This is a genomic window from Methylosinus sp. LW3 (assembly GCF_000527115.1).
In the GTDB taxonomy this organism is placed as follows: Bacteria; Pseudomonadota; Alphaproteobacteria; order Rhizobiales; family Beijerinckiaceae; genus Methylosinus.
Map to the genome: position 1 here is coordinate 1 of NZ_AZUO01000002.1, position 210,000 is coordinate 210,000.

Annotated in this window: 148 protein-coding genes, 1 tRNA gene, 13 pseudogenes and 2 other annotated features; of the genes and pseudogenes, 115 read left to right on the top strand and 47 right to left on the bottom strand. The window is 62.7% G+C overall.

What is annotated here, in order from left to right; genetic code table 11:
• The first annotated feature begins 148 nt into the window (after positions 1 to 148).
• From METLW3_RS25950 to METLW3_RS0120210, 7 genes and pseudogenes are all read left to right on the top strand, one after another.
• A pseudogene (locus METLW3_RS25950) lies at positions 149 to 783 on the top strand (IS6 family transposase).
• Between the two features lie 647 nt (positions 784 to 1,430).
• The gene (gene mbnA / locus METLW3_RS29340) at positions 1,431 to 1,514 is read left to right on the top strand and encodes a methanobactin (protein ID WP_083967350.1); all 84 of its coding nucleotides are present in this window, start codon (positions 1,431 to 1,433) and stop codon (positions 1,512 to 1,514) included.
• 83 nt (positions 1,515 to 1,597) lie between these two features.
• A complete protein-coding gene (gene mbnB / locus METLW3_RS0120190; protein ID WP_024881618.1) occupies positions 1,598 to 2,434 on the top strand; it encodes a methanobactin biosynthesis protein MbnB in 837 nt (278 codons plus the stop codon).
• Entirely contained in the window at positions 2,406 to 2,978 is a 573-nt protein-coding gene (gene mbnC, locus METLW3_RS0120195) for a methanobactin biosynthesis protein MbnC (RefSeq protein WP_083967349.1), read from the top strand. The genes mbnB (METLW3_RS0120190) and mbnC (METLW3_RS0120195) overlap by 29 nt, the downstream gene beginning before the upstream one ends.
• Entirely contained in the window at positions 2,975 to 4,261 is a 1,287-nt protein-coding gene (mbnM, locus tag METLW3_RS0120200) for a hypothetical protein (protein ID WP_024881620.1), read from the top strand. Before mbnC (METLW3_RS0120195) ends, mbnM (METLW3_RS0120200) begins: the two co-directional genes overlap by 4 nt.
• Before the next feature lie 64 nt (positions 4,262 to 4,325).
• The gene (gene mbnF, locus METLW3_RS0120205; RefSeq protein ID WP_024881621.1) at positions 4,326 to 5,978 is read left to right on the top strand and encodes a methanobactin biosynthesis FAD monooxygenase MbnF; all 1,653 of its coding nucleotides are present in this window, start codon (positions 4,326 to 4,328) and stop codon (positions 5,976 to 5,978) included.
• A complete protein-coding gene (locus METLW3_RS0120210; RefSeq protein ID WP_024881622.1) occupies positions 5,975 to 6,622 on the top strand; it encodes a TauD/TfdA family dioxygenase in 648 nt (215 codons plus the stop codon). The genes mbnF (METLW3_RS0120205) and METLW3_RS0120210 overlap by 4 nt, the downstream gene beginning before the upstream one ends.
• Before the next feature lie 149 nt (positions 6,623 to 6,771).
• On the opposite strand, the pseudogene METLW3_RS29345 reads toward METLW3_RS0120210, so the two are convergent.
• Positions 6,772 to 6,893: pseudogene (locus METLW3_RS29345) on the bottom strand (transposase); the annotation flags it as partial.
• Between the two features lie 142 nt (positions 6,894 to 7,035).
• Here METLW3_RS29345 and METLW3_RS29350 point away from each other — a divergent pair.
• Positions 7,036 to 7,329 (top strand): hypothetical protein, encoded by a 294-nt coding sequence (locus METLW3_RS29350; protein ID WP_157096323.1) that lies wholly within the window; start codon positions 7,036 to 7,038, stop codon positions 7,327 to 7,329.
• Positions 7,330 to 7,613: 284 nt separating this feature from the next.
• Here the strand turns inward: METLW3_RS29350 and METLW3_RS25960 are convergent, their stop codons facing one another.
• The 3 genes and pseudogenes from METLW3_RS25960 to METLW3_RS0120230 all read right to left on the bottom strand — a co-directional run bounded on the left by METLW3_RS25960 (position 7,614) and on the right by METLW3_RS0120230 (position 9,910).
• Positions 7,614 to 8,690, bottom strand: a complete 1,077-nt coding sequence (locus METLW3_RS25960; protein WP_245267454.1) for an IS91 family transposase — start codon at positions 8,688 to 8,690, stop codon at positions 7,614 to 7,616.
• Positions 8,651 to 9,169: pseudogene (locus tag METLW3_RS29355) on the bottom strand (hypothetical protein); the annotation flags it as partial. The pseudogene METLW3_RS29355 and the gene METLW3_RS25960, both read right to left, overlap by 40 nt.
• A 24-nt stretch (positions 9,170 to 9,193) precedes the next feature.
• The gene (locus METLW3_RS0120230; protein ID WP_024881625.1) at positions 9,194 to 9,910 is read right to left on the bottom strand and encodes an outer membrane beta-barrel protein; all 717 of its coding nucleotides are present in this window, start codon (positions 9,908 to 9,910) and stop codon (positions 9,194 to 9,196) included.
• A 403-nt stretch (positions 9,911 to 10,313) separates the two neighbouring features.
• Here METLW3_RS0120230 and METLW3_RS0120235 point away from each other — a divergent pair, with 403 nt between their 5' ends.
• From METLW3_RS0120235 to METLW3_RS0120250, 4 genes are all read left to right on the top strand, one after another.
• On the top strand, positions 10,314 to 10,697 hold the full coding sequence (locus METLW3_RS0120235) for a hypothetical protein (protein WP_024881626.1): 384 nt from the start codon (positions 10,314 to 10,316) through the stop codon (positions 10,695 to 10,697).
• Between the two features lie 90 nt (positions 10,698 to 10,787).
• Positions 10,788 to 11,462 (top strand): response regulator transcription factor, encoded by a 675-nt coding sequence (locus tag METLW3_RS0120240; protein WP_024881627.1) that lies wholly within the window; start codon positions 10,788 to 10,790, stop codon positions 11,460 to 11,462.
• Positions 11,459 to 12,934: a HAMP domain-containing sensor histidine kinase gene (locus METLW3_RS0120245; protein WP_024881628.1), complete on the top strand. Its 1,476-nt coding sequence runs from the start codon at positions 11,459 to 11,461 to the stop codon at positions 12,932 to 12,934. Before METLW3_RS0120240 ends, METLW3_RS0120245 begins: the two co-directional genes overlap by 4 nt.
• 272 nt (positions 12,935 to 13,206) lie before the next feature.
• Entirely contained in the window at positions 13,207 to 14,922 is a 1,716-nt protein-coding gene (locus tag METLW3_RS0120250) for an ISL3 family transposase (protein WP_256388645.1), read from the top strand.
• A gap of 161 nt (positions 14,923 to 15,083) precedes the next feature.
• Here the strand turns inward: METLW3_RS0120250 and METLW3_RS0120255 are convergent, their stop codons facing one another.
• Both METLW3_RS0120255 and METLW3_RS0120260 read right to left on the bottom strand, forming a co-directional pair.
• Positions 15,084 to 15,950 (bottom strand): pirin family protein, encoded by an 867-nt coding sequence (locus METLW3_RS0120255; RefSeq protein ID WP_024881630.1) that lies wholly within the window; start codon positions 15,948 to 15,950, stop codon positions 15,084 to 15,086.
• Positions 15,951 to 16,071: 121 nt separating this feature from the next.
• A complete protein-coding gene (locus METLW3_RS0120260) occupies positions 16,072 to 16,977 on the bottom strand; it encodes a LysR family transcriptional regulator (RefSeq protein ID WP_024881631.1) in 906 nt (301 codons plus the stop codon).
• Positions 16,978 to 17,144: 167 nt separating this feature from the next.
• Between METLW3_RS0120260 and METLW3_RS0120265 the strand changes: the two genes are divergently transcribed.
• Positions 17,145 to 17,624, top strand: coding sequence for an Rrf2 family transcriptional regulator (locus METLW3_RS0120265; protein ID WP_245267455.1), 480 nt, complete (start codon positions 17,145 to 17,147; stop codon positions 17,622 to 17,624).
• 110 nt (positions 17,625 to 17,734) lie between these two features.
• Complete coding sequence (locus tag METLW3_RS0120270) at positions 17,735 to 18,379, top strand: NADPH-dependent F420 reductase (RefSeq protein ID WP_024881633.1); 645 nt, start codon at positions 17,735 to 17,737, stop codon at positions 18,377 to 18,379.
• 159 nt (positions 18,380 to 18,538) lie between these two features.
• Here the strand turns inward: METLW3_RS0120270 and METLW3_RS0120275 are convergent, their stop codons facing one another.
• Positions 18,539 to 19,918 (bottom strand): IS1182 family transposase, encoded by a 1,380-nt coding sequence (locus tag METLW3_RS0120275; RefSeq protein WP_024881634.1) that lies wholly within the window; start codon positions 19,916 to 19,918, stop codon positions 18,539 to 18,541.
• Between the two features lie 355 nt (positions 19,919 to 20,273).
• Here METLW3_RS0120275 and METLW3_RS28890 point away from each other — a divergent pair.
• Positions 20,274 to 20,390, top strand: a pseudogene (locus METLW3_RS28890) (IS110 family transposase); the annotation flags it as partial.
• Positions 20,391 to 20,788: 398 nt separating this feature from the next.
• Here METLW3_RS28890 and METLW3_RS0120280 read toward each other — a convergent pair.
• From METLW3_RS0120280 to METLW3_RS0120295, 3 genes are all read right to left on the bottom strand, one after another.
• Positions 20,789 to 21,658, bottom strand: a complete 870-nt coding sequence (locus tag METLW3_RS0120280) for a substrate-binding domain-containing protein (protein ID WP_024881635.1) — start codon at positions 21,656 to 21,658, stop codon at positions 20,789 to 20,791.
• 2 nt (positions 21,659 to 21,660) lie between these two features.
• The gene (locus METLW3_RS0120285) at positions 21,661 to 23,820 is read right to left on the bottom strand and encodes a TonB-dependent siderophore receptor (protein WP_024881636.1); all 2,160 of its coding nucleotides are present in this window, start codon (positions 23,818 to 23,820) and stop codon (positions 21,661 to 21,663) included.
• A gap of 372 nt (positions 23,821 to 24,192) precedes the next feature.
• Entirely contained in the window at positions 24,193 to 25,128 is a 936-nt protein-coding gene (locus METLW3_RS0120295; RefSeq protein ID WP_024881637.1) for a LysR family transcriptional regulator, read from the bottom strand.
• Positions 25,129 to 25,293: 165 nt separating this feature from the next.
• Between METLW3_RS0120295 and METLW3_RS0120300 the strand changes: the two genes are divergently transcribed.
• The 4 genes and pseudogenes from METLW3_RS0120300 to METLW3_RS25965 all read left to right on the top strand — a co-directional run bounded on the left by METLW3_RS0120300 (position 25,294) and on the right by METLW3_RS25965 (position 28,311).
• Positions 25,294 to 25,908 carry an NAD(P)H-dependent oxidoreductase gene (locus METLW3_RS0120300; RefSeq protein WP_024881638.1) on the top strand — a complete coding sequence of 205 codons (615 nt, stop codon included), beginning with the start codon at positions 25,294 to 25,296 and terminating at the stop codon, positions 25,906 to 25,908.
• A 51-nt stretch (positions 25,909 to 25,959) separates the two neighbouring features.
• Positions 25,960 to 26,352: a DoxX family protein gene (locus METLW3_RS0120305; protein WP_026598316.1), complete on the top strand. Its 393-nt coding sequence runs from the start codon at positions 25,960 to 25,962 to the stop codon at positions 26,350 to 26,352.
• Between the two features lie 115 nt (positions 26,353 to 26,467).
• A complete protein-coding gene (locus METLW3_RS0120310; protein ID WP_024881640.1) occupies positions 26,468 to 27,517 on the top strand; it encodes an Atu2307/SP_0267 family LLM class monooxygenase in 1,050 nt (349 codons plus the stop codon).
• Positions 27,510 to 28,311, top strand: a pseudogene (locus tag METLW3_RS25965) (glutathione S-transferase family protein). Before METLW3_RS0120310 ends, METLW3_RS25965 begins: the two are co-directional and overlap by 8 nt.
• Here the strand turns inward: METLW3_RS25965 and METLW3_RS28385 are convergent.
• The 5 genes and pseudogenes from METLW3_RS28385 to METLW3_RS29010 form a co-directional block, all read right to left on the bottom strand.
• Positions 28,293 to 28,511, bottom strand: coding sequence for a hypothetical protein (locus tag METLW3_RS28385; protein ID WP_134188309.1), 219 nt, complete (start codon positions 28,509 to 28,511; stop codon positions 28,293 to 28,295). The pseudogene METLW3_RS25965 and the gene METLW3_RS28385 overlap by 19 nt on opposite strands.
• A gap of 36 nt (positions 28,512 to 28,547) precedes the next feature.
• Positions 28,548 to 29,414: an RHE_PE00001 family protein gene (locus tag METLW3_RS0120320; RefSeq protein WP_024881641.1), complete on the bottom strand. Its 867-nt coding sequence runs from the start codon at positions 29,412 to 29,414 to the stop codon at positions 28,548 to 28,550.
• A 10-nt stretch (positions 29,415 to 29,424) separates the two neighbouring features.
• Positions 29,425 to 30,662 (bottom strand): IS3 family transposase gene (locus tag METLW3_RS0120325; protein ID WP_198022806.1). Its coding sequence is split into 2 segments (ribosomal slippage): positions 29,425 to 30,365 and positions 30,365 to 30,662, totalling 1,239 coding nucleotides; the frame shifts between segments, so codons are not numbered across the junction.
• Positions 30,256 to 30,372: a sequence feature (AL1L pseudoknot), on the bottom strand. (Overlaps the previous gene by 117 nt.)
• Positions 30,663 to 30,711: 49 nt before the next feature.
• Positions 30,712 to 30,996, bottom strand: a pseudogene (locus METLW3_RS29140) (hypothetical protein); the annotation flags it as partial.
• A gap of 50 nt (positions 30,997 to 31,046) precedes the next feature.
• Complete coding sequence (locus METLW3_RS29010; RefSeq protein ID WP_210163777.1) at positions 31,047 to 31,244, bottom strand: hypothetical protein; 198 nt, start codon at positions 31,242 to 31,244, stop codon at positions 31,047 to 31,049.
• A 79-nt stretch (positions 31,245 to 31,323) separates the two neighbouring features.
• On the opposite strand from METLW3_RS29010, the gene METLW3_RS0120340 reads away from it, so the two are divergent.
• The 3 genes from METLW3_RS0120340 to METLW3_RS0120350 are packed head-to-tail and all read left to right on the top strand — an operon-like array spanning position 31,324 to position 32,969.
• Positions 31,324 to 31,746, top strand: coding sequence for a putative toxin-antitoxin system toxin component, PIN family (locus tag METLW3_RS0120340; RefSeq protein ID WP_024881645.1), 423 nt, complete (start codon positions 31,324 to 31,326; stop codon positions 31,744 to 31,746).
• A complete protein-coding gene (locus tag METLW3_RS0120345; protein ID WP_024881646.1) occupies positions 31,743 to 32,018 on the top strand; it encodes a hypothetical protein in 276 nt (91 codons plus the stop codon). The genes METLW3_RS0120340 and METLW3_RS0120345 overlap by 4 nt, the downstream gene beginning before the upstream one ends.
• A 36-nt stretch (positions 32,019 to 32,054) precedes the next feature.
• Entirely contained in the window at positions 32,055 to 32,969 is a 915-nt protein-coding gene (locus tag METLW3_RS0120350; RefSeq protein ID WP_024881647.1) for a recombinase family protein, read from the top strand.
• Positions 32,970 to 33,011: 42 nt separating this feature from the next.
• Here METLW3_RS0120350 and repC read toward each other — a convergent pair whose 3' ends face one another.
• From repC to repA, 3 genes are all read right to left on the bottom strand, one after another.
• On the bottom strand, positions 33,012 to 34,346 hold the full coding sequence (gene repC / locus METLW3_RS0120355; RefSeq protein WP_024881648.1) for a plasmid replication protein RepC: 1,335 nt from the start codon (positions 34,344 to 34,346) through the stop codon (positions 33,012 to 33,014).
• Positions 34,347 to 34,498: 152 nt separating this feature from the next.
• A complete protein-coding gene (gene repB / locus METLW3_RS0120360; protein WP_024881649.1) occupies positions 34,499 to 35,491 on the bottom strand; it encodes a plasmid partitioning protein RepB in 993 nt (330 codons plus the stop codon).
• A gap of 71 nt (positions 35,492 to 35,562) precedes the next feature.
• Positions 35,563 to 36,744 carry a plasmid partitioning protein RepA gene (gene repA / locus METLW3_RS0120365; protein WP_024881650.1) on the bottom strand — a complete coding sequence of 394 codons (1,182 nt, stop codon included), beginning with the start codon at positions 36,742 to 36,744 and terminating at the stop codon, positions 35,563 to 35,565.
• Positions 36,745 to 37,392: 648 nt separating this feature from the next.
• Between repA and METLW3_RS28895 the strand changes: the two genes are divergently transcribed.
• The 6 genes from METLW3_RS28895 (at position 37,393) to METLW3_RS0120400 (ending at position 44,172) form a co-directional block, all read left to right on the top strand.
• On the top strand, positions 37,393 to 37,590 hold the full coding sequence (locus tag METLW3_RS28895) for a hypothetical protein (protein ID WP_024881651.1): 198 nt from the start codon (positions 37,393 to 37,395) through the stop codon (positions 37,588 to 37,590).
• A 396-nt stretch (positions 37,591 to 37,986) separates the two neighbouring features.
• The gene (locus METLW3_RS0120380; protein ID WP_024881652.1) at positions 37,987 to 38,394 is read left to right on the top strand and encodes a biopolymer transporter ExbD; all 408 of its coding nucleotides are present in this window, start codon (positions 37,987 to 37,989) and stop codon (positions 38,392 to 38,394) included.
• Positions 38,394 to 39,086 carry a hypothetical protein gene (locus tag METLW3_RS28900; protein ID WP_198022807.1) on the top strand — a complete coding sequence of 231 codons (693 nt, stop codon included), beginning with the start codon at positions 38,394 to 38,396 and terminating at the stop codon, positions 39,084 to 39,086. The genes METLW3_RS0120380 and METLW3_RS28900 overlap by 1 nt, the downstream gene beginning before the upstream one ends.
• 19 nt (positions 39,087 to 39,105) lie before the next feature.
• On the top strand, positions 39,106 to 41,589 hold the full coding sequence (locus METLW3_RS0120390) for a TonB-dependent receptor (RefSeq protein WP_024881654.1): 2,484 nt from the start codon (positions 39,106 to 39,108) through the stop codon (positions 41,587 to 41,589).
• A 2-nt stretch (positions 41,590 to 41,591) separates the two neighbouring features.
• Entirely contained in the window at positions 41,592 to 42,203 is a 612-nt protein-coding gene (locus METLW3_RS0120395) for a MotA/TolQ/ExbB proton channel family protein (RefSeq protein ID WP_024881655.1), read from the top strand.
• A gap of 61 nt (positions 42,204 to 42,264) precedes the next feature.
• A complete protein-coding gene (locus METLW3_RS0120400; RefSeq protein WP_024881656.1) occupies positions 42,265 to 44,172 on the top strand; it encodes a bifunctional 2',3'-cyclic-nucleotide 2'-phosphodiesterase/3'-nucleotidase in 1,908 nt (635 codons plus the stop codon).
• Between the two features lie 115 nt (positions 44,173 to 44,287).
• Here METLW3_RS0120400 and gspD (METLW3_RS0120405) read toward each other — a convergent pair whose 3' ends face one another.
• Positions 44,288 to 46,615, bottom strand: a complete 2,328-nt coding sequence (gene gspD, locus METLW3_RS0120405; RefSeq protein WP_245267457.1) for a type II secretion system secretin GspD — start codon at positions 46,613 to 46,615, stop codon at positions 44,288 to 44,290.
• 172 nt (positions 46,616 to 46,787) lie between these two features.
• Here gspD (METLW3_RS0120405) and METLW3_RS0120410 point away from each other — a divergent pair, with 172 nt between their 5' ends.
• From METLW3_RS0120410 to METLW3_RS29145, 14 genes are all read left to right on the top strand, one after another.
• Positions 46,788 to 48,458 carry a GspE/PulE family protein gene (locus METLW3_RS0120410; RefSeq protein ID WP_024881658.1) on the top strand — a complete coding sequence of 557 codons (1,671 nt, stop codon included), beginning with the start codon at positions 46,788 to 46,790 and terminating at the stop codon, positions 48,456 to 48,458.
• A 1-nt stretch (position 48,459) separates the two neighbouring features.
• Positions 48,460 to 49,665: a type II secretion system F family protein gene (locus tag METLW3_RS0120415; protein ID WP_024881659.1), complete on the top strand. Its 1,206-nt coding sequence runs from the start codon at positions 48,460 to 48,462 to the stop codon at positions 49,663 to 49,665.
• The gene (gene gspG, locus METLW3_RS0120420) at positions 49,662 to 50,126 is read left to right on the top strand and encodes a type II secretion system major pseudopilin GspG (protein WP_024881660.1); all 465 of its coding nucleotides are present in this window, start codon (positions 49,662 to 49,664) and stop codon (positions 50,124 to 50,126) included. The genes METLW3_RS0120415 and gspG (METLW3_RS0120420) overlap by 4 nt, the downstream gene beginning before the upstream one ends.
• A complete protein-coding gene (locus METLW3_RS0120425; RefSeq protein ID WP_024881661.1) occupies positions 50,113 to 50,556 on the top strand; it encodes a type II secretion system protein in 444 nt (147 codons plus the stop codon). Before gspG (METLW3_RS0120420) ends, METLW3_RS0120425 begins: the two co-directional genes overlap by 14 nt.
• Positions 50,546 to 50,965: a prepilin-type N-terminal cleavage/methylation domain-containing protein gene (locus tag METLW3_RS0120430; protein ID WP_024881662.1), complete on the top strand. Its 420-nt coding sequence runs from the start codon at positions 50,546 to 50,548 to the stop codon at positions 50,963 to 50,965. The genes METLW3_RS0120425 and METLW3_RS0120430 overlap by 11 nt, the downstream gene beginning before the upstream one ends.
• Before the next feature lie 13 nt (positions 50,966 to 50,978).
• Complete coding sequence (locus METLW3_RS28395; protein WP_024881663.1) at positions 50,979 to 51,743, top strand: prepilin-type N-terminal cleavage/methylation domain-containing protein; 765 nt, start codon at positions 50,979 to 50,981, stop codon at positions 51,741 to 51,743.
• Positions 51,740 to 52,642: a type II secretion system protein GspK gene (locus METLW3_RS0120440; RefSeq protein ID WP_198022808.1), complete on the top strand. Its 903-nt coding sequence runs from the start codon at positions 51,740 to 51,742 to the stop codon at positions 52,640 to 52,642. Before METLW3_RS28395 ends, METLW3_RS0120440 begins: the two co-directional genes overlap by 4 nt.
• Before the next feature lies 1 nt (position 52,643).
• The gene (locus tag METLW3_RS27050; RefSeq protein WP_166671912.1) at positions 52,644 to 53,690 is read left to right on the top strand and encodes a PilN domain-containing protein; all 1,047 of its coding nucleotides are present in this window, start codon (positions 52,644 to 52,646) and stop codon (positions 53,688 to 53,690) included.
• 3 nt (positions 53,691 to 53,693) lie between these two features.
• Positions 53,694 to 54,254 (top strand): type II secretion system protein GspM, encoded by a 561-nt coding sequence (gene gspM, locus METLW3_RS0120450; RefSeq protein ID WP_024881666.1) that lies wholly within the window; start codon positions 53,694 to 53,696, stop codon positions 54,252 to 54,254.
• The gene (locus METLW3_RS25990) at positions 54,251 to 54,727 is read left to right on the top strand and encodes a hypothetical protein (RefSeq protein ID WP_024881667.1); all 477 of its coding nucleotides are present in this window, start codon (positions 54,251 to 54,253) and stop codon (positions 54,725 to 54,727) included. Before gspM (METLW3_RS0120450) ends, METLW3_RS25990 begins: the two co-directional genes overlap by 4 nt.
• Before the next feature lie 645 nt (positions 54,728 to 55,372).
• The gene (modA, locus tag METLW3_RS27055; RefSeq protein ID WP_024881668.1) at positions 55,373 to 56,227 is read left to right on the top strand and encodes a molybdate ABC transporter substrate-binding protein; all 855 of its coding nucleotides are present in this window, start codon (positions 55,373 to 55,375) and stop codon (positions 56,225 to 56,227) included.
• Positions 56,228 to 56,786: 559 nt separating this feature from the next.
• Positions 56,787 to 60,065, top strand: coding sequence for a GLUG motif-containing protein (locus METLW3_RS0120470; protein WP_024881669.1), 3,279 nt, complete (start codon positions 56,787 to 56,789; stop codon positions 60,063 to 60,065).
• Between the two features lie 28 nt (positions 60,066 to 60,093).
• Positions 60,094 to 61,815 carry a ShlB/FhaC/HecB family hemolysin secretion/activation protein gene (locus METLW3_RS0120475; RefSeq protein WP_024881670.1) on the top strand — a complete coding sequence of 574 codons (1,722 nt, stop codon included), beginning with the start codon at positions 60,094 to 60,096 and terminating at the stop codon, positions 61,813 to 61,815.
• 71 nt (positions 61,816 to 61,886) lie between these two features.
• Positions 61,887 to 62,063: a hypothetical protein gene (locus METLW3_RS29145; RefSeq protein WP_245267458.1), complete on the top strand. Its 177-nt coding sequence runs from the start codon at positions 61,887 to 61,889 to the stop codon at positions 62,061 to 62,063.
• Positions 62,064 to 62,733: 670 nt separating this feature from the next.
• Here the strand turns inward: METLW3_RS29145 and METLW3_RS0120490 are convergent.
• The 7 genes from METLW3_RS0120490 to METLW3_RS0120520 form a co-directional block, all read right to left on the bottom strand.
• Positions 62,734 to 63,027 carry a hypothetical protein gene (locus METLW3_RS0120490; RefSeq protein ID WP_024881672.1) on the bottom strand — a complete coding sequence of 98 codons (294 nt, stop codon included), beginning with the start codon at positions 63,025 to 63,027 and terminating at the stop codon, positions 62,734 to 62,736.
• A gap of 24 nt (positions 63,028 to 63,051) precedes the next feature.
• Entirely contained in the window at positions 63,052 to 63,642 is a 591-nt protein-coding gene (locus METLW3_RS0120495) for a hypothetical protein (protein ID WP_024881673.1), read from the bottom strand.
• A gap of 76 nt (positions 63,643 to 63,718) precedes the next feature.
• Positions 63,719 to 64,513, bottom strand: coding sequence for a hypothetical protein (locus METLW3_RS0120500; RefSeq protein ID WP_024881674.1), 795 nt, complete (start codon positions 64,511 to 64,513; stop codon positions 63,719 to 63,721).
• Positions 64,514 to 64,564: 51 nt separating this feature from the next.
• A complete protein-coding gene (locus tag METLW3_RS0120505) occupies positions 64,565 to 65,173 on the bottom strand; it encodes a hypothetical protein (RefSeq protein WP_157516619.1) in 609 nt (202 codons plus the stop codon).
• Between the two features lie 271 nt (positions 65,174 to 65,444).
• Entirely contained in the window at positions 65,445 to 65,834 is a 390-nt protein-coding gene (locus METLW3_RS26000; protein ID WP_157516620.1) for a hypothetical protein, read from the bottom strand.
• 158 nt (positions 65,835 to 65,992) lie between these two features.
• Positions 65,993 to 67,312, bottom strand: coding sequence for a hypothetical protein (locus tag METLW3_RS27065; RefSeq protein WP_157096332.1), 1,320 nt, complete (start codon positions 67,310 to 67,312; stop codon positions 65,993 to 65,995).
• 41 nt (positions 67,313 to 67,353) lie between these two features.
• Positions 67,354 to 67,845, bottom strand: a complete 492-nt coding sequence (locus METLW3_RS0120520; protein ID WP_134188231.1) for a hypothetical protein — start codon at positions 67,843 to 67,845, stop codon at positions 67,354 to 67,356.
• An 891-nt stretch (positions 67,846 to 68,736) separates the two neighbouring features.
• Here METLW3_RS0120520 and METLW3_RS26010 point away from each other — a divergent pair.
• The 27 genes and pseudogenes from METLW3_RS26010 to METLW3_RS0120655 all read left to right on the top strand — a co-directional run bounded on the left by METLW3_RS26010 (position 68,737) and on the right by METLW3_RS0120655 (position 107,660).
• The gene (locus METLW3_RS26010) at positions 68,737 to 69,186 is read left to right on the top strand and encodes a hypothetical protein (RefSeq protein WP_134188209.1); all 450 of its coding nucleotides are present in this window, start codon (positions 68,737 to 68,739) and stop codon (positions 69,184 to 69,186) included.
• Positions 69,187 to 69,293: 107 nt separating this feature from the next.
• Complete coding sequence (locus METLW3_RS0120530) at positions 69,294 to 69,794, top strand: sigma-70 family RNA polymerase sigma factor (RefSeq protein WP_024881679.1); 501 nt, start codon at positions 69,294 to 69,296, stop codon at positions 69,792 to 69,794.
• A 65-nt stretch (positions 69,795 to 69,859) separates the two neighbouring features.
• The gene (locus METLW3_RS0120535) at positions 69,860 to 70,849 is read left to right on the top strand and encodes a FecR family protein (protein ID WP_245267459.1); all 990 of its coding nucleotides are present in this window, start codon (positions 69,860 to 69,862) and stop codon (positions 70,847 to 70,849) included.
• 155 nt (positions 70,850 to 71,004) lie between these two features.
• Positions 71,005 to 73,515 carry a TonB-dependent receptor gene (locus tag METLW3_RS0120540; RefSeq protein WP_036309976.1) on the top strand — a complete coding sequence of 837 codons (2,511 nt, stop codon included), beginning with the start codon at positions 71,005 to 71,007 and terminating at the stop codon, positions 73,513 to 73,515.
• 63 nt (positions 73,516 to 73,578) lie between these two features.
• A complete protein-coding gene (locus METLW3_RS0120545; protein WP_024881682.1) occupies positions 73,579 to 74,556 on the top strand; it encodes an MbnP family copper-binding protein in 978 nt (325 codons plus the stop codon).
• Between the two features lie 419 nt (positions 74,557 to 74,975).
• Positions 74,976 to 75,074 (top strand): methanobactin, encoded by a 99-nt coding sequence (gene mbnA / locus METLW3_RS28905; protein ID WP_161912153.1) that lies wholly within the window; start codon positions 74,976 to 74,978, stop codon positions 75,072 to 75,074.
• Positions 75,075 to 75,153: 79 nt separating this feature from the next.
• Positions 75,154 to 75,987: a methanobactin biosynthesis protein MbnB gene (mbnB, locus tag METLW3_RS0120550; protein ID WP_024881683.1), complete on the top strand. Its 834-nt coding sequence runs from the start codon at positions 75,154 to 75,156 to the stop codon at positions 75,985 to 75,987.
• Positions 75,959 to 76,543 (top strand): methanobactin biosynthesis protein MbnC, encoded by a 585-nt coding sequence (gene mbnC, locus METLW3_RS0120555; RefSeq protein WP_024881684.1) that lies wholly within the window; start codon positions 75,959 to 75,961, stop codon positions 76,541 to 76,543. The genes mbnB (METLW3_RS0120550) and mbnC (METLW3_RS0120555) overlap by 29 nt, the downstream gene beginning before the upstream one ends.
• Positions 76,540 to 77,820, top strand: coding sequence for a hypothetical protein (gene mbnM / locus METLW3_RS0120560; RefSeq protein ID WP_024881685.1), 1,281 nt, complete (start codon positions 76,540 to 76,542; stop codon positions 77,818 to 77,820). Before mbnC (METLW3_RS0120555) ends, mbnM (METLW3_RS0120560) begins: the two co-directional genes overlap by 4 nt.
• Before the next feature lie 66 nt (positions 77,821 to 77,886).
• A complete protein-coding gene (gene mbnF, locus METLW3_RS0120565) occupies positions 77,887 to 79,542 on the top strand; it encodes a methanobactin biosynthesis FAD monooxygenase MbnF (protein WP_024881686.1) in 1,656 nt (551 codons plus the stop codon).
• A gap of 120 nt (positions 79,543 to 79,662) precedes the next feature.
• Positions 79,663 to 80,025, top strand: coding sequence for a hypothetical protein (locus METLW3_RS0120570; protein ID WP_024881687.1), 363 nt, complete (start codon positions 79,663 to 79,665; stop codon positions 80,023 to 80,025).
• A complete protein-coding gene (locus METLW3_RS28400; RefSeq protein ID WP_064033428.1) occupies positions 80,022 to 80,282 on the top strand; it encodes a hypothetical protein in 261 nt (86 codons plus the stop codon). The genes METLW3_RS0120570 and METLW3_RS28400 overlap by 4 nt, the downstream gene beginning before the upstream one ends.
• Before the next feature lie 6 nt (positions 80,283 to 80,288).
• Positions 80,289 to 81,023: pseudogene (locus METLW3_RS26015) on the top strand (IS6 family transposase).
• Positions 81,024 to 81,364: 341 nt separating this feature from the next.
• A complete protein-coding gene (locus METLW3_RS27070; RefSeq protein WP_245267460.1) occupies positions 81,365 to 81,967 on the top strand; it encodes an energy transducer TonB in 603 nt (200 codons plus the stop codon).
• 138 nt (positions 81,968 to 82,105) lie between these two features.
• Complete coding sequence (locus tag METLW3_RS0120590; protein ID WP_051592398.1) at positions 82,106 to 82,837, top strand: STN domain-containing protein; 732 nt, start codon at positions 82,106 to 82,108, stop codon at positions 82,835 to 82,837.
• Positions 82,838 to 83,013: 176 nt separating this feature from the next.
• Complete coding sequence (locus METLW3_RS0120595; RefSeq protein ID WP_024881690.1) at positions 83,014 to 83,556, top strand: RNA polymerase sigma factor; 543 nt, start codon at positions 83,014 to 83,016, stop codon at positions 83,554 to 83,556.
• Positions 83,557 to 83,668: 112 nt separating this feature from the next.
• Positions 83,669 to 84,507 (top strand): annotated as a pseudogene (locus METLW3_RS27720) (IS5 family transposase).
• Positions 84,508 to 84,869: 362 nt separating this feature from the next.
• Complete coding sequence (locus tag METLW3_RS0120610; protein WP_245267461.1) at positions 84,870 to 85,856, top strand: FecR domain-containing protein; 987 nt, start codon at positions 84,870 to 84,872, stop codon at positions 85,854 to 85,856.
• 209 nt (positions 85,857 to 86,065) lie between these two features.
• The gene (locus METLW3_RS0120615) at positions 86,066 to 87,856 is read left to right on the top strand and encodes a ShlB/FhaC/HecB family hemolysin secretion/activation protein (protein ID WP_024881692.1); all 1,791 of its coding nucleotides are present in this window, start codon (positions 86,066 to 86,068) and stop codon (positions 87,854 to 87,856) included.
• 95 nt (positions 87,857 to 87,951) lie between these two features.
• Positions 87,952 to 89,766: a MotA/TolQ/ExbB proton channel family protein gene (locus METLW3_RS0120620; RefSeq protein ID WP_036310020.1), complete on the top strand. Its 1,815-nt coding sequence runs from the start codon at positions 87,952 to 87,954 to the stop codon at positions 89,764 to 89,766.
• 5 nt (positions 89,767 to 89,771) lie between these two features.
• Entirely contained in the window at positions 89,772 to 90,176 is a 405-nt protein-coding gene (locus METLW3_RS0120625) for a biopolymer transporter ExbD (RefSeq protein WP_024881694.1), read from the top strand.
• A gap of 31 nt (positions 90,177 to 90,207) precedes the next feature.
• Positions 90,208 to 90,954, top strand: a complete 747-nt coding sequence (locus tag METLW3_RS0120630) for an energy transducer TonB (RefSeq protein ID WP_024881695.1) — start codon at positions 90,208 to 90,210, stop codon at positions 90,952 to 90,954.
• Positions 90,955 to 91,152: 198 nt separating this feature from the next.
• Entirely contained in the window at positions 91,153 to 92,862 is a 1,710-nt protein-coding gene (locus METLW3_RS0120635; protein ID WP_348625824.1) for a putative porin, read from the top strand.
• A gap of 2 nt (positions 92,863 to 92,864) precedes the next feature.
• On the top strand, positions 92,865 to 93,458 hold the full coding sequence (locus METLW3_RS0120640; protein ID WP_024881697.1) for a hypothetical protein: 594 nt from the start codon (positions 92,865 to 92,867) through the stop codon (positions 93,456 to 93,458).
• Between the two features lie 35 nt (positions 93,459 to 93,493).
• Positions 93,494 to 94,474: a peptidylprolyl isomerase gene (locus METLW3_RS0120645; RefSeq protein ID WP_245267462.1), complete on the top strand. Its 981-nt coding sequence runs from the start codon at positions 93,494 to 93,496 to the stop codon at positions 94,472 to 94,474.
• 20 nt (positions 94,475 to 94,494) lie between these two features.
• A complete protein-coding gene (locus METLW3_RS0120650) occupies positions 94,495 to 95,022 on the top strand; it encodes a YbjN domain-containing protein (RefSeq protein WP_024881699.1) in 528 nt (175 codons plus the stop codon).
• 245 nt (positions 95,023 to 95,267) lie between these two features.
• Positions 95,268 to 107,660: a filamentous haemagglutinin family protein gene (locus METLW3_RS0120655; RefSeq protein WP_198022809.1), complete on the top strand. Its 12,393-nt coding sequence runs from the start codon at positions 95,268 to 95,270 to the stop codon at positions 107,658 to 107,660.
• 348 nt (positions 107,661 to 108,008) lie between these two features.
• On the opposite strand, the gene METLW3_RS0120665 is transcribed toward METLW3_RS0120655, so the two are convergent.
• Complete coding sequence (locus METLW3_RS0120665) at positions 108,009 to 109,730, bottom strand: substrate-binding domain-containing protein (RefSeq protein ID WP_083967223.1); 1,722 nt, start codon at positions 109,728 to 109,730, stop codon at positions 108,009 to 108,011.
• A gap of 331 nt (positions 109,731 to 110,061) precedes the next feature.
• On the opposite strand from METLW3_RS0120665, the gene METLW3_RS0120670 reads away from it, so the two are divergent.
• The gene (locus METLW3_RS0120670; protein WP_024881702.1) at positions 110,062 to 112,344 is read left to right on the top strand and encodes a tetratricopeptide repeat protein; all 2,283 of its coding nucleotides are present in this window, start codon (positions 110,062 to 110,064) and stop codon (positions 112,342 to 112,344) included.
• Between the two features lie 5 nt (positions 112,345 to 112,349).
• A complete protein-coding gene (locus METLW3_RS0120675) occupies positions 112,350 to 113,405 on the top strand; it encodes a tetratricopeptide repeat protein (RefSeq protein ID WP_024881703.1) in 1,056 nt (351 codons plus the stop codon).
• 245 nt (positions 113,406 to 113,650) lie between these two features.
• Here METLW3_RS0120675 and METLW3_RS27075 read toward each other — a convergent pair whose 3' ends face one another.
• A complete protein-coding gene (locus METLW3_RS27075) occupies positions 113,651 to 114,343 on the bottom strand; it encodes an RNA polymerase sigma factor (protein ID WP_064032707.1) in 693 nt (230 codons plus the stop codon).
• A 204-nt stretch (positions 114,344 to 114,547) separates the two neighbouring features.
• Positions 114,548 to 116,836, bottom strand: a complete 2,289-nt coding sequence (gene gspD, locus METLW3_RS0120685) for a type II secretion system secretin GspD (RefSeq protein ID WP_024881705.1) — start codon at positions 116,834 to 116,836, stop codon at positions 114,548 to 114,550.
• A gap of 284 nt (positions 116,837 to 117,120) precedes the next feature.
• Between gspD (METLW3_RS0120685) and METLW3_RS0120690 the strand changes: the two genes are divergently transcribed.
• The 16 genes and pseudogenes from METLW3_RS0120690 to METLW3_RS27730 form a co-directional block, all read left to right on the top strand.
• Positions 117,121 to 118,782, top strand: coding sequence for a GspE/PulE family protein (locus METLW3_RS0120690; RefSeq protein ID WP_024881706.1), 1,662 nt, complete (start codon positions 117,121 to 117,123; stop codon positions 118,780 to 118,782).
• Positions 118,783 to 118,786: 4 nt separating this feature from the next.
• Positions 118,787 to 119,992 (top strand): type II secretion system F family protein, encoded by a 1,206-nt coding sequence (locus METLW3_RS0120695; protein ID WP_024881707.1) that lies wholly within the window; start codon positions 118,787 to 118,789, stop codon positions 119,990 to 119,992.
• Positions 119,989 to 120,474: a type II secretion system major pseudopilin GspG gene (gene gspG, locus METLW3_RS0120700; RefSeq protein WP_024881708.1), complete on the top strand. Its 486-nt coding sequence runs from the start codon at positions 119,989 to 119,991 to the stop codon at positions 120,472 to 120,474. Before METLW3_RS0120695 ends, gspG (METLW3_RS0120700) begins: the two co-directional genes overlap by 4 nt.
• Positions 120,461 to 120,904, top strand: a complete 444-nt coding sequence (locus METLW3_RS0120705) for a prepilin-type N-terminal cleavage/methylation domain-containing protein (RefSeq protein ID WP_024881709.1) — start codon at positions 120,461 to 120,463, stop codon at positions 120,902 to 120,904. Before gspG (METLW3_RS0120700) ends, METLW3_RS0120705 begins: the two co-directional genes overlap by 14 nt.
• Complete coding sequence (locus METLW3_RS0120710) at positions 120,894 to 121,331, top strand: prepilin-type N-terminal cleavage/methylation domain-containing protein (protein WP_024881710.1); 438 nt, start codon at positions 120,894 to 120,896, stop codon at positions 121,329 to 121,331. Before METLW3_RS0120705 ends, METLW3_RS0120710 begins: the two co-directional genes overlap by 11 nt.
• A 6-nt stretch (positions 121,332 to 121,337) precedes the next feature.
• A complete protein-coding gene (locus METLW3_RS28405; protein ID WP_024881711.1) occupies positions 121,338 to 122,099 on the top strand; it encodes a prepilin-type N-terminal cleavage/methylation domain-containing protein in 762 nt (253 codons plus the stop codon).
• Positions 122,096 to 123,049: a type II secretion system protein GspK gene (locus METLW3_RS0120720; RefSeq protein ID WP_024881712.1), complete on the top strand. Its 954-nt coding sequence runs from the start codon at positions 122,096 to 122,098 to the stop codon at positions 123,047 to 123,049. The genes METLW3_RS28405 and METLW3_RS0120720 overlap by 4 nt, the downstream gene beginning before the upstream one ends.
• A gap of 5 nt (positions 123,050 to 123,054) precedes the next feature.
• Complete coding sequence (locus METLW3_RS0120725; RefSeq protein ID WP_157516623.1) at positions 123,055 to 124,098, top strand: PilN domain-containing protein; 1,044 nt, start codon at positions 123,055 to 123,057, stop codon at positions 124,096 to 124,098.
• A gap of 4 nt (positions 124,099 to 124,102) precedes the next feature.
• A complete protein-coding gene (gspM, locus tag METLW3_RS0120730) occupies positions 124,103 to 124,654 on the top strand; it encodes a type II secretion system protein GspM (RefSeq protein WP_024881714.1) in 552 nt (183 codons plus the stop codon).
• Positions 124,651 to 125,109: a hypothetical protein gene (locus METLW3_RS27080; RefSeq protein ID WP_157096191.1), complete on the top strand. Its 459-nt coding sequence runs from the start codon at positions 124,651 to 124,653 to the stop codon at positions 125,107 to 125,109. Before gspM (METLW3_RS0120730) ends, METLW3_RS27080 begins: the two co-directional genes overlap by 4 nt.
• Positions 125,110 to 125,305: 196 nt before the next feature.
• Positions 125,306 to 125,680, top strand: coding sequence for a hypothetical protein (locus METLW3_RS26035; protein WP_157096192.1), 375 nt, complete (start codon positions 125,306 to 125,308; stop codon positions 125,678 to 125,680).
• Positions 125,677 to 126,417, top strand: a complete 741-nt coding sequence (locus tag METLW3_RS0120745) for a transglycosylase SLT domain-containing protein (RefSeq protein ID WP_024881717.1) — start codon at positions 125,677 to 125,679, stop codon at positions 126,415 to 126,417. The genes METLW3_RS26035 and METLW3_RS0120745 overlap by 4 nt, the downstream gene beginning before the upstream one ends.
• 79 nt (positions 126,418 to 126,496) lie before the next feature.
• Entirely contained in the window at positions 126,497 to 126,844 is a 348-nt protein-coding gene (locus METLW3_RS26040; protein WP_245267463.1) for a hypothetical protein, read from the top strand.
• Between the two features lie 67 nt (positions 126,845 to 126,911).
• A complete protein-coding gene (locus METLW3_RS26045) occupies positions 126,912 to 128,219 on the top strand; it encodes a glycosyltransferase family 2 protein (RefSeq protein ID WP_051465554.1) in 1,308 nt (435 codons plus the stop codon).
• Between the two features lie 185 nt (positions 128,220 to 128,404).
• Complete coding sequence (locus METLW3_RS0120760; protein ID WP_024881720.1) at positions 128,405 to 129,406, top strand: glycosyltransferase family 2 protein; 1,002 nt, start codon at positions 128,405 to 128,407, stop codon at positions 129,404 to 129,406.
• A 302-nt stretch (positions 129,407 to 129,708) separates the two neighbouring features.
• A pseudogene (locus METLW3_RS27730) lies at positions 129,709 to 130,299 on the top strand (transposase); the annotation flags it as partial.
• Positions 129,999 to 130,115 (top strand) — a sequence feature (AL1L pseudoknot). It overlaps the preceding pseudogene by 117 nt.
• 9 nt (positions 130,300 to 130,308) lie before the next feature.
• Here METLW3_RS27730 and METLW3_RS26055 read toward each other — a convergent pair.
• Both METLW3_RS26055 and METLW3_RS0120775 read right to left on the bottom strand, forming a co-directional pair.
• Positions 130,309 to 130,728 (bottom strand): annotated as a pseudogene (locus METLW3_RS26055) (IS6 family transposase); the annotation flags it as partial.
• Positions 130,729 to 130,886: 158 nt separating this feature from the next.
• Positions 130,887 to 131,876, bottom strand: coding sequence for a LysR family transcriptional regulator (locus METLW3_RS0120775; protein ID WP_245267464.1), 990 nt, complete (start codon positions 131,874 to 131,876; stop codon positions 130,887 to 130,889).
• Positions 131,877 to 132,005: 129 nt separating this feature from the next.
• On the opposite strand from METLW3_RS0120775, the gene METLW3_RS0120780 reads away from it, so the two are divergent.
• From METLW3_RS0120780 to METLW3_RS0120790, 3 genes are read left to right on the top strand one after another with little or no spacing between them, the layout of a single operon-like run.
• Positions 132,006 to 135,227 (top strand): efflux RND transporter permease subunit, encoded by a 3,222-nt coding sequence (locus tag METLW3_RS0120780; protein ID WP_024881722.1) that lies wholly within the window; start codon positions 132,006 to 132,008, stop codon positions 135,225 to 135,227.
• Entirely contained in the window at positions 135,214 to 136,413 is a 1,200-nt protein-coding gene (locus METLW3_RS0120785) for an efflux RND transporter periplasmic adaptor subunit (protein WP_024881723.1), read from the top strand. The genes METLW3_RS0120780 and METLW3_RS0120785 overlap by 14 nt, the downstream gene beginning before the upstream one ends.
• A 23-nt stretch (positions 136,414 to 136,436) precedes the next feature.
• The gene (locus METLW3_RS0120790) at positions 136,437 to 138,005 is read left to right on the top strand and encodes an efflux transporter outer membrane subunit (RefSeq protein ID WP_256388653.1); all 1,569 of its coding nucleotides are present in this window, start codon (positions 136,437 to 136,439) and stop codon (positions 138,003 to 138,005) included.
• A 141-nt stretch (positions 138,006 to 138,146) separates the two neighbouring features.
• Here the strand turns inward: METLW3_RS0120790 and METLW3_RS0120795 are convergent.
• The 3 genes and pseudogenes from METLW3_RS0120795 to METLW3_RS27085 form a co-directional block, all read right to left on the bottom strand.
• Positions 138,147 to 139,085: pseudogene (locus METLW3_RS0120795) on the bottom strand (c-type cytochrome); the annotation flags it as partial.
• Between the two features lie 615 nt (positions 139,086 to 139,700).
• Positions 139,701 to 140,402, bottom strand: a pseudogene (locus METLW3_RS29150) (ISL3 family transposase); the annotation flags it as partial.
• A 958-nt stretch (positions 140,403 to 141,360) separates the two neighbouring features.
• A complete protein-coding gene (locus tag METLW3_RS27085; RefSeq protein ID WP_198022813.1) occupies positions 141,361 to 143,073 on the bottom strand; it encodes an outer membrane beta-barrel protein in 1,713 nt (570 codons plus the stop codon).
• A gap of 1,307 nt (positions 143,074 to 144,380) precedes the next feature.
• Between METLW3_RS27085 and METLW3_RS0120830 the strand changes: the two genes are divergently transcribed.
• Positions 144,381 to 145,718: a hypothetical protein gene (locus tag METLW3_RS0120830; protein ID WP_134188215.1), complete on the top strand. Its 1,338-nt coding sequence runs from the start codon at positions 144,381 to 144,383 to the stop codon at positions 145,716 to 145,718.
• Positions 145,719 to 146,273: 555 nt separating this feature from the next.
• Here METLW3_RS0120830 and METLW3_RS29155 read toward each other — a convergent pair.
• Both METLW3_RS29155 and METLW3_RS0120840 read right to left on the bottom strand, forming a co-directional pair.
• Positions 146,274 to 146,432: pseudogene (locus tag METLW3_RS29155) on the bottom strand (IS110 family transposase); the annotation flags it as partial.
• A gap of 87 nt (positions 146,433 to 146,519) precedes the next feature.
• Positions 146,520 to 147,611, bottom strand: coding sequence for a tetratricopeptide repeat protein (locus METLW3_RS0120840; protein WP_064032266.1), 1,092 nt, complete (start codon positions 147,609 to 147,611; stop codon positions 146,520 to 146,522).
• Positions 147,612 to 148,186: 575 nt separating this feature from the next.
• Between METLW3_RS0120840 and METLW3_RS0120845 the strand changes: the two genes are divergently transcribed.
• The 5 genes from METLW3_RS0120845 to METLW3_RS28410 all read left to right on the top strand — a co-directional run bounded on the left by METLW3_RS0120845 (position 148,187) and on the right by METLW3_RS28410 (position 156,962).
• Positions 148,187 to 151,333 (top strand): efflux RND transporter permease subunit, encoded by a 3,147-nt coding sequence (locus tag METLW3_RS0120845; RefSeq protein ID WP_024881730.1) that lies wholly within the window; start codon positions 148,187 to 148,189, stop codon positions 151,331 to 151,333.
• Between the two features lie 70 nt (positions 151,334 to 151,403).
• Positions 151,404 to 152,552, top strand: coding sequence for an efflux RND transporter periplasmic adaptor subunit (locus METLW3_RS0120850; protein ID WP_051592391.1), 1,149 nt, complete (start codon positions 151,404 to 151,406; stop codon positions 152,550 to 152,552).
• A gap of 23 nt (positions 152,553 to 152,575) precedes the next feature.
• The gene (locus METLW3_RS0120855) at positions 152,576 to 154,087 is read left to right on the top strand and encodes an efflux transporter outer membrane subunit (protein ID WP_198022815.1); all 1,512 of its coding nucleotides are present in this window, start codon (positions 152,576 to 152,578) and stop codon (positions 154,085 to 154,087) included.
• Positions 154,088 to 154,894: 807 nt separating this feature from the next.
• On the top strand, positions 154,895 to 155,611 hold the full coding sequence (locus tag METLW3_RS0120860) for a response regulator transcription factor (protein ID WP_024881733.1): 717 nt from the start codon (positions 154,895 to 154,897) through the stop codon (positions 155,609 to 155,611).
• A gap of 31 nt (positions 155,612 to 155,642) precedes the next feature.
• The gene (locus METLW3_RS28410) at positions 155,643 to 156,962 is read left to right on the top strand and encodes a HAMP domain-containing sensor histidine kinase (RefSeq protein ID WP_024881734.1); all 1,320 of its coding nucleotides are present in this window, start codon (positions 155,643 to 155,645) and stop codon (positions 156,960 to 156,962) included.
• Between the two features lie 224 nt (positions 156,963 to 157,186).
• Here METLW3_RS28410 and METLW3_RS26070 read toward each other — a convergent pair whose 3' ends face one another.
• The gene (locus METLW3_RS26070) at positions 157,187 to 159,853 is read right to left on the bottom strand and encodes a CheR family methyltransferase (protein WP_245267465.1); all 2,667 of its coding nucleotides are present in this window, start codon (positions 159,851 to 159,853) and stop codon (positions 157,187 to 157,189) included.
• Between METLW3_RS26070 and METLW3_RS29160 the strand changes: the two genes are divergently transcribed.
• Together METLW3_RS29160 and METLW3_RS0120880 are read left to right on the top strand one after the other, a co-directional pair.
• Positions 159,815 to 160,633 carry a hypothetical protein gene (locus METLW3_RS29160; RefSeq protein ID WP_245267466.1) on the top strand — a complete coding sequence of 273 codons (819 nt, stop codon included), beginning with the start codon at positions 159,815 to 159,817 and terminating at the stop codon, positions 160,631 to 160,633. The two genes, METLW3_RS26070 and METLW3_RS29160, sit on opposite strands and share 39 nt — an antisense overlap.
• A 301-nt stretch (positions 160,634 to 160,934) precedes the next feature.
• The gene (locus METLW3_RS0120880; RefSeq protein ID WP_024881737.1) at positions 160,935 to 161,216 is read left to right on the top strand and encodes a hypothetical protein; all 282 of its coding nucleotides are present in this window, start codon (positions 160,935 to 160,937) and stop codon (positions 161,214 to 161,216) included.
• A 302-nt stretch (positions 161,217 to 161,518) separates the two neighbouring features.
• Here the strand turns inward: METLW3_RS0120880 and METLW3_RS0120885 are convergent, their stop codons facing one another.
• Together METLW3_RS0120885 and METLW3_RS0120895 are read right to left on the bottom strand one after the other, a co-directional pair.
• Entirely contained in the window at positions 161,519 to 163,417 is a 1,899-nt protein-coding gene (locus METLW3_RS0120885; protein ID WP_024881738.1) for a methanol/ethanol family PQQ-dependent dehydrogenase, read from the bottom strand.
• Positions 163,418 to 163,757: 340 nt separating this feature from the next.
• The gene (locus tag METLW3_RS0120895; RefSeq protein ID WP_245267467.1) at positions 163,758 to 164,408 is read right to left on the bottom strand and encodes a TetR/AcrR family transcriptional regulator; all 651 of its coding nucleotides are present in this window, start codon (positions 164,406 to 164,408) and stop codon (positions 163,758 to 163,760) included.
• A 122-nt stretch (positions 164,409 to 164,530) separates the two neighbouring features.
• Here METLW3_RS0120895 and METLW3_RS0120900 point away from each other — a divergent pair, with 122 nt between their 5' ends.
• From METLW3_RS0120900 to METLW3_RS0120910, 3 genes are read left to right on the top strand one after another with little or no spacing between them, the layout of a single operon-like run.
• Entirely contained in the window at positions 164,531 to 166,528 is a 1,998-nt protein-coding gene (locus tag METLW3_RS0120900) for an FUSC family protein (protein WP_024881740.1), read from the top strand.
• Entirely contained in the window at positions 166,525 to 166,734 is a 210-nt protein-coding gene (locus tag METLW3_RS0120905) for a DUF1656 domain-containing protein (RefSeq protein ID WP_024881741.1), read from the top strand. Before METLW3_RS0120900 ends, METLW3_RS0120905 begins: the two co-directional genes overlap by 4 nt.
• Positions 166,731 to 167,615 carry an HlyD family secretion protein gene (locus METLW3_RS0120910; protein WP_024881742.1) on the top strand — a complete coding sequence of 295 codons (885 nt, stop codon included), beginning with the start codon at positions 166,731 to 166,733 and terminating at the stop codon, positions 167,613 to 167,615. Before METLW3_RS0120905 ends, METLW3_RS0120910 begins: the two co-directional genes overlap by 4 nt.
• Before the next feature lie 48 nt (positions 167,616 to 167,663).
• Here the strand turns inward: METLW3_RS0120910 and METLW3_RS0120915 are convergent, their stop codons facing one another.
• From METLW3_RS0120915 to METLW3_RS0120930, 4 genes are all read right to left on the bottom strand, one after another.
• A complete protein-coding gene (locus METLW3_RS0120915) occupies positions 167,664 to 169,175 on the bottom strand; it encodes a diaminobutyrate--2-oxoglutarate transaminase (RefSeq protein WP_024881743.1) in 1,512 nt (503 codons plus the stop codon).
• Between the two features lie 285 nt (positions 169,176 to 169,460).
• Entirely contained in the window at positions 169,461 to 171,203 is a 1,743-nt protein-coding gene (locus METLW3_RS0120920) for a DEAD/DEAH box helicase (RefSeq protein WP_024881744.1), read from the bottom strand.
• 204 nt (positions 171,204 to 171,407) lie between these two features.
• Positions 171,408 to 171,755 (bottom strand): TIGR02300 family protein, encoded by a 348-nt coding sequence (locus METLW3_RS0120925; RefSeq protein WP_024881745.1) that lies wholly within the window; start codon positions 171,753 to 171,755, stop codon positions 171,408 to 171,410.
• Between the two features lie 31 nt (positions 171,756 to 171,786).
• Complete coding sequence (locus tag METLW3_RS0120930) at positions 171,787 to 171,996, bottom strand: cold-shock protein (protein WP_024881746.1); 210 nt, start codon at positions 171,994 to 171,996, stop codon at positions 171,787 to 171,789.
• Between the two features lie 512 nt (positions 171,997 to 172,508).
• Here METLW3_RS0120930 and METLW3_RS0120940 point away from each other — a divergent pair.
• Positions 172,509 to 173,024, top strand: coding sequence for a YchJ family protein (locus METLW3_RS0120940; RefSeq protein ID WP_024881748.1), 516 nt, complete (start codon positions 172,509 to 172,511; stop codon positions 173,022 to 173,024).
• A 151-nt stretch (positions 173,025 to 173,175) separates the two neighbouring features.
• Positions 173,176 to 175,116 carry an adenylate/guanylate cyclase domain-containing protein gene (locus tag METLW3_RS26075; RefSeq protein ID WP_024881749.1) on the top strand — a complete coding sequence of 647 codons (1,941 nt, stop codon included), beginning with the start codon at positions 173,176 to 173,178 and terminating at the stop codon, positions 175,114 to 175,116.
• Positions 175,117 to 175,125: 9 nt separating this feature from the next.
• On the opposite strand, the gene METLW3_RS26080 is transcribed toward METLW3_RS26075, so the two are convergent.
• A complete protein-coding gene (locus METLW3_RS26080) occupies positions 175,126 to 175,755 on the bottom strand; it encodes a FecR family protein (RefSeq protein ID WP_024881750.1) in 630 nt (209 codons plus the stop codon).
• A 323-nt stretch (positions 175,756 to 176,078) separates the two neighbouring features.
• On the opposite strand from METLW3_RS26080, the gene METLW3_RS0120955 reads away from it, so the two are divergent.
• Entirely contained in the window at positions 176,079 to 177,155 is a 1,077-nt protein-coding gene (locus METLW3_RS0120955; RefSeq protein ID WP_024881751.1) for an aminotransferase class III-fold pyridoxal phosphate-dependent enzyme, read from the top strand.
• Positions 177,156 to 177,335: 180 nt separating this feature from the next.
• Here METLW3_RS0120955 and METLW3_RS0120960 read toward each other — a convergent pair whose 3' ends face one another.
• Together METLW3_RS0120960 and METLW3_RS0120965 are read right to left on the bottom strand one after the other, a co-directional pair.
• On the bottom strand, positions 177,336 to 178,709 hold the full coding sequence (locus METLW3_RS0120960; protein ID WP_024881752.1) for a HAMP domain-containing sensor histidine kinase: 1,374 nt from the start codon (positions 178,707 to 178,709) through the stop codon (positions 177,336 to 177,338).
• Positions 178,706 to 179,383, bottom strand: a complete 678-nt coding sequence (locus tag METLW3_RS0120965) for a response regulator transcription factor (RefSeq protein ID WP_024881753.1) — start codon at positions 179,381 to 179,383, stop codon at positions 178,706 to 178,708. Before METLW3_RS0120965 ends, METLW3_RS0120960 begins: the two co-directional genes overlap by 4 nt.
• 369 nt (positions 179,384 to 179,752) lie before the next feature.
• Between METLW3_RS0120965 and METLW3_RS0120970 the strand changes: the two genes are divergently transcribed.
• From METLW3_RS0120970 to METLW3_RS0121025, 11 genes are all read left to right on the top strand, one after another.
• A complete protein-coding gene (locus tag METLW3_RS0120970) occupies positions 179,753 to 180,172 on the top strand; it encodes a hypothetical protein (RefSeq protein WP_134188220.1) in 420 nt (139 codons plus the stop codon).
• 84 nt (positions 180,173 to 180,256) lie between these two features.
• On the top strand, positions 180,257 to 182,500 hold the full coding sequence (locus tag METLW3_RS0120975) for a TonB-dependent siderophore receptor (protein WP_024881755.1): 2,244 nt from the start codon (positions 180,257 to 180,259) through the stop codon (positions 182,498 to 182,500).
• A 34-nt stretch (positions 182,501 to 182,534) separates the two neighbouring features.
• A complete protein-coding gene (locus tag METLW3_RS0120980) occupies positions 182,535 to 183,776 on the top strand; it encodes a PepSY-associated TM helix domain-containing protein (protein WP_024881756.1) in 1,242 nt (413 codons plus the stop codon).
• A gap of 409 nt (positions 183,777 to 184,185) precedes the next feature.
• Entirely contained in the window at positions 184,186 to 184,410 is a 225-nt protein-coding gene (locus tag METLW3_RS0120985; protein WP_024881757.1) for an MbtH family protein, read from the top strand.
• Positions 184,411 to 184,512: 102 nt separating this feature from the next.
• Complete coding sequence (locus METLW3_RS0120990; RefSeq protein ID WP_024881758.1) at positions 184,513 to 185,406, top strand: cupin-like domain-containing protein; 894 nt, start codon at positions 184,513 to 184,515, stop codon at positions 185,404 to 185,406.
• A 52-nt stretch (positions 185,407 to 185,458) separates the two neighbouring features.
• Positions 185,459 to 194,077: a non-ribosomal peptide synthetase gene (locus tag METLW3_RS0120995; RefSeq protein WP_024881759.1), complete on the top strand. Its 8,619-nt coding sequence runs from the start codon at positions 185,459 to 185,461 to the stop codon at positions 194,075 to 194,077.
• A gap of 47 nt (positions 194,078 to 194,124) precedes the next feature.
• On the top strand, positions 194,125 to 197,508 hold the full coding sequence (locus METLW3_RS0121000) for a non-ribosomal peptide synthetase (protein WP_024881760.1): 3,384 nt from the start codon (positions 194,125 to 194,127) through the stop codon (positions 197,506 to 197,508).
• On the top strand, positions 197,498 to 199,096 hold the full coding sequence (locus METLW3_RS0121005) for an MBL fold metallo-hydrolase (protein WP_024881761.1): 1,599 nt from the start codon (positions 197,498 to 197,500) through the stop codon (positions 199,094 to 199,096). Before METLW3_RS0121000 ends, METLW3_RS0121005 begins: the two co-directional genes overlap by 11 nt.
• Before the next feature lie 23 nt (positions 199,097 to 199,119).
• Complete coding sequence (locus METLW3_RS0121010; protein WP_024881762.1) at positions 199,120 to 205,611, top strand: non-ribosomal peptide synthetase; 6,492 nt, start codon at positions 199,120 to 199,122, stop codon at positions 205,609 to 205,611.
• Between the two features lie 142 nt (positions 205,612 to 205,753).
• Entirely contained in the window at positions 205,754 to 207,466 is a 1,713-nt protein-coding gene (locus tag METLW3_RS0121020; protein WP_051465558.1) for a cyclic peptide export ABC transporter, read from the top strand.
• On the top strand, positions 207,459 to 209,846 hold the full coding sequence (locus METLW3_RS0121025; RefSeq protein WP_024881764.1) for a penicillin acylase family protein: 2,388 nt from the start codon (positions 207,459 to 207,461) through the stop codon (positions 209,844 to 209,846). The genes METLW3_RS0121020 and METLW3_RS0121025 overlap by 8 nt, the downstream gene beginning before the upstream one ends.
• Before the next feature lie 27 nt (positions 209,847 to 209,873).
• Here METLW3_RS0121025 and METLW3_RS0121030 read toward each other — a convergent pair.
• Positions 209,874 to 209,950: transfer RNA gene (locus tag METLW3_RS0121030), tRNA-Met, on the bottom strand.
• Positions 209,951 to 210,000 lie beyond the last annotated feature (50 nt).

The following is a 210,000-nucleotide window of genomic DNA, read 5'->3' on the forward strand; positions in this document are numbered from 1 at the left end:
CTGCGCGTCGAATATTGATCGTCCGGCCGCCGCGGGTCGCGGCGGCCGCCTCTAGGAACCATGCCCGCGCGCGGGTTCCGCCGCGATCTTTTTGTCGCGGGTCGGTTGGGGCTATGATCGGTCGCGGTGGAGCTGGCGGACGTGTGCGATGATCGATGTCAAGGGAAGCCATTTTGAACGCGACGTGGTCTTGTGGGGCGTCCGCTGGTATGTGGCGTATCCGATGAGCTACCGCCAACTCGAGGAAGTGATGGAAGAGCGCGGCGTCGATGTCGACCATTCGACGCTCAACCATTGGGTCGTCGAATATGCCCCTTTTTTGGAGGGGCGGTTTCGTGCTGGCGAGCGCGCGGTCGGTTCGAGCTGGCGACTCGATGTATCCGGCTGTCGACAAGGCAGGCGCAACGGTGGATTTTCTGCTGACGGCCAAGAGGGACTGCAAAGCAGCGTTGCGCTTTTTGCGCAAGGCGAATCGCCAGCGAGGCGAGCCGCAGAAGATCACGATCGACAGGAGCGGCGCCAACACGGCAGCGATCGAACGCTACAAAGCGGAGCATGAAGCTGACATCGAAATCCGCCGCATCAGATATCTCAATAATATTGTCGAACAGGACCATCGAGCGGTGAAGCGAGTGACGCGGCCGATGTTGGGTTTTGAAATCATTTCGATCGGCTGCTGCGACGCTCTCGGGGATCGAGCTCATGCATTTGATCCGAAAGGGACAGTCGCGGGCCAGGAGCAAATTTCGTCCAGCACAGCAGTTCTATGCCCTCGCCGCGTAAGCCATGTCATTCTCACACGCTCGTCGCATCCATAAACAAGAATTTGCGACGGAACCCTCATCAGCGGAGCGGTGATTTCCGTATGATCTGCCTGAGAGAATCGAGATCGATAGGCTTCACGAGATGCAATCGATGCCCGCCTCGGCGGAACGCTCGTAGTCTTTCGACTGGCCGAATCCTGTCGTAGCGACCAGCAGAAGGTCCGGATTCAATCCGGCTACGACGAAGCAATCGATTTCTTTCTCATGTCGGACGCCCATGCGTCGGATGCGGACACCGCGATCGAAAGCGCAAATGAGCTGCGCTTGTTGTTCGCATGTCTTGCCGAGCTTCCGCCGATCTGTCGAAGAATTTTCCTGCTTTACCACATCGACGATTTCAATCGGAAGTCGCGACGCGCTGCGACGTCTCCACGAGAGCCGTCGAACGCAATCTGGTCAAGGCGCGCGAATTTTTACTCGGTCGGCTCGGACGCAAGTCGACGACGACCGCATCGAGGCGCGCGCCAGAAACAAACAATTCGAATTCCGTGTCGGGTTTTTTCATGCAGAACCGTCTCAGTATCTCGGAAGGCTCGCGCAGGCGACCGACCCGCCGCTCCAATGACCAGATGCGGCGACATCGACTGATCGTCCAAGGAGACTATCATGGCTATCAACATCGTGAAGCGCACCACTCTCGTCGTCAACGGCCGCAGCGGCGCCGACTGCGGCACTGCTTGCTGGGGCTAAGCATCGCAGCTGTCGTGCGCCGCCCTCCCTTCGGGCGGCGCACGATACATTCCATTCTTCATGCGCTGGCACAGGTGAATGCGATGCGGATCGGATTCAATTTCACACTCACGGAGACGACAGAAATGGTTCGGCGCATGATCGCCGAAGGACACATCGATTATTGCGAATTGCTGATCGATAATTTTCTTTGCGTCCCGCCGGCGGAGCTGGCGCGAGCGTTCGATTGCCCGACAGGGTTTCATATCATGTTTTCGGAGTTCATCGACGAGGATCTCGACGCGCTCAAGGATTTCGCGACACGCCTTCGTCCGTTCATTCGCGACATGAAGCCGCTTTATGTTTCCGACCATGGCACGAGCTTCACTCATCACGGAGTGAATCTCTTTCATTTGGGAGAGCTGGATTACGCGCGGGATTATGATCGCGTGCGCGTGCGCGTCGATCTTTGGCAGGAAATGCTCGGCCAACGCATTTTCATCGAGAATTATCCATCGATCATGGAAGGAGGATGGGAAGCGCCGCGCTTTTTCGAGCGGCTGATGCAGGACACGGGAGCAGGCGCGCTTTTCGACGCATCGAACTCGGTCTGCGCCAATCTCAATTGCGGCGCGCCTCTCGAAGCCTGGGACAAGGTGATCGCGTCCACAAATCACTTTCACGTCGCCGGCTACAGCCGCGCGGTCAACCCGCCGCATATTGTTCACGACTCGCATGCGGAAGAGTTGGCAGAAGATACGCTCGCCTTCCTTCGCGGACGCCGGCATATTTTCGACAAGCCGGACGCGACGATCACTTACGAGCGCGACGGCAATATCGAATACGACTCGATCATCGCCGATTTGCGGCGCTTGCGCGAAATTTTCACCAGCGGGACCGAGGAGCGGCAGGATGAACGAGCCATCGCTTGCGCGAACTGATCGTGAGTTGTTCGACGTTCTGACATCTCCTTCGCGGATATTGGACTATCCACCCAATTCTCGCGCCTATGGCCGGATCGACGTCAGTCTGCGCGCCTATTGGCACTCGACTTTCGATATCTGTCCGGAACTGCTGGAGTTGTCTGGTCCCGACGGCATGACGATTTTCGCGCCTTTCATGGAGTGGGCGCGCGAGCAGGGCATTCGCTTCACCTGGTCTTACTATCTCTGGCTGTATCGATGGCTGCGGCAATCGGTGTTCCGCGACCGCCTCGGCGACGAACTTTTGATTTCGCTCATGGGCGCCTCGGCCGCGCGGTGGGCGATTAGAGACCGCGGCGCGGCGCATGGCCTCGCTATCGGCTGCGCGGCCACGCCGACTTTTGTCGTTGGGTGGAAATGCCGCAGCCTGAGCGCGGGCCGTCAGGTCGAATTGGTGGAACTGGACCAGCCAATCGCCGTCGGAGATGCGTTTTTCGGCTTTTTCACCACTCCCGGATCGGAGATTGCGGAGTTCCCCGGCTGGCGGAGCCTCCCGCTATGAACGGAAGGGGATTCTGGCGAGGATTTTGTCCCTTGCTCGCGACCCTGTCCATCGCGCCGGTTTCGTTTCAGATCGACTTGGCGATGATCGCAAGATTAGGCGCCGGCGCGCCGGCGGCATATGCCCTGCTCGCGCGCGTCGCCCTCCTCGACGCCGTACTCGTCGCGGCGGTGGGGGGCGTCGCCTCCGTCATCGTCGCCAAGGAGCACGACACTTGCGGAAGGTCGAGAATCGTCGCGCAATTATGGGTTGTGGCGCTTGTTGTCGGCGGGGGCGCCGGTGCGATTGGCTGCTTGACCTATCCGTCGGGGCTGACCCTGATCGGTGGAACGACTGACGCCGTCCGTCTCGCTCGATCCGCGCTCGGCTGGTATCTGGCCGCGATCCCATTCCGCGTCCTCTCCGGCGTCGGCCTGTTCATCCTGTTCGCGACTGAGCGCGGGCGCGTCGCGCTTTGCTGGAAATCCTTCGAGATCGTCCTCAAGGCGGTGGCCGCCTATATGCTCGTCTATCCGCTCGGTTTCGGCTTCGAGGGATGTTTCATCGCGGGCTTCGTCGCCGCGACGGCCGGAGCGACTGTGACGTTTGCGGCGGCGCGCTGGGATCACGACGCGGCTCCGCGGCTTCCCTCCTGGGCCTTCGCGCGGTCGTTTCTCGCGCAATCGCTATGGGAAGCGGCGAGAGTTTTGTCGCCTCAACTTCTCGTCCTGACATCGCTCGCGCTTTTTGCAGCGCCATGGATCGGGCGTTTCGAAACGGCGCGCGCGGACGCTTACGCCGCCGGGCAAATTCTCGTCCTGCTCCTTTTCACGCCCTTCACCGCGCTCACTAGATTTCTCGCCTTGCGTCTTTCGGAATGGCCGCGAGCGGAGATTGCGTCCCAAATCGTTCATTTATGGCGACAGGGAATTCCCGTCGCCATCGCCGCGGGGACAATCCTGCTGTCGAGCAGCGGTTGGATCGGACAGGCCATATACCAGCAGGAGGGACGCTGGTGGTCGACATTCGTCGCCGCGCTCGCTTTGTCGCTTCCCATCAGATTTGCGACGAGCGTCATGCGCGGGGCCTTGCAGGCCGACGGCCGCTTCGCCGACGCGGCGGCGGTCGACGGCCTTGTCGCCTGTTTCGTCGCCTTGCCCTTGACCGCGCTCGGATTGCATCTCGACGAGCCGGCGGTCGCTTATCTCGCCTTGATCGTGCCGGAAGCGATTTGCGCGGCCGTTCTTTGGAGACGCCTCTCGGACCGACGCGAGCCGACGCCCCAACCCGCTTTGCAATGTTGAGCCCGCCGGCCGCGGCGCGCAACGTCGCGCTGGCTGACTGCGCGGCGATGAAAAGGAAAACGCAATGAGCGTCGAACGCATTCGCACACAAGTTCTCATTCGCGGAGGCGGCTACGCGGGGCTGACGGCGGCAATGCTGTTGGCGTGGCGCGGAATCTCCTGTCTCGTGGCGGAGCGCCACGAGGCCGCCTCCCGCCATCCCAAGGCGCATGGCGTCAATCGGCGCAGCATGGAACTGCTGCGCGTCGTTCCGGGCCTGGAAAAAGATCTCTTCGGCGCGTCCCGCGCGGCGGCGAACGACGTTCTCGCTTATATCGCGGCAACGGTCACGGGACCAAAAATCCGAACGCTCATCGCCAAAAGCGATTTCGACGGCCCCAATGTTTCGCCGGCGCAGGTCTGCACGGCGGGGCAGGATCGGGTCGAGCCCATTTTTCTCGAGCATGCGAGAGCGCTCGGCGCCGATGTGCGGTTTTCGACGATGCTCACGCAATTCGTTCAGGATCGGGACGGCGTCACCGCGCGTCTCCATGACGTGGCCGCCGAGGACGACATCGAGGTGCGCGCCGACTATATGATCGCGGCGGACGGCGCGAATGGCGCGACGCGGGAGCAACTCGGGATCGAGATGCGGGGTCCCGGCGTCATCTCGCACTCCGTGTCTATTCTGTTCGAAGCCGATCTGGCGACGATTCTTCCCGGCGCCGGTTTCGTGCTTTGCTATCTGCGCAATGCGGCGTTCACGGGAGTCTTCGTCAGCTGCGACGATCCCAATCGTGGGCAGCTCAACATCGCTTTCGATCCCGCGGCGGAGTCGCCCGACGAATTCGATGCGGCGCGCTGCGCGGCGCTCGTCAGGGCCGCTCTGGGCGCCGGAGACATCGACGTGAAAGTGATCGATATTCTGTTTTGGCGAAAATCGGCGCTAATCGCGTCGCGCATGGCGCAGGGTCGCGTCTTTCTCGCCGGAGACGCCGCCCACCTCATGCCACCCGTCGGCGGGCTCGGCGGTCAGACCGCGCTTCAGGACGCCGCCGATATCGCCTGGAAGCTCGCCTATGTGCTGAAGGGCGACGCAGGGCCGGCGCTTCTCGACACCTATCAAGCGGAGCGCCTTCCCGTCGCCCATATCGCCCTGTCCCGCCAGCTCGCCAATTATGTGGAACGCCTGCAACCTGATCGGGACGAGATCAGAGTACGCGCGCATGAAACGGACTATCTGAGCGCCGCGCTCGGCTATCGCTATCGCTCCGCCGCCATCGTCTCCGATGCGACGGACGACGGCGCGGCGACGGAACACCCGCTGCAGCCGTCGGGCTCGCCCGGTACGCGCCTGCCGCATGTCGAGCTGCGCCGAAACGGCCTGAGCGTCTCCACACATGATCTCATTGGGCGTGACTTCGTGCTGTTCGCGGGTCCGCGCGGCGGCGCGTGGATAGAGGCCGCGCGACGCTCGGCGGAGGGAGGCGCGCCGCTCGACTGTTTCCGCCTGGACGTCGATGTCGACGACCCGTCCGCAACATTTCTCGATAAGGTCGGGCTCGGCGCGGACGGCGCATTATTGGCGCGACCGGACGGGTATATCGCCTGGCGCTCGCCGAGCGAGGACGAGGACCCGTCGCGCGTCCTCGAAAATGTTCTGGCGCGCATTTGCTGTCTCCCCGTCGGCGCCATCGGCGCGACTCCAAAGGCGCTCGCCGCGGAGCATCGGCGATGATTCCGGCGGCCGCTTCGCTGGCGTCCCTCGACGCGATCCGGGAAAAGATCCGCGACCACGGTTATTTCTTCGCGCCCGATCGCGTGGACGACGCGGATTACGACGACATCTGCAACAAGCTCGGGCCGATCATCCACGAATGCGAAATTCGAGTCGAGGCGGGAGCGACGAGTTATTTCAAACGGGAGGCACCTCTTGCCTATCATACCGACTCGCCCTTCGCCCGCTACGTCGTTTGGCTATGCCTCGTGCAGCAGGATATTGGCGGCGAAATGCTTCTCAAGGACACGAAGCATGTTTTCGACGGCGCGACGCCGGCGGAAATCAACGCCTTAAATCGCGTCGCGGTGCGGTTTCCGGCGATCGAGGGCGCGCATGGAGCCGGGAGTCTGCCGCTTCTTTCGGGCGATCGACATGGCGGCTGGCGCGTCAATTATGCGCCCTGGCTGATTGTCGAGGAGTCGCTTTCGCCGGCTGCCTGCCGTGTGCTCGCGGCGCTCGGCGACTTTCCCGGGGAACACGGCGTCGCCATCGCGTTACGCCCGGGAAGCGTGTTGATCATCGACAACAGGCGTATGTTGCATGGTCGCGGAGAGCTTGCCGGCGACCGGCGGCGCCTGCTGCGCCGTTGGATCGGCGACTGAGACGATTGCGAAGGTCGGCGCTTCACGTGGTCTGGCGTCGATTCCGCGCCGAAGGGTCCCGCCGCGAATGAACCGCGACTTCGTCTCCAACACGGACAGAATGAACGGGTGATTGCACCTCGGGCGTAAGAATCATCTCTTCGCCGGGCGCCGCCGTGCCCGCGGTCGTCGCGCAGAACGGCCCAGAGATAGCCCGTCTTCGTCCGGCCGCGGCCGGGATCGAGCGCCGGCGCCCAAGTCTCGCCATGAACAGGCGGCCAGACCGCTTCATCAGCGCGCTCATGCGCTCGACGATCGGCGCGAAATGGAAGGCCGTCGTTTCCATCAACGTCCCCGCCGGTTGGCGATCAGCTACGCGACGGCGCGTAAGGAGAACGGCGTGGGCCCGCACGAGTTCGTGTGTCGGCGTGTGCATGAACCGCGGTTCAGACTATTTGCGCTGGTACGACAACGGAGCGTCGCGCGACGCTGTCTGCGCCACTCGCGCGTGGCTGAATTTCGGCGTCGGCCGCGCCGCGATGCGCAATTTCGGTGTGCTGATGCGCGCCCTGAAAGGCTGCGGAACACCGAACGAACTCGTCGACCTCGCCGAAAAGGAGGTCAGCTCAAGGTTTGTGATTTTTTGTACGGTAACTTGGACAGAGCGTGAACACCCGCGATTATGCTGCTTCGTCGATGAGGTTGAGGGGTCGGAAGCCGTCGCCTGAGATATCCGGCTCGGTCCAGAGGTAGTCGCCCGTCAGGCTGATGCGCCGGGCCGGATTTGGACGGCGCCATCGGAGGTTTGAGGCGCCGCGAGGATCGAGCAACGAGCTGCCGAAAGAGGAACGACAGTCGATAACGCCGGAGTTACGCGCGATTTGCGGTGACGCGAGCGCTCGCGATCTCTGGATGGCGGCATCGAAACGCGCGCCGCGGCGATCGCTCCCGTTCGGCGCGGGAATGCGTCCGTCGAAGTTCGCGGATACGGACGAGCGGTGATCCATCGGCCTCATGAGGTGTCGCATCTTTGCGTCGAGTGGCGCGGCTTCGAAGGACGCGGCAGAGGGCCGAGATCAACCATGCGGCCGCCGCAGCAGGGGCAGATGTCGATGCGCTTGCCGGTGAGCGTGGCGTAGCGCTCGCGATAATCGGCGGGCTCGGCGCCCAGCGGCGGTTCGGCAATATCGAGAGCGGCGCGGATTTTCGCGAGCTTCTGTGCGCGGCGAGCGTTGGCGAGAAAGCCGAAATGACGAATGCGCCGAAAGCCCTTGGGCAGGACGTGCATGAGGAAGCGGCGCATGAACTCGCCGGCGTCGAGGGTCATTGCCTTGGACTTGTTGCTGGCGCGATAATCTTTCCACCGAAAGCGCACGGCGCCGTCGTCGCACGCCAGCAGCCGTCCATTGGCGATAGCGACACGATGCGTGTAGCGGCCGAGATACTCAAGGACCTGTCGCGCGCCGCCGAACGGGCGCTTGGCGTAGACGACCCATTCGATGTCGTACGACGGGGCGAGATATCGCGCGAACGCAGCCGGCTCTCGCAGCGCCGCGAGATCGCCGAAGAACGTCAGATCGCCGGCGTCGGATGCTGCTGTCAGGCGCTCGAGAAACAAGCGACGATAAAGCCGGGACAGAACATGCACGGGCAGAAAGAAGCCGGGCCGGCAAGCGACCCAGCCTCCATCCGGCCCGAGGCCGCCGCCCGGCACGATGCAAAGGACATGCGGATGATGCGTGAGAGTCTGCCCCCAAGTGTGCAGGATGGCGATCATGCCGGTCTCGGCGCCGAGATGTCTCGGATCGGCGCCGATGACGCGGATCGTCTCGGACGCCGCCTTGAACAGAATATCGTAGACGAGCGCCTTGTTCTGAAGAGCGATCGCAGCGATCGGCGCCGGCACGGTGAAGACGACGTGGAAATAGGGAACCGGCAGGAGCTCGGCGCGACGATCGACGAGCCACTGCGCGCGCGCGAGCCCTTGGCATTTGGGGCAATGCCTTTGCGACAACTGTTGTACGAGACGCGAACCTCGCCGCAGTCCTCGCACCGCTCGACATGCCCACCGAGCGCCGCCGTCCGGCACGTCTCGATGGCCGCCATCGCGCGGCGTTGGTCGAGCGACAGCCGGGCGCCTTGCGCCGCGCGAAACACAGCGCCGTAGCGGCGAAAAATATCGGCGCGCCGCCGATCCGGGATGGCGGCAAGGCAGGATGCGAGATCGATCGTCGTCATGGGGCAACCTCTGATTCGGGTTGCTCCCCATAGATTCAGACACTTCCAGGCATGAAAAGCGAAAAATAACATCAATTCATCAGACAAAGTATAGAGCGTTGAACAGCCCTGCTCGCCCATGCCACACGAGTCCAGACGCCGAGCGTTTCTTCGCATCCACTTCGACGTGCATGTAGAGCGGCGCCAGCCGACGTGGACGCGGTTTTTGTGTCGGAAACGTATCGAAACAGAAGCCGAGTCGTCCGCCGTTTCAATGAAAAAGCGGAACGACTTCATGCCCCGATGCGCCATGACCCGAATGGAGGAGCCCGACATGCCCTCGAGGCGCATGCTTTCACATGCGTGCTTTACAGATCAATTGCCGAAGCGATAGCTCAAGCCGAGCTTGATTTCTCCCTCGCCGGACTCGCGCCTCAACTTCACGCCGGGTGAAATCGGCGTGAAATATTCGCGTTGCGTCGGTAGACCATCGACGCGATATTCGATCTTGGCGCGCCATCGGTCGTCTAACGCATATTCAACGCCGAGGCCCAGCGTAGGGCCGACGACAATATCGTTGCGATGAGCCGCAAAGGCGCCCGAGTAGTAATGTCTCGAGACATCCGCGAGGAACAATCCGCCTGTTGCATAGAAGAGAATGCGATCGAAGGCATAGCCGACGCGGCCACGCATCGACCCCTGTAGGCCGACCCTGTCCACGACGCTGTCGCCGAAGACCGTCTCCGCCGAGCTGCGGGCGTTCGCGAAATTGATATCCCCGATGAGGCCGAACACAAGCGGACCGCTGTGCCAATCATAGCCTGCGTGTAGGCCACCGATTAAACTGTCGCCGTGAATGGTCCTCGACGTGAGCGTCGCTCCGGTCGGGACAAACACATTCCGCAGGCGGGTCGCAGTCCGCGCATAGCCGATCTGTGCGCCGACATAGAAGCCTTCGAACAGAAAGACAGGCGGCGGGGGAACGAAAACAGGCGGGGGAGGGACGAAGTAGCTGCGCGGCAAATCAGCGGCGTCGGCGGCCGTCGTGCAGAAAATCAGGACCAGGGCGGTGAAGCGGTGTTTACATGTCATCTGCTGTTCTCGGTGGAGAAGATGAGAGTAGGTATGCGTAACTGACCTTCCAGGCATGTGCGGTCTGACCGCTAAATGAAGTCTATGCTTGCTAGATTGCATGAACATTGCAGCGACAGCGTCGATTGCATAATAAAATCTCTTGTCAGATAGATTTTTAATGCAGATATTATTTTTCTCCCGTTCGCTCGAGGATCGTCATGCGCAATCTTTTCTGTTCCGCCATCCCCGCTTTTTGCCTTGTCTGCGCCCGCCTGCAAAGGGGCTGGGGACGCACACTTCTGTCGCATAGCGACAGGCGACATCGCCTCGTCTGAGCAAGGCCGCAATCTGCTCGCCGAATAACACGCCAACGCGCTGCCAACCGCCAGCAGCCGGGCAGTGACGCTAAACGGGATCCGCCATGTCTTCCGATACCATTCGCGCTGCATACGCGGCCGCCGCGCTCGCCTCGACAACCCTTCTTGTCGGCTGCGCTTCCGACATCATGAAGAATTATGTCGGCAGGCCGGTCGAAGATGTCATCATCGATTACGGCCCACCCTCCACCGTGCTCGAACTCGGCCGTGACGAGCGCGCATATCAATGGCGCAAGGTTTCAACCGATGTAGTGGCCGGCTCGACCAGCGGTGAGATCAAGAATACTTGGCGCGGCGCGCGCTACGAAGAAACGGTGACACCGGGTTATGTCCAGGAGCGGGAATGTTTCTACACATTTTACGCACGCGGCGGGGGCAAGGATTGGTATGTGACGAGCTTTCGCAAGCCGAGGCTCGAATGTGAGTGAGGCGTTCGAGCCTGTCGGAAAATCGCCGCAAGGCAGCCTCGGATATCCGCTACGGGCGGCGCCTGCGCGTGACGAGACGTGAGGGATACAATGCGCATTCTGCTGCTCGAAGACGAGCCGGAGATGGCTTCCGTGCTGAAATCGGCGCTGGGTCGCCGCCATATCATCGTCGACCATGTGGCGACGATCGCCGACGCCGAGGCGGCCGCCGCCTTCGGTCTCTATGACGCGCTCGTTCTCGACCGCCGCCTGCCCGACGGCGAGGGGCTCGATTTGATCCCAAAGCTGAGGGCCAGCCATGTCGATGCGCCGATCTTGATGCTGACGGCGCTCGGCGGCCTGGACGACCGTGTCGCTGGCCTCGATGGCGGCGCAGATGACTATTTGACCAAACCCTTCGCCGTCGAGGAGCTGATGGCGCGGCTCCGCGCCTTGAAGCGCCGGCCAGCAAACCTGCGTTCCGAGACGATCGTGATAGGCCGCCTCACCTATGATTTTCACCACCGCGAGGCGCTGGTCGGCGACAAACCACTGGAACTGCTTCGCCGCGAGCAACTGGCCTTGGAGGCGCTGGTTCGCCGCCCAGGCAGGGCGGTGCTACGCGCGACGCTGGAGGAATCGGTCTACGCCATGGATGACGAGATCGGCTCCAATGCGCTGGATTCTCATCTTTCACGGCTTCGCCGCAAGCTCGACGAGGCCCGCGCCGGCGTCGAGATCAGGGCGATCCGCAATCTCGGCTATCTCCTGCGCGCCACCTCATGAAAAAGTCCAATCCATATTCGTTGCAATGGGTGCTGGTGCGCAGGCTCATCCTGCTGCAGGCAGCCACGCTGCTCGTCTTCCTCGGCCTGCTCACTCTGGTGTTTTTCATCGCGCAGCCGCGTCTTGCTGTCGATAACGAGGTGGCTACGCAGCTGGTGGCGGGCGCCTTGGGCCGAGACGGCGATGGTCGGCTCATTTTGCGCGACACGTTTGAGCTCGAGAGCTTCCGCAAAAGCTTCCCCGGCCTTTGGTTCGTGGTGCGAGACGAAAAGAGCCAGGAGCTCAGGCGAGGCAATGTCCCTGCCGCCTATGTTAGCGGCGGCGACGAGCTGCTCAGACAAGTCGATCGTGCAACCTTGACCTTCGAGCCGGAATGCCCGCACCCTGCCGCGTCCTACGCCAATCTGGATTCGCCCGCGGGGCGAGTAGGCGTGCTGGCGTCTACTATCGCCTCACGTGACGAAAATACGGGCGTCGAGATCAATGTCGACCTGCATATCGATCTCGCCCGTAACGCTGATGGCAGCACCAACTGGCTGCGCGTCGGGCCGATCCTGGTCATCGTCACGCTCGTCGCGCTGCTACCGATCGTCACTGTCATGGGTTTCACGACGCTGCTGACAACGCCGGCGGTCGTGCGCCGTTCGCTCGCCGGGCTTGTCGCCACCGCCGAGGAAGCCGGCGCCATCGACATCGACAATCGTGCCGTGCAACTGCGGACCGAGGACGTGCCGCAGGAGATCGCGTCGCTGGTGCAGGCATTCAACCGTGCGCTCGCCCGCCTCGGCGAAGGCTATGAGAAGCGCAATCGCTTCCTCATGGACGCTGCACATGAACTGCGCACTCCGATCGCCATATTGCGCACACGCGCTGAATTGCTGCGCGAGGATCCGGAAAGCCGGCGCCTGCTGAAGGATATCGAGCGGCTGTCGCATCTAGCGCAGCAATTGCTCGATCGTCAGGTGCTCGATCATTCTACCGGCCCGCGCGACGTGGTCGATCTGGTCGATCTGGCGAGGATGCTCGCCGCCGATTTCGCGCCGCTGGTGCTGGAGGCCGGGTATGAGTTCTCGTTCGAACCGTCCGACGGCAAAGCGCCGGTCTGCGTCCGGCCGCAGCAGATCGAGCGCGCCGTGGCCAATCTTTTGCGCAACGCCATTGAGCACGGCGGCGGCTCGGGCTGCATCACTGTCGTGGTCGACGAAACAGGCGGAGTGGAAGTCCACGACGAGGGACCTGGAATCCCTCTCGACGAGCGCGAACGCGTGTTCGATCCGTTCTATCGACTACGCCCGCGCTCGAGCGGTGCAGGTCTGGGCCTGAGCCTCGCTCTCGAGATTACGCGCCTGCACGGCGGCGCCATCGAAATCCTCGACGGCGCGTGGATAGGCACACATATCCGGCTGCAGTTGCCTCTGGCGGAAGCTAAGAAGCCTGCCATCAAATCCAGTTGCGTCGCGCGAACCAGTTGAGCTCCGCACTGCGCTCGAGACAACCTGACGAGGATCCCTCATTTAGATACGACTCTCGACACGGCCGCATTCTTGGTGGCCGCGAAACATCAGGAAACCAGTCGATGCCGTGCGAGGAGCTATGCCGGAAAGTGGGTGATGACGGCGTGAGGAGAGCGGCGTAACGGGGTTGGTGTCCAGCCTGTCACGTTGCTCTTAACTGGGCTCTGCTTCACTCTCGGTGCAAATTAGCGGATTGTTGCGGTTTGGCTTGAGATGTCGCATCTTTCGGAATGAAAACATCAACTCGCTGGGCTCCTGCGCCAAATTTGCAGATTCTGACAGTCGAGCGTTTGGAGGCGGAATGGGCGGTCTCTCTGACCGCCGACGCGCATGCAATATGCCCAGCATGCGGGGTGCAATCGAATTCGCGGCATAGTTCCTATCATCGAAAGCTCCGCGATCTTCCCGCGCAGGGGACGCCAATCGACGTTCGAGTTCGCTTGACGCGCTGGCGATGCCGCAATCAAAATTGCGACCGGCGCATCTTCGCCGAACGCATTCCAGGGCCCGCAGCCCCGTTCGCGCGACAAACAACTCGCCTTGCGGGAGTTGTTCGCCTATTCGGGCATAGCGTCGGCGGACGGCCATCCGAAAGGCTGATGGGCCGCCTCGGCATGCGGGTCGGTCACACCACGATTTTGAGAGAGATTAAGCGAAGCGCACGCGCGGGCGCTGCGCCTGCCCATGTCAAAGTCGTCGGCGTCGACGATTGGGCATGGAAGAAAGGCACGAACTACGGAACGGTGATGGTTGATCTCGAGCGGCGACTGGTCGTCGACGTTCTTCCTGATCGCTCCGCGGCGTCGACCGCCGCGTGGCTCAGGGAACATCCCACTATCGAGATCATAAGCCGCGATCGCGCCGGGCTCTATGCCGAGGGCGCGCACGAAGGAGCCCCGCAAGCACGGCAGGTCGCCGATCGCTTTCACCTCCTGCAAAATTTCCGTGAGGCGGTCGAAAGGCATTTGATCCACCCTGGACCGCCGCTGAAAAGAGCAAGCGAGGTTGACGCGAATGGTTCGACGGGGCCAAATGCCAAGAATGGCTCTCGCACCGTTTCCGACGGCGAGAGGCATCGGCGCTCTACACAGCGAGCGGCGCGCGCCGCTCGCGAGGCCAGGTTCGAAGAAATCAAAGTTCTGTTCGAGGCTGGCAAGACAATCACCGCGATCGCGAGGGAATTGGGGCTTGGGCGCCGGCGAGTGGAGCGTTGGACGCGCTTTCTTGTTTTACCGGAGCGCAACGTCATGGCGCCCACGGCGAGCACGCCCGCCCGTTTCGAGGCATTTCTGGCGCGGCGCTGGGCCGAAGCGTGCAGGTCCGTCCGCCAGCTGTTCGAAGAAATCAAGCAACAGGGATACGCGGGCTCCTACAGCAATCTGGCGCGCTTTCTCGCGGCATGGAGAGATCCCGACGGATCGCTCGACGTCGTCGCCGAAGCGCCTTTCGTTTCATCACCGTCAAAATCGGCGGCGTCAGACTTCAACGCGTGCGCGAAGGCGCCCGCAATCGATCCAATGAATGGTCGCCGTATTTCTCCGCTGACCGCAGCCGCGCTTTGCGTCAAGCCGCGGGGACAAATGACGCCGCGGCAAATCTGCATTGTCGATGCGCTAACGGCGGAGTCGATGGACTTCGCGGTGATGCGCCAGTTCGCGATGCGATTTCGCGGCTTATTTCGTGGCGGCTCGCTGGAAAAGTTGGACGAGTGGATATGGGACGCAACTTCTTGCAGCGTTTACGCCATGCGCCGTTTTTCGAAGACTCTGCGACAAGACATCGACGCCGTGCAAAATGCCGTGGTGGGGCCATGGAGCAACGGACAGACAGAACGGCAGATCAATCGGTTGAAAACGCTCAAGCGCTCCATGTACGGACGCGCGAGCATCGAACTCCTTGGTGCGCGGATGCTGCCTTTGCAGGATTCTAATTTGCACCGAGAGTGAAGCAGAGCCCGGAAACCGCGATAAGACGACCCATCAGCTATGGGCCCGGCATTGTTTCATTTATTCCCGGCCGGAACAACTGCCCCGGGTACAAACGAAAAGAGCATCCACACGGGCGTGCGGATGCTCCCATCGACCGGCAATCTATGAAAGCGAGCGGATCAGCCGCGGAACACCGGCGTCGGGCCGGAGCCGCGCTGTGCCGGCAGCCGCTCGCGCAGCGCCGCGATCCGCGCCTCGCCCTGGATCAGCGCCGCCTTGTTGGTGTGGACCGAATAATAGCCGGTCACCAGAACGTGCGGGTGCTCGATAGCGGATGCCACAACGAAGCGGGCGCCTTCGGCCGATGCCTGGAGCGGGATCGCCCCTACACCCTCGAGCAGCGCCAGTTCGCCGGTATGGACGACCACGTCGCCCACCAGCGCGCCGTGGCTGATCGCCAGCCACGCCACGTCGTGATCGGCCGGGGGCGTGTAGGTCCAGCGTTCGCCGGGCGCGAGCGTCGCCAGCAGATAGTTGATCCCGGCCGGCGCCCGCACCGGGCTGACGGCGCCGTCAAGTTCGCCCAGGATCACCGTTGCCGGGCCGACCACCGGCATGTCCTGCGCCTCGATATACTGGCTGTCGACCGCCGCGTTTTCCAGTTCGGGCGGCAGCGCCAGCCACAGCTGAAAGCCCTTGATCTGCGGCGAACTGCCCTTCGACATTTCCTTGCCGTGCCACACGCCGCCACCGGCGCGCATCCATTCGACACCGCCATAGCCGATCGAGCCAGAGCCCGCGACGGGATCGTCGAAATGCAGGTCGCCTTCGGTCAGCACGGTGACGGTGGCGATGCCCGAATGCGGGTGGATCGGCATGTCGCCGATCGATGCGGCCTCGGGCGAGAACAGGTCGAGGAACACGAACGGCTTCAGCATCTGGCCGAGATCACCGGGGCTCATCAAGCGGATGATCGGGCGGTGGCCCTGGCCCGACGTCTTGTAGCGGACACGGCGGTGCGTGGAGATCGCGGCGGGTGCGTTCATGGCTGCATTCCTTTCATTGCGCCTCGGGAGCGATGCGCAAGAAATGCCGCAGCGAACGCCATCGTAGAAGCCTCTGATAATCGATTGCCGCCATCGGAGTACCCGATGGGGCATCGCCGCACTATTCGGCGTTCTGGGTGCAACGCTTCAGGCGCTCGATCATCCACCGTCCCGCTGGCCCCGGCGGGTCCGACGCGCGATAGATCGCCGACATGGGCAGCGAGGCGCCGCCAGGCGGAATATTCTGGATCGACAGTTCGACCAGCCGGCCTTCCTCCAGATCCTGCCTAACGGTGTGATCCGGCATCCCGCCCCAACCGAGACCGCGCAGCAGGAACGCGTGCTTGGCGGCGAGATCGGCCAGCCGCCATGTCGATGGCGCCATCACCCCGAATTGCTGGCCGTCGGACAGGCTGGATCGATCGGTGAGGACGAGTTGCGTGTGCCGCGCCAGTTCCTCCGGCGGGATCACGCCGCGATGCAGGCTGAGCGGATGGGTCGCCGCCGCGACCATCAGCAGCTTGACGTCGGCGATGCGTTCGGCGGTGACATCAGGCGGAAGCACGGGCAACGAACCCACCAGAGCAAAGCCCGCCCTGCCTTCGAGCACCGGCTGCACCGCCGAGCCCAATGCCTCAACATAAAGCCGCAGTGGCGTGGAGGGAAACTCGGCGCCGAATTGCTCGGCCACATCCGCCACGACATCGATCGGCACGAACACGTCGATCACAGCGATCAGTTCGGGCTCCAGTCCCCCCGCCATGCCCTTGGCGCGAGCGCGCAGCTTGTCGAGCGCAGTCGCCACCGCGCGCGCGTCGGCGATCAGCGCCGCGCCTTCCGGCGTCAACCGCGGGTAGCGGCCGGTGCGATCGAACAGCGCCACCGACAATTGCGCTTCAAGATTGGCGATCGATTCGCTGACCGCGGACTGGGTACGCCGCAGCGCGCGTGCCGCCGAGGAGAAGCTGCCTTCGTTCACCACCGCGATGAACGTGCGCAACTGGCCCAGCGAAATGGCGTCGATCATCGGCACACTCCCACCATCGGGAAATTCGATGGTTTCGATCGAATAATAGAGGCTGCCGCGGCCGCCGCAAGCGTGCGATCTGGGTTTCGGCAGGGAGCGGCGGCGCTTCGATTTCCGCAGAACCGAAGCCGAAGACGCCGTCTTGCCCAGTAAAACGGTAATTGTGAATGTTACACACCATCGAAAGGATCGGTCGCGTGCCAACCAGTTCCCGCTTCGTCGTTGCCGTCCACGCGCTTGCTGCCATGGCGGTGGGCGACGGCGCGCCGCTGCGATCCGAGGATCTGGCGGCGTCGGCCAATACCAGCGCGGTCGTCATCCGGGGGTTGCTGTCCCGGTTGCATCAGGCGGAGCTTACCACCTCGCAACTGGGCGCCGGCGGGGGAGCCTTGCTGGCGAAGCCGGCATCCCGGATCCGCCTGCTCGATGTCTATGCAGCGGTGGAGGATACCACGCTGTTCACGCTGCACCGCACGCCGCCGCTGGGCGGCTGCGCGGTGGGCGGGAATATCCAGGAAGCGATCCGCCCGGTGCTCGACCGCGCCCGCACCGCCATGGAGGCGGAGCTGGCCGGGGTGACGATCGCCGACATCGCCGCCGACGTCGCCCGCCTCGGCAAGTTCGCAGTCCCGCTCAAATGGGGCTGATCTGCCAGTAGAAGCTGGCGCGACCCTTACACTTTCAGCTTTCGGTTACGGCCAGCCCATGGGGCGCTGCCGTCCCCTTTCGCATGCCCCATTTCCTCAGGAGACATGACATGACTATCGGTATCATCGGATCGGGAGCACTCGGTTCCAACGTCGCCCGCGCCCTCGCCAAGAAGGGCATCCCGGCTATCATCGCCAACAAGCGCGGTCCGGATTCGCTCACGGCGCTGGTCGCAGAACTGGGCGAGACGATCACGGCTAGCACGGTGGCCGAGGCGGCAAGCGCCGACATCGTCGTGCTGGCGATACCCTGGGTCGCGCTGGAGGACGTGCTCGGCGGCCTGCCCGCCTGGAACAACCGCATCGTGATCGACGGCACCAACCCGGTCCTGTTCCTCGAACCCGGCTCGGCTGAAGCGAGCGATCCCACCAATCCGCTGGCTGCCTATGGCATCAAGGCCGTCGATCTGGGCGATATCCATTCGAGCGCCCTGGTCGCGAAGCTGGTTCCCGGCGCGCGCGTGGTGAAGGCGTTCAACCATCTCGACGTCAACGTCCTGTCCGAGCCGGAAGCCGCCGGTGGCCAGCGCGTGCTGTTCTATTCGGGTGACGATGCCGACGCCAAGACACAGGTTCGGGGCATCCTGGAGACGATCGGTTTCCTGGCGATCGATCTCGGCTCGCTGGATGTCGGTGGTCGGCTGGCTTCCCTGCCGTTCGGCGTGCTCGCCATGCACAATCTCGTGCGCATCTAAATCCCCACTCCCGCCGTTCCGGCCGGAGCGGCAGGCCTGGGCGGATTTCGTTGAAAAACTCGGCGACACGGCATCGGCGACCTCCGTTCGAGGCGTTTTTCAAGATTTGGGCAAGCGATCCTCGGCGGGATGGCGGCATGGGCCGCCATCGTGGGCGGCTTATGCCGCCATCGGCATGGTCGGCGGCCTCAGTCGAGCGAGCCTTCTCAAGTTCTGTGCGGTCGCGGCGAGCAGGAACTCGTCTTTGGTGCCGCACGGTCCGCGTAACCGCAAGCGCCCAAGGCGCAATATGCGCTTGAGATGAGCAAACAGCATTTCGACCTTCTTCCGCCTCTGACAGGCCGTTTCATATTCAGGTGTCCCAACGAGCGCTCGCGCAACGTCGCAGGAATCTTCGTGCAGATCGCGTGGAACCTTCCGCGCCACGGCGTTGGGGCAGCACTGCGCTTTGAGTTCGCAAACGTCGCAATCCTTTTTGCTAGCGCGGTAGCGGCGCGTGCCGTCTGCCGCAACTCCGGTTCGCGGCGTCGCGTAGGTGCGCCGGAACTGGACCAGCTTTTTACCCGCCGGACAGATATAGCAGTCGGCCTCGGCGTCGAACGCGAAGTCCGAACGCGAGAACGTGCCGCCGGTTCGCGTCGACTTGTCGAAAACGGGAATGTAGGGCGTAATCCGCTTGTGTTTGACGAGCCAGGCGAGATTGTCTGCCGAACCGTATGCAGTGTCGGCGACAAGATAACCCGGCTTCAGCCCGAAGCGCTCCTCCGTGCGCTCTACCATCGTTCTCGAAGCGCCGACCTCGGCCTGTCGGATGGCGCGCGTCGCTTCGACGTCCACGATTACTCCGTGATCCGTATCGATCAAATAATTGGTCGCGTACGCGAAGAAGGCGTGGCCCTTATGCGCGCCGGTCCATTGCGCCGCGGGGTCCGATCGCGCGATGAACTTCGGCGTCACGGGCGAAGCAGCGCCGAATGCGGCGTCATCGAGCGTCGCAAGATATTCGCGCGCCGCGCGGCACGCGTCATCTTTGATTTCGGCGGGGTCCCATTCGCTGCTCGGAACGGAGCGTTGCTTGTTGGCGTCGGCAGCGATCAGACTTGCATCGACGGCGAAGCCGCCGGCGCTGACAAGGCCTTCGGCCATGCAACGCTCGACGATAGATTCGAAGAGCTGGCGCAAAATGTCGCTCTCGCGAAAGCGACCGTGCCGGTTCTTGGAGAAAGTCGAATGGTCCGGGACCTTGCCGTCCAGCCCGAGGCGGCAGAACCAGCGATAGGCGAGATTGAGATGCACTTCCTCGCACAGGCGGCGTTCCGAACGAATGCCCAGGCAGTAGCCGACAAGAAGCATGCGGATCATCAGCTCCGGATCCACCGAAGGACGACCGGTGCTGCTGTAAAACGGCTTCAGCGCGGTGCGAATGCCGTCGAGATCGAGATGCCGGTCGATTCCGCGTAACTGATGGTCCTTCGGCACATGGTCATCGAGGCAGAAATCGTAGAAAAACCGGGCGGTTGCTGCCTGAGTCCCCATCATCGCCACATCCTCCGCAAATCAGCAGAGGAAGTGAATCACGAGCCCCGGCGCCCGGCAACGCCAGAGTTTTTCAACACAATCGGCGCATTGCAGACGCGGCGCCGTCCTTCCCGCTTCGGCCGGAAGGGCGGCGTTCGTCCGTGTCGTGCTGGGCTGGCTCTTCGGTGGCAAGCGCGCCAACGGCCTCGCCGATGCTCGGCTGGAAGCGCTGCGCCGCTACGCCGTGATGTGTGAATCGGCTCGACGCCTTGACCCCCAATCGGCAAGGGGGCACAAGACCAAGCCGTTGCCTGTTCCTATATATTCTTGTGGCCTCCACGCCGATTGGGGGTCAACGTGGCGCGCCGAATGACAGGCGCGCAAGCCACGCAAACTGGTGGCGATCGCGTTGGCCAACAAGAAGGCGCAGGCGGTCTGGGCCATGCTGACCAGGAAAGAGGATTACAGACAAGCAGACCCCGTTCCGGCCTGATCGGCAACGATCCGGTCCGGGCACGTCGGCGTGCGAGGAGGTCAGTGAACGGTAAGGGCAAAGCGATCGGTCAGGGCGGGCCTGGAAAAGCATGCGAGTCATCGAGCTTCAAAGCTCGCAGAACTGATCTGCACTAGGTCCGCGCTTCTCCATACCGGCCAGCGGTCTGCATCCGGCCGCAAGTAAAGGCCTGATACATGACCGCACCCGATCGTACGCCGGCGCCGATCAAAGACCACTTGCGTGAACGGGGTCATCCATACATGACCCGGGTTGAAGATGGCTTGCGAGTCAGTCGGTCGTCAGGTTTTGGTCTTCTCCTTTGCAGGTTTGTCCGCCTTCGCCGAGCTGTCCTTGAACCGGAAGCTGTCGTTTCCAGTTTCGAGAGCCCGTCAATTTCAAGGCTCCGAGGGCGCGGCGATGGGGATGAAATTGTAATCGGCGAAGATCGCCTGCGCGCGCGGCGTCATTAGATACAGAGCAAAACGGGCCGCCGCGGCCTGCTGCTCGGGCGCTTTGTCGCGCAATAGCGCCAGGGCGTAATCGGCGCGCATGGCGAGCGCCTCCGGCGCCGGCACGCTGACGAGATCTGGATCGGGATGCGTCTCCCGCCGGCTGCAATAGCCGATGAAGAGATCGACCGTTCCATCGAGCAGAAACTTCTTTGTCGGCGCGGGGGCGCTTTGTCCGGCTCGCGCATTCGGCTGCATTGCCGATGGCTCCGGCGGGGCTCCACCCACGAGGGCTCTCGCTTTCGCTCGCAGGATTTGCTCTGCGCCCTTATGCGCCTTCTCGGCCCTGGCGAACAGAGCCATGGCGTAATCGCCGCCGGGATCGGCTTTGGGAGTCGACGTGCCGATCTTTGTCGCGGGATCAAGCATGTGGTCGAGAAGCCGGTCGGTCGTCAGCGCATGATCGGCGCGCGCCGTAGCGCAGAGCGTGTTGCGGACGAAAATGACCGGCGGCGCAGCCTTTCCCTCGGCAGCGAGCCGCTCGGGATGCTGCCGATCCGCGGAAAGGAAGAGACCGGCCTCATTCCCCTTTTCTATGCCCTCGCGCAGCAGGCCCGAAGGGCCGAAAACCATGGTGATCGTCTCGCCCGTCTCCTGTTGGTAGCGCGCGACAATCGCGCGCAGGGCGCCGCCGAGGCTGCCCGCCGCATGAATGTGAAGCGGAGGCCCGCCAGGAGCCTCCTCCGCCACGCATGGCGGGAACGGAGAAAGAAAGAGTGACAATGCGACGATGCGCCGGACTCGTGAGATCGACATGATCAGAGCTCCATCTGCATGGAAAGACGCAGCGTGCGTGGCGCGCCGAGTGTGCCCGAGCCGAAGTCCGTGCTGTTGTAGCCGTTCTGGCCGGTCGGCGTGACATTGGCCCAATAATGCGCATTGGCGACATTGTAGACGTTGAGGCGCCATGTCACAGCGCGATCCAGCAGACGCGCGCTGTAACGTAGACCGAGGTCGGCGACGGTGTAGCCGTCGACGAAGGTCGTGTTCGCGTAATTGCCGGGCCTGTCGCTGGCGAAATTGATATTGGCGTTCGCGGCGAGGCCGGGCGCGAACGGGATCTGATAATCCATGAGAATGTTGAATACGACATGGGACAGGCCGAGGATCTGCTTGTTGTTCGTCAGCGCCGAGCCGGTGTCGTAGAGCCTCGGATCGAGCAAGGAGAGACCGGCGAAAATGGTGAGGTCGTCGGTCGCCTTTCCCGAGGCGGTCAGCTCGACGCCGCGATTGATCTGCTTGCCGTTGACGCCATAGACATTGTTGACCGTGTAGGCGTAGGGTCGCTCGATCTGAAACAGAGCCGCTCGCAGATCGATCCGGTCGAGATCGATCTTATAGCCGAGCTCCCATTGCTTGGCGCGGAAGGGAGCGAGAACGGCCCCGGCGTTGGCGACGCCGTTCGGCGCCGTGTCGCCCTGCTGCAGGTTTTCCGAATAGGTCAGATAGGCGGTCTGATTGCGCATCGGCTTGAACAACAGGCTCGCCGTCGGACTCACGCCGCTCGTGTCATAAGCGCTGGTCGTCACGCCGGCGCTGTTCAGGTTTCGCGCGTTGATCCAGCTCTGTGAAAGAGCGAATTGCGCGCCCCAATGTTCGCCGAAGCCAATGACGTCGCCGACGGTGAGCGATTGCTGAAATGTTTCGACCGAAAGAAAGCGATTCTTGAAATCGGGAAAAGAACGGGCGGCAAACGGCGCCGGATTGGCGAGATTGGCGCTGCCGAGCGTGACGGCGCCCAGCACATAGGGGCGATAGCGGTCCCAGATGAAGCCATTATTGGCGAAGACGACATCATGAGAGACAGGTCCAGTGAAGAAGCGCCCGTTCAGGGCGGCCTGATTGCTGAGCACCGTGTCCAAGGAAAATGTGGTCGTCGCGGCCGTCGTCGTATAATTTCCAAAATTGTCGGTCAGCGTATTGGTCGGAACAGTCGAGGCGCGATCGTTGGATTGGCGCAAGAGGCCCAATGTCAGACGCCAGTCCTGATCGAAATCATGACGCAGCCTGCCGCTGAAGATCGCCGTCTGATTGTCGTCGCCCCCAAAGGTCTGCCCATAGCCCTGCCGGGAAGGATCGGGCGCAGCCGGAAAAATCGTGGCGTTGCGGCCGAGCGTGAATGTGCCCGGCAGGTTTTTCGTCACGAAATTGTAGAAGCTCGCATTGGTTTCGAGCACGGTGCTCGGCGTCGCATGAATGTCGAAGGCGAGACTCGCCAGTTGGCGCTTCGACTGGCTGCCGTCGACATACGTATCGCCATTCTGCTCTAGCAGATTCAGTCTGTAGCCGAATCGGCGTTCGGGGTCGAGAAAGCCGCCGAGATCGGCGTGGCCGAGCCAGGCGCTTTGCGACAGATAGGAAAAATTGAATTCGCGCAACGGCGCCTCTGTCGGCCGCTTGAGGATGTAGTTGAATGTGCCTGCCGGATTGGACGGACCATAGATCGCGCTCGACAAGCCGTTCAGCACTTCGATGCGCTCGAATTGCTCCAGCGGATAATCGGTCGTCGCCGCGATATTCAGCCCGTCGACGCGCGTGTTCTGCACCACTCCCGCCTGCATCCCGCGCGTCTGCGGACGGATATTTTCGCCCTGCACCGAGGGAATGAGCCGAAAGGCTTCGCGCAGGCTGAGCAATTGCTGGTTCTTCATGAGATCGAGCGGAACGACGGTGATCGAAAGCGGTGTATCGACCAGGGCCCTGTCGCCGAACGGCCCGACATAGGCGTTTTTGACTCGATAGCCGCCTTCGACGGTCGCGGCGCTGGTCGGCGCGCCGGTCGCGGCGACATCGACGGTCGGGAGCTCGGTCGGCGCGTTCTGCGCTCGAACCGCCGAGATCGAAAGCGCCGCGAGACTCACGCCGAGCGCGGAAATGCCGAGCGCGCCGAATTGTCTCTGTTTCTGCGCAAAGAGCATAGGCGTCACGCGTCGAGCGCGTCTGCGGGGGCCTTCGATAGAAATGCCGGCTCTTTGGCCCATTGCGTTCGCTCCAAATCGTCGCCGATCCGGTGGCGGGGAATCTCGACCGGCGTCCGGCGCATCTGAAGTCGACGCATTATGTATTTCAATTACATAAATAATGCACTCCGCCGAAATATTGAGCATCGGCTCTCGTGAGCCGAGGCGGCCCGGCTCCGCTTTTCCGGCGCGGTGACCGGCTGGCTACGGCGCGAGCGGGAAGACTATTCGCCGCAGGCGCATCGCCACTCTCGAGGCATATGCCATTTGCGGGACCGCTTGCGCCGTCCCACCGGGGCGCCTTCTTCACGTTTGAGCGAGCGCATTTGCTCAACGGCACACGGGGTCGATCGCGCCCTTGCCACCCATCCCCACCGGACAGGCCGCGAGACGTTCGATCATCCAGCGGCCCGCGGGTCCCGGCGGATCAGACGCGCGATAGACGGCGGACATAGGCAAGGCGAGCCCGCCAGAAGGTATGTCCTCGATCGCGAGTTCGACCAGCCGGCCGGCGTCGAGATCGGATTGGACGGTATGACGAGGCATTCCGCCCCAGCCCAGTCCGTTCAAAAGAAAGGCGTGCTTCGCGAAGAGATCGGCGAGGCGCCAAGTGGTCGGCGCCATGACTCCGAACTCACGCCCGGCCGTCAAGGCGGAGCGATCGGTCAGGACCAGCTGGACGTGCCGGGCCAGTTCCTCCTTCGGAATGACGCCCTTCCAAGTGGCCAACGGGTGGTTCGCTGCCGCGACCATCAACAAGCGCACGTGGGTCAGGCGCTCGGCGACGAGCCCGCCGGGCAGCATCGGCAAGGGTCCCGCGATGCCGAAGCTCGCGCGTCCGTCGATCACCGGCTCCACCGACGCCCCGAGCGCCTCGACATAGAGCCGTAGCGGCGTGCGGGGAAACTGCTCGCGGAATTGGGTCGCCGCCCCGGCCAGAGCCTCGATCGGAAAGAAGACGTCGACCGCGATCGCCAGCTCGGCCTCGAGCCCGGCGGCCATGCCTTTGGCGCGCGCCTTCAGGCCATCGACGCCGGATAGGATCTGCCGCGCATCGGCGACGAGGACAGCGCCTTCACTCGTCAGCCGGGGATAGCGCCCGCTGCGATCGAACAAAGAGACACCTAGACGCGTCTCCAAGCTGCCGATCGCTTCGCTGATGGCCGATTGTGTGCGCGACAGCCGCCGCCCCGCGGCGGAAAAGCTGCCCTCGTCCACAGCGGCGAGGAAAGCGCGCAATTGATCCAGAGAGACCCCGTCCAGCATAGCTGTCTCCAATACATCGGATTCTCCGATGGTAAGTATAAAGATATGCCGGCTTCTCCTGTTCGCACAACCATGCGACTTACTCACTCGATGTTTCGCGCTCTGAAAAACCTCTTCGCTCGCAAAGCTATGACGCCTCACGCAGGCGGCTCGGAGGAGTTCCCAATGACGACGATCCTGCACATCGATTCCAGCATCCTCGGCGGATATTCGGTCAGCCGCGCGCTCACCGCGGAGGTTGTGGCGAAAGCGCTGGTCCTTCATCCGGGCGCGCGGGTGATCCGCCGCGACCTCGTCGCCGAGCCCGCGCTCCACCTCTCGGATGCGCATATTGCAGTCTTCCAGGGCGGCGAGGTGACGAGTGCGGCTCTTGGTCAGGATCTCGCGCTCGGCGGCGCCTATATCGACGATCTCTTCGCCGCCGACATCATCGTGATCGGCGCGCCCATGTATAATTTCTCGGTCCCCTCGCAGCTCAAGGGCTGGATCGACCGTGTCTGCGTCGCCGGCCGCACCTTCCAATACGGCCCCAATGGCCCGCAAGGGTTGCTGCCCGAGGGCAAGAAGGTCGTCATCGCCTCGACGCGGGGCGGCGTCTACACCGGCGACAGCCCGGCCGCCGCGCTCGAACATCACGAGAGCTATCTGCGCGGCGTTCTCGGCTTCATCGGCCTGACCGACGTCACCATCATCCGCGCCGAAGGCCTCAATCTCGGCGAAGAGCCGAAGGCGGCCGCCATCGCCGGGGCGAAAGCCCAAATCGCTTCGCTCGCCGCCTGACCCGGCGGCGACGCCCTCCCGCTATCACCGAACCTCTGGAGCTCTATCGACATGAATCAGACCAACGCCTTCGCCTTTGTCGGCCGCCTGCTGATCGCCGCGCTCTTCATCCTTGGCGGTCTCGGCAAGCTCGCGGCCCCCGAGGCCACGCAAGGCTATATCGCCTCGGTCGGATTGCCGGCCCCGCTTCTCGGTCTGGCAGTCGCGGTCATCGTCGAGGCCGGCGGCGGCCTCCTTCTGCTCGTCGGATATAGAGCGCGACTCGTCAGCCTGGTCCTGGCGGCCTTCACGCTTATTTTGGCTGTGCTCTTCCACAGGAACTTCGCCGATCAAAACCAGATGATCCACTTTCTGAAGAACGTCGCGATCGTCGGCGGCCTTCTTCAGATCGCCGCCTTCGGCGCCGGCTCGTTCAGCCTGGACGGCCGCCGCCTCCGAGCCTGATCATGCGCTCGGCGTCGAGAAGGCTTCTCTCCTACTCGACGCCGTCGACGGCCTTTTGTCGAAGGGCGCCGCGAGCACGTGACGCGCTCTCCCGCCTAATTCTCGAGGAAGCTGCATGGAAATCGGCGTCGACAGCTTCGCGGCGATCATCCCCGATCCTGCGACGGGGAAAATCATATCGGCCGCCGAGCGGATGGAGCGTCTGCTCGACGAAGTGGAGATCGCCGACCGCGTCGGGCTCGATGTGTTCGGCGTCGGCGAACATCATCGCGAGGAATTTCTCGACGCGGCGCCCGCTGTTATCCTGGCCGCCGCCGCTGCGCGGACGCGGCGAATCCGCCTGACCAGCGCCGTCACCGTGCTCAGCGCCGCCGATCCGGTCCGCGTCTTTCAGGAGTTCGCGACGCTCGACCTCATCGCGAAAGGACGCGCCGAGATCGTCGTCGGGCGCGGATCCTTCGGCGAGGCCTATCCGCTGTTCGGCCTCGCCATGCAGGACTATGACGCCCTTTTCGCCGAGAAGCTCGACCTGCTCCTAAAGCTCCGCGACGAGATTCATGTCACATGGCAAGGACGCTTCCGGCCGCCGCTGACCGGCCAGGGCGTCTTCCCCAGACCGCATCAGGCCCGCCTGCCGATCTGGCTCGGCGTCGGCGGCACGTCGCAATCCTTCATCCGCGCCGGCGCGCTGGGCCTGCCACTCATGGTCGCGATCATCGGCGGCGACTTCCGGCGCTTCCGCCCGCTCGTCGATCTCTATCGGCAGGCGGGCCGCCGCGCCGGCCATGCGGAGGAGACGCTCCAGGTCGGCGTTCACGCAATGGGCTTCGTCGGCGACACCGACCAAGCCGCCAAGGACGCTTTCTTCCCAGGGTGGGCCTATATGTTCACGCAGATCGGCCGTGAACGAGGTTGGTCGCCCGTCACGCGCGCCGGCTTCGAGGCGATGTGCTCGCCCCATGGCGCGTTTCTGATCGGCGACCCGGAGACCGTCGCCCGGCGTGCGCTCGCAGCGAGCGAGGCTCTGGGCGGCGTTTCGCGGCTCACCTTTCAAATGAGCGCGGCGATGCTGGACACCGATGCGATGAGCCGCTCGATCGAGCTTCTCGGAGCAAAGGTCGCGCCTATGATCCGCGCTGCGACGAAGGAGAAGCTCCATGGGTGAGTTGATCGCGGGCCAGTGGCGGCGCGGCGGCGTCGAGAAGCTCCTCGAGGACGGCCGGCTGCGGCGCCCACCCGCCGTATTCCGCAATTGGATCGGCCTGACGGAAACCGACAAAGCGCCCGCCTTTCCGGCCGAAGCGGGCCGGTATCATCTCTATGTCTCGCTCGCCTGCCCCTGGGCGCATCGCACGCTCATCATGCGCCGGCTGAAAGGACTGGAAGAGCTCGTCGGCCTTTCGGTCGCGCATTGGCTGATGGGCGAGGACGGCTGGTCGTTCCAGCCAGGCCCGGGCGTCATTCCCGACACTGTGAATGGCGTGCAATGGCTGCATCAGCTCTACACATTGTCCGAGCCGGACTGCAGCTCGCGCGTAACCGTTCCGGTGCTCTGGGACAAGGACAGCCGCAAAGTCGTTTCCAACGAATCGGCAGAGATTCTGCGGATGTTCAACAGCGCCTTCGATCGCATAGGCGCGGCGGAAGGCGACTATTATCCCGCCGAGCTGCGCAGCGAGATCGACGCCCACGACGCTGGTGCGGTTCGATGTGGTCTATTACGGCCACTTCAAATGCAATTTGCGGGCGCTGGTCGATTATCCCGCTCTCTGGCGCTACACGCGGGCGCTCTACCAGCACCCGGCGATCCGCCCGACCGTCGATTTCGGTCACATCAAGGGCCATTATTATAGCAGCCATCCCTGGCTGAATCCGAGTGGAGTCGTTCCAATCGGCCCACGACGCGATTTCGATGCTCCGGTCGAGCCTCGCCATCATCATCAGGCAGGCGTCTCATGACCAGTCTCGACACCTCTTTCGAACTGTTCGCAATACTCCGCTCGAGCGGTTCGCCGCGCATTCAAAAAATCGGAAGTCCGCTCTTTGCCCACCGTGCGGAATTTGGCTTGAACAAGCACCCGGCTTTGTCCCCCGCGGAGCGCAAATTTCAGCGGTTTAAAACGCCGATCGGCGTCGAAACCCATCGGCAATTCATACATGCCCAACCATCACACATTTGCCATCGCTTCACACTTTTATATAACAGCCCAAGCCCTGTATCGTCTTCGTCCAGTCAACTCGCGAAGGTTCGACGAGAGTTCGTCTATCATCGTGGTCGCTGCTTGCTGCGACATTCGGAGTTCTTTGGCGACGAAAGGGACGGTGACGACCGGCGACTCCAGACACAGGTCGACAAACCGCGGCAGCCTTGAATTCGTTCTACGGTCTTTGCATTTTCTGAGTAGGAGCTCACGCGCGAGCGTCAATCTGTCGAGTTCCTTCGAATCCGCCTTTGCCATGAGTTCGACCGCCCGCGCAAAGGCTATCATTCGAGATTCGAGATCACTTTGCCGACTCCTCCGATATTTGGCGTGCCGAAATCCTGCTTGTAGCGCCGATAGATGATGCAGCGTTTTTCCCCGGCGCCGTAGCAAGTCCGCGACGAGCAAGGATCCGAGCCATGGGCTGTGTTGCAGGGGCTCTATCTCTTCCCAAGCGTCGAGCGCGGCGCCTGCAGTCATCAAGGGCGGAAGATTGGTCATGTCGCCCAGACGCTCCCGCCATTCGGCGAGGCGGCCCTCCTCGTCCCAATCCTCATCGTAAACCAAACCCGAGTCGTCCCGCTTCCGCTGGACCGGCGCGATGCGCTCTGCCAAACGCGACGTTCGCGCCAGTAGTTCGTCGATTTCGTCGAATTCCCCCGACGAGGATCGCCACACGGTCTCAAGCTCATCCTCCACCGCGTCTTCGTCCTCGAGGGCTCCCGACCCGGCCGCGGTCGCCTCGAGGAGAATACCCTGTGGTCGCGACACGCCCCGCAGACCAGCGAGTCCCTCGATCGTCAGCGCCCAACCCGGTTCGCGATCAGCTATGTGAACCGCGCCGGGATCGCCGGAGGCCATTTCGTCTGAGTCACGCCGCGATGGCGGGCTCCTCGAGTTGCGCATAATAGCGCGCTTCGGCTTCTACCGGCGGAATGTTTCCGATCGGCTCCAGCAGTCTGCGATTGTTGAACCAGTCGACCCATTCGAGCGTGGCGAACTCGACCGCCTCGAAGCTTCGCCACGGCCCCTTTCGCCAGATCAGCTCGGCCTTGTAGAGTCCGTTGATCGTCTCGGCGAGCGCGTTGTCGTAGCTGTCGCCGACGCTGCCGACCGATGGCTCGACGCCGGCCTCGGCGAGGCGCTCGGTGTATTTTATAGAGACGTATTGAACGCCGCGGTCGCTATGATGGACGAGGCCGCCGCTGTGAACCGGCCGACGATCATGCAGCGCCTGCTCGAGCGCGTCGAGCACGAAGCCCGCATGCGCCGTGCGCGAGGCGCGCCAACCGACGATCCGCCGAGCGAAGGCGTCGATCACGAAAGCCACATAGACGAAGCCTTGCCAAGTCGAGACATAAGTGAAGTCGGACAGCCACAGCGCATTCGGCCGCGCCGCCCGAAATTGCCGGTTCACCTTGTCGAGCGGGCATGGAGCCTTGCGGTCGCTCACCGTCGTTTTGACCGGCCGGCCGCGCACGATCCCTTGCAAACCCATGCTCCGCATCAGCCGCGCTACGGTGCAGCGCGCGACCTTTTCGCCCTCCCGGTCCAACTGCCTCCACACCTTGCGCACGCCATAGACCTGGAAGTTCTCGTCATAGACGCGCCGTATCTCCTTGCGAAGGACCGCGTCCCGGCGCGCTCTGGCCGAGGCTTTCGCAGGGTCGCGCCGGCGCGCCGCATGCGCCCAATAGGTGGAAGGGGCGATCGGCAAGACCTTGCAGATCGGCTCGACCCCGTGCGCTTCCCGATGAGCGTCGATGAAGGCGATCATTGTTTCGAGCGGCGGTCGAGCTCCGCCGCCGCAAAATAAGCCGACGCCTTGCGCAGGATCTCATTGGCCTGCCGCAGCTCGCGGTTCTCCCGCTCCAGCGCCTTGATCCGCTCGCGCTCATCCGTCGTCGCGCCAGGGCGGGCGCCGGAATCGCGCTCCGCCTGGCGGACCCAGTTCCGCAACGTCTCGCCCGTGCAGCCGATCTTCGCCGCGATCGAGGCGATCGCCGCCCATTGCGAGGCATGGTCGCCGCGGTGCTCCAGCACCATCCGAACCGCCCGGTCCCGAACCTCAGGTGAAAATCTGTTCGATGTTTTCTTCTTCGTATCCATGGCTCCATCCTCTCAAGGGTTGGAGCCTCCGGCAATCCCGGCGCGGTTCAATGCGACGACGCGTGAGCAGCACAGCATGGGCTCGCACGAGTTCGTGCGTCGGCGTGCGCACGTCCGTTCCGGCGTCATGAAGGACGAGGTCTTCGAGCTGCACGAATTCGCCGGCGCACCACAAAGCGGCGCAGGCGTCATGGAAATGCGCGCGGAGAACGAATGCTTCGGCGACGGGACTCGAGCGAAGCCGCTCGTCGAAACGCGCGAGGGCGTCGGACGCGCTCTCGAAGGGCGCTTGCAGGCGCTCGAATGAAACAGAGGCGGGAAGAGCTAATCCCATTTTAATCCTGTACGAATCAAGACGACTATCAACTTATCTCCAATTTAGCTTTAGTGATAGACGATGCCATTTTCGCCTTCGCTGACCGGATCGAAATGCGTCGCCGTAGCAGCCGAAAGCAAGCCTCGGAACGGCTCTGGAGACGAGCTTTCGGCCCGCAAATCGACGAAAGGAGCTGTTTTGCGGGCCTTTCTTCTGCTCACCACTATGTCGCGGCGGCGAACTTCTGCCGTCGGATGCGGTTTCAAACGACCGATTATTGATATTCATCACAATTGAAATTATGCCTATTGATCACATCATGGGCGATATGATATCGTCACAGCAATGAGATTGGTTCTGGATACGAACGCCCTGATCGCAGCACTCCGAAGCCCAAGCGGAGCCTCCGCCGAGCTTCTCAGACTTGCGCGTCGAGGACAGATCCAGCTTCTGGCCAGCGCCGCCCTCGCAATCGAATATGAGGCCGTGTGTCTGCGCGACGAACACCGCAAAGCGGCCGGCCTGTCGACGAAAGAGGTCTGTCAGTTTCTCGACGCGATCATAGATCTGATCGAACCGGTCGAAATTTGGTTCCTTTGGAGGCCGCAATTGCGAGATCCGGGCGACGAATTGGTGCTCGAGGCGGCTGTGAATGGGCAGGCCGCAACGATCGTTACGTTCAATTTACGTGACTTCGGACTGGTGCGAGAGCGCTTTGGCATCGAGGTTCTCACGCCGAGAGATACGCTGATGAGGAAAGTGCAATGAAAACCAAAACCGCCGCTTATGCTCTTCGGCTCCCCGCTTCGATGAAGGCCGAAGCCGAAAAGATTGCAGCCGAGGATGGCACGAGCCTCAACCAGTTCGTCGCTTCGGCGGTGGCCGAAAAGGTTTCGGCGTTACGGACCGCTCGCTATTTCGCGGAAAAGAAAGGCTGGACCGATTGGAGCGCCTTCGACCAGATCATGCGCCGCGAGGGCGGCGCGCCGCCGGTTACGGACGACGAGATTCCTGAAGCTTATCGAACGGCTCGCAAATAGTCCGTTGCTGATTTCGTCGGAAGGAAACCAGGGCGAATGGCCCTGATCGGCTACGCCCGCGTCTCGACCGAGGATCAGGTCACGGACGCGCAGACCGATGTGCTGAAGGCGGCCGGCTGCGTCGAGATTTTTCGCGAGCATATGTCGGGCGCCAAGGCCTCGCGGCCGGAGCTGGCCAAGGCGCTGGCGCGGGTGCGCCGCGGCGACGTGCTGGTCGTCGCGCGGCTCGACCGATTGGCCCGCTCACTGTCGCATCTCCTCGCCGTGATCGCCGAGCTCGACGCCAAGGGCGCGCATTTCAAATCNCTCGCCGATCCCATCGACACCACTACCCCGCAGGGCCGTTTCGCCCTGCAGGTTCTCGGCGCCGTGGCCGAGTTGGAGCGCGCGCTGATCCAGGAGCGCACCAAAGACGGCTTGCGCGCCGCCAAAAAGCGCGGCCGCATCGGCGGCAATCCAAAACTCCGCGCCGGCGACCGCGACGCCATCCAGCGCATCGTNGACGCGAAGGCGGCGAACTATTTCGAGCGCNTCAATCGNACAGCCGAACATTGGCTGCCGGTCGTCCGGCAAATGCGCCCGGATCACCGCTGGCAGGATGTCGTGCGCGTGCTCAACGCCAAGCGCGATAGCTCCAGCGGCGCTCCCCTGCCCCAATGGACCGTCGAGCGCCTNAAGCGCGCGGTCAAATGCTTCGTNGCCGAGGGTTTGATCGAGCCCCGCCTCCTTCATCAANCCGCTAGCCGAAAAGTCAGCAGCGAACGCCTCGTCACGCTCGTCGCCGGGATCAAACGGGCCAATCCCGATCTGACGCTCGCACAAATCGGCGCGCAGCTCGAGGCCATGTATGAGCGCACGCCGCGCGGCGGAGCCCGCTGGGCGCCCTCCTCCGTCAAAAGCCTGCTCGACCGCGCGGAAAAACTTCGGTTGCTCGGCGCCGAAACACTGTGATCGAGCGGACTGCCGAGGCTCGTNCGGAAATCCATTCCGACATCACCCCGCCCTCTTGCGATCTCTCGCCGCCTTCGCTGCCTTTCCTCGCAACAGGGCCATCAGCACCGGCCCGAGCGAGAATTCCCCTGCCCTCGCCTTTTCGGTCAGGACGCGGAGATAACCGCCAGCGCTTTTGATTTCATCGCCGCGTTGCAGGATCGCGGCGATGACGATCGCGGCGTCATGCTCGCCCAAGACGTCCAAGGCTTGCGACCAGGCGTCTGGCGAAACGCCGAGCGCCGAGCGCACTGTCGCCGCCGCAGCAGCCAAGTCTCGCCACGATGAAATCTCCCCGCCCCTGCCATAATCGACGATGTCTGGACAAGCGTCCAGCACCATGCCGAGAGGATAGGCTCGAAGCGGCGGCTTTGGGTCGACAGTCCGAGAACGATCTGAAGAAGTTCCAGGGCCTCGCTGAATTGGTCCCCTGTCCTCTTCGACATTTGGCTCGGACGGATCGGCCCTGCCTTTTTGAAGGCTAGGTTCAAGATCAGAAGAGTTTGTGGTTTGATTCTGTATGTGACGCTCGGTTTGAGACTCATTGCCGCTCATATTTTGAGCTTTTATGTGTATTTCCAACGCCTTGTGGATTTCAGCCGCCAACGTGGCAAGTTCCTCCGCCAAAGCCTCCAGATCGACACGGGAAAGCCCACGTCCGTAGCGCCCCGAGAGCGCCGCATAGCGCTGATGCGCGCCGTCCCAGTCGCCCGCTACGCCCTCCTCCAGTCCGGTCTCGATCATCTTGACGATGTCGCGTCTGGTGAGCGTGATCTTTTCCCTGAGCAGCGCGATCGCACGGTTCTCGGCCCGCACCTCCTCGGCGAGGTTCTCGATTTCGCTCGAGCGCGCCACGAGCGGCGCGAGATCGAAGCCAAATGCGTCCTCTATGGCTCCCCCCTGCCCTTTTCGGGCGAAGCGTTTGCCATTCGGGGAATCACGGCGGATGATCAGCCCTGCATCGACGAGACAGGCGAGATGCCTGCGCAGCGTCGCCGGCGCCATGCCATGCGCGCGGATCGAAAGCTCCCTGTTCGACGGGAACACGACGATGCCGCCGGCAACTGAGCCGGCTTCCGCCGCCTTTGCATTGGTCTCCGGCAGACTGAGCGCTGTCTCCTGGTGAAAGCTCAGCAGTGCGTGCAACACCGATAGCGCGCGCTCAGTGACTCCGAGCGGCTCTTTGGCTTCGGTGAGCGCCCGAAACAATCGCCATTTGTGGACGACGGTTTCGGATGCGCCCGGCTTAGCGGCGAAACTCTCGGTCGCAGTCTGGCTCGCCATCATGGCGAGCGACAGCGGCCGCCGCCCGAAGGGCGTCGTTGGACGTGTCTGCATGATCCTTTGCCTCATTCAGGCAAAAGAAATCCGCTCACCGAAACGGCGCCAAAATGCTTGACAGCGATTCGCGGAAGTGTGATTCTCTTAGGTGCGAACTTTGAGAAGGGCTTCCGGGACGTTACGTTTCGGGGGCCTTTTTCTTTTGCTGGTCAATCTCCATTATCGCCGATTGTCTTTTCCTGCCGAAACGCCTGATACAGGTCGGCCAGTCGTTCCGACAGATATTCTCCGAACGCTTTTGCGTCAGGGCCCTTCGCTTTTAGCGACACCGTATACCGCTTGCCTTCGGCCTTCATTTCAGCGGCCAACAATCCATCTTCGGACGCCCACTGCAGCTGATGTCCGTTTCTTACGCGGTTCATCGACTTTTTGGATTTGAGCCGAGCCACAATGGCGTTGAATCGCTCATCGCTGGAAAGGCCAGAAAAGCTAGCGTCCTCGATTGCTGTCAGCGCGCCATCGATCGAACCGGGCCTTTCGAGAAGCGCCTTGAGTTCATACCAACGATCCCGTCCGACCCCCTTTGCTGGCCCAATCGCTTCCAGGACTCGCTGGGGCAAGCTCGCAACCGAGAGCATTTTGGAGAGCGTGCTTCGGTCGATTGCAAGAGCCGTGAGGATCGTCGAGCTGTCTTCGTCATAACGCAGCTGCGAGAGCTTTGCGGCGAAGAGCGATTTCTCGATGAAGGACAGGTTTGCTCTGGCTGAATTTTCCTGCCCTTGCGCGACGACGTGCTCCCGATCCCCAAGGTCTTTGACTACGGCGCGAACTTTTCGCTCGAGTATCTTTGCTGCCCGCGCGCGTCTATGGCCGAATACGATCATGTAGCGACCGGCCTTAGAAGGATTTGGTCGAACTAGGATCGGAGAATCCTGCCCGCGCTCACGAATAGCCGCCAAAAGCTCATCGAACTCTCGATCATCCTCGGCGAGACGATCACGAACAAACGAAACATCGACGACGTCGGGGTCGAGCTCGACGACCGTCTCGCCTTCCATGAGCTTGTCCGCTCGGGCGGCCAACTCGTCGATCGAGCTCAAAATCGAACGAGATGCGCCTTTCAACGCATAATCGAGGGCAGGGGTCTTTTCGTCCACGCCACCTTGATCCATGAGGTTGGCGAACGGGTTTTTTCGAGCCACGATCCACTCTCCTCACTGATCTAGTTTATTGAAAACAAATCTCGTTTTCGCTGATTTTACGGCCGTCAACATCAGAGCCTCCCCCACGCCTGGTGAATGAGGCCTTGGATTTCAAAATTGACGGCGTCCATGCACTCGATCGCTCGATCGTAGGTGTCTCTGTTAAAATTCGCTCTTTCCACCTCATACAATGTCTGCTTCGTTAGCCCGGCGTCGGAGATCGCTGTCGACTTGAGCATCGGGCTTTTTAGAATCTCCTCGGCCAACATGGATTGCATGAACCCGAGCATTTGAGCTTGAGGGACATCCGTCGGCTCGTAACGCGTGATGAGGTATCGTAACCAGTCCATCTGCACGCGAGCCCCGACCTGCTTGATGGTCCGGGTGATATTGCCGAGCATGAGCAGGAATTGACTCATCGACATCAGGTCCAGCATTTGCGGATGCACGGTGATCAATACGGACGTTGCGGCGGCGAGCGCAGTCAAGGTCAGATATCCGAGCTGGGGAGGGCAGTCGATAATGACCGCGTCATACCGGTCATCCACCTCCTCCAGAGCGTTCCCGAGCCGGACGAAAAACCGCTTGCCTTCCTTCGAGCCCTGCATCGCGAGCGGCGTGGCATATTCATATTCCTGCAGCTCAAGATTGGCAGGAATAATGTCGAGAGAAGGAAAGTTCGTCGCCAAAATCACATCATGGATAGGCCTCTTGTCCTCGTCATAGCGAATGGCGTCGTAGAGTGACGGATTGCGGTCGATTTCTGGCTGGAATCCATGCAATGCGGAAAGAGACGCCTGTGGATCCAGGTCGATGACCAGCGTCCGATGCCCGGTCAAAGCGAGGTGTTGCCCGAGATGGGCGGCCGTCGTTGTCTTGCCGGATCCCCCTTTGAAATTAACCACCGCGATAACCTGAAGCTTCTCTCCGACTTTTCGGTGTGGGACGTATTTCTTGGCGTCCGAGCGACCATTCTTGTCCAAATATTGCCTCAGCTCGAACATTTGCTCCGCAAGATAGAACCTGCGGCCGCCAGCAGCGATCGTAGGCTCCGGCCCCTTCTTCTCGAGGTGAAGCCGCTTCAGATTATTTGGACTTACCCCGAGGTAATGCGCCACCTCGGCCATCGAGAATTGACGAAGAGTCTTCTTGGCGTTGGGAGGAAACTTCTCCAGCCGGAGCTGGTTGAGCTTCCGCGATATCTCGGCGCCCTGCGCGAGTATCTTATCGTCGAATTCGAATGTCGGAAGCATGCGTTATTGCCCAGTGTCGTCAAATAGCGCCAGGAAGACCATTCCTGCAGATTTAGCGCCATTATGTGCGATTCTCTCAGGCTGGCAAGAACAATAGGATTACCAAAATCCTAACGCCCTCGAGCTCTCGGGCTTTTGCGCTCTTGCTCGCAGAACTCGGCGGCCTGCGCATATCCAACTGAATTAGCGTTGCTTTATTCGATATTTTACGGCCGTCAACGCGTCGACAGACGGATGCCGCCGTAATGACATGTACGGCGGCAAAAAATGCTCGCGCCCGAGAGCTTCGACAGAGCGCCTCCTTCAGCGAACGGCGCGCCGTAGCGCGGGAGGACAAAGACCCCGCCCTCATAGATCAACGTTGCGAGATGGGTCTTCAGATAGTGGCCAAGAGAGGAGGGGAGCGCGCAGCACGTCATTTGCGCAAAGGAACAACATCGCCAAAAAGCCGTTGCCGTCGAGCAACGGATGAATGGTCTCGAACTGGACGTGCAGTAGACAGGCTTTGATCGGCGGCGGAATTGCGATCGGTTTTCGTGAATGAATTGCGCAAGGCGCCGAGAGAGCCGCCGAGTTCGCTCGGGGGCACGAACAGCGCGTCGCCCTTGCGCGCCGCCGATCCAATTCACCGGAGTCTTTCGTCTCACCATGCCAGCTCTGGAGGAGGAGGGCGTAAAGCTCACGAATGAGCAGAAGCGAGAACGAAACCTCTTCCTCTCGGATGTCGTCGATCATCTGAGCAGACTGCGCCTCGGCTGCTCCGTCGAGGCGGCCGAGCGCAAGCTCTTTGGCGCCGAGGCGACCGGGCCGATGGGCGGAGCTGGAATTTTCGCGCCGAGCTTCTAGCGAGAAGCAGATCGAGCTGCCGCGGCGAAGACACCGAGCGGGTTAAGCACTCCAAGCACCAAAGCCACATGTCGAGCCGCGTCGCATGCTGCACGGCGCTCGACAGCGGTCGAAGCCGTGGAAAGCCCCCAATCGCCTCCGCAGACAAAAACTCGCCCCCACACGAGCGTGGAGCGAGCGCATAGCGTCGATTTCTCTGCGCCTGTGGCATAAGCGCAACAATCACGCATCCCGCGCCGCGATACGTGTTTCTCCTAAGAAGATCGGGCTTCCCCAAAGAATCAAGGCGGAAACGCGTCAATTTTCTGAATTTTAGATGACTTTTTTGGTCATGAACCTGAATCAATGGTTCCCTCATGAGTAGATCGACGTCGAAATCTACCTAGGGGATCGTCGATGCGGAACTGGCCAGCGCGCCGCGAAAGACACGCGCGCATCGAAATCATTCCTATGATCGACGTGATGATGTTCCTGCTGGTCTTCTTCGTGCTGATCAGCATCAATGTGCTTCCGGCGCTCGGGCTCAAAGTCACGCCGCCGACCTCTGCACATCCAGACAAGGTCGTCGAGCGCACACGCGTGACGATCGGCATCGATCGCGCCGGCGATACCTATATCGACGGCAAGCCGATCTCGCTCGCCGAACTCCCCGAACGCCTGCGCGGCCTTGCGAGCGAGGACAGGCCACTCGCCGTCGTCATCAGCGGCGACGAGGGCGCGGGACTTCAGAGTCTCGTCTCCGTCCTGGACGCGCTCAAGTCGGCGAAGGTCGCGAGCGCCTCCATCGTCACGAGGCCGCAATAGTGCGGGCCAGACCAGCGATGGACAGGCTCGATGTCGCGAGCAACGCCGCCGGACTCGCCGGCGCGCTGACGCTGCTCGTTTTGTCGCTGACGATGGCGCCTGAGACAAATCGTGTCTCGCCGGCCGACCCCGGCGCGCAGACGATGGAGATCGCGCTCGATCTGCCGGTCGAGGCGGAGGCGTCCGAGCCCCCTTCGCCGGAGCCGCTTCAAGAGACGCCCATTGACGCGCCGCAGCCGCAGACGCTCGAGGAGACGCCGCCGCCGAGCGATGCGCCCGCGCCCGTAGCCGCGCAGCCAAAGCCGCAAAAGCCCGAAAAGCCGAAGCCGAAAGCCGAAGTGCGTCCGCGCAAGGAACGCGAGTCCAAAGCCGATTTTAAAAAAGAAGCGCCCGAAAAGCCTGCCGGCGCTCGGCGGGGCGAAACCGGGGCGGAGCGAACGTCGCGCGCCTCCGGCAATGCCTCCGCCTTCCGCGCCTGTCTCGCCGGCGCGCCCTATCCGACCTCCAAGGACGCGCGGCTGCAAAAGCCCTCGGGCGCCGTCGGCATCGCGGTCTCTGGCGGCTTGGCCTCCGTCACCCACAGCTCCGGCTCCGCCCTCCTCGATTCCGCCGCGCGCTCGCGCGCCGTCGCCTGCGCGTCCGCAGCGGGCGGAGGCTCGCTCAGCGGCGTCGTCGTCTTTCACCCGAGATAGTCGCAACAGAGGTCCACCGATGAAGTTCCGTGTCCTGACTTTCGCTCTGCTCGCCGGCGTCTCGACGCCGACTCTCGTTCTGGCGCAATCGGCCGGCGAGCCGCAAAAGCCCGCGCATGACAGCCGCTCGCAGAGCGGCCTCACCGCGGCGCCGACCGATTTCGGCCGCGTCGATATCTACGGCAACGGCGCCGCGCAGCCGGCGCCGGACGGCGTCAACCGCCAGGATCTGGGCGGCGGCTATATGATCGAGGAAGAAGCGGTGAAGACGCGCTCGACAGTGACGCGCGACGCCATCGCCAAAATGTCGCCGACCGCCAATCCCTATCAGATGATCAATCTCCTGCCGGGCGTCGTGATCACCAGCACCGACAACTCCGGCCTCAATGGCGGCAACATACGTATCCGCGGCTACAACAGCGATCAGCTGGGCCTCACCATCGAGGGCATGCCGGTCAACGACTCCGGCAATTACGCGCTCTATCCGCAGGAATATGTCGACAGCGAGAACATAGAGCAGATCTCGATCGCGCAAGGCTCGCCCGATCTCGACAGCCCGCATATCGGCGCCTCTGGCGGCGTCATCAACATCTATATGCGCGATCCGTCGAAGACGCGCGGCGGCTTCGTCGATTTCTCCTACGGCATGCACAGCACAGCCCGCGAATTCGCCCGCGCCGAGACCGGCCAGATCGGCGACTTCCGCGGCTATGTGTCCTATTCGCATTACACGGAAAATCACTGGTCGGGTCCGGGCTCGAACGAGCGCCAGCATGTCGACTTCAAAGGCGTGTGGGAGCCGAGCCAAGGCAATCGCGTCGGCCTCTCGGTGATCTTCAACGACGCGCTGAACAATTTCTATCAATATCCGACGCTCGGCAGCTACAATACGCTCGGCGCGCGGTCGGTCGGCTACAATAACGCGCTGCCGGCTTCCTATTTCGTGCCGTCGGCAGGCGCCTGGGACCGCTCCGCCAATCAAGCGAACCTCTATTACAAATGGCGCATCAACCCGTTCCGCAATCTGATCGTCAGCGCGCCTTCGACCTTCGCCATCAGCAAGGACGTCACTTACGACGCCATCCCCTATTTCTGGTACGGCTACGGAAGCGGCGGCGGCGTGACCTCGGTGACCGAAAACGCGACGACGTCGGGAAGCTCGTTCTATTACGGCCGCTTCAACATCGGCGCGGCGGATTGGAACAACAATGGCGTCGTCACCAAGAACGACAAGGGGATGTATTACAACCCCTCGATCACCGAGACGCTCCGCCCCGGCCTCATCAACAAATTCACCTTCGATCTCGGCGATCACAAGCTGATGCTCGGCTATTGGTTCGAATACGCGAACCACCGCCAGACCGCGCCTTACGCCTTCCTCAACGCGGACGGCTCGATCGTCGACCCCTTTCTCGACTCCGGCGCGATCACCATTCCAGGCGTCGGCGCGCCTCAGTATCGCGATCTGCTGACCCAGACCGTCACCAATACGGGTTTCGTCAGCGACACTTGGTCGTTGCTCGACGACACGCTGACGATCGAATCGGGCGTGAAGGTCGCGTCCATCCATCGCTCGGTCTATAATTTCCTGCCCGGCGTGACGCCGCTCAACACACAGAGCGATCTCGTCGCTCTGCCGCAGGCCGGCTTTCGCTACAAGTTCTGGGATTACCACCAAATCTTCGGCTCGGTCGGCACCTCCTTCCGCTCGACGCCGAATTTCGCGCTCGCCGACACGGTGAACACCAGCAGCGGCGCGCTGACGCCGGCCAATCGTCTCGCCCCGGAAAAGGCGGTCACCGTCGAGCTCGGCCATCGCTATCAGAGCCCGTTGTTCGCCACGTCGGTGTCTCTCTATGGCTCGCATTACGAGAACCATCAGATCAGCACCTCCGTGTTCCTGCCGAACTCCAGCTCTTCCGTGAGCACGACGATCAACGCCGGCGCGGTCGATCTCTGGGGCGTCGCGGCGGAGATCGGCACGCGGCCGATCTATAATTTCCGGCCCTATCTCTCAGCCAATTACCTGCAGACACGCATTCTCGACAATCTGTCGACATCGGGCACGACCCCGGCCGGCTCGCCCATCTCGTCGATCAACGACTTCCTGCCGACCAAGGGCAAGCATCTGCCGAGTTCCCCCACCTGGACCGGCGCGCTCGGCGTCGACTATGACGACGGCCATATTCTCGGCAATCTGGCCGCCAAGGTGACGAGCCGCCAATATTCGACCTTCATGAATGACGAATCCATCTCGCCCTACGCTCGCATCGACGCGATGGTCGGCTATCGCTTCGACGACATCGCCTTCGGCAAGAAGCCGGAGCTGCGCGTCAACCTCTACAACGTCACCAACACGCATGCGCTGACCGGCCCCAACAGCGTGAAGAACAATGCGGTGGCGACGCGCGGCATTTACGGCAACGTCGTTTCCGCCAGCGCGCCGACCTATTACGTCGGCCAGGGCTTCTCGGCGACGGCGACCTTTTCGATGGGCTTTTGACCATGCAGATCGATCACGCCTTCTTCCACGAGATCTGCATCGACATTCTCTATGGATGTCTCCTGCTGCTCGCCTTCGTGCTGATCGAGCGGCTCGTCTATTACGCTCTGCTGGCGCTGCGCGCGCGCAAGATCAACGATGCGATAAAAGCCCATGCGCTCGGAACCTCGACGACGCCGAAGCCCTTCGGCGACGACGAGCTCAGCCGCAGCTTCGCCCAATATGTCGCCGCGCAGAACCTGCCGGGCTGCACCCGCGCGCGCGTCGAGGATTTGTCCTCGGCGCTGTTCATCCGCGTCGACGCCAAGGTCAGCGCGCGCCTGTGGATGCTCGACACGATCGTCACCGCGGCGCCGCTGCTCGGCCTGCTCGGCACCATTCTCGGCATCATGGACACGTTCAACGCGCTGTCGTCGGGCGGCGTCTCCGATCCTGCCGCGGTGAGCCGCGGCATCGCCGCCGCGCTCGTCGCCACTGCAGTCGGCATCGGCACGGCGCTCGTCGGGCTGATCGCCCATAATCTGCTGCACCGCCAAGCCGATGTCCTCATCGAGGGCTTCAAGAGCGCGCTGCTCGCAGCTACCCGCGACCGCTTCCCGGCAGCCGCAGAATAAGCGCCATCTCGGCGTTGGAGAGAGATCGGGGCAAAAGAGCCGACCGACCGGAGGAGCGAGGATGCCGATCACCAGACGCGCGCTGCTCGCAGGAGGAACGGCTCTCGCCACCGGCTTTCCGACGATCGCGCGCGCCGCGCCGCGATTGCCGCTGCGCCTGCTGGAGACGTCCGACCTGCACATGTTCGCGCTCGATTGGGACTATTATCGCGAGCAGCGGGATCCGACCGTCGGACTGAACAAAATCGCGAGCCTCCTCGCGCATGCGCGCGAGGAGGCGCCGAACGCTTTGCTATTCGACAATGGAGATCTCATCCAAGGGAGCCCGCTCGGCGACCATGTCGCGCATGAAGGCGGCCTCGCCGCGGGCGTGCGCCACCCCATCTTCCGCGCGATGAACTATCTGCGTTATGATGCGGCGACGCCCGGCAATCACGAATTCAATTTCGGATTGGACTTTCTCGAGCGCGCCTTGGCAGGCGCCGCCTTCCCCTATGTCGGCGCCAATATAGAACGCGCCGACGGCTCCGCCTTCCTTCCGCCCTTCCACATTCTGACGCGTCGATTCACCGATGACAGCGGCGATGAGCATGAGCTGCGCGTCGGCGTCATCGGCTTCGCGCCGCCACAAATCATGATCTGGGACAAGGCCAATCTCGACGGCAGGCTGCGCTGCTGCGACATGGTGGCCGCAGCGCGCCGTCATGTGCCGGTTCTGCGCGCGAATTGCGACATAGTGGTCGCGCTGTGCCATTGCGGAATCGACCCGCACGCCGGCGTGGGCGCGGAGAACGCCGCGCTGCAGATCGCCGCCGTGCCCGGAATCGACGCGATCATGCTGGGGCATTCGCATCGGGTCTTTCCTGGACCAGATTACGCCGGCGTCGAGGGAGCGGACGCCGAGCGCGGCGCGCTCGCCGGCATTCCCGCGGTAATGCCCGGCTTTTGGGGAAGTCATCTCGGCGTGATCGACCTCACTCTCGCACGCGACGGCGATCGATGGATCATCGATCGGTTTCATTCGCAGGCGCGACCCATCTATCGGCGCGAGACCGGCAAGATCGTCGCGCTCGCCGGCGTCGATCCGCAGATCGAGACGATCGTCGCGCCCGAGCATGAGGCCACGAAGCGCCGGGTCGACGCCCCTGTCGGCGAGATCGCGACTCCGCTCTACTCCTATTTCGCCTGGATCGGCGTCGATCCGGTCGGCGCTCTCGTCAACGCCGCGCAACTCGCTTATGCGCGGCCGCTGCTGGAGGGAACGCCTTTTGCCGAGCTTCCACTGCTCTCTGCCGTCGCGCCGTTTCGCATGGGCTATACGCCGGACGCCTATATCGACCTCGATCCAGGTCCCGTAGCGCTGCGCCATGTCGCCGATATCTACCCTTACCCCAACACGCTGACAGCCGTGCGCGTGACCGGCGCGGAGCTGCGCGAATGGCTGGAATGCGCGGCGCGCGTGTTCCGGCGTATCGATCGCGACAGCGAGGGAGCGCAGCTCCTCGTCGATCGGCGCACGCCCTCTTATAATTTCGACGTGATTGCCGGACTGCGCTATCGCATCGACGTCACGGCGCCCGCGCGCTATGACGCGAATGGCGAGCGTCGCCCCGAGAATGCGCGAATCGTCGATCTGCGTTACGCCGACCGGCCTGTCGATCCAGCGCAGCAGTTCATCGTGGTGACGAATAATTATCGCGCCGACGGCGGTGGCAAATTTCCCGGCCTCGACGGACGCAATATCGTGCTGCGCGCGCCCGACTCCAATCGCGACGCCGTGGAACGTTTTCTTCGCCGCGGCGCCGCCGTTCCCGATGACCGTCCCTGGTCATTCGCGCCGATCGGACGCCGCGTGACCATCGCTTTCGATTCGGCGCGAGCGGCGACTCGCCGTCTCGCCGAAGCGCCCGGCCTGCGCGCGACGCGTGAAGAAGGCGGCTATCTGCGCTACGAATACGACCTCGCCTGACAACGCGACAGCCGCTGCTTTCGCTCCGGCTGCGCCTCGGCGAACGAATAGGCCGGAGGTCGCGGTCCGCAACCGCCGAAAGCGCGCCGGCTGGCGGACATGCTTCGAGGCCGGCTCACTTGCGAATTCTCGTCGCATCATTGCCAGTGACCACCAAAGGCGCGCTCCGCATCATATCGAGGCGCGAACGGAACTCCTCGGCGACGCCTTGCGCGTCGAGCGAGTCACGAATAATGCGGGGCTTGATGAAAATGATGATTTCAGAGCGATCCTTGTTCCGGGTCGTGCTGCCGAACAGATCGCCGAGATAGGTGAGATGCCGAAGGCCAGGAATGCCGTCCTTGATGTTATTCTCCTGTTCGCTGATCAGGCCGCCGAGCAGAACTGTCTGCCCGCTCCGGACCGAGACGGTCGAATGCACGCGCCGCTGCGAAATCGTCGGGGTTAGGCTCGAGCTCACTGGATTGGAGATTTCTTGCTCGACCTCGAGCTGGACAACGCCATTGCCGTGCACATGCGGCCACACTTTTAGAATGACGCCGGTGTCACGCATTTGAATCGAGTTGACGATGGTGTTGGAAGTCGACAGCACCGTCGCCGATCCGGTCGAAATCGGGACTTGCTGGCCCACTTGCAGAAGCGCCGGTTGATTGTCCGATACGACGAGCGAGGGGGAGGACAGCACTTTGACGCTGGTCAGCGTCGTCAAGGCGTTCAGCACCACATGAGGCTGCGTCTCTGGTCCCAGCAGCAAATTGAAGCCCGGCAGCACGCGTTGAAGGACGAGGTTCGATACGACATCCGTCGTGGAGGAGGTGGTGGAGGACGAGGAGGTCGCGGCGGCGGTCGTCGCGTTCGTCAACGATCCATTGGCTCTCGAAGAGTTTCCGAGATAATATTGCACGCCATATTGCAGATCGTCGTTCAGCGTCACTTCCGCGACCGTCGCCTCGATCGAAACCTGCATCTGCGGCTTGTCGAGCGCGCGCAGCGACCGCTCGACGACGAGATAGTCGTCTTGGCTCGAGTAGACGACAATGGAATTGTTGGCGTTGTCGGCCGTGATGCGCATGTTTTGGAATACGCCCTTCGGCAGCGAGCCGGAGACGCCGACGCCATTGCTTTTCTCTTCATTGTCGGCGTTCTTCTGCTCGGCGAAATTGCTGAAGGCCGCCGAGATCTGATTGCCTCCGCCGGAGCCGGCGGCGGACTGTTGTCCGTTCGCGCTGTTCTGTGAGCCAGTCGCCGAAGCGCTTCCGTTTCCCGAGAAGCTGCTGCCGGTCGAAAGCTGGTCGAGCTTGGTTTGGGCGGCGCTGATTCCAGGCGCGAGCTGGCTTGCGGCAGAATCTGTCGCCTGGCCCGCGCCCTTGCCGACGAATATCTCGTTCAAGATTTTTGCGATGCGCGTCGCATTGCCGTTGACGAGCTGATAGACGCGCACCGTCGATCCGCTCACATCCGATCGATCGAGCCTCCGCAGCCATAGGGTCGCGCGTTCGAGAAGCTGGCGATTGCGGGTCACGATGAGAACGGCGTTCATCCGGGGCATGGGCTGAAAGGCGATCGTTCCGGCGCCCTGGCCGTTTTCGCCCGTGTCGAATATTCGCTCGAGCTCACGGATGATGTTGTCGGGAGAGGTAGATTTCAGCGGATATATGCCGACCGAACGATTGCGCAGCCATTCGACGTCGAAGCCGGAGACCATGTCGACGACGGCTTGGCGTTCACTCGAAGTTCCATGAACGAGAAGAAGATTGCGCGCAGCATCGGCGCGGATGGCGCCGGCGCGCGCGATAAAATTCTCCGCCGTTTTGGCGAGCGCGACGGCCGAGGTGTTGTGCAGCGGGATGATTGTGACGCCATAGCCCGGCTGCACGGGACCGATCGCGGTCGGCCCGGCGCCATTCGCTTCCGAAAGCGGAATGATGCGAATGATCCGGCCCTCGCGGAGAAGCGCGGCGTTGGACATGCGGATCGCATTTTCGAATGTGGGCAGAACGTCTTTTTTCGGGATGGGGCCTGCCGAGACAATGGTGATCGCGCCATGGACGCGCGAATCGATGGCGAAGTCGAGGCCGAGCGCGTCGCCGAGCAGCGCTTTGGCGACCGTTTGAATTTCCGCCTGCTCGAAATTCATTTCTATTTCATCGCCGCGCGACGTCACGCCGGGCTCCGTCGGCGCCTCGCCCGATGAGCGCTTTGGCGAAGCGTCCGCCGCGCCAGGATAGAGAGCAGGTCCGGCGGCGCTCTTGTCGAGACGCGAGCCGCCAGAGCTCGTCGTCGGAAAATAGGCGGAGAAGTCCTTCATGCGGGCGACATCGACGCTGTCGCCGGGACCGATCCCCATCAATTGCTCGGTAGAAGAGCAGGCCTGCAACAAGACCGCGATCAGGAACAGAAGCTTCCTGGGATGCGCCGTCCGAAACCGAAAAACTCGCGTCACTCTATGCACTCCGACACCGCCAACTATAGAGCTTTCATATATTGCGCAGGACTCGACAAGCCTTGTCGAGCAAGATTCGCGCCGCTAATTCGCTTGCACCACGGCTTCGCTATGTATAAATACCATATGACGGTTGCGCAAGAATCTTGCATTGGCTGGCGACGTGAATTCGATGTCCCGCGAAGCGTTCTTGAAATATCTCGCTCATGAGGGTGGGCTTCGCGAGGCTGACGGGTTCGAGCCCGTCCGGCGCGCCAATGGGAGCGAGGCGTCCGCCGAATTCGATTGGGCGAGCGCGACAAAGCTATCGGCGTCGGCCTTCGCCGACGAGCTCGCAAAGTTCTACTCCTGCGAGCGCGTCACGCGCGGCGGGCTCACTGGCGTGACCTTCGGCGGCGGGCATTTGTCGACGCGCTTTCTCAAGGAAGGACGCCTCTTTCCCTTCATGCGTGACGACGAGCTGGTTCTCGTCATCGCCGCGCCTCTCGAGGACGAGATGCGCTCGGCCATAGAGACCGCCCTCGGACGGAGCGCGCGCATCGCCGTCGCGACGCCGGAGGAGATAGAGGCTGCGCTCGGCTCCGTGCAGGAGCGGACGACGACCGAGAGCGCGGAGACAACCAGCGCCGAAGCCGCGTCCGACGATCTCGACGATCTTCGCGACCTCGCACGCGGCGCGCCCGTGGTGCGCGCGCTCGACGATCTGCTGCGCCTCGCGGTCGAGCAGCGCGCCACAGATCTGCATATCGAGCCCTTCGCCGGAGCGTTGCAGGTCCGCATGCGCGTCGATGGGCTGTTGAAGCCCGCGCCGGCGCCGCCGACGAGCATGGCCAAGGGCCTGCTGTCGCGCCTCAAAATCATGGCGGGCCTGAACATCACCGAGCGGCGCCTGCCGCAGGACGGACGCGCGCGTATCGTGGTCGGCGGCGCGGAGATCGATCTGCGCGTCGCGACCTCGCCCACTCTCTATGGCGAGGGCGCGGTCGTGCGTCTCCTGCGCAAAGGCGCCGGCGTCGTCGAGCTGAGCGAGCTCGGCCTGTCGCAGCGCGACGGCGCAATATTGCGTCGAACATTGCAGGCGCCTTTCGGCATGATCATCGTCACCGGGCCGACCGGCTCCGGCAAGACGACGACGCTCGCCGCATCGCTTTCCGAGATCAACGAGCCGACTCGCAAAATTCTCACCGTCGAGGACCCGGTCGAATACCAAATCCCGGGCGTCAATCAGATGCAGATCCATCCGGGAATAGGCCTGACCTTTGCCACTGCATTGCGCTCCTTTCTGCGCCAGGACCCGGATGTGATCATGGTCGGCGAGATGCGCGACGGCGAAACGGCCCATATCGGCGTTCACGCGGCGCTCACCGGCCATTTGGTGCTGACGACCTTGCACACGAATACGGCGGCGGGCGCAATCACGCGCCTCATCGATATGGGAGTCGAGAGCTTTCTGCTGGCCTCTTGCGTGCGCGCCGTCGTCGGCCAGCGCCTCGTGCGCATCCTCTGCCCGGATTGCAAGGAGCCGCACGAGCTCACCGAGGCCGTCCTGGAAGCCGACGCGCGCTATTCGGCGCTCGGCTTCCGCGCCGGCGAGATTCTGCATCGTCCGAAAGGATGCGAATGGTGCAATTTCACAGGCTTTCGCGGCCGCAAGGGCGTCTTCGAGGTCATCGAGGCTTCGGCCGCGCTGCGGGCCGCCATCGGGCCGAAAGTCGATGGTCATGAATTGGAGAATGTCGCGAAAGGCGAGGGGATGACGTCTATGACGCAGGACGGCGTCGCCAAATGCCGCGCCGGCCTGACGACGATCGACGAGATTTTCCGCGTCACCACGAGTCTCTAGAATGCCGCAATTTCGCTATCGCGCAGTGACGCAAACCGGAGAAATGGTGGCCGGCGAGGTCGAAGCGGCGACACGCGAAGAAGTGCTGCGACGCATCGAATATCTCGGTCATCTGCCCATAGAGGCGGAGGTTGCGTCTCGAAAGACGCTCGGCGCCGCCTCCACTGGAGGCGTGCGTGCGCCGGCGCGCGACGTCACGATCTTTCTACGGCAATTGGCGCTGCTCGTCGGCGCAGGGCTCACGCTGGACGCCGCCCTGCAGACGCTGGCGGAAGATGCGAGCAAGCCCATTCAGCGCTTCGCGACCGGGCTACGCTCGATGATCTCCTCGGGCGAGAGTTTCGCGGAGGCGTTGGAGCGACATCCGCATATCATCGATCCCGCCTATGTCGCCATGGCGCGGGCAGGGGAAGCCTCCGGCAAGCTGCAAGCGGTGCTCGCCGCGATCGTCGAGGATCGCGTGCGGCGCGAGCTGCTCTCCGAGCGCGTCGGCTCGGCCATTCGCTATCCTCTGTTTCTCATCGGCGCGGCGCTGCTCGTGCTGTTTTTCTTTCTGCTCTATGTCGTGCCGCAGTTCGAGCCCGTGTTTCACGATCTCGGCAATCGGTTGAATGGAGGCGTCGCCTTCGTGCTCGCGGCCTCCGCCTGGCTGCACGCCAATCTCTATTCTTTTCTCGCCGCATGCGCGGCGCTCGCGCTGGGGCTGCTCTACGCCTTCTCGCGGCCGGGCGCGCGCGCCGCGGCGATCTCCGCGGTCGGGCGCGTTCCGGGCGTCGCCGGCCCTATGCAGGATTGGCGCACGACGCGTGTCATCGGAGCGCTCGGCCTTCTCCTCGGCAATGGCGTGTCCTTGCCGACTACATTGAAAATTTTACGTGATGTCGTGGTGGAGCCACAATCGGTCGCGGCGATCGACAGGATACACGAGCAGGTTCGCAGCGGCCGCCGCTTCGCCGACGCGCTCGCCGAAACGCGGCTGCTTCCGCCGCTCGCCGTCCGCATGCTGCGGATCGGCGAGGAGACCGGCGATCTGCCCGCGATCGCAGCCCATGCGACGCAATTCTACGAGCATCGGCTCGGCGCCGGGCTCGATCGGCTCATGGGCGCGATCGGCCCAGCGGCCATCGTCGTCGTCAGCGTTCTCGTCGGCGCTCTCGTCACTTCGATCATGAGCGCTCTTCTCAGCATAACGGATCTCGCCCAATGACCCTCGCTTGCACGCCGCATCGCGGTCTCAGTCGCGTCCCGAAGGGCGGGCGCGGCGGCTACACGCTCGTCGAAATGCTGGTGGTTCTCACCATCATCAGCCTCATCCTCGGCCTCGTCGGTCCGCGCGTGCTCAATTATCTCGGCGAATCCCGCGTGAAGACGGCGCATTTGCAGATCGAGAGCTTCGCTTCGGCGCTCGATCTCTTCTACATCGACGTCGGGCGCTATCCCTCCTCTTCCGAGGGGCTCGCCGCGCTCGTGCAGCGGCCGAGCGGCGTGGATATTTGGAACGGTCCCTATGTGAAAGGCGGGCGCCTACCCAATGATCCCTGGGGCAAGCCCTATATGTATCGCTTCCCCGTCGATCAGGTTCCGCCTTACGAAATCGTCTCGCTCGGCTCGGACGGGCAGGAGGGTGGCGTCGGCGTCGCGGCGGATATCTCCAATGTCGAACGTTGAGCGGCGCGCAGGCTTCACGCTCGTCGAGATGATGGCGGTGATGATGATCGTCGCGCTGATCTCCGCTCTCGTCGTCACATGGACCTTCGGTTCGGGCCGACCGACGCTGAAAGCGGTCGCGCTCGAGGCTGCGGCGCTCCTGCGGCGAGAACGGCTCGGCGCCATGTTGAGCGGCCATCCCCGTCACGTCGCGCTCGATGTCTCGACGCGGGCGCTGATCGGCGAGAGCGGCGGAAAGGTCGCCGTGCCCCGAGATGTCTCGCTCGATCTTCTCGCCGCAGAAGCGCCGAACGGCAATTTGCAGGGAGTCGCGCGGTTCGAGCCGGACGGCGCCTCGACGGGCGCCGTCCTCGCCTTCGCCAAGGAGCGCGCGCGCTATGACGTGCGGGTCGATTGGTTCAGCGGAAGAGTGTCCGTCGATGCGCCGTGACCGAGCCCGCCGCCGCGCCGGCTTCACCCTCATCGAGGCGCTGGTCGCGCTCGCCCTGCTGACCGCCTTCGCCGCGGCGCTCGGCCCGCAGCTGTTTCACGCGCGTGGCGCGCTCGCCAAGGGCAAGGGGCGAGTCGTGGCGGAGCAGCTGCTGCGCTCGCTCATCGAGGCTCCGTTGGACCGCGCCGGCCCTCTCGAGACGCGGGAAGGGGAGCGTGGCGGCTTTCGTTGGCGCGTCGCCGTCGAGCCGATCTTTCTCGAGACGCCGAGCTTCCGGGAGTCGACGCCGGTAAAAGAGGGCGCCGATGAACGCAAATGGTCGGCCTATCGCGTGGAGGCGCGGGTCGCTTGGGGCTCCAGTGGTCAATCCATCGCGGCGGAGACGATCCGCCTCGCGCTCGCCCCTTAACGGGAGGAAAACATTGCGAAGCAGGGCAGGGACCGGACGCCGCGCTGGCTTCACTCTCGTCGAGACGCTCGCCGCCCTCGCTGTGGCTTCGTCGATCATCGTCGGGGCGGCGGCGCTCACCCATCATGTCGCCGCTCATTTCGACCATGGGGCGCGCGGCGTGAACGAAGCCGAGCGTTTCGCCCTCGCTATGGAGCGTCTGTCGCGCGACTTCGGCGCGGCGAGCCATGTCGCGCTGAAGCCCTCCGGCGCCATAGCGCCGGCGCCGGCCAGCGCGCCCGGCAAAAAGCCGGAGGAGCAGCCTGCTCGGGTGGCTTTCGACGGGGATGGCCAAAGCGTCGTCTTCGTGACGGCGAGCGCCATCGGCGCGCAAGCGGCGCTGGAGGAGATCGTCACGCTCTCCATCGAGCGCGCCGGCGAGAGCGCGCGTCTCATCCGTCGGCGCAGGCCATGGCTCGGCTCACGCGCCGGGCTCGATGGAGGGCAGCCTCGAGACGAGGTAGTGCTGCTCGAGGGGCGCTTCGACATCTCCTTCGCCTATGCGCGCGTCGAGAAGGGCGTTGCGAGCTGGAGGGACATTTGGCGCGGCGAGAGCGAGCTGCCACGCCTCTTTCGCCTCGATCTGCGCGACCCGGAGACCGGCGAGCGCCTCTCTCCGGGAGCGGAATTTCTGCTGCGCGCCGACGCGCCGGCCGGCTGCGCGAGCGCCAAAGCGCAATGCCTTCCGGCGGCAAAGAAAGCGCCGCAGTCGCCGGCGCCGCGGCGGGCGCCGACATGAGGCCCCTTCGGAGCCTCCGCTCGCGTCGGGGCGTCGTCCTCGTCGCCGTCTTGTGGACGATCGCTCTGCTCTCGGCGCTGGCCATGGCGGCCTCGGCGAGCCTGCGCAGCTTTGCGGGACTGCTGGCGGTCGATCGCGACCGCGTCCAGGCGGAGGCGCTGATCGCCGCCGGCATAGAGGCGGGCGCCGATCTGCTGATCAAATATCGCGGACGGCCGCTGCTTCCGATCGAGACGCGTTTTTCCCTGCGGAACGGCGAGGGACGCGTGCGGATCAGCGACGAGCTCGGCCGTATCGACATCAACAAGGCGCCGGTCGAGACGCTCGCTTCTCTGCTCGCCGGCCTCGGGGCGCCGGACGCAGAGGCCGCGGCGCTGGCGATCTCGCGCCAGCGTGAGCCGGCCGAAGCGACCGCTCCAAAGGCCGCGCAAAAGCCCGAATCGTCCGAAAGACGCCATCTCGACCAGAGCTTCACCAATGTCGACCAATTGGCGCAGATTCCCGGCGTTCCTGCCGAATATGCGCGTCTCGTCGCGCCTTATGTCACCGTCTTCGGCGAGGAGGCGGTGAACGCCGCGACCGCGCCGGCGGAGACGCTCCGGCTTCTGCCGCAAATGACGCTGTCGCGCGTAGAACGCCTGCTGGAAGCGCGCGCGGAGCGGTCGCTCGAGGCGGCAGATTACGAGCGAATTCTCGGTCCCGCTGCGCGTTACGTGAAACCAGCCGACCACAGCGTCGCGAGGCTCGAGATCGCGGTTGCGCTCGCCGACGGCTTCGCCTCCGAAGCCGAGGCGATCATCGTCACGCTGCCGAAGGACAGCGAGCCGTATCGAGTGCTCGCCTTTCGCCAATCGCCCCGGGCTTCGGCCTATGCCGGCGGCTTTTCGGAGGCGCGCTGAAATGCCGAATTTCGACATTCTCGTCCGCTGGCTGGACATTCTCTCGGGCCTCCTCCTGCGTCTCGCGGACGCGCGGCGCAACCGGAATATGTTGCGCGTCACACGCTCGGGCGATCGAATTCTGCTTCGCTCGGGCGCCGATCCCGATGCGCAGCCACTCGCCGCCGCCCCGATTGGCGCGACCTTGCCGGAGGAGATCCTGCAACATGCGCGCGGCGGCTTCGTGCTGCTCGAATGGCCGCGCGAGATGACCGTCACGCGCACTCTGGCGGCGCCGGCGCAAGCGCGCGAGTTTTTGGCCGGCGTCATCTTCAATCAGCTCGATCGTCTCTCGCCCTGGCCGGTCGGCCAGATATTGCACGGCTATAGAGCGACGCCGGCGGAGGCCGGACGTGTGACGGCGCGGGTGCTGATCGCGCGGAAAGCCGATATCGACGCCACGCGCGCCGCGCTCGCCGAAATGGGGCTTTCCGTCGATCGCGTCGCCGCCGTCGCGGACGCGTCCCGCGAGCCCATCGTCTTCTGGTCGAAGGGGGCGACGCAGAGCGATGCGGCGCAGCGTCGGCGCATGCGGCTTTTCGTCGGCGGCGGGATTGCCGCCTATGTCGCGCTCTGCGCGCTCACCGTGCTGGGCGCGTCGCTTTCCGCGAGCGCGCTCCAGGAAGAGGCGTCGATGCTCGCGGCGCGCGCCCATGCGCTGCAAAAGCGCGCCGACGCCGCCAAAAACCCAGCCGTCGTCGCCGCTCTGCCGCCGCCCGAGCGCGCCTGGGTCTGGAAAGAGGCCTCGACGCCCGCCGTCGCTCTCATCGACGCGCTCACGCGCGCCATTCCCGACAGCGCCTTTCTCGAGAGCCTCGGCTTGGAGGGCGGCAAGCTCCGCATATCCGGGCTCGCCGAAGACGCCCCGCCGCTCATCGACGCTCTGGAAAAGACCGGACGATTCTTCGACGCGCATTTTTCTGCTCCGACGACGCGCGCTTCCGACGGCAGGCTGTTTCGCTTCGGCATAGAGGCGCAGCTCGCCGCCGCCACGAAAAAGGGAAAGTGATCCATGCGGAGCGATTTCGATTTCGAGCTCGATCGCGAACAGAGTCTCGCGCTCGGCGCGCTCGCCCTTCTCGTGGCTTGCTTCGCCGCCGCCGCGGTCTTCGCCCTCGGTTCTTGGAGCGAGGCCGCCGAGGAGGCGGCGCAGCGGCGCGCTATTCTCGCGCAGGTGGAGGCGGCGCAAGGCCGCGGCGGCGCCCGAGGCGGCAAAGCAGCGATCGCGCCCGAGGCGGCCTTTTTCGCCGCGCCGACGCAAGGCCAGGCGAGCGCCTTGTTGCAGGCCCATCTCACGAGGCTGGTCGTCGCGCAGCATGCGAGCGTCACGACATCGGCCACGCAACCGACGACGCGTGAGGACACGTCCGACGTGGTGCGGCTCCGAGCGACCTTCGATTTGGGTCTCGCCCCCTTGCAGAAGCTGCTCTACGAGCTCGAGACCGGCGCGCCCTATGTGTTCGTCGATACGCTCTCCATTTCGCCACAAGGCGGCGGCCAGAAGGGCGCCGAGCCGCCCGCGCTGCGCGTCACCTTGGATTTGCGCGCTCTCTGGCGGAGAACTCGGATATGAGGCGATGGCTTTACCACACGCTCGCCCTGATCGCGGCCTGCGCCGTCGCCGAAGCGCAGCAGACCGGCGAAAGCACCTCGGCCAATCCGCTCGCGCGCCACGAGCTGAAGGATTTCGCGGCAACGCTGCAGCGCCCGCTGTTCGCCGCGACGCGGCGTCCGCCGGCTCCTGCCGCGGCTCCGAGTCGCGAGACGCCGCCGCCTCCCCCGCCGTCGCCGCCATCTCTCACCTTGGTCGGCGTCGTGAACGACGAGAAAGGACATCGCGCGATTGTCGAGACAGGTCTGCCGGCGAAGGTGCGCAGCCTGCAGCGCGGCGACGAAATCGAAGGATGGCGAGTGCTGGAGATCGCAGCGCAGCGCATCGTGTTCGAACGAAACGCGCGCATCCATGCCGTTGCGCTGTTCTTGCCTCGATCCCACTCTTCACGAATAGCTTCGACGCCGCCGCCGCCGCCCCTCGACGGCGACTAGAGGCGCGGCCGCCTTCTCCGGCGTCTCTCAAGAGCCGAGACGCCCAAACGATATACAGCGCTGTTATATGTCATGGCGTCCCTGCAAAAACAAAAATAGCGTGCATCATCTGCCGAGCGAACAGGCACCCGCGCTGACGATCTGCGAATATAGTGAGCATTATATTGGACTACAGCTTAGAATATGCCTCGACGAGCGGGAGCAGAAATAAATTTTCTGTGGCGCATTAGGAATACACACCAAATAATATTTACAGTGTAATGAATTAATATAACTACAATTATGCTGCAGTATCGTTCTTCCACGCAGCACGAGGCGTTATATGAGGGGACTGGTGAGAGATAAGCACGTAACGACCTATCAGGGTCTCATTCAGCGGTCGCCAGAATGCCGAGAGTGAATAGGAAATCTACCACACTGGAGGCGCTAGTCCTGCGGCTCCGGTCTCCGAGCGAGGCTGTCGCCCCGATGTTGTAAATTTGCCCAAATGCTCGCCTTGACAGATATGCGTAATGTATCGTAGTTATATATTGCTCGACGGCAGCGATAAATCTGTCGCAACCGGGCAATTACAAAACATATTGGACAACTTTGCGGCGACACATATCGTCGTCGTGAACGTTTTATCGCGAGAGAGGTAGCAATATGCCTAGCAAATATAGCGCCGTGCTGGCCCTCGGCGTGTCGTTTCTCACACTGACGATGGACTCGTCGGCAAATGCGACGTCGATCAACGTGGCGGTGGCGGCGAATTTCGCCGGAACCTTGAGCGACATCAAGTCCGCCTTCGAAAGCGACTATCCGGGAGACACTTTCGTCATCACCTCGGCATCCTCGGGAGTCATCACCACCGCTATCACGTCCGGCAACAGCCCGGGATATGATCTGTTCTTGTCTGCCGACACATCATATCCTGCGACCGTCGCGTCCGCCGGATGGGCGACGGGCACGCCGTTCACCTACGCCAAGGGCGAAATTCTGCTATGGTCCTCCACCAACGCCGGTTCCAGTCTGAATGTCAGCGCGGGACTCGAATCGCTGGTATCTGGCAGCTTCCCACACAGTCTGGTGATCGCCGACCCGAGCAAAGCGCCTTACGGCGTCGCGGCCAGCACCGTGCTGTCGCAATCTCCGTGGAGCATATCATCGGGCTCGCTCCCGTGCTGCAACGTGTCGTTTGCCACCAATATCGACAACACCTATACGGCCGTGGCGAACGGCACCAACAAGCAAGGCTTCATCGCAAAATCGAAGGTCTGCAGATATGATGCTTCGACGAACACATATACCTTCAATGCGACAGGAAATACCTATTCATACAAAGAATATCCTTACAACGACACAACTCATCCGTACAGTCAAATCGTCCAGAATGCGGTCGGCGTCGTGAATAGCAGCCGCACCTCCGCCCAGGACACTGTGCTGGCCAATCTCATCAGCTATCTGACGGGATCGACGGCTCAAGGTTACATCACTCAATATTGCTATATTCTCCCGTAATCGGATCAACGAGGAACCGCCTGCTGTTTCCGAGCGGTCGCGAGAGACGAGAGGCGCCGTCGTAGTCGAGCTACGGCGGCGCTTTTTAGCGTCGAGTCTCAGCGAAACGCCGCCACGCCGAAATATGGCTCGGGCTATGTGAACGCGAAGACCTCCATAATCGACGCGCGCCACCGGACTATTTATCCATACTATATTTACGCACAAAAATCCGCGGCCCGGGTTGAATTAAAATGCGTCAAGAGCCGACTTCGAAACAGGCAAAGGCCTGCGTGATAGTCAAGCATTGGCCCAGCGCCGCCTGAAATAGATGCAAACGCTTTCGCGCTTGCAATATGCCCTCGATTATTTGCGTCCATGCTCCATGGTTGTCACGCGAATCTCACGCGCAGCTGATTTTTTTTAATTGACTGAGGCTTCGCCATTCATAATATAACACAGATACATATTGTCGAAATCCCGAGACGCCCCGATGATCCCCAAAAAGAGCAAGTCATGTGCCGCGACATCCCCATCGCGATTGGCCGGCCGGCCGCCGTTTTCCGATCGCGCGCGAGGCATGCAAGTTTCTTTCGCGACGATGACGGCGATTGCCGCTCTGATGGCGCCGCCTCGGGCGCTCGCCAATCCGACGGGCGGCGTCGTGGTCGACGGCGCGGCGACCATCTCCTCCACGACCAGCGTCACCAATGTCACCCAATCCACCAATCGCGCCATCATCAATTGGCAGACCTTCTCCATCGGCGTGGGCGAGACGGTCAATTTCTATCAGCCCTCGGCGCTCGCCGTCACGCTCAACCGCGTCGTCGGCAATGAGCAGAGCATTATCGCCGGCGCGCTCAACGCCAATGGCAAGGTGTTCATCATCAATTCCAACGGCATTATGTTCACCAAGGACGCCCAGGTGAATGTGGGCGGGCTCGTCGCCTCCACGCTCGACATCTCCAATTCCAATTTCATGGCCGGAAACTACACTTTCTCCGGCTCCTCCGCCGCCTCCGTCGTCAATAAGGGGACGATCAGCGCCGCGGACGGCGGCTATGTCGCCCTGCTGGGCAAGACGGTTTCCAACGAAGGGACGATCAACGCCAAATTGGGGACGATCGCGCTCGCCTCGGGCGATGCGATCACGCTCAATTTCAGCGGCGATTCATTGCTCGATGTGACGATCGACAAGGGAACCTATGACGCCCTCGTCGAGAATAAGGGACTGATCAAGGCCGACGGCGGCAATGTGGTGATGACCGCCAAGGCGGCCGATGCGGTTCTCTCGGCGCAGGTGAACAATAGCGGAATCATCCAGGCGCGCACGCTCGCCGATCTGACCGGCGGCTCCTCATCCACGGGAAGCGTGAAGATCGGCAAGATCAAGCTGCTGGCGCAGGGCGGCACGACCAAGGTCTCCGGCACGCTGGACGCTTCCGCTCCCAATGGCGGCAAGGGCGGGACCATCGAGACCTCCGGCAATAAGGTGACGATCGCCGACAGCGCCGCGGTGACGACGGCCTCCTCCACCGGCGAGACCGGCTCGTGGATCATCGATCCCGACGGCTTCACCATCGGGACCGGCGGCGACATCACCGGAACGCTGCTCGGCAGCCTGCTCGCGAGCAATAATATCACGCTCTGGTCGACGAGCGGCAGCGGGACGGACGGCAATATCTACGTCAATAGCGCGGTGAGCTGGTCCGGCAACACGATCCTCACGTTGAATGCGACCAACAACATCTACGTCAATGCGCCGATCACCGCGACCGGGACGAGCGCCGGCCTCGTGATGAATTACGGCAATTACGCCTCGGCCGGCAGCGCGACCTCGGGGACCAATTATTATGTCGACATCGACAATGGCGCGAAGGTGACATTGAGCGGGACGAGCGCGAGTCTCACGATCAACGGCAAGGCCTACACGCTGTTTCACAGCATGGCCGATCTGGCGGCCTATTCGAGCGTAACAGCGACCGGATATTATGCGTTGGCGCAGGATATCGACGCCTCCGGCACGACCTATTCCAAAGCCGTGATCGGCACGCTCACCGGCACGCTCGCCGGCCTCGGCCATACGATCAGCAATCTGACCATCAACGACACCACGGCGACTGGCTTCGCGGCGCTCATCGGCACGCTCGGCTCCTCCTCTGCGACATCGGCGACGGTGCGCGATATCGGCCTCGTCAATGCGAATGTCTATATGAGCTCCGGCTATGCCGCGACGCTGGTCGGGCTCAGCTGGGGCACTGTGAGCAACGCCTATGCGACCGGCACGGTCATCGGCACCTCGCCGGTCGGCGGCCTCGTCGCGCGCAACCAATATGGATATGTCACCGATTCCTGGGCCGATGTGGACGTCTCCGGCTGGTACAACGTCGGCGGCCTGGTCGGATCGAACTACGCCAATAGCGCGACCAATGGCGTCATCAGCAATTCCTATGCGATGGGCGAGGTGACCGCCCGCACCGCTCCCGCCGGCACGGTGCGCACCGCTTTCGGCGGCCTCGTCGGGCTCAATTACGGGGGTATGATCAAAAGCTCCTATGCGACGGGAGATGTGGCCTTCGGAGCGACCGACGCCGTCCTCGCGAACAACGGCGGAGTCGTGGACGGCAGCGCCCTCGGCGGGCTGGTCGGCCAGAACGGGGTGAACGGCAGCTATATCGGCACGGTCGTCAACTCCTATGCGACGGGTGATGTCTCGGGACCCGGCAACTATATCGGCGGGCTCGTCGGCTATAATTACGGCGGAAAGATCGACAGCTCCTACGCGAGCGGCGATGTGACGGGAAACGCCGTCAACAGCAGTCAGAACGTCGGCGGTCTGGTCGGCGGCAACCTCGTCCCCAATTCGACACTGGCCGCATTGGGATCAGGCTCGATCACCAATTCGAGCGCTTCCGGAAATGTCTTCGGCTACACCCAGGTGGGAGGGCTGGTCGGCACCAACTTCGGGACGATCACCGGCTCCAGCGCGACCGGAAATGTGACGGGGCAATATGCCGTCGGCGGCTTCGCCGGCGCCGCCGCCGGCGGAGTCATCAGCAACTCCACCGCCAGCGGAGATGTCACGGCGAAGGATGTCGGCGGCCCCGCCGCGGAGACCACCGCAGGACAACAGGCCGGCGGCTTCGCGGGAACGAACGGCGGCACGCTCGACCACGTGTCCGCGAGCGGCAATGTGACAGGAATAAACCAGGTCGGGGGGCTTGTCGGCATGAATGTCGGCGGCGTCAGCAATGCTTTTGCGTCGGGCGACGTCTTCGGAGTGAGCGCTGTCGGCGGCCTGATCGGCTTCAACGGCTCCACTCAGCTGAGCATTGGCACGGTGAGCAACTCTAGCGCAATTGGAACCGTGAACGAAGGTGGCGGATCGCTGATCGGCAGCAACACCAGCACGGGCGCGGTCACCAACAGCACCTATCGTGACGAGAAGGCGGCGGCGCGCACCGCCGCGCAGCGCGCCGCCGCGCAGCGCGCCGCGACGCAGCGGACGGCCGCGGCTGCCGGCAATGTGATCGCCAACGCCGCGGAAGTCGCCGCGACGAAGCGACAGAATGCGGCGGCCTCGACAGCCGCCGGCAAAGCCGCCGTCGCCTCGGCCAACGCCTCGGCGAATGTCGGTGATAATCTCACGGGCCAAGAGTCGACGCAGACGCAGCTTCCAGCCGCGCACGCGCCGGCGCGCCATGCATCCGCGGCGACCGCGGGCGGCGCGCGCGGGACCCATGCCCCTTCGCCCGGCGCCGGCTATCGCGCGCGCATCCGCAGCATCGAGGTCGACGGACAGCATTTCGACCTCGGTCCCAATAGCAGGGATCTCGCGCCCGCGCCGAAAGCCCAGTGAACCGCTTCCATCAGAAAAGTCGATCCAAATGAAACTTCGTGTTCTTCTTCTCTCCCGCGTCACCGCGCCGGTCCTCCTCCTCGCCGCGCCGCAGGCCTTCGCGCAGAGCGCGCCTACGCCCATTCTGCCCTATAATATCGGCGACGCTGTCCGTCAGGCGGAAGAGTCGCGGCCTGTGGCGCCGCGTCCGAGCGCGCCCGTGCTGCCGCAGATCGCCGAACCGCGCTTCACTCTCGCCAGCAAAGAGACGCTCTTCGTCAAGCATTTCATTGTCGAGGGGCCGCTGCTCGTCGAAGAATCCGAGCTGCGCGAGATTCTCGCGCCCTATGAAGGCCGCAAGCTCACGCTCGGCGATATCTATGGCGCCGCAGATAAAGTCACGCTGCTCTATCGCGCCAAAGGCTATCTCGTCGCCAAGGCCTATGTGCCGGCGCAGGATGCGCGCAGCGGATCGTTGAAGATCAAGCTCGTCATCGGCAAATATGGCAGCGTGCTCGTCAAGAACTCTTCGGCCGTCGACACCGACTTTCTGCAAGGCGTCGTCGACACGGCGCTCGAGGATGAAGCGCTCATCCACAAGGACGCCCTCGAGCGCGCGCTGCTGCTCGTCTCCGATCTCCCCGGCGCCGGCGTGCCGCGCATCGTCGTCTCGCCCGGCAAGGCGCAGGAGACGTCGGACTTTCAATTCGCCGTGCCGGAAGGAAAACGCGTCGAAGGCTATCTGCTCGGCGATAATTTCGGCTCGCCCTACACGGGCCGCGATCGCCTGAACGGCGGCTTCAACATTAATTCGCCGCTCGGCTTCGGCGATCGTCTGTCGGGCTCGGCGATCGTCTCCGAGCGCGCTGCGCTCGCCAATGGCCGCGTCGCTTATTCGCTTCCGCTCGGGCCGGATGGTCTGCGCGCCGAGATCGGCGCCTATCGCACCACTTATGCGCTCGGCGGAACCTATAAGGATCTCGACGCCACCGGCAGCGCCTATGCGCTCACCGGAACTCTGAGCTACGCCTTGCAGCGTCAGCGCGAAGAGAGCATTTCCATTTGGGCGAATTTCACCCACAAGTGGCTGAACGACAAGATCGCCGACACATCGACCGCCAATCGCAACATTGCCCTCGGCACGCTCGGCGTGACGCGCGACACGGCGCAAGATCTGTTCGGCCTGCCGCTGGCGACGAGCTCGACGCTCTCCTTCACCTCGGGCTATGTGAATTATCTCGATGTGACGCAGAAGATTCAGAACCGCGCCGGCGCCGACACGGTCGGCAATTTCTATCGCATCAATCTCTCGGTGAATGCGACGATCGCACTCGATGAGAAATTCTCGCTGTCGACTTATCTGCGCGCGCAGAAGGCGCTCTATGGCAATCTCGACAGCAGCGAGCAGTTCAGTCTCGGCGGCTTCTGGGGCGTGCGCTCATTCGACGAAGGCTTGGCCGGCGACAGCGGCTATATCGTGACGCCGGAACTGAAATATGCGCTGCCGCAGATCGAGAATTACCGCCATGCGCTGGGCGTCTTCACCGACATAGGCGGAGTCTGGCTGGAGAATGGCTCCTATACGACAACGCAGCGCAGCTATACGGGCGTCAATGATGTCGGCGTCGGCTATTATGCGACCTATGACATTGGCGGCGGCAGTCTTCTGGTGCTGAAGGCGCAAGCCGCGCACACCTATGGGACGAACAGCGGCGCGACGGCCTACGACCGGCACACAAAGGGGCTGTTGCAGGTCGGCTTCACCTTCTGAGCAAGGTGGCGTCAGGCGATAAGTCGAACGAAGGAAAGATCGGCGCGTAAAGCGAACAAATGGAGTGCAGCGTGGCGTATCTCATAAGCGAGCGTGGCGAACAGTTCGATCGGCGATTCCTCGCCGCGAGTGAACAAAAGCTCGCCGATGTGATCGTCGCGGCGCTGCCCGACTCGGTCACGCCTCTGCGCCTGACCAAGGTCGGCGTCATTCATTCTCGCCTGCTATCTGCTGTTCTCGGCCTATAATTACGTACGGACGATCGCGCTTCACGCGCGGCCAATGAGCGACATCGGTCTCGGCCCCGACCGAGTTTCGCATTCTCATGGCCACGTGGCCATTCGTCGCGCAGGCTGGGGGTATCGACGCGGCCACGAATGACGCCCCGACTCGGCGGGATACGGCGATTCTGATCCTCGCCGCGATTGGAGTTGCCGGACTTGCCGTCAAGGTTCTCTCCGACGCCCGGCAGCTCGCCGCGGAGGAATAACTTACGAGAAACCGCGAGGCTCGTGGTGGCTCAAATCCGGCGATGAGGCTTTTGGATCCGGAAATCCTGACGGCACATTTGGACCGGTTTCGAAAAAGTCGGCCGCCGCCAGCCGTCGGGGACACAAACTCGCCAAGAGACCTTTAGCCGGACCGCGCAGGCTTCGGGTGTCTATAGCCAGCCGATCCGTTCCGCGAAGGCCCGCGAAATCCAGGAAAAGCGGACCTCCGGGTCGCCCAGACAAATGGCCGCTATTGGCGCGAGTTCCCCCTTCCCGACGGCGACGGGGGAACTGTTACCCCAAGCGGGCATTCGCGGAAGCTGCGCCACTTTGGACCGAAGCAGCAGCGCCACGTCTTTTGCACGACCCGACCCATCGAAAATTCGGCTGAGCGGAGACCGCGCAGACGCGCCGGACGCGCCTGCGATCAGGGGTTCTTGCATTCCGTCACGGCGCGACGCCCCCGGCCGAGGTCCGAAATCAGCTCCACGACGACGACCTTGCGGAAACCGCCAAAAGCCGCCATCTGCTGCTCGTTGACGACATGGCAAATGTCCGCGCCGATGTTCGGGGCGACGCCCTGTCCGCTGAGCCGGTAGACGGCAGGTTCGTTGCTGCGACGGTAGAATCCATTGGGCCAGCCGCAATCGCCCGTCTGCCGACCGACCATCGCGAGCACAGGGACTTTCCTGACCTGCGCGAAGCCGCCATAGGCATTCATCTGGTCCGGGCTATACACATGGCATCAGAGAGAGTCGGTGTATTGGTACATCACCGCCGGCTGGCCCTTTTGCTGGTAGAATTGGCCTTTCACGGCGGGTTGATCCGGGTCGTTCGGCATGGCCGCCGCATTTTGCGACGCAGCGGCGACGAAGGCCACGGCGAGGCCGGCGGAAAGAATTTTCGCGACTATCTTCAAGACACGGTTCTCCTGTTGGCCCATGGCGTCGTGCTCGCGCTCCGCTCGGCGCCCGTGATCAGGGCGGCGCTCGGCGGTGGGCGACTTCGTGAGCACGATTTTTGCTGCTCTACCTGACGTCGACGCCCTGGCGCGCGCAGCGATGCGCGACGCCGGTAATATGGATGAGCGCCCCTTTTGCATCGATTGAGGGGATTGGCCCAGACACCAGCGCGCATGGCGTGGTGCGTCGAGCCATTCATTGTTGCGACGCACATCGCAACCCTTGCCTTGCGCGCGCTTGATGATCGAGACTGCCCATTTGCCATATTCGCCGCAAGACATCTCGCCGTTGCCGAACGCCGGAAGCCGTTCCGCCGACGCTGGCGTCACCGCCATAAAATTCACGCCGATCATCGCGCTGCGCCACGTGATCATCTTCCATCCTCAGCTTTGTGGCCCGACCGACATTTTCAGTCCCGCCTCATCGATTCGCGTCCGCGCGCCAGCACGGTCAATCGAACCAGACTTGGAAATTGTTGTTCTCCGGCCCGCCGTCCGGGTCCGGCATGAACACCTCGCGGAAGCAATTGCCGCGCGCGTCGGTCGCGACCCAAGGATGCGTCGCGAAGGTCTTCTGGTTCACGTTTTTGTCGGGTCCGAGCGTGTGGTATTTCTTCCACTGCCCATCGAACCCGATCCAGTATATCTCGACCGGACGCTTCGAGCCGTTGAAAAAAGTCACCGTCACGGGGCGGGCGCTGTTCTGCGACCGGTATTTGCCGGGCGGCGGGCAGTCCCGGCCGGTCCCGGGCGTCGGCGATACAGCGGCCGCCGCCTGCTTCTGGCCTTTGCTACGCGCGCATGCGCTCGCCTTCTCGATCGCGGCGCCGGCGCCGGACAGCTTCCAGCTTTGCAAGCCGCGATCGAGATTGATCGAGAAGGACGGATTGCTCAGAAACGCGTTCAACTGGTCGCTGTCGATGGCCAGAAACGCCCAGCCCTCTTCCGACACCTTGAAGTCGGCCTGCTCGGCGGCGTCGCCGAAGCCGTAATAGCCGGCGATTTTCTTCTTGCTTTCGTAATAGGGAACGCCGACGCGCCAAGTGTCGCCATTGGTGGCGAGCCGAAGCTGCACTTTCCCATTGTCGACATCCGCGGAGCAATAGGCGAACTTGCCGCCGTTCGAGACAGCGGCGACGGACCAGCGGCCCAGTTGCTCGAAGGCCGTCTCGTCCGCCGAGGCCGATAGGGGAGAACCGAGAGCTGCGAGGACGATTCCTACGGCGAATGACTGGCGAATGGTCACGTCTTTTTGCTCCTGTTTGTACGCTGATCGCGTTCGGATCGCGGTCGAAACTCAGTTCGAGCCGATGCAGGCGTAGAGCTTTTCGAGCGCCGTGTTCGCGCCGGCCAGAGGAAAGGCTTGGTTACGCTTTTTGCCTTCGTCCGGATAAGCGAAAGTGATCTTCGTGAGCGTCCGCAGCTTGTCTTTTAGGCCGGTCTCGCCGCCGCTCTGCGACGCGCTCAGCCATTCCATGTCATCCGGCGATTTGACGATCCTGGCATCGACCGTCTGCGCGCCCGCCCTGTCGTCGTCGAACCAATAGGTCACTTTGACGGGCTTCGTGATCAGCCCGGTTCCAACGCCCATGAAGCCATAGGTGAGCGCTCGGCTGGCCTTGTCGACAGAGACTCGCAAGCCGATCTCCGAGCCGGTCAATTTCACGGCGTCGCAACCGACGACGGTCTTGCCGGCCTTGTCTTTCGTGAAGTGAAGCAAGGCCCAGTCATGGGACAGCTTTTCCCAGCTTCGGAACAGACCCGGCGCGATTTCCTCTATATCCGCGGCGGTCGCGACGACCTCGGCCGCCGGCGCTCCGGCGCGCGGGGCGGAATTGGCTTCGGGAGCGCAAAGGCTCGTCGCCAGCGCAGCGAGGATGACGGGCAAATGGCGGCCGTTTCTCAAGACTGCTTGCTCCAAATTCACTGGGGAGCCCTGGTTGCGCCGAATGCCGACGCCAGAATGAAACGTTCCGCCACATCCCTCGAGCGAACCATTTCCATCAAGCTTTCCCGATGCTTGAACTATACCGTTCGACATGTATCAAAGTTTCCGCCCAAGACGCAAGCGCCGGCAGGCGGACGAGAAGGAGCGGCCCCTATGTCATCGATCAGGCCGATTGTGATCGTCATGATCGTGAGCAGAGCACGTTTGCAACCTGCAAGCCCCACCCGTCCTATCGGATATTGGCGGACCAAGGCTTGGGGCCTTTCGCCCAGTCGCAGCTGTACTGCCCGGTGACGTTGGAGCCCTTGATCGTTCCGCTGTATTGGCAGCCCTTGCCGACGCCGGAGCCGAATGTGTCGCGGCGAACGATCGACACAGCATCACCGGTGATGCTCATCGTCAAATCCGCGCGGACCTCGCGATCCCCCTTCGTCCAGACTGCTTTGTATTTTTCGGTTTTCCCGACACGGGTCCAGGTTCCCTGCCATCCGGCTTCAGTCTCGTTCCAGACCGTGCCGAGAGCGGCCGGCGACTGATCCGGATCGTTAGGCATCGCCAATGCGCCCTCTATGCTGGCGAAAACCCCGAGAGCGAACGATAACGCGACATATTTTTTCATCTTCACCCTCTTTGAACTCGATCTGGCGGGCGATCCCCGCTCGAATCTTCCCAAATTTGCCGCCTTTGACAAAGCGACTTCACCTATCGAGAGCGGACGCCGCCACACTGTCGCAGCAGATGACGCCTGCAAGCTCCGCTCTCGCTGTTGGCTGCTGCTCAGCAACCTTCCTCCCACCGCAGCGGCAACGCGCCCGCGCCTCCGGGGCCGCTCCATTCGAGGCTTCCGTCGCCGCCCTGGCCGCCGCCGTCGTTCTTGTATTTCGGATCGCGTTTGCCCTTGATCAGACGCAAAACCGCGCCACCCGAATTCCCTGTCCAATAGGCGCCGGGGCTCGCGGCGGACGCCTCGATGGTGGTCAGCTTGCCGTCGATCTTGAAGACCGCCCTCTTCTTGGGATGTTCGATGTCGACGAGAACGAGCATGTCGTGGCCGCGCGACAAGGTAAAGCTGCACCCGCCAAAATCCAGCTTCGACAGGTCATCGTTGGAGACCGGTTTGAAGCTCGAGGCCGAAAGACCGCTGGCCGCGGTTTGCGTCTGCGCACTTGCCGGCGCCGTCGCGTTGGCCACGGGCTGCGCTGCGCCTTTCACGCCTTGCCAGCTCAGCGTCTGGTCGAGCGCTTTCGCGCAGGTCTTGCTGACGAAGGGCTGTCCTGACGCGATCTGGCTTTCCTCGGGACGCCCTTTCAGGCCGAGGCAAAGCGCTTCGCCGGCCACGGCGCCGACGGATCGCTCGTCTGCGTTGTAAACGAGAAGGCTGGCGGTGGCGCACTCACCGACAAAAGCGGGCTCTCCGGCACGATCTTTGGAGGCGACGCAGAAATCGGGAGCTTGTGCGAGTTGAACGATATTGTCGGAGCCGAGGACGAAATGGGCATTCGGCCCGCTGCACTCGTCTCCCTTGCCGATCACCAGATGCGCGCCCTTCTTGGGACTTTCCGCGATCATGCACGCCGTCCCGCTGCGCATCCCCGACAGCGTCAGCAGGCCGGCCTTTTGCTCCGCCGCCTCGAGAGAGGGAGTCGCGATGCGAGGCGCCGTCGCCTGCGTCGCCACTGGGGGGACGACCTCGGCGGTCGGGCGCGTCGGCGCTTGGCCAGGCTGCCACGCACAGAGAATCGTGCGCTTATTGGACCAGCAAGCGCCTTGCTGGCGAACTTCACCGAGCGGCGCTTGCGCATGCGTCGATGAAGGCTGCTCATTCCAACTGGCGTCCGCGACGCCGGGCGCGTTGACCGTGACGTAAACGAAAATGCCGCTCTTAGCTCTGAGAATGAAAGAGCCGTCCTTGCCCAGCGCTTCGAAGTCGCAATCGCCGTTCGTAAAGCTCTTGCCGTCGACCGTCAGCTTGCATTGCACCGGCCGCGCCGCCGCCGAGTGCAGCATGATCGGGCTCGCCGCGAGCGCCAGCCCGACCAAGGCGCAGCGATACATGCGTTCAGCACTCCTGAGAGCGCCCGAATTCAACACGTTCATTATCAATTCCTGCGTTGGCTGGATCACGATCCCGACGGCGGTCAACCTCCGTTGGCGACGATGCATTCCTTCAGGCGAATGAAGGCCTTGGCCGCCTGACTGCCGAGCGGCGCCTTGTCGGTGTCCTCGCTGCCGCCGAGGTAAAGGTCATAGCCGCCGCGCTGCATGATGGTCTCGATGAAATTGCGGTCGACCAACATCCACATGCGCTTGCCGTCGGCTTCCACCGTGCCTGGGTATTGCTGACCATTGGACGGCTCGCGGAAGGGGACGATGAAGGATTCGGCCCAGCGGCCTTTGCGGTCTTCAGCGCGAACGCTCACATAGTCCTTGCGATCTGTCTTCAGCGCGATGATGTCGTCGCGCCCGCCGACCCTGCGCGTAGCGCGGCAATTGGTGACGCCCTTCCCCTCTTTCGTCGCGGTGAAATTCCAGTTGTCGAAACCCGGGCCAAATCCTTTGACCTGCGCCGGCGCAGGGCTGGCGCAGACGAGCGTAGCGGCGACGACCAGCAGCGGGAGTTTCATGTTCATCGTTTCCTTATCTTCCGATTTGGGCGGAACGGGCTCGTGTCGGCCGCCGGGGGAAATGCTCGCCGACATCCGCCAGGACGCCAGTCGTTCTGGAGCTCAAGCTCGCTGATTTTGCCGCCCTCGACAAGGGCCGGGTCAATTCCAACGGGGATTTCAACGGGATTCGAGACAGGGGCATTCCAAAAGAACGGCGGTCGAGCACGCGCCGCCCTCGCCAATGCTCTGTCGACGCGTCCTTGCCGAGCGACGGCGCGACCTCCCCTGTCGGGCCGCGAAGTGGGATCTATGACCCATTGCGGCCCCGTCGCGCCCGCAGGGCCAACGTCTGGTTACGCCGGAAGCTGACATTCCCGGATCCGGCGTCACTGGGCGTAACGTACGGACGCTCTTGGTTTGGGTCGGGGGGAAAGACCGCTGGAAAAGTCCGCACCTCTCGCCACGTTGGGATTCTGCAACAGACAAAGAGCTTTTGCTGGTCCGCCGGCCCAGACGTTTCCTTTCGTGACGTTGACAAGCTCACGTCGGAAGTTACCAATGCGCCTATGGTCGAAGTCGAGGCGGTCAGGCGGAGGAGAAGACGGGCGCTCGGCGCGGGTGTCCGAAGATGTTCAGAAAGACCGAGGGAAACAAGGCGGCGATCGCGATCTGGCCGAATGGAATCGCCCGCGTGTCGATCGTGGGCCTCTTGGCTCGGTCTCTCTTCATCGTCAGGTAAGGCGGCGGCCGCTTTGTCCGATGCCGTCGACCGCGGCATGTCGCTGCGAGCGTCAGTCATTGCGTCGGCGACGACCGTCGCCATGCCCCCGGCGGCATTTTCCTGTCCCTGCCGCATTCCTCGCGAGTCCGCTCGGCTCGACGATCGCGCTGGAACTTTCTCGGTCCTTCCTAAACTTGACCAATGACAAGGGGCGGGCTTACAAATCACGCATGATGAACTGGGGCGCACAGCGAAAACTATCGGCGAGCGCCATTATCGGCGCTTTGATCTGTTTCGTCGCATTGCAGAGCAGTTTTGCCTATGCGCGCAATGTGGAAGCGCTCCGTTCTCACACCTCCGCCGCTTTCGAGTCTGGAAATTATGAGATTTGCAGACTCGCCTCCGCGTCGGATCCAAAAGCGCCGATCCAGGACCACCATACCGCCGATCAATGCTGCCTTCTCTGCGCATCGGGTGGTCGTGACGATCAGCCTACTCTGCTTTTCTTCCTCGGCGTTGTCTCCGATTTTCTCGCCCCTCTGACCTCGACCGACGTCGCCGATACGTGCGTCGACGACATCGACCGTCACCTTACGACCTGGACGAGTTCTCACTCTTCCCGCGCTCCGCCGCGTCTGTCCTGAACGCTTCTCCCGCTCTGGAGCGGGAAAATCGTTCGGGGCGGGGCCCGCTCGGGCGGCCTCTCGCTTCGCCGCCATCGCGAGTTCGAGGCTCCAGCGGAAGCCACATCATGTTCAGAACCAATGGCCGTTCGATCGGCGAGCTCTTCGAGCGCAACAAGCGCGATCTTCTCGACTGTCTCACGCGTCGCGTCGGTTACGAGGACGCTTTCGATCTTCTACAAGAGACCTTTGTGCGGATGCTGCGGCGTCGGGAAGTCGGACCGATCGCCGACGAGGACGCCTATCTACGAACGACGGCGATCAATCTCGCGCGCGACTTCTCCCGTCATTCCAAGACCATGGCCAAGCACGTCGCGCCAGGCGACATCCCGGCCGAGATCGCCGAGACCGGACTCGATCCGTCACAAGTTTGCGAGGCGAAGGAAAGCGCCCGCTTGCTGTACGCCGCGATGAAAGGCCTGCCCCCTAAGTGTCGGGAAGTCTTCATCTTACGTCGCTTCCATGATCTTTCGCCGGACGAAATAGCTCAACGGCTGGGCATTTCCCGAAACATGGTCCTCAAGCATCTGCGGCTGGCGCTGGAGAGGTGCCATGCGGCGCTCGACTAAATTTTCACATCGAGACGCCCACCTTATATCACTGTCGGCATCCGTCCTGCTAAAGTAGTGGATCAATGGCGGCGATAACGCCCTATAAGAGGCAGATTGGCGCGGAGATGGAGGAGGATGACGCTCCCCGTGATCGGGCGAACCGTCGGAGAGCGGCCATCGAATGGTGGACGCGCCTGGACAGTCGCGCTCCGACTCCGCAGGAGCGCGAGGCGTTCGTCATTTGGCTGACGCATGATCCGGCCAACCGCGAGGCATTCGAGAAGGTTTGCCGTATCTGGGGCGATCTCGAAGACCTGCGGCCGCTCATAGACGCCTTCGAAGTGCTTCCGCCGCGCCGAACGCGGCGCGTTCGCGTCGCCGCCGTCCTCGCGGGGCTCGCCATAACGCTGTTGTCCTATGTCTTTTTCGACGACGCCTGGATCATGTTGAGGGCGCAGACCCGCACCGGCGTCGCGGAGACGCGGACCATTCGGCTCGTCGACGGATCGCGGATCGAGCTCGGCCCTCGCTCGGCCATCTCGCTCGATTTCGACGAAGGCAAGCGCAATGTGACCCTCCTGAAGGGCGAGGCTTGGTTCGACGTCGCGCCGGACGCCGGCAGGCCCTTTTCCGTTCTGGTCGCCCGCGGCTCGGTGACGGCTCTCGGCACGAGCTTCGACATCTCGACGACGGGGGAGCGAACGGAGATCACTGTCGCGCAGCATCGGGTGCGCGTCATGACGGGTGGCCCGGCGATCATCGTCGATGAAGGCGAGCAGAGCGCTTTTGGGCCGGGCGTCGCCGCGGTCGATCCATACCGGGTGCAAGTCGACCATGTCGCCGCATGGCGTCGCGGAAAGCTGATATTCGACGACAAGCCGCTCGCCGAGGTCGTCTCTGTGCTCGGACATTATCTGAGCGGATATATTCTCATTCTCGATCCATCGATCCGAGAAAGGCGCGTGAGCGGCGTGTTCGACGCGGCAGATCCGATCGCCGCCATCTCCGCGATCGAGAAGGCTCTCGGCCTTCGCGCTCTCGATCTCGGCTATCTCGTCGTGCTCACGGGATAAGAGAGGATTTTTTTTGCTCGTCGACCTCCCCGCGGGAGGGGTCGGTTCGTCCTTGTCTGAGTGGGAGGCGTGGTGTCTGCCGCCAGGAGACGGGACAGGACCAAAACGAGATGTCGGATCGGATTCCTCACGGCAGCAAGTCAGCGAAGGGTGGGATGATGGGGGCGACGGCCATCCTGACCGCGATGGGCGCTCTCGCATTCGGATCGAACGCGGATCGCGCCGAAGCGCATGCGCAGATGCCGCAGAAGGAAATCGCCGAGATCGTACGAAGCTACGACATTCCGGCCGGCCCCATCTCGACTGCGCTCAACAGCGTCGCTGACGCGAGCGGCGTGCGCATCGTCTATGACTCACGCTTGACCCGCTCGTATCGGACGAGAGGCGTCTCGGGATCGCATAGTCTCGCGGCGGCGCTGTCGGAAGTCCTGTCGGGAACGGGGCTGAGCTACGAGCTGTCTCCCAACGGCAAGTCGGTGCTGATCGTCCTGGCTCAAGCCGGCGACACTCGCAACGATGCGAGCGCTGGCGGCGCCACGCCTCTGCCGACGATCGATATCGGCTCCGAGCCCAATCGTCCGACAAGCCGCCCCGGCTCGGGCGCAGGCAGCCAAGGGCCGGGAGATCGGCACACCGGCTACAACGCCGTCCGCGCGCCCTCGACGCTGAAGACGGACACGCCGCTACTGAAGACTCCGATCACGGTCGAGGTGGTGACGCGCCAGACGATGGACGATCAGCAGGCGATCTCCGTCAACGACGCCTTGCTCTCCAATGTCAGCGGCGTGACGCAAGGGATCAGCGGCATCGAGCTGTTCAAGGTTCGCGGTTTCTACAACACCGTCGGCAACGTCTACAAGAACGGGCTGATGGAATATAGGCTGCGCAATCTCGACACGACGAATCTGCAAGCGATCGAAGTGCTGAAAGGTCCGGCCGCCATGCTGTTCGGCAGAGGCGAGCCCGGCGGCATCATCAATCTGGTCGTCAAGCGACCGCTCGAGACGCCTTATTATTCATTGCAGCAACAGGTGAAATCCTTCGGCGGGACACGAACGACTCTCGACGCTACTGGGCCGCTGAACGACGAGAAGAGCGTTCTCTACCGGTTCAACGGGGAGTTCTACAGCACCGATTCCTACCGCAATTTCGTGACCGATCGAAATCTTTTCATCGCGCCGACGATCACCATTCGTCCGGTCGAGCAGTTCAAGATGAACATCGATTTCGAATATCAGAACAAGACCTATGTCGACGATTATCCGACCTTCCCTGCGATCGGCGGCGCTCCGGCCAATATTCCGGTGAGCCGATATTTGGGCGAGCCGTCCATTATGAAATCGACGCCGAACCACTTCGAGCGCAAGCGCATCGCCTATGATGCGACTTACGAATTCCTTCCCGGCTGGAGCCTGACGAACCGGCTCAGCTATTACCACATCGACACGAACAACGAGAATCTCTCGATACTGGGCATCAATCAGGCGACGGGAGTGATGAACCGTGTCGTGAATTTCCTGCCCGGCTATGGCGAGGACAGCTTCGGCGCCAATGTTGATTTGAAGGGCCGTTTCACGACCGGGCCGATCGAGCATTCCGTGCTGTTCGGATATGATTATTTCGGGACCTACCTGCCCGTGAACATCACCTATTTCTTCAGCCCGATCAGCACGATCAATATTTATGCGCCCACTTATTGGCTGCCGGAGAATCCCTATCGAGGGACCGCCAGCTACGGCGCCGCGGGTCAGAAATGGACCGGCGTCTACGGCCAGGACATGCTCTCCTTCTTCGACGATTCGGTACATGTGCTGCTCGGCGGCCGCTACGACTGGACGGAAACGGGCTCGAACAAGATCGGCACGTCCGACTATGCCGCGCGCGCCTCTTATGTGAATGTCTACTCCAACGCCTTCAGCCCGCGCGTCGGAGTCGTCTACCAGCCGCTTCCCTGGCTTTCGCTGTTCGGCGATTTCACGCAGTCCTTCGGCGCGAACAACGGCACGACGCAAAATCTCGCGCCACTGGCTCCGCAGAAAGGCGAGCAATATGAAGCAGGCATCAAGGCGGAGCTCCTCGACAAGCGCCTCTCGCTGACGATGGCCTATTTCGACATCGTCAAGTCCAACGTCCCCTATACCGATCCGACGAACACGCGAAACACGCTGCTGATCGGCAAGGCCCGCAGCCAGGGCTTCGAATTCGATCTTACGGGCCGCATCGACGACAATTGGAGCGTGATCGCCAATTATACGCATGACGATGTGCGCACCGTGGAGGGATCGCCCTCCTATAATCCGCTCACCCTCATCACGACCCAGCTCGCCGTCACCGGAAAGAAGCTGGCGGGAAGTCCGCGCAATTACGGAAATCTCTGGATCAAATATGACGCGGACGGCGCTTTCCGCGGCCTTGGCCTCGGAGCCGGCGTGTCGGTCTCGGAGAGCTATCTCGGCGACAATGCGAATTCCTTCGTCGTGCCGGGCTATGCGATCGTCAATGGCATGATTTCCTACACGACGCAGATCGCCGGCCTCACCGTCACGGGTCAGCTGAATGTGAAGAATATCGGCGATGCGAGATATTTTCCGGCCTCTTACGACCGCTACACCATCCAGACCGGCGCGCCGCGCACTTTCCTCGGCTCTCTGCGCGTGGAGTTCTAAGTCCGTTTGCGAATTCGGCGGCCGACTGAAACGAGGGTGCGATCCAGCTGGTAGGAGCGACGAATGATGCGGGAACAAAAGTCGAAGCTCGCGGCGCTGCTGATGGCAGCTCTCACAGTCGGAACCTGTCACGGCGCCGCAGCGCGGGACCAGGCGGTGACGCTCCGCTTCGCGCTGACGGCGGATGGTAAGGATGTCGGTTGCGCTGCGCCTCTGTCCAATCTCGGTAGCGGGCGTCTCGAGACGAAGCTGCACGACGCCCGCTTCTATATTCACGACGTGAAGCTGATCGACGCGAAGGGCGTGCGCACGCCCGTCGCTCTCGCGCAGAACGACTGGCAATATGCCGGCGTCGCTCTGCTCGACTTCAAGGACGCGCGCGGCGGCAACACGCCTTGCACCGACACCAATCCCGCAAAGAACACGACGGTCGGCGGAACCGCGCCAGCTGGCGCCTATGCAGGACTCGAGTTCTCGATCGGCGTGCCGGTCCAGGGCATGGCGGACGACAAGATCGTCTCGCTCAATCATTCGAGCACGGAAACCGCGGCCCCGCCGCTCGACATCGCCGCCATGGCGTGGAACTGGCAGGCCGGCCGCAAATTTCTTCTCGTGGAAGTCATCCCGCCCGCGCCGTACATCACCAAGTCCGACGGCTCGAAGACGCGGATATGGATGACGCATCTCGGCTCGTCGGGCTGCAAGGGCAATCCGGCGACGGGCGAGATCGTCTCCTGCGCGCGCGAGAATCGCTTCACCGTCACCTTCGACCGATTCGATCCCAAGACCCAACGCGTCGAGTTCGATCTGACGCGCCTGTTCGAGAACACCGATCTTCTTGTCGACAAAGGTGGCGCGATCGGCTGCATGACCGCGCTGGACGATCCAGAATGCCCGGCGATCTTCTCGGCGCTCGGTCTCAATCTCGCGGAAAGCGCTCCAGGCGCTGGCGACGCCGGCAAGCAGACGAAGCCCGGCGTCTCGCCGGTCTTCAAGGTCGGCGCCGCCAAGCCGGCGAAGATCGTGGGCGGCAAGCAATGAAACGCGCACCGCTTCGCTCGCGTTCGTAGCCGATATCGCCGCAGCGGCGACCGCGCCGCAACATTGTGGCGCGGTCGCCCTGCATGCATGACGGGACGACCGCGACGCTCGAAGAGTTCATCGATAATCACGCGCAGCGCTGCCGCTGGATCGATCTCTCAGCGCGCGTCTCCGGCCCATTGGAGGCCTGCGCCACAAAATGTATTTGTGCAATCTATACTACGTACGCAATGTATATATTTTTTACACTCAGCTATTTTCGGCCAACGGCGAGAAAAATATGCGGTTTTGTATTGCAATTGGAGAATTTTCAGCCATTATATATTTGTCGCATGGCTGAACGCCGCAGATGCGATGCTTTGTCTATTCTGTATAATACAGTCAGACTGGCTCAACTCGGCGTTTTTCAGGAGGAAGCAATGGCTATCAAGATCGCCAAGAAGGAAGTTCTCCCGGTCGTCGGTCGTCTGGGCGCGATGTGCAGCTCGTGCCCGATGTGCGGCCCGCTCTGCCCCTGATCGGCAGGCCGCCCCCGTCGCATTCGCCGGGGGCGGCGTCTCGAGACCTACGGTCATTTTCTTGGAGGCCTGTTTCGATATGCTGATCGGCTTCAATTTCACGCTCAACGCGACCCTCGACATGGTCCAGCGGATGATCAAGGCGCGCCAGATCGACTATTGTGAGCTATTGATCGACAATTTTCTCCATGTCCCCCCAAAAGAGCTGGAGACGACTCTCGATTGCCCGATCGCATTTCATATCATGTTCTCGAAATTTCTCGAGAGTGACGACGAGGTCCTCGGCAAGCTGGCGAAGCGGATACGGATTCTCATCGACGCATTGAACCCGATCTACGTGTCGGACCATTTGCTACGTTTTACACATGAAGGCAGATGCTTCTACAACCTGGGCGAAATAGATTACGAGACGCAATTCGACGCCGTTCGACGGCGCGTCGAGAAGTGGCAGGATTTGCTCGGACGTCGCCTCTATCTCGAAAATTTTCCATCGATCATGGAGGGCGGATGGGATGCGCCGGCCTTTTATCGGCGCCTATCCAAGGAGACCGGCGCGGGAGTTCTCTTCGACGCATCGAACGCCGTCTGCGCGAAGCACAATTGCGGCGCGCCGCTCGACCTCTGGAACGATATCGTCGAGACGACGCAGCATTTTCATGTCGCGGGCTATGCGCAGTCATTCAGCGCGCCTCATGTCATCGTCGACGCGCATGATCGAGAGATGGCGCCGGATACGATCGAATTTCTGTCCTCGATGCGCTCGTCATTCGACAAGCCCGGCGCGACGATCACCTACGAGCGCGACATCAACATCGACTATGATTCGATTGCAGTCGATCTGCAGCGTCTGCGCGAGATATTCCCCCACACTCAGGAGCTCGAGCATGCCGATCTTGTCGCCTGCGCCAGCTAGAATCGACGCCGATCTCTATGCCGATCTTATCGACCCTGCGCGGCTCGCGACCTATCCACGCGAGTCACGTTCCTATATCCGCATCGACATAAGCCTTCGCGCCTATTGGCACACGCTGTTCGACACCTGCCCATTGCTGCTCGATCTGTCCGGCCCGGACGGAGCGTCGATCTTCCATCCTTTCATGGCCTGGGCCAGACAGGAGAAGCTGTCCTTCGATTGGACCTATTTTCTGTGGGTCTATCAATGGCTGGCGCAGTCGGAGTTTCGGGACCGGCTGAGCGAGGAACTATTGTTGTCGATGATGACGGCCTCCGCCGCTCGCTGGCTCGGCTATGATCGCAATGTCGATGACCTCGGCGTCGTGATCGGCACGCCTCTGATCGATGGAGTGGTGGTCGGCTGGAAGATGGACAGCGTCTATTGCGGCCTGAACCAGGTGGAGCGCCTCGAGTTCGAGGAGCCGCTTCCGGCGCCGGACGGCCTGTTCGGCTATTTCTTCACGCCAAGTCTCAGACTCGGCCATTTTCCCGGCTGGCGGCCGATACCGCGATGATCGAAAGCGGCTTCTGGCGCGGATATTGGCCATTGCTCGTCAGTATCGGCTCCACGCAGCTCGTGCTGCAGGTGGATATCGTCACGCTGGGGTGGCTGGGAGGCGACGCGCAGAGCGCCTATGTTCTTCTCACGCGTCTGGCGCTGCTCGATCTCGTGCTGATGACAGCCATGGGAACGGTCGCCTCGACCATCGTCGCGCAAAGGCGACGCACAGCCGACGGGGCGACAGCGATCGGCGGCGCGCTGTTCCTCTCGGCGATCGGCGGCCTGTTCTGCGGGCTTCTCGGCTTCATGTTCTATCCCAGATTGGCTGCGTTGGTGGCAGGCGAGGGCGAAGTCGCGGCGCAGATCGAGACGGCTATCTACCTGTACACGGTCGCCACGCCCCTGCGCTTCTCCGTCACCGCCGCCATTCTCATTCTCCATGCGCTGGACGAAGGCGTTTCCATCGTTCGCTGGAAATTGATCGAAGGCGCATTGAAGATCGGTGGCAATCTCCTCTTCATCGGCGTTCTGGGCTTGGGGCTTCGGGGCTGCTTCGCGAGCGGGCTCGTCGTTGCGATCGTCTCGTCCATATGGTGTTGGCGCATCCTCTCTTCGCGTCACGCAGCGCCGTTCCACATTCCGAGCTGTTCCTTGGCTAGGAGTTTCTTTCGTTCGACGGCGTGGGAGTCGCAGCGAACTGTCGCGGTGCATTTCGCGGTAACGGTCGGCGTCATGCTTTTCGCGGCCCCCTGGCTCGGACATTACGACATTTCTCGGCTGAGCGCCTATGCCGCCGGACAGACGCTGATGCTCCTTGTCTTCGCGCCATTGCTGGCGCTCACGCGCTTTCTCTCTTTCCGACTGGCGCGCGTCGGGGACGACGTCATCGCGCCGCTCGTCCGCGCGCTTTGGCTTCGCGGCGCGCCCGTCTCTTTCTTCGCTGCGCTCGTGCTGTTCACAAGCCGCGATCTGCTCGGCGATCTGTACGGTCAGCAGGGGCCTTGGTGGTCGTCCCTGATCGTGGCGCTCGCCGTTTCACTACCGCTTCGACACGCGGCCAATGTGACGAGGGCCGCGCTGCTGTCGCGCGGAGCTTTCGCCGAGGTCGCGAAAGCGGACAGCGTCGCGCTCTGGTCCTGCGCCGTGCCTCTTTTGGCGTTGGGACTCGCGGCCGATTCGCCGCCGTTGACCTATACGTCGCTGATCGTCCCTGAGGCTATCTGCGCGCTGTGGCTCTGGCGGCGTCTCACACTGCCCAGGAGCAGCGTGCGCGCGAACGCGGCCCTCTGAAAAGCCATGATCCGCGAGGGGCGCCGAGAGAAGACGCGACGCGAGAGAGCAGGAGGTTGCAGGACCATGCCATCCGAACATGCGCCAGTTTTGATCGTGGGCGGCGGATATGCGGGGCTGACGGCCGCGCTGATGCTTTCCATCCGCGGCGTTCCGTGCCGGCTCATCGAGCGCCGCGCCGCGCTCTCCGATCATCCCAGAGCGCACGGGTTCAATCTTCGCAGCCTCGAGCTGCTACGGCAGGTTCCTGGCCTCGAAAACGACCTGCGCCTCGTCACGCGAGCTGCGCCCGGCGACACGACGATCATGGTCGCTGAGACGGTCACGAGCTCGCCCATAAAGATAATGGCGACGCCGGGCGGATTCGATCCGCGCCCGCTCTCGCCGGCAATGCTTTGCAGCGCCGGCCAGGATCGCGTCGAGCCGGTGCTGCTTCGCCATGCGCGAGCGCATGGCGCCGACATTCGCTTTTCGACCGAGCTCATCCGTGTATCGCAAGACGTGGACAATGTCCGCGCCTGTCTGCGCGACACGGAGAGTGGAGAGGAGACGATGGTCCATGCCGACTATCTCGTCGCCGCCGATGGAAGCAGCAGCGCTATCCGCAGAGCGCTCGGCGTCGACATGATCGGACTCGACGGCGTGTCTCACGCAGTGTCCATTCTCTTCCAAGCCGATCTGTCGATCGCGATGGGGAAGCGCGGCTTCCTTCTCTGCTACTTACGTCATCGCGACTTCACGGGAGCCTTCGTCAGCTGCGACGATCCCGACCGTGGGCAACTCAATGTCGAATATGACGCGGCTCGCGAAACCGTGTCGGACTTCGATGTCGAGCGATGTAAGAAACTCGTGCGCGCGGCGTTGGGTCAATCCGATCTCGACGTCCAGATTCTGAACGTCCTTCCCTGGCGGATGTCGGCGTTGCTCGCCGAACGAATGATCCTCGGCCGTGTGTTTCTCGCCGGCGACGCGGCCCATATAATGCCGCCGGTCGGAGGCCTCGCCGGTCAAACCGCGATCCAGGATGCGGCCGATCTCGCCTGGAAGCTCGCCATGGTGATCAAAGGCGAGGCCCGCCCGGCTTTGCTGGACACCTATGACGCCGAGCGCCGTCCCGTCGCGCAGCTCTCGATCGCGCGTGCGACCGAGAATTATGTCGAACGGCTACGTCAGGACCGTTCCGATCTCTCTGACGCCTTCGGTCGAGTCAACTATCTCGACGCCGCGATGAGCTATCGCTATCGATCGCCGGCTATTTCCTTGGACGAGCCGGACGATGGACTGCCGGCGGACGATACGCTGCATCCGAGCGGAAAGCCCGGGTCCCGACTCGCGCATGTTCCGCTCGTCAGAAACGGCGCCGAGATTTCGACGCACGATCTCGTGGGACAAGGATTTGTGCTGCTGGCCGGTCCCTCCGGATCCGCATGGATCGAGGCCGCGCGAGCGCTCTCTCACGGCGAAGACGCGCCGTTGAGAGCCTTTCTGATCGGAGTGGATGTCGATGATCCGACCGGTGCATTTCTCTCGCGAACCGGGCTCGGACCGAGCGGAGCTCTGCTCGTGCGCCCCGACGCCTTCATCGCATCGCGATCAGTCGATGGGAGCGCAGATTCCGAAGCAATTCTGAGGCGTTCCCTCGATCGCGCGCGCTGTCTCGATCGGCGCGAAGTCCCACCTTCGTCGCCTGCTTACGCGTCGATGGCCAAAGTCGTGCCGTGAGGAGCCATGTCAGCCCCAAAAAGCCCGCTTCCTAAAATCCCGCCAGCTCGCAGAGCGTTCCGAGGCGTTGTTTTCGCACGCAGCCGAGCATGCTCGGCTTTTGTCGGCGCCGGAGGCGTCATGCTGGGGCTCGCCGCCGCATACACTGCGCTCGCGCTCGAACCGACAGTGAGCTGCCCCGCGCCGGCTATTGGAGATGGGAGCGGCTGTCACGACAAAGTGATCGAGACGACGCGAGGAAACGCCGATGCCGACTCGAACATTCTGCAGCTCCTGGTGAGCTGGCAGGCCTGCTTCACGAAAGAAGACGTGACGGATCGGAATGTCCAGGCGATCATCGAGGCGTGTGATCGCGCCGCGACCTCATCCAACTTGAGCCGCAAGGAGAGAGAAAGGCTCACCTATCGGCGCGCGAAAATCCTTCAGACGGCGAGCAAGGCGCAAGCTCCGGCGGCAGGAAAAGTCGGCCCGGAGGCACAATGAGCGTTCCTTTATCGAGAGCGCTCGCCAACCGCGCCGGAGGGGCGCTCGCCGAACGGCGCGGGTTATTTCGCCAGGTCCTAATTGATGCGGCCGAGCATTCGGATCAGGGCGGCGCCGTGGCGATATTCGACGCCGACACGGGCGCGCGCTCGCTCTCGTCGTTCTCCCTGCCAACCGACGAGCGCCACAGGGCTCTGGTGCAAACGGCGGGAGACGAGCATACTCGCTCGATACGAGGAGCGATGTTGCACGGGTGAGGACCGATGTTGAGCGTCGACGATCTTTTCAAAGGCCGCCATTTCGATCGCGAGATCATCATTCTATGCGTGCGTTGGCATCTGCGCTATAAGCTCAGTTTTCGGGATCTCGTGGAGATGATAGCCGAACGTGGAGTGTCGCTCGCTCATACGACGATCGTGCGCTGGGTCCAACGATATGTTCCAGAATTTCGAAAGGCGGTGGAACGGCTTCGCTCGCCCAGTCGGCCGAGCGTGGATGAAACCTATGTCAAGATCAAGGGCCGCTGGACCTATCTCTGCCGCGCCGTCGACAAGGCAGGAAAGACTCTCGATTTTCTTCTGCGCGCCAAGCGAGACGTCGCCGCGGCCAAAGCGTTTTTCCGTCGGGGCATTCGCGAACCGAGGTCGCGCGCCACGCAAAATCACGTTCGACGGCTATCAGGCCTCGTATAGAGCGGCGCGTGAAGTCCTCGGAGAGCATCGAGGCGGCGCTCGAACCAAAATACGATCGTCGAAATATTTGAACAATCTCATTGAACAGGATCATCGAGCGATCAAGCTCCGCTTGGGGCGATGCTCGGGCTCGAGCGATTTCGGCGCGCGTCGGTCACTATCGCCGGGATAGAGCTCATGCATCGGATCAGGAAAGGTCAATTCGCACTGAGCAAATTTAGAACCGCTGGACGAACAGCGCCTGATATTTGGAGACGGTGCTCGTCGCCGACGAAATTCCGAACCAGATCGAGCGGCCGTTCCTAACATTTGTACCGCAACCCTACAGCCAACTTGGCGGCGGCTTGTCATCAAACGGAGACATTTATCGCATGTAAATGGGGCGATCTAGGCGGAAGGCGGCGCGGAAATGGGCCGAGTGCGCCTCGTTGCGGTCACAAAATGCCGTATTGGGTCGACTGTAAGCTCGCTCGCTAGTGGGCGTCGGGATTACGTCCGTTGGCGGATGTCTTGCTCTTTCGTCGCGTGGGACTGGGGTAGCTGGCATGTCGGATCAGGGTTCGCCGACTCCCGAGCGCGGGCAGGGGGCGGCTTGGTTCGCTGTCGCCCAGCCGCTCGAGGTGAGATGGCTGGTCGGCGTAACATTGATGGTGCCGGCGCTGCTCGCCGTGGGTGTCTACTTGCTGCGCCAAACGCCGTCGTCGATCTATTCGAGGACGCAGGATTCTGTAATCGACGTCCGCTTGCTTCCTCCGCGCGAGCACGTCGACCGCCCGCAGGAGCCGGCTCCGCCGAGGAACGGGACGGCGTCCGCTATGCTGTCCGAGCGCTCCGTCGAACGATCCGAGCCGACCGTTGTCGCCCCGGACACGAGGCCAACGCCACGGGAACGGACCGTCGACACAACGTCTGTCGCAGAGGCCCCCGCTGCATCCTCGACCCGAATGCTCACTTCGGATAATCGAGCGGCGATCGCCTTCCAAAAGGCGTTGCTGGCCCATATCGCCCGGTTTCGGCGGTATCCAGAAGAGGCTCGGCGAGCGGGACAGCAGGGAACGGTGCAAGTGCTCTTCGCCATGCGGCGGGACGGCGCCGTCACCGATGTGCAGATTCGGACCAGCTCTGGCCAGAGCGCTCTCGATGCGGCGGCAGCCGAAACGATCCGGCGGGCGCAGCCGCTGCCGAGAATCCCCCGCGAACTGCCCGACCGGCTGACGATTCTCGCGCCGATCGCTTTTGATATGCTCTGACGCGCGGACCATTCATCGCAGGAATGCGAGCGCAGATTGGAACGCGATGCGGCAGCGTCGTTGCGGATCGTAGAGTTGAGAGTCATGCGCATCGATTTGTCGGTCAAACGGGTTTCTGCGACCGGGCCGAGGGCTTCCGTGGGCGAGGCCGATCGCATTCGCGCCGCGCGGGCGTCGTTCCTGCCACCGTTTTTCGTAATGGCGTGGGTCGCCGCTTTCGCCTATGCGGCGTCGGCCCAGGACGAGGGCGCACGGGAGGAGTCGGCCCGCTTCTTCGACATTCCCGCACAGTCGCTCGCGAGCGCGCTGGAGGCCTATGGCCAGGCGGCCGGCGTGCAAGTGCTCTTCGAGAGCCGCTCTGCGGCGGGGCGCCGATCTGCGCCGCTGCATGGAAGCTTCACGGCGGACGCCGCGCTCGAGCGCCTTCTGGCGGGAACCGACATCAAAGCTCGCTATGTCGGACCCAATGCGATCACGCTCGAGCGGCTTGCGGCCCTCTCTGATCTGCCGCCTGCTCATCCTCTCGCATCTGCTGATATGTCTCTCGATCCGCTGCAAGTTGAGGCGTCTAGGGACGGCGAACAAGAACAGGCGCTCTTGCGAGATTATAGTGACGCCGTCCGCAGCGACATCGAGAGGGCTCTACGCAAAAATGCGCGGACGCGCTCGGGAAACTATCGTATCGGCGTCAAGCTCTGGGTGGACGATGCGCGCAGGGTCGAACGCGCTCAACTGTTCCAGTCGACCGGCGACAGCGAGCGGGACGCTGCGGTGAGCGCCTCTCTGCAAGGGCTTCTCATCAGCCGGGATGCGCCGACGCATCTGCCGCTGCCCGTTCGCGTCCTGGTCGTCGTCAAATCGCTCAAATAGACGCAGCTGTTCGTCATAACCGTCGAGATCGTGTCACCGCAGCGACGGAACCGAGTTCGCATAAAGGATATTCGACGGCGCCTCGAGCGGGGCTGTCATAAATTCGTCGTTCAACACCGTTAGTGACTGCACGCTCTCGAGGTCTCGAGGGCCGGCGTCGTTGGGGCCCGAGTTCCGTGATACAGACCAATCGTGCGCGTTTGTGCAGTCAGCTCGTCGAAAGCTACGACGAATTGCTGAGACGACTCACGAGGCGATTGGGCTCGGCGGATTTCGCCTACGAAACGCTTCACGAGACATTCCTGCGATTGGACCGGGTGGGCGAGGCGGCGGACGTTCGAAGCCCGAAGGATTATATTTTTCGCACGGCCGTCAATATCGCCAAGGATCACAAGAAAGCCGGGCGTAATCGCGTGAGCGCTGCTGCGGTGGACGCGATCCTCGACATTTGCGATGAAGCGCCGGGACCGGCTCAGATCGCCGAAGCGCGTTCAGAGATCGAAGCTTTCACGCGCGCGATGGCCGAGCTGTCGCCGCGCCGCCGTGAAGTGCTGAGGAAAATCGCCGTCGAGGGTCGGACAGCGCAAGAGGTCGCAATCAGTCTGGATGTCACCACCCGAACGGTCGAGGCTGATCTCCGATATGCTTTGACGCATTGCGCGGAACGTCTGAGTCGCACGCGTGTGGTCCGTCTGGGGGGGCCACGGCCGAAGTCATAATGACGCGGATGCGCCGTGACGATGCGCTCTAAGTGTCGGTCCGAAGACAAGTTGAATCGGATGAATCGCTTGTGATTCAATAGAGGCGGCCTGATTCTCGCGGAGACCGCCGATGTGGACGAATGAAAATCGCACGCGCTACGATCGTAGCAAATTGCGCTACCCGAGCGACGTGACGGACGCGGAATGGGCGCTCGTCGGACCGCTGATCCCACCGGCGAAACGGGGCGGCGGGAAGCGCACGGTCGAGATGCGCGCGGTCGTGAACGGCTTGATGTATGTGCTCTCGACCGGCTGCCAATGGCGCGCGATCCCCAAGGATTTGCCGCCCAAGAGCACGGTCCATGGCTATTTCGATCTTTGGACATACGACGGAACGCTCGATCGCATCCATCATGCTCTCTACGTGAAGTGTCGCGAAGCGGCAGGGCGCGAGGCCAGCCCAACAGCCGCGGTCATCGACAGCCAGAGCGTGAAGAGCGCAGAAAAAGGGGGCATCGCATCGATCCGCATGGCTACGATGCAGGAAAAAAGATCAAGGGCAAGAAGCGGCACATTCTCGTCGATACGATAGGCTTGCTGCTTCACGCGCTCGTTCATCCGGCCGACATTCAGGATCGCGATGGCGGCGTTCTGGTCCTGCGCACGATGTTTGGAAAATTCCCGTTTCTGCAAAAGCTGTTTGCCGACGGCGGCTATCAAGGCCCGCAGTTCCGCGACGCACAGAAGAAGGCCTTGCCGTTTGTCGACACCGAGATCGTCAAGCGCTCCGATGCGGCCAAAGGTTTCAAAGTGCTGCCTCGCCGATGGGTCGTCGAAAGAACCTTTTCTTGGCTCGGTCGCTGCCGAAGGCTGGCCAAGGACTTCGAAAACCTCAATCGCAAGGCGCTGGCGTTTCTTCACCTCGCCTCCATCCGCCTCATGCTCAGAAGGCTTTGTAATCAAGTATGAAGTTAACGGACAGACTCTAAGAGATCGGCGCGCTATGCGCCGTCCAAAAGCTCTCCCGCAAAATCGTCTCACTTTGGTCTTCGTCGCGCTTCGGGATAGGCGCGAGCCAGTCGTCTGATGTTCAGGAGCACCGGACGCTTTTGCGAGCGTCCGAGCGGAGCTTCGACGACAGGAGCGGCCGTTGTCTCGTTTGCAGCGGCTTCGGTCTAGGTGATGACCCGATCGGACGGCTCCGCGCAGGACCGAAAGATGCGATGCGAGAAGATTGCTCCAAACCCATAGAATCGCATAAAGATACGCGACGCTCTCGCCTTCTGACGGAGGATTCTGGCGTGGCTGGCGCCGATGACGAGCCTCGATCCGTGATTGAGCCGGCCGATACGTGCGAGCCTCGCGCCCTGCTGGACGACGCCCTCGGCTGGATCGCGCGACTGAAAGCCGGCGAGCCCTCCGCCGTGGATCTCGAAGAACTGCAGCATTGGCGCGCGCAGAGCCCTCTTCACGAAGAGGCGTTTCGGGAGGCCGTGCGCGTCTGGCGTCTCGTCGGCACGGCCGGCCGCGAGCTAGCCGAAGAAGCGAGCCAGAAGAATGCATCGCCGCCGCAAATAATGTCGCAGAGCAGGGCGTTGTCGCGTCGCGTGTTTGTCGGAGGCGCGATCGCCGCCTCGGTTGCCGGAGTCGCTGTCTTGCACCCGCCGCTCGATCTGTGGCCCTCACTCCAAGAACTCTCAGCCGACTACCGGACAGGCAAAGGCGAGCGGCGAATGGTGGCCCTCGCTCCCGATGTTTCGCTGGAGATGAACACCCAGACGAGCATCGCGGTTAAACCGACGCAGTCCGCGTTGCAGATCGAGCTGGTTTCCGGACAGACGGCTGTCTCCGTCGACCTGCCGCAGACCCGGCCGCTCGTCGTCCTTGCGGCCGGGAGCAAGATCACGGCGAGTCGAGCGCGCTTTGACGCGCGCTGCATCAACGGCGTTGTCTCGGTGAGCTGCCTCGAGGGCTCGGTGAGCGTCGCGCAGGGCGAATTCACGTTGCGCTTCGGCAAGGACGAGCAAGTGTCTTACGGCGCCGACGGCGTCATGCGATCCTCGCGCGTCGACCCGCGCCGAGTGACTGCTTGGCGGGAGGGGTTGCTGCTCTTTCACGACACGCCGCTCGTCGAGGTCATAGAAGAGGTCAATCGCTACCGTCCGGGCAAGATCATCATCGCCAACGCCGATTTGAGCCGACGCATCGTCGACGGCGTTTTTCGCGTCGATCGGCTCGAGGTTCTCGTGGAGCAGGTTCAGCGCCTGTTCGGAGCCCGCGCGCTGGCGCTGCCGGGCGGTGTCGTCCTTCTCGGTTGACCGGCCGCCGCACCACGGCGCGCAAATGCGATCCTCTCGAAATTCTCGCCGATCCGATTCCGCGAGGTGAGGGCTCCGTATTTTTTCGCAATTTGATTTTCGGGTCCGGGCTAACCGAATCGTCTTTCCAACGAGGGAGCGCGTTTGATCATCGCATCGGGCAGCGATCGACTGCCAGGTGCGCGCTTCCTGCGTTGGTGAGGAACCGAATGGTCATGTCCAGTAGTGGGTCGCGCAGTCGTGCATATCTGCAGTTTCGAAGCGATGTTGGTCGTGACTTTGTCGCGGTTCTGGTGATGTGCGGCGGTTTGTCGGCGTCAACGTCCGCTTGGTGCATCGGAAAAGCGCGGAGCGCGGTGGCCGAAGGCGCCGCCGAGGCGACGTCCCCGGGAAAAGCGGTCGCGGAAACGACAGCGCCCAAGTCGCCCGCCTCCGCGAAAGCCGCGTCGGAGAGTTCCGCGTCGTCGGCGCGTTTCGATATAGATGATTTCGTCGTCGACGGAGCCGATCGACTGACGCAGCTCGAGGTCGAGGAGGCGATCTATCCATTCGTCGGCCCGGGTCGCACTGCCGCCGATGTCGAAAAAGCGCGCGCGGCCCTCGAAAAAGCCTATCACGACAAAGGCTTTCAGACGGTCGCCGTATCCGTTCCGCAACAAAATGCGCAAGGCGGGGTCATTATCCTCAAGGTCGCCGAGCTCAAAATCGGCCGCTTGCGCGTGAAGAGCGCGCGCTTTTTCGATGTCGACCAGATCAAGGCCAAGGCGGCCTCTCTGAAGGAAGGCGCCGTGCCGAATTTCAGCGAGGTGACGAAAGACATCGTCGCGCTCAACCAATGGCCCGACCGGCGCGTGACGCCCGCGTTACGCGCCGGTGTCGCGCCAGGCACGGTCGATGTCGATCTCGAAGTCGAAGACAAGCTTCCGCTCCATGCGAATATGGAGTTCAACAATCGTCGCTCGCCCAACACGACGCCTCAGCGCATCATCGGGACTGTGCGCTACGATAATCTTTGGCAACTCGGTCATTCGCTGAGCTTCACCTATCAGTCGGCGCCGCAGAAACGTTCCGACGCCGAGGTTTTCTCCGCCTCTTATCTCGCGCGCGTGCCGGACGTCGATTGGCTGGCGGTGCTCGCATATGGACTCACATCGACGAGCGACGTCGCCACTGTCGGCGGAGTGAATGTCGTCGGGCCCGGCCAGACCGTCGGATTGCGCGCTGTGATGTCGCTGCCGGCGATCGAGAATCTGTATCATTCCGTCTCGGTGGGGCTCGACTATAAGCACTACGGCGAGGTCGTCAGGATCGGAGCCGAAACTTCATCCTCCTCGCCGATCACCTATTATCCCCTGGTCGCGACTTACAACGCCACCTATCAGACCGAAAGTTTCACCACGCAGCTCAATGCGTCATTCACTTTGAATATGCGGCCGGCGGGCAGCAACGAGACAGCGTTCGACAACAAACGCGCCTATGCGTCGGGAAGCTTCACGCATTTCAATCTAGACGTTTCTCATCTGCAGGAGTTGCCGGGCGGCTTCCAGGGCTATGGCCGGATCGTCGGCCAGATCGCCGATGGCCCATTGGCCTCGAGCGAGCAGATCAGCGTCGGTGGTCTCGACACGGTGAGGGGCTATCTCGAATCCGAGGTCCTCGGCGACACTGGAGCCGCCGGCACAGTGGAACTGCGCAGCCCCAACGTGGGCGAAATTCTGCAGGATGCGTTCAAACGAGAAGCCGGCGCGGATCGCCTGCCAGTGAGCCTGTTCAACGAGTGGAGGCTGTTCGGCTTCGTCGACAAGGGGGTCGTCGAAGTCATTCACCCGCTGGCCGAGCAGCAGGCGCATTTCAATTTGTGGAGCTATGGCTTCGGGGCGCGCATCAAGCTGCTCGACCATGTGAGCGGCATGTTCGTCTATTCGATGCCAATGATAAGCCAACTCTATACGCAGGCGAAGGAGCCGCGCCTGAACTTTCGTGTCTGGGGTGAATTCTGATGACGACGATGACGTTCGACATGCCCATTCTATCCGAGCTGCGAGGCCGTCAATTGGCGCTCGAGTTCGCGCGCCGCCGCTTCCGCATCGCCTCGATGCTCTTCTGCGTCGCTACGATGATGACATTGTGGTCGTCCTCCGCATTCGCCTGGTGGAACGACGAGTGGCAGCTGCGCAAGAAAATCACCATCGACGTTAGCGCCTCTGGAGCCAATATCACGGATCCTATCGGCGCGACGCCGGTGCTGGTGCGACTGCACATAGGCAATTTCCGCTTTTCCGCAGCCAAAGAGGATGGCGGCGATCTGCGCTTCGTAGCCGGCGACGACAAGACGCCGCTCAAGCATCACATCGAGAAATTCGATCCCCTTCTAGGGGAGGCGTTGATATGGGTGGCCGCGCCGAATGTGCAGCCCGGCGCAAAGACGGACATATGGTTGTACTATGGCGACAAAAAAGCCGTCTCGACCGCTGATCCCAAAGGGACCTTTGATGCGGACGCCGCGCTCGTCTATCATTTCGCGGAACGCGGAACGCCGGCGCTCGACTCGTCAGTGTGGGGCAACAATGCGTCGAGCGTCGGTCAGCCAGCCGATGGCGCGATCATCGGCGGCGGCTTGCGGCTCGACGGCCGCGCGCCTCTTATTATTCCCGCGTCTCCGTCCTTGGCGCTAGCCGCTGGCGACGCTTTCACCTTTTCGGCTTGGGTCAAACCGGCGACGCTCGCGTCCGATGCGACGCTCTATAGCCGCCGCGCCGGCGCCGATGCATTGGCGATAGGCCTCGACAACGGTGCGCCTTACATCGAGGTGACGACAGCCGGCGCCGTCGCGCGCAGCGCCGTCGGAGCGCCTTGGACTGCGAATGCTTGGCGGCATCTCGCCGTTGTCGCTGGCGCGGGGCGCCTCTCGCTCTATGTCGACGGCCGCGTCTATGCGACGCTCGACGCCAGCGTTCCAGAGCTCCGAACGAGCGCTGCGATCGGCGGCGAAGCGGGCGCTCCCGGATTCGTCGGCGATATCGACGAATTGCAAATCGCCAAGAGTGCCCGTTCGGCCGGCTTCATCAAATTCGCTGCGATCGGACAGGGGCCGGATCCATCCAAGCTCATCTCCTTCAGCGTGGACGAAGAAACCGCGAGCTGGTTGTCCGGCTATATGGTGATCATCTTGAAATCGGTGACGCTCGATGGATGGATCATCATCGGCCTATTGATGATCATGGCGGCGATCAGCTGGCTCGTCATGATCGACCGCGCGACCTATTTGAACAGGCAGGCGAAGGCCAATGCGCAATTCATGAAGAGCTTTCGCGAGCTCGCGACCGATCTTACCGCGCTGGATCACAGCGACGATGAGGATGTGGCGACTTTGGGCGGCCGCATCAGCGAGCGGGACGCAGACAGCATGCGTCCATCATCGCTCTACCGAATCTATCACATCGGCGCTTCGGAGATCCGTCATCGCTTCGTCGCCTCCGGCGTGCGCAGGGGAGCGCTTTCCGGACCGTCGATCGCGGCGATCCGGGCGGCGCTCGACAGTGGGGTCGTCAAGGAGACGCAACAGCTCAATCGGATGATGGTCGTGTTGACCATCGCGATCTCTGGCGGGCCGTTCCTCGGCCTGCTCGGCACGGTCGTCGGCGTCATGATCACCTTCGCGGCGATCGCTGCGAGCGGAGATGTGAATGTCAATGCGATCGCGCCGGGTATCGCCGCGGCGCTGGTGGCGACCGTCGCCGGCCTCGGCGTCGCGATCCCCGCGCTGTTCGGATACAATTATCTCATCTCCCGCATCAAAGATCTGACGAGCGACATTCACGTTTTCGTCGACGAATTCGTGACGCGCATGGCCGAATCCTATTCCGAAGGCCGGTTCGAGGTCGTCGAGCGGCGAATTGCGGGGGAGTGACGCCAATGAAGATGCAAGACGAAGCCAAGCCCTATGACGATATCAACATCACGCCGATGCTCGATCTCGCCTATGTTCTACTAGTGATCTTCATCATCATGACGACAGCGACGGTGCAGGGCCAAAAGGTCAATCTGCCGAAGGCCTCCGCCGCTCCGAGCCTCGCCACGCAAACGACGAAAGCGATCACCATCGCCAATGATGGCAAGATTTTTCTCGACACGATTCCCGTCACCTTGCCAGAGCTCGAGCAGCGGCTCATCCAGCAGAAGGCGTTGACGCCGGAGTTTCCGATCGTGCTGCGCGGCGACGCGCAGGCGCAATATCAAAGCGTGATGGATGTTCTCGATCTCTTGTCGCGTATCGGCCTCACGCAAGTGGGGCTCGCCACCAAGCCGTTGGTGAAGTGAGCTGCCGCGCGCGAAATTCGGAGAAGGCGTCATGAATTCGTCGACTGGACAAAGTTATCGTCGGCCGGAGCGTGAAGCTTTCCAGCATCGCAATGACGCGTCTGTGAGAGGCTGGCTGCGCCGCCATAGGGCGACGATTGCGATCGGCGGCGCGGTTCTGTCGATCATCGCTATCGTCGTCCTTTCTGGACATGACGATCTTCCGGCGCCTCGCCGAATTCACGAGCTTTCGATCGTCAATATTCTTCAGCCGCCCCCTCCGCCTCCACCCCCTCCGCCGCCTGAGCAGAAGATGATCGAGCAGACGAAGGTGGACCAGCCGGAGTTCCAAGAGCCGAAGCCGGTCGACGAGCCGCAGAAGGCGCCGATCAAGGATGCGAAGAACGATCAGCCTCCTGGACCACTCTCGCTCGACGCCAAAGCGCAGGGACCCGGCGATCTGTTCAATCTCGGCGGCAAGCCCGGGGGAAATGCTTATGGCGGTTCCGGCGGCGGAAGCGGGTGGGGCTGGTATGCGTCCATGGTGCAATCCCAGCTCCGTTCCGCTCTCGAGGCGCATAAGCGGACGCGCAAAGCGACGATGCGCGGCAATATCCGCTTGTGGGCGGATCAGTCCGGTCGCGTGACCAGAGTGCAGCTCAACGGAACGACCGGCGACGCCGAGCTCGACGCGGTTCTCCGCAATGAGGTGTTCGGTAATCTCACTCTGCGCGAGCCGCCGCCCAAAGGCATGCCGATGCCGATGATTATTCGGATCACCGAGCAGCGTCCGAGTTGATCGGCGCAGATAGTTTCAATCGAAGCCACGCATCGAGGCTGAAGAGTGCTGGGGAGTTTCATGTTCGAGAGAAAGTCGGGAGCGCGTCGCAGTTCGTTGGTCTTCGTCGCGTCTCTTTGCGCATGCGCGGGCTCGGCTCCGGTTGTCGCGCAAGATGCCGCAGACGAGGGAAAGACCCCGGAGCCGAAGCCAGCCAGAGTGTCGCGAGCCAAGCCGCTATCGCCCAATGCGACGATCAATCTGGTCAATCTTCTCGTCAAGCAGGGCGTGCTGACGGAGGAGCAAGCGAAGTCGCTCGTCGAGCAGGCGGCCAATGAGGCCTATGTGCAGCGCCAAGCTGCGAAGGATGCGACCGTGAAAGCGGGCGATGCGGCGAAAGTCGCGGCCGCAGCAGCCGCCGCGTCGCCGCCGGGCGTCAAACATGTGACCTATGTGCCGGAGGTGGTGAAGCGGCAATTGCGCGAGGACATCAAGAACGAGGTCATGGCTCAGGCCGAGAAAGAAAATTGGGCCTCGCCCGGCAAATATCCGGAATGGGCGTCGCGCATCCAGTTCTATGGCGACATGCGCCTGCGATATCGCGGAATCTACTATCCCAGCGGAAACGATCAATACGACGCTGTCAATTTCAATGCGATCAACACCGGTTCGCCCTATGATGTGAGCAAGACCAACCCCTATTACTATCCGACCTATGACGTCACGCAGAATCGCGATCAATTCCGCTTCCGCGGCCGACTCGGAATGGTCGCCGATCTTCACGATGGCCTTTCGGCTAGCCTGCGCTTTGCGGGAGGCGAGAATAATTCGCCCGTGTCGCAGAACCAGACCTTCGGCGCGAGCGGCGGCAATTTCTCGACATATTCCTTATGGATCGATCGCGCTTTCTTCAAATATCAGCCGCGCGAAGAATTTTCTCTGACCGCTGGGCGAATGGATAATCCATTTTGGTCGCCGACCGATCTCGTCTGGTATCGAGACATAGGATTCGACGGCTTCGCTGCGCGGGGCAAATACGAGATCGCCGAAGGCATTACCTCTTTCGTCGCCGGCGGAGCCTTTCCGGTCTTCAACACGGATTTGAACGCGGGAATCAATTTGCCGGCCTATGACGGCGGCCCTCCGACGAAGCTGCCGAGCCACGATAAATGGCTCTTCGCGGGGCAGCTCGGCGTCTCCGCCAAGCTCAATGATGATTATGCGTTCAAGATCGCCGCCGCCTATTATGATTTCAGCAAGGTGCAGGGAGAATTGTCGAGCCCGTGCCGCGTCTATAGCGCATCAGACGGGTGTAACACGGATCTGACGCGGCCGTCTTTTGCGCAGCGCGGCAACACCTACATGCCGCTGCGCTCGATCATCAGCGACACGTCGAACAGCGGCGGGACGACCGGTCAATATCAATATTTCGGACTCGCCCAGCAGTTTCGGCCGTTCGTCGCCTCCGGAGAGATCGACTTCGGACATTTCGATCCGGTACATGTCGTTCTGAATGGCGAGTATCTGGTGAACACGGCTTTCGACGGAAAGATCAGGCCGGATATTCTCGCGAACAATCTGACCGGGGCATTCCAGATAAGCGCCAACGAGTGGTATCCCGGCAATTACGTGGGCGGGAAATATGGCTATCTCGCGAGCGCAACTGTCGGACATAGGGAAATTCGTCGTCTCTGGGATTGGAATGTCTTTGCCGGCTACAAATATCTCGGGTCGGATGCGATGGTGGACGCGTTCGTCGACGCCGACTTCGGACTCGGCGGCACGAATCTGAAGGGCTATTTCGTCGGCGGAAATCTCGGAGTCGGCAAGAATGTGTGGCTGTCGCTGCGCTGGATGAGTGCGAATAGCATCTCCGGCGTCCCTTACGCCGTCGACGTTCTGCATGTCGATCTCAACGGGAAGTTCTGATGATGCGATTTCCGACGTTTTTTGTCGCCGTGTCGCTTGCGGCGTCGATGATCACGGGCGCACGAGCGGATTCGGAAGCGGATCGGCTTCGCGAGGCTCTACGTGGCGCGATCACGCAACAGCGCGCGCTGGAAGATCAGCGCGCCGCGCTGCAGGCCAAGCTCGCCGAGGCGGAGAGTGAACGCGCGCGACTCAAAGACCAAGTCGGCGCGGCCAAGGCGGAAGTCAAGCAAGTCGCGAAGCAGAATCGCGAAGCAATAGAGGAGTTCAATCGACGCATCGTAGAGCGAGACGAGACCTTAGAGAAGTGGAAGGCGGCCTATGAGGAGGCCGCCGATGTTGCGCGAACCAAAGACGCGGAGCGCGCCAAATTCGAAGCGCAGGCCGCAGCATACAAGGCGAACGTCAAGAGCTGTAACGCGAAGAATGTCGAGCTGGTGAAGGTCGGCCGCGATTTGCTGGAGCGCTATGAGGCGGCGAATTTCGCGGATCTCGCTTTGGCGAGCGAGCCGCTCACGGGCGTGCGGCGCATCGAAATCCAAAATCTCCTGCAAGATTACAACGACAAGATCCTCGATCACAAGGTGAAGCCATGAGTCATGTGTTGTTCCGCGTTACGAGCCTTCTCCGAGTGACGTGCGCCGTCGGTCTCGCGGGGACGATCGGCTTCACCGTTGGCGCGCTGGCGGAAGCGCCCCCCGGCGGCGCCGTCGCTCCCAAGCTCAGACCTGCGCCGCAGGTGGCGAGCAAGCCGAAAGCGTCTCCGGAGGCCGTGAACGTCGACGGTAGATCGCGTGAGGACGTCGTCGCGCATGTCGGCGACAGCGACATCACCTCTGCGCAGTTGCGCGCCTATGTTGCGACGCTCGGCGCGCGCGAGCAGGCGGCGATCGCCAAAGAGCCGGCGCTGCTCAATCAGATGGTGCGTCTCATGCTCAATGAGCGTGTCGTGCTGCAGGAGGCGATCGCGAAGAAGTGGGACCAGCAGCCGCATGTCGCGGTCCAGCTCGAGCAATTGCGGGAGCGCGCGCTCGTAGAGCTCTATCTGCAGTCGGTCTCGATACCTCCGGCGAATTACCCGAGCGAGGAGGAGCTGCAGAAGACCTATGACGCAAATCGCAGCGTCTTCGTCGTTCCGCGGCAGTTTCAGCTCGGCCATATTTTCGTCTCGGCGCCGAAGGACGCCGACCGCGCGACCGAGGATAAGGCGAAGAAGGCGCTCGAAGAGATCGAGCGCAAGTTGAAGGCGGCGGGGGCCGACTTCATGGCGGTGGCGCGCGCCGGAAATGACGCCAGCGACGGGGGCGATCTCGGCTGGTTGTCGGAAGGTCAGATTCGACCTGAGATCCGCGCGCGTGTGACAGGTCTCGCCAAAGGGGCGGTTTCGGAGGCGATCCGCTTGGACGATGGTTGGCACATCGTCAAGCTGATCGATACGAAGGCGTCCTACACGCGTTCGCTCGCCGAAGCGCGCGACCAGCTCGCGCAACAAATGCGGACCGAGCGGGCGAATGTGTTGCGCCGCGCGTATGTCGCCGAGCTGCTGAAAAAGCGTCCGGCTGTCGTCAATGAAATCGCTTTGTCGAATCTGCTCGACAGCGTTCGCAAGTAACTTCATCTGGGAGGTCGTTCATGTCCGATATCCTCGTCACATCCTTGACGCTCGACGATCTGCGAGATCTTCTCCAGCAGGCGGGCTACCGCGTAGAAGCGGTGACCGATCCGGTCGCGAATGTCGCTTATTTGCGCTCGGCGACCAGCGGTCTCTCCTTCGATATTCGACCTGGCAATCGCTTGGTCGGCGATGAGAGCGTGCGTTTCGCCGATATGGCGTTCGTGTCCGTTCTTCAAGTGAATGGTGAATTGCCGCGAGACCTCGTCAACGACTGGAACGTCGCGCGACGGTTTTCGCGCCTCCAGTTGAGCGGGCCGTTCCTCGCGCTCTGCATGGATATTTCCGTTGTCGGTGGCGTGACGAAAAGCCATTTGCGGGCGCATGTCGAAATCTGGGACCAGCTCGCGCAGGAGCTCATCGTCTATTTGCGTGATCGGTTGCGAGGACCGCAAGCGAATGGGACCGGTCGCGGCGTGGAGGTGGATGTGGCCGCTCCGGCGAGCGACGATCCGGCGACGGGATTCGGCACGCACACGTCACATTGACATTCTCTCGCAAGATGCATGGCACCGACATGACACATCGCGTTCACGCTCCGATATCCGGTAGACATCGCTGCGGCTCGGCCGCCCGCCGAGAGTCGAAAGCATCGGCGCTAGGGCTCGCAAGGCCACAGGCGCGATCCTCGCGGCGTGTTCTGCTAGCGGGAGCGAGCGCGATCGCTTTGTCGTTCATACTCTTGCAAGGGCTCGGTGGCGCGGCCGCTCGGCCGCTCGGGCGCGCTTCCGGAGTGACCTCGGCGCCGACCGTCGCGGTCGACGCAGCGACGACAGAGGCGCAGCGGGCCGCGGCCATAGCCAAGCAGAGCCAGGGATCGCTGTTGCGCGCGACCCAGGCGATTCAGGCCATGCAAGCGGCGCAAGCGGCCGCGCGCGCGGCGGCGGCAGGGGCTACGAATTCGTCGATCGCCGATGGTCTCTCGGTCGGCGGCAATGGCAAGCTGCCGGGGCTCGTCGTCGATCCGCGTGTCGGAACGACTCCCGGGCTTTGGATCAACGCCGATCTGCCGACGCAATCGGCGACCGGTGGCAAGACCACTGTAACGATCAAGCAGAACGCCGCGCAGGCGGTGATGACCTGGGCCTATTACAATGTCTCGCCCAATACGACTGTCGTCTACGACCAGCAGGGCAATCCGAGCTGGGTGGCGCTGAACCGAATCGATGCGACGGGAACGCCCAGCCAAATCCTCGGCCAGATCAAGGCCGACGGCACGGTTCTCATCATCAATCCGAATGGCGTTATTTTCGGCGCCGGCGCGCAGATCAACGTTCATTCGCTGATCGCCTCCTCGCTCGACATGGACGGAACCACCTCGTCGAGCGTCTTCAATGGCGCCGCCGCCTACAATAAGATGACGCTGCATATCGACGGTCTCGGCGACATCGCGGCCTATGCGCCGTCGAACGAGGTCGCGGCCAATACGAATTTCGTCGGCGCCGATGCGGGGCAGGGACTTTTCCCGATCGCGACGGCGCTCGGGACGACGATCGGCAATTCCACCCGTTTTTCCACGGGGACGATCGCCGGGCAGACCATCGGCGCGGTCGTGGTCGAAAAAGGCGCGTCGATCGAGACCTCGGTCAATTCGACCGGCGACGGCGGCTACGTGGCGCTGCTCGCCCCCAATGTCACGAATTCCGGCTCGATCACGACGAAGAACGGCCAGATCATCCTCGCCGCCGAGGGGTCGGCGCTGCTCAGCGAGCCGCAGTCGACAGCGACGGGCGTGCGCACGGCGATTGTCGTCGATCAGGACTTTTCCGCCGGCACGAATCCGACGAATAAGACCTTCACCGTTTCTTATCAGGGCGCAGCGGTCAACGACGGCCTGCTGCTGGCGCCGAGCGGAAATGTGACGATCGCCGGCGGACCGATCAAGCAACTCGGCGTGTCGGCGGCGACGACGAGCGTGACGCGCCCCGGTTCGATCACGCTCTACTCGACGGACAATGTCGTCTTTGGGCCGAACAGCGTCACCGCCATTCTGCCGGACGAGGGGAGCGGCTCGGTTCCGAGCGGCACAGCTACCACCGACTATTTCGCGAGCAGCCTGCAGCCGCAAATTTCGATCACGGCCTTCAAAGGCGTCGACTTCCAATCCGGCGCGCTGCTGCGGGCGCCGAGCGCAGCGGTGAACGTGACTGCGCCCGAGGTGCTGCTCGAGACCGGCGCGACAATCGATGTCTCGGGTCTCGCCGATGTGCAGGTTCCGATCTCCAATTTCCTCGTGACCTTCGTCGTCACGCCCAATGAGATCGCCGATTCGCCGCTCGCCGCCGCCCTCGTCGGCAAGACGGTGACGATCGACACGCGGGTTGGCTCGCCGATCGTCGACGCCTCCGGCTACGCCAAGCTCATTCCCAAGTCGATCGACGAGATTTTGACGGTCGGCGGGTCGGTCAATGTCTCGGGGACGAATTTTATCCAACAGCCTGGCTCGATCGTCGATCTCTCTGGCGGCTATGTCACCTATACGGGCTCGGCGGTGAACACGACGCGGCTCGTCGGCGCGGACGGGCGCTTCTACGACATCGGCAGCGCCGATCCGACGATCCGCTATGTCGGCGTCACGGCGGGGAGCGGCTTCACGGTCGATCATTCGCGCTGGGGCGTGACCGAGACCTATGTCAACCCGCTATTGAACAGGTCGCGTTACGAGGCGAGCTATCTCGCCGGCGCCAGCGCCGGCTCTCTGTCGATCGCGGCGGCGCCGATTCTCGATGGGACGATTCTCGGCGAGACAGTGACCGGGCTGCGCCAGCGCGCCAATGCGCAGGGCGGCGGAACGGCGGTTCAGACATCGCTCGCGCAATTGCCGGCCGGCGCGTCGCTGACGATCACCTCGTCCAATGCCTTCGTGTCGAGCTATTTGCTCGAATCGAGCGCGGACGCCGGCGACGATTCTTACGGGCTCGCCTCGTATAGCTATGGCTCGAATTGGCGCGCGCCCTCGACCTTGCCCATTCTGACGGATCGGCTGTCCGAGACCGGTTTCGCCTCAATCACGATCCAAGGCTCCGGCACCCGTCAGCCGACAGTGAACATGGCCACGGGCGCTGTTCTGAAGGTTGCCTCGGGCGGCTCGGTCACCTTGACGAATGTCGAGACCATCGACGGCTCGATCATCGCGCCCGCCGGCAAGATCACGCTCTCCGGCCATATCTACAATAGCGACGTGACAGCCGCGTCGATTCCTGCCGATCTGGTGATTGGATCGAACGCGCTTCTCGACGTCCACGGGCTGTGGATCAACGACTCGGGGGCCGTCGGCGATCGGTTGCAGGGTTCCGCCTTCATCGACGGTGGCTCGATCAGCATCACCACTTTGGCCGCAACCTATCACCGAGGGCGGGCCGACACCGACAATGTCGACGCGACGCAGAGCATCATTCTGTCGCCGGGCAGCATCATCGATGTTTCGAGCGGCGGCTATGTCGGCTCCAACGGCAAATTGAAGCTCGGCTCCGATGGTCTGCCGGTCGGCAAGGGCGGAAGCCTCTCGCTGGTCACTTATTCGGGCGGATTCGTCGGGCTCAACAGTGATTATCAACCCTACAACGAGCCACCGACCAACGGCAATCAGCCCAATACGGCGACGGTGGTTCTCGGCGGCGCGATCTATTCCAATGGCTTCGACACGGGCGGAACCTTCACGCTGCAGGCCCCGACGATCACTATCGACGGGCAGGCGAGCGCGATCACAACCTATACCTCCGGCGCGCGATCCGGCGAGATCGTCCTGCCGGCGAGCTTCTTCACCGACAATGGATTTTCCAACTATTCGCTGACCAGCGTCTATGGCAGCTCGACGGTGACCGCCGGCACGACCGTGCTCTTGCGGCAGGCGAATTATCTCGCGGCGAACGATGCGCTCTTATCGCTGCCGACAGGCGCGGTGCTGCGCGACGTCGCGACGGTCGGACTCGCGCCCGACGGATTGCGCAATCCCGTGAGCTTCGCGCTGCAGGAATATGGCTACATCTACGGCGGGACGGGACCGAGCACGACAGCGGGAACGCTGCTCGACGCCGGGGCCAGAATCATCGCGGAAGCGAATGCGACGCGGCAGGCGACGGTGACGCTGGCGGCCGCCGGCCCGGTCACCGTGCTCGGCGAGATCATCGCGCCCGGCGGCGACATCGTCCTGGCCAATACAGGCGTCTCGAACGGTTCGACCGGGCCGACACAGACGGTGGCGCCGATGCAGCTCACCATCGGCGCCGACGCCGTGCTGGACGTGAGTGGTGTGTTCATTGCCGATCCGACCGTGACCGCCTATCGTACAGGCAGCGCGCTCGACGCCGGAACGATCACGCTGTTCGGCGATTCGGTCACTGCGCAGACGGGCTCGCGCTTCCTTCTCGACGGGACGTCGGCGGAGGTCGAGATTCCCTCCGGCGCGGGACTGTTCGGGCCGCGCTTCGCGACGCGAAATATATGGAGCGACGGCGGCGTCCTGCAGATCGGCGCGTCCTCTCTCTATTTCGCCGGCTCGGTCAGCGCGCATGGCGGCGGGGAGCTCGCGAATGGCGGCCTGTTCCGCATCGGAATACCGGCGTCCAGCGCGCCGAGCCTTCTTTCCAGCCGCGTGACCAACGGCTATGCGGGGCTTCCCGGCACGATAGTCGTCGAGCAGGCGGGCATCATCGACGCCGCGTTGGCATCGCACACGACCTTGCAGGGCAATGCCTTCATCGGCGTCGACACGCTGAACAATAGCGGCTTCGACTCGATCGAGCTGAACGCCGCGACCACGGTCGCCTTCGTCGGATCGCAGTCGATTCAGATGCGCGGATCGCTCATCCTCGGCGGCGACCTCACATTGCTGCCGGCGAGTGGCGGCGATCCATTGACCTATAGCGCCCCCTCGATCGGCCATACGACGGTGGATTTGAGCTCGGGCTATGTGTGGCTCGGTCAGATCACAACAGGAGCTGTCCTGCCTGCTGCGACAGTGAGCGATGGATCGATAAATATTTCGGCGCAATGGATCGACATCGGCAATCCGAATGCCGGCGCTGCTGGCTCGGGAGTCAACTTCCGTAATGTCGGCTCCGTCACGCTGAACAGCGCCGACGCGATCCGCCTGATGGGAGCGAACACTGCTACGAGCACAAACAATAATTTTACTGGTTCGCTCGGCGTCGCAGGCGATCTGACGCTGAAAGCGGCGGAAATCTATCCGACCAGCGGAACGAGCTTCACGCTGAAGGCGACCGGCACGATCGACATTGAGCAGAATGGCGTCGCCAGCGCGCCGCTGTCGGCCGGCGGAACGATCATCGTCGACGCCACGAACATCGTGCAGAACGGCACGCTCTGGGCGCCCTTTGGACAAATCGTGCTCGGCAATACGACGACGACGCAGAGCGTCACGCTCGGCGCCGGCAGCCTCACCTCCGTCTCGGGAGCTGGCTCGCTCATTCCTTATGGCTACACTGTCGACGGCGAGGTTTGGTACGTCGGACAAACGACCACGAGCAGCGGGGCCACTATTATTTATAACGGCTCCAGCCTCACCGCGAGCCCGACCAAGGCGATCACGCTCAACGGCGCCGATGTCTCGACGTCCGCCGGAGCAAAGCTCGATCTCTCTGGCGGCGGAGACATCTACGCCAGCGAATTCGTCGCCGGCACGGGCGGCAGCCGCAATGTGCTCGCCGGCTCCACGGTCTACGCCCTCGTTCCCACCTCCTCCGCCAAGGTCGCCGCCTATGATCCGACTTTCGCTGCGACCAATTCCGATATCGGCTCGGCGGCTTTTGCCTCGAGCCTGCTGAACGCGCCGGCCGGAACGGCGATCTATATCGCCGGCGGCAATGGGATAGCTGCCGGCTATTACACTCTGATGCCCGGCATGTATGCGACCTTGCCCGGCGCTTATCGCGTCACCGTCGCCTCCACATCAGTGAAGAGCGCGGCCGCGCAAAGCTACACGTCGATGGACGGCTCGCTCTATGTGACCGGCAATTTCGCCAATGTCATCAGCGGGACGCGATCCTCGCAAACCGTGCTGTTCCAATTGCAGTCGCAATCGACCTGGTCGCAATATTCGCAGATCGACATCACCTCCGGAACGAGCTTCATCCGCAATCTGGCGCTCACCGCCGGCACGGCCATTCCGCTTCTCCCGGTGGACGGCGGCTCCCTGACCTTCGCCGCGCGCAATTCGCTCTCCATCGACGCGGGCAGCCTGTTCGGCTTCGCCGCGGGCTCCAGTCCGCTCGCGCCGGATGTGGCCGGCGTCGGCGGGCAATTGGCGATCAGCGCGGCCAAGGTGCTCGTGCTCGGCTCCAAGGATATGGCGGCCCCGGCGGGGACGGACGGCTATCTGAAGCTCTACGCCGATCAACTCGACACTGTCGGCGCGACCACTCTGCTGATCGGCGGCTCGTCGGTCGTCGATACGTCGGGCAATCTCGTCGTGACCGGCGTCGCCACCGATGTCGAGATCGCCACCGACGCCGCTCACGCGCTGAGCGCGCCGCAGCTTCTCATCATGACCAAGGCGGGCGGCGGCGGCATTCTCGTCGACGACGGTAGCGCCATCGCCGCGATCGGAACCGTGCCGAGCGGAGGCGACCGGGCGATCGTCATTGGCGCCGATCCGGTCGCGCAGACCAACAGCAGCGGCGTCGTGACCTATACGGCGGGCGTGAGCGGGGAAGGCTCGCTGCTGCGCGTCTCTACTGGCGCGATGGTCACCGTGACCCGCAATTATCTGCCGGGTCTCTACACCGGATCCGGGCCCGCGCCGACCCCCGCCGCCACGCCCGGCAGCCTCGTCATCGGCGCCAATGTCTCCATCGACGGGGCGGCCGCCCTCACCCTCGATTCGAGCGGCGTCAATCGCGTCGGCCCCAACGCCGCGCTCATCGCCAAAGCCTTCGATCTTTCCGCCAAGGCGATCGAGTTCGGCGCCGATAGCAGTTCTGCCGGCCTCGCGCTGACCGATGCGATCATCGCCAATTTCGCCGGCGCGGATTCGGTTCGCCTGCGTAGCGCCTCGGCCTTCAATTTTCACGATGTCGGTGGCCTTTCCATCGGCGACTCCGCCCATCCGATCGGCCTGTTGACCTTCGACGGCGGCGGATTCTACAGCGAGGGGGGCGAGACCAGCGTCTACGCCTCTAATATCACGCTGACGAATACGCAGAGCGCCTCGACGACGACCAATGGGCTTTCGGGGACAGACGGAAAGCTGACCCTCGTCGCGAGCAAGACGATCACCCAGAGCGCCGGAACGATGACCGCGAACGGCTTCTCGACGATCGCGCTGCAGTCGGGAGAGGCGATCCGCTTCGCCGGAACGGGCTCGCTGACGGCGAGCAATGGTTCGGGCGTCGCCGATCTCGTCTTCTCCTCGCCCAATGTCATCGCCGTCTCCGGCTCGGCGCAGGCGCTGACGACGAGCGGCCTTTTGACCATTCTCTCGACGAGCGCGGCGGCTGCCGTCGATCCGACAGAGATCGGCGGCAGCCTGTCGCTGACGGCCGCGAGCATCGCGGATTCGGGCGCGATCACCGTACAGGCGGGAACCTTGTCGCTGACCGCGACGACGGGCGACGTGACTCTCGCCAACGGCGCCATCGTAAACGCCGCTGGCACGCGTATCGTGCTCGGCAACAGCACGGAATATTCGCCCGGCGGCGTGGTGAAGCTCGTCTCGCAGAAAGGAAATGTGACGATCGCGAGCGGCGCGAAGGTGGACGTCTCGGCTGCCAAAAATGCCGACGGATCTTCGGGCAACGGCTATGCGGGCGGAATTTATATCACGACCGCCAATGATGGGACGACGACGCTTCAGGGAACGCTCGACGGCTCGGCGGCCTATAAGGACGCGGGCGGAGCTTTCGTGCTCAGCACCGGGACCATCGTCGGCGATCTTCCGTGGGGCGGCTTCACCAGCCGCTTCGCGGCCGCGATCTATGAGCCGGGCGACATCGTCGTGCCGACAGGCGTGACGCTGAGCTCGACCGAGGTGCTGCTCGTCGCCAATCAGGGCAGCGTCATCGTCAATGGAAGGATCGACGCCAGCGGGCCGACCGGCGGCAGCATCGCGCTCTATGGCGCCGGAACGACGACGCTGGCCGCGACCGATCCCGGCGCTACGGGCGTCATCATTCGCTCCACCGCCAAGCTCGACGCCCACTATGTCGCGGCGGAGAAGGACGATCCGGGCTACGCCAATGGCGAGAGCGCGCAGAGCCAGCGCGGCGGCACGATCACCCTCGGCACGACGGGCGCCACGAATGGAACGCTGAATGCGACCTATGGCTACGAGAATGTGACGGGCTCGGGCGCCGTCAAGGTGGAGAGCGGCGCGATCTTCGACGTGAGCGGCGGTCCGGGCGGGGACGGCATCGACAATACCGGCGGCGCCGTCGTCGTGCGCGCGCCGATCCTGACGAACAACAATGTCAATGTCAGTTTCAAGGGCACTGTCGTCACCAATGCGGACTCTAGCGGGAACGCCAGTGGCCAGGGCGTCGTCCTCGATGCTTTCGCAGTGTGGAGCACGACCGATTCCTGCACGCTCATTTCGGGAGGCTGCGGCTCGATCACGACCGTCGCGCAATATAATGCGCTGACGGCGGCGCAAAAGGCGCAGATGCAGCAGCATTTCGACGGGATCATCGATCCGGCGGGCTTCTTCAGCGGAGCGGGCGCGCAGATCATCTCGGCGACGTCCGGCCTCTATCCCTCTTCGACTTATGCGGCGCCGGCCAGCGGCGCCTATCTGCCGCATGTCGGCTTTTATCAGAACACGCTGCTCAATTTCGTCGAGAATCCGTTCAGCGGCAATGCGGCGGCGGTGGCGGCCGATTTCGCGGAGGCCAAATTGCAGGTCGGCGACAGACCGGCGACGGCCTTGCCCTCGACCTCCCTGCATCTGCGGCCGGAGGTCGATCTCGTCAATCCGTCCAGCAGCATCAATGGCGGCAATGTGACCGTCGCCTCCAATTGGAACCTCGGCGCCGGCGTCTACAATACGGCGACGGGCGCCTTCTCGCTCTATTACCGGACGACCAATGGCGGCGAGCCGGGCGTGCTGACGTTGCGGGCCGCGAATAATATCCAGCTGAACGCTACGATCAGCGACGGCTTCTATGAAACCAGCGATCCGTTCTTCGCGGCCGCGGTGGCGAGCAGCCTGGCCAGCAACGATCCATCTCTCGCCCTGGCGACGACCCGGTACACGAGCAGGAACCTGTATGGGACGGCCGCCTATATGCCGGGGATGACATCCATCTATGCGCCCCCCACCGTGTTTCCGTCTTCCTATGGCACGGTCGCGCAAAATACATGGTATGCGCAGTATTACTATTACTATGCGAATACGACGATTCCCTATATCAACATTCTCGGTCGCGGCGCGAGCTCGCTCTATATCACGACCAACGCCTCTGGCTCCGGCACATTCGACAATGATCCCACTCATTATTCATCCTACGCCGCCTATGTGGCCGCTTATAACACCTATTATGTGGGCTCGCGCTATGTCACCGGCGTCACAGGCATCGCGAACGAGGCGACCCAGACATTCTCGACGCCGGCAAGCTCGTCGAATGGAACAACGCAAAATCTGACCAATTTCGACAATAACCCGACCCATTACACGAGCTACGCCAATTACGTCTCCGCCTATAAAACCTACTCCGCCGCATTGGCGACATATCTCAAGACCTACTATGGTATATATAGCCAAGCGCCGGTCAACAGCAGCGTCGATCCGAGGACCTATCCTTCGACCATTCTCGCGCCGATACCGCCGGTCTACGGCAGTGTCTATTCCGGCGGCGCGACCGAGACCGCATCGCAATTCACCACCGACTATGTGACCAACTACGCCACGGGAACATCTTCCGCGTACTACAATTTTATACTTTTTTACAACGGCAACAAGGTCGAGCCGGGCAATGTGACCGGCAGCGCCGCGAATACGACCGGCAAGACCGCCCTGTGGCTCGCCGTTCTGCCCTATCTTCCCACCACCTCGGAAACGCCGCCGATCGTCCTCGCCTCGAGTGCCCAGCCGGGCCCCGCCAACGCCATCGCCAATAATCCCGCCAGCAATGTCACGACGGATAGTTTGGGCAATGCGGTGACGATCAAGGATTACAACACGACGTCGGCGGCGAGCCTGATGCCGGCGAGCTTCGGGGCCAGCTCGTCCTATGATTTCGTCGCTGGCGCCTATTTCGGTGTGGGCGGCGCCTCCTCCGTCGATCCCAACGCAGTCGTCGCGCTGAGCGGCGCGATCGACCCCAAGGCGCCGACCGCCAGCATCGTGATCAACGGCCACACCTCCTATACGGACCCGCTCGACACGACGAAGACGATCTCCATACCGACGATCGTGCGGACCGGCACGGGATCGATCACGCTGACGGCGGCCGGCAATGTCGAGTTCACCGATCCGATCGTTCAAGGCGCCGTCTATACGGCCGGCGCCGCAACGACGACGCCCGCCGACTATAATGCGCCGACCCTGGCGAGCGCCTATAACGCCAATCCCAACGGGCTGGTCTCGACGCCGGCCTGGGGGACAGGCGGCGGATCGATCACCGTCGTGGCGGGAGGCTCCATCATCGGCGTCGCCGCGGCGACCGAGAGCGAGACTTGGGCCGACTGGCTCATTCATTACGGCTCGTCGGACGGCGACAGCACGCCCTTCTCCGGCTGCGCGGCGACCGGCGCCACCGCCTGCCAGACGGCGGCCTGGGTCAATTATGCGACCTTCTTCCAGAATTTCGGCGCGCTCGGCGGCGGCGACATCACGCTGCGGGCCGGACGCGACATCACCGATATTTCCGCCTCCCTGCCGGAGACGATGGTCGTCGCCGGAGGCTTCACCGCCGCCGATCCAGCTCACGCCATTTATTACGGCGGCGGCAATCTGCTCGTGCAGGCGGGCGGGAATCTCAATTCCAGCGCCTTTCTGGTCGGGAGCGGCGCGGGCCTCATCGAGGTCGGCGGCAATGTGCAGCAGACCGCCGACAATCCGATCACCAGCGCGAAGGACGCGGCGCCCTATCCGCTGCTGCTCGCCGCGCAGGACGGCTATATTTCCGTCATCGCCAAGGGTGATCTAACGCTCGGCGCGCTGCTCGATCCGACGACGACTTTAGAAAATGGCGTTGGTAATGACTATGTGCAGAGCCTGACTCCCGGCCAAGCCAACTATCGGCCTGGCTCCGGCCTAGCGAACGTCTTCACCAGCTATGGCGCGCAGGCGGGTCTCTCACTCACCAGCATTACGGGCGATGTGAAGGCGGTGACAGTGGCGGCCGTCGGGCTCTTCCCGTCCCTCCTGTTGCCGCCGCGCCTCGAGATCGCGGCGTTGCAGGGCGATATCACTGGCCGCGGAGGGACGATCCTCGCCTATCCCACCGACAGCCTGGGACATAACACAGCGAGCTTGACGCTCGCGGCGGCGGGCTCGATCAATATCGATCTTACCGTGGGCGCTCCGACGCCGAGGGCGATCGACAGCAGTGTCGGCGGATACGTCAATCCGCTCGGCGTCTCCTTCTACACGCTCGCTTCGACGGAGCTGACGAACAGCGCGCCGATCCTTGTCAGCGCAGGCATGAACCTCGACGGGTCCCTCACCGTCGAACGGCCGGCGCAGATTCTCGCGGGCCACGACATAGGCGACACGCAGTTCACCTTCACCGGCCTTAATTTCACCGATGCGGATGTGACGAGCGTCGTCGCCGGCCGTGATCTCTCGGGCCAATATTATCTCTACGGCCCGGGCGCGCTCCTCCTCGAGGCCGGCCGCAATATTCGCAAGCCGCTGGGAAGCAGCGGTTTTGCCTCCTTCAGCGTCAACACGATCGGCAATGGCTCGGGCGGCGGGAGAGCCGCCGGCCAGCTCGCGACGCTGAAGAGCTATCTGCCGGAAGATGGCGCGGACATCACCATGCTCTATGGGATCGCCAAGGGCGTCGATTACGCCTCGGCGATATCGGCCTATGTCGATCCCGCCTCGGCGGGAACGAGCGGCATAGACTTCCTCTCCTTCATCGCCGCCAGCCTCGGCCAGTCGCGCGATCGGGCCTGGGCGAGCTTCCAGACTCTCGACGAGACGCATCAGCATCTCCTCGTCGACAAGGCCTTCCTGCAATTCCTCACGCAGGTGGTGACGGATTATCGCAATTCCTCGAGCGACTATTACGGCAAATATGGCCGCGCCTATGAGGCGATTGGAACGCTGTTCCCGAATGGACTCGGCTATGCGAACGACGGCAGCGGCGGCTCCGATCTTTCGGCGATCGGAAGGCTGGTCATGCCCTTCTCGCTGGTCGAGACGCAGGCCGGCGGCGACATCAATATCATCGGACCCAATGGCGGCATTCGCGTCGGCTCGGCCGGCCGCGATACGCTGAAGCCCAATCAGGAAGGCATATTGACTTTGCGCGGCGGCTCGATCCGCATCTACACGGACCAGACCGTGCTCTTGAACCAGAGCCGCATCATGACGCAGCAGGGCGGCAATGTGGAGATATTCAGTGGGAATGGCGACATAAGCGCGGGCTCGGGGCCGAAGACCTATGTCGCCAATCCGGTGCTGAGCGAGGTCTGCAACTACATCGCCGGCTATTGCTCGGTCAATCCGCAAGGCCTCGTGACTGGCGCGGGCATCGGCGCCATCGTCACCCTGCCGACGCAGGACCCGAGCCTTTCCAACGCTTTCCTCTCCGCGCCGAAGGGCACGGTGGATCTGGGCGCGGCGGGCGTGCGGGCCGCCGGCAATCTCACCATTGTCGCGCAACATGTCGCCAACGCCTATAATGCGCAGGTCGGCGGAAGCGTCTCTGGCCTGACGACGGTGACGACGGGGCCGAATGTCGGCGCGCTGACCTCGGCCTCCAACACAGCGGGCGCGGCGGCCAAGGCGGTGGCGACGCCGCAGGCTGGCGCCGGAGGCTCCGACACGCCCTCGATCATCACCGTCGAGGTGCTGGGCTATGGCGGCTCCGATCACGGAGACACTCCGGCGGGCGGCGGCGCGAGCGTGACGCCGACGAGCGCCGGCTCGGGTTCGCCGGAGACGCCGCCGCCAGCGAATGGCGCCAGCTCGCAGAGCGACAGGGCGCGGCGCTCGAGGTGAGCCGCGCGGCGTCGATCCGAACCCGGATCGACCCGCCAACGCGCACGCGGCTCCGAGCGAGCGTGAAGGCTCGCTTGTCGAAGCATGAGAATGCAGGGCATGAGAAGAGGCGAGAAGCCGCTCGCCTGATCGGGAGCAGGCCGGCGCGATCGACCGAATCTCTCTAAAGCGTTCCTTTGCTAATCGAAAAACATGCTGCCGGCGACATCTCGTCTAACAGGCAAGGGCCGGCTCGCCGCGCCGAAAGCGGAGACGGTCGAAAACGCGATCGCCGGAAAGAATCCCGTCGCAAAAAAAACCGGGCGCGCCTTTCGGCGCGTCCGGCGGTTCGATCGAGATCGATAGTTTTTATTGCGCGCCGGTTCCGCTCACGCTCGCACAACCGTCGGTGAAGAACCCGTCGTAGGCGGTGATCGTCGCCGAGCTGGCCGCCGTTCCGAGATAAGTGTCGCCGATTTTCTGGGCCCAGCTGCCGGCCCCAGTCGACAGAGCCTTGAAGCCGTTGTTGGCGGTAATCGTCGCGGCGTTGCCCGCCGTCAGACCATAGTGCCACTTCAGATAGCCCAGAAGATCGGAAACGCGGGTCGCGGCGGGAGTGGAATCCCGGCCGACGCCGTAGCAGCTATAGACATAGAGATAGGCCGTGCCGACCAGGGAATAAGCACCCGTCGCCGGCGCCAGCGGGAGCTTCGAGCGACCGGTGATGTCGACCGACACGCCGGTGCCCGGCAGATAGGTGGTCGCCGGGAAGGTCTGAGCATAGACGTTCCAGTCGGCGAAGTTCGCGCTGGCCGGCAGCGAGAGAACTCCCCAAGCCGCGTCGGCGCTCGTCGGCGTCGCCGCGATGAAGTTGGTCGACGACACGCCGGGGTGGGTGACGCCGGCCGAACGCTGATAATCGTTCTGCAGGCTGGCGGCGTGCGGGATCGTCGTCGCGGTGGACGGATTATAGGGCGCGACGAAGTCGTTGCTCAGATAGCCGATATAGCCGTAGTTCGCCGAGGTGTTGCCGATCGCCGCCGCGACCGCATCGCTGCCGTCGGCGCCAGTCGTGTTGAGGCTGCGGCCATAGGCCGTCACTTTGTTGATGAGCTGCGTGAAGTTGTTGTTCGGCAGGGCGCTCGTCGAGAAGATCGACACATAGCCGTAAGTGTTGCTCGGGTCGAGCAGCGGGCAGACCGTCTTCAGATAGTTGGTGAAGATGAAGCTGGTGCCGCTGCCGTCCGAACGATAGACGATTTTGATCTGCTTGCTGGCGCTGGCGTAGGCCGTGCCGCCGCCCGTGCCCGGCGTGCCGGCCGTGCTGGCGGCGTGCCAGGTGTTGGCGTCGGCGAAGCCTTCAGTGCCCGCCACGCCAGTGCTCGAGAGCGTCGGGATGGTGGCGGTGGAGTTCCAATCCGTCACGAGGCCCGAGAAGATCGCGCAGACCTGCGCGGTCGAGAGCTGGATGCGTCCGCCCGCGGCCGTGGTGGAGAACTGCGACTTGATGGTCCAGGTCGTTCCGCCGGCCGTCGTCGTGCCCGTGGACTGATCGACCGCCGGCAGATTGACGGCGATGGCGACCGGCGCCTCGAACAGCGGCAGCTGGATCGGATCACCGACGTCGGCCGTGGGGAAGCTCGTCGAGCCATTGGCCGCCGTCGTGTGGTTGATCTGGTCCCAGAGATAGACGGTGGTGGTGTAGCCGCTCACGAAATTCGAGGGGAGCGGAGAATCGCTCGCGCCGAAGTCGATGCGCGGATAGGGGTAGGAGGTGAAGCCGAGGGTGTAGTCGGGGTTGGCGGCCGGATCCAGGCCGGCGCCGCGGAAGCCCTGCGACGGGTCGTTGGAGATATACACGCGCTGGCCCGAGCCGCTGCCGATGCCGGCGTAGAGGAGGAGAACGCTCGAGCTAGAAGCGGTGTAGTAATCGGCGCTGAGCTGGCGCTCCGCGAGCGAGGCGAGCGTGCTGCCGCCGCCGAAGATGCCGTCGGTGGCGAGGGCCGGCTGGGCGCCGATCAACGCGAGGGTCGAAAGCGCGAGAGCGGAGCTCCCGTTACGCAGAGCTTTGCTGAAAGAAAGAGCAGACATGTGCTTCTCCTAATGGATCATCGCGTAGGGCTGCGCGAAAGGGTCGGCCTCCTCGACGGAGGCCGCCCGATCCCTGTTCAAAAATGACATTCTTGTTACAGTTGTCCGACAAGTAGATGATATAGAGGCGTAGTTGATACTTAGTACGCTTGGCCTCTTTTCTCGTCATTTGTCGCTATTGCGCCGCCTTACACCCTATAGACGGCCAAATCCGGTCGATCGCGAAGAAAAAAATTGCGGATTTTTTGGCAAAAAGGAGTCGCTGCGAACGCAGAGCCTCTTTATATTTCGTCGGTCATTCGATTGATTGATCTCCCGGGAGATTTGTGAAATGGCCGAAACTCCAGGCTTTTTCCAGCCGCCGACCTATCGCGCGCAGGCGCGCATGGAACTCGGGGCCTTTCGTCCCGTCACGCCCGCCGCCGGCAACGAGGTCGTCGCGCCGACGCCGCCCCCGCAGCTCGCGCGCGCGCGCAAGCAATATGCGCGCGGCGTCGAACATGCGCGCGCTGACCGCTGGCGCGAGGCGCTGCGGTTTTTCGAGGAGGCCGCGCGCTGCGCGCCCGATCAGCCGAACTATCATTATGTGCATGGCGTCGCTCTATGTCGCCATGATCGCTTCGATGAGGCGATCGGCGCGTTTCAGCTCGAATTGAAAGTGACGCCGGAACATGCGCCCTCCTTGACCGAGATCGGCACCTGCCTCGCGCGGACGGGGCGCACCCGGCAGGGCATTCCCTTTTTGCAGAGGGGCCTCGCGCGAATTCCCCATCTGCCGCTGGCGCAATTCAGCCTCGGCCTCGCGCTGCTGACCGAGCGTCGGCCCAAGGACGCGATCATCGCCCTGAGTTCCGCGTTGACCTACGACGGCGCCTATGCGGACGCCTATCGCATGCGCGGCCTCGCCCTCACGATGGAGGGCGAGCACGACAAGGCCGTCGACGATCTGCAAGCGGCCGCCGCGCTGGACAGCAAGAACCATCGCGCGCTTCTCGATCTCGGCATGAGCCTCGGCGCGAATGCGCGAGAGCAGCAGGCGGCGCGCCTGTTCGAGATGGCGGCGAAAGTGGCGCCGGATATCGCGCTGCCGCAATATGTCTATGGCAATTTCCTGATCAATCATCGTTTCTTCGAGGCCGGTCTCCGATATGTCGATCGCGCCATCGAGCTCGATCCTCTGCAAGCCGAGCCCTATGTCGGCCGCGGCTTCGGCCTGCTCGGACAGGGGCGCATCGACGAGGCGGTCGCGGCCTATCGGCGGGCCGGAGAGCTCAAGCCGGAGAGCGCTCAAATCGCCGGAACGCTGCTGTTTGCTCTGCAGCATTATCCGGGCGTCACCAAGCAGGACCTGCTCGATGCGCATAAGAGATGGGCGGCGCTCTACCGTCCGGCGGCGCCGCGCGACAAGGTCGCTTTCAGCAATGATCCCGATCCAGCGCGCAAGCCCCGTCTCGGCCTCGTCTCCGCCGACATGCACCGCCATGCGGCGGCCTTCCTGACGCTGCGCGCCTTCGAGCAGCTCGCGGCCCTCGGCTATGAGATTTTCTGCTACAAGACCGACAGGAAGCGCGAGGACGATGATTTCAGCGAGCGCTTCAAGGCCGCGGGCAAATTCTGGCGCGACGTCTCCGACCTCGACGATGCGGCTTTCGCCGCGCTGGTCGAGGAGCACAAAATCGACATTCTCTTCGATCTCGCCGGACATACCGCCGGCAATCGCCTCTCCGTCTTCGCGCAACGCGCGGCGCCGATTCAATTGAGCTGGGCAGGCTATGTCGGCACCATCGGTCTCGACACCTATGACGGCGTGATCGCCGATCCGGTCGAGATTCCGCCGCAGGACGATGAATTCTACGCCGAGCCTGTCATTCGCCTGCCCGATTGTTACGTCTGCTATCATCCGCCGACCAATGCGCCGGATGTGGCGCCGCTTCCGGCGCTGGAAAAGGGCGCGATCACCTTCGGCTGCTTCAATCGTCCGGCCAAGATCAATTCCGAGGTCGGGCGCGCCTGGGCGCGCATCGTCGAGCAGTTGCCCGGCGCGCGCATCCTCATGGTCTATGGCGGTCTGAACGAGAGCGCCACGCAGAAGGCGCTCTACGACGTTCTCGAGAAGGGTGGCCTGTCGCGCGAGCATGTCGAGCTCGTCGGCGGCGCCGAGCAGCCCATATTGCTCGACGCCTACGCAAACAGGGTGGACCTGGCGCTCGATCCGTTTCCCTATTCTGGCGGCGTCACGACGCTCGAAGCCATGTGGATGGGCGTGCCGACGGTCACTTTCGTCGGCGACACTTTCGCCGGCCGCCATTCGGCGACGCATCTTTCGGCTGCGGGCCTCGCGGACTTCTGCACATATTCGATCGACGATTATGTGGCGCTCGCCGTCGATTGGGCGAAGCGGCCTCAGGATCTCGCGGCCTTGCGCGCCGGCCTGCGCGACAAGGTCGCGGCCTCGCCGCTGAATGATCCGGTCCGTTTCGGACAGAATCTCTCGAACGAATTGTCTCGTCTCTGGACGCAATGGAGCAATCAGCGCCGCGCGCGCGATGCAGCCGGCGTGGGCGCGGTCGTGGCGAGTCCGCTTTTTCAATGCAATCGAATTGTATTCGGGTGAACGACATGACGCAGCAGAATATTCCCGGCGCGCGGCATCCGGACTATATCCGCGCCATTCTCGATCGCGCCGTAAAGATGATCGCGGAGGGCCGGCTGGAGAGCGCCGAGGTGCTTCTCGCGACATTGAGCGAAGAGCCGAGCGCCCGCGAGGTGACGGCCCATCTGCGCGGCGTCATCGCGGCCAGGCTCATGGAGAAGTCCGCGGCGCAGCTCTTCTTCAAAGCGGCTCTCGAGGCCAATCCCCGCAATGCGGAGGCGCATGCGCAGCTCGGCCTGCTGCTGCTCGACGAACGGCCGGTCGCGGCGGCCGCGGCCTTCGCGGCGGCGCTCGCGCTCGATGCGCGCAATCCCGATTGGCATGTCGCGCTCGCCGCCGCATTTCATCGTTTGGGCTTCGTCGATCGCGCGAAGGACAATATCGCGGACGCGCTGGTCCTCTCGCCCGGCCATGCGGAGGCTTCGACGCGCGCCGCGGCCATCGAGGCGGAGTCGGAAGAGATGCGAGAGATCGACGATCTGTCGCCCGAGGACGAGGCGATCCTCTGCGACGCGCTCTTCGCAGAGGGAACGCGGCGCCAGCGCGATGGCGATCTGGCGCGCGCCGCGGTCATTTTCGAGTGCGTCCTGAAACGCGCGCCGACGCATGCCTTCGCTCTCTGCAATCTAGGCGCGCTCCGCCGCGTCTCGGGCGATCTGCGCCGATCCGTGGAGCTGCTGGAGCAGGCGATTGCCGCCGATCCAAAGCTCGTGCCCGCGCGTCTCGCGCTCGCCGAGACCTACGTCGCCGCTGGCCGGGAGCAGGAGGCGCGTGCGCAATTCGAGATAGCGATCGAGGTGGGGCCGCGGAACGCCGATGCGCGCGCCGCCTATGCGATGGCTTTGCAACGAACGGGCGCGCCGAAAGAATCGATCCCGCATTTTCACCACGCCATTCTTCTCGATCAGAATCGACCGGCCGAATTCTATGCGGCGCTCGGCACGGCGCTCGAAGCCATGGGCATGCGCGATCGTGCAGAAATCGCGCTCCGACACGCCGCGGCTTTGGCGAAAACGTCATAGGAGGCGCTCGGCGTCGGCGGAAACAACTCGGGCGGCGCCAAATTGAGAAAGGGGAACGGGCAGGCGTCCTCGTAGGCGCATGTCCGCTCGAGCCCGCTCATGTCCTCCAAGTCGCGCATCTGCTCGAAAATCGGACGAAGGCCGCGTAACAGACGCGCGCCGGTTTTCTCTCCCATCTGCGCGAGAGCCGAGAGCGGCGCGAGAACGATCGATCGACGAACGAAGCGCCGCCGTTCGACTCGCGCTCATATGTCTTCGGGGCGTGTGTCTTTGAAGCATGTGTCTTGGGGGCGCGAATCGCTGTCTTCAGGACGAAAATCACGCAAATTCGAATCGCTTCCGTCGTCGAGCCCTCTCACCTCTGCGTTCCCATTTACGTCACCGGGAGAACTGGGGGATATCCGACTTCGTCGCGCCGGCATACGTATGCCGATGTCGCGATCGAGGTGCTTCGCGCAATGGATCAGCGCCAGCTTCAATTCCGCTTGAATCGTGCGCTTCGTCACGCCGAAACGCTTTGCGAGATCGGAGGAAGGAACTTCGTCGATGGAGACAGCGAGCAATATGTCGCGTCGCCGCTGCGGCATTTCCATCATGCCGCGTTTCAGCGCCTCGATCTCGGAGCGCGCTTCGACGATGCGCTCCGGATCCGGCGCGTCGTCGACGATATTCAGGAAGAATTCTGATTCCGGCGGGCCGCCGAGCAATTCGGCTCGACGCCGATCCGCGGCGAGCCGCGTGGCGACGCGGAGAAGATAGGCCTTCGGCCGCTTGATCGGACCGATCTCGACGCTCGAATGCAGCCGCAAGAACGTGTCCTGCAGGGCGTCCGCCGCGATATCCGTCGAGCCCAGTCGACGCGATAGGCGCCGCTTGAGATCTTCATATCCCGTAAGAAGCAAATTGATCAGAGTCGCGCGGCTGGTTTCGATCGTCATCGAACACGCTCCGCTTCCATCGTGGCTGCGCGCCTCGACGTCTCGAATATGCGCATGCGGATAGGTCGAGCTGATGACCCGGCAATGACAGACGCGCGATTTTTGCCGATTTGATGGAATTTCGTTCGCGAGCACAAGGCCGCCGCCGATACGACGCCGACGCGTCCGGCTCAGGGAACGCCTTAGTCGGATGAAAGGCGTCGTTTATTTGCGGATACGACGAGCGGGCGACGGCTCGGAGGCGGGCGCGACGGCCGCCACGCTGCGCATCGACTCGAGCCGCGAGCGGAATTCCTCCGAGACGCCTTGCGCGTCGAAGCCGTTGCGAATGATCTGAGGCTTGACGAAGACGACGATTTCCTGCCGGCTTTTGGACTTGTCCGTATTGCCGAACAGATCGCCGAGATAGGTGATGCGGCGTAGAATCGGGAGGCCGTCCAATGTGCTGTTATCCTGCTCGCTGATCATGCCTCCGAGCATCACAGTCTGGCCGCTCGTTACCGAAATAGTCGAATGCACGCGTCGTTGGGAGATGGTCGGCGTCAGGCTAGTGCTCGTCGCATTGGAAATCTCTTGTTCGACTTCGAGCTGAATCGTCCCATTGCCGTGGACATGCGGCCAGACCTTCAAGATCACGCCGGTGTCGCGCATCTGAAAGGAATTGACGACAGTGTTGGCGTTCGTGAGGATATTCGCCGTGCCGGTCGAAATCGGGATTTCCTGGCCCACCTGGAGAAGCGCTGGTTGATTGTCCGCGACGACGAGCGAAGGCGCCGACAGAACCTTGACGCTGGTGAGCGTCGAAAGCGCATTCAAAATGAGGTGAGGTCGCGCCTCCGGACCGAGCACCAGATTGAAGCCGGGAAGGACGCGCTGGAGGACGAGGTTCGAAACGACGCTCGCGGTGGAGGAGCTGGACGTCGTGTCGGACGACGACGAGCTCGAGGTCGATGTCGAGGAGGCGGACGAATTGGCCTGCGACGCATTGGCTCTGGTGGCGTTGCCGAGATAATATTGCACCCCATATTGCAGCTGGTCCGTCAGCGAGACTTCGGCGACCGTCGCCTCTATGGCCACCTGCATTTGTGGCCTGTCGAGCTCGCGCAGCGAGCGTTCGATGACACGATAGTCGTCCTGGTTGGAGTAGACGATAATCGAATTATTGCTGCTGTCGGCCGTGATGCGGACATTTTGAAAAACACCGCGGGGTAGGCTGCCGGGCGAGGAAGCATCGTTTTTGGTCTCTGCGTCGGCCTCCTTCTTCTCGTTGAAATTCTCGAAGGCGGCGGCGATCTGGCCGCCACCCTGGCCTGCGCCTGCGCCGCTGGCTTGGCGCGCGTTAGAGCTGTTGGCGTTGTTGCTGTTGCCGAAAGCGCTACCTGAGGACACAGAGTCGAGCTTGGATTGAGCCGCGCTCGCGCCTGGAGCGATCTGGCTGGTCGCGGTATCGCTCGTCGACGACCCCGCGCCCTTGCCAACGAAAATCTCATTGAGAATTTTGGCGATTTTGGTGGCGTTGCCATTTTCGAGACGATAGATGCGCACTGTCGTGCCGGTCATGTCCGAACGATCGAGACGCCGCACCCATAGCGTGACGCGCTCCAGCATTCGCGGACTTTGCGTCATCGCCATAACGGCGTTCATGCGCGAAATGGGTTGGAATTTCACCGCGCCGGCGCCTTGCGCGCCTTCCCCCGTCTCGAAAATCTGCTCGAGCTCGCGGACGAGCGTCGCTGGCGACGTCGATTTCAGGGGATAGACGCCGACGGATTGGTTGCGCATCCACTCGACGTCGAGGCCGGCGATCATGCTCAGGACCGCGTGTCGCTCGTTCGTCGAGCCTTGCACCAGGATGAAATTGCGGGCCGAGTCGGCGCGAATCATGTTGGGGCGGCTCACGAAATTTTCGGCCGCCTTTACCACCGCGGCTGCGGACGTATAGCGCAGCGGGACGATGGTGACGCCAAATCCCAGCTGATCCGCGCCGAATGTGACAGGGCCAGTGCCATTGGCCTCGTTGATCGGCATGATGCGGATGACGTCGTGGTCGCGCACGAGCGCCGCATTGGACATTCGTAGAGCGCTCTCCAATGCGGGCAGAACGTCCTTGCGCGCGATCGGGGCTGCTGCGACGAGCGTTATCGGCGTCGTGATGCGCGCGTCGACGACGAAATTCAGTCCCAAGGCGTCGCCGAGCAGGGCCTTTGCGACAGTCTGGACATCGGCCTGATCGAAGTTGATCTCGACGCCGTCGCCGCGTTCGGTCGCGCCGGAGGCCGGCGAAGCGGAGGCCATCGGCTCGGCGGCCTTCGTCGTTCCCTTTTGGGCCGGAAAGAGCATCGGTGGTTTTTGCGACTCTCGGCGAGTGTAATCGGCGAGAAGCGGAAAGCGTGCGGTCAAATCGGCGAGTCGGATGGAGTCGACGCTGTCGCCCGGGCCGACGCCGGTCAATTGTTCGGGCGATGAGCAAGATTGCAGCAGGCCCTGGGACATCGTCAGGGCCGCTGCGACCAGCCAGCGCCGGGCCGCGGAAGAAAATGAACCGGCTCGCCGGCGCTCGCTACGACAAAACACAACGCGACTCCGATCGACAAATTCGACTACCAATAAACTTGCGCTTTCGCTGACGTTGCAATGCAATCGCACGCTTGTGTGACAGAGGGGCAACGAAACCGTGGCCGGAGTCTGGCGTCTGATCGCGCGGCTGTCATGCCGCCGTCAAAACTCGAGGCTCTACTCGAGCGTATTGCTCGATGCACTGACTTCGGCGGTCTTTCATGTCTCATATTGCATTTTTCGAGCATCTTTCCCGAAAGGGCGTCGTGCGCGAGGCCGAGGCGCTCGAAAGCGCGCGCGGTCGCGACATGGCCGGCGAGATAGACTGGGCGAGCCTCACCCGTTTGACTCCTTCCGACTTCGCTGACGAACTCGCTGATTTCTACGCCTGCGCGCGTATCAAGCGCGGCGAGCTCCCGGCCGATGATTTCGCCGGTGGGCGTCTCTCGCGTCGTTTTTTGAAGGACGAGCGTCTCTTTCCCTTCGCGGACGACGACGGCGGTCTTCTGTTGGCCGTCGCCGCGCCAGTGGAGGAGGAGACGCTGCTCGCCATCGAGACCGCGCTGGAGCGCAAGGCAAGAATCGCGGTGGCGACCGCAGACGAGATCGACGCCGCGCTCGCGGCGGCATGCGGGCAAGAACAGGCGGCGTCCGCGACGGAGATCGCCGAGGCCGGCTCCGACGATCTCGACGATCTGCGCGATCTCGCGCGCGGCGCGCCCGTGGTGCGCGCTCTCGACGATCTGTTGCGACTCGCTGTAGAGCAGCGCGCCACGGATCTGCATATCGAGCCCTTCGCCGGAACATTGCAGGCGCGATTGCGCATCGACGGGCTCTTGAAAGCGACGCCGGCGCCGCCGATGAGCATGGCCAAGGGGCTGCTCTCCCGCCTCAAGATCATGGCCGGGCTCAACATCACGGAGCGGCGCCTGCCGCAAGACGGGCGTGCGCGCATCGTCGTCGCCGGCGCCGAGATCGATCTTCGCGTCGCGACGATGCCGACCCTCTATGGGGAGGGCGCCGTCATCCGTCTGCTACGCAAGGGCTCGGGCGTCGTCGCGCTCGATCAGATCGGCTTGTCGCAGCGCGACGGCGATATATTGAAGCGAAATCTCCAGGCGCCATTCGGCATGATCATCGTGACCGGGCCGACCGGCTCCGGCAAGACGACGACGCTCGCCGCCTCGCTCGCCGAGATCAACGAGCCGACGCGGAAAATTCTGACGATCGAGGATCCGGTCGAATATCAGGTTCCCGGCGTCAATCAGACGCAGGTCCATCCCGGTATCGGGTTGACCTTCGCGATAGCGCTGCGCGCCTTTCTGCGCCAGGACCCCGACGTCATCATGGTTGGCGAGATGCGCGACGCCGAGACGGCGCATATCGGCGTCCACGCCGCGCTCACCGGCCATCTCGTGCTCACGACGCTGCACACCAATACGGCGGCGGGCGCGATCACCCGTCTCATCGACATGGGCGTCGAGAGCTTTCTGCTCGCCTCGAGCGTTCGCGCGATCATCGGCCAGCGCCTCGTGCGCATCCTCTGTCCAGATTGCAAGCAGCCGCATCTCTTGACGGCGCAGGATATTGCGGAGGACGCGCGCTATGCTTCGCTCGGCTTTGTGGAAGGCGAGACGCTGCACCGTCCCAAAGGTTGCGAATGGTGCAATTACACCGGCTTCCGCGGCCGCCGCGGCGTGTTCGAGGTCATCGAGGCCTCCCCCACGCTGCGCGCGGCGATCGGACCCAAGACCGATGCGAGCGAGCTCGAGGCGGTCGCGCGCGGCGAAGGCATGACGTCCATGGCGCAAGACGGCGTCGCCAAATGCCGCGCCGGTCTCACCACCATCGACGAAGTCTTCCGCGTCACCATGAGCATGTAAGCCTATGCCGCAGTTTCGTTATCGCGCAGTGACGTCGGCCGGAGAGGTGGTCTCGGGCGAAGTCGAGGCCCCGACTCGCGAGGAAGTGCTTCGTCGCATCGAATATCTCGGCCATATGCCCATAGAGGCGGAGCTCGCGGCCAAAGGGCGGCTCACTGCGCTTTCGGGGGGCGTCCAACCTCCGCCGCCGCGCGACGTCACGATCTTCCTTCGGCAATTGGCGCTGCTGATCGGCTCTCGCCTGACTTTGGAAGCGGGGCTGCAAACGCTGGCGGAGGACGCGAGCAAGCCGATGATGCGTTTCGCGGAGGCGCTTCGCGCGACGATTTCCGCGGGCGATAGTTTCGCCGAGGCGCTCGAGCGTCATCCCGCGATCATCGAACCGGCTTATGTCGCCATGGTGCGGGCGGGCGAGGCGTCGGGCCGGCTGGAGCCCGTGCTGCGCGCCATCGTCGAGGATCGCGCCCGCAAGGAGCTGCTCGGCGAACGGATCAATTCCGCCATTCGCTATCCTTTGTTTCTCATCGGTTCGGCTATTCTCATCCTGTTTTTTTTCCTGGTGTATGTCGTGCCGCAATTCGAGCCTGTCTTCAAAGACATCGGGGATCGTCTCAACGGCGGCGCGGCCTTTGTGCTGGCGGCTTCGGCGTGGCTGCACGCCAATCTCTATTCATTCCTCGCCGGGTGCGCGGCCTCGGCCTTTTTTCTCTGGCTGATCTTCAGCCGAAAAGAAGCGCGCGTCCGGGCGATCACGGTTCTCGCGAGAGCGCCGGGCGTCGCCGGGCCGATGCGAGACGCACGTACGACGCGCCTCATCAGCGCTCTCGGTCTTCTCGTCGGCAATGGCGTCCCGCTGCCGACGGCGTTGAAAATCCTGCGCGACATCGTCGCGGACCCGGGCGCGATCGCCGCGATCGACAAAGTGCTCGCGCAGGTGCGCAGCGGTCGGCGCTTCGCGGAGGCGCTCGCCGAGACGGACTTGCTGCCTTCGCTCGCCGTCCGAATGTTGCGCGTCGGCGAGGAGACCGGCGATCTCGCCTCGATCGCCGCCCATGCGGCGCAGTTCTACGAGCATAGGCTGAACCTCGGCCTCGACCGTCTCATGGGAGCGATCGGGCCGATCGCCATTATTTTCGTCAGCGTCATTGTCGGCGCGCTCGTCGTCTCCATCATGAGCGCGCTTCTCAGCATAACGGAGCTCGCCCTATGAAGAGAATGTGTCCTCCTGAGCGCGCGGAACGCCTGCTTCGCGGCGCAAGCCCCGGCTATACTCTCGTCGAGATGCTCGTCGTGCTGACGATCATCAGCCTCATTCTCGGACTCGTCGGGCCGCGCGTGCTGAATTATCTCGGCGAGTCGCGGGTCAAGACGGCGAAGCTTCAGATCGAGAGCTTCGCCTCCGCGCTCGATCTCTTCTATATCGACGCCGGTCGCTATCCTTCCGCTTCCGAAGGGCTCGCCGCTCTCGTCCAGCGTCCGAGCGACGTCGACGTGTGGAGCGGGCCATATGTGAAAGGCGGGCGCGTTCCCAATGATCCCTGGGGCAAGCCTTATCAATATCGCTTCCCGGCCGACCATAATCCGCCTTACGAAATCATGTCCTTGGGCTCTGACGGCCAGGAGGGCGGCGTCGGAACCGCGGCCGATATTTCGAACATAGAACATCCCAATGTCGCCAATGCGGACCATTGAGCGGCGGGCCGGTTTCACGCTGATCGAGATGATGGCGGTCATGATGATCATCGCCCTGATTTCGGCTCTCGCCGTGATGCTGGCGCCGGGGTCTGGCCGGGCGCGGCTGAAGGCGCTGGCGATCGACGTGGCGGCGCTGCTGCGGCGCGAGCGGCTCGGCGCGATGATGAGCGGCAGGCCCCGTCATGTGGCGCTGGACGGCGAGAAGCGCGCGTTGCTGGGCGAGAGCGGCGGCTCGGTGCGCGTCCCCGCCGATGTCGCAGTGGCGCTGCTCGGCGTCGACGGCGGCGCGGGCTCGTTGCGGCCGGTGGTCCGCTTCGAGCCGGATGGCGCGTCCACGGGCGCGGCGCTCGCCTTCGAGCGGGAAAGCGTCCGCTATGAGGTGCGCATCGACTGGTTCACCGGCGGCGTGTCGATCCATGCGCCGTGACGCGAAGCGCCTGCGCGCGGGCTTCACGCTCATCGAGGCGCTGGTCGCTCTCGCTGTGCTCGTCGCCTTCGCCGGCGCGCTCGGCCCGCATCTTTTTCAAGGGCGGCGCATTCTGGCGAGCGGCAAGGGGCGGGTGAACGCGGCGCTTCTGTTGCGCTCACTCATCGAGGCGCCTTTCGACCGCGAGGGCGGCGCAAAAACGCAGGATGGCGAGACCGGCGGCTTTCGCTGGCGGATCGACGCAAAGCCGATCTTTCTCGACACGCCGGTCTTCGACGATCCGGCTCCTCGAAAGGACGAGAAAGCGAAGGAAAAGGACGAGAGTGACGCGCCGAAATGGGCGGCCTATCGGGTCGCGGCGCGCGTCTCCTGGGGGGAGGGCCAGTCGATCGCCGCCGAGACGATCCGTCTCGCAAAAGAGCGATAGGAGCGCATGATGGCCAGAAGCCGCTCGCTGGAGGAAAGAGGGCGTCGCGCCGGCTTCACCCTCGTGGAGACGCTGGCGGCGCTCGCCGTCGCCGCCGCCATCATCTTCGGAGCGGCGGCGCTCGTCCATCATGTGGCGCTCTATTTCGATCGCGGGGCGCTCGGCGTGAATGAGGCGGAACGTTTCGCGCTGGCGATGGATCGTCTGTCGCGCGATTTCGGCGCCGCGCGCTTCGTCGCGGGGAGCATCGAAATGCCGAAGGGCAAGGAAAAAAGGGCGGCGCCCGTCGCTTTCGAGGGCGGGCCGGGGCGCATCGTCTTCGTCACCGGGAGCGCCGTCGGCGCCCGCGCTGCGCGGGAGGAAGCGCTGACTCTCGAGGTCGAGCCGCTGCGCGACGGCGTGACGCGGCTGGTGCGCCGGCGCTCCGTCTGGCTCGGTCCGCGCGCCGGCCTTGTCGCCGAGGCGGCGGGAGACGCAGTGGCGCTGCTCGAAGGCCGATACGACATTTCATTCGACTTCGCGCGCATGGATGCACGCGGCGCGCTCGCCTGGACCGACAGATGGACGGAGGAGACGGAATTGCCGCGCGTCGTGCGCTTGCGTCTCGCCGACCCGGTGACCGGCGCCGATCTCGCCGCCGGCGCGCAATTCGTCCTATGGGCCGACGCGCCCGCCGCCTGCGCGCGCGAGGGGGGCGACTGCATGCCAGGCAAGACCGCTGCGCCGAGCGAGAAGAAAGCGTCGGAACCGCCGAAGGAGCCGACATGAGAAGCGGCTCCCGCCTCGATCCGCGCCGCGGCGTCGTGCTCGTCGCCGTGCTGTGGACGATCGCGCTGCTTTCGACCCTCGCGATGGCGGCGGGGGCGGGGTTTCGCGGTTTCGCCGGCGTTCTCGCCGTCGATAGAGATCGCGTGCAGGCGGAAGCGCTGTTCACCGCCGGGTTGGAAGCCGGGGCGGACCTTCTCGCCAAATATCATGGGCGGCCGCTGAGGCCGGTGGAGACGCGCATTTCCCTTTCGACGGGCGCCGCGCGCGTGCGGCTCGGCGACGAGCTCGGCAGGATCGACATCAACAAGGCGCCGCTGGAGGTTTTCGCTTCGCTCTTCGCCGAGGTCGGCGCGCCCGACGCCAATGAGGTCGCTCGCGCCATCGTGCTGTGGCGCGACGGTCAGGTGAAGACGGGCGCTCAGAAAGACGCGGCCGAACCGGCGCCGCCGCAAGGCGAAAATCCCAGCGCGGCGAAGCCGCAGCCGGGCGAGAAGGCGCCGGAAAAGCGGGATGTGGAGCAGGTCTTCACCAATGTCGATCAATTGGCGCAGATCCCCGCCGTGACGCCGGCCCATGTGGGCCTCGTCGCCCCCTATGTGACCGTCTTCGGCGCCGAGACTGTGAACGCCGCGACGGCGCCGCCGCAGGTCCTGCGCGCCTTGCCCGAGATGACCGAGGCCAAAGTCGAGCAGCTGCTCGAAGCGCGGAGCGCTTCGCCGATCGAGCCGGCGCGGATCGAGCAAATTCTCGGGCCGGCCGCCCGCTACGCCAAGCTCGCGACCCGTTCGGTGGCGCGGCTGCGGATCACGGTCGCCCTCGCGGATGGATATGCGGCGGCGGCGGAAGCGGTCATTGTCATATTGCCGAAGGATCGACAGCCTTATCGTGTGCTCTTCTTCGAGCGGAAGCCGACGCCGATCGACGCCGGCGAACGCGGATTTTTCGAGTGAAATTCATGTTCGGCGCAGATTTCCTCATTCATTGGATCGACGTGCTGGCGCAGCTCGCCGAACGTCTGCGCGAGATTTGGCGCGGCCGCGGCGCCCTTCTCGTTTCCCGCGAGATCGGCGGCTTTCGTCTTCGCTCCGGCGCGGATCCCGGCGCGTCGGCGTTCGTCGCCGCGTCGGCGGGCGCCTTTCCCGAGGAGGTCCAACGCCGCGCGCGCAGAGAGATCGTGCTGCTCGAATGGCCGCAGGAGCGCATTGTGACGCGGCGCATCACGCTGCCGGAAAAGGCGCGGGAGTTCATGAGCGGCGTCGTCGACAATCGGCTCGATCGCCTATCGCCCTGGCCGGTCGCGGAGATCGTCTACGGGCTCGCCGCCGCGCCCGGCGCGCAGCCGGGCAGCCTCGATGTGCGCGTCTGTATCATCTCGCGCGGCGAGATCGATGCGGCCTGCGCGGAGCTCGGCGCGCGCGGCCTCACGGTCGACAGGGTCGTCGCGACGCAGGACGGCGAGGCCTCCGTGGTCCTGTGGTCCCGCAATATGCGGCAGGCGGCGCAGGGGCGGGGGCGTCTGCGCCTCGCCATAGGCGGCGGCGTCGCCGCCTATGTGGCGATCTGCGCCATCGTCGGCCTCTGGGCTGCGATCTCCGCGGCCTCGCTGCAAGACGAGAATGAAACGCTGACGGCGCGCGCGCGCGCGATGCAGAAGCAGGCGCGCGCCGGCGAGGACCCGCGGATCATCGCGGCGCTCCCGCCACAGCAGCGCGCCTGGGCGCGCAAGGAAACATCGATTTCCGCCGTTCATCTCCTCGAATCGCTATCGCGCAGCCTGCCGGACGGCGCTTACCTGACAGAGCTTCGGCTCGAGGCCGATAAGCTGCGGCTCATCGGCCTCGCCGAGGACGCGCCGGCGCTGATCGCCGCCTGCGAAACCTCCGGGCCGCTGTCGCAAGTGCGCTTCTTTGCGCCGACCACGCGCGGCCCCGACGGCAGGCTGTTCACATTCAGCATAGAGGCGCGTGTCGCCGCGCGCCTCACTCCGGCGGGAGGATGAAGCGATGCGGCTCGATCTTCGGATAAATCGTGAAGAGGGCGCGGCGCTCGGCGCGCTGGCGGCGCTCGTCCTCGTCTGCGGGGGCGCGGCGCTGTTCGCGCTGGGGGGGCGTGGCGGAGCGGCCGAGGAGAACGCCCAGCGTCGCGACGCGCTGGCGCGGCTCGAAGCGGCGCAAAAGCGCGCCGGCGGCCCGGGAGACCGGGCTGTCGCGCCCGAGGCGGCGTTTCTCGCGGCGCCGACCGCGGCGCTCGCCGGCGCGCAATTGCAGGCCTATGTCACGCGCCTCGTCGCGGCCCAGCACGCCGCTCTGACCTCGTCCAACGCCCCGCCGCCGATGGGCAAGGAGGCGGCCGACGCCGTCCAATTGCAGGCGACCTTCGACATGGAGCTCTCGGCGCTGCAGGCGCTGCTCTATGAGCTGGAGACGGGGACGCCTTATGTCTTGGTCGAGGCGTTCTCGCTCCAGCCGCTGGACGGGGCGCGACGCGGCGGCTCGCAGCCGCTTCTGCGCGTCACCTTGAACCTTCGCGCCCATTGGCGCCGGACGGCGTCATGAGACGCTCGCCGCTCGTCGCTCTCGCCCTTCTCGCCGCCTCGCATGTCCCCGCGCAGGAGACGCCGGCCCGCGTCGACGCCAATCCGCTGGCGCGCCAGCCGCTCGAGCGTTTTGCCGCGACGCGCGACCGCCCTTTGTTCTCGCCGAGCCGCCGGCCGCCGCCGACCCCGACGGCGCATCGCGAGGCCGAGCCGCCGCCGCCCCCGCCCGAGCCGCCCACCGTCGTGCTGCTCGGCGTGCTGACCGACGCGCAAGGAACGCGCGCCTTCATCCGGCCCAATCCGATGGACAAGGTTCGCGCCGCTCGCGTCGGTGACGATATAAATGGTTGGAAAATAACACGGATAGAACCGACGCGGATCATTTTTGGGCAGGATGAGCGCAGCAAGACATTCGCCATGTTCGAAACGAGGCGCGTCACGACGAAGACCGCGCGCACAAATGCGCGGCGCTAAACTTTCGAAAGAATTTTTATGGTGACGCTTCGGGTTTGGCTCTCGCGCATCGTCTCGTGAATAGATCGCGCCCGCATGTGGGCATATTCACGAGACGACGAGAGTCGCAATGTCGCAACACAGACGATCGCCGCTCTATAGATTGACGGAAGCTCTCGCGAAACGGCTAGGCCTTGGGCTCGTCGCGGCGAGCGCCTTGCTCCACGGGGCTGCGCCGGCGCAGGCCGCCGCCTACCACTCGGCGGACGGCGCTCCCGCCGCATGGCGGGATTACGCATTGCTCGTCGGGCGTCGGGTTCAGGACTGGCTCGGCCAGGACAGCGAGCAGACCCGCCGGCTGCGAACGTCCCTGGAAGCGCGCTCGCAGCAGAACGCCTCGCCGTCGACCATCGTGGCGCGTCTCTGGATTTTGGCGAACGGGACGGTAGAGCGCGTCGATTTGGAGGGATTCGATCCCGCGGATGCGGAGGCGTTGCGCGCGCTTTTGACGCGACAGGAGGTGGGCGCGCCGCCGCCGGCCGATATGTCGCAGCCGCTGCATTTGAAACTATCGCTGCAGGCGAAGAATTGAGCGGCGGGACGCATAGTCGGAGCGCGGCCGAAGCGCGCGCGGCTTGCCTGCTCGCCGCGGCGATGCTCGGCGCGCTCGCGGTCGCCTCGCGTCTCGCGGCCGAAGAGACGAACGATCGAGGCTCGGCGAAGGCGCCGGAACCGGCGGCGGCGCGGCCGGGCTCGCCAGCCGTCTATCGCGCGCTGGCCGAAAGCGAAGCGCGCCGCGCCGGAATGCCGGGCGAGATCGCCGACGCCGTCATGGCCGTCGAGAGCGGCTATGATCCCAGCGCCTTAGGCTCGGTCGGCGAGATCGGCCTCATGCAAGTGCTGCCCTCGACGGCGCGAGCGCTGGGATTCGATGGTCGGATGGAGCGGCTCGCCGTTCCCGAGACCAATATTCGCTATGGCGTGAAATATCTCGCGGGCGCCTGGCGGCTCGCTGGCGGCGATCTCTGCACGGCGGTCATGAAATATCGCGCAGGCCATGGAGAGACGCGCTTTTCGCATCGCTCCGTCGATTATTGCCTCGCCGTGCGCGCCAAGCTGATGGCGCGTGGCTATCCGGTCGCCGGAATCGTTCCGATCGCTACCTTCGGCGACGCGGCGCCGTCTCGACTCCGCTCGGCGCTCGTCGTCGGATGTCGTCGAAATTGCCTCGCGGCGTCTGGCCGCGCCGAGCTCGATTTCGACGCGATCAACACGCGCCTCGATCATATCGTCATACAAGCGAACGCAAACGCCGTGCGGTTGCGGTGAGGCCTCTCGTCGGCGGCCGTGGCTAAAAATCGATCGTTCGAAGGGACGAAGCATGAGATGTCTCGGTCTCGCTATTCTGATGATGCCGCTCGTCGCGCCGTGTCATGCGAACGACGTCGCGGCGCCGAATGGAGAAATCATCATCGGCGGCGCAGCGTCGCCGATGGCTGAGGCTCGAACCTGCGTCGACGTTCAAATCGGCGGCGACTTGGCTTTCGGCTGCCTCAATCGACGGCTGAGGCGCGACGTCGAGCGCGTCCGCCCGATCATCGAGGCGCCTCCCGTAGACGCTCGATCGTCCGACCTGAAGACCGGCGTCGTCAACCTGCCGGCCATACGCCAGCAGTATGGGCGGAACTTCGGAATTTCGGCTGTCCCTTACCGCGAGCCGACGGTCAGCGCCGGATCGCCGATGTTGCGACGTTGAAGTCGCTGCTCTCGCATGGACGCCGGACGCGATCCGGGCGGGGGCAATCTGAAGGGTAGAGTTGGTCATGTTGGAGAATTTTGCGCAATTCCAGAAGGTAGAAGATGGCGGCAACAAAATGCGCCATCTTTCGAACCCGCGCGCGTCCGGCCACGATCTCGTCGGCCTCTTGCCGTTGGTCAGCATAATCATCACCAATTACAATTATGGGCGATTCCTGCGCGAAGCGTTGGATTCGGTCTTCGCTCAGACTTATCCGCATATCGAATGCCTCATCGTCGACGACGCCTCGACCGACGATAGCGATATCGTCCTGGAGAGCATTCGTCGCCACGAACCGCATGTTCGCATCATATCCCACAAGGACAATCTGGGGCAGACAACCGCGTTCAGAACGGGCCTCGCGGCCAGCTCCGGCGAATATGTCGTCTTTCTGGACGCCGACGATATGCTCCTTCCAGCCTTCGTCGAGACACATCTCTACGTTCATCTCTCGCTACGGATCGCGATTGGCTTCACCTCGTCGGATATGTTCCAGTCGATCAATGGTCGCATCGTCAGATCGTCCTGGACCACCCTCAGCGATTACGTCGCGTCAGGGCGCGGATTGCGCAAAGAGCGCCTGCGTCGTATCGACACCGCCGCGAGCGACCTTTGGCCATTCGAGCACGCGCCACTCGACGATGTCGAATCTCGCGTGCACTTCGTGGGCCCGCTCAGTTCGGAGGATTGGGTCTATGCGCCGACGTCGGGGAATTGTTTCAGGCGAGACGCTCTGACGTTGCTTCTCGGCGATGGTCCTCTCATGGATCTTCGATTCCACGGAGATACTTATCTGAACAAAGGCGTGCGGCTTCTAAACGGCGCCGCGCTCATCGATGCGCCCCTCACCATTTATCGAATCCACGGCGGAAACGGATTCGCGAGCCATGCGGAACTCTGCGGAGTCCATAGCGCGGCGCCCTTCAAGGCTTTCAGGGCCGAGTATTTCGCTTGGCGCGCCGTCGTGGATCGTCTGATCGACCACGTCGACGAGCTCGCGGAGCGCCTGGGCGTGGATCGCTATGTCGGCGCGCTCGTTTGCTTGCAAAACTCCTATGCGGACCATCCAGACTTTCAGCAGTTCGAGAGTCTCGTGCGATATATCGAAACGCGACTAGAGACGCGGGCGGATTCAATTCGCGCCTGCCTCGGACCGGAAGCGTTTGTACACTTATCGACGAGCGTCAAACGCGTCCGCAAGCGGCGAGTCCAGGTGAAAAGACGCGCGCCGCGACCCTGGATACGACCTTTGGCGGAGCTTTTCTTGACGATGGGGCGCTCGATGAGCCTCGCGGCGCTGACGAAGTTCGGCGATCGACTGTGGCATTGCTGAGAGTCGATCCGTATCGTCGGCCGGCTCCCTCGCAAATTTCTAATGGTTATGATCACCGGCAACAGAGCAGCCGGAATAGCGCAGTGATCGCCGCGTAAGCTGTGTCATTCATTACACGCTCGTCGCGTCCATAATCAAAATATGCGACAAAATCGGGCAGAGTTCCCGAGGAGACAGTTCAACTGATGGACGATGTGAGGATTTTCATACCGACTCGCGACAGCGAAAAGTGGATTGCTGGCTTTCTGGACGCGTATCGCGAAGCCGGCGTCGAGCCTTTGTATGTCGTCGACTCTCGCAGCGCCGATCGGACGCTCTCGATCTTGCGTGAAAAAGGAGCCGACGTCATCGAATTCCTGCCTTCTGACGACTTTGCGGAAGCCGGGATGATCGAATTCGGCGCGAGGAGCGCGGGAACGCGCTGGGTGTTGCGCTTCGATGACGACGAATTTCCGTCACGGAGCCTTTTGAACTGGATAGGGAACAAATCGAATTTCGCGGGCTGTTCAGCATGGTCGATTTCGTGTCGGGAATTGAGCTGCTTCGAGGGCGAACTGGTCTATTCGCAGTGGCCGACTCGAACCGATATCTCCGATGGAGTTCACTTCAATGGGATGGCCCGCCTATGGGAGGCGGCCAAAGTTTCTTACGTCGAAAAAATACATAGCTGTGGCTTTGAGGCCCCATCGAAATTAGGACAGGCTCCCGATGGAGTGTTTTTTGCGCATTTCAACAACGTGCTCCGGAGCCTGCCGGAAAGGCTCGCGAAGATAAGGCGCTATGCCGAGCGGGACAGGTCTCTAGCGTGGCGCTTCGCCGACGAATGCCTCCCCGAGTTGACCGACCCGGAACTTCACGCCTTTACTTCGGAAGGCATAGAAGAGTTCCGGGAGTTCGTTCACCGTCTCCTGCGCCCAGGGCTCGTCCGCGACGACTGCTTGAGCCCCGATGAACACCGATTGCTCGCCGCCGAATCGCAGCGCTGGATGGCTGAGGTCATTCGAGCGGCGCGAGGAACGATCGCGCAACATCGCGAAGAAATCGGGGCGCTACGTACGACTGTTCCTTTATTCGAATCCGGAATTCGTATCATTGCCGAGCTCACTTGCACCATTGGTCGACAGACAGGCTCCCCGGCGCTCCAGAAGCGGGGAGCCGCCTTGTGGAATATTTCGCGCAAGCGATAGACGGGGCGCGGCTCGAAATCGTCGTTCGTTCGGCTGCGGTGCAAATTGAGGAAAGGACAAGCGATCAGGTTCGGCATCTTGCCGGGGATCAGGCAGGGTTCTGTCGCAAATTTTTGATGCGGATCTGGGCTGGGCTATAATGACTGGAAGCGGGCCGCGCGGAATAGCGGGATGAACGAGTTCTAGGTCAGCCACTTCGAACATGATGCGATCCCGTGGGGCGTGCGCTGGTATGTCGACTACCGAATCAGCTGAACCGCGCCGGGATTGCCGGAGGCTCCAACTCTTGATTGGATGGGGCCATGGATACGAAGAAGAAGACATCGAACAGATTTTCACCTGAGGTTCGAGAACGGGCAGTTCGGATGGTGCTGGAGCACCGGGGCGATCATGCGTCGCAATGAGCGGCGATCGCCTCGATCGCGGCGAAGATCGTCTGCACGGGCGAGACGTTGCGGAACTGGGTCCGCCTGGCGGAGCGCGACTCGCGCGCCCGCCGTGGCGCGACGACGGATGAGCGCGAGCGGATCAAGGCGCTGGAGCGGGAGAACCGCGAGCTGCGGCAGGCCAATGAGATCCTGCGCAAGGCGTCGGCTTATTTTGCGGCGGCGGAGTAGGACCGCCGCACGAAACAATGATCGCCTTCATCGACGCTCATCGGGAGGCGCACGGGGTCAAGCCGATCTGCAAGCTGTTGCCGATCACCCCTTCCACCTATTGGGCGCACGCGGCGCGCCGACGCGACCCTGCGAAAGCCTCGGCCAGAGCGCGCCGGGACGCGGTCCTTCGCAAGGAGACGGCGCGTCTTCGACGAGAACTTCCAGGTCTATGAAGTGCGCAATGTGTGGAAGCAGTTGGAGCGGGAGAGCGAAAAGCTCGCGCGCCGCACGATGTGACGCCTGATATCCATCGAGCGTGATTTTGCACGGCGGCCGTCCGTGGTTCGTGAATGCACGACGGAAAAACGCTTTGGCGGCGGCGACATCTCGCTTCGCGCGCAGCAAACAATCCACTGCTTTTCCCGCCTTGTCGACGGCGCGGTAGAAATAGACCCACCGCCCCTCGATCTTGACGTAGGTCTCATCGACGCGCCACGATCCGCCGACTTGGCGCGCGAAATGGTTCCACCGCTTTTCGAACTCCGGAACGTAGCGCTGAACCCAGCGCATAATGGTCGTATGGGCCAACGACAAACCGCGCTCCGTCATCATTTCCAAGAGATCTCGGAAGCTGAGCTTGTATCGCAAATGCCAGCGCACGCAGAAACCAATGATTTCGCGATCGAAATGGAGTCCTTTAAAAAGATCGTCCACGCTCAGCATCGCCCATAACCCCAGCGTCCGGTTTCGCCCACGGAAGGATTATGTCGCGCTCACGCCATGTGCACCAGAACCAGCGCGGTGACCAGCGCGCTCCCCCGCGCGAGAGTGGCCTCCGAACGCCGTTGCGGATGCGCCCCGGACGACGTCCGTGTCACGCATCATTTCATGGCTTTCGCCCGTTCGCCGCACCGAGCCTCCATTTCTGCGAAGACTCGTTCGATCCACTCGATCACGAGCTTGATGCGCGCGAGATGCTTCAAATCGGATCGAACCAATAGCCAGAGCTCTCGCGTGAGGACGGACTCGGCTCCACTGAGCCGTACGAGACCTTCGTCATGGTCGCCCACGCAGATCGGCATGAGCGAGCGACCCAAGCCGGCGTGCACGGCATTCATCGCGAGATCGGAGTCGTTGACGATCAAGCCCGGGCCGAGGTCGGGCTCCTGCTTCACGGCCTCGGCCAGCCAGCGCGCGAGCGGCAAAGCGGACAGGCTCTCTTCGTAAGTGACCCAGGGCAGCTTTTCCGTCGAGTATCCAACGGCTCCGAAAACCCCATAGGGGAGCTCGCAGATGCGGCGGGCGACGAGGCGATAGTCTTGCTCGGGTCGGGCGAAGCGCACGGCGATGTCGATCTCCCTATCGCCGATATCCAAGTTTCTCGGCTCGGAGACGAGGTGCAGCTGCAATTGAGGATGAGCCCGCAGAAATTCCGGGAGCGCCGGCAGCAAGATCCGATTCATGATCAGAGCCACCGAGGTCAATCGCACCGTTCCCGCGGCTCTGTCGTCCAGGCCTGTCGCGACGCTTTTGATGCCGCAGACGCCCATTTCGATTTGCTCGGCGTGCCGGAGAACCTCGTGACCCGTCTCCGTGAGCAGCAACTGCCCATTGGCGCGCTCGAACAGACGCGAGCCCAGAGCGCGCTCGACGCGGGCCACTCGGCGCGCGATCGTCGTTTCGTCGACGTGCAACTGCCGCGCCGCGGTAGCCAGACGGCCAGTCCGCGACAGGACAATGACATAGCGAAGATCGTCCCAATTCAGATTCTGCATTTTTGCAGACTGCTCCTGCAAAATCACTTCTGGCAAGGCAAAATTGTCGGTGCTAGCTTGCCCCTGGTCAAGGTGCGGCGTCGACGCTTTTTTCAACGGCTCGCCGAGCCGCCGGACGGATTCGATCCGCTCGGCGGGCGGAGGCGTCGCGTCGCCGATAGGCCCAAGCGTCGAATCCGTCGGCCGCCCAGCGCAGGCCGCCGTTTGTCCGACAAGGACTTCGAAATGCTCCAGCTCGTGCTGATTGCTCTGCGGCGCCCCTACACTTTCGTCGTGGCGGCGGTTCTCATCGTCATACTCGGCGCTTTGGCGATTTTCAGGACGCCGGTCGACATATTTCCGGCGGTCGGCATTCCTGTCGTGTCCGTGATCTGGACCTATGTCGGGCTTTCGCCGGACGATATGTCCACCCGCATCCTCTATCCTTACGAGCTGGCGCTGACGGCGCTCGTCAACGACATCGATCATGTCGAATCACAGAGCTACAATGGCATCGGCGTCAACAAGATCTATTTTCAGCCGAAGGTGAAAATAGATCTCGCGCTGGCGCAGGTGGGCGCGGCAGGCCAGACCGTTTTGCGCCTGCTCCCTCCGGGTGTGCAGCCGCCACAGGTCATACTGTTCAACGCATCGACCGTGCCGGTCATCCAAATCGCTTTTTCGAGCGCCACGCGGACCGAGGCGGAGGTCGCCGACGCCGTCTACACGCTCATTCGGCCGCCGCTAACCACGGTGACCGGCGCCGCGGTCCCTTTTCCTTACGGCGGCAAATCGCGGCAGGTGCGCATAGACCTCGACCAGGAGAAGCTGCTCGGGCTCGGCCTCACGGCGCAAGACGTGGTGACCGCTGTCGAACGGCAAAACCTCATCATTCCCGCCGGCACCCAGAAAATCGGCGACTATGAATACGCCGTCCTGATCAACGACGCGCCTGCAGACATCGCCGCGCTGAACGATTTTCCGATAAAGCGCGCCGATGGCGCGATCGTCTATTTGCGCGACGTCGCCCATGTCCACAACGGCAACGCGCCGCAAACTAATCTCGTGCGCGTCGATGGCGCGCCGGCTGTGCTGCTGCCCGTGCTGACCTCTGGATCGGCGTCGTCGCTCGACGTGATCAACGGCGTCAAGGCGATGCTTCCACGATTGAAGCTCGCGCTCCCGGACGGGATCGAAATGACAGTGATCGGAGACCAATCCGCCTTCATCAGCGGAGCGGTCGTCAGCGTCGCGCGCGAGGCGGCGATCGCGGCCGCACTCACCGGCCTCATGATCCTGCTCTTTCTCGGCAGCTGGCGCTCGACGATCATCATCACGATCTCGATCCCGCTCTCCATTCTCGCCGCCCTCTTCGCGCTGTCGGCGCTCGGCGAAACCGTCAATGTGATGACGCTCGGCGGTCTCGCGCTCGCCGTCGGCCTCCTCGTCGACGACGCGACCGTCACGATCGAGAATGTCAACCGTCACATGGAGGCGGGCGAGGCGATCGACGACGCGATCATCAAGGCGGCAAAGGAGATCATCACGCCCGCCACAGTGTCGCTGCTTTGTATCTGTATCGTGTTCGCGCCGCTGCTGCTTCTCGGCGGCGTCGCCGGCTATCTGTTTCGTCCGCTCGCCGAAGCCGTCGTCTTCGCGATGATCGCATCCTACTTTCTGACCTACACTCTGGTCGAGACGATGGCCCGCTATTTCCTGAGCGCGCAGCAACGTGAGGCGCTGCGCGAGGCGAAATACGGCCCGGCCCGGCGCGGCGTCGTCCTCGCGACGTTCACGCGCGCGCAAATCGCGTTCGAAAGTGGCTTCGAAAGATTGCTCGACGCTTACGCGCGCGTGCTCCAACTGGCGCTTGCGCGCCCGAAGGCTTTCGTCGCTATGTTCTTCACGGGCGTCGCGCTCTCATTCACGCTGACCCCCTTTCTCGGACGCGATTTCTTCCCCGAGACGGAAAGCAGCTCCTTGCGGCTGCATGTCCGCCTCCCCACGGGAACGCGTCTCGAGCAGGCCGGCGTTCTCTGCGACCGGATCGAAGCCGAAATCCGCGACGCTCTGCCGCATGGTGCGCTGACGAGCATCGTCGACAATATCGGTCTGCCGATCTCGGGCATCAATCTGAGCTACAATAACTCCGGCACCATCGGCACGAACGACGCCGATCTGACGCTGAGCTTCGATCCCGAGAAGGTCGCCGATGCGGGGCCCTTCGCGGAATTATTGCGCGAGCGTCTGCCACGCGCCTTTCCCGGCGTCGTCTTCTCCTTCCTGCCGGCAGACATAGTGACGCAGATCCTCAATTTCGGCCTGCCGGCCCCGCTCGACATTCAGATCTCGGGAAGCAAGCGCGACGAAAACCTCGCCTATCTGCAAAAGACATTGGAGCGAGTCGCCCGCGTGCCGGGGGTCGCCGACCCGCGCATGCAGCAGGCGGGCGATTTGCCCACGCTCCACGTCGACGTTGATCGAACGCTCGCGCAGGAGGTCGGACTCTCGGAGCGCGACGTGACAGTCTCCTTGCAGACCATGCTCGCCGGCTCGTTCCAGACCTCGCCGGCCTTCTGGCTCAACGTCAAGAGCGGCGTCTCCTATCCGATCGTGACGATGGAGCCGCAGTTTTGGAACACGAGCCTCGACGCGCTGGCGAGCAAGCCGGTGGCGGCAGGCGAGGGACAACAAATTCTCAGCGGCGTCGCCTCGATTCGGCGCGGCTGGAGTTCGGGCGTCGTCACGCATTTCAACAGCCAGTCGGCGTTCGACATCTACGCCGGCGTGCGCGGCCGCGACCTCGGCGCGATCGCGGACGACGTTCAAAAAATATTGGACGACACCCGCAACGAAGCGCCGGCGGCCTCCAATCTCGTGCTGCGCGGCCAGATCGCCACGATGCGCAACGCCTATGCGGATCTGCTGCTCGGCCTCGTCCTGTCGATCGTGTTCGTCTACCTCATCATCGTCGTCAATTTCCAATCCTGGCTGGACCCGTTCTTGATCGTCTCCGGCCTGCCGACGGCATTGGCCGGCATCGTCTGGATGCTCTTTTTGAGCGAGACGACCATATCCGTTCCGGCGCTGACCGGAGCGATCATGTGCATGGGCGTCGCGACGGCGAACAGCAATCTCGTCATCGCCTTCGCGCGCGAGCGGCTCGATGACGGCGACACTCCGCTCCATGCGGCGGCGGCGGCGGGCGTGACGCGCTTTCGCCCCGTCATCATGACGGCTCTCGCGATGATCATCGGCATGGCCCCGATGGCGCTCTCCGCCGAGCAGAATGCGCCGCTCGGTCGCGCCGTGATCGGCGGGCTGACCTTCGCGACCATGGGCACGCTGTTGTTGCTGCCGGTCATGTTCAGTCTCGCGCATGGCTTCCTCATGCGCCGCAGAGCGCAGCGCACGCAAGGCGACAAGCCGGAGAACACGCACTTGGAGCAAGCGAATGTCGCACCCTGAACCGCCTCACCTCCATCCGCCGGACCCACTGGCGCAGGCGGAGCTTTTGCGTAGCCTGCGTCCGAGAGTCCTCGTCGCCATCGGCGTCATTCTCGCGCTCGCCACCTTCGGCGTCGTCTCGCGTCGCGCACGCGACGCCGAGCTCGCGCGCGTGACACAGGAAGCGGCGGTTCCTACTGTCGATTTAATTACGCCGACGCTCTCGACCGCCACCCAGGAACTCGTGCTGCCGGCCAATGTCGAGGCCTTTGTCGACGCGCCAATCTATGCGCGCGTCAACGGATATCTGAAGAGCTGGGCCTATGACATCGGCGCGCAGGTCAAGGCCGGCGACGTGCTGGGCGTCATCGACGCGCCCGACCTCAACCAGCAGGTGGAGCAAGCCAAAGGCCTGTTCGCGCGCAGCAAGGCGGAGCAAAATCTTGCGCGCGCGACGGCGAAGCGCTGGACCACGCTCCGTAACGAGGCGGCGGTCTCGCCCCAGAGCGCGGACGAAAAGACCGGAAATCTCGAGGCGGCAGCCGCCTCGCAGAATGCAGCTCAGGCCAATCTCGACCGGCTCGTCGCTCTCGAAGCCTATCTCAATCTGACATCGCCTTTCGACGGCGTCATCACAGCGCGCAATGTCGACGTCGGCGCCTTAGTGGACGCCGGCGCCGGTCGGCGCGAGCTGTTTCGCGTCGCCGACATTCACAAAATGCGCATCTATGTCCGCGCGCCGCAGGCCTATGCGGCGAAGATCACGCCGGGGCTGACCGCGCGGTTGACGCTGCCGCAATATCCGACGCGGGAATTTTCGGCGAAGATCATGACGACCGCCAGCGCGATCGCCGCGAGCTCCAGAACCCTGCTCGTGCAATTCGAGGCGGACAATCCCGATCGCGCGCTGCTGCCGGGCGCGTTCGGACAAATCAGGATTTCGCTTCCTCCCGAGGGGGCGCCACTGCTTCTGCCGGCGAGCGCGCTCGTCTTCGTCAATGCGTCGCCGCAAGTGGCGACCGTCGACGAGCGCGGCGTCGTGCGCATGAAGACCGTCAAGATCGCTCGCGATCTCGGACCTTCGCTCGAAATATCGGCGGGGCTCTCCGAGACCGACCGCGTGATCCGTACGCCATGGCAATCCGTGCATGACGGGATCGCGGTGAGAATCAAGGACCGCGAGAGGAAGGAAACGCAGGCGAGATGAGATTTTTGCGTCGATTCCTCCTGATGACGGCGTGCGTATCTTTGAGTGGTTGCGACCTCGCGCCGTCCTATGTCGCGCCGACGGTGGAGACCCCGGCGAGCTTCAAGGAAGCAAAAGGAGGCGGGCCTGCTTTCGCCGAGAAAAAGCGCGCCCTCTCGAGCGATGGCGGCTTGCAATGGTCCGCCGCCGATCCCGCCGATCTACGTCCGAGAGGATCGTGGTGGCGAGCGTTCCAGGACACGCGCCTCGACACGCTCGAACGCGAGCTCGACCAACTCAATCCAGATCTCGGCCAGGCCATGGCCGCGATGGACCGGGCGCGCGCATTGGCGGCGAAAGCAGCCGTGGGCCTCTCGCCGACCCTGACGGCGAGCGGCCAACTGACCGAGAACAAAGAATCGCAGCACCGCCCGCTTCGATTGGCCAACTCTTATCCGAGCGGCTCCGACTTCGCGCGATCGGCGCAGTCCCGTGGCCTGCCCATAAATGCGCCGACCTTTTACGGCGACAATCAGCTATCGATGCAGTCGAGCTATGAGATCGATCTTTGGGGGCGCGTCCGTAATCTTGCGGCCGCAGGCGTCGCGCAGGCGCAGGCGTCCGAAGCCGATCTCGCCGCCGTCGCCTTGAGCCTACACGCCGAGCTCGCGCGCGACTATATCAACCTGCAAGGCGCCGATAATGAGATTGCGCTACAGAAGCGCATCGTCGCTGCCTATGGCCGCTCGCTCGCCCTCGTGCAGAAACGTGTCGGCGGCGGCATCACCTCGCCCGCCGACGTGACGCGCGCGCAGACCCAGATCGGCTTCGCGAAGGCGCAGCTCTCCGAGATAGAGGCGCGCCGCGCGCTGCTCGAACATGCCGTCGCCATTCTCGCGGGCCACACGCCGGAGAGCTTTTCTCTGCCGTCATCGCAGACGCGCGTCGCTGCTCCGACGATTCCGCTCGACGCTCCGTCGCAGCTGCTCGAGCGCCGCCCCGACATCGCCGCCGTCGAACGGCGGGTCTATGGCGCCAATCTTTCGATCGGCGTCGCGCGCGCCGCGTTCTTCCCACGCTTCACGATCAATCTTTCCGGCGGAACGCAAGACACGGGTCTCAGCCTCTTCAACGCGCGCAACAGCCTCTGGTCGCTCGGGCCAGCCGTGACGCTGCCGATCTTCGACGGCGGCGCGCATTCGGCCGATCTGCACGACGCCGAGGCCGCCTATCTCGAGGCCGTGGCGCATTACCGGAGCGTCGTCCTGCGCGCCTATGGCGAAGTCGAGGACGCGCTCGCGCTCATTCGCTATTTCGATCGTCAGGAAAAGGATATCGCCGCAGCCGTCGTCGCCGGCAATAAGACGCTCGATATCTCGCTGAAGCTCTATGAGGAGGGCGTCGTGACCTATGTGGAGGTGGTGACGGCGCAGTCCGACGCCTTCGCCGCGCAGCGTCAGGCGATCGCATTGCGCACGGGACGCCTGCAGGCGGCGTTGTCGCTGATGACAGCGCTCGGCGGCGGTTGGAGCCGCCCGGTCTCTCCGCCCCCCGTCGCGGAGTCGCCCTGCGCTCCGTGCGAAATGGCGACGCAGGCCGCGACGAAGTCCTAGCGCGCGCCGAAGAACGCGCGTGACAGCGGAGGGTCGTGACGGATCGCGCCGTCTCGGCCTCCCCCGATCATTCTCTCGCTCGCTGTTCTCGACCTCGGCGTTCGGCGTCTTCCTATCGGCCCTTCGACGCTGCCTGGCCGCTCAAGGACCAGTCTGTCCGCCGGCCTTCGAACGCTTCATCGCTTCGAGCTTGTCGCGGATCGGCTGAAATGGGCCAAATTTGTGCTGGGACAGAGAGAACCCGTCGACATAGGGTCCATATCCGGCGTCGACGAATTTCTCGACGCCGACGGGAAAATCCTTGTCTATGCCGACCTTGTGCGGCCGATCCATCGAAGCCATATACGCCGCTATGTCCCAAGCCTGCTCGACCGTCAGCGCCGGATGATCATAGGTCGCGCCGAAGGGCATGTTCGCGTGGATGAAATTCGCCGCGGCGATCAATCGTCCCATGCCGGCGCCGTCGTTGAAGCTGTCCAAACCCCATAACGGCGGAAACTCATAGCCCTCGGCGTCGCCGACGACGCCTCTGCGCTTGCCCAGTCCGTCGGCGCCGTGACATGCGGCGCAATTCTCGGCGAAGGCCTTCGCGCCCTCCTTCGGATCGGCCGGGCGCGTCAGCTCGGCCATTTGGCCAGCGCCGCGCCCTACTTTCTCCGCGCCGGTCGAAAGAAAAGCGATATAGGCGACGATCGCGTTCATCTCTTTGGAGTCGACGGGCAGAGGTCGACCGTCGAGGCTGCGTGTCAGACAGCCGTTGATGCGGTCCTGGATCGTTTCGATCGCGCCTTCACGCGCCGCATAGCGCGGATATTCGCGGAAGACGCCGACCAAAGGAAGCCCATGCGGCTTCGCGCCGGCTTCGAGATGACAATTCTGGCAAGACAGATTGTTGCCGGCGAATCGGCTCTGCGGATCGCGGCTCTCCGGTCCGATATGCTTATAAGTTTCGACGATGAGGGCTCGGCCCATTCGCACCGCGCGGCCCCAAGAATCGTCTGGGAGCCGGTCTATATCGGGCGCGATCCTGGCCGCATCTCGGGTCGGCGTTTCCGCCCGCTCGGCGGCGATCGCTTTTTCGGAAGCGCGGGCTGACGCCTCGATGAGTCCGACACAGGACAGAGCCGCCACTATGGCGAAGGCGCCGGCATTAGGACTATTCACTCTACCTCCTCGGCGCTCTTTTCTCGACTTTTCGCCGCCCCTCCGTCGCGGTCAGACGATGCGCGATCGTCGGGATCGCCGCCCCGGATCACTTTCTGGGATGAATGTCTTCGCGTGAAAAAATAGGCAACTAAATTTTCGATTAATGGGGCGCGCGAGCGCCGGTTGCGTCGCAAATTTTGTCTGCGGGCGCGACACGGGCGTCCGAGAGTGACGCGGCTCGGTCGCGGTAGGACGGGGGTTGCCCCACGCCCCCCCCCCCGGCGCCGGCGCGCGCCTTCAGGTCTTTGTGGATTTCGATGAGCTCGACGAGAGTTTCGATGCCGAAGTCGGTGAATGCAAGAACGCCGTCGTCTCCGATGCCGTAGACCCAGATGACGCCGTCCTCGGTGTCCATTTCGAGAGCGACGAGCGCGGATCGTATGCAGCGCATCGATTTGCGCACGGCGCCGAGGAAGGCGGCGCTGGCGTTTCCATCAGATGCCAGCGGTCGGCAACCTGAAGAGCGCCGGGAAGCGCCCTGCTGGCGGCGAGCGCAAAGCCGCCACCGCGATCTCGCGCGACAATGGCTATTTGCGGCTGTCCGGCGAGCCATGCCTGCGCTGTTGCCGGCTCCCGATCGGGTAACAGCTTGATCGGACGACGGCGCCCGAGATCGCAAATGATCGCCCCATAGCGCTGATTGCGTTTCCACGCCCAGTCGTCGATGCCGATTACGGTCGGCGGCGGCGGCGACGGCCGACCCCNGCGGCGCACGACCCGGAGCAGCGTATCGTTACTGACCGGCATCATGAGGCGCCGGGCTCGACCCGCAGCCGATCGGCTGCCGAGCGCGAGGGCCAGATGATGGACGACGTTTTCGAGGCGGGCGGTTCGTCGGGCGCGGGCCGCGATAATGTCATCACCGAACCGCTCGGTGAAAATGGATCGGCGACATGTCGGCGTCATGCAACGGAAGCGCCGCGCCGTCAGGGAGATGCGAACCACGCGCCCCGCGAGCGGCAAATCCGAAAGCCGTCTCGAGTAGTGGCTGTGAACGCGCCTGGAAATCGAACCACAGTCCGGACATGTCCTCGTCGCGGCGATGGCGCGCGCCTCGATCGTCGTCATCTCACCCTCAATCGAAACGCGGTCGACGCGGAACCCTGACGGAATGATTGCCGAAGGACGCAGAGCAGTCGTCATGGCGCTGATTCCCTGTGAAACCAGCGCCACCCGGCGCCGCAAGTGCATCAGAAGTGAGTCAGAGCCAAACTTGCACGCTGAATAACAGACGCCGCAGTAACGTAAAGCGCGTCGTCCTCAAGACGAGAGTTCCGATAGCGGAACTGTTCGAGCCGAGAATCAGATCGTCCTCTCAATGAACTGACGCGGTTGTGTCTTCAGCCTCGGCCGGACGGTTGCTGGTCGTGATCTCGGGAGAAACGAAAGATTGGTTTTGACCACGCGCGCGCATGGTGTGCGCGACGCTCTCGCCGTTCTGAGGCGCGCGGTCAATTCACGTCGGAGTCCTCCCGCGTCCCTGAACGAACTGGGTTTGAGAGACCGCTTCGTGACCGATCTGCATTTCCTCGTGCTAGCCAGCTTCTTAAAATATAATTTAATAAACATTCCAACTTAACATGCCGCTACGAGGCTAAATTCGTGTAAGCTGCGTTTGCTAGCATCACAAACGGTTCACAAATGCAAGCATTGCAACTATGCTTGCATAACAAGCCGATATTACGAGCGCATGTTGTGTATATAAATCACACTATATATGGTTATGCAGATATCATGCCATTATATTGTATTTGCGCGGACAAAACACCATAGGATGGCGACGTCATGGTAAACATCATCCTCGCGCTTGCAATCGCTTTTTCGACGACGGGCGGACAATATGCTCGGGCCGCTTGCCATCCACATCAGCGCTCTCGGCATCAGAAATGGATCCGGTTGCTCCGTGACGACGAACGCTCCGCTCATGCCGCCCAGCCCTCCGAGGTCGTAAACGAGCATATCCCTGGCGCTGGCGAGATCTTGGACAATGGCGGGGGCCGCTCAGAAGGCCAAGGACTGTCTATTCCTTGAGGATCGCCTTACTTTTCGGAACAGATTTGCGCCGACGGGTCCGCAATTTTTCGGTCGCGAAAAGAACGCGAGCCATTCTCCCGTTTCACCCGAAACGGGAGAATGCCGCGACGCGACGTCAGAGGTGATAATTCAGCCCGGCCCGAAGAACGTTCCCATTGATAGGAGCCTTCCAGGCGACGCTCGAGAGCCCCGCTTTATCGGCATAATACAGAGGGCCGATATTGGCGGTGTTCGCCGTTCCGAGATCGTAACGCAGATATTCCGTCTTGACGCTCCAAGAGGGGCTGAGCATCCATTCCAATCCGGCGCCGGCCGTCCATCCCAAACGCATGTCGACATAACCGACCAAGCCGTTGTTGCCGACGCCGAAGTTGAGAACCGGCGAACGAAGGGAACTAAAATAGCTCGGGTTGAGAACGGCTTCGCCGAACGCGAGGCCGCCCGTGCCATAGGCCAGAATGGTGGGCGTGACGAGATAGCCGAATCGGGCTCGGATCGTTCCGAGGTCATGCTGATTGCGTTGCGCCTGAAGGAAAGTCGCGTCGGCGCCCGATCCGCGCAACGAGTTGACGGTGCTGTTGCCGACCGTCAAGCCTTGCAGATCCACCTCGAACCCGACAAGCGTTTTGTCGCCCGGCTCGAGGTTATAACCGATCTGAACGCCGCCGATGAAGCCGTGACTGTCGAGATGGACATTGGGCGCCAGCGCGCCGGCCGCCGCCAGTGCGGCGAATCCGCCGGCGCCTCCATAAGTGAAGCTCGTCTCGGTGTCGCCGGCCCATGTGTAGCCGCCGTTCACACCGAGATAGAAGCCGCGCCAATCGGCGACAGGCGTGGCAGCGGCGGCGAGAGGACGCTTCAGCGCGCCGACCGGGGCGGCGGCGACAGTGGGTCCATGTTCACCGAGTTTCCAACGCATCGCCAGTGCGGCCTGCCAGGCGCGCGCCAGCTGAGGACCATTGAGATTCTGATAGATCGGGAGGCCGCCTTCGAGGCCGACGGAATAGCCCGGCGCCCCAAACAGCTTTCCATCGATATCGACCCCGCCGTAAATCTCGATCCTTTTGCCACCGTAATAATTCGGATTGGCGCTTTGGAGCTTTCCGCTCATCCAATAGTCTTTGCCGTCGATCGGGCTCTGAATGTTGAAATTCGCGCGCACGGTCGTCGTCAGGCCGGGGAGCCAGCTGTAGCCTCCCCAAATGTTCGCTTCCTGATAATGGCCCCACATATAGCCTTCATTATTGACCGCGAGGGGAAGGCGCGCGCGATATGAAGCGCCCCATGACCAGGGAGCGATCGCGCCGGCGTAGAGAACGCCCGGCAGAACATCGAATGTGCCGGTCCCCGATTGCATCCCATAGAACGCCCGACCGATGTTGTAGGTGCCGTCGGTCCTCGACACGACGCCGCCTTGGTTATAGGTGCTCGCGGTCGGGAACGACATTCCGAGATTGAGCTTGATCCGGTTGATCGGATCTTGATAGGCCCGCCAGACGACCGATGCGGTCATATCCTCGAGGCTATCCGTGCCGGGAAAGCTCATGCTGCGTGGCGTGACGCCGGACGCCCCGTCGAATGTCATCAGATGCGAGTGCTTCTCGACCATGCCGGCGGACAGCACGATCGAAAAATTCTTGGCGAAGCCATAGGCCAGGGTCACCGTCTGCGATTCGATGAACTGATATTGCGGGACGATGCGCAAGGTCGCGGCGAATGGATTCCAATACCAAGGAATCGTACCCGCGATATATTGCGAGGACACGCGTTTCGTGCCGATGAGCGAATTGGCGTTGGTGACGAACTTCGGAATGATCGAAAGCGTCACTCGACCGGGCTCCGGCAAATTGTCACCGAACACCCCGAGAGGCACAGGCGCCGAAGGCGCGTTTTCCGGTTCGGGCGCAGATCGAATTGCGGACTCTTGCCCGGCGTCGGCCGGTGTGGCTTGCGCGACCAACGCGCTCGCCGCGAGCGTGAGCAGCAGGGCGCTTTCATTTACGAGGTGGGAGCGGAATCTCGATCCATTTTTCATTTTCTCATCTCCGATCTAGCGGCGATGCGCCGATCGTTTGCCCGGCGATCCTCTGGGAGATTCCGACGAGCCTGCACGGCGCCATGCCGTAATATATTTCGTCACCATATCGACGAGAAGCCCGTTCTGCCGTTGAGAGCGCGACATCTGCGGATTTGTGACATGCAGTTGCAAATGTACAACAGGTATATATATTTCATCATTGCGCTTTTATTTTAGCCAATACGATATCTATATAAGCATTAATACGAACATTAGTGCGCACATACGCCATATCCCCAAATAGATACTATATATCTATTTGGGGATATGGCGTATGTGCGCGGTGGAAGCAACCGACCTACAGAGATTTGAACGTCATCCTACCTGCAGTCGCGTCTGCGATAACGATCCCTCGAAGATCGCTCGCTCGACGCTGACAATCGGGAAGCTACGTGTATCGCGGTCGACCTCTGCGCGAGCGCACCCACGATTTTCTAGCATAACCATGTATTGTAGCCTTGTGTCTAGTTATAACTGCGACAATTAGAGCGCGGCGTTACAGCATATAGCCCACGATTCCAGCCACAATAGATTCACAAGGCCATGAGCCGGCGCCACATTAAGTAGTGTATTACACAACGCGCTTCGCAAGCGTTATTAAAAAATAATTTAATATTTCTTCATTGGAGCGTCATTCGCTTGCCGTTAGTCCGGTGCCGGTTAAGTCGGGAGGTGCTCGGATGAAAAAAGTCATCAACACGGCAATGACAGTCGAATACTCGAGAAGCAGCAATGCTCGCCAGCGCCTCGCAAGAGATCCTCGCTCCGTCCTGCTGGCGGTATTGTTCACCTCGTGGAACTCTGTGGCTTCCGCCTCCGACACCGAAATGAGAGCGGAGATGGAAGCCTTGAAGGCGCAAGTCCGACGCCTTGAGCATCGCCTCGAATCGCAAACGAAAGATCGAAAAGGGACGAACCGCGAGGTGGAGCGCGTCACAAAGAGCGACGCGAGTTCTGCGAAATCGGATGCCTTATGGCCCGACGTGTTCCATTACAAGAATGTCACTCTCAAGCCCGGAGGCTTTTTCGAATTCGGCGCGGTGCATCGCGATCGATTTATGGGCGCAGACCTCGCGACGCCTTTCGGCAACATCCCTTACGCGAATAATCCGACCTCCCATGACGGCGAAACCAGATTCACGGCGCGCCGCAGCCGCTTCACTTTGCAAACCGACGCCAATCTCGACGACGAAACGCACGCGAGACTGTATTTCGCGGCCGACTTCCTCTCGGCGGCGCAAACTGCGAATCTCACGCAGAGCGACTCGTTCAATTTGCGCTTCCGTGAGCTCTACACGAGCCTGGACCGTTCCGATTACGGCCTCCACGTCTCCGCCGGTCAGATGTATTCTCTCGCATCGCTGAACTCCCGCGGCACAACTCCCGACGCATTTCTGGTTCCGCCGGTGATCGACGATCAGTATTTGCCCGGCTATACATGGTCCCGCCAGCCCGGCGTGCGCATCAGCAAAGATCTCCCATATGATCTGCAAATCGCCGTGGGCGCCGAGGCGGCTTACACGAACTTCGCGGCGCCGGGCATGAACTTTACCGGCACGGTGGCGCCCATTCCCGCAAATGGCGTGTCGCAAACGCTCCCGGGAACATATTATCCCGGCGCCTATTCCCAAAACCCGATCGGGGGGTCGCTCTATAACAGCCTCAATGCGGTCACCTTCAACCATGTTCCGGATCTGATGACGAAAGCGTCATGGGATCCGACGCTATTCGATCGTAAGATACACATCGAAGGCGGAGGCATGTTGCGAAACCTCAATGATCGCACCTTCGGCGGCAACCACGATGTTTGGGCGGGCAGCGGCTTCATCGGCGTGACGGTTCCGGTGATTCCGAAATTGGTCGATTTCCAATTGTCCGGCATCACGGGACGCGCCAACGGGCGTTACGGCTCGGCCTCGATCGCGGACGCCACTTTCGACTGGACGGGCGCGCCGCAACCCATTCACGAGCGTCAGCTGCTCGTCGGCGTGACGGTCCATCCGACTCCGAAAACAGATGTCTACGCCTTTGCGGGCGGTGAATTCGCCGGCGCCCAATATTCGACCGTCAGCCTGCCGAAAACGGCGTATCTCGCGGGCGGAGTCTATTCGTTCGGCTACGGAAATCCCGGCTTTGTGAACAGCGGCTGTAGCGTCGAGGGCTCTTACACCGGTGGTCCCTACGGGCTCATCGGCTCCTGCGTCGGACAGACCAAATCGCTACGCCAGCTGACAGGCGGCGTTTGGCATAATTTCTATGACGGCCCGGGCGGAAAAGTTCGCGTCGGCGCCCAATATTCCTACACGATCAAGGACTCGTTCATCGGCGTCGGAGGCGCGCCCAAGGCGACTGAGAATATGATCTTCCTGAGCCTCCGCTACATGCCGTTCAACTGAGAGCCCGCGTCCTCGCTCGCCCAGAGCCCCTGCCTCTCATGCAAAGCAATAAAAACGTCACGTTCACACATAGGCAAAGGGGCCTCGGTTTGAGCACGCGGCGCGATCGACGAACCAACGCCGCCCGGTCACGACCGGGCGGCTGAAACTCTCCTCCGCTTTCCCAAACGCTGATTGAAAGCCTGTTCCTCGCCGCCAGTCTTATCCCCGGCCATTTCATCGCCGGCACGCGCTGCTCAACGCCTAATTGGCGACCGCGCTGTCAATCGGGCGTCAAAATTCTTATGACCGTTTCAAGCGCTATCTGCGATCCACCCCGTCTCCTATGAGGCGAGGGCGAACATGTTCGGCGAGGCAGACACGTTACGCCCGCGTGATTTCGACGGTCCAACCGTTTCTCATTGGCAGGTTGGACGCCGCATTTACGGAAGCCTTCGTCGTAGGGGAGCCTCGGTCTGACACGCGGAGTTCGGTCGCGCCGCTCATAATTTCGGCGGAGGATTCCTTGAACGGCGCCGAAGCCCTGGCCGCTGCCTCGATGTCGTTGTGTGCGCGTTACGCGTCACTGGTCTTCGGTTCGACTTGTTGCGTGGATCGCCCATAATGAAAGCCGACGAGCTCGCGCGCGATGGCGGTGATCGCCTTCTTGCCGCACGCCAGCAGCATTCGGCGATATTGTGGGCACAAGCGGACCTGCGCTTTCCATGCGATTTCATGGATCGACATGAAAAGAAATGACGTCCGGCGTCATTGAAGCATGGGTGAGCTACATCGTCGTTCGTCTGCTCGACGATCCGAGCTTCAATGACCTTCTTGACCCGAATATTCTTCTTGATCCGCGCTCTTATTAAGCCTTTTCAAATTTCGTGGCATCCGCTTGCGGGTCGATTGCTCGACCTCCAGAACCCTTTCGAGCACGCTGATTGCTTGCTCGAACCAAAGCTGCGCTTCCGCAAGATGGCCTGTCGCGCAGAGCAGATCGCCGATATTGCTCAAGCACGTCGCCGTGTCCGGATGCGCGGACCCCATCGTCTTTTCGCAGGTCGCATAGACGCGCTCCAATATCAGCATAGCGTCCGTGTAAGCTCCCTTTTCGAACAGCGCCAATCCGAGCTTGTTCAAGGTCATCAACGTATGCAGATGCTCGGGACCGAGCAATGTCTCACGGATCGACAGCGCCTTTCGCAAAAACGGTTCGACCTCGCCGCCGCCACCATGCGTATGGAAGAGATCCGTGAACTGATCGAGGAACGCCGCTATGTCCTTTCGCGTCACATTTACAGCCTGCTCGCGGTATGCCAATGCGCGCTCGAGCAGCTTCGCCGCTTCTTTATGGTTCCCACATAAAACGTGAATAATGACACACCCGTCGAGGCAGGCGAGAACCTCGGGGTGCTGTTCGTCCAGCAGCTCGTTGAAAATCGCCAATGCGCGTTTGCTATAGATCTTCGCATCGACGCGCTCATTCAATGAGTGCAACACGATGGCCGCTTCAGCAAAGCGCTCGGCCACTTCGACTTTGTCCGTCCCTGCGTTCTCCTCGAAGACTACGAGCGCGCGTCGGAGGCTTTCTCTGCTTTCGTCCAAATCTCCTTGCTTGCCTTCGGTCAACGCCAGACGGAGCAGAATATCTACTTTATCGCGATGACCAGATTGCTTCGACGCCTCGCAGTCGCCGAGAGCGTCGAGGAGCAACACTTTCGAGCGCGCGTAGTCTTGCCGCTCGAAAGCGCGCGCCGCCTGATCCATGAGCTTCTTGGCGCCGATAAAAAGCCGTTCGACGCTGTTCGGATTTGGCGCGCTCATCGGCCCTTCCGCATCTATCTTCGAATGATCCGGCGTATAGGCGAATTTCGAGCGAATATCGGAACTCATGATGACCCCATCAGGCATTGTGAGCGTAGATCGTCCCTGACGGCAGAGGCCGCATCGCGCATTGGCGAGGGAAATAGCGATCTACCGCTATGCTCCGTCACCCGTTTCGACGGACCTAGACCTTCTGAGCCGGCCGACGTTTCCTTCCGAAAGCCGACGCCTACAAGAGGGGTCGCGTCGGACACGCTGTTCAGCACAAGCCGCAGCTCGACTGCTCGCGCACTCTGGCGTCACTCGCTCCCCCGACGCGCGCCGCCGCCAAAACAGGTCGTATTCGGCTCTGTCTAGGCATATGCTTTCCTAGCAAACCCCCTCGCTGCGGGTTATTAAAAAAAAATTTAGTCGGGCCGCTCTGCCGATCGCTCTCAATTCTCTGATCTCTAATTTCTTTTTTATATTTGATTGCTTGCAGCCTGGCTGCTTTGGGCCGACATTCACCCACGGGAAAAGAGCGCTTTTCCTTTTGCTGTCGGGTCTCGAACTGGCGTTGCGAATGAACCGCAAATCCTCACAGAGGCCTCACCTCAACGGGCCGTGTGGCTCCGCCATCATTACGATCCATCATCGGAGTTCCGCCCGGTATGCAAGCTGCTATGCTCGGTATCGTTCGCGTCGCCCTACAACGTCCATACACATTCGTCGTCGCCGCTCTTCTCATATTGATCTTCGGCGTGAAGGCATGGAGGTCCACGCCGACCGACATCTTTCCGAACATCGGCATTCCCGTGATCAGCGTGGTGTGGACCTATAATGGCCTGCCGCCTGAAGACATGTCCGGTCGTATCATATATTTCTACGAGCGCGCGCTGAGCGCTCAGGTCAACGACATTCAGCATATCGAGTCGCAGTCTCTAGCGGGATACGGCATCGTCAAAGTCTACTTCCAGCCCACCGCGAGAATCGACACGGCTCTGTCGCAGGTGACGGCGGCGTCGCAGACTGTCCTGAAGTTTCTTCCGGCCGGAATTACGCCCCCCTACGTGCTGACGTTCAACGCTTCTAGCGTTCCGGTCATCCAGCTCGCGCTATCGAGTCGAACTTTGTCCGAGACACAATTGTTCGATTATGCGCAAAACTTCATTCGGCCGCAGCTCGCGACCGTGGCCGGAGCCGCCGTTCCCTCTCCCTATGGCGGAAAGGTTCGCCAAGTTCTGGCGGATATCGATCCACGTAAGCTGCAATCCTACGGGCTGTCGGCGCAGGACGTCGTCGACGCGATAGCGCGCCAGAATCTGATATTGCCCGTCGGCACCCAAAAAATCGGAGTCTATGAATATGTCGTGTCGTTGAACGACGCTCCTCGGCAGATCGAGGAGCTCAACGATCTCCCTATCAAGGCGGCCGATGGCGCAATTGTCTTCGTAAGAGATGTCGCGTTTGTCCACGACGGAAGCCCTCCGCAGACGAACGTCGTTCGCGTCGATGGCGGAGCGGCGGTCCTCTTGGCCATCCAAAAGTCCGGCTCGGCTTCGACATTGGACGTCATCAATGGCGTGAATTCCTTGCTGCCGAAGATTCGCGAAGGGTTGCCGTCAGAAATCCAGCTCGTCGCCGTCGGCGACCAGTCTACATTCGTCAACTCCGCTGTCTCGAGCGTCATTACCGAAGGTCTGATGGCGGCCACGCTGACGGGGCTTATGATCTTGCTGTTTCTGGGTAGCTGGCGTTCGACCATCATCATCATCACTTCGATTCCGCTGGCGATCCTGTCCTCCATTGTCGCGCTTTCGCTCGTCGGCGAAACGATCAATGTCATGACGCTCGGTGGATTGGCGCTGGCGGTCGGAATTCTCGTCGATGATGCGACTGTCACCATCGAAAACATCAATGCGCATCTCGAGCAAGGCAAAGCGATCGAGGATGCGATCATGGACGGAGCTCGCCAGATCATTATCCCGGCGACCGTCTCTCTGCTATGCATCTGCATTGTGTTTCTTCCTATGTTCGGCCTCGGCGGCGTCGCCGGCTACCTCTTCAGGCCGATGGCGGAAGCGGTCCTCTTTGCGCTGCTCGCTTCTTACGTCCTTTCGCGGACGCTCGTCTCGACTCTCGCGCACTACCTGCTCTCAACCCCGGTCAACCATCACGAACGAGCCTCGCGATCGGCCAATCCGCTCGCGCGTGTCCAGCAAGCTTTCGAGCGCCGCTTCGAAGCGGTTCGGGCGCAATACAAGCGATTTCTCGATTCAGCTCTGTTGCGGCCACGCGCCTTCGTCACCGCCTTCATGGCGGTGGTCCTTTCCTCTTTCGTTCTGACGCCAGTCCTCGGACGTAATTTTTTTCCCACCGTTCAGGCCGGGCAGCTGAAGCTGCATCTTCGGGCGCCGACCGGCGCTCGGATAGAAGAGACGACGAAAATCTGCGACAGAGTCGAGGGGGCGATCCGCCAATTCATTCCACCTTCCGCGCTCGAGTCGATTGTCGACAACGTCGGACTGCCGATCAGCGGCATCAATCTCGCGTACGGCAACTCCGGAACGATCGGCGCTGCAGACACGGACGTCATGATCACGCTCCGCGAGGGCCAAGAGCAGGAAACAGAACATTACGCCGAGCTCCTCCGAGAACGGCTTCCGAGACTTTTCCCGGGGGTTTCTTTCGCTTTTCTCCCGGCAGACATCGTGACGCAGATTCTCAACTTCGGATTGCCGGCGCCCATCGATGTGCAGATCAGCGGGACCAATGTCGACGCCAACCGCGCGTACGCGGAACAGCTGTTTCGCAGGATCGCCAAAATTCCTGGCATCGCGGACGCGCGCATTCAGCAAGCCTTCAACACGCCCACTCTCAACGTCGATGTCGACCGGCCAGCCGCCTTCGACGTCGGACTGACGGAACGTGATATCGCGGTGACTCTGCAGGTGAACTTAGCGGGAAGCGTGCAAACGGCGCCGACGTTTTGGCTCAATCCGAAGAATGGCGTTTCTTATCCTATCGTCGCGCAGACGCCACAGATGTGGCTGAATAGCATGGATGCGCTGCGGACGACGCCGATGTCGTCCTCCAAAGGCCCGCAAATCTTGCAAGGCGTGGCCGACATCTCCCGCGGGCAGAGCGCGGCGGTCGTCTCGCACTATAATGTTCAGCAAGCGATCGACATCTACGCTAGTGTTCACCGACGCGATTTGGGAGCGGTCGCGGACGACGTCCAGAAAATTCTCGACGAGATGGCGGCGCAACGTCCCGCGGGCTCGACTGTCGCGTTGCGCGGACAGGTCTCGACCATGACGGCGACCTATGCGCAGCTCTATAGCGGGCTCGCTCTCGCTATCGTGCTCATCTACCTTCTGATCGTCGTAAATTTTCAGTCTTGGCTCGACGCCTTCGTCATAGTGTGCGCGCTTCCCACAGCATTGGCGGGGATCGTCTGGGTCCTGTTCCTGAGCTTTACGACGTTGTCTGTTCCGGCCTTGACCGGGGCGATCATGTGCATGGGCGTCGCCACGGCGAACAGCATTCTGGTGGTGAGCTTCGCCCGCGGCCGCTTGGCGGAAGGGGCCGAAGCGTTGACGGCAGCGGTGGACGCCGGATTTTCCCGCTTCAGACCGGTCTTGATGACGTCGCTCGCGATGATGATTGGCATGGCGCCCATGGCGCTCAGCGCCGAGCAAAATGCGCCTCTCGGACGCGCGGTGATCGGAGGACTCATGTGGTCGACGGTCGCGACGCTTGTCCTCGTTCCTGTCGTTTTTTCGCTTATCCACTCTGAAACACGCGGCTCGAGGACATCGGATGAGTAATGAACCCATATGGATATCGGATCGGCCTACACATGTCTCGGCAACCGCGCCGATGACCATGGGACGACGCATGCTGTGGCCGATCCTCGGCGCGCTGATGGCGGTGGCGTTGGGCGCATGCGGCATAGCTCTGCGCTGGCGCGAAGAAGCGCGACTGGCGGATTGGACGCAGAGGCAGGCTGCGCCTTCGGTGCAACTGGCTACGATCAAGGCGGCGAGTGGCGGGCAAGCGTTGATCCTGCCCGGAGAAGTCAAGGCGTTCAACGAGGCGCAAATTCGCGCGCGGGTGAGCGGCTATTTGAAAAGCTGGAACTACGACATCGGCGCTCGCGTGAAGGCGGACGCGGTCCTCGCGACGATCGACGCTCCGGAGCTGGATCAGCAATATGAGCAGGCGAAAAGCGAGTTGGAAAAAACGGAGGCGCAAGCGCGGCTTGCCAAATTGACATCGAAGCGATGGGCCGCGCTACGCGCTTCCGCCGCGGTGTCGCAACAGAGCGTTGACGAAAAGGGAGGGGAAGTCGACACGAGATTGGCCGATGTCGCTTCCGCTCGCGCGAATATGGATCGGCTGAAGGCGCTGAAAGGCTTCACCTCGATCACAGCCCCATTCTCCGGCATTGTGACGGCGCGAAAAATCGACGTGGGCGTATTGGTCGGCCCGGGAAACCCGATCGAGCTCTTCGACATCGCCGACATTCATCAGATGCGCGTCTATGTGCGCGTTCCGCAATCTTTCGCGAACCGTATCAAGCAAGGGATGACGGCGACCTTGACGCTTTCACAATATCCCGACCGGAAGTTCGACGCTTCCGTGGTCGCCACCTCCGACGCAATCGCCGGAAGCTCGCGGACGCTGCTCGTTCAGCTGCTCGTGGACAATAGCAATGGCGCGCTATTGCCCGGCTCGTTTACCGAGGTTCATTTTCAGATTCCTGAAGACCCCAACGTCATCCGAATTCCCGCGACCGCTCTGCTGTTCCGGCGCAACGAGCTGCGGGTAGCCACGATCGGGACGGGCAACAAAGTTTCGTTCAAGAAACTTTTTGTGGATCGAGATCTGGGGACCGAGGTTCTGGTGACGTCCGGCGTCAAGGCGACGGATAAGATCATCGACTATCCGTCCGAATTGCTGAGAGACGGCGATGTCGTCGAGATTTCGCAGCCGACGGTCGACGGCCAGGAAGCGTCGTCGGTCCGCGGAGAGCGGAGAAAATGAATGTTCGTTCTGGGCTGCTGCCGATGCTGTCCTTTCTGACCGTTGCCCTTTCTGGCTGCAGCTTCGCACCGGACTATTCCCCTCCTGACGTGGAAACGCCGGCAAAATTCAAGGAGAACAAATCGTGGGCCGAAGCACGCCCGCGCGACGACCAGTCGAGAGGACCCTGGTGGCGCGTCCTGAACGACAGAACGCTGAACGAGATCGAAGCGCAAATCGACACCGGCAGTCAGAGCTTGGCGGCGTCTGTCGCCTTACTGGATCAGTCACGCGCCTTTGCGGCAAAAGCCGAAGCCGGGCTTATGCCGACGATCGATTTCAGCAACAGCTATTCGTCGAACAAGCAATCTGCGCATCGACCGCTTCGAAACTCCAATCGCGTGGCGTCGCCGCAAGGACTCGAGCAGGCGCTGATCGATGGCCGGCCATTCGATCAGCCATCCCATTACGGAAACAATTTGCTGAGCCTGCAATCGAGCTACGAGGTCGACCTTTGGGGAAGGGTCAGAAATTCGATCGCATCGCGAGAAGCGCAAGTGCAAGCGAGCGCGGCCGATCTCGAAACGATCCGTCTCAGCCTTCAGGCGGAAGTAGCGCGCGACTACGTGGCGCTGCGAACCGTCGACAGCGAGATCGCCCTATATGATCACGTCGTCGCAAGCTATGCGTTGGCGCTCGATCTCACGAAGACGCTTGTAAAAGGCAATGTCGGCGCCCCTTCCGATGAGCCACGGGCGATGGCGCAGCTCGAGGTCGCGCGCGCTCGTCGAGCCGAGCTCGAAGCGAAGCGGGCAATGTATGAACACGCGATTGCGACACTCGTCGGCAGAGCCGCATCTTCGTTCTCGATTCGACCTTCGTCTCGATCCAATGCTCAGCCGACGATTCCCTCGGCCGTTCCGCTCACCTTGCTCGAGCGCAGGCCCGACGTCGCCGCCGCCGAACGACGAGTGGCGGCGGCGAATGCGACGATCGGTGTGGCGAGGGCCGCGTTTTTCCCGCGGCTGACGATCAATCTTTCGGGCGGAACGCAGGACACCGGCCTCAGTCTGCTCAATTTCAAAAACAGCGTTTGGTCGGTTGGCCCGGCGATCACCCTGCCGATTTTCGACGGCGACGCACGCGTCGCCGAGTTGGACGCTTCGAAGGCCAGTCATGCTCACGCCGTCGCCGAGTACCGGGAGACCGTGCTGCGAGCCTTCCAAGAGGTCGAGGACAGTCTCTCGAATTTGCGCTGGCTCGCCAAGCAAGAGAAAAGCATCGGCGCGGCCGTGGCGTCGACTCAAAAAGTTCTCGACATCTCGCTCGTCCTCTATCGAGACGGCGCCACCAATTATCTCGATGTGATCACAGCGCAGACAGCGGCACTGGATGCGCGAGACGCTTTGCTGAGCCTCAAAGGGAAGAGGCTCCAGGCGGCGATTGCGCTGATGCTCTCGCTCGGTGGCGGCTGGTCGTCCGCCGACCTTCGGCATTTCGACAATCCGCTGACTGCCGCTCTGTCCAGCAATGGGAAAACGGGAGGCGAGCCATGACGGCTCGGTTACGCTCGCAGCCGCGCTGCGACAGCTGCGCTTTTTGGAGGCGTATGGAGAGAGACGGTGGCAGCTGCCACCGACGCGCTCCGAGCACGAGCAGTAGCTGCGACGAAGTCGCGCATTGGCCGCGCACCCACGCAGACGATGCATGTGGCGAATGGAGCCCAGATCGTCCAATCGCGGCCTTATCCTGTGGAGATTGTGTCCACTGGCGACATCCGAAGCAAGGAATAAACCCACTCGATCGCAAAGATCAGCTGCAGGACTGGTGGGCGCACGCCGGGCACTGCATTCGCACTGCGCCGTCGCCGGACGCCCAGCCGGGCAACAGGGCCTTCTGGCGCGCAACTCATGAAAGTGACGGCTGCTACGACGGCGAGGCCCGCTGATCTGCGGGTTCGGCGCAATTTGGCGTGCGCTCGATATTCGGCATTCATATGTAAACGCAACACAGGCCTACGTATGAAAACGCATAGAGTTGCATATGACATGCCATGGAGCGCCAGAATGACGCGATACGATCATCTATGTAAATATTGGTTACGGCCATGTCTAAGCAATATCCTGGCTTTGACCATGCCATTCGCCGCGCAATGCGCGGCGACGGGGCGCACATGTGATTAGATATTTTGTTTGTGTAGCGGTATGTCGCATGTTACGTAGCTTATTCTTTGGCATCGAAAGAGCGATGTCGCCAGTGCAATGCCGAGCCGTCTTCCCCCGACAGCGTCCGGGACAGCGCCAATGCGACGTCTGGGAAGCGGCTCCGCGAGCGCCAGTGATCGTGGAAGGGGACGAAAAGCGTTGAGCGTCGATAAAGCTTCGCAGCCAGGCTTCTCGCCGCGCGCCAAAGTGCTGCTCGTCGAAGACGACGAGGAGCTCGCGGGCGCTATTATCGACGCGCTGGCAAAGCGACAATATGAGGTCCTGCATATCTGCAACGGAAGCGAAGGCCTCTCCAAGGTCGGCGAGGGAGGCTTCGACATCCTCGTCATCGATCGCATCTTGCCCGAAGTCTATGGAATCAACATCGTTCAGGAGCTACGCCGACAAAATTTCAACGTTCCGGTTCTCATTATCAGCGCGCTAGACGCCGTCGACGAGCGAGTTCTCGGTCTCGAGGCTGGCGCAGACGACTATTTGATCAAGCCATTCAGTCTCGAGGAGCTGGGAGCGAGGGTCGATGCGCTGCTGCGAAGACCGTTGCAGAGCAGCGCCACCAAGCTTCAAGTCGGCCCGCTGACGCTCGATTTGCTGCGACGCACGGCGTTTCGCGGCGACGAAAAGATAGAGCTGTCGGCACGCGAGTTCCAACTGCTCGAATATTTCATGTCGAACGCCGGCCGGCTGGTGACGCGGCAAATGCTGCTCAAGGATGTATGGAAATTCCACTTTGTGCCGCAAACCAACGTCGTCGACCAGCATATCAGCAAGCTGAGGCACAAAATCGAAGGGGGAAGCACCAGCCGATTTTTCCTCAATGTCAGAGGTCAGGGACATATATTTGACCACCACGGCTAAAATATCCTGGCCATCGTTCCGCCGAGCGATCATGGCCGTGATCGCTTACGTCATGGGTACATTCGTGCTATTTGGCTTTCTGTATTGGAACTTATCGACCTGGGAAGTTGGACGATTTCGCTCCCTTTTGGAGCTTCAGGCATTGGGAATTTCCGCGTATCTCGAAGGACAGAAGAACCTGAGCCTAGAGGACAAGGCCTATAATCAGGCCTATCGATTGTCTGTATCTGGCCTGTTCGAACGCGATGGGTCTTACGCGCAAGGGAATCTGCACGAGATTCCATCGAGCCTGCTTTTAGATGGCAAGGCGCATCTCATACTCGACCCGAATGTGCGCTCTAAACGCGGTTTTGCGACACAGACCCTCTTCGTTGGAACGCGGCTTCCCGATCAGCGGATTCTCGTGATCGGCCGAGAAACGCCCGAGGTCGCCGTTCTCGAAGAGGCCGTGAAGCGCGTCTTTATGGAGGGCGTTTTTCCGTTCTCGCTCGTCGCTTTGATGATCGGCGCCTTCAGCAGCCGTAAGATGAGTGGGCGGCTCAGAGCAGCCCAGCAGCAATTGGACGAGATCAAAAGAGGCGCCTTGCACGAGCGCTTGACGATCAGCAATTCGAACGACGAATTGGACAGCTTGGCGCATTCTGTGAACGAGATGCTCGCTCAGCTCGAGGCGGCGATGCACGAGCTGGAACACGTCGGCAATAATATCGCCCATGACTTGAGAACACCGCTTGGCCGCGTACGAGCCCACCTCGAGCAAGTGCAGTCCGATTTTGTCTTGCCTCTCGAAGCGCAAGGCCGGATCGAGCAAGCGCTGAACAACCTGGATCAGAGCTTGAATGCGACTACGGCGTTGCTTCGTGTGGCTCATTTCGAAGCTGGATCGACCGATACGCACTTCAGCGAATTCGACGTTTCCGAAATGTTGCAAGAGCTGGTCGAGCTCTACCAGCCTGCGGCCGAATGCAAGGCGATAGAGCTCGTCGTTCGGAATGAGACGGAAGAATTTGCTCGCGGCGATCGGGACTTGTTGCTGGAGGCGTTCGCGAATTTGATCGACAATGCCGTCAAATTCACTCCAGAGCGAGGGATGGTCGAAATCCGCGTGATGAGCACGTTACAGGGGCCGATCGTCGAAATTCATGACTCCGGCCCCGGTATACCGGCCAATCAACGAAACCAAGTCTTCAAGAGATTTTACAGATCTCGGGAGACGAGACACGCCGCAGGCAGCGGACTCGGCTTGACTCTGGTTGCCGCAATTATTCGGCTCCATGGGTTCGAGGTCGAAATCAAAGACGCCGACCGGGGCTGCGCTTTCCTGGTCCAACTGTTCCGAAGAACACGATAGCGCAACGATCAGCGCGACAGAGTAGGTCTCGTCGACACGCGACGATCCTCCGCTTGGCGCGCGACGCAGTTCCATCGCTTTTCGCACTCGGGAACATAGCGTCGGACTCGGCGCATGACGGCCGCAAAGACTCGGCCCTGTCCCGATGCGCGGACATGCGACATTCACGATTGCCGGCACGGCTTCGCGACAGCCGGTCGATGAGCATCGATTTGTTCGGCTTCTCATGGCTGCGTTGGGCTTCGAGCCTCGTCGCCTGAGCCCACAGCCGACTTTTCCAGAGGCAGCGTGAAGCTGAAGATCGCTCCACCTTCCGGATTGGCTTCGGCCCAAATCTTTCCGTAATGCGCTTCGACGATGTTGCGTGAAATCGACAATCCCACGCCTATCCCGCGCGCCTTCGTCGTGACGAAAGGTTCGAACAGCTTCACCTTGATCTCGTCCGGCACGCCGGGACCGGTGTCGGCGACATCGATGCGGATCATTTCTCCCGCGACCGAGGACGTCGAAATCGTCAACTCGCGCTTATCCGACGCGCTCATCGCATCGATCGCGTTCCGCATCAGATTGATCAGGACCTGCTTGATCTGCACCTTGTCCACGAGCGCGCGATCGTCCTTCGCATTCAAACGAATTGTTCCACGGACTCCGGACTGTTTCGCAGTCGGGAGGGTGAGCTCATAGGCCTCCTCGATCAGCTTATGCACGCTCGAGAAGGTTTTCTTCGGCTCGTCGCGGGAGACGAATTCTCGCAAGTGATCGACCACCTGCGCGGCCCACATCACCTGCTCGACAGCGCTTCCCAAAATGCTTTCGATGCTCGCCGGGCGCCGCTCCGACGGTATTTTCAACGAGCGCTGCGCCGCATGGAGATAGGTCGCGGCCGCCGAGAGCGGCTGATTGATCTCATGGGCGAGGCCCGTGCCCATTTCCTTCATGGAGATCAATCGGTCTGCTTGCAGTTTTTGCACCTTCTCTTCGGAGCGCGTCGTGGTGGTCACATCGATGAAGGTCGCCACGACTCCGTCGATTTGTTGAGAGCCTCCACGATAAGTGGTGAGGCGGGCGAGATAATAGGGCGCATCGACGTCGTTCTTGTGCACGCGCCGCTCGATCGAGGTCCCGCTTTCCAGCACCTCGAGAAGGTCGGCGGTCAATTCGGGGTAGTCGAGCTTCGCCGCGAGGTCGGTGAGCGGTCGCCCGGCGTCCGAAGGGATGATGTTGAAGATTTGAGACGCCGCAGGCGTGAAGGTCCGGATGACGAGATTACGATCCATGAAGATCGTCGCGATGCGAGTGCTCGCGAACACGTTCCTCAGATCGCTGTTGGCTCGGTCCAGATCGTCGATCTTGCTTTCCAGCTCATGGTTGACGGTCCTCATCTCCTCGTTGAGCGATTGCAGCTCTTCCTTCGAGGATTCGAGCTCCTCATTGGTAGACTGCGTCTCCTCATTCATCGAGATCAGCTCTTCATTCGCTGATTTCAATTCCTCGAGAGCCGTCTCATATTCCTCGATCGTCGCCTGAAGCCGTTCGCGGGTCTCGAACAGCTCGCCTTCGAGCCGCATCGCGTCGCCTGCCGGCTCGGTCGGAGAGGTCGACATCGTGTCCGCTGTCGATGGTTCTCTCGCTTGGAACAAAATCAAGAAAAGCGCCTTGCCGCCCTCCCGGTCCAGCAGGGGCTCGGCAGTCAGCGAGACGAGTTCCGTGTGGTCGTTATCGGCTTCTACTTTTACGTTTTGACGCGTCGCTGTCCGGCGTGTCTCGATCGCCTCGCGCAGCACGCTGCGCAAATCGAGGCGCAGACCTTTGCGCGCCATCGCGAAGATCTGACGATCGGGCGCTCCGGGCGCCGCTTCGAGATATTTGCCCGTTCGGGCGGAAAAATGAACGATGTCGCCGTCCTCGGTCACGACGACATGCGGAGGCGCGAATCCTTCGGCGACGCGCGCCTCCACGCTGCGCCGCAATTGTGATGCGGATCCGGCGCTGGTCTTGCCGGACGCAGGAGCCGGGTAGGAGATAGCGCGCAAGCCAGCCATGAAATGCGGCATGCGCACGCGCCGGCCGGGATCGCGCGCCTCGAACAGGCAATGCTTCTTGTCGATCGGTGCAAAGAGGTCGGAGAATTGGCCGACGCTCTCGGACATACCGAGAAAAAGAATCCCGCTGGCTCGGAGGGAATAGTGAAAGATGGGAATCACTTCCCTCTGCACATCCGCGCCGAGATAGATGAGCAGATTGCGACAGGACACCAGGTCCATGTGCGAGAAAGGCGGATCGCGCAGAATGCTGTGCGGAGAGAAGACGCAGAGGTCGCGAACCGCCTTGACGACGACATAGCTGCCGGACTCGGCGGTAAAAAAGCGTTTGCGTCTCTGGTCCGAGACCCCGTCCATCAGCGCAAGGGGATAGCGGGCGGCGCGCGCGATCGTCAGAGCCGCGTCATCGATATCGGTCGCGAAAATGGTCACGCGCGGGGCGACTCTCAATCCGTCCATATGCTCGCGAAGAGTGATCGCGATCGAATAGACTTCTTCGCCGGTGGAACAACCCGGAACCCAGACCCGCACCGTGTCGGCCGCTCCTTTTCCCTCGAACAGCCGCGGAACGGCGCTTTCTCGGAGCGCGTCGAATGCGTCCGAATCGCGAAAAAAGCTCGTGACATTGATCAGGAGGTCGCGAAAGAGCGCCGTCGCCTCTTCGGGAGCCTCGCGCAGGCGCTCCACATAGTCGGCGATCTGTTCGCATTGCTGGATATGCATGCGGCGACGGACCCGGCGCATGAATGTCTTGGTCTTGTAGCCGCTGAAGTCGTGCCCCGCAGAATCACGCAGGATCGAATAGATGGCTTGGCGCGCCTCGAGAACGACGCCGCTGTCGTCGTTCATTCGCCGATCCGAGGCGAGATCGTCCGGCTCGTCGAGATCGCGTATGATCTCGACGAGCTTTTCCGCCATCGCATCGACCGGAATCGCAAAATCGACCAGTCCGCTGGCGATGGCGCTGCCTGGCATTCCAGCAAATCCCGGACCCGACCCATCGCTCGCCTGCGCCATGGTGACGCCGCCGTGCTCCTTGATCGCCTTGATGCCGAGAACGCCGTCGCTGCCGCTCCCCGACAGGACGACCCCGATGGCGGTTTCGCCGCGGTCGCGAGCGAGCGCGCTGAAGAATACGTCGATAGGCGATCGCTCGTGATGGGCTGGGTCGGTCGCTATCAGCCGAAGCCGCCCGGAGGCGATCGTCAGGACCGTCGCCGGCGGAATAACATATATCTTATCCTTCTCGAGGCGCTGACCGTCGCGAGCGACCTCGACGCTCATTTTGGCATGGTGCCCCAAAATATCCGTGAGCAGGCTCTTCCGATCCGGAGCCAAATGCATGATGACGACGAAGCTCATGCCTGGATTGGCGGGCATGGTGCGGAACAGACTCTCCAGCGCTTGGATGCCGCCCGCGGAAGCGCCGACGCCTACGACTGGAAACGATATGTCCGGGTTCATCGGCAGCGCCTTTCGCCTCGGCTCTATATGCGCTTCGAGGCGTTCGATGTCACGCTGATCAGTAACGTAGCAATGCCGAGCAGCCTATTTCACGGGCGAATATATCATATTTCACGAGGAGGAGCGGCTGACGGCGTTCCTTCGTCAGCGGCAGCGGCGGCATGAGACGCGCCCGCAGGGTAAACAAGAACGCCGCCGACCTCAGCCGCTCCGCTCGAGCGAAGCCCTCGATGAATATCGTCGACGGCGTCGAAAGAACCAAGAAACGTCACCGCTCACGTTGACCGGATGGCGCCGATCCAGTCTCACCGCCCTACGTACTGCAGGCGGGTCTTGCCGGCAGGCTGTCGAAAAGGTCCATCGGAAATACGATCGAGCTTTAGCGATAGCGAGATGAAATATACGCGTCGTCGATGCAATCATGCGGAGAGAAATTGGACCGCGAAGCGGTTATGAGGGAGATGATATGGGCGAGTTCAAGATCAAGGTAGCGCGCATCGAGGCCGCGGCGCCGAATGAGAAAGGAGACCGTGTTCAGATAACATTCGAGGTCGAGCGCGAGCCTTTGGTTTTCCAAATCCCGATTCTTCTCGAGATGAAAGAATTTGACGATACTGAAATGGTTCAGGTCGCGAAGAATGAGCTACATCGAACATTCGACGAATTGACCAATCAGACCGAGAAGTGGACACTGAGTGTGGAGGACGTGCAGCAGCTTTCTAATATCAGCTTGCGTCCAAAGACATGATGCCTTGGTGGGACACACGAGCGCCTAGCGTGGGCTCCGATCGAGGCGGATCAAATTCGTAAGCGGCGAAAGAGTTTGCGCATTATGAAGGTTTGAAGATGTCGGCGCAGGTTTCGAGGGCCGCATCAGAACGGCGACGGTTCGCTCGGCGCTCTTGCGCCAATACGCCTTCAGCTTGGAAAGCCTGCGATTACGGGTTCTTCACGCGAGTCGACGCCTCCAGCGTGAACTCGGGACAAGCGTCGGTGGGGTCCGCCGACGCACGCGGCGCGCCATCGAGAAGGCGCGCCGCGCGCAGGCGCTCATTCCGGCAGGGTGAACACTGTGAGCACGCCGCCGAGCGCCGTATAGTTCGACAGACTACGATAATTGCCCACGGCGCCGAGACCGTCGCTGCTCTTCGTCAGTCCCGCCGCGAGGCCGATGCCGGCCCAGCCGCCGACGCCCGAAAGCACGGCGACATATTGCTTTCCGCCGACCTCATAGGTGATCACATTGCCGATGATGCCGGAAGGCGTCTTGCGCCGAAACAGCTCCTTGCCCGTCTTCGTGTCGACGGCCTTCAGATAGCCCTCGAGCGTGCCGTAGAAGGTCACGCCGCCATCCGTCGTGACCGCGCCCGACCAGACGGAGAACTGCTCCTTGTTCGCCCACACGATCTTGCCGGTCTTGGCGTCCCAGGCGATGAAATTGCCCGTATGCGTCTCACCCTTGTCGCGATCGGCGGGGAACATCTCGACGGTGGCGCCGACATAGGGCTGTCCGGCCGAATAGCTGACCCGGAACGGTTCGAAATCCATGCAGACGTGATTGGTCGGCACGAGGAAGAGGCCCGTATTCGGGTCGTAGCTCGCTGGCTGCTCGTCCTTGGAGCCGAGCGTCGTCGGACAGGCGCCGCGCGTCGTCTCGTCCTCGCCATGCGCCTCGGTCGAGAAGCGCTCGTCGAGGATCGGACGGCCATAGGTCTTCGACGTTTTGTCGAGATCGATCTTCGTGGCCCAATTGACGGCGGGATCGAATTTCGCGGCGACGAGCAATTCGCCACTGACGCGATCGAGCGTGTAGCCGAAGCCGTTGCGGTCGAAATGAACGGCCGTCTTGCGCTTTTTTCCGTCGATCTCTTGATCGACGAGCAGCAGCTCGTTGACCGCGTCATAATCCCATTGGTCGTGCGGCGTCGTCTGATAGACCCATCTTGCCTTGCCCGTGTCGAGATCACGCGCCCACAAAGTCATGGACCAGCGATTGTCGCCAGGGCGCTGAAGGGGATTCCATGTCGAGGGATTGCCGGAGCCGTAATAGACGAGATTGAGCTCTGGGTCGTAGCTGTACCAGCCCCATGTCGTGCCGCCGCCGAGCTTCCACTGATCGCCTTGCCAAGTGTTGATCCCGGAGTCCTTGCCCACCGGCTTGCCGAGATGCGTTGTCTTCTCGGGGTCGATCAACGTGTCGTCGTCCGGCCCGGTCGAATAGCCGCGCCACAATAGCGCGCCGGTCTTCACATCATAGGCGGAGATATGGCCGCGCACGCCATATTCGCCGCCGGCGTTGCCGACGAGCACCTTGTTCTTGAACACATGCGGCGCGGCCGTGGAGGTCTCGCCCTTCGACGGATCGCCGAATTTGACGGACCAGATCGGCTTGTCCTTGCCCTCGCCGGAAGACGCGCCCGTCGCTGCGTCGAGCGCGACGAGAGTCGTGTCGGCTTGGGCGAGGAAGATCTTGCCGTCGCCATAGGCGAGTCCACGATTGACCGTGTCGCAGCACATCACAGGAACGACGGAAGCATCCTGCTGTGGCGCGTATTTCCAGAGCACCTTGTGCTCTGGATCTCTCAAATCGAGCGCATAGACATTGTTGGGAAACGGCGTGTGCAGATACATCACGTCGGTGACATAGGCTGCTTTCGTCGTCTTGCCGTCTTTCTCGATGACGGCGGGAATCGTCACATCGTGAATGACCAGCGGAGCGCCCTCGTGTCCGCGCAAGACGCCGGTCGAGAATTGCCAGTCGACTGCGAGCTTATGCACATTCGCCGTGGTGATCTGCTTCAACGCCGAATGCCGAAGATTGGCGTAATCGCCTGTCGGCGACACCCATTGGCGCGCGTCCTTCTGCAGGTCGAGCAGCGTGTCCGCAAAGGCGCCGCTCGCCGCGAGCGCAAGCGCGCCGATCGAAATCGACAGTCGAAGTTTCCTCATCTGCATTTCATTTCCTCCGCAGCCGGCTATTTTCTCGTTTGCCCTTCATGCGCGGCGGACGGCGCCGAGCCCGGGAAGCCGTGCGCCATCCGCCGCGCGCTCATGCAGCGGTCGCATGCAACGCCGCTCGAAGATCGATATTCATCGAATGGGCGTGGCGCGCCAGATCACGAACAAGGGACGCGCTTCCGATTGTCGCAAATTTGCGACAGCTGCGGCTGTCGTCCGTCATCGAGCGGCGCTCGGCGCCCTATGCTCGGCGTGAAACGATTCCAAAATGACGAGAGTGGGCAAAAGTCGGGCGCTCGATGCAAATCCGCCGACGCCAGCGGAGCTGGCTTCACGCGTCGAACACGAGATCGAGATGCGCTTCGAACAAATCGCCGATGTCCAGAGGGTGGGCGCGATCGAGCAGACCATTGTGAATGATCGCGAACCAGATCGGCGCGATGAGCAGATGAGGATAGTCTTCGAGCTCGGGACGGCGCAGCTCTCCTCTGGCTCGCGCGGTCGCGGCCAAATCGCGGATCTGCTTCAAGAGCGGCTCGAACATCGCGCGGCGGTAGATCTCCGTCATCTCCGGAAAGCGCGCGCCTTCGACGAGCACGAGTCGCGCGATGGCGGCGCGACCATTGCGCTCGATCTCGCGTATCGACACGAGCATGGTGCGCCGTATGAATGTCGACACCGGCTCGTCGGGGCGGCGATTGGCGGGGTCGGCGTCGATCAACGCTCCTGCGATCTTCTCCCGCACCACCGCTTCGAACAGCGCCTCTTTGGCCGGAAAGTATCGATAGGACGTACCCTTGGCGACGCCCGCGCGTCTTGCGACGCCGTCCATCGTCGTGTCGGCGTAGCCATTCTCGAGAAACTCCCCGAGCGCGGCGTCGATGATGACGCGGCGCGTCTGCGCGGTCTTCTCCGGGCTCGGCCCTCTACCGGCCCGCCGCGGCTCCACGCTCTTCGTGGGCTTTGTCGGTCGCTTCGCCATTCTTCTCGTGTCTTTCCGCCGGATCATGGCTTGACATAAAATGACCAAGTGGTCATTTTTATCGAAACCCCGGCCAGACGCAAGCGCTTCGCTGCGGTCGCCGACGCTTCCGGAACCCCTTGATGACTTTTTTCGGCTCGAGCCATTGGCTGTTCTCGGTCAAGACATTCGTCGCCGCGATGTTGGCCCTCGCCGTCAGCTTCTGGCTCGATCTGCCGCGGCCCTATTGGGCGTTGGCGTCGGTCTATATCGCCTCGCAGCCGCTCGCCGGCGCGACGATGTCGAAGGCCGTCTATCGGGCCGCTGGCACATTGATCGGCGCGGCGGGCGCGGTTCTGATGGTTCCCAATCTGGTCGACGCCCCGCTCGTGCTGGCGCTCGCCATGTCGATCTGGTCGGGATTTTGCCTCTATCTCGCGCTGCTCGACCGCACGCCGCGCGGCTATGTTTTCATGCTCGCCGGCTATACAGCGGCGATCGTCGGATTTCCGGCCGTCGACGCGCCGTCGACGGTCTTCGATCTCGCTCTGTCGCGAACCGAAGAAATCCTCGTCGGCATCGCTTGCGCTTCGCTCGTGTCGAGCCTCGTCTTCCCGCGCTCCGTCGGCGCCGTCGTCGCCGAAAGGCTCGATATCTCGCTGCGGCATGGACGCGACGCCGCCAGCGACGCGCTCGATCCGCAAACGAGCGCGCCGAACGACGCGCATTGGTTACGCCTCGTGACCGATGTGGCGGAGATCGAGACGCTCGCCGCCCATCTCTCCTTCGATCCTGCGGTCGAACGCCGATCGCTCGACCGCATCCGTCGCATCACGCCACGCATGCTCATGCTGTTTCCCGTTCTGTCGGCGATCTCCGATCGCCTCGCCGCGCTCGCCGACCTCGGCGGCGCCTCGGAACGCGTTGGCGCGCTCGTCGAGCGCGCGCGCGCCGTGGTCGTCGGGGCCGAAGATTCGGAGAAGACGACTGCCGAGCTTCGGCGCGACCTCGAGTCGGCTGCCGCCGCGAGCGCGGACGCCGACTGGCGCGCGCTCATCGAGGCGAGCCTCTGCCAGCGTATCGGCGAGCTGCTCGATATTTTGTTCGACTGCGGCGAGCTGACGAAAGCCCTCGCCGACGGGTCGGTTCAGCCAGCGCCCTTGCGCCTCACGGTCGAATCGCGCGTGGCGCGCGTCCGCCATCTCGACCATGGCGCCGCCCTGCACGCGGCCTTCGCGCTCGGCTGCGCGATTTTCGCCTGCTGCCTATTCTGGATCGCCACGGCGTGGCCGGAGGGCTCGGTCGCAGCCATGATGGGAGCGATCGTCGGAAGCCTCTACGCATCTCAGGACGATCCCACTCCGTCGATCGCCGGCTTCGCCAAATGGACCATCGTCGCCACGACGATCGCCGGCGTCTACCTTTTTGTCATATTGCCGCGCATTCACAATTTCGAGACGCTGGCGCTGGCGCTCGCTCCCGTCTACCTCGCCTTCGGCTTGCTCATCGCCTCGCCGCAGACCTTTCGCATCGGCTTGCCGCTGGCCATCGTCACGCCGACGGCCATGGCCGTGCAGGAGCTCTATTCCGCGGACGCCGAGAATTTCGTGAATACGAGTCTCGCAATGTCCGCCGGCATGGCGCTGACGGCGGTCACGACGGCCTTGATCCGCCGCGCCGGCGCGCAATGGCGTGCGCGCCGCTATGCGCGCGCCAACCGGGACGCGCTCGTTCAGGCGGCCGATCCGCGCGCGGGAAACGACGTGCGCCTCATGGGCTTGATGCTCGATCGTCTGTTTCTGCTCGCGCCCATCGCCCATGCGGTCGAAGGCAAACTGCCGGACGCGCTGCGCGATTTGAGAACCGGGCTGAATATTCTCGATGCGCGCCGATCGCGAAACACGCTGGTCGGCTCTCGCCGAAGACGGATCGACGCGTTGTTGAAGCATCTCACCCGCTCTTTCCAGATCGGTGCGCCGGCGCCGTCTCGGGCCGCTCTGCATGCGATCGACCGCGCGATGGCGATGGCGCGAAACGCCGGCGACGCGCGCCTGCTGCTCGCTCTGGTCGGCCTGCGGCGCTGTCTCTTCGCCGCAGAGCCCCCGCCCGACCAGTCCTTGTTGGAGGCGAAAGTCGCATGAATGCGGAAATCAGCATCTTCGGCGTGTTCGTATCGTCGCTGCTCGCCTTTGCGCTCGTCGCTTTCGTTCTGGAGGTCGTGATCGAGCGAGCGCTCGAAACCATCGGCTTCTACCGCTTCGTCTGGCACCCGGCATTGTTCAATTTCGCCATGTTCGTCTGTCTGCTCGGCGCTTGCGTTCTTCTCTTATCCCCGGAACGTCTGTGAAAACGAAGCTGCTCACCTTCCTTCGCATCGCGACGACATTAGCGCTCGCCCTGGTGGCGGCCTTCGTCGTCTGGCGCCTTTGGGAATATTACGAAGCGGAGCCCTGGACCAGGGACGGGCGCGTGCGCGCCGATGTCGTCGCCGTCGCCGCCGATGTGTCGGGGCTCGTCAGCGAGGTGCTCGTTCACGACGATCAATTCGTACGCAAGGGCGAGGCGCTGTTCCGCATCGATCGGGAGCGCTTCGTTCTCGCGCTGCGACAGGCCGAGGCGATTCTCGAGGGACGCACCGCCGCGCTCGACGTCGCGACGAAGGATCTGGCGCGTTATCGCGCTCTCGAGGCGACGAAGACGATCGCGGTCTCCAAGCAGCAGCTCGACGCGGCGATATCCGCGCAGGCGCAGGCCCAAGCGGCGTTGCGGCAGGCGGCGGCCGACCGCGATGTCGCCAGATTGAACCTCGATCGATCGGAGGTGCGCGCTTCCGTCAGCGGGCCTTTGACGAATTTCGACCTGAGGCCCGGCGTCTATGTGACGGCGGGCAAGGGCGTCGCGGCGCTGATCGACGCCGAGAGCCTGTATGTCGACGGCTATTTCGAGGAGACGAAGCTGCCGATGATTCATGTCGGCGACCGCGCCGAGATTCATTTGATGGGCGAGACGAAGACAATTTTCGGACGCGTCGAAGGAATAGCGGGCGGCATAGAGGATCGCGAGCGTAGCGCCGGAACGACGATGCTGCCGAATGTCAATCCGACATTCAGCTGGGTGCGGCTCGCGCAGCGCATACCTGTGCGCATCGCGCTCGATCCGGCTGCCGGCGACGTGGCTATGATCGCCGGGCGCACGGCGACTGTCGTTATCGGCGCGAAGAAGCCATGACGCCGCCGCTCGACGACGACCACCCGTTGCGTTGAGCGGAACGCGCGCTCAGCGACTCGCGGAGGAAGCGTAGCCTCGCTCGACGGCCTTCAACGCCGCCTCGAATCTGTCGAGAATCGCGCCGATGTCGCTGTCGCTCACGATGAGTGGCGGCAGGAGGCGCACAACCGATGCGAAGCGGCCGCCGAGCTCGAGAATGAGGCCGCGACGCAGGCACTCGTGTTGGATTTTTCGCGCCGTCTCCGGAGCCGCCGGCCGCATCGCTCCATCCGGCGCGCGGTCGTCGACGATCTCCACGCCGACCATGAGGCCTCGTCCGCGAATGTCGGCGATGCAGGATGCGTCTTCGGCGATCGACGCCAGTCCGCGCCGAAGACGCGCGCCCATCGTCTCCGCATTGAGATCGAGCCTTTCGCGCATGATATGGCGGATCGTCGCGGCGCCCGATGCGAAGGCGAGCTGATTGCCGCGAAACGTCCCGGCATGCGCGCCGGCCTTCCATATATCCAGATCGCGATGATAGACGACGACCGATAGCGGAAGCCCGCCGCCGATCGCTTTCGACAGCACGAGCACATCCGGCGTCACTCCGGCATGCTCGCATGCATACATGCGCCCGGTGCGTCCGAGACCTGTTTGCACCTCGTCGAGAATGAGAGGAATGCCGCGGCGCTTGGTGATGTCGCGAATCTTGCGCAGCCAGTCGTCCGGCGCCGGATTTACGCCGCCCTCTCCTTGAACGACCTCGAGTATCATGCCGGCGGGCGGCAGCACGCCGCTGTTCGGATCCTCGAGGAGATTCTCGATATAGCGCGCGCCAATGTCCGAGCCGGCCTCCCCGCCGAGTCCGAAGGGACAGCGATAATCGGAAGGGTAGGGAAGAAATTGCACCTCGCCGCCGAGACCGCCGACGGCCCTTCGCGGAGTCGGCTCGCCGGTGACGCCGAGGGTCGCATGCGTCATTCCATGATAGGCGCCCTGGAACGATGCGACGCCGCGCCGCCCGGTCGCGGTCTTGACGAGCTTGAGAGCCGCCTCGACCGCATCCGCGCCGGAGGGGCCGCAAAATTGTATTTTGAAGTCTTCTGCGAATGTCGGCGGAAGACTGTCGAACAGCTCGCGGATGAACCGGTCCTTCAGCGGCGTCGGCAGATCGAGCGTCTGGAACGGCGCCTGCTCCGCCAAGGTCGCGCGGATGGATTCGACGACAACCGGATGATTGTGGCCCAGAGCCAAGGCGCCCGCTCCCGCGAGACAGTCGATGTATTCACGTCCTTCCGTGTCCTCCACGATGACGCCGCGGCCCGCTCTGAGGGCGATCGGCAGGCTTCGCGGATAGGTCCTCGCATTGGATTCGATATCGGCCTGGCGCGCGAGATAGCGATTGCCGAACGCGCTATAGAGCGGATATGCGGCATGGAGGTTCTCGGCGCCGGAACTCGGGAATTCGCCGTCCGAAGGGCGATCGACGAGCTGCACGCTCGCATTCGAAAATTCCGGGTCGGTCGGCGCGGTCGACGGCGCGCGGCTGCTCGCAAACGCATCTGACGATTTGGACATCGTGCACCCCATCGGCGCCCCCGCGACGACGGACCATTCCGTCGGCGTACGCATTCCTGCTGACAAAGACGTGCGAGGTCGGACGAAGGCGCCAAACAATTTTCTGCGCGCGCGTCGCCCTGGGGGAGCGCCGACGATGAGCAGCCTGCGGTCGCTGCTCGGCGGCGAATGTCACGAAAATATTTGCGCAGTGGGTGCGGCGGCTATCGATGGGCGGGCGTCGACATCTGGCGGACTGTCAGAAAGTCACGCCCGCCGAACGCAGGCGCAAAGACGCCGAAGCCGTCAGCCCCGCGGCTGCTTTTCCCGCCGCGGCTTCTGCTTATGCTTCGGCGGGGCGTCTCTGCGCGGCGGCTTGACGTGTCTCGGCTCGGAATAGCCGTCCAGACGATCCACGCGAATATTGTCGCCGCCCGGCCGGCGCATGTCGACGACGAATTGCGCCGCCGCCGGCTCGGCGATCTCGACCTGCGTCTCATGCTCGAAGATCTGGATCGCGCCAATGTCTTGCCGCATGAGATTTCCCTTGCGGCAGAGCATGGGCAGCAGCCATTTCGGATCGGCGTTCTTCGCGCGGCCGATGTCGAGACGAAACCAGACGGCGCCGCCCGGCAGGCGGGACGGACGCGGCTCCTTGGCGGGCCGCGCGCCTGCCGCCCGGGAGGGGCGGGGCTCTCGATCCCGAGACTCGCGGGGCTCCCGGCGATCGGGCTCCTGCCCGGGGTCGAGGACGGCTTCGGTCGCGGGAAGCCGTGCGCGATAGAGGCGAACGAGCATTGCGCCGAGCTGCTCGGGCGATCGCTCCGCGAGAAGCAGCTTTGCCGCCTCGAAATCCTCCTCGCTCGGCGGCTCCGCCAGCAGCGGATCGCGCATCATGCGTTTGCGATCGAGCTCGCAGATCTCCTCGGCGGAGGGCGGACCGCTCCAAAATGCGTGCACGCCGGCGTCTCGCAGCAGCCGCTCGGCGCGCTGGCGTCTCGCGGAGGGGATCAGCAGCGCGCTGACGCCCTTGCGCCCGGCGCGCCCGGTGCGACCGCTGCGGTGCTGCAGCGCTTCCGCGTCATGCGGCAGATCGGCGTGAATGACGAGATCGAGATTGGGCAGGTCGATGCCGCGCGCCGCGACGTCGGTGGCGATGCAGACACGCGCCCGCCCGTCACGAAGCGCCTGCATGGAGTGGTTGCGCTCGTGCTGACCGAGCTCGCCCGACAACAGCACGGCCGCAAAACCGCGTTCGAGCAAGATCGCATGCAGATGGCGAACAGACTCGCGCGTGTTGCAGAACACGATCGCCGTCGGCGCCTCGAAATAGCGCAAGAGATTGACGGTCGCGAGCTCCGTCTCCTTCGGCGCGACGCGAACCGCGCGATAGTCGATGTCGCCGTGACCGCGCTCCCCGCGCGCCACGTCGATCCGCCGCGCGTCGCGCTGATAACGCTTGGCCAGAGCCGCAATGCCCTTCGGCATGGTGGCCGAGAAGAGCAGCGTGCGCCGATCCTGCGGCGTCGCCTCGAGAATGAATTCGAGATCCTCCCGAAAGCCCAAATCGAGCATCTCGTCGGCTTCGTCGAGAATGACCGCGACGATGCGCGTCGTGTCCAGCCCGCCACGCTCTATGTGATCGCGCAGACGTCCGGGCGTTCCCACGACGATATGGGCGCCCTCCGTCAATTTGCGGCGCTCGAGGCGCGCGTCCATGCCGCCGACGCAAGAGACGATTCGCGCCGCGGCGTGCTCGTAGAGCCAGCCCAGCTCGCGCTCGACCTGCAAGGCGAGCTCGCGCGTCGGCGCGACGACGAGCGCGAGGGGCGCATGCGGCTCCGGCAGGCGATCCGCCTCGCCGAGAATCGTCGAGGCGATGGCCAAGCCATAGGCGACCGTCTTTCCCGATCCGGTCTGAGCGGAAACGAGAATGTCTCCGTCTTGCGCTTCGGCGGACAGCACCGCCGCTTGAACCGGCGTGGGCGAATTGTAATTGCGCTCCGCCAAGGCTTTGGCGAGCGGGGCGCGGGCGTTCGGGAAGGTCACGGGTGAGCTTGCCTGGCGAGTGGGCGATGCAGAGAATGGGCGAGAGATACGCGCTCGAACGGGTCTCGTCGAGCCATCGGCTCGTTGGAAGGTCGGGGCCGCCGAAGCGAGCTTGGTCGGCGCGATATTATTTGCTTCGCGCGCGTCCCGCTAGATGGCGCTTCCGATCGAACGGAGAATAGCGTTCTAACGGAGAATAGCGTTCTAGAGGAGGTCGTCGATCTCCTCGATCTTGTCGTCGTCGTCGATCGGCGGCGGGACGCTGTCGTCGGCTTCTGCGTCTTCGTCCACCTCTTCCTCGGTCTCTGTTTCCGCCTCGGCTTCCGTCTCCGTTTCAGACGATGAAATGGCGTCGCTCGGAGGCTGGTCGCCGATGCGCGCGTCGCCGGCCATGGAGCGATACGGAGCCCTCCGCGGAAGCGAGCGCGGCAGCTCCACGACTTGGAAGATCGCCGCGCATTTGGGACAAGTGATCGGCTCGCGATTGAGATCGAAAAACGCGGCGCCACAGCTCAGGCATCGGCGCTTCGCGCCAAGTTCGGCTTTCGCCACGGCCTTCTCCTCTTGGTCGAGAATTCGGGCTTCAGGCGACCTGCAGCTGGTCGGCCGAAGATTTGCCGCTGCGCTTGTCGATGACGGTCTCGTAGGAAATCTTCTGGCCTTCGGCGAGGCCGCGAAGCCCTGCGCGCTCCACCGCGCTGATGTGGACGAACACATCCGCGCTGCCGGAGTCCGGCTGGATGAAGCCGAAGCCCTTCTGCGAGTTGAACCACTTCACGATACCGGTTTGCATGCGTTTTCCTTCTCTCGCGCGAAGACTGGGCGGCCGCGGTCGCGCGGTCGCATGTAGATCGAAGCTCTGGGAGGAAAGTCGCACGCCGACGCGCCAAAAGGCGGGAAAGCTCGTTCGTTCGGCCGAAACTCGATTTAGGAGATATAGGGCGTCGGGACGAAAATGCAACAGAGCGGTTTCGCTGCGAGACTATGTTTGCGGGGCTCGCGTGCTGGCGTCGCCACAGGATGCGCCTCGCGCGCTTTATTTCGAGACGCGATTGCGCGCGAGCTCGGCCCCTGGGCCGGCCGCCTCGAGCTGCTGAGCCGCGTCCTGGTCCCTGTCAAACATCAGGGGGATGGGAATCAGGCGCTGAAAAAACAGTTGAACCTCGAGACACAGGCTGCTTACTGCGCCAAGATTCCACTTCCAATTCGCTATGCAATCTAAATGAATAGCGCATTGGATTCTCTCTTCGGACACGAATTCCGTCGATCGGAACGCGTCCGAGCAAACAAATGAGCCGTCCTCGAATGACCGATCAGCCCTGTCCCTGCCGCGCCCAGGACGCCGAGCCGGCGCCCCTCTCCGCTTGCTGCGGCCCTCATGTCGAAGGGGCGAAACCCGCGCCGACCGCCGAGGCGCTGATGCGCTCGCGCTACACGGCCTATGTTCTCGGCCGCATCGATTATCTGGAGAATACGCTCGCGCCCGAGCGTCGGGCCAGCTTCCACCGCGCGGCGGCCACCGATTGGTCGAAAAAATCGCAATGGCTCGGCCTCGACATAGAAGCGACGGAGGCGGGCCAGCCCGGCGACGCCACCGGCCATGTGGAATTCACCGCACATTATATTTCGGAAGGCCTGCGTCTCACGCATCGTGAGAAATCCCTGTTTCGCTTCGACGAAGCCGATCAGCGCTGGTATTTCGTCGAGGGCGCGGGCCGCAAGAGCGCGCCGGTCATCCGGCAGCCGAGACCGGGACGCAATGACCCTTGTTCTTGCGGATCGGGCAAAAAATACAAAAAATGCTGCGGCGTGGCGACCTGAGATCGCGCCGCGGCGGCTTGGCGTTCGCTCTCGGGGGAGCGCCGAACGCCGGCTCGGCCATGGCGACGCCGGATTGACCCTAGCGCCAGCGCTGTAGCAAAAGGCGTCGGCGCTCGCTCTTTCCTCAGTCGGCGTCAAAGGCCCGCATCGCATGATCGACCGGCGACGCCAGCTCAAACGCCTTCTCACGGCGCCGGCCGTCGTCGGCGGCGTCGGCGCGCTGATCTTCGCAGCCCTCTCGGCCACGGATCTCCACGGATTCGCGAGCGTGCTGCGCGAGCGCGCGATCGACGCGCTACAGCGGGTCGCCCCGCGTGAGACAGGGCGCGCCGGCGTGCTGGTCGTCGATATCGACTCGGCGACCGTCGTCCGCGCCGGCGGCTGGCCGCTTCCGCGCGACGACATGGCGCGGCTCGCGGCGCGCATTCTCGACGGGCGTCCCGCGGCGCTCGCTTTCGACATTTTCTTCGACAGATCCGATCGACATTCCCTGCGCGCTCATATCGAGGGCGTGTCCGATCCGAAATTGCGCGCCGAGCTCGCGCCGATTCTCGCGCAGGCGCCGGATCCAGATCACGAATTCGGCGAGACGCTCGAGCGTGGCCAGACGATTCTGGCGGCGCTGGCGGGCGGCGCGGCGCCGCCGGCCGCGTTCAATTTCGTGCAGGCCGAAGAGCCGACCGGACCGCAATCCGCGCGGCCGATCGCCGGCGCGCTCACGCCTCACGAGCCGCTCGCGGCCTCGGCTCTGGGCCTCGGCGTGTCGTCGCTGTTCGGTGAGGAGGGCGGGGTGGTGCGCAGGGCGCCGCTGCTGTTCTCGGTCGGCGATCGGCTCATTCCCGGCCTCGCGCTGGAGGCGACCCGCGTCGCCGAAAATGTCGCCATGCTCTCTGTCGAAGGCGGCCGGCTCGAGATTGGGGCGCGCCGCGCGCCTTTGGGCGAGGGCGGCGCGCTGCGCCTGCGCTGGTCCGATCCCGCCCATTGGGCGCAGCGCACGCTCTCTGCCGCCGACCTTCTCGAAGGGCGCGTCGCGCCCGAGCGGCTTGCGGGACAATTGGTCATTGTCGGCGCCAGCGCGCCGCAGGCGGGAGCGCTGCGCCCGACTCCGCTCGGCCCGCTGACCCCCAGCGTGCAGATCCACGCCGAAGCGGCGGAGCAGCTCCTCGCCGGAATAGCTCCGTTGCGCCCGAAGCACGCGGTCGCGATGGAAGTCGGCGCGGCCCTCGTCCTCGCCGCCGTCGCCGCCGCCGTCGCCGCGAGGGTCGGCCCCATGACGGCCTTCGCCCTGCAGTCGGCCCTGTCCGCGTTCTGGATCGCCGTCGCTGCGACGGCGCTGATCTTTCAGAATATCGTCCTCGATCCCGCCGGACCTCCGCTCATCGTCCTGCTCTCCGGCAATATGGCCGCGGCGGCGGCCTTCGCCCGCACGCGCCAGATGAAGGCGTTCATCTCGCGCAAATTCGAGCAATATCTGTCTGTCGATGTGGTGCGCGAGATCATCGCCCACCCCGAGCGTCTGCGGCGCAAGGGCGAGATGCGCGTCATCACGGCGCTTTTCACCGATATCGAAAATTTCACCCCCATGACGCGCCGCCTCGCGCCGCGCGACCTCATCGCCCTGCTCGACGTCTATCTCGGCGGCCTGGAGCGAATCGTCACCAATCACGGCGGCATGGTGGACGGCGTGACCGGCGACGCCATTCACGCCTTTTTCAACGTGCCGCTGGAGCGCGCCGATCACGTCGACGCCGCCATCGCCTGCGCCGCGGCGATCGTCGAATTTTCGGAAAGCTTCCGCAAAGAGCCGCTGGCGGCGCAGGCGGGCTTCGGACGCACGCGAGTCGGCGTCGAGACGGGGCCGGCGATCGTCGGCGATGTCGGCGGCGCGCGCCGCTTGAACTACACGGCCTATGGCGATGCGGTGATCGTCGCGGCCCGGCTGGAGCAGGCGAACAAGCAGTTCGATTCGCAAATCTGCATCGGACCGGGCGCGGCGGCTGCGGCGGCGCGGCGCGATTTGGCGCCGCTCGGCATGCTGCGGCTCAAAGGCCTGCCAGAGGACACGATGATCTTCACGCTCGCGGGCGAGTGACGCGCCGCGTCAGCGGACGGACTCCAGCGCCTCCTCGATGCGCTTTGCCCCCCATTTTGTCACCGGGCTCGGCTCCGAGGGCTCAGCGTCGAGCAGTCCGGGAAGGAAGACCACGCGAGGCGGCGGGAAATCGACGCCCTCTCCGGCCGTCAGCCGCACGGAACCCGACCGCGTGACGACGTCGACGGCGCCTTTCTGGACGAAAACGCCGAACACTCCCCGGCTGGGGCCGGCGAAAAACACCGTGCCGCGCGCCGACAAAAGCCCATAGGGCGTCTCGAGGTCGAAGCTTTTTTCGGCCCCGCTGGCGCGGTCGATCAGAACGGCCCCCTCTTCCAGAGTGGTCCGGGCGGATAATTTCCCAACGAATTTGTCGACTTTCAGCACCGCATTGGCGCCGAGCCGCAGGCGCGTCGCCGCGCCGAGCTTGAGATCGAGCCGCGACGCATCGCCGGTGGTGGCGCGATCGTTCAGCAGGACGGCCGCACCCGCCTCCGCCGGCGAACGCCCATCGGCTCGCTCCAGCGCGGCTTCCCCGCGCGCCGCGACCACAGAGCCGACCGGCTCCGCGCGTGCGAGCCCGAGGGAGCCGATCGTGGCGAGGGCCGCGGCGAGGATAGCAAAGTGACGGTTGGACATGACGCAGCTTCCTTTCGCCGCACTTTGGTGCGGCGACGCTGGCGGCGCAAGCCCATCGGAGACAGCGCTCTGGGGAAAGGCGGCGGCGCTCGCGCGATGAGATCGCCAGCCCGAGACGCCGTCTTCTTCGTCGCTCGGTCCAATGGGGCTTGCGATAAGCATTTTGCGAAGCGAGAGAGAAGCGGCGGCAGTCGGGCGTTTGTATCGTAAAGCCGACTTTGTCCGGCGACGGGGCCTGTGGCTCTATCCTTGCTTGCGGAATTACGACTGGAACCGGGCGCGACGCCTCGAAAGCGCGCAGCCTCGCCCTCGAACAGCGGAACATGTCAGGCGCATCGTCAGATCCGGCCAATGAGCCCAATGACCAAATCGAGCCTGTCATCGGCAGTGACGGGCCTGCGGCGGCGACTCCGCTCGACTTTTCCGGCGCTGCGCCCGAGAATTGCGAAGACTCAGCTGATTTATCGGACGAGCCACTGGAGGCAGCCGCGCTCTCCGACGCGCTCTGCGCCCAGATCACGCCACTTTCTTTTGGCGATCGCGTCTTCTTGTTTCAGTCCGAGGCGGAGGCTTGGCGCTACGCAGTCGAGATGACGCGGCGTCACCATCGGATCGTCGGCCGCCCGAAGCGACGCCGGCTCATCGTTTGCGTCGGAGCCTCGGACGGAGCGGCAGGCTTGCCCCCCGGCTTGGAAGCCGATGGCGATGTCGTGCTGCTCCAAACGGACGATCCGGGCGCATTGGCCACGGAAATCGACAATCGGACGGCTGGAATACTGATCGCTCCGGTGAGGACGAAATCCGGTTTCGAAATCGTTCCGGGAGGGCAGCTCGCGCGACTGCGCGAGACCGCGGACGAATATGGACTCGTCCTCGCTTATGACGAAAGTTCGTGCGGCTTCGGGCGCTCGGGCATGCTGTGGGCGCATGAATGGACCGGCGTGACCCCGGACGTGATGGTCGCCCTCCATCGGCCGGCGAACGCCCCGCCGCTGGCGGCGCTGGTCGTCACCCAAAGATTGGCGCGCGGAGCGCCGGGCCACCCGCCTCTCGTCGATCGGTCGACGCTCGTGAGCGGGCGCGCTTTTATGGATATGCTGGCGGCTCCCGGCTTTCTGGAACGCGTGCAGAATCGAGGCTGGCGTCTCGAAGACCGGCTCACGGAGCTGTTCTATAAGCGCCGCGGGGCGTTCACGGCGCTGAGCGGCATCGGCCTATTGCAGGGCCTTGCGTGTCCGGGAGAGGCGGAGCCGATGCGCGCGATGCTGGCCGAACGCGGGCTCCTCACCCGCGCCATGGGATCGTTCCTCGGCCTATTTCCTCCGCTGACGGTCGAGGAAGGCGAAATCGACGCGGCGGTATCCATCATCGACGCGGCTTGCGCGCGGGAGACGCAATGAGAGCCGACGCGATCGCGCCGGGAATTGCGATGATGCGGAGCGATGATCGGCGCGACGGAAATCAAAGGATCGGGCGTCGCTATCGAACGGATCGAGGCGCGAGGCTCGATCCGTCGGCGCCTTCACCGGAGGTCGGCGCGAGGCCTTCATCGATATCTCGGAGGTGCAATTTGCCGCATCTCACTCTTGCGGCAGCCGCCGAAAAGAGAGCTTGAACGTCGCGCCTCCGCCTTCGGTGTCGCCGACGACGATTTGGCCGCCGAGGCGCGTCATCAGCTCTCTCGCGATCGTCAGGCCGAGACCCGTTCCCGGCGGCGCCTCGCTCTTGCGCCAGAACGGCTCGAAAATGAGCTCGCGATCCGCTTCCGCGATTCCTTCGCCATGGTCGATGACTTCGACCATGGCGTCGGCGCCGACGCGGACGATCACAGATCCGCCTTCGGGCTCGGCGCGTAGCGCGTTGTCGACGAGATTGGAGAGAACGGACTCGAGGGCCGCGCGATTTCCGCGGACAAAGACAGCGGAATTGGGAGCATCGAATTCGATTTGGCGACCATTCTGAACAGCGAGCAGCAGCGCATCGGCGGCGACGCGCCGGCTCGAGGCAACGAGATCGACCTCTTCTGTCGAGCGGGCAGGGCTATCCGACAGGCGGGTCGTCGCCAGCAATTGCTCGACGATATTGCGAATGCGATGCGCGTCGCCTTGCAGATCGAGGAGAAAGCTCGGCTGCTTCGGAGCGTCGAGGCGCGCGGTCAAAATCGCGACAGGGGTGCGCAATTCATGAGCGGCGTTGGCGGTGAAACGGCGCAGTCGCGCGGCTCCGGCGTCGAGGCGCTCCAGCGCCTGATTGAAGGCGACGACCAGCGGCCGGACTTCCGCGGGCGTCGTTGCGTCGGGAAGACGTTGTTCGAGCGTGTCCATGTCGATCCGCGCGGCCTCGGCGGCGATGTCGCGCAGCGGGGCGAGCCCGCGGCGCACGGCGAACCAGCTCGTGAAAATGGAAAAGAGAATGGCGGGGCCGAAATAGGCGCTCATCCATTTGGCGTCGTAGAACATCGAGACAAATATATCCGGCCAACGAAATGTGAAGCCGTGGACGCCGATCGACACGGGGCCGTAGGGCGTCTCTCGCGATTGGAGATAACCGGTCGGTCGGCCGTGCTGATGCGGGTCCAGCGAGAAATGAACCCAGCTCGGATGAAGAGCGCGGAGGCTCGTCAAAGCCGTCACGAGCTCGGGCGAGGAACCTGGGGCGGGCCGCATCTCTATCGGCTCGAACACCGCATATTTCAACTTTGGGTTGCGCGCCAATTCGGCGAGTAGCGCCTGTGTGGGCTCGACTCGTAGCGCCCCATCTGCGCCGCGTTCGATAGACGCCATGATCAGCTCGCGTGTGCGTGGATAGGCGATCTCATCGAGCGAGGTCGCAAAATCCTCCAGCCCGAAGAGGCCGAGAACGAGCGCGCAGATCCAGCCCCCGCCGACCGCGACGAGCTGCGCGGCCAAGAGATAGGCAGCCGCCCGCAACGCCAGCGAAGGGCCTCTGCTCATCGCGCCGATTCCGTCAGCATATAGCCGATGCCGCGCGCGAGATGAATCGTGACGCCGGCGCCGAAGGATTCGAGCCGCTTGCGCAATCGCCAGACGAGAGTGTCGAGCGTATGCGGCTGGATTTCGGCATCGAGGCCGTAAACCTCGTCCAACAACGCTTCACGCGCTATGACACGATCGGCGCGCCGCATCAGCGCTTCGAGCAGCGCGAGCTCGCGCCGATGCAAGCCGACGGGTCGGCCGGCGATCGTCACCTCGCGACTGGCGAGGTCCAGGGCGAGATTGGCGACGGCGAGCGAAGGCTGCGGCTCGGCTCCAGGACGCCTCAGGCAGGCCCGGATCCGAGCCATCAGCTCCGGGCCGCGGAACGGCTTGGCGAGATAGTCGTCCGCGCCCGCGTCCAGCCCGCAAATCGTGTCGTCCAGCGAGTCCAGCGCCGTCAACATTATGATCCGCACGCCGGGCCGCAGCCTGCGCAAATCGGCGACGATCGACAGACCGTCGCCGTCGGGCAGGCGCCGGTCGAGCAGAATGAGACCATAATTGGCCCTCGCCGCGGCTTCGATCGTCTCCTCGAGCGAGCCGCTGCGATCGACGATGAATTGGGCTTCCGCGACGAGCGAGGCGACCAGTCGCCCCATCTCCGGCTCGTCCTCGACGAGGAGAATACGCATGATCTCACCCTTCCCCTGGGGAAAATACTCTCCTAGAGCGCTCTCCGATCGTTCGATCGATCAGAATTCGCTCCCGAATAGAGAATCTCGAATGTGATCCGAGCCGATTGGATCGGGTCACGCTCTAGTTCGCGGCCGGGCTGGACGTCGAGGCCGCAGCAACTTTGATCTGAACGAAAACTTTACGATAAATCAATGGCTGGCTCCGTCGATCGAAACGCGGTCTGTTGCTCGGAGGATACAGTGAGCCGATATTCGGCGCGCCGCGCCGGATGTGAGACTAAGGGGAGGATTTATCCGTATTTTGCCGGGGTTGATCGGCGTCGAGTCGGCGGGCGGCGACAAATGGAGATGCGGAGGCTTCGCGCCATGACGGCGGCTGGAACCCGGCTGGAAGGATTGGCGCAGAGGCTCCATCGGCTCTTTATGAGCCTGGCGGCGCTCTCGTTCGTCCTCCAGAGCCTCGCCGCAATCGGCGGCGTGTCGCCGCATTCGATGTCGCACGAGCTCGGCGCATCGCCGCCCTCTATCGATTGCGTCGCGCAAAAATCGAATCCTCATTCGCACATCCCCGTCCGGGCCGAGGAGCCGGCCTGTTGTCTGCTCTTCGGCGCCTGCGACTGCGACGCGGCGCGGCTGGCGTTCGACCTCGACAGCGCCTTTCTCGCCGAATTGCCGGGTTTCGGCGCGATGGGCCGCGGCCCTAGACCCATGGTCGACAAGCGCGGCGGCCGCCCGACCGGCTGGGCGAGCTCTTGGTCGCCACGCGCGCCGCCCCTGTTCTCCTGAAGTTCGATCGGCGCGGCAGCTCCGCGTCTTCGTTCCTTTCGGCTTTCGCGCGGCCAATGTCGTCGCGCCAGGAGAAATTCAGCTATGATCGACTCGACCCTCTTGCGGGGCGTCTCCGCCTTGGTTCTTCTGCTTCCCTCTATCGCCGCCCGCGCACAGGAGGCGCTCCCGACAATCGATGTCGCTGGGGAAGCCAAGCCGTCTGCCGTCCGCGGCGCCTTGGGACCCGCGGCGAAGGAGACCGGCTACGCTCGGTCTTCCGCCGTCAGCGCCACCAAGACCGATGCGCCTCTGCTCGACACGCCGGTGTCGGTGCAGATCATCCCGCATGAGGTGATCGTCGACGAGCAGGCCCTGAGCACGATGGAGGCCGTCAAGAATGTCAGCGGCGTGCAATCGTCGCCCGGCACTTATTATGACCGCTATATGATTCGCGGCTTCAACATGCCTGCGACCTGGCGCAATGGTCTGAAGCTCCAGAGCCTCATCGGCGGGGAGGAGATCGCTTTCACCGATCGGGTCGAAATCGTCAAAGGGCCGGCTTCCGTGCTCTATGGGCGCCTCGAGCCCGGCGGCTTCGTCAATGTGGTGACCAAGCGTCCCCAGGAGGAGTTCAAGGCGGAGGCCGAGACGAAGTTCGGCAGCTGGGGATTGTCGCGCACCACCGTGGATATAACCGGCCCCGCGAATGACGAAAAAACTCTGCTCTACCGCGTCATGGGCGCATATGATCACGGCGACTCTTTCACCGATTTCGAGCACCATGACAATGGCGCGGTGGCGCTCTTTCTGACGTTCAGGCCGACTCAGAACTTCGAGTTCAACACTCAGGTCGAGCATTATCAGAAGAAGCAGTCGCAGCCGGACGGGCTCGGCAAAGTTCCCGTCAACACGCTTTTCGACGACAATGGTCGGCCCGTGGTCATTCCGGGCTTCAACGATCGTCCGCTGAATCTGTCGAGGCGCTTCTCGGTCGGCGACCCTGCCCTGTGGAGCGACTTTCCCTATGTCGTGCATCGAACCGTCGTCGGTTACGACTGGTCCTTCAAATTCGACGACAAATGGAAGATCACCAATCGCTTCCATTTTGTCACGAATGACGAAAATCAGACCGGCTTCTTTTCTTACGGCGGGTTCGACGGCGTAAATGTCGCGAGGACTTTCAGCAATTACCAGTATCAGCGACGCATCGTCGCGACCAATCTCGATTTGACTGGCGAAATACTGACGGGACCGATCAAGCACAAAACCTTGATCGGAGTCGACTGGTATTCCTATCAGGACGACTCGTTCGGCATCGACGCCGCCGGCACGCCGACGTTGCCGCTCAACGTCTATGCGCCGACCTATGGCAATTTGAACGGCTATTTGCATTATCTCGCCGATACGGGACGAGGAAATGCGTTGTTCCGATCCCGCGAGCGAGACTTCGGCGTCTATGCTCAGGACCAGATTTCTTTCTGGGACGATCGCATTCACGTCCTGCTCGGCGGCCGTTGGGACAAAGCCGAGGTCAATTATTCGCATGTCTATGGAGAGGCGGATGCGCCATGCTTCCCTGCTTGCACCGCCTATCCGCTGGATCACTTCGCCGATAAGCCGAAGCTATCGCCTCGCGTCGGCGTCTTGTTCAAGCTCGCGGACGACACATCGATATTCGGCAGCTATGTCCGGTCGTTCGGCACGAATAATGGCGTGTCGAGCGGCGGAACCATATACCCGCCAGAAGAAGCCCTGCAATGGGAGGCGGGGATCAAGAAGATCTGGCTCGATGGGAGGGTGACGACGAGCGTCTCCTTGTTCGATATCACCAAGAAAAACGTTCTGGAGCCGGATCCCGTCAACCCCAGCTTCAGCCGCGCCGCAGGCACTGTCGCCAGTCGAGGAATCGAGGTCGACGTGGCTGGAAATCTGACCGAGAATCTGAGCGTGATCGCCAGCTATACGTTCGATTCCGCGAAGATCGTCGACGATCTCGGCAATGGCAACGCCGGCAAGCGCTTCAACAGCGTCGCGCCGCATGTCGGAAATATCTGGGCGAAATGGGATACGGCGCCGGGCGTGCAGGAGGGTTGGGAGTTTGGAGGCGGCGTCTACGCCACGGACGATCGCTGGGGCACGGACGCCAACACATGGAAGCTCCCAGGCTATGTCAAGCTGGATGCGATGGGCGCCTATCGCACCGTGATCGAAGGGCATAAGATCAAGTTTCAATTGAACATCAAGAATCTGACCGACCGACGGTATTTCGAATATAGTGATCGCGTTCAATCCGCCTATTACGCCGCGCCGCGCACCTTTATCGGATCAGTGAATTTTCAGTGGTGACGAGCGGCGTTCGGCTCTGGAGAGGAGGGAGGCCTTGCGTGGCTTTTTCGTCTTTCTGCATCGCTGGGCCGGACTCGCCATGGCGGCGTTTCTCGTCGTCGTCGGCCTGACCGGCAGCCTGCTCGCCTTCAATACGGAGCTGGAGCGCGTTTTCGCGCCCCGGCTCTTCGCCACGCCGAGAGCCGATGCGGCGCCGCTCGATCTCGCGGCTCTGGCGTCTCGGGCCGAGGCGCAGGTCCCTCGAGGCCGTGTGACCTCCGTGACCTACGCCGAGCCCGATCAGGTCTCGATTTCCTTCGCGCCGCGGCAGAATTCTCGGACGCAGGCGCCGTATGATCTCGGCTTCACGGAATTCTTCGTGGATCCATGGACCGGCGCGGAACTCGGCCGACGTAGGCGCGCCGATCTCTCCGAAGGCCTCGTCAATCTCATGCCCTTCATCTACGATCTCCACTGGCGCCTCATGCTCGGCGGCGTCGGACAGCTGATATTGGGGATCGTGGCGACGATCTGGACGATCGATTGCTTCGTGGCCTTCTTTCTGACCCTTCCGCCCACGACGAAGTCCTTTCTGCGGCGCTGGAAGCCGGCATGGCTCGTCAAGCGCAACGCCGGCTTCTACCGCCTGAACTTCGATCTCCACCGCGCGGGCGGCCTCTGGCTATGGGCGGCGCTGTTGGTCTTCGCCTGGTCGAGCGTGATGATGAATTTGCGGCCCTTCGTCTACGAGCCGGTGATGCGGACTTTGTTCGATTTCCGCTCGTCGATCGATCTCTACCTATCCTTGCCGCAACGCGCCTACCGGCCGCCGGCGCTCGACTGGCCTGCGGCGCAGGGAGCCGGCGAGCGGCTCATCGCCGAGCAGTCGGCCCTGCGCGGCTTTACTTTCGGCAATGCCTTGGCGCTCTCCTATCTGGAAGAGGCGAACGCCTATCTCTATGAGGTCCGCGGCAGCCGTGATCTCTTCGAGCGCTCGCCCAAAGGCGGGGCGACGTCGGTGATGTTCGACGGTGACGATGGCCATTTGATCGAGGCGTCGCAGCCCACTGGCGAGCATATCGGCAATACGATCGAGAGCTGGCTCTACGCGCTTCACATGGCGCGCATTTTCGGCATGCCTTACAGGCTCTTTGTCTGTGCGCTCGGCCTCGCGCTCACGGCGCTGTCGGCGACGGGCGTCTACATCTGGTGGAAAAAGCGAAGAGCCCGCCGCCTTCATGCGCAACGCGACTCGGCCAAGGCGCCGAAATCGGTTGCGCTCCGATCCTCGGAATAACGAGCCTCGCGCGCGCTACGCGAGCTGAAATCGCGAGCCGATCTCCGACGAGAACGCCTTCGACGCACTGAGTCGAACTGCGCGCGCGCTTTCTGGCGCGAGGCGATGCGCGGCGCGCTGGCGTCTTCCGCCGCGTAGCGGCTGACGCTTTCGGCGAGCCCCGCTGGGCGGAGATGAAGCCCACGCATCCGAAAAGCAATTTCTGAAATTTCGTTGGCATGTTTTGCGAGACCGATCCGTCTAACTCAGTGAACGAACCGAATGCGGTTGCGGCCTTCTGCAAGACTGCGACAGAGAGGCGCGATGTCGTCGGAGCCAATTCTGTTCGTGGAATATTTCGGCCGCGTCGTGCGCAGCTCATTGTGAGCGCTGCAGGCGAACGACAATTCGGATCGAGAGGAGCTTGCTCATGGATCGGGACGACGAGGATCGCACGACCTACACGGTCGTGATCAATCACGAAGAACAATATTCGATTTGGCCCGATTACAAGCCTGTTCCCGCCGGCTGGCGCGCCGTCGGCAAAACCGGCCCGAAAGCGGAGTGTCTCGCCTACATCAAAGAGGTGTGGACGGATATGCGTCCTTTGAGCTTGCGCCGGCAAATGGCGGAAGCTCAGTCGGAAGCGTCCTGAGCCTGTCCTGTCGCCGATCGTCACGAGCACGGTCGCCTCGGGACGACGCGCGAATTGCGCGTGCGGACTGCGGTCGCAAAAGATCAGAGAGTAGGAGCGGGAATGTCGAAGGCCTACCGCGTCGCTGAGCTGGACCGTCTGTCGCCTGACGATTTCGCGAAATTCTACATTCGCCCCGCGCGGCCGGTGGTCGTGCGAGGCGCCTTGAAAGAATGCGCGGCCCTCTCCGACTGGACCTTCGATTATCTCCGTCGGCACGCCGGCGGCTCGAAGACGCCGCTGAAAGAATGGACCGCTTCCGGGGTCAAAATATCTCATATGCCTTTGGCCGATTATCTGGATGGTTTGGAGCTCTATGAAAGGCGCTGTGCGGCGGGCGAGCAGGTCGGAGAGAGGCCGCTCTATCTGCACGACATTCCATTGACCAGCGTGTTTCGTAACGCGAACGCTGATCTCGCGGCCTTTCCTCAAAGCTACTTTCCGTCCTGGTACGGCGCCGACTGGCCCAAATTCGCCCAGATGTTTCTCGGGCCGTCGGCCAGCCTCACGCCGCTGCATTTCGACTGTCTGCTGACTCACAATTTGTTCTTTCAAGTCTCGGGCAGGAAGCGCTTCACGCTATTTCCTCACGACGATCTGCAGCGCTGCTACCCCTACAATTGGCGCTGGTGCAAAGTGGACGTGGAAAATCCCGATCATGAGCGCTATCCGCTCTACCGCGACGCGCGAGGCGTCGAGATCGTGATCGGCCCCGGCGATCTGCTCTACATGCCGCCCGGCACGCTGCATCATGTCAGAAGCCTCGACTGCGCTTTGTCCTTCAACGTCGATTGGCACACGAAAGGCAGCGCTCTGAAAGGTTTGCTGGCGGCTATGCGCGGCATGCCTCTCCAGAATGTCTACTACAATGCGCTGATCGCTTTCGGCATGTGGGCAGGCGTCCCGTCGAAGCGCGTCATGCCCTTTTACAAATCCTATCTCAGCTACGTGTCGTGACCGATCGGCGCTGCGCGCCACGATCGGGAAAGTGCAAAGGAAACGACGAAAAATGTCGATCGTTCTCGATGGCGTCCGAAAGGCCAAGCTTCCTCTCGCGGCCCGAAATCTCGTCGATCTTTTGCGTATCCGCGCCGCCGAACAGGCGACGAAGCCGGGCTATGTCTTTCTCGACGATGGCGAGAGAGAGGGCGCGCGCCTCAGCTATGCGGATCTCGATCGAAGAGCGCGGGCGATCGCGACGCATTTGACGGCGCTGGGGCCGACAGGCGCGCGCGCGCTGCTGCTCTATCCGCCGGGTCTCGACTATATCGAGGCCTTTTTCGGTTGCCTTTACGCAGGCGTTATCGCCGTCCCCGCCTATCCGCCATCCGGCCGGCATCTGCAAAGGCTGCAATCGATATTCCGCGACGCGCGACCCGCCGCGATCTTGACGACGGAGGCGCTGCGTCAACGGTTCGAGAACGAGGCCGGCGAGCAATTGGCGCGAATTCCTTGCTCTTGGACGGCGACCGATGTGATCTCCTCCGAACAGGCGGAAGCGTGGCGCGCTCATGCGCCCGAGCCAGACCAGATCGCTTTCCTGCAATACACGTCGGGCTCGACCGGCGATCCCCGCGGCGTGATGGTCACGCATGCCAATCTACTCAGCAACCAAGCGCTCATCAAAGAGAGCTTCGGCCATGACGAGCGCTCAGACCTCGTCGGATGGTTGCCGCTCTATCACGATATGGGATTGATCGGGAACATCCTTCAGCCGCTCTATATCGGCGCCACCGCCTATCTGATGTCCCCCATGGCGTTCCTCGAAAAGCCGCTGCGCTGGCTGAAGGCGATCTCCACTTATCGGGCGCATACGAGCGGCGGTCCGAATTTCGCCTTCGATCTCTGTGTGCGCAAAATAAAGGAGGAGGAGAAGCGCGACCTCGATTTGAGCCATTGGCGCATCGCCTTCAGCGGCGCTGAGCCGGTGCGCGCGTCGACGCTCGATCGCTTCGCTCGGGGTTTCGCCATTTCCGGCTTTCGGCGTGACAGCTTCTATCCCTGTTACGGCCTCGCGGAGGCGACGCTAGTCGTGACGGCGCCGACGCGCGACCGGCCGCTTCCCATCGTCGAGGTGGATCGGCAAGCATTGGAGGCGCGTCGCGTCGCTCCGTCGCAAGGCGCCAAATCCACGGCCGTCGTCGGCTGTGGCCACGGCTGGCCGGGATATGACGTTCAGATCGTCGACCCCGAATCGACGAGCATCTGCGCCCCTGGCGAAATCGGCGAAATATGGGTCGCGGGGCCGGGCGTCGCGCTGGGCTATTGGAACAGGCCGGACGATACGGCGCGCGTCTTCGGCGCGACGGTCGCCGAAGGGGATGGGCGCGCCTATCTGCGGACGGGCGATCTCGGCTTCCTGGAGCAGGGAGAGATTTTCGTCGCCGGCCGTCTCAAGGATCTCATCATCGTCGCCGGCCGCAATTTTCATCCGCAGGACATTGAATGTGTGATCGACGAACAGATCGAGGGGTTGCGGCGCGGCTCCACCGCGGCCTTCCCCGTGACCATCGACGATCGAGAAGCTCTCATTGTCGTGGCGGAGCCGGATCGCTCGCACCTGGGCGCATTGGAAAATAGCGGCGGCGAGGCGCTGTTTCGGAACATTCGCGCTTGCGTCGTCAATGAGATCGATGTCGAGCCGGCGGATATCGTGCTCGTGCAGCCCGGCTCGGTCCCGAAAACGTCGAGCGGCAAGCTTCGGCGGGCGGAGTGCCGGCAACGTTATCTGTCTGGAGAATTGCGGACGTTGGCGCGCGCGCATTCCGCCGCGCCGTCATCCGCCGCCGTGGCAGAGCAATCCAGCGCGGAGCGGGCCGACGCGTTCCTGCGCGAGGCGCTCTCCTATCTGGCGCCGGCGCAAAAAGCTGCGCTTCTCACACGTTTTCTCATCTCCAGAGTGGCGCGATCGCTTGGGGCGCCGGAAAGCGATTTCAGCCCCACGACTTTGCTTTCGCGAAGCGGGCTCTCGTCGCTGCGGGCGATCGAAGTGAAGCATTCGCTCGATTCCGCGCTCGGGATCGAAACGCCGATCGGCGTTCTGCTCTCGGATGCGAGCTTTGCGGAGGCCGCTGAAGCGCTCGCCCGGCTCGCCGACGACGACGCTTCATCCGCACGCGAGGTCGCGCTGGCGCCGGACCCGCGCGCTCTGTCGCACAGCCAGCACGCGATGTGGACGGTCCATCAGCTCGACGCAGCGAGCAACGTCTATAATCTGCATCTCGCGCTCGATATCGACGGGCCGTTGGATTTTGCCCGCTTCCATCGGGCGCTGTCGTCGGTCGTCGAGCGTCATGCTCAGCTTCGCACCGTCTATCGCTCCGGCTCGGACGGCGTCACGCAGGAAGCGCTTCCCCTCGAAGAGTTGGCAGATTGGTTGCGCCGGGAGGACGCGACGGCCTGGACGTCGGCGGAGCTGGAGGGCGCGCTGTCGCAGGAAGCGCGGCGTCCGTTCGATCTCGACGCGCAAGCTCCCTTTCGGATCGTCGTCTACAGCCGAGGCGATGGCGGCTCGACCCTCTTATTCGTCGCACATCATATCGCTGTCGATTTGTGGTCATTGCTGCTTCTGGTCTCGCAGCTCGACGCGGCCTATCTCGCGCCGGAGGCGGGAGACGGCTTTGCGCCGCCCGCGAGCGGGGACTACGCCGAATTCACGCGTCGTGAAGCAAATTATCTCGCTTCCCCTGCCGCGGAGCGGGATTGGAGCTATTGGAGCGATCAGCTTCGCGGCCCACTGCCTGCGCTCGAATTGCCGACGGATTTTCCGCGCCCGTCCGTTCCCGACTATGCGGGAGGATCGGCGCCGCTGCGGCTCGACCACGAGACGACCCATAGGCTGAAAGAGCTGGCCAAGCGCGAGGGCGTAAGTCTTTTTTCGCTGCTGCTGGCCGGCTATTTCGCGCTTCTTCAACGCGTGACCGGGCAGTCCGATCTGGTCGTCGGAGCGCCCACGAGCGGCCGCTTGGGTTTGGAGACGATCGGTCTCGTCGGAAATTGCGTCAATCCTGTCGCGCTGCGGGTGCGGGCGCTGCCGCAAGACAGCTTCGAAGGTCTGTTGCGCGCGACACACGCAACGGTGCGAGGCGCGCTCGAGCATCAGCAATTCCCATTTCCGCTGATTGTCGACCGCCTTCAGCCCGAACGCCATGAGAACCAATGGCCGATCTACCAGAGCTGGTTTGTTCTGCAACAGGCGCAATCGGAGGCGCCGGCGGAATTCGCCGCTCTCGCGCTCGGTGAGGATGGCCCTTCGTTTTCTTACTGTGGGCGCACAGCGAGATCGTCGAGCCTGCGTGAGCGCGTGGAGATGTTCGACCTCGCGGTGATGGCGGCCGAGGTCGATGAGGAGCTGCTGCTGTCGTTTCAGTTCAAGACGCAGCTATTCGCCGCCGCCACAATCGAGCGCCTGGCGCGCCGCTACCGAGCGCTGCTCGACGGCATTCTGGACAATCCGCAGGCGCGCATCGGCGATCTTCCCATTTTGGAAGAGGCCGAGCGCGGCGAGCTGATATTCGATTGGAACGACACCTCGGCGGAATTTCCGCGCGACTTGTGCGTTCACGAGCTTTTCGAGGCGCAGGCGCAGCGCAGGCCCGACGCTGTGGCGGCGATCTTCGGCGACGACACTCTCACCTATGGCGAATTGAACGCGCGGGCGAACCGGCTGGCGCGCCATCTCGTCGGGCTCGGCGTCGGGCCGGAAGCGATCGTCGGCCTGTGTGTCGAGCGTTCGCTGGAGATGGTGGTCGGACTGCTCGGCGTTTTGAAAGCGGGCGGAGCCTATCTGCCGCTCGATCCAGACTATCCGTCCGAGCGTCTCGCCTACATGATCGCCGACGCCTCGCCGCGTCTCGTGCTGACGCAGCAGCGTCTGGCGGAGCGTCTTCCTGTGGGGACGCCGCTTCTGCGACTGGACGCGGACCGGGAGCAGTTCGCGCACGAGAACGCCGAAGCGCTCAGCCGCCGCGCCACGCCGCAGAATGTCGCCTATGTCATCTACACATCGGGGTCCACAGGAAAGCCGAAGGGCGTCGCCGCGCCGCATGGCGGCGTGGTCAATCGCATCGATTGGATGCAGAAACGCTACGGCCTGACCGCCGATGATACGGTCCTGCAGAAGACGCCGTTCGGCTTCGACGTCTCGGCATGGGAGTTTTTCTGGCCGCTGCAGGCCGGCGCGCGCCTCGCGCTCGCTGCGCCGGACGATCATCGCGAGCCTGCGCGGCTGGCGGAGCTCATCCAACGCCATAGCGTCACGACGCTGCATTTCGTGCCGTCTATGCTGCGGGCGTTCTCGAGCGTCGTCGACATGGCGACGCTGCGCTCGCTGCGGCTGGTGATATGCAGCGGCGAGGAGCTTCCCGCGGCGGCGGCGCGGCGCTTTCATGCCGCCACTGCGGCGGAGCTTCACAATCTCTATGGCCCGACCGAAGCATCGATCGACGTCAGCGCCTATCGATGCGCGCCGGACGACGATAGCGAGCGAGTGCCGATCGGCCGGCCGATCTCGAACATTCAGCTCTATATTCTCGATGCGGGTTTCGAGCCGATTCCGGTCGGCGTCGCCGGAGAATTATGCATCGGCGGCGTCGGCCTCGCGCGCGGCTATCTCGGCCGCGCCGATCTGACGGCCGAGCGCTTTGTCGCGAACCCTTTTGTCGCGGGGGAGCGCATGTATCGCACCGGCGATCTCGCGCGCTGGCGGCGGGATGGGAACATAGAGTTCCTCGGGCGGCTCGATCATCAGGTGAAAATCCGGGGTTTTCGCATCGAGCTGGGCGAGATCGAGGCGGTGTTGCAACGTCTTCCCGATGTGCGCGAGGCGGTTGCGCTCGCATGGGCGGACGGCTCGGGCGACAAGCGGCTCGCCGCCTATGTGACGAGCGAGGGTGAGCTGGACTTTGGCGCGCTGAAGATAGCGCTGCGGCGGGAGCTGCCGGATTATATGGTTCCGCAGCTTTTCGTTCGTCTCGAGGCGCTGCCGCTGACGGCGAGCGGCAAGCTCGATCGCAAGGCGCTGCCGGACCCCGATCCCGACGCGCAATCGCGCCGGAACTATGTCGCGCCGCGCACGCCGACGGAAGAGACGCTGTGCCGCATCTTCGCCGATGTGCTCGGCGTCGAGCGCGTCGGCGTCGACGATAGTTTCTTCGAGCTCGGCGGCGACTCGATTCGCGCCATTCAGGTTGCGAGCCGGTTGCAACTGGCCGGATATGAGCTGACGCCGCGTCAGCTGTTCCAATATCCAGCCGCGAGCCTGTTGGCGTCGGAATTGACGCTCGGCGCAGAGGCCTCTCCGATATCCGATGTCGAGCGCGCGCTCGCCCAATTCACATCCCCCTTCGCTCTTGCGGAGCTGGAGGCGGATGACATCGACCGCATCGTGCGTCGGCACGGAGATGTCGAGGACCTCTATCCGCTGACGCCGATGCAGGAAGGCATGCTGTTTCACGCCCTGTCCCAGACGGGAACGGGTCTCTATCATATGCAGGAGCGCTACGAGATAAGAGGGCCGCTCGACATCGAGGCTTTTGCTGCCGCTTGGCGCCGCGTGGTCGATCGTCATGCGAGCTTGCGGACCTCTTTCGAATGGGACCTGAAAGGCCGCGCTCATCAGGTGGTTCACAGCCACGCCACTCTGCCGGTCGACATCCTCGACCTCCGACATTTATCCAATGCCGATCAATCGTCATACATCGACCAATTGCTGAGCAGCGAACGCGAGCGCGGATTCGATCTCGCGACTGCGCCGCTGATGCGCATCAAGATCATCCGAGTCGACGACGACCGGCACATCTGCGTGCGCAGCTTCCATCACATCATCATGGACGACTGGTGCACATCGCCGCTGCTGCTCGACGTGCGAAAGCATTATGCGGCTGGGTTGGCAGGGCAGGCCGTCGAGGCCGAGCCGGCAGGACAATTCCGGGACTATATCGCCTGGCTGCGAACCAAGGACATGGCGTCGGCGGAGAGCTTCTGGCGCAGCTATCTCGACGGATTTTCGGAGCCGACGCCACTCGTGGGCGCCAAAGCGATCGAGATTCGGGCCGACGCCGCCGCTTCCGTCGATGACGTCATCGTGACTCTCTCGGCGGAGGATCGGAAAAAGCTCGAAGCGCTCGCGCGCCAACACCGCTTGACGGTCAACACCTATGTTCAGGGCGCGCTCGCGCTGCTGCTCGGCCGATATGCCGACGTGGATGAGGTCGTGTTCGGCGTGACGGTCGCTGGCCGTCCGATCGATCTTCCGAGCTCAGAAGCGGCATTGGGCCTGTTCATCAACGGATTGCCGCTGCGTGTGCGCATTCGTCCAGATCAGCCGATCATCGATTGGTTGAAAGAGATAATGTCCAGCAATTTGGAAATGCGTCAGCATGAGTTCGTCTCTCAATCGATGATCCAGAGCTGGAGCTCCATACCTCGCGCCGACGCGCTCCTGTTCCAACATCTGCTCACTTTCGAGAATGCGCCGATCGACCCCAGCCTGCGCGGAGAAAAGGAGATACTCGATATCGATCTCCTGCAGCTTCGCGTCCACACGAATTATCCGATCACCTTCGTCGCCATTCCAGGCGAGACGCTCACGCTTCGCCTCACTTATGACCGCGATCGTTTCGAGGCGTCGACGGTCGAGCGTATGGCTATTCATTTTAGGCGCGCTCTCGAAGAATTGATCGCAAAGAGCGACCGCCGGGTGAGAGACGTGCAGCTTGTAACCCGGGCGGAGGGTCATCGAGCCGCAGTCGAATGGAACGAGACGGATCACGACTATGGCGAGCCGCTCGATCTCGTGCGACGCTTCGAGGCGCAGGCCGCGCTGCGTCCGGACAGCATCGCCGCCGCCTGCGAGGGCGAGACGCTGACTTATCGCGCGCTCGACGAACGCGCGAACCATATCGCGAGCGCATTGGTCGAGGCGGGCGTCGTCCGGGACGATCTCGTCGCCCTTTGGGAGACGCGCGGGCTGAACTTTTTGGCGACTATGCTCGGCGTCTTCAAGGCCCGCGCGGCCTATCTTCCGATCGATCCTGCCAATCCAGATGGGCGTATTTTGCAAGTGCTGAAGGAGGCCGAGCTCGAATGGCTCTGGGCCGGGAAGAATCATCTGGCGCGCGCGAGCGCGCTCTGCGCCGATCTCGATGAGGCAGAACGGCCGCGTCTGATCGAGCCGATGACGACATGCGCAGCTGCGACGATGAAATCGCCGCGTCGCAACGAGCCACGCAATCTCGCCTTCGTCATCTTCACCTCTGGCTCCACCGGCAGGCCGAAAGGCGTAATGGTCGAGCACAGAGGCATGTTCAACAATCTGATCACGAAAGAACGCGTCCTTGCTCTGACCGCGGATGACGTCATCGCGCAGACGGCGTCGCAATGCTTCGACATTTCCGTCTGGCAGTTCCTCACGGCGATCGCCATCGGCGCGCGGGTCGAGATTTTCCCCGATGATATATCGCGCGATCCGCAACGGCTGCTCGAAGAGGTCGATCGTCGAAAGGTGACAATACTCGAAGCCGTCCCGTCGATGATCAAGGCGCTGCTCGATGTGGCGGAAGACGACGAAAGACTTGTTCGGCTCCGGTGGCTGCTGCCGTGTGGGGAGGCCTTCACGCCGGAATTGTGCCGGCGCTTCATAGCGCGCTTCCCGAATATTCGCCTTTTGAACGCCTATGGACCGGCGGAATGCTCGGACGACGTATCCTATTATCCTATCGAGTCGTCGCCCGAAGGAGACGATCTCAGCGTTCCGATCGGCCGGCCTGTCGACAACACGCAGCTCTACATTCTGAATCGGCGCCTCGATTTGGCGCCGGTGGGCGTCGCCGGCGAAATCTGCGTCGCCGGCGTTCAGGTGGGCCGAGGCTATCTCCATCGTCCGGACTTGACCGCGCAATCCTTCGTTCCCGACCCATTCGGGCCACCCGGCTCGGTCCTCTATCGAACCGGCGATTTGGGACGCTACCGATCGGATGGCGTCATCGAATTCCTGGGCCGCGTGGATCATCAGGTCAAAATTCGCGGACATCGGATCGAGCCGGGGGAGATCGAAGCCTGTCTCGTCACCCATCCGCGCATCGAAGAGGCTTGTGTCGTCGCTCGCCGGCTGTCCAAGAATTTGTATGGGCTGATCGCTTATGTCGTCGCGCCGCAGCTGGATGCGAGCTCTCTTCGAGAGCATGTGTTGCAGACGCTGCCGGAATTCATGGTTCCGAGCGCCTTCATTTGCATGGAGTCTCTGCCGCTCACGTCCAACGGCAAGGTCGACCGCAAGAAATTGCCGGACGTCGACGCCTCCGCCCATGTCTCGCGCGTCTATGTCCCGCCACGCAACGCGACCGAAGAGATTTTGTGCAAAATCTGGTCGGAGGTGCTCGATGCGCCGCGCGTCGGCGTCGAGGACAATTTCTTCGAGCTCGGCGGACATTCTCTGCTCGCGATTCAATTGCGTTCGCGCATTCGCGCCGCCTTCGGCGTCGAAATGCCTTTGCCCGCGGTGTTCGACGCCGCAACTGTGGCGAAGCTCGCCGAGCGCGTCGAAGATCTGATCCTTGCAGACATCGAAGAGCTGAGCGACGTCGAAGCGTCTCGGCGCGCGCGAGAGACGGTGGAAGCTCGCGCCTGAGGGCGCGATCCCGCCTTCAGGAACGAGTCATCCGGAGTGGACACCTCATGGACATGATCGAGAGTCGGCGAGAGCAGCAGGATAAGAAAGCACGCCTTTCTCCGGGCAAGCGCGAGCTTCTCGAGCTTCGCTTGCGGGGGCGCGCTTCGCTGCAAATGACTCAGAACGATATCGCTCCTCGGCCGCCGGGCGACAATCCATTGTCGTATGGTCAGGAACGCATCTGGTTTCAATGCCAAGTGTCGCCCAATCCCGCTTTGTTCAACATCGCGCTGCTGGCGCGCATTGGTGGGGCGCTCGACGCGGGGGCGTTGCAATCGAGTCTCGCGGAGATTATTCGCCGTCACGAAGTGTTGCGCTCCGGCTTCGCGAGTAACTGCGGCGTTCCGCGGCTCTTCTATTCATCCGATGCGGATTTTTCCTTCGAACGGATCGATCTGCGCAGCCTCGATGAAGAGGCGCAAAATAGTGAAGTTCGGGCGCTGTCACACGCCGAGGCGCGCAAGCCTTTCGACCTGGATGCGCCGCCGCTGATGCGGGCGACATTGCTCATCTTGGGGGACGAACGGCATGTTCTGCTGCTAACGATCCATCACATCATATGGGATGGCTGGTCCAGCGGACTGCTGATCCAGGAAATTGCGCAGCTCTACGAAGCGGCGATGAAGGGCGCGCCGAATCCGTTGGCGCCGCTGTCCGTGCAATATGGCGATTTCGCCTATTGGCATCGTCGCCTGATGACGAGCGAGGCGGGCAGAAAGCAGCTCGACTATTGGGCGAACAGGCTCGCCGGACTTCCCGATCTGTTGGCGCTCCCGACCGACCGGCCGCGCGCGTCCAAACAAGCCAACCGCGGCTCACGCTATTCATGGACTCTGTCGCAAGAGGCGCTCGCGGGACTGACGGAGCTCGCCCGACGGACGAACACCACGCTGTTCGTCGTCTTGGTGTCCGCCTTCAAGACCTTGCTTTATCATTACAGCGGCCAGACAGACATCGCGGTCGGCACCACCATCGCCTATCGCACGCATCCAGAACTGGAACGCTTGGTAGGATTTTTTGCGAACGCTCTGGTTCTGCGCACGACGCTCGACGACAATCCGAGCTTCGAGACATTGCTCGCGCGTGTGCATGAGGCCGCCGTCGGCGCTCAATCGAACCAGGATGCGCCATTCGAGACGCTCGTCGAAAAATTGGCGACGAAGCGCGGCCTCAGTCACAATCCTCTGTTCCAAGTCGCGTTCGTTCACCACAATATTCCGATCGAGCGGCTGACGCTCTCAAATCTCACCATCGACGTCGAGGAAGTGAGCACGGAGTCGGCGATTTTCGATCTCGTTCTGCATGTCTTCAACGAAGCGCCGGGGCTGCGGCTGCGTTTCGAGTTTGATGTGGGCCTGTTCGACGATGCGACCATCGCCGCAATGGCGGGGCATTTTACGGCTCTTGTCCAAAACATGCTGGAGGCCCCAACGCTGCGCATCGCCGCGTTGAGTCTTTCGGATTCGGCGGAACGGTCGCAGATCATCGCCATGTCGGAAGGCGCATCCCTCCAAACAGTCACGCCGGAGCTGATTCATCACTGGCTCGGCAGAAATGCCCGTGCAGATCAGCTCGCCGTGTCGACGTGCGGCGCGGCGCTGACGTATGGCGAATTATCCGCCCGCTCCAATCGGATCGCGCACTGGCTACAGCGCCTGGGCGTCGGCCCCGACGTGCCTGTGGGCGTGCTTCTCGAACCCTCCGTCGAGCTGGTGGCGGCGATCGTCGGCGTGTCGAAGGCGGGGGGCGCATTCGTGCCGCTCGATCCGGCCTATCCGCCCGGACGGATCGACTACGTTCTGTCCGATGCAAAGGCGGGCGTGCTGCTGACGACGCAGGAGCTGGCGTCGAAGCTCGGCGACATTTCGATCCCGATTGCAATTTTGGATCAGAAGGTCCTCGACGCTATGCCGGACGTTCCCGTCGTCTCGAGCGTCGCGCCTGAAAACATCGCCTATATCATCTACACATCTGGCTCTACGGGCCGTGCGAAAGGCGTGATGGCCACGCATCGCAACGCGGTGGCCTCGACGCGCGCGCGCGCGGGGCATTACGCCGAGGCCGTCACCGGCTTCCTGCTGTTGTCGTCCATTTCCTTCGACAGCTCATTGGCGGGGCTGTTCTGGACCTTGTTCCAAGGCGGGCGGCTGCACATCCCGTCTGAGACGATGCGCCGCGACCCGGGCGCGTTGATGCGTCTTGTCGAGCGAGAGTCGGTCTCGCATCTCTTGTGTCTGCCGTCATTCTATTCCGCGCTGCTGCAGGTGACGACATCGAAAAGCGGCGCATCGCTGCGGTGCTGCATCGTCGCTGGCGAGGCTTGCAAGCGCGACGTCGCCGACCATCATTTTGCGAAGCTGCCGCACGCCGCTCTCTTCAATGAATATGGACCGACCGAATGCTCCGTTTGGAGCACGGTCCATGAAATCGCCGAGGATGAGAACCGGTCCGAGCCGGTGAGCATTGGGAGGCCAATTCCCGGCGCTCGGACTTATGTCGTCGGGCCGGACGGCGAGCTGTCGGCCGCGGGCCTTATCGGCGAGCTATATATCGGCGGTCCGGGCGTAACGCGAGGGTATCTCGGGCGGCCTGAATTGACCGCGGAGAGGTTCGTTCCCGATCCCTTCGGCGGCGGTGGCGAGCGACTCTACAGGACCGGGGACCGCGTAAAGCGCCGCCGAGATGGCGGGCTGGAGTTTCTCGGCCGTTTCGACGAGCAGATCAAGCTGCGCGGCTATCGCGTCGACCCTCGAGAGATCGAGGACGTCTTGTCGTCGCATCCCTCGGTTTCGGACGCTGCAGTGGTCGTGCCCGCAGAGAAGGAGGGGAGCGCCAGGCTGATCGCCTATGTCGTCGCCGAAGGCGATTCGGGTGAGATCGAATCCGCGCTACGGCGGCATGTCGCTCAGAATTTGCCGGCTTTCATGGCGCCAGAGGTCATCGTCGCGCTGCCGGCCATGCCACGACTTCCGAACGGGAAAGTCGATCGTTCGGCGCTGTTGGAGCCTGCGGCCGTCGCCACGGAGCAGGATTTGGAACGCGAGGGCCACGCCAGCGCGATCGAATTTCTTCTCGCCGACATTTGGCGCGCTGTGCTCGGCGTGGAGGAGATCGGCCGCAACGACAATTTTTTCGATCTTGGCGGCAATTCATTGTCGGCCATTCAAGTCGTCGCGCGCGCGCAGCAGCTGTTCGGCAAAGACATTCCGATCACGACGCTTTTCGAGGGGGGAACTCTCGGCGAGCTCGCCGGGGAGATCGAGGGCGCCGCTGGCGCGGACGCCATCAACGAAAAGCTGAGCTTTCTGCTCGCAGAGATCGACCCGACCGCCGAGTTGGACGCCGTCGCTCGTGGCCTCGGAAACGAAGGGCCGCAGCATGTCTGGTGAGATCCGTTATGCTCTCGCGGAGAACACATGTGTGGAGCCGCTGGTCGGACGCTGGGTGGCTTGGCCTCATGTGATGGCGCCGGTCACGCAGAGCCTGCATCTCCTGAACTACCAGATCAAAACGATCGGCTCCTATCTCGGCAACCCGGCGATTCACGAGGTCTCCTGTCGCAATCCAAAGCTCTTGGGCGGCGCTTTCGTCGATGTGCCGGCGACACGCCTATCCGAAGTTCGAGATTTCTTGGCCGAGACCGAGGAGACGTTTTCGGACAATCTGGCTTTCGCGCGCACGCTGATCGAGTTTCACAATAAGCTCGTCGCCGAAGCGAAGGGCGAAAGCCTCGAGGACTGCTACCAGCGGATTCCCGAACCGCTGCGTGGCTATGTCGAGCTTCTCTACGACTACTATAACCGGCCGATCGTGCGGCCGCTCGAAGGGCTTCTCTACAAGAGCGGGTATTACAAGAAAGAGGCGCAGTCGTTGCGTCTTTTCCGTCAGGAAACCGATCTCGAACGGCCCTATTATATGAGCACGCCGAGATTGTCTGGAGACGATTCGCTCGATTGGACCGTCGCCTTCGACGATCCCAGAATCGACGAATTGTTCCGTCTGGACCAGGAGCCGAAATCCTTCGACGAGATCAGATCCTTGCTGGACGCTCCGGCGTCGCAGGATGCGAAGCTGCGCGCCATTTTGCGAGAGACCGACGGCGCCATTCGCGCCCCGTGGAGCGGCGACGAGGTTCGTGTTCGATACTTCGGGCATGCCTGCGCCCTCGTAGAGAGTGGAGGCGTTTCGATCCTCATCGATCCGCTGATCGCCGCGCGGCCCGAGCAGCATGACGTCGAACGCTTCAGCTTCGGCGATCTGCCCGAACGAATCGATTATGTTCTCATCACGCACGGGCATCACGATCATTTCGTCATCGAGTCGCTGTTGCGATTGAGGCACAAGATCGGCACGCTCGTCGTGCCGAAGAGCTCGGGCGTTTTCTATGGCGATCTGTCCCTGAAGCTTCTTGCGCGTCAGCTCGGGTTCGCGGATGTGCGCGAGGTGGACTACCTCGATGAATTCGCCATTCCCAATGGGCGGATCGTCGCCGTTCCATTCCTGGGGGAGCACAATGACCTGCCGTCCGCGAAAGCCGCGTATTTTCTGCGTCTCGGCGCGCGCAGCCTGCTCTTCGCCGCGGATTCGAATTGCCTCGATCCAGAGATCTACGCACATCTGCTTCGTGAGACCGGTCCAATCGACACACTGTTCGTCGGAATGGAATGCGTCGGCGCGCCGTTGACGTGGGTCTATGGGCCGATTTTGCCCAACAAGCCCGAGCATCGACACAGTCAGGGACGCCGCTCGAATGGCTGCAACTCTAGCGCCGCGCTGGAGCTCGCGCGCGCGGTGGGTTGTCGGCGGGTATTCGTCTATGCGGTCGGGCGCGAGCCCTGGGTGCGATACCTCCTCGCTCTCACTCCCGCCGACGACGACGTGTACATGGCGGAGATCGCCAAATACATCCGGTCGCTGCGCGATGAATTGGGCGTCGGCGCGGAGCTTCTCTTCGGCCGAGCCGAAATCCTGATTTAACGCGCGAGCCTGGAAGAACGATAATGGCTGAGCTGGTCGAGCGCTTGTCGCGCCTTTCTCCTGACAAATTGCAGCTGTTGCGGACGCGACTGAAGGATGAGTCGGAATTCGAGCGTCCCATCGTGGCCTCCTGCGGCGCAAAGAAGCTGCTTTCCTACGCACAGCAGCGCCTATGGCTGCTCGACCTCATCCAACCCGAGAGCGCCGCCTATAATAATGCCGGCGCGTTTCGCTTTATCGGCGCATTGAACATCTCTGCATTTTCATGGGCGGTGAATACCATCGTGGCCCGGCACGAGACGTTGCGGACGCGTTTTTCGGTGGTCGATGGCGAGGCGGTTCAGATCGTCGCGCCCTCGCTGGAGATCGCCTGTCCCATCGTCGATCTGAGCGATCTCGAAGCGGACGCGCGCGCCGCCGAGGCGCGGCGTCTCGTCGAGGCGGAGGCGCGGCGCCCGTTCGATCTGACGCAGGGTCCGCTGCTGCGCGTCCTCGTCATCGATCTCGGCGTCGGCGATGCGGCTGGGGCTCGCGAGCATGTGGTCGCCTTCACGCTGCATCACATCGTGTCCGACGGATGGTCGACCGACGTGCTGATGCGCGAGTTCGCCGCGCTCTATGAGGCGCGCATCGCCGGCCGTCAGTCGCCGCTTGCCCCACTTCCCATCCAATATGCCGATTACGCCGCCTGGCAGCGCGACTGGCTGCGCGGCGAGCTGTTGGAGCGCCAGCTCTCCTATTGGCGGCGGACGTTGTCGGATGCGGCCTTGGTTCTGGAGCTGCCGACCGATCATCCGCGTCCGGCGGTTCAGGACACCGCCGGCGGCGTGCATCGTTTCGAGATTCCGACGACGGTCGCGGATCGGCTGAAGGGCCTGGCCCGGGAGCAGGGCGCGACGCTGTTCATGGTTCTGTTGGCGGCGTTTCAGCTTCTGTTGTCGCGTTACAGCAGTCAGAAGGACATTTGCGTCGGCGTGCCGACGGCCAATCGGCGGCGCGTGGAGCTCGAGGGACTGATCGGCTTTTTCGTCAACACGCTGGTCTTGCGCGCGGACCTCTCGGGCGAGCCGAGCTTTGTGGAGCTTCTGGGGCGAGTGCGAGAGGCGGCGTTGGGCGCGCAGGAGCATCAGGATCTTCCCTTCGAGCGTGTTGTGGAAGAGCTGCAGCCGGCGCGCGACATGAGCCGCAGCCCGTTGTTTCAGGCGATGTTCGTCTTTCAGAACGCGCCGGCGCGGGTGTTTTCTCTGCCCGGTCTGCGGATCGAGACTCTGGCGGCGGACAGCGGAACGTCGAAGTTCGATCTCACCTTGGAGCTCGCCGAGGTCGAGGGCGGGTTGATCGCATCGATCGAATACGCCGCGGCGTTGTTCGAGCCGGCGACGATCGCGCGCATGGCGGATCATTATCGCAGGTTGCTGGAAGGGATCGTCGCCGATCCGCGGGCGCGCATCGGGGCGTTGCCGATGCTGAGCGAGCCAGAACGTCGGCGGCTGTTGATCGATTGGACCGATACGTCGGCGGATTTTCCGCGCGAATTGTGCATTCATGAGCTGTTCGAGGCGCAGGCGCAGCGCGCGCCCGACGCTGTGGCGGCGATCTTCCGCGATGACTGTCTCACCTATGGCGAATTGAACGCGCGGGCGAACCGGCTGGCGCGCCATCTCATTGGGCTCGGCGTCGGGCCGGAGACGATCGTGGGTCTGTGTGTCGAGCGCTCGCTGGAGATGGTGGTCGGACTGCTCGGCGTTTTGAAAGCGGGCGGCGCCTATCTGCCGCTCGATCCGGACTATCCGTCCGAGCGTCTCGCCTACATGATCGCCGACGCCTCGCCGCGCTTGGTGCTGACGCAGGAGCGTCTGGCGGAGCGTCTTCCGGCGGGGACGCAGATTTTGCGGCTGGACGCGGATTGGGAGCTGATCGCGGACGAGGGCGCGGGAGCGCTCGGCCGCCGCGCGACGCCGCAGAATCTCGCCTATGTCATCTATACCTCGGGCTCGACAGGAAAGCCGAAGGGCGTCGCCATCGCTCACGTCAATACGGCCGCGATGCTGCATTGGGCGAAGGACATTTTCATTCGTCCCGGCGCGTCGACGATGCTGGCGTCGACATCCTTGTGCTTCGACCTGTCTGTCTTCGAGCTGTTTCTGCCATTGAGCTTCGGCGGCGCCGTGGTCGTTGTGAAAAACGCGCTCGAGATCGCGGGGGTGGCCGGAGCGTACGCGGCGCATCTGATCAATACAGTGCCGTCGGCCATGGCGGAGCTCTTGAGGATCGACGCGCTTCCGCCGTCCGTCCGGATCGTCAATCTGGCCGGAGAACCTTTTCCGCCGGCCATGGCCGAATCCTTGGGGAGCCGCGAGAGTCTCGACGGCGTGTTCAATCTCTACGGACCATCGGAATGCACGACCTATTCCAGCTACTTTCGCTTGCGTGAGGAGGATTGGCGCAATCCGCCGATCGGCCGTCCGATTTCGAATACGCAAATCTTCCTTTTGGACGACGAGATGGAGCCTGTTCCGGTGGGCGTCTCCGGGGAAGTGTATATTGGTGGGGCAGGGGTGGCGCGCGGCTATCTCGGTCGCTCCGACGTCACGGCCGAGCGCTTTGTTCCGGACCCGTTCGGCGCGCCCGGAGAGCGGATGTATCGCACCGGCGATCTCGCGCGTTGGCGAGCGGACGGCAATATCGAGTTCCTCGGGCGGATCGATCATCAGGTGAAGATCCGGGGCTTTCGAATCGAGCTCGGCGAGATCGAGACGGCGCTGCGTTCTTATGTGCGTGAGGCTGTCGTGCTCGCGCGTGCGGACGCCTCGGGCGATAGGCGATTGGTCGCCTATCTGACGGGGGAGGGGGAGCTGGACATCGGCGCGTTGAAGACAGCGCTGCGACGAGAGCTACCTGATTATATGATCCCTCGCCTATTCGTGCGTCTGGAGGCGCTGCCGCTGACGGCCAATGGCAAGCTCGACCGTAAGGCGCTGCCTGATCCTGATCCAGACGCGCAACCGCGCCAAGATTATGTCGCGCCGCGCACGCCGATGGAAGAGACTTTGTGCCGCGTCTTCGCGGATGTTCTCGGCATCGAGCGCGTCGGCGTCGAGGACAATTTCTTCGAGCTCGGCGGTCATTCGCTGAAAGCGGTCCGTGTGATCGACCAGTTGCGCAGGCGCGGGGTGCGCGCCGACGCCCGCATGCTATTTGTCGCGCCGACCCCAGCGGCTCTGGCGCTCGCGTTAAACGACCGGCGCGAGGTGATCGTTCCGCCGAATCTCATCCCGAGCGACGGCGGCGACATCACGCCGGAGATGGTGACGCTCGCAAGCCTTTCTCGAGCGGACATCGATCATATCGTTCGATCCGTTCCCGGCGGCGCCGCCAATATTCAGGACATATATCCGTTGGCGCCGCTGCAAGAGGGCATATTGTTTCATCATCTGATGAGCGTCGACGGCGACCCTTATCTGATGCCGGTCCAGCTCGCCTTTCAGTCGCATGAGGCGACGGAACGTTTCATCGACGCGCTGCGAGCGATGATCGAGCGAAACGATGTGCTCCGCACGGCGATCCTTTGGGAGGGGCTTCCGGAGCCAATGCAGGTCGTTTGGCGTCACGCGACGCTGAACGTCGACTATGTGAACGTCGAGTCTGCGGAGGAGATGCGCGCGCGTTTCGATCCTCGCCATACCCGTCTCGACGTCCGCACGGCGCCGCTGATGCGGGCGGTGGTCGGTCATGACGAAGAGAACAGCCGTTGGCTCCTCCTCCTCCTGACGCATCATCTAGCGTTGGACCACGCCACCCTCCAATTCCTCGTGGCGGAGGTGCAGGCGTATCTGTCGGGGCAGAGCCATCTTGCGTCGGAGCCGACTCCCTTCCGGAATTTCGTGGCGCAAGCGCGCTTGGGCGTAAGCGCCTCGCGGCATGAAGCGTTTTTTACGTCTCTGCTGGGAGATGTCAGCGAGCCGACGGCGCCCTTCGGGCTCGTGGACATCCAAGACGATGGCGCTATCGCGGAGGCGAAGCTCGCCCTTTGCGCGAGCCTGGCGCAGTGTCTGAGGGATAGCGCCACGAGGCTCGGCGTCAGCGCGGCGAGCCTGTTCCATCTCGCTTTCGCTCAAATGCTCGGCAAGCTGACGGGGCGTCAGGATGTGGTCTTCGGCTCGGTGCTGCTCGGTCGGATGAGCGGCGGCGGCGGCCGCGCTCTCGGGCTTTTCATCAACACTCTACCAATGCGGATAAAGCTCGGGGAAGGAAGCGTCGTCGATTGCGCGCGAAACGCGCATCTGTTGCTGGCGGATTTGCTCGAGCATGAACATGCGTCGCTCACTTTGGCGCAGCGATGCAGCAAGGTGACGGCGCCGACGCCATTGTTCTCCGCATTGCTGAATTATCGTCACAGCGATCCTGACGACGCGCGCTCATCTGCTATCGAGGGCGCTGAGCTGATCTTTGCGGACGAGCGCACGAATTACCCGCTCACGCTTTCTGTCGATGATTTCGGCGAGGCCTTTCTGCTCACGGTCCAAGCCGCGGAATCCATCGATCCAGCGAAAATTTGCGATTACATGCGAGTCGTTCTCGACGCTCTCTCGAGCGCTCTCGAAAAGGCGCGGGCCACGCCGATACGGGCGCTCGATATTCTGACCGCCGCGGAACGCGGTGAGCTGATATTCGATTGGAACGACACCTCGGCGGAATTTCCGCGCGACTTGTGCGTCCATGAGCTGTTCGAGGCGCAGGCGCAGCGCAGGCCCGACGCTGTGGCGGCGATCTTCGGCGACGACGCTCTGACCTATGGCGAATTGAACGCGCGGGCGAACCGGCTGGCGCGCCATCTCGTCGGGCTCGGCGTCGGGCCGGAAGCGATCGTCGGCCTGTGTGTCGAGCGTTCGCTGGAGATGGTGGTCGGACTGCTCGGCGTTTTGAAAGCGGGCGGAGCCTATCTGCCGCTCGATCCAGACTATCCGTCCGAGCGTCTCGCCTACATGATCGCCGACGCCTCGCCGCGTCTCGTGCTGACGCAGCAGCGTCTGGCGGAGCGTCTTCCTGTGGGGACGCCGCTTCTGCGACTGGACGCGGACCGGGAGCAGTTCGCGCACGAGAACGCCGAAGCGCTCAGCCGCCGCGTCACGCCGCAGAATGTCGCCTATGTCATCTACACATCGGGGTCCACAGGAAAGCCGAAGGGCGTCGCCGCGCCGCATGGCGGCGTGGTCAATCGCATCGATTGGATGCAGAAACGCTACGGCCTGACCGCCGATGATACGGTCCTGCAGAAGACGCCGTTCGGCTTCGACGTCTCGGCATGGGAGTTTTTCTGGCCGCTGCAGGCCGGCGCGCGCCTCGCGCTCGCTGCGCCGGACGATCATCGCGAGCCTGCGCGGCTGGCGGAGCTCATCCAACGCCATAGCGTCACGACGCTGCATTTCGTGCCGTCTATGCTGCGGGCGTTCTCGAGCGTCGTCGACATGGCGACGCTGCGCTCGCTGCGGCTGGTGATATGCAGCGGCGAGGAGCTTCCCGCGGCGGCGGCGCGGCGCTTTCATGCCGCCACTGCGGCGGAGCTTCACAATCTCTATGGCCCGACCGAAGCATCGATCGACGTCAGCGCCTATCGATGCGCGCCGGACGACGATAGCGAGCGAGTGCCGATCGGCCGGCCGATCTCGAACATTCAGCTCTATATTCTCGATGCGGGTTTCGAGCCGATTCCGGTCGGCGTCGCCGGAGAATTATGCATCGGCGGCGTCGGCCTCGCGCGCGGCTATCTCGGCCGCGCCGATCTGACGGCCGAGCGCTTTGTCGCGAACCCTTTTGTCGCGGGGGAGCGCATGTATCGCACCGGCGATCTCGCGCGCTGGCGGCGGGATGGGAACATAGAGTTCCTCGGGCGGCTCGATCATCAGGTGAAAATCCGGGGTTTTCGCATCGAGCTGGGCGAGATCGAGGCGGTGTTGCAACGTCTTCCCGATGTGCGCGAGGCGGTTGCGCTCGCATGGGCGGACGGCTCGGGCGACAAGCGGCTCGCCGCCTATGTGACGAGCGAGGGTGAGCTGGACTTTGGCGCGCTGAAGATAGCGCTGCGGCGGGAGCTGCCGGATTATATGGTTCCGCAGCTTTTCGTTCGTCTCGAGGCGCTGCCGCTGACGGCGAGCGGCAAGCTCGATCGCAAGGCGCTGCCGGACCCCGATCCCGACGCGCAATCGCGCCGGAACTATGTCGCGCCGCGCACGCCGACGGAAGAGACGCTGTGCCGCATCTTCGCCGATGTGCTCGGCGTCGAGCGCGTCGGCGTCGACGATAGTTTCTTCGAGCTCGGCGGCCATTCGCTCACCGTGATGCAATTGGTCGCGCGCGTGTCGAACATGCTGAATGTCAGTCTGCCGATTTCTCTCGTGTATCGGAACGATAGGCTCGCGGTCCTCGCGGAGACCGTGGATCTGATGAAGGCGCTGAACCCATCCCACAGCGATCGAGCTTCGTCGGCCGCCGCTTTCGAAGAATTCGAAATATGAACGCCATGGAGCTCATGTGCGAGACCCATTCTCGACGCATATTGGTCCGCCTCGATGATGGTCGCCTGCGGGTCGAGGCTTCCGTCGGCGCGCTGCCGGCGCGCCGGCGAGCAAAATTGGCGCAGAGAGCTCGGAGCGGCGCATGAGTGATGGAGGTAATGAAATGGATGCGCCGCGCACAACCGCTCTGCATTTGTGGCGCGTGTTCGCGGCGTCGAAGACCGCCTTGACGTTGTCGATCGCGACCGGGCTGATCGCAGGCGTGAGCAGCGCTCGGCTCTTGACCTTCATCACCCATGCGCTCGAAAGCGGGGGGCGCGGGACGTTCGAGCTCGCCGCCAGCTTTTTCGCGCTCTGCTTCGTCGCGCTCGCGTCGAGCGCCGTCTCGCTGATCCTATTGTCGCGGATCGCCCAGGAAAATCTCTACAGCCTTCGTCTGTGGCTCAGCCGTTGCATTCTTGCGGCGCCGCTGCGTCAGGCGCAGGCTCTGGGAGCGCATCGCCTGATGGCCGCGCTCACGAGGGATATCGACAGCGTCGTGGTCGCTCAAGAGGTATTGCCGGCTCTGTTCATCGAAGGCTCCAAGGTCGTCGCCGTCTTCGTCTATCTATGGATGCTGTCGCCTCCGCTTTTTCTTATCACCGCGATCTATGTGATCGTCACCATCGTCGGTCTGCAAGCGCCGCAAAAATGGGCCTTGCGATGGCTGGAACGGGCGCGGCAAACCGAAAATGCGATGTTCAATCATTTCCGCGCGGCCACAGAAGGCGGCAAAGAGCTGAAGATGAACGCGCGGCGCCGGCGCGCCTTTCTGGACGATGAATTGCGCGAAACGGCGGGCGCGCTCAAGACGCAGAGAATCAAAGCGCTGGTGATTTTCGTCCTGATCGACCGCTGGGCTGAAACGCTATTCTATCTATTGCTCGGTCTCGTTCTCTTCGTCGTTCCGCGCTTTCAAGCAGCGTCGTCCGAGACGCTGACGGGCTTCACCCTCGCGATCCTGTTCCTCGGAGGCCCTCTATCCTTGGTCGGCGGCTGGCTGCCCAACATAGGCAAGGGCGTCGTAGCCCTACGCAACATCGAAGCGATGGGCTTGCGTCTGACGGCGGAGGCGGAAGTCGCCGCTGACGCGCCGCTGGCGTTTCGCCAGTCGCGGCCCGGCGTTCTGGAGCTCGAAGGCGTCACGCATCGATATATGAGCGAGAATGACGACGTGGGATATCGGCTCGGCCCGATCACGCTTCGTATCGAGCCGGGAGAGCTCATATTCGTCACCGGCGGCAACGGCAGCGGCAAGACGACGCTGGCTCTGCTCGTTCTGGGTCTTTTTCCACCCGACGCCGGCGCCGTTCGGCTGGGAGGAACGCTCGTCACTCATGACAATCGCGAGGCATATCGGCAGAATTTCTCCGCTGTCTTCGCGGACGCGTTTATTTTCGACTCGTTGCTGGGCTATGCCGGCGCAAAAGCGCAGGAGCGCGCGCAGGAACTGTTGGAGCTTCTCGATCTCGACAAGAAGCTGCGTATCGAGAACGGACGGCTTTCCACGGTGGATCTGTCGCGCGGACAGCGCAAGCGATTGGCGCTGCTGACCGCTTATGTCGAGGATCGCCCCTTCTATTTGTTCGACGAATGGGCGGCCGAGCAGGATCCCCCGTTCCGGGAGCTGTTCTATCGCAAGCTTTTGCCGGAGCTGAAAGCGCTCGGCAAGACGGTCATCGTGATCACGCATGACGACCGCTATTTTCACTTCGCCGACCGCGTGCTCCACATGACATCTGGACAGATCGAGGCGTTTTCCAGAGCCGATGAAACATTTCGCGCCGATCGCGAGGAGCGCTTGCAACATGCGTAAGGCGATGCGTCGTTCGGGCGTTCTCATCGTCGCCGCTCTGCTGGCGGGAGCGGCGACACTCGTTGGAGTCGTGCGTCTGCCTCTCCCCTGGGAGGGCGGCTCGCATGTTGTGCCGGGGCTCGGCGAGGCTGTCGTGGTGGAGTTCGACTCGGTCGGCGTTCCGCATATTCGCGCAACGAGCCGAACCGACGCCTACGCCGCCCTGGGCTATGCGACGGCGCGCGATCGCCTGTTTCAGATGGACATGCTCCGCCGCAAGACCGGCGGACGATTGGCTGAGATTTTCGGCTCTGCTTTGGTGAAGGACGACAGTTGGAGCCGCGCGATGGGGTTCGAACGTCTCGCAGGCGCCATCTTGCGACAGCTTCCCGCCGAACAGGGAGCGGCGCTGACGGCCTATGCGGCCGGCGTCAATCAAGCGATGCGCGACGCTTTGGCATGGCCTTGGGAGTTTACTGTTCTAGCGTATGCGCCGGAGCCATGGCGTCTGCAGGACAGCATTCTGGTTGCATTGAATCTGGCGGATTTGTCTTATTCGGCAGATCAAGAGCGCGCGGCCAGCGTCATGCGCGCGGCCTTGCCCGAGGCCGTCGTCGATTTCCTGACGCCGGACGGCGATTGCTACAATGAGATGCTCGCGCCACGAACGCCCGAACGCTGCACGCCGGGCGCGCTTCCGGCGCGAGAGATAGAGCAGCTGATGCGCGAGGCGGGAGGACGCGAGAGAAGCGCGGGCTTGGTTCAGAACGAACGTGCGCCGCGCGGCTCCAATGGCTGGGTCGTTGCGCGGGGGAAGACGCGCGACGGCCGCGCGATCCTCGCCAATGACATGCATCTGTCGCTCGAGACGCCCAACATCTGGTATCAAGCCGACCTCGCCTATGGTTCACGGCGGGTGGAAGGCTTGACCTTGCCGGGCTTGCCGATGGTGATCACGGGGACGAATGGGCGCGTCGCCTGGGGCCTGACCAGCGTCGAGGGCGATTTCGCCGATTTGGCCCGCCTGCGCAGAGATGCGGCCGAGCCGTCGAAATATCTCACGTCCGATGGCGCGCGTGAGTTTTCGGCGCGTGTGGAGCGCATCGGCGTGCGCGGCGCGCCGGAGATCGTGCTGCAGGTCAAAGAGACGATCTGGGGGCCGGTTCTACCCGAGCCGCTTCTCGGCGAGGAGGTCGCTCTCCGGTGGACGATGCTGGATCCGATCGCAACCAATCTCGACCTGATGGACATGGACAGCGTCGCGACCGCCGCGGAGGCCGCGCCGGTCATGCGCGGCGCGGGCGTTCCACCGCTCAATGCTCTTCTTGCGGACAGTTCCGGCTCGGTCATGTGGACGCTGATGGGGAAAATCCCAAAGAGACGCGGTCTGAGCGGCCTCTTCGCCGAATTTTGGGATGACGGCTCGGTCGGTTGGGACGGCTATTATTCACAACAAGAATTGCCCAGCATCGTCGATCCCGCGTCCGGCTACATCGTCAGCGCCAATCAGCGCATGCTCGGCGCCGCCGATTTCGCGCCGAAGATCGGCCACGACTATTCGGGCGGCTTCCGCGCCTGGCGAATCGACCAGCGCCTGAACGAGTCTTCGCGCATCGACGAGAGCGACATGGCGGCGCTTCAACTCGACGCCTCCACGGAATTCTACCGCTATTATCAGACTCTGGCGCGGCGCGCATTGAACGCTCCCGAGAGCGAGGGCGACAAAGACGCCGCCGCACTGATCCACGCGCTCGAAACCTGGGACGGGCGCGCGGAGGACAATAGTCTCGGGTTGCCGCTGATCGTCGAATTCCGAAACTCGCTGATCGACGCCGTTCTGTCGCCGCTCTTGGCGCGATGCCGCGCGCTGGAGCCGGGCTTCGTCTATGAATGGAGCAATGCGGACGTCCCCGTACAACGCATTATCGACAGCGGACGGGCCGAACTTTTGCCGGATCGCGATACGCATCGCGATTGGCCGCATTTTTTGCGCGCCGTGCTGAGGGAGAGCGCGCGGCGTCTGGCGCAGTCCAATGGACGCCGTCCTGTCGACGATCTTCGGTGGGGAGAGGCGAACAGGGTCGAAATCCGTCATCCGCTTGCCGCCGCGACGCCGTTGCTGGCTCCCGTTCTGAACATGCCGCGCGTTCCCGTTGCGGGATGTAGGCAATGTGTCCGGTTTTACTTTGCGGATGCGGGCAAGAGCTCGGGAGCAAATGCGCGCATGGTCGTCGCGCCGGGGCGCGAGTCGGAGGGCTTGATGCAGATGGCGGCCGGCCAATCTGGGCAGTTCGGATCTCCGCATTATGCGGACAGGGAGATGGACTGGGTCGCCGGACGGTCGCGGCCGTTTCGCGCCACAAATTTCGACGGCAGGATGATTTTGAATCCTGCACGGTAATTCCGTGAATTAGACAGTCGTCGTTCTTGGTTGCGGGGACAGGATTTGAACCTGTGACCTTCAGGTTATGAGCCTGACGAGCTACCGGGCTGCTCCACCCCGCGCCAAGGACGGCGGCCCTCTTGTGGGAGAGGGCTCGAAGACGAGAAAGGGG

Bases quoted from the DNA above. Each gene is read 5' to 3' on its own strand.
- METLW3_RS27050 (WP_166671912.1), top strand. From the start codon at position 52,644: ATGCCGAATTTCGACATTCTCGTCCGCTGGCTGGACATTCTCTCGGGC.
- METLW3_RS0120285 (WP_024881636.1), bottom strand. From the start codon at position 23,820: ATGCTCTTTGCGCAGAAACAGAGACAATTCGGCGCGCTCGGCATTTCC.
- gspG (WP_024881660.1), top strand. From the start codon at position 49,662: ATGACCCTCGCTTGCACGCCGCATCGCGGTCTCAGTCGCGTCCCGAAG.
- METLW3_RS0120270 (WP_024881633.1), top strand. From the start codon at position 17,735: ATGACTATCGGTATCATCGGATCGGGAGCACTCGGTTCCAACGTCGCC.
- METLW3_RS0120630 (WP_024881695.1), top strand. From the start codon at position 90,208: ATGAATTCGTCGACTGGACAAAGTTATCGTCGGCCGGAGCGTGAAGCT.
- mbnB (WP_024881683.1), top strand. From the start codon at position 75,154: ATGCTGATCGGCTTCAATTTCACGCTCAACGCGACCCTCGACATGGTC.
- METLW3_RS0120940 (WP_024881748.1), top strand. From the start codon at position 172,509: ATGACCGATCAGCCCTGTCCCTGCCGCGCCCAGGACGCCGAGCCGGCG.
- mbnB (WP_024881618.1), top strand. From the start codon at position 1,598: ATGCGGATCGGATTCAATTTCACACTCACGGAGACGACAGAAATGGTT.
- METLW3_RS0120415 (WP_024881659.1), top strand. From the start codon at position 48,460: ATGCCGCAATTTCGCTATCGCGCAGTGACGCAAACCGGAGAAATGGTG.
- METLW3_RS0120530 (WP_024881679.1), top strand. From the start codon at position 69,294: ATGTTCAGAACCAATGGCCGTTCGATCGGCGAGCTCTTCGAGCGCAAC.
- METLW3_RS0120520 (WP_134188231.1), bottom strand. From the start codon at position 67,845: ATGAACATGAAACTCCCGCTGCTGGTCGTCGCCGCTACGCTCGTCTGC.
- METLW3_RS0120975 (WP_024881755.1), top strand. From the start codon at position 180,257: ATGATCGACTCGACCCTCTTGCGGGGCGTCTCCGCCTTGGTTCTTCTG.
- METLW3_RS0120895 (WP_245267467.1), bottom strand. From the start codon at position 164,408: ATGGCGAAGCGACCGACAAAGCCCACGAAGAGCGTGGAGCCGCGGCGG.
- METLW3_RS0120725 (WP_157516623.1), top strand. From the start codon at position 123,055: ATGTTCGGCGCAGATTTCCTCATTCATTGGATCGACGTGCTGGCGCAG.
- METLW3_RS0120705 (WP_024881709.1), top strand. From the start codon at position 120,461: ATGCGGACCATTGAGCGGCGGGCCGGTTTCACGCTGATCGAGATGATG.
- METLW3_RS0120235 (WP_024881626.1), top strand. From the start codon at position 10,314: ATGTCTTCCGATACCATTCGCGCTGCATACGCGGCCGCCGCGCTCGCC.
- METLW3_RS28895 (WP_024881651.1), top strand. From the start codon at position 37,393: ATGCCAGCTCTGGAGGAGGAGGGCGTAAAGCTCACGAATGAGCAGAAG.
- METLW3_RS0120690 (WP_024881706.1), top strand. From the start codon at position 117,121: ATGTCTCATATTGCATTTTTCGAGCATCTTTCCCGAAAGGGCGTCGTG.
- mbnM (WP_024881620.1), top strand. From the start codon at position 2,975: ATGAACGGAAGGGGATTCTGGCGAGGATTTTGTCCCTTGCTCGCGACC.
- METLW3_RS28385 (WP_134188309.1), bottom strand. From the start codon at position 28,511: ATGTATGAATTGCCGATGGGTTTCGACGCCGATCGGCGTTTTAAACCG.
- METLW3_RS0120955 (WP_024881751.1), top strand. From the start codon at position 176,079: ATGTCAGGCGCATCGTCAGATCCGGCCAATGAGCCCAATGACCAAATC.
- METLW3_RS0120665 (WP_083967223.1), bottom strand. From the start codon at position 109,730: ATGTCTGCTCTTTCTTTCAGCAAAGCTCTGCGTAACGGGAGCTCCGCT.
- METLW3_RS0120430 (WP_024881662.1), top strand. From the start codon at position 50,546: ATGCGCCGTGACCGAGCCCGCCGCCGCGCCGGCTTCACCCTCATCGAG.
- METLW3_RS0120395 (WP_024881655.1), top strand. From the start codon at position 41,592: ATGCAGATCGATCACGCCTTCTTCCACGAGATCTGCATCGACATTCTC.
- METLW3_RS27080 (WP_157096191.1), top strand. From the start codon at position 124,651: ATGAGACGCTCGCCGCTCGTCGCTCTCGCCCTTCTCGCCGCCTCGCAT.
- METLW3_RS0120295 (WP_024881637.1), bottom strand. From the start codon at position 25,128: ATGCTGGACGGGGTCTCTCTGGATCAATTGCGCGCTTTCCTCGCCGCT.
- METLW3_RS26070 (WP_245267465.1), bottom strand. From the start codon at position 159,853: ATGAACGACGACAGCGGCGTCGTTCTCGAGGCGCGCCAAGCCATCTAT.
- METLW3_RS0120280 (WP_024881635.1), bottom strand. From the start codon at position 21,658: ATGTCGATCTCACGAGTCCGGCGCATCGTCGCATTGTCACTCTTTCTT.
- mbnC (WP_024881684.1), top strand. From the start codon at position 75,959: ATGCCGATCTTGTCGCCTGCGCCAGCTAGAATCGACGCCGATCTCTAT.
- METLW3_RS0120490 (WP_024881672.1), bottom strand. From the start codon at position 63,027: ATGAATGCCTATGGCGGCTTCGCGCAGGTCAGGAAAGTCCCTGTGCTC.
- METLW3_RS28405 (WP_024881711.1), top strand. From the start codon at position 121,338: ATGATGGCCAGAAGCCGCTCGCTGGAGGAAAGAGGGCGTCGCGCCGGC.
- METLW3_RS0120785 (WP_024881723.1), top strand. From the start codon at position 135,214: ATGTCGCACCCTGAACCGCCTCACCTCCATCCGCCGGACCCACTGGCG.
- METLW3_RS0120240 (WP_024881627.1), top strand. From the start codon at position 10,788: ATGCGCATTCTGCTGCTCGAAGACGAGCCGGAGATGGCTTCCGTGCTG.
- METLW3_RS0120840 (WP_064032266.1), bottom strand. From the start codon at position 147,611: ATGCCTGATGGGGTCATCATGAGTTCCGATATTCGCTCGAAATTCGCC.
- METLW3_RS0120650 (WP_024881699.1), top strand. From the start codon at position 94,495: ATGTCCGATATCCTCGTCACATCCTTGACGCTCGACGATCTGCGAGAT.
- METLW3_RS26080 (WP_024881750.1), bottom strand. From the start codon at position 175,755: ATGTCCAACCGTCACTTTGCTATCCTCGCCGCGGCCCTCGCCACGATC.
- METLW3_RS0120640 (WP_024881697.1), top strand. From the start codon at position 92,865: ATGCGATTTCCGACGTTTTTTGTCGCCGTGTCGCTTGCGGCGTCGATG.
- METLW3_RS0121010 (WP_024881762.1), top strand. From the start codon at position 199,120: ATGGCTGAGCTGGTCGAGCGCTTGTCGCGCCTTTCTCCTGACAAATTG.
- METLW3_RS0120255 (WP_024881630.1), bottom strand. From the start codon at position 15,950: ATGAACGCACCCGCCGCGATCTCCACGCACCGCCGTGTCCGCTACAAG.
- METLW3_RS0120990 (WP_024881758.1), top strand. From the start codon at position 184,513: ATGTCGAAGGCCTACCGCGTCGCTGAGCTGGACCGTCTGTCGCCTGAC.
- METLW3_RS0120300 (WP_024881638.1), top strand. From the start codon at position 25,294: ATGACGACGATCCTGCACATCGATTCCAGCATCCTCGGCGGATATTCG.
- METLW3_RS0120965 (WP_024881753.1), bottom strand. From the start codon at position 179,383: ATGCGTATTCTCCTCGTCGAGGACGAGCCGGAGATGGGGCGACTGGTC.
- METLW3_RS0120545 (WP_024881682.1), top strand. From the start codon at position 73,579: ATGATGCGGGAACAAAAGTCGAAGCTCGCGGCGCTGCTGATGGCAGCT.
- METLW3_RS0120830 (WP_134188215.1), top strand. From the start codon at position 144,381: ATGGGCGCAGACCTCGCGACGCCTTTCGGCAACATCCCTTACGCGAAT.
- METLW3_RS0120210 (WP_024881622.1), top strand. From the start codon at position 5,975: ATGATTCCGGCGGCCGCTTCGCTGGCGTCCCTCGACGCGATCCGGGAA.
- gspD (WP_024881705.1), bottom strand. From the start codon at position 116,836: ATGTCCCAGGGCCTGCTGCAATCTTGCTCATCGCCCGAACAATTGACC.
- gspG (WP_024881708.1), top strand. From the start codon at position 119,989: ATGAAGAGAATGTGTCCTCCTGAGCGCGCGGAACGCCTGCTTCGCGGC.
- METLW3_RS0120390 (WP_024881654.1), top strand. From the start codon at position 39,106: ATGAAGTTCCGTGTCCTGACTTTCGCTCTGCTCGCCGGCGTCTCGACG.
- METLW3_RS0121025 (WP_024881764.1), top strand. From the start codon at position 207,459: ATGCGTAAGGCGATGCGTCGTTCGGGCGTTCTCATCGTCGCCGCTCTG.
- METLW3_RS26075 (WP_024881749.1), top strand. From the start codon at position 173,176: ATGATCGACCGGCGACGCCAGCTCAAACGCCTTCTCACGGCGCCGGCC.
- METLW3_RS26000 (WP_157516620.1), bottom strand. From the start codon at position 65,834: ATGAAAAAATATGTCGCGTTATCGTTCGCTCTCGGGGTTTTCGCCAGC.
- METLW3_RS0120970 (WP_134188220.1), top strand. From the start codon at position 179,753: ATGACGGCGGCTGGAACCCGGCTGGAAGGATTGGCGCAGAGGCTCCAT.
- METLW3_RS0120900 (WP_024881740.1), top strand. From the start codon at position 164,531: ATGACTTTTTTCGGCTCGAGCCATTGGCTGTTCTCGGTCAAGACATTC.
- METLW3_RS0120230 (WP_024881625.1), bottom strand. From the start codon at position 9,910: ATGACATGTAAACACCGCTTCACCGCCCTGGTCCTGATTTTCTGCACG.
- METLW3_RS0120305 (WP_026598316.1), top strand. From the start codon at position 25,960: ATGAATCAGACCAACGCCTTCGCCTTTGTCGGCCGCCTGCTGATCGCC.
- METLW3_RS0120495 (WP_024881673.1), bottom strand. From the start codon at position 63,642: ATGATCACGTGGCGCAGCGCGATGATCGGCGTGAATTTTATGGCGGTG.
- METLW3_RS0120625 (WP_024881694.1), top strand. From the start codon at position 89,772: ATGAAGATGCAAGACGAAGCCAAGCCCTATGACGATATCAACATCACG.
- METLW3_RS27065 (WP_157096332.1), bottom strand. From the start codon at position 67,312: ATGAACGTGTTGAATTCGGGCGCTCTCAGGAGTGCTGAACGCATGTAT.
- METLW3_RS29350 (WP_157096323.1), top strand. From the start codon at position 7,036: ATGAACCGCGGTTCAGACTATTTGCGCTGGTACGACAACGGAGCGTCG.
- METLW3_RS0120985 (WP_024881757.1), top strand. From the start codon at position 184,186: ATGGATCGGGACGACGAGGATCGCACGACCTACACGGTCGTGATCAAT.
- METLW3_RS0120960 (WP_024881752.1), bottom strand. From the start codon at position 178,709: ATGAGCAGAGGCCCTTCGCTGGCGTTGCGGGCGGCTGCCTATCTCTTG.
- METLW3_RS0120675 (WP_024881703.1), top strand. From the start codon at position 112,350: ATGACGCAGCAGAATATTCCCGGCGCGCGGCATCCGGACTATATCCGC.
- METLW3_RS0120995 (WP_024881759.1), top strand. From the start codon at position 185,459: ATGTCGATCGTTCTCGATGGCGTCCGAAAGGCCAAGCTTCCTCTCGCG.
- repA (WP_024881650.1), bottom strand. From the start codon at position 36,744: ATGCTTCCGACATTCGAATTCGACGATAAGATACTCGCGCAGGGCGCC.
- METLW3_RS0121020 (WP_051465558.1), top strand. From the start codon at position 205,754: ATGAGTGATGGAGGTAATGAAATGGATGCGCCGCGCACAACCGCTCTG.
- METLW3_RS0120850 (WP_051592391.1), top strand. From the start codon at position 151,404: ATGCTGTGGCCGATCCTCGGCGCGCTGATGGCGGTGGCGTTGGGCGCA.
- METLW3_RS28400 (WP_064033428.1), top strand. From the start codon at position 80,022: ATGAGCGTTCCTTTATCGAGAGCGCTCGCCAACCGCGCCGGAGGGGCG.
- mbnA (WP_161912153.1), top strand. From the start codon at position 74,976: ATGGCTATCAAGATCGCCAAGAAGGAAGTTCTCCCGGTCGTCGGTCGT.
- gspM (WP_024881714.1), top strand. From the start codon at position 124,103: ATGCGGCTCGATCTTCGGATAAATCGTGAAGAGGGCGCGGCGCTCGGC.
- METLW3_RS0120570 (WP_024881687.1), top strand. From the start codon at position 79,663: ATGCTGGGGCTCGCCGCCGCATACACTGCGCTCGCGCTCGAACCGACA.
- modA (WP_024881668.1), top strand. From the start codon at position 55,373: ATGCCTAGCAAATATAGCGCCGTGCTGGCCCTCGGCGTGTCGTTTCTC.
- METLW3_RS27070 (WP_245267460.1), top strand. From the start codon at position 81,365: ATGGTGCCGGCGCTGCTCGCCGTGGGTGTCTACTTGCTGCGCCAAACG.
- METLW3_RS0120310 (WP_024881640.1), top strand. From the start codon at position 26,468: ATGGAAATCGGCGTCGACAGCTTCGCGGCGATCATCCCCGATCCTGCG.
- METLW3_RS0120540 (WP_036309976.1), top strand. From the start codon at position 71,005: ATGATGGGGGCGACGGCCATCCTGACCGCGATGGGCGCTCTCGCATTC.
- METLW3_RS0120265 (WP_245267455.1), top strand. From the start codon at position 17,145: ATGTTACACACCATCGAAAGGATCGGTCGCGTGCCAACCAGTTCCCGC.
- METLW3_RS0120425 (WP_024881661.1), top strand. From the start codon at position 50,113: ATGTCGAACGTTGAGCGGCGCGCAGGCTTCACGCTCGTCGAGATGATG.
- METLW3_RS0120340 (WP_024881645.1), top strand. From the start codon at position 31,324: ATGAGATTGGTTCTGGATACGAACGCCCTGATCGCAGCACTCCGAAGC.
- METLW3_RS26040 (WP_245267463.1), top strand. From the start codon at position 126,497: ATGATGCCGCTCGTCGCGCCGTGTCATGCGAACGACGTCGCGGCGCCG.
- METLW3_RS0120260 (WP_024881631.1), bottom strand. From the start codon at position 16,977: ATGATCGACGCCATTTCGCTGGGCCAGTTGCGCACGTTCATCGCGGTG.
- METLW3_RS0120615 (WP_024881692.1), top strand. From the start codon at position 86,066: ATGGTCATGTCCAGTAGTGGGTCGCGCAGTCGTGCATATCTGCAGTTT.
- mbnM (WP_024881685.1), top strand. From the start codon at position 76,540: ATGATCGAAAGCGGCTTCTGGCGCGGATATTGGCCATTGCTCGTCAGT.
- mbnA (WP_083967350.1), top strand. From the start codon at position 1,431: ATGGCTATCAACATCGTGAAGCGCACCACTCTCGTCGTCAACGGCCGC.
- METLW3_RS27075 (WP_064032707.1), bottom strand. From the start codon at position 114,343: ATGACGATCGAAACCAGCCGCGCGACTCTGATCAATTTGCTTCTTACG.
- METLW3_RS0120250 (WP_256388645.1), top strand. From the start codon at position 13,207: ATGAAAACATCAACTCGCTGGGCTCCTGCGCCAAATTTGCAGATTCTG.
- METLW3_RS26045 (WP_051465554.1), top strand. From the start codon at position 126,912: ATGTTGGAGAATTTTGCGCAATTCCAGAAGGTAGAAGATGGCGGCAAC.
- METLW3_RS0120915 (WP_024881743.1), bottom strand. From the start codon at position 169,175: ATGTCCAAATCGTCAGATGCGTTTGCGAGCAGCCGCGCGCCGTCGACC.
- METLW3_RS0120760 (WP_024881720.1), top strand. From the start codon at position 128,405: ATGGACGATGTGAGGATTTTCATACCGACTCGCGACAGCGAAAAGTGG.
- METLW3_RS0120885 (WP_024881738.1), bottom strand. From the start codon at position 163,417: ATGAGGAAACTTCGACTGTCGATTTCGATCGGCGCGCTTGCGCTCGCG.
- METLW3_RS0121005 (WP_024881761.1), top strand. From the start codon at position 197,498: ATGTCTGGTGAGATCCGTTATGCTCTCGCGGAGAACACATGTGTGGAG.
- METLW3_RS0120695 (WP_024881707.1), top strand. From the start codon at position 118,787: ATGCCGCAGTTTCGTTATCGCGCAGTGACGTCGGCCGGAGAGGTGGTC.
- METLW3_RS0120620 (WP_036310020.1), top strand. From the start codon at position 87,952: ATGCTCTTCTGCGTCGCTACGATGATGACATTGTGGTCGTCCTCCGCA.
- METLW3_RS28410 (WP_024881734.1), top strand. From the start codon at position 155,643: ATGGCCGTGATCGCTTACGTCATGGGTACATTCGTGCTATTTGGCTTT.
- METLW3_RS0120855 (WP_198022815.1), top strand. From the start codon at position 152,576: ATGCTGTCCTTTCTGACCGTTGCCCTTTCTGGCTGCAGCTTCGCACCG.
- METLW3_RS0120780 (WP_024881722.1), top strand. From the start codon at position 132,006: ATGCTCCAGCTCGTGCTGATTGCTCTGCGGCGCCCCTACACTTTCGTC.
- repC (WP_024881648.1), bottom strand. From the start codon at position 34,346: ATGCAGACACGTCCAACGACGCCCTTCGGGCGGCGGCCGCTGTCGCTC.
- METLW3_RS0120440 (WP_198022808.1), top strand. From the start codon at position 51,740: ATGAGGCCCCTTCGGAGCCTCCGCTCGCGTCGGGGCGTCGTCCTCGTC.
- METLW3_RS0120905 (WP_024881741.1), top strand. From the start codon at position 166,525: ATGAATGCGGAAATCAGCATCTTCGGCGTGTTCGTATCGTCGCTGCTC.
- METLW3_RS0120320 (WP_024881641.1), bottom strand. From the start codon at position 29,414: ATGGCCTCCGGCGATCCCGGCGCGGTTCACATAGCTGATCGCGAACCG.
- METLW3_RS0120670 (WP_024881702.1), top strand. From the start codon at position 110,062: ATGGCCGAAACTCCAGGCTTTTTCCAGCCGCCGACCTATCGCGCGCAG.
- METLW3_RS0120790 (WP_256388653.1), top strand. From the start codon at position 136,437: ATGACGGCGTGCGTATCTTTGAGTGGTTGCGACCTCGCGCCGTCCTAT.
- METLW3_RS0120535 (WP_245267459.1), top strand. From the start codon at position 69,860: ATGGCGGCGATAACGCCCTATAAGAGGCAGATTGGCGCGGAGATGGAG.
- METLW3_RS25990 (WP_024881667.1), top strand. From the start codon at position 54,251: ATGAGGCGATGGCTTTACCACACGCTCGCCCTGATCGCGGCCTGCGCC.
- METLW3_RS0120475 (WP_024881670.1), top strand. From the start codon at position 60,094: ATGAAACTTCGTGTTCTTCTTCTCTCCCGCGTCACCGCGCCGGTCCTC.
- METLW3_RS0120845 (WP_024881730.1), top strand. From the start codon at position 148,187: ATGCTCGGTATCGTTCGCGTCGCCCTACAACGTCCATACACATTCGTC.
- METLW3_RS0120245 (WP_024881628.1), top strand. From the start codon at position 11,459: ATGAAAAAGTCCAATCCATATTCGTTGCAATGGGTGCTGGTGCGCAGG.
- METLW3_RS0120710 (WP_024881710.1), top strand. From the start codon at position 120,894: ATGCGCCGTGACGCGAAGCGCCTGCGCGCGGGCTTCACGCTCATCGAG.
- METLW3_RS0120410 (WP_024881658.1), top strand. From the start codon at position 46,788: ATGTCCCGCGAAGCGTTCTTGAAATATCTCGCTCATGAGGGTGGGCTT.
- METLW3_RS0121000 (WP_024881760.1), top strand. From the start codon at position 194,125: ATGGACATGATCGAGAGTCGGCGAGAGCAGCAGGATAAGAAAGCACGC.
- METLW3_RS0120400 (WP_024881656.1), top strand. From the start codon at position 42,265: ATGCCGATCACCAGACGCGCGCTGCTCGCAGGAGGAACGGCTCTCGCC.
- METLW3_RS0120345 (WP_024881646.1), top strand. From the start codon at position 31,743: ATGAAAACCAAAACCGCCGCTTATGCTCTTCGGCTCCCCGCTTCGATG.
- mbnC (WP_083967349.1), top strand. From the start codon at position 2,406: ATGAACGAGCCATCGCTTGCGCGAACTGATCGTGAGTTGTTCGACGTT.
- METLW3_RS0120380 (WP_024881652.1), top strand. From the start codon at position 37,987: ATGCGGAACTGGCCAGCGCGCCGCGAAAGACACGCGCGCATCGAAATC.
- METLW3_RS0120880 (WP_024881737.1), top strand. From the start codon at position 160,935: ATGGGCGAGTTCAAGATCAAGGTAGCGCGCATCGAGGCCGCGGCGCCG.
- METLW3_RS0120275 (WP_024881634.1), bottom strand. From the start codon at position 19,918: ATGATGGGGACTCAGGCAGCAACCGCCCGGTTTTTCTACGATTTCTGC.
- METLW3_RS0120720 (WP_024881712.1), top strand. From the start codon at position 122,096: ATGAGAAGCGGCTCCCGCCTCGATCCGCGCCGCGGCGTCGTGCTCGTC.
- mbnF (WP_024881621.1), top strand. From the start codon at position 4,326: ATGAGCGTCGAACGCATTCGCACACAAGTTCTCATTCGCGGAGGCGGC.
- METLW3_RS0120930 (WP_024881746.1), bottom strand. From the start codon at position 171,996: ATGCAAACCGGTATCGTGAAGTGGTTCAACTCGCAGAAGGGCTTCGGC.
- METLW3_RS0120470 (WP_024881669.1), top strand. From the start codon at position 56,787: ATGCAAGTTTCTTTCGCGACGATGACGGCGATTGCCGCTCTGATGGCG.
- gspM (WP_024881666.1), top strand. From the start codon at position 53,694: ATGCGGAGCGATTTCGATTTCGAGCTCGATCGCGAACAGAGTCTCGCG.
- mbnF (WP_024881686.1), top strand. From the start codon at position 77,887: ATGCCATCCGAACATGCGCCAGTTTTGATCGTGGGCGGCGGATATGCG.